221 protein-coding genes, 3 tRNA genes and 15 pseudogenes (2 of these 239 running past the window's edge) are annotated in these 227,392 nt (G+C 58.5%); 129 read left to right on the top strand and 110 right to left on the bottom strand.

Annotated elements, in window-relative coordinates:
- Both MUN79_RS30955 and MUN79_RS30950 read right to left on the bottom strand, forming a co-directional pair.
- Positions 1 to 44, bottom strand: partial view of a M13-type metalloendopeptidase gene (locus tag MUN79_RS30955; RefSeq protein ID WP_311136778.1) — the start only. 553 nt of this gene lie to the left of the window's left edge; 44 of the gene's 597 nt are visible here — the first part of the coding sequence; it begins with the start codon at positions 42 to 44; its stop codon lies off the left edge, out of view.
- Positions 45 to 278: 234 nt separating this feature from the next.
- Positions 279 to 1,552 (bottom strand): annotated as a pseudogene (locus MUN79_RS30950) (M13 family metallopeptidase); the annotation flags it as partial.
- A 246-nt stretch (positions 1,553 to 1,798) separates the two neighbouring features.
- Here MUN79_RS30950 and xseA point away from each other — a divergent pair.
- The 9 genes from xseA to MUN79_RS12270 all read left to right on the top strand — a co-directional run bounded on the left by xseA (position 1,799) and on the right by MUN79_RS12270 (position 9,133).
- The gene (gene xseA / locus MUN79_RS12310) at positions 1,799 to 3,337 is read left to right on the top strand and encodes an exodeoxyribonuclease VII large subunit (protein ID WP_244677918.1); all 1,539 of its coding nucleotides are present in this window, start codon (positions 1,799 to 1,801) and stop codon (positions 3,335 to 3,337) included.
- Positions 3,334 to 3,612: an exodeoxyribonuclease VII small subunit gene (gene xseB / locus MUN79_RS12305; RefSeq protein ID WP_244677917.1), complete on the top strand. Its 279-nt coding sequence runs from the start codon at positions 3,334 to 3,336 to the stop codon at positions 3,610 to 3,612. The genes xseA and xseB overlap by 4 nt, the downstream gene beginning before the upstream one ends.
- A 118-nt stretch (positions 3,613 to 3,730) precedes the next feature.
- The gene (locus MUN79_RS12300) at positions 3,731 to 4,048 is read left to right on the top strand and encodes a hypothetical protein (protein WP_244677916.1); all 318 of its coding nucleotides are present in this window, start codon (positions 3,731 to 3,733) and stop codon (positions 4,046 to 4,048) included.
- An 18-nt stretch (positions 4,049 to 4,066) separates the two neighbouring features.
- Complete coding sequence (locus MUN79_RS12295; protein WP_244677915.1) at positions 4,067 to 4,765, top strand: hypothetical protein; 699 nt, start codon at positions 4,067 to 4,069, stop codon at positions 4,763 to 4,765.
- A 109-nt stretch (positions 4,766 to 4,874) separates the two neighbouring features.
- The gene (locus MUN79_RS12290) at positions 4,875 to 5,585 is read left to right on the top strand and encodes a hypothetical protein (RefSeq protein WP_244677914.1); all 711 of its coding nucleotides are present in this window, start codon (positions 4,875 to 4,877) and stop codon (positions 5,583 to 5,585) included.
- A 131-nt stretch (positions 5,586 to 5,716) separates the two neighbouring features.
- Positions 5,717 to 6,406, top strand: a complete 690-nt coding sequence (locus MUN79_RS12285) for a hypothetical protein (protein WP_244677913.1) — start codon at positions 5,717 to 5,719, stop codon at positions 6,404 to 6,406.
- Positions 6,403 to 7,218 (top strand): sensor histidine kinase, encoded by an 816-nt coding sequence (locus tag MUN79_RS12280; RefSeq protein WP_244677912.1) that lies wholly within the window; start codon positions 6,403 to 6,405, stop codon positions 7,216 to 7,218. The genes MUN79_RS12285 and MUN79_RS12280 overlap by 4 nt, the downstream gene beginning before the upstream one ends.
- Entirely contained in the window at positions 7,215 to 7,622 is a 408-nt protein-coding gene (locus MUN79_RS12275; RefSeq protein WP_244677911.1) for a response regulator, read from the top strand. The genes MUN79_RS12280 and MUN79_RS12275 overlap by 4 nt, the downstream gene beginning before the upstream one ends.
- Positions 7,623 to 7,831: 209 nt before the next feature.
- Positions 7,832 to 9,133, top strand: a complete 1,302-nt coding sequence (locus MUN79_RS12270) for a hypothetical protein (RefSeq protein WP_244677910.1) — start codon at positions 7,832 to 7,834, stop codon at positions 9,131 to 9,133.
- On the opposite strand, the gene MUN79_RS12265 is transcribed toward MUN79_RS12270, so the two are convergent.
- Complete coding sequence (locus tag MUN79_RS12265; RefSeq protein WP_244677909.1) at positions 9,130 to 9,492, bottom strand: MGMT family protein; 363 nt, start codon at positions 9,490 to 9,492, stop codon at positions 9,130 to 9,132. The two genes, MUN79_RS12270 and MUN79_RS12265, sit on opposite strands and share 4 nt — an antisense overlap.
- A gap of 154 nt (positions 9,493 to 9,646) precedes the next feature.
- Between MUN79_RS12265 and MUN79_RS12260 the strand changes: the two genes are divergently transcribed.
- The 6 genes and pseudogenes from MUN79_RS12260 to MUN79_RS12235 all read left to right on the top strand — a co-directional run bounded on the left by MUN79_RS12260 (position 9,647) and on the right by MUN79_RS12235 (position 18,592).
- A complete protein-coding gene (locus tag MUN79_RS12260; protein ID WP_244677908.1) occupies positions 9,647 to 10,141 on the top strand; it encodes a YciE/YciF ferroxidase family protein in 495 nt (164 codons plus the stop codon).
- Between the two features lie 222 nt (positions 10,142 to 10,363).
- Complete coding sequence (locus MUN79_RS12255; protein WP_244677907.1) at positions 10,364 to 11,527, top strand: efflux RND transporter periplasmic adaptor subunit; 1,164 nt, start codon at positions 10,364 to 10,366, stop codon at positions 11,525 to 11,527.
- Positions 11,528 to 11,631: 104 nt separating this feature from the next.
- A pseudogene (locus MUN79_RS12250) lies at positions 11,632 to 14,726 on the top strand (efflux RND transporter permease subunit).
- Positions 14,727 to 14,794: 68 nt separating this feature from the next.
- Positions 14,795 to 16,234, top strand: coding sequence for a TolC family protein (locus tag MUN79_RS12245; RefSeq protein WP_244677906.1), 1,440 nt, complete (start codon positions 14,795 to 14,797; stop codon positions 16,232 to 16,234).
- 69 nt (positions 16,235 to 16,303) lie between these two features.
- Positions 16,304 to 16,762: a hypothetical protein gene (locus MUN79_RS12240; RefSeq protein ID WP_244677905.1), complete on the top strand. Its 459-nt coding sequence runs from the start codon at positions 16,304 to 16,306 to the stop codon at positions 16,760 to 16,762.
- A 114-nt stretch (positions 16,763 to 16,876) separates the two neighbouring features.
- A complete protein-coding gene (locus MUN79_RS12235; RefSeq protein ID WP_244677904.1) occupies positions 16,877 to 18,592 on the top strand; it encodes a T9SS type A sorting domain-containing protein in 1,716 nt (571 codons plus the stop codon).
- Between the two features lie 140 nt (positions 18,593 to 18,732).
- Here the strand turns inward: MUN79_RS12235 and MUN79_RS12230 are convergent, their stop codons facing one another.
- Both MUN79_RS12230 and MUN79_RS12225 read right to left on the bottom strand, forming a co-directional pair.
- Positions 18,733 to 19,998 (bottom strand): zinc dependent phospholipase C family protein, encoded by a 1,266-nt coding sequence (locus MUN79_RS12230; protein ID WP_244677903.1) that lies wholly within the window; start codon positions 19,996 to 19,998, stop codon positions 18,733 to 18,735.
- A gap of 150 nt (positions 19,999 to 20,148) precedes the next feature.
- Entirely contained in the window at positions 20,149 to 20,613 is a 465-nt protein-coding gene (locus tag MUN79_RS12225) for a MaoC family dehydratase (protein ID WP_244677902.1), read from the bottom strand.
- 300 nt (positions 20,614 to 20,913) lie between these two features.
- Here MUN79_RS12225 and MUN79_RS12220 point away from each other — a divergent pair, with 300 nt between their 5' ends.
- The 24 genes from MUN79_RS12220 to MUN79_RS12110 all read left to right on the top strand — a co-directional run bounded on the left by MUN79_RS12220 (position 20,914) and on the right by MUN79_RS12110 (position 39,130).
- Positions 20,914 to 21,234 carry a response regulator gene (locus MUN79_RS12220; RefSeq protein WP_244677901.1) on the top strand — a complete coding sequence of 107 codons (321 nt, stop codon included), beginning with the start codon at positions 20,914 to 20,916 and terminating at the stop codon, positions 21,232 to 21,234.
- On the top strand, positions 21,210 to 21,608 hold the full coding sequence (locus MUN79_RS12215; protein WP_244677900.1) for a winged helix-turn-helix domain-containing protein: 399 nt from the start codon (positions 21,210 to 21,212) through the stop codon (positions 21,606 to 21,608). The genes MUN79_RS12220 and MUN79_RS12215 overlap by 25 nt, the downstream gene beginning before the upstream one ends.
- Complete coding sequence (locus tag MUN79_RS12210) at positions 21,605 to 22,381, top strand: hypothetical protein (RefSeq protein ID WP_244677899.1); 777 nt, start codon at positions 21,605 to 21,607, stop codon at positions 22,379 to 22,381. Before MUN79_RS12215 ends, MUN79_RS12210 begins: the two co-directional genes overlap by 4 nt.
- Entirely contained in the window at positions 22,291 to 22,941 is a 651-nt protein-coding gene (locus MUN79_RS12205) for a sensor histidine kinase (RefSeq protein WP_244678322.1), read from the top strand. Before MUN79_RS12210 ends, MUN79_RS12205 begins: the two co-directional genes overlap by 91 nt.
- 122 nt (positions 22,942 to 23,063) lie before the next feature.
- On the top strand, positions 23,064 to 23,519 hold the full coding sequence (locus MUN79_RS12200) for a hypothetical protein (RefSeq protein ID WP_244677898.1): 456 nt from the start codon (positions 23,064 to 23,066) through the stop codon (positions 23,517 to 23,519).
- Between the two features lie 120 nt (positions 23,520 to 23,639).
- Complete coding sequence (locus MUN79_RS12195; RefSeq protein WP_262923028.1) at positions 23,640 to 24,566, top strand: cation:proton antiporter domain-containing protein; 927 nt, start codon at positions 23,640 to 23,642, stop codon at positions 24,564 to 24,566.
- Positions 24,551 to 24,913, top strand: coding sequence for a cation:proton antiporter domain-containing protein (locus tag MUN79_RS30020; RefSeq protein ID WP_262923027.1), 363 nt, complete (start codon positions 24,551 to 24,553; stop codon positions 24,911 to 24,913). Before MUN79_RS12195 ends, MUN79_RS30020 begins: the two co-directional genes overlap by 16 nt.
- Before the next feature lie 79 nt (positions 24,914 to 24,992).
- Positions 24,993 to 25,346 (top strand): YitT family protein, encoded by a 354-nt coding sequence (locus MUN79_RS30940; protein ID WP_311136727.1) that lies wholly within the window; start codon positions 24,993 to 24,995, stop codon positions 25,344 to 25,346.
- A 61-nt stretch (positions 25,347 to 25,407) separates the two neighbouring features.
- Positions 25,408 to 25,890: a YitT family protein gene (locus MUN79_RS30935; RefSeq protein WP_311136726.1), complete on the top strand. Its 483-nt coding sequence runs from the start codon at positions 25,408 to 25,410 to the stop codon at positions 25,888 to 25,890.
- A gap of 50 nt (positions 25,891 to 25,940) precedes the next feature.
- On the top strand, positions 25,941 to 26,198 hold the full coding sequence (locus MUN79_RS12180) for a hypothetical protein (RefSeq protein WP_244677897.1): 258 nt from the start codon (positions 25,941 to 25,943) through the stop codon (positions 26,196 to 26,198).
- Between the two features lie 203 nt (positions 26,199 to 26,401).
- A complete protein-coding gene (locus MUN79_RS12175; RefSeq protein WP_244677896.1) occupies positions 26,402 to 27,745 on the top strand; it encodes a phenylacetate--CoA ligase family protein in 1,344 nt (447 codons plus the stop codon).
- A 90-nt stretch (positions 27,746 to 27,835) separates the two neighbouring features.
- Complete coding sequence (locus MUN79_RS12170; RefSeq protein WP_244677895.1) at positions 27,836 to 28,417, top strand: TetR/AcrR family transcriptional regulator; 582 nt, start codon at positions 27,836 to 27,838, stop codon at positions 28,415 to 28,417.
- Between the two features lie 81 nt (positions 28,418 to 28,498).
- Positions 28,499 to 29,578 carry a 1,2-phenylacetyl-CoA epoxidase subunit PaaE gene (gene paaE, locus MUN79_RS12165; protein WP_244677894.1) on the top strand — a complete coding sequence of 360 codons (1,080 nt, stop codon included), beginning with the start codon at positions 28,499 to 28,501 and terminating at the stop codon, positions 29,576 to 29,578.
- Positions 29,579 to 29,676: 98 nt separating this feature from the next.
- Positions 29,677 to 30,630, top strand: a complete 954-nt coding sequence (paaA, locus tag MUN79_RS12160; protein WP_244677893.1) for a 1,2-phenylacetyl-CoA epoxidase subunit PaaA — start codon at positions 29,677 to 29,679, stop codon at positions 30,628 to 30,630.
- 165 nt (positions 30,631 to 30,795) lie between these two features.
- A complete protein-coding gene (gene paaB, locus MUN79_RS12155) occupies positions 30,796 to 31,083 on the top strand; it encodes a 1,2-phenylacetyl-CoA epoxidase subunit PaaB (protein ID WP_244677892.1) in 288 nt (95 codons plus the stop codon).
- A 50-nt stretch (positions 31,084 to 31,133) separates the two neighbouring features.
- Positions 31,134 to 31,937: a 1,2-phenylacetyl-CoA epoxidase subunit PaaC gene (gene paaC, locus MUN79_RS12150; protein WP_244677891.1), complete on the top strand. Its 804-nt coding sequence runs from the start codon at positions 31,134 to 31,136 to the stop codon at positions 31,935 to 31,937.
- Positions 31,931 to 32,437 (top strand): 1,2-phenylacetyl-CoA epoxidase subunit PaaD, encoded by a 507-nt coding sequence (gene paaD / locus MUN79_RS12145; RefSeq protein ID WP_244677890.1) that lies wholly within the window; start codon positions 31,931 to 31,933, stop codon positions 32,435 to 32,437. Before paaC ends, paaD begins: the two co-directional genes overlap by 7 nt.
- A gap of 119 nt (positions 32,438 to 32,556) precedes the next feature.
- Complete coding sequence (locus MUN79_RS12140; RefSeq protein ID WP_244677889.1) at positions 32,557 to 33,735, top strand: 3-hydroxyacyl-CoA dehydrogenase NAD-binding domain-containing protein; 1,179 nt, start codon at positions 32,557 to 32,559, stop codon at positions 33,733 to 33,735.
- A complete protein-coding gene (gene paaI, locus MUN79_RS12135) occupies positions 33,713 to 34,156 on the top strand; it encodes a hydroxyphenylacetyl-CoA thioesterase PaaI (RefSeq protein WP_244677888.1) in 444 nt (147 codons plus the stop codon). Before MUN79_RS12140 ends, paaI begins: the two co-directional genes overlap by 23 nt.
- 5 nt (positions 34,157 to 34,161) lie before the next feature.
- Positions 34,162 to 35,367 (top strand): 3-oxoadipyl-CoA thiolase, encoded by a 1,206-nt coding sequence (gene pcaF / locus MUN79_RS12130; protein WP_244677887.1) that lies wholly within the window; start codon positions 34,162 to 34,164, stop codon positions 35,365 to 35,367.
- Positions 35,364 to 35,963, top strand: coding sequence for an acyltransferase (locus MUN79_RS12125; RefSeq protein WP_244677886.1), 600 nt, complete (start codon positions 35,364 to 35,366; stop codon positions 35,961 to 35,963). Before pcaF ends, MUN79_RS12125 begins: the two co-directional genes overlap by 4 nt.
- A 216-nt stretch (positions 35,964 to 36,179) precedes the next feature.
- Positions 36,180 to 37,709: a phenylacetic acid degradation bifunctional protein PaaZ gene (gene paaZ / locus MUN79_RS12120; RefSeq protein WP_244677885.1), complete on the top strand. Its 1,530-nt coding sequence runs from the start codon at positions 36,180 to 36,182 to the stop codon at positions 37,707 to 37,709.
- Complete coding sequence (locus tag MUN79_RS12115) at positions 37,643 to 38,230, top strand: MaoC/PaaZ C-terminal domain-containing protein (protein WP_244677884.1); 588 nt, start codon at positions 37,643 to 37,645, stop codon at positions 38,228 to 38,230. Before paaZ ends, MUN79_RS12115 begins: the two co-directional genes overlap by 67 nt.
- A gap of 120 nt (positions 38,231 to 38,350) precedes the next feature.
- On the top strand, positions 38,351 to 39,130 hold the full coding sequence (locus MUN79_RS12110) for an enoyl-CoA hydratase/isomerase family protein (protein ID WP_244677883.1): 780 nt from the start codon (positions 38,351 to 38,353) through the stop codon (positions 39,128 to 39,130).
- A 93-nt stretch (positions 39,131 to 39,223) separates the two neighbouring features.
- Here MUN79_RS12110 and MUN79_RS12105 read toward each other — a convergent pair whose 3' ends face one another.
- The 6 genes from MUN79_RS12105 to mltG all read right to left on the bottom strand — a co-directional run bounded on the left by MUN79_RS12105 (position 39,224) and on the right by mltG (position 44,803).
- Positions 39,224 to 41,773 carry a T9SS type A sorting domain-containing protein gene (locus MUN79_RS12105; RefSeq protein ID WP_244677882.1) on the bottom strand — a complete coding sequence of 850 codons (2,550 nt, stop codon included), beginning with the start codon at positions 41,771 to 41,773 and terminating at the stop codon, positions 39,224 to 39,226.
- Between the two features lie 82 nt (positions 41,774 to 41,855).
- A tRNA-Ser gene (locus tag MUN79_RS12100) sits at positions 41,856 to 41,940 on the bottom strand.
- A 65-nt stretch (positions 41,941 to 42,005) separates the two neighbouring features.
- Positions 42,006 to 42,091: transfer RNA gene (locus tag MUN79_RS12095), tRNA-Ser, on the bottom strand.
- Positions 42,092 to 42,239: 148 nt separating this feature from the next.
- Positions 42,240 to 43,181 (bottom strand): YihY/virulence factor BrkB family protein, encoded by a 942-nt coding sequence (locus MUN79_RS12090; protein ID WP_244677881.1) that lies wholly within the window; start codon positions 43,179 to 43,181, stop codon positions 42,240 to 42,242.
- A gap of 7 nt (positions 43,182 to 43,188) precedes the next feature.
- On the bottom strand, positions 43,189 to 43,704 hold the full coding sequence (locus MUN79_RS12085; protein WP_244677880.1) for an acyl-CoA thioesterase: 516 nt from the start codon (positions 43,702 to 43,704) through the stop codon (positions 43,189 to 43,191).
- Between the two features lie 97 nt (positions 43,705 to 43,801).
- Positions 43,802 to 44,803 (bottom strand): endolytic transglycosylase MltG, encoded by a 1,002-nt coding sequence (mltG, locus tag MUN79_RS12080; RefSeq protein ID WP_244677879.1) that lies wholly within the window; start codon positions 44,801 to 44,803, stop codon positions 43,802 to 43,804.
- Between the two features lie 464 nt (positions 44,804 to 45,267).
- On the opposite strand from mltG, the gene MUN79_RS12075 reads away from it, so the two are divergent.
- Positions 45,268 to 46,272 (top strand): T9SS type A sorting domain-containing protein, encoded by a 1,005-nt coding sequence (locus tag MUN79_RS12075; RefSeq protein ID WP_244677878.1) that lies wholly within the window; start codon positions 45,268 to 45,270, stop codon positions 46,270 to 46,272.
- Positions 46,273 to 46,463: 191 nt separating this feature from the next.
- Positions 46,464 to 47,093 (top strand): L-threonylcarbamoyladenylate synthase, encoded by a 630-nt coding sequence (locus tag MUN79_RS12070; RefSeq protein ID WP_244677877.1) that lies wholly within the window; start codon positions 46,464 to 46,466, stop codon positions 47,091 to 47,093.
- A 181-nt stretch (positions 47,094 to 47,274) separates the two neighbouring features.
- On the opposite strand, the gene MUN79_RS12065 is transcribed toward MUN79_RS12070, so the two are convergent.
- The 3 genes from MUN79_RS12065 to MUN79_RS12055 all read right to left on the bottom strand — a co-directional run bounded on the left by MUN79_RS12065 (position 47,275) and on the right by MUN79_RS12055 (position 49,041).
- Positions 47,275 to 48,108, bottom strand: a complete 834-nt coding sequence (locus MUN79_RS12065) for a lysophospholipid acyltransferase family protein (protein ID WP_262923060.1) — start codon at positions 48,106 to 48,108, stop codon at positions 47,275 to 47,277.
- Between the two features lie 61 nt (positions 48,109 to 48,169).
- Complete coding sequence (locus tag MUN79_RS12060) at positions 48,170 to 48,442, bottom strand: hypothetical protein (protein WP_244677876.1); 273 nt, start codon at positions 48,440 to 48,442, stop codon at positions 48,170 to 48,172.
- Positions 48,439 to 49,041: a hypothetical protein gene (locus MUN79_RS12055; protein ID WP_244677875.1), complete on the bottom strand. Its 603-nt coding sequence runs from the start codon at positions 49,039 to 49,041 to the stop codon at positions 48,439 to 48,441. Before MUN79_RS12055 ends, MUN79_RS12060 begins: the two co-directional genes overlap by 4 nt.
- Before the next feature lie 188 nt (positions 49,042 to 49,229).
- On the opposite strand from MUN79_RS12055, the gene MUN79_RS12050 reads away from it, so the two are divergent.
- The 6 genes and pseudogenes from MUN79_RS12050 to MUN79_RS12025 all read left to right on the top strand — a co-directional run bounded on the left by MUN79_RS12050 (position 49,230) and on the right by MUN79_RS12025 (position 57,285).
- Positions 49,230 to 49,850: a WbqC family protein gene (locus MUN79_RS12050; protein WP_244677874.1), complete on the top strand. Its 621-nt coding sequence runs from the start codon at positions 49,230 to 49,232 to the stop codon at positions 49,848 to 49,850.
- Between the two features lie 122 nt (positions 49,851 to 49,972).
- Positions 49,973 to 52,572, top strand: a pseudogene (locus tag MUN79_RS12045) (ATP-dependent Clp protease ATP-binding subunit).
- Between the two features lie 166 nt (positions 52,573 to 52,738).
- Positions 52,739 to 54,306 (top strand): annotated as a pseudogene (locus MUN79_RS12040) (acyl-CoA carboxylase subunit beta).
- A 117-nt stretch (positions 54,307 to 54,423) separates the two neighbouring features.
- A complete protein-coding gene (locus MUN79_RS12035; protein ID WP_244677873.1) occupies positions 54,424 to 55,494 on the top strand; it encodes a M42 family metallopeptidase in 1,071 nt (356 codons plus the stop codon).
- Positions 55,495 to 55,524: 30 nt separating this feature from the next.
- Positions 55,525 to 56,469, top strand: coding sequence for a glycosyltransferase family protein (locus MUN79_RS12030; protein ID WP_311136725.1), 945 nt, complete (start codon positions 55,525 to 55,527; stop codon positions 56,467 to 56,469).
- A 15-nt stretch (positions 56,470 to 56,484) separates the two neighbouring features.
- The gene (locus MUN79_RS12025; RefSeq protein ID WP_244677872.1) at positions 56,485 to 57,285 is read left to right on the top strand and encodes an ABC transporter substrate-binding protein; all 801 of its coding nucleotides are present in this window, start codon (positions 56,485 to 56,487) and stop codon (positions 57,283 to 57,285) included.
- 1 nt (position 57,286) lies between these two features.
- Here MUN79_RS12025 and MUN79_RS12020 read toward each other — a convergent pair whose 3' ends face one another.
- On the bottom strand, positions 57,287 to 58,522 hold the full coding sequence (locus tag MUN79_RS12020) for a 3-phosphoshikimate 1-carboxyvinyltransferase (RefSeq protein ID WP_244677871.1): 1,236 nt from the start codon (positions 58,520 to 58,522) through the stop codon (positions 57,287 to 57,289).
- Positions 58,523 to 58,593: 71 nt separating this feature from the next.
- A complete protein-coding gene (aroB, locus tag MUN79_RS12015; protein ID WP_244677870.1) occupies positions 58,594 to 59,640 on the bottom strand; it encodes a 3-dehydroquinate synthase in 1,047 nt (348 codons plus the stop codon).
- 121 nt (positions 59,641 to 59,761) lie between these two features.
- On the opposite strand from aroB, the gene MUN79_RS12010 reads away from it, so the two are divergent.
- The gene (locus MUN79_RS12010) at positions 59,762 to 60,199 is read left to right on the top strand and encodes a hypothetical protein (RefSeq protein ID WP_244677869.1); all 438 of its coding nucleotides are present in this window, start codon (positions 59,762 to 59,764) and stop codon (positions 60,197 to 60,199) included.
- An 8-nt stretch (positions 60,200 to 60,207) separates the two neighbouring features.
- Here the strand turns inward: MUN79_RS12010 and MUN79_RS12005 are convergent, their stop codons facing one another.
- Positions 60,208 to 61,305 (bottom strand): bifunctional 3-deoxy-7-phosphoheptulonate synthase/chorismate mutase type II, encoded by a 1,098-nt coding sequence (locus MUN79_RS12005; RefSeq protein WP_244677868.1) that lies wholly within the window; start codon positions 61,303 to 61,305, stop codon positions 60,208 to 60,210.
- Positions 61,306 to 61,477: 172 nt separating this feature from the next.
- Here MUN79_RS12005 and MUN79_RS12000 point away from each other — a divergent pair, with 172 nt between their 5' ends.
- The 8 genes and pseudogenes from MUN79_RS12000 (at position 61,478) to MUN79_RS11965 (ending at position 70,785) form a co-directional block, all read left to right on the top strand.
- Complete coding sequence (locus tag MUN79_RS12000; RefSeq protein WP_244677867.1) at positions 61,478 to 62,668, top strand: proline dehydrogenase family protein; 1,191 nt, start codon at positions 61,478 to 61,480, stop codon at positions 62,666 to 62,668.
- Between the two features lie 114 nt (positions 62,669 to 62,782).
- Positions 62,783 to 63,151, top strand: a complete 369-nt coding sequence (locus tag MUN79_RS11995; protein WP_244677866.1) for a hypothetical protein — start codon at positions 62,783 to 62,785, stop codon at positions 63,149 to 63,151.
- 197 nt (positions 63,152 to 63,348) lie between these two features.
- The gene (locus tag MUN79_RS30930) at positions 63,349 to 64,164 is read left to right on the top strand and encodes a hypothetical protein (protein ID WP_311136724.1); all 816 of its coding nucleotides are present in this window, start codon (positions 63,349 to 63,351) and stop codon (positions 64,162 to 64,164) included.
- Positions 64,165 to 64,522: 358 nt separating this feature from the next.
- Entirely contained in the window at positions 64,523 to 65,965 is a 1,443-nt protein-coding gene (locus MUN79_RS11985; RefSeq protein ID WP_262923026.1) for a S41 family peptidase, read from the top strand.
- Complete coding sequence (locus MUN79_RS30010) at positions 65,932 to 66,663, top strand: carboxy terminal-processing peptidase (protein WP_262923025.1); 732 nt, start codon at positions 65,932 to 65,934, stop codon at positions 66,661 to 66,663. The genes MUN79_RS11985 and MUN79_RS30010 overlap by 34 nt, the downstream gene beginning before the upstream one ends.
- A gap of 241 nt (positions 66,664 to 66,904) precedes the next feature.
- Entirely contained in the window at positions 66,905 to 67,945 is a 1,041-nt protein-coding gene (locus tag MUN79_RS11975) for a hypothetical protein (protein WP_244677865.1), read from the top strand.
- Between the two features lie 293 nt (positions 67,946 to 68,238).
- Positions 68,239 to 69,800 (top strand): annotated as a pseudogene (gene lysS, locus MUN79_RS11970) (lysine--tRNA ligase).
- 691 nt (positions 69,801 to 70,491) lie between these two features.
- The gene (locus tag MUN79_RS11965) at positions 70,492 to 70,785 is read left to right on the top strand and encodes a DUF3861 domain-containing protein (RefSeq protein WP_244677864.1); all 294 of its coding nucleotides are present in this window, start codon (positions 70,492 to 70,494) and stop codon (positions 70,783 to 70,785) included.
- A gap of 279 nt (positions 70,786 to 71,064) precedes the next feature.
- Here the strand turns inward: MUN79_RS11965 and MUN79_RS11960 are convergent, their stop codons facing one another.
- Both MUN79_RS11960 and MUN79_RS31830 read right to left on the bottom strand, forming a co-directional pair.
- A complete protein-coding gene (locus MUN79_RS11960; RefSeq protein ID WP_244677863.1) occupies positions 71,065 to 71,436 on the bottom strand; it encodes a YtxH domain-containing protein in 372 nt (123 codons plus the stop codon).
- A 167-nt stretch (positions 71,437 to 71,603) separates the two neighbouring features.
- Positions 71,604 to 72,038, bottom strand: a complete 435-nt coding sequence (locus MUN79_RS31830; RefSeq protein ID WP_375378220.1) for a YtxH domain-containing protein — start codon at positions 72,036 to 72,038, stop codon at positions 71,604 to 71,606.
- Between the two features lie 251 nt (positions 72,039 to 72,289).
- Here MUN79_RS31830 and MUN79_RS11945 point away from each other — a divergent pair, with 251 nt between their 5' ends.
- The 5 genes from MUN79_RS11945 (at position 72,290) to MUN79_RS29995 (ending at position 74,272) form a co-directional block, all read left to right on the top strand.
- Positions 72,290 to 72,535 carry a Kazal-type serine protease inhibitor domain-containing protein gene (locus MUN79_RS11945; RefSeq protein WP_244677862.1) on the top strand — a complete coding sequence of 82 codons (246 nt, stop codon included), beginning with the start codon at positions 72,290 to 72,292 and terminating at the stop codon, positions 72,533 to 72,535.
- Between the two features lie 14 nt (positions 72,536 to 72,549).
- Positions 72,550 to 72,918 (top strand): cupin domain-containing protein, encoded by a 369-nt coding sequence (locus tag MUN79_RS11940; protein ID WP_244677861.1) that lies wholly within the window; start codon positions 72,550 to 72,552, stop codon positions 72,916 to 72,918.
- A 176-nt stretch (positions 72,919 to 73,094) separates the two neighbouring features.
- Positions 73,095 to 73,268 (top strand): Kazal-type serine protease inhibitor domain-containing protein, encoded by a 174-nt coding sequence (locus MUN79_RS11935; protein ID WP_244677860.1) that lies wholly within the window; start codon positions 73,095 to 73,097, stop codon positions 73,266 to 73,268.
- 148 nt (positions 73,269 to 73,416) lie between these two features.
- A complete protein-coding gene (locus MUN79_RS30000) occupies positions 73,417 to 73,776 on the top strand; it encodes a dienelactone hydrolase family protein (RefSeq protein WP_262923024.1) in 360 nt (119 codons plus the stop codon).
- 52 nt (positions 73,777 to 73,828) lie between these two features.
- Positions 73,829 to 74,272 carry a dienelactone hydrolase family protein gene (locus MUN79_RS29995; RefSeq protein ID WP_311136776.1) on the top strand — a complete coding sequence of 148 codons (444 nt, stop codon included), beginning with the start codon at positions 73,829 to 73,831 and terminating at the stop codon, positions 74,270 to 74,272.
- Between the two features lie 58 nt (positions 74,273 to 74,330).
- On the opposite strand, the gene MUN79_RS11925 is transcribed toward MUN79_RS29995, so the two are convergent.
- The 4 genes from MUN79_RS11925 to MUN79_RS11910 all read right to left on the bottom strand — a co-directional run bounded on the left by MUN79_RS11925 (position 74,331) and on the right by MUN79_RS11910 (position 81,656).
- Complete coding sequence (locus MUN79_RS11925; protein ID WP_244677859.1) at positions 74,331 to 77,018, bottom strand: alpha-L-rhamnosidase-related protein; 2,688 nt, start codon at positions 77,016 to 77,018, stop codon at positions 74,331 to 74,333.
- A 179-nt stretch (positions 77,019 to 77,197) separates the two neighbouring features.
- Positions 77,198 to 78,751 carry a M28 family metallopeptidase gene (locus MUN79_RS11920; protein ID WP_244677858.1) on the bottom strand — a complete coding sequence of 518 codons (1,554 nt, stop codon included), beginning with the start codon at positions 78,749 to 78,751 and terminating at the stop codon, positions 77,198 to 77,200.
- A gap of 130 nt (positions 78,752 to 78,881) precedes the next feature.
- Entirely contained in the window at positions 78,882 to 79,295 is a 414-nt protein-coding gene (locus MUN79_RS11915; RefSeq protein WP_244677857.1) for a response regulator, read from the bottom strand.
- 126 nt (positions 79,296 to 79,421) lie between these two features.
- A complete protein-coding gene (locus tag MUN79_RS11910) occupies positions 79,422 to 81,656 on the bottom strand; it encodes a xanthine dehydrogenase family protein molybdopterin-binding subunit (RefSeq protein WP_244677856.1) in 2,235 nt (744 codons plus the stop codon).
- A gap of 137 nt (positions 81,657 to 81,793) precedes the next feature.
- On the opposite strand from MUN79_RS11910, the gene MUN79_RS11905 reads away from it, so the two are divergent.
- The 27 genes from MUN79_RS11905 to MUN79_RS11780 all read left to right on the top strand — a co-directional run bounded on the left by MUN79_RS11905 (position 81,794) and on the right by MUN79_RS11780 (position 100,601).
- Complete coding sequence (locus tag MUN79_RS11905; protein ID WP_244677855.1) at positions 81,794 to 82,342, top strand: hypothetical protein; 549 nt, start codon at positions 81,794 to 81,796, stop codon at positions 82,340 to 82,342.
- Positions 82,343 to 82,442: 100 nt separating this feature from the next.
- On the top strand, positions 82,443 to 82,883 hold the full coding sequence (locus tag MUN79_RS11900) for a hypothetical protein (RefSeq protein ID WP_244677854.1): 441 nt from the start codon (positions 82,443 to 82,445) through the stop codon (positions 82,881 to 82,883).
- Positions 82,880 to 83,086: a DUF4279 domain-containing protein gene (locus MUN79_RS31825; protein ID WP_511177086.1), complete on the top strand. Its 207-nt coding sequence runs from the start codon at positions 82,880 to 82,882 to the stop codon at positions 83,084 to 83,086. The genes MUN79_RS11900 and MUN79_RS31825 overlap by 4 nt, the downstream gene beginning before the upstream one ends.
- A gap of 156 nt (positions 83,087 to 83,242) precedes the next feature.
- Positions 83,243 to 83,806, top strand: coding sequence for a hypothetical protein (locus MUN79_RS11895; RefSeq protein WP_244677853.1), 564 nt, complete (start codon positions 83,243 to 83,245; stop codon positions 83,804 to 83,806).
- Positions 83,807 to 83,874: 68 nt separating this feature from the next.
- Positions 83,875 to 84,165 (top strand): putative quinol monooxygenase, encoded by a 291-nt coding sequence (locus MUN79_RS11890; protein WP_244677852.1) that lies wholly within the window; start codon positions 83,875 to 83,877, stop codon positions 84,163 to 84,165.
- Between the two features lie 29 nt (positions 84,166 to 84,194).
- A complete protein-coding gene (locus tag MUN79_RS11885) occupies positions 84,195 to 84,884 on the top strand; it encodes a hypothetical protein (protein WP_244677851.1) in 690 nt (229 codons plus the stop codon).
- Between the two features lie 103 nt (positions 84,885 to 84,987).
- The gene (locus MUN79_RS11880) at positions 84,988 to 86,799 is read left to right on the top strand and encodes an ABC transporter ATP-binding protein (RefSeq protein WP_244677850.1); all 1,812 of its coding nucleotides are present in this window, start codon (positions 84,988 to 84,990) and stop codon (positions 86,797 to 86,799) included.
- Between the two features lie 57 nt (positions 86,800 to 86,856).
- Positions 86,857 to 87,435: a hypothetical protein gene (locus MUN79_RS11875; RefSeq protein ID WP_244677849.1), complete on the top strand. Its 579-nt coding sequence runs from the start codon at positions 86,857 to 86,859 to the stop codon at positions 87,433 to 87,435.
- A gap of 143 nt (positions 87,436 to 87,578) precedes the next feature.
- Positions 87,579 to 87,824: a DUF6364 family protein gene (locus tag MUN79_RS11870; protein ID WP_244677848.1), complete on the top strand. Its 246-nt coding sequence runs from the start codon at positions 87,579 to 87,581 to the stop codon at positions 87,822 to 87,824.
- Entirely contained in the window at positions 87,821 to 88,246 is a 426-nt protein-coding gene (locus MUN79_RS11865; RefSeq protein WP_244677847.1) for a type II toxin-antitoxin system VapC family toxin, read from the top strand. The genes MUN79_RS11870 and MUN79_RS11865 overlap by 4 nt, the downstream gene beginning before the upstream one ends.
- Positions 88,247 to 88,354: 108 nt before the next feature.
- Positions 88,355 to 89,059 (top strand): hypothetical protein, encoded by a 705-nt coding sequence (locus tag MUN79_RS11860; RefSeq protein ID WP_244677846.1) that lies wholly within the window; start codon positions 88,355 to 88,357, stop codon positions 89,057 to 89,059.
- 572 nt (positions 89,060 to 89,631) lie between these two features.
- The gene (locus tag MUN79_RS11855) at positions 89,632 to 89,967 is read left to right on the top strand and encodes a hypothetical protein (protein WP_244677845.1); all 336 of its coding nucleotides are present in this window, start codon (positions 89,632 to 89,634) and stop codon (positions 89,965 to 89,967) included.
- 56 nt (positions 89,968 to 90,023) lie between these two features.
- Entirely contained in the window at positions 90,024 to 90,500 is a 477-nt protein-coding gene (locus MUN79_RS11850) for a hypothetical protein (RefSeq protein ID WP_244677844.1), read from the top strand.
- 86 nt (positions 90,501 to 90,586) lie between these two features.
- Positions 90,587 to 91,420: a hypothetical protein gene (locus MUN79_RS11845; protein ID WP_244677843.1), complete on the top strand. Its 834-nt coding sequence runs from the start codon at positions 90,587 to 90,589 to the stop codon at positions 91,418 to 91,420.
- A 103-nt stretch (positions 91,421 to 91,523) separates the two neighbouring features.
- Positions 91,524 to 92,090, top strand: coding sequence for a hypothetical protein (locus tag MUN79_RS11840; protein ID WP_244677842.1), 567 nt, complete (start codon positions 91,524 to 91,526; stop codon positions 92,088 to 92,090).
- 78 nt (positions 92,091 to 92,168) lie between these two features.
- The gene (locus MUN79_RS11835) at positions 92,169 to 92,660 is read left to right on the top strand and encodes a hypothetical protein (protein WP_244677841.1); all 492 of its coding nucleotides are present in this window, start codon (positions 92,169 to 92,171) and stop codon (positions 92,658 to 92,660) included.
- Between the two features lie 37 nt (positions 92,661 to 92,697).
- Positions 92,698 to 93,141 carry a hypothetical protein gene (locus MUN79_RS11830; protein ID WP_244677840.1) on the top strand — a complete coding sequence of 148 codons (444 nt, stop codon included), beginning with the start codon at positions 92,698 to 92,700 and terminating at the stop codon, positions 93,139 to 93,141.
- Positions 93,142 to 93,356: 215 nt separating this feature from the next.
- Positions 93,357 to 94,424, top strand: a complete 1,068-nt coding sequence (locus MUN79_RS11825; RefSeq protein ID WP_244677839.1) for an SDR family oxidoreductase — start codon at positions 93,357 to 93,359, stop codon at positions 94,422 to 94,424.
- A gap of 121 nt (positions 94,425 to 94,545) precedes the next feature.
- Positions 94,546 to 94,809: a barstar family protein gene (locus MUN79_RS11820; RefSeq protein WP_244677838.1), complete on the top strand. Its 264-nt coding sequence runs from the start codon at positions 94,546 to 94,548 to the stop codon at positions 94,807 to 94,809.
- A 129-nt stretch (positions 94,810 to 94,938) separates the two neighbouring features.
- A complete protein-coding gene (locus tag MUN79_RS11815; protein WP_244677837.1) occupies positions 94,939 to 95,502 on the top strand; it encodes a hypothetical protein in 564 nt (187 codons plus the stop codon).
- 11 nt (positions 95,503 to 95,513) lie between these two features.
- The gene (locus MUN79_RS11810; RefSeq protein WP_244677836.1) at positions 95,514 to 95,861 is read left to right on the top strand and encodes a hypothetical protein; all 348 of its coding nucleotides are present in this window, start codon (positions 95,514 to 95,516) and stop codon (positions 95,859 to 95,861) included.
- Between the two features lie 144 nt (positions 95,862 to 96,005).
- Positions 96,006 to 96,707, top strand: a complete 702-nt coding sequence (locus tag MUN79_RS11805; protein WP_244677835.1) for a hypothetical protein — start codon at positions 96,006 to 96,008, stop codon at positions 96,705 to 96,707.
- 179 nt (positions 96,708 to 96,886) lie between these two features.
- Entirely contained in the window at positions 96,887 to 97,510 is a 624-nt protein-coding gene (locus MUN79_RS11800; RefSeq protein ID WP_244677834.1) for a DNA-3-methyladenine glycosylase I, read from the top strand.
- Positions 97,511 to 97,689: 179 nt separating this feature from the next.
- Positions 97,690 to 98,127, top strand: a complete 438-nt coding sequence (locus MUN79_RS11795) for an SRPBCC family protein (protein ID WP_244677833.1) — start codon at positions 97,690 to 97,692, stop codon at positions 98,125 to 98,127.
- 103 nt (positions 98,128 to 98,230) lie between these two features.
- On the top strand, positions 98,231 to 99,439 hold the full coding sequence (locus tag MUN79_RS11790) for a porin (RefSeq protein WP_244677832.1): 1,209 nt from the start codon (positions 98,231 to 98,233) through the stop codon (positions 99,437 to 99,439).
- Positions 99,440 to 99,509: 70 nt separating this feature from the next.
- The gene (locus MUN79_RS11785) at positions 99,510 to 100,124 is read left to right on the top strand and encodes a hypothetical protein (RefSeq protein ID WP_244677831.1); all 615 of its coding nucleotides are present in this window, start codon (positions 99,510 to 99,512) and stop codon (positions 100,122 to 100,124) included.
- Between the two features lie 66 nt (positions 100,125 to 100,190).
- Positions 100,191 to 100,601: an ACT domain-containing protein gene (locus MUN79_RS11780; RefSeq protein ID WP_244677830.1), complete on the top strand. Its 411-nt coding sequence runs from the start codon at positions 100,191 to 100,193 to the stop codon at positions 100,599 to 100,601.
- A 13-nt stretch (positions 100,602 to 100,614) separates the two neighbouring features.
- On the opposite strand, the gene MUN79_RS11775 is transcribed toward MUN79_RS11780, so the two are convergent.
- Together MUN79_RS11775 and MUN79_RS11770 are read right to left on the bottom strand one after the other, a co-directional pair.
- A complete protein-coding gene (locus MUN79_RS11775; RefSeq protein WP_244677829.1) occupies positions 100,615 to 101,028 on the bottom strand; it encodes a tellurite resistance TerB family protein in 414 nt (137 codons plus the stop codon).
- A gap of 74 nt (positions 101,029 to 101,102) precedes the next feature.
- Positions 101,103 to 102,398: a cytochrome P450 gene (locus tag MUN79_RS11770; RefSeq protein ID WP_244677828.1), complete on the bottom strand. Its 1,296-nt coding sequence runs from the start codon at positions 102,396 to 102,398 to the stop codon at positions 101,103 to 101,105.
- A gap of 276 nt (positions 102,399 to 102,674) precedes the next feature.
- Between MUN79_RS11770 and MUN79_RS11765 the strand changes: the two genes are divergently transcribed.
- Entirely contained in the window at positions 102,675 to 103,172 is a 498-nt protein-coding gene (locus MUN79_RS11765) for a hypothetical protein (RefSeq protein WP_244677827.1), read from the top strand.
- Between the two features lie 72 nt (positions 103,173 to 103,244).
- On the opposite strand, the gene MUN79_RS11760 is transcribed toward MUN79_RS11765, so the two are convergent.
- Entirely contained in the window at positions 103,245 to 104,588 is a 1,344-nt protein-coding gene (locus MUN79_RS11760) for a carboxy terminal-processing peptidase (protein ID WP_244678315.1), read from the bottom strand.
- The gene (locus tag MUN79_RS11755) at positions 104,585 to 105,397 is read right to left on the bottom strand and encodes a hypothetical protein (RefSeq protein ID WP_244677826.1); all 813 of its coding nucleotides are present in this window, start codon (positions 105,395 to 105,397) and stop codon (positions 104,585 to 104,587) included. Before MUN79_RS11755 ends, MUN79_RS11760 begins: the two co-directional genes overlap by 4 nt.
- 292 nt (positions 105,398 to 105,689) lie before the next feature.
- Here MUN79_RS11755 and MUN79_RS11750 point away from each other — a divergent pair, with 292 nt between their 5' ends.
- The 6 genes from MUN79_RS11750 (at position 105,690) to MUN79_RS11730 (ending at position 109,204) form a co-directional block, all read left to right on the top strand.
- Positions 105,690 to 106,064, top strand: coding sequence for a hypothetical protein (locus MUN79_RS11750; protein WP_244677825.1), 375 nt, complete (start codon positions 105,690 to 105,692; stop codon positions 106,062 to 106,064).
- A 25-nt stretch (positions 106,065 to 106,089) separates the two neighbouring features.
- Positions 106,090 to 106,437 carry an MmcQ/YjbR family DNA-binding protein gene (locus MUN79_RS11745; RefSeq protein WP_244677824.1) on the top strand — a complete coding sequence of 116 codons (348 nt, stop codon included), beginning with the start codon at positions 106,090 to 106,092 and terminating at the stop codon, positions 106,435 to 106,437.
- A gap of 101 nt (positions 106,438 to 106,538) precedes the next feature.
- Entirely contained in the window at positions 106,539 to 106,790 is a 252-nt protein-coding gene (locus MUN79_RS30925) for a hypothetical protein (protein WP_311136723.1), read from the top strand.
- 17 nt (positions 106,791 to 106,807) lie between these two features.
- Positions 106,808 to 107,476, top strand: coding sequence for an NAD(P)-dependent oxidoreductase (locus tag MUN79_RS11740; protein ID WP_311136722.1), 669 nt, complete (start codon positions 106,808 to 106,810; stop codon positions 107,474 to 107,476).
- A 28-nt stretch (positions 107,477 to 107,504) separates the two neighbouring features.
- Positions 107,505 to 108,182 (top strand): DUF3885 domain-containing protein, encoded by a 678-nt coding sequence (locus MUN79_RS11735; RefSeq protein WP_244677823.1) that lies wholly within the window; start codon positions 107,505 to 107,507, stop codon positions 108,180 to 108,182.
- Positions 108,183 to 108,232: 50 nt separating this feature from the next.
- Positions 108,233 to 109,204 carry a carboxypeptidase-like regulatory domain-containing protein gene (locus MUN79_RS11730; protein WP_244677822.1) on the top strand — a complete coding sequence of 324 codons (972 nt, stop codon included), beginning with the start codon at positions 108,233 to 108,235 and terminating at the stop codon, positions 109,202 to 109,204.
- 69 nt (positions 109,205 to 109,273) lie between these two features.
- Here MUN79_RS11730 and MUN79_RS11725 read toward each other — a convergent pair whose 3' ends face one another.
- The 8 genes from MUN79_RS11725 to MUN79_RS11690 form a co-directional block, all read right to left on the bottom strand.
- On the bottom strand, positions 109,274 to 110,095 hold the full coding sequence (locus MUN79_RS11725) for an enoyl-ACP reductase FabI (protein ID WP_244677821.1): 822 nt from the start codon (positions 110,093 to 110,095) through the stop codon (positions 109,274 to 109,276).
- Positions 110,096 to 110,235: 140 nt separating this feature from the next.
- Positions 110,236 to 111,909, bottom strand: a complete 1,674-nt coding sequence (recN, locus tag MUN79_RS11720) for a DNA repair protein RecN (protein WP_244677820.1) — start codon at positions 111,907 to 111,909, stop codon at positions 110,236 to 110,238.
- 287 nt (positions 111,910 to 112,196) lie between these two features.
- Positions 112,197 to 113,051 carry a type IX secretion system protein PorD gene (porD, locus tag MUN79_RS11715; protein WP_244677819.1) on the bottom strand — a complete coding sequence of 285 codons (855 nt, stop codon included), beginning with the start codon at positions 113,049 to 113,051 and terminating at the stop codon, positions 112,197 to 112,199.
- Positions 113,044 to 113,697 carry a phosphopantothenoylcysteine decarboxylase domain-containing protein gene (locus MUN79_RS11710; RefSeq protein WP_244677818.1) on the bottom strand — a complete coding sequence of 218 codons (654 nt, stop codon included), beginning with the start codon at positions 113,695 to 113,697 and terminating at the stop codon, positions 113,044 to 113,046. Before MUN79_RS11710 ends, porD begins: the two co-directional genes overlap by 8 nt.
- A 47-nt stretch (positions 113,698 to 113,744) precedes the next feature.
- Entirely contained in the window at positions 113,745 to 114,302 is a 558-nt protein-coding gene (locus tag MUN79_RS11705; protein WP_244677817.1) for a flavoprotein, read from the bottom strand.
- A 10-nt stretch (positions 114,303 to 114,312) separates the two neighbouring features.
- On the bottom strand, positions 114,313 to 114,660 hold the full coding sequence (locus MUN79_RS11700) for a DNA-directed RNA polymerase subunit omega (protein WP_226189145.1): 348 nt from the start codon (positions 114,658 to 114,660) through the stop codon (positions 114,313 to 114,315).
- Positions 114,661 to 114,776: 116 nt separating this feature from the next.
- Positions 114,777 to 115,601: an outer membrane protein assembly factor BamD gene (locus tag MUN79_RS11695; RefSeq protein WP_244677816.1), complete on the bottom strand. Its 825-nt coding sequence runs from the start codon at positions 115,599 to 115,601 to the stop codon at positions 114,777 to 114,779.
- Positions 115,602 to 115,658: 57 nt separating this feature from the next.
- Entirely contained in the window at positions 115,659 to 117,392 is a 1,734-nt protein-coding gene (locus tag MUN79_RS11690; RefSeq protein WP_244677815.1) for an OstA-like protein, read from the bottom strand.
- 86 nt (positions 117,393 to 117,478) lie between these two features.
- Between MUN79_RS11690 and tilS the strand changes: the two genes are divergently transcribed.
- From tilS to MUN79_RS11665, 5 genes are all read left to right on the top strand, one after another.
- Complete coding sequence (tilS, locus tag MUN79_RS11685) at positions 117,479 to 118,807, top strand: tRNA lysidine(34) synthetase TilS (protein ID WP_244677814.1); 1,329 nt, start codon at positions 117,479 to 117,481, stop codon at positions 118,805 to 118,807.
- Between the two features lie 36 nt (positions 118,808 to 118,843).
- Positions 118,844 to 119,311: a hypothetical protein gene (locus tag MUN79_RS11680; RefSeq protein WP_244677813.1), complete on the top strand. Its 468-nt coding sequence runs from the start codon at positions 118,844 to 118,846 to the stop codon at positions 119,309 to 119,311.
- Positions 119,312 to 119,422: 111 nt separating this feature from the next.
- On the top strand, positions 119,423 to 120,364 hold the full coding sequence (gene mdh / locus MUN79_RS11675; RefSeq protein ID WP_244677812.1) for a malate dehydrogenase: 942 nt from the start codon (positions 119,423 to 119,425) through the stop codon (positions 120,362 to 120,364).
- 135 nt (positions 120,365 to 120,499) lie between these two features.
- Positions 120,500 to 121,132 (top strand): macro domain-containing protein, encoded by a 633-nt coding sequence (locus MUN79_RS11670; protein ID WP_244677811.1) that lies wholly within the window; start codon positions 120,500 to 120,502, stop codon positions 121,130 to 121,132.
- Between the two features lie 33 nt (positions 121,133 to 121,165).
- Positions 121,166 to 121,855 (top strand): DNA alkylation repair protein, encoded by a 690-nt coding sequence (locus MUN79_RS11665; protein ID WP_311136721.1) that lies wholly within the window; start codon positions 121,166 to 121,168, stop codon positions 121,853 to 121,855.
- 50 nt (positions 121,856 to 121,905) lie between these two features.
- Here MUN79_RS11665 and MUN79_RS11660 read toward each other — a convergent pair whose 3' ends face one another.
- The 4 genes from MUN79_RS11660 to mutL form a co-directional block, all read right to left on the bottom strand.
- Positions 121,906 to 122,460 carry a DUF4468 domain-containing protein gene (locus MUN79_RS11660; protein WP_244677810.1) on the bottom strand — a complete coding sequence of 185 codons (555 nt, stop codon included), beginning with the start codon at positions 122,458 to 122,460 and terminating at the stop codon, positions 121,906 to 121,908.
- A 99-nt stretch (positions 122,461 to 122,559) separates the two neighbouring features.
- A complete protein-coding gene (locus MUN79_RS11655; RefSeq protein ID WP_244677809.1) occupies positions 122,560 to 123,450 on the bottom strand; it encodes a rhomboid family protein in 891 nt (296 codons plus the stop codon).
- Positions 123,451 to 123,464: 14 nt separating this feature from the next.
- Positions 123,465 to 124,238 (bottom strand): rhomboid family intramembrane serine protease, encoded by a 774-nt coding sequence (locus MUN79_RS11650; protein WP_244677808.1) that lies wholly within the window; start codon positions 124,236 to 124,238, stop codon positions 123,465 to 123,467.
- Between the two features lie 21 nt (positions 124,239 to 124,259).
- The gene (mutL, locus tag MUN79_RS11645; protein ID WP_244677807.1) at positions 124,260 to 126,215 is read right to left on the bottom strand and encodes a DNA mismatch repair endonuclease MutL; all 1,956 of its coding nucleotides are present in this window, start codon (positions 126,213 to 126,215) and stop codon (positions 124,260 to 124,262) included.
- A 284-nt stretch (positions 126,216 to 126,499) separates the two neighbouring features.
- Here mutL and MUN79_RS11640 point away from each other — a divergent pair, with 284 nt between their 5' ends.
- The 4 genes from MUN79_RS11640 to bshA all read left to right on the top strand — a co-directional run bounded on the left by MUN79_RS11640 (position 126,500) and on the right by bshA (position 130,696).
- A complete protein-coding gene (locus tag MUN79_RS11640) occupies positions 126,500 to 126,799 on the top strand; it encodes a hypothetical protein (protein ID WP_244677806.1) in 300 nt (99 codons plus the stop codon).
- 26 nt (positions 126,800 to 126,825) lie between these two features.
- Positions 126,826 to 128,202 carry a glycoside hydrolase family 3 protein gene (locus MUN79_RS11635; RefSeq protein ID WP_244677805.1) on the top strand — a complete coding sequence of 459 codons (1,377 nt, stop codon included), beginning with the start codon at positions 126,826 to 126,828 and terminating at the stop codon, positions 128,200 to 128,202.
- Positions 128,130 to 129,452: a serine hydrolase domain-containing protein gene (locus tag MUN79_RS11630; protein WP_244677804.1), complete on the top strand. Its 1,323-nt coding sequence runs from the start codon at positions 128,130 to 128,132 to the stop codon at positions 129,450 to 129,452. Before MUN79_RS11635 ends, MUN79_RS11630 begins: the two co-directional genes overlap by 73 nt.
- A 107-nt stretch (positions 129,453 to 129,559) precedes the next feature.
- Complete coding sequence (gene bshA, locus MUN79_RS11625; RefSeq protein ID WP_244677803.1) at positions 129,560 to 130,696, top strand: N-acetyl-alpha-D-glucosaminyl L-malate synthase BshA; 1,137 nt, start codon at positions 129,560 to 129,562, stop codon at positions 130,694 to 130,696.
- 172 nt (positions 130,697 to 130,868) lie between these two features.
- Here the strand turns inward: bshA and MUN79_RS11620 are convergent, their stop codons facing one another.
- Positions 130,869 to 131,405: a DUF7935 family protein gene (locus MUN79_RS11620; protein ID WP_244677802.1), complete on the bottom strand. Its 537-nt coding sequence runs from the start codon at positions 131,403 to 131,405 to the stop codon at positions 130,869 to 130,871.
- Between the two features lie 153 nt (positions 131,406 to 131,558).
- Between MUN79_RS11620 and MUN79_RS11615 the strand changes: the two genes are divergently transcribed.
- On the top strand, positions 131,559 to 131,912 hold the full coding sequence (locus tag MUN79_RS11615) for a HesB/IscA family protein (RefSeq protein WP_244677801.1): 354 nt from the start codon (positions 131,559 to 131,561) through the stop codon (positions 131,910 to 131,912).
- Positions 131,913 to 132,035: 123 nt separating this feature from the next.
- On the opposite strand, the gene MUN79_RS11610 is transcribed toward MUN79_RS11615, so the two are convergent.
- Positions 132,036 to 132,542, bottom strand: coding sequence for a hypothetical protein (locus MUN79_RS11610; RefSeq protein ID WP_244677800.1), 507 nt, complete (start codon positions 132,540 to 132,542; stop codon positions 132,036 to 132,038).
- A gap of 72 nt (positions 132,543 to 132,614) precedes the next feature.
- A complete protein-coding gene (locus tag MUN79_RS11605) occupies positions 132,615 to 133,121 on the bottom strand; it encodes a hypothetical protein (RefSeq protein WP_244677799.1) in 507 nt (168 codons plus the stop codon).
- A 124-nt stretch (positions 133,122 to 133,245) separates the two neighbouring features.
- Here MUN79_RS11605 and MUN79_RS11600 point away from each other — a divergent pair, with 124 nt between their 5' ends.
- Entirely contained in the window at positions 133,246 to 135,483 is a 2,238-nt protein-coding gene (locus MUN79_RS11600) for a penicillin acylase family protein (RefSeq protein ID WP_244677798.1), read from the top strand.
- Between the two features lie 17 nt (positions 135,484 to 135,500).
- Here the strand turns inward: MUN79_RS11600 and MUN79_RS11595 are convergent, their stop codons facing one another.
- Positions 135,501 to 136,763 carry a peptidase MA family metallohydrolase gene (locus MUN79_RS11595; RefSeq protein ID WP_244677797.1) on the bottom strand — a complete coding sequence of 421 codons (1,263 nt, stop codon included), beginning with the start codon at positions 136,761 to 136,763 and terminating at the stop codon, positions 135,501 to 135,503.
- Positions 136,764 to 136,847: 84 nt separating this feature from the next.
- Here MUN79_RS11595 and MUN79_RS11590 point away from each other — a divergent pair, with 84 nt between their 5' ends.
- A complete protein-coding gene (locus MUN79_RS11590) occupies positions 136,848 to 137,213 on the top strand; it encodes a hypothetical protein (RefSeq protein WP_244677796.1) in 366 nt (121 codons plus the stop codon).
- Positions 137,214 to 137,421: 208 nt separating this feature from the next.
- Here MUN79_RS11590 and MUN79_RS11585 read toward each other — a convergent pair whose 3' ends face one another.
- The 4 genes from MUN79_RS11585 to MUN79_RS11570 all read right to left on the bottom strand — a co-directional run bounded on the left by MUN79_RS11585 (position 137,422) and on the right by MUN79_RS11570 (position 139,608).
- Entirely contained in the window at positions 137,422 to 138,051 is a 630-nt protein-coding gene (locus MUN79_RS11585) for a hypothetical protein (protein WP_244677795.1), read from the bottom strand.
- Between the two features lie 81 nt (positions 138,052 to 138,132).
- Positions 138,133 to 138,444: an antibiotic biosynthesis monooxygenase family protein gene (locus MUN79_RS11580; protein ID WP_244677794.1), complete on the bottom strand. Its 312-nt coding sequence runs from the start codon at positions 138,442 to 138,444 to the stop codon at positions 138,133 to 138,135.
- 15 nt (positions 138,445 to 138,459) lie between these two features.
- On the bottom strand, positions 138,460 to 139,119 hold the full coding sequence (locus MUN79_RS11575; RefSeq protein WP_244677793.1) for a hypothetical protein: 660 nt from the start codon (positions 139,117 to 139,119) through the stop codon (positions 138,460 to 138,462).
- A 66-nt stretch (positions 139,120 to 139,185) separates the two neighbouring features.
- Positions 139,186 to 139,608, bottom strand: coding sequence for a GNAT family N-acetyltransferase (locus MUN79_RS11570; RefSeq protein ID WP_244677792.1), 423 nt, complete (start codon positions 139,606 to 139,608; stop codon positions 139,186 to 139,188).
- Between the two features lie 454 nt (positions 139,609 to 140,062).
- Between MUN79_RS11570 and MUN79_RS11565 the strand changes: the two genes are divergently transcribed.
- The 3 genes and pseudogenes from MUN79_RS11565 (at position 140,063) to MUN79_RS11555 (ending at position 144,235) form a co-directional block, all read left to right on the top strand.
- Entirely contained in the window at positions 140,063 to 141,682 is a 1,620-nt protein-coding gene (locus tag MUN79_RS11565; RefSeq protein ID WP_244677791.1) for a glycerol-3-phosphate dehydrogenase/oxidase, read from the top strand.
- Between the two features lie 143 nt (positions 141,683 to 141,825).
- A pseudogene (gene glpK / locus MUN79_RS11560) lies at positions 141,826 to 143,486 on the top strand (glycerol kinase GlpK).
- Positions 143,483 to 144,235 (top strand): MIP/aquaporin family protein, encoded by a 753-nt coding sequence (locus tag MUN79_RS11555; RefSeq protein WP_311136718.1) that lies wholly within the window; start codon positions 143,483 to 143,485, stop codon positions 144,233 to 144,235. Before glpK ends, MUN79_RS11555 begins: the two are co-directional and overlap by 4 nt.
- Here the strand turns inward: MUN79_RS11555 and MUN79_RS11550 are convergent.
- The 16 genes and pseudogenes from MUN79_RS11550 to MUN79_RS11480 form a co-directional block, all read right to left on the bottom strand.
- On the bottom strand, positions 144,232 to 144,507 hold the full coding sequence (locus tag MUN79_RS11550; protein ID WP_244677790.1) for a hypothetical protein: 276 nt from the start codon (positions 144,505 to 144,507) through the stop codon (positions 144,232 to 144,234). The two genes, MUN79_RS11555 and MUN79_RS11550, sit on opposite strands and share 4 nt — an antisense overlap.
- A 172-nt stretch (positions 144,508 to 144,679) precedes the next feature.
- Positions 144,680 to 144,868 carry a hypothetical protein gene (locus MUN79_RS11545; protein WP_244677789.1) on the bottom strand — a complete coding sequence of 63 codons (189 nt, stop codon included), beginning with the start codon at positions 144,866 to 144,868 and terminating at the stop codon, positions 144,680 to 144,682.
- A 107-nt stretch (positions 144,869 to 144,975) separates the two neighbouring features.
- Positions 144,976 to 145,620: a hypothetical protein gene (locus tag MUN79_RS11540; protein ID WP_244677788.1), complete on the bottom strand. Its 645-nt coding sequence runs from the start codon at positions 145,618 to 145,620 to the stop codon at positions 144,976 to 144,978.
- 26 nt (positions 145,621 to 145,646) lie between these two features.
- On the bottom strand, positions 145,647 to 146,522 hold the full coding sequence (locus MUN79_RS11535) for a ChaN family lipoprotein (protein ID WP_244677787.1): 876 nt from the start codon (positions 146,520 to 146,522) through the stop codon (positions 145,647 to 145,649).
- 316 nt (positions 146,523 to 146,838) lie between these two features.
- Positions 146,839 to 147,048 (bottom strand): hypothetical protein, encoded by a 210-nt coding sequence (locus MUN79_RS29990; protein ID WP_262923023.1) that lies wholly within the window; start codon positions 147,046 to 147,048, stop codon positions 146,839 to 146,841.
- Positions 147,045 to 148,193, bottom strand: a complete 1,149-nt coding sequence (locus MUN79_RS11530; RefSeq protein ID WP_262923022.1) for an ABC transporter permease — start codon at positions 148,191 to 148,193, stop codon at positions 147,045 to 147,047. The genes MUN79_RS29990 and MUN79_RS11530 overlap by 4 nt, the downstream gene beginning before the upstream one ends.
- A 6-nt stretch (positions 148,194 to 148,199) precedes the next feature.
- Positions 148,200 to 149,143, bottom strand: a pseudogene (locus tag MUN79_RS11525) (ABC transporter ATP-binding protein).
- A gap of 81 nt (positions 149,144 to 149,224) precedes the next feature.
- Complete coding sequence (locus MUN79_RS11520) at positions 149,225 to 149,848, bottom strand: hypothetical protein (RefSeq protein WP_244677786.1); 624 nt, start codon at positions 149,846 to 149,848, stop codon at positions 149,225 to 149,227.
- Complete coding sequence (locus tag MUN79_RS11515) at positions 149,848 to 150,351, bottom strand: RNA polymerase sigma factor (RefSeq protein ID WP_244677785.1); 504 nt, start codon at positions 150,349 to 150,351, stop codon at positions 149,848 to 149,850. The genes MUN79_RS11520 and MUN79_RS11515 overlap by 1 nt, the downstream gene beginning before the upstream one ends.
- A 335-nt stretch (positions 150,352 to 150,686) precedes the next feature.
- Positions 150,687 to 151,820, bottom strand: a pseudogene (gene dnaJ / locus MUN79_RS11510) (molecular chaperone DnaJ).
- Between the two features lie 60 nt (positions 151,821 to 151,880).
- Positions 151,881 to 152,465: a nucleotide exchange factor GrpE gene (locus MUN79_RS11505; protein ID WP_244677784.1), complete on the bottom strand. Its 585-nt coding sequence runs from the start codon at positions 152,463 to 152,465 to the stop codon at positions 151,881 to 151,883.
- Positions 152,466 to 153,071: 606 nt separating this feature from the next.
- Complete coding sequence (gene obgE, locus MUN79_RS11500) at positions 153,072 to 154,070, bottom strand: GTPase ObgE (protein WP_244677783.1); 999 nt, start codon at positions 154,068 to 154,070, stop codon at positions 153,072 to 153,074.
- Between the two features lie 178 nt (positions 154,071 to 154,248).
- Positions 154,249 to 154,875 (bottom strand): adenylate kinase, encoded by a 627-nt coding sequence (locus MUN79_RS11495; protein ID WP_244677782.1) that lies wholly within the window; start codon positions 154,873 to 154,875, stop codon positions 154,249 to 154,251.
- A gap of 111 nt (positions 154,876 to 154,986) precedes the next feature.
- The gene (gene hpt, locus MUN79_RS11490; RefSeq protein ID WP_244677781.1) at positions 154,987 to 155,526 is read right to left on the bottom strand and encodes a hypoxanthine phosphoribosyltransferase; all 540 of its coding nucleotides are present in this window, start codon (positions 155,524 to 155,526) and stop codon (positions 154,987 to 154,989) included.
- 114 nt (positions 155,527 to 155,640) lie between these two features.
- Positions 155,641 to 157,881 carry a sodium-translocating pyrophosphatase gene (locus MUN79_RS11485; RefSeq protein ID WP_244677780.1) on the bottom strand — a complete coding sequence of 747 codons (2,241 nt, stop codon included), beginning with the start codon at positions 157,879 to 157,881 and terminating at the stop codon, positions 155,641 to 155,643.
- Between the two features lie 204 nt (positions 157,882 to 158,085).
- Positions 158,086 to 159,000 (bottom strand): M20/M25/M40 family metallo-hydrolase, encoded by a 915-nt coding sequence (locus MUN79_RS11480; protein ID WP_244677779.1) that lies wholly within the window; start codon positions 158,998 to 159,000, stop codon positions 158,086 to 158,088.
- 110 nt (positions 159,001 to 159,110) lie between these two features.
- Here MUN79_RS11480 and MUN79_RS11475 point away from each other — a divergent pair, with 110 nt between their 5' ends.
- The 3 genes from MUN79_RS11475 (at position 159,111) to MUN79_RS11465 (ending at position 161,738) form a co-directional block, all read left to right on the top strand.
- Positions 159,111 to 160,358 (top strand): tetratricopeptide repeat protein, encoded by a 1,248-nt coding sequence (locus tag MUN79_RS11475; protein ID WP_244677778.1) that lies wholly within the window; start codon positions 159,111 to 159,113, stop codon positions 160,356 to 160,358.
- A 20-nt stretch (positions 160,359 to 160,378) separates the two neighbouring features.
- Complete coding sequence (locus MUN79_RS11470) at positions 160,379 to 160,924, top strand: hypothetical protein (RefSeq protein WP_244677777.1); 546 nt, start codon at positions 160,379 to 160,381, stop codon at positions 160,922 to 160,924.
- 178 nt (positions 160,925 to 161,102) lie between these two features.
- Positions 161,103 to 161,738 carry a hypothetical protein gene (locus MUN79_RS11465; RefSeq protein ID WP_244677776.1) on the top strand — a complete coding sequence of 212 codons (636 nt, stop codon included), beginning with the start codon at positions 161,103 to 161,105 and terminating at the stop codon, positions 161,736 to 161,738.
- Here MUN79_RS11465 and MUN79_RS11460 read toward each other — a convergent pair.
- The 31 genes and pseudogenes from MUN79_RS11460 to asnB all read right to left on the bottom strand — a co-directional run bounded on the left by MUN79_RS11460 (position 161,660) and on the right by asnB (position 192,298).
- Entirely contained in the window at positions 161,660 to 162,724 is a 1,065-nt protein-coding gene (locus MUN79_RS11460; RefSeq protein WP_244677775.1) for a glycosyltransferase family 4 protein, read from the bottom strand. The two genes, MUN79_RS11465 and MUN79_RS11460, sit on opposite strands and share 79 nt — an antisense overlap.
- Before the next feature lie 174 nt (positions 162,725 to 162,898).
- Positions 162,899 to 164,233, bottom strand: coding sequence for an ArnT family glycosyltransferase (locus MUN79_RS11455; RefSeq protein ID WP_244677774.1), 1,335 nt, complete (start codon positions 164,231 to 164,233; stop codon positions 162,899 to 162,901).
- 45 nt (positions 164,234 to 164,278) lie between these two features.
- Positions 164,279 to 165,415 (bottom strand): dTDP-4-amino-4,6-dideoxygalactose transaminase, encoded by a 1,137-nt coding sequence (gene rffA, locus MUN79_RS11450; RefSeq protein ID WP_244677773.1) that lies wholly within the window; start codon positions 165,413 to 165,415, stop codon positions 164,279 to 164,281.
- Positions 165,416 to 165,490: 75 nt separating this feature from the next.
- On the bottom strand, positions 165,491 to 166,117 hold the full coding sequence (locus MUN79_RS11445; protein ID WP_244677772.1) for a GNAT family N-acetyltransferase: 627 nt from the start codon (positions 166,115 to 166,117) through the stop codon (positions 165,491 to 165,493).
- Between the two features lie 443 nt (positions 166,118 to 166,560).
- A complete protein-coding gene (locus tag MUN79_RS11440) occupies positions 166,561 to 167,784 on the bottom strand; it encodes a glycosyltransferase family protein (protein ID WP_244677771.1) in 1,224 nt (407 codons plus the stop codon).
- A 1-nt stretch (position 167,785) separates the two neighbouring features.
- Positions 167,786 to 167,962 (bottom strand): hypothetical protein, encoded by a 177-nt coding sequence (locus MUN79_RS11435; protein ID WP_244677770.1) that lies wholly within the window; start codon positions 167,960 to 167,962, stop codon positions 167,786 to 167,788.
- Positions 167,932 to 168,687 (bottom strand): glycosyltransferase, encoded by a 756-nt coding sequence (locus MUN79_RS11430; protein WP_244677769.1) that lies wholly within the window; start codon positions 168,685 to 168,687, stop codon positions 167,932 to 167,934. Before MUN79_RS11430 ends, MUN79_RS11435 begins: the two co-directional genes overlap by 31 nt.
- Entirely contained in the window at positions 168,606 to 169,028 is a 423-nt protein-coding gene (locus tag MUN79_RS11425) for a glycosyltransferase family protein (protein ID WP_244677768.1), read from the bottom strand. The genes MUN79_RS11430 and MUN79_RS11425 overlap by 82 nt, the downstream gene beginning before the upstream one ends.
- 28 nt (positions 169,029 to 169,056) lie before the next feature.
- On the bottom strand, positions 169,057 to 169,686 hold the full coding sequence (locus tag MUN79_RS11420; protein ID WP_244677767.1) for a glycosyltransferase family protein: 630 nt from the start codon (positions 169,684 to 169,686) through the stop codon (positions 169,057 to 169,059).
- Positions 169,641 to 170,063: a glycosyltransferase family 2 protein gene (locus tag MUN79_RS11415; RefSeq protein ID WP_244677766.1), complete on the bottom strand. Its 423-nt coding sequence runs from the start codon at positions 170,061 to 170,063 to the stop codon at positions 169,641 to 169,643. Before MUN79_RS11415 ends, MUN79_RS11420 begins: the two co-directional genes overlap by 46 nt.
- A gap of 36 nt (positions 170,064 to 170,099) precedes the next feature.
- Positions 170,100 to 170,741 carry a DUF1919 domain-containing protein gene (locus tag MUN79_RS11410; RefSeq protein WP_244677765.1) on the bottom strand — a complete coding sequence of 214 codons (642 nt, stop codon included), beginning with the start codon at positions 170,739 to 170,741 and terminating at the stop codon, positions 170,100 to 170,102.
- Positions 170,742 to 170,763: 22 nt separating this feature from the next.
- Complete coding sequence (locus MUN79_RS11405) at positions 170,764 to 171,816, bottom strand: glycosyltransferase (RefSeq protein ID WP_244677764.1); 1,053 nt, start codon at positions 171,814 to 171,816, stop codon at positions 170,764 to 170,766.
- A gap of 57 nt (positions 171,817 to 171,873) precedes the next feature.
- Positions 171,874 to 172,812 carry a glycosyltransferase gene (locus MUN79_RS11400; protein WP_244677763.1) on the bottom strand — a complete coding sequence of 313 codons (939 nt, stop codon included), beginning with the start codon at positions 172,810 to 172,812 and terminating at the stop codon, positions 171,874 to 171,876.
- Entirely contained in the window at positions 172,812 to 173,345 is a 534-nt protein-coding gene (locus MUN79_RS11395) for a GNAT family N-acetyltransferase (RefSeq protein ID WP_244677762.1), read from the bottom strand. The genes MUN79_RS11400 and MUN79_RS11395 overlap by 1 nt, the downstream gene beginning before the upstream one ends.
- 6 nt (positions 173,346 to 173,351) lie before the next feature.
- A complete protein-coding gene (locus tag MUN79_RS11390; protein ID WP_244677761.1) occupies positions 173,352 to 174,179 on the bottom strand; it encodes an aspartate aminotransferase family protein in 828 nt (275 codons plus the stop codon).
- 164 nt (positions 174,180 to 174,343) lie between these two features.
- The gene (locus MUN79_RS31815) at positions 174,344 to 174,466 is read right to left on the bottom strand and encodes a WbqC family protein (protein ID WP_375378254.1); all 123 of its coding nucleotides are present in this window, start codon (positions 174,464 to 174,466) and stop codon (positions 174,344 to 174,346) included.
- Between the two features lie 23 nt (positions 174,467 to 174,489).
- Positions 174,490 to 175,089 (bottom strand): WbqC family protein, encoded by a 600-nt coding sequence (locus MUN79_RS11385; protein ID WP_244677760.1) that lies wholly within the window; start codon positions 175,087 to 175,089, stop codon positions 174,490 to 174,492.
- A 50-nt stretch (positions 175,090 to 175,139) separates the two neighbouring features.
- Positions 175,140 to 175,847, bottom strand: coding sequence for a WbqC family protein (locus MUN79_RS11380; protein WP_244677759.1), 708 nt, complete (start codon positions 175,845 to 175,847; stop codon positions 175,140 to 175,142).
- A pseudogene (locus tag MUN79_RS11375) lies at positions 175,844 to 176,919 on the bottom strand (DegT/DnrJ/EryC1/StrS family aminotransferase). The gene MUN79_RS11380 and the pseudogene MUN79_RS11375 overlap by 4 nt, the downstream one beginning before the upstream one ends.
- A 41-nt stretch (positions 176,920 to 176,960) precedes the next feature.
- Positions 176,961 to 178,610, bottom strand: a complete 1,650-nt coding sequence (locus MUN79_RS11370; protein ID WP_244677758.1) for an ABC transporter ATP-binding protein — start codon at positions 178,608 to 178,610, stop codon at positions 176,961 to 176,963.
- 487 nt (positions 178,611 to 179,097) lie between these two features.
- Positions 179,098 to 180,048, bottom strand: a complete 951-nt coding sequence (locus MUN79_RS11365; RefSeq protein ID WP_244677757.1) for a hypothetical protein — start codon at positions 180,046 to 180,048, stop codon at positions 179,098 to 179,100.
- A gap of 152 nt (positions 180,049 to 180,200) precedes the next feature.
- Positions 180,201 to 181,139, bottom strand: coding sequence for a glycosyltransferase family 2 protein (locus MUN79_RS11360; RefSeq protein ID WP_244677756.1), 939 nt, complete (start codon positions 181,137 to 181,139; stop codon positions 180,201 to 180,203).
- 237 nt (positions 181,140 to 181,376) lie between these two features.
- Positions 181,377 to 182,741 (bottom strand): hypothetical protein, encoded by a 1,365-nt coding sequence (locus MUN79_RS11355; protein WP_244677755.1) that lies wholly within the window; start codon positions 182,739 to 182,741, stop codon positions 181,377 to 181,379.
- 30 nt (positions 182,742 to 182,771) lie between these two features.
- Positions 182,772 to 183,811: pseudogene (locus MUN79_RS11350) on the bottom strand (DegT/DnrJ/EryC1/StrS family aminotransferase).
- A gap of 72 nt (positions 183,812 to 183,883) precedes the next feature.
- Positions 183,884 to 184,837, bottom strand: coding sequence for a GNAT family protein (locus tag MUN79_RS11345; protein ID WP_244677754.1), 954 nt, complete (start codon positions 184,835 to 184,837; stop codon positions 183,884 to 183,886).
- A complete protein-coding gene (locus tag MUN79_RS11340; protein WP_244677753.1) occupies positions 184,822 to 185,229 on the bottom strand; it encodes a sugar 3,4-ketoisomerase in 408 nt (135 codons plus the stop codon). The genes MUN79_RS11345 and MUN79_RS11340 overlap by 16 nt, the downstream gene beginning before the upstream one ends.
- A 17-nt stretch (positions 185,230 to 185,246) precedes the next feature.
- Positions 185,247 to 186,232: pseudogene (locus tag MUN79_RS11335) on the bottom strand (UDP-glucuronic acid decarboxylase family protein).
- Positions 186,233 to 186,324: 92 nt separating this feature from the next.
- Positions 186,325 to 187,665 carry a UDP-glucose dehydrogenase family protein gene (locus MUN79_RS11330; RefSeq protein ID WP_244677752.1) on the bottom strand — a complete coding sequence of 447 codons (1,341 nt, stop codon included), beginning with the start codon at positions 187,663 to 187,665 and terminating at the stop codon, positions 186,325 to 186,327.
- Positions 187,666 to 187,739: 74 nt separating this feature from the next.
- Positions 187,740 to 189,539, bottom strand: a complete 1,800-nt coding sequence (locus MUN79_RS11325; RefSeq protein WP_244677751.1) for a glycosyltransferase family protein — start codon at positions 189,537 to 189,539, stop codon at positions 187,740 to 187,742.
- A gap of 48 nt (positions 189,540 to 189,587) precedes the next feature.
- A complete protein-coding gene (locus tag MUN79_RS11320) occupies positions 189,588 to 190,343 on the bottom strand; it encodes a glycosyltransferase family 2 protein (protein WP_244677750.1) in 756 nt (251 codons plus the stop codon).
- A gap of 51 nt (positions 190,344 to 190,394) precedes the next feature.
- Positions 190,395 to 192,298, bottom strand: a pseudogene (gene asnB, locus MUN79_RS11315) (asparagine synthase (glutamine-hydrolyzing)).
- Between the two features lie 129 nt (positions 192,299 to 192,427).
- Between asnB and MUN79_RS11310 the strand changes: the two are divergent.
- Positions 192,428 to 192,958: an acyl-CoA-binding protein gene (locus MUN79_RS11310; protein WP_244677749.1), complete on the top strand. Its 531-nt coding sequence runs from the start codon at positions 192,428 to 192,430 to the stop codon at positions 192,956 to 192,958.
- Positions 192,959 to 193,061: 103 nt separating this feature from the next.
- Here MUN79_RS11310 and MUN79_RS11305 read toward each other — a convergent pair whose 3' ends face one another.
- Entirely contained in the window at positions 193,062 to 194,471 is a 1,410-nt protein-coding gene (locus MUN79_RS11305; RefSeq protein WP_244677748.1) for an FAD-binding oxidoreductase, read from the bottom strand.
- Between the two features lie 41 nt (positions 194,472 to 194,512).
- Here MUN79_RS11305 and MUN79_RS11300 point away from each other — a divergent pair, with 41 nt between their 5' ends.
- From MUN79_RS11300 to MUN79_RS11290, 3 genes are all read left to right on the top strand, one after another.
- Positions 194,513 to 195,184: a C40 family peptidase gene (locus tag MUN79_RS11300; RefSeq protein WP_244677747.1), complete on the top strand. Its 672-nt coding sequence runs from the start codon at positions 194,513 to 194,515 to the stop codon at positions 195,182 to 195,184.
- A gap of 150 nt (positions 195,185 to 195,334) precedes the next feature.
- Positions 195,335 to 198,697 carry a TonB-dependent receptor gene (locus MUN79_RS11295; RefSeq protein WP_244677746.1) on the top strand — a complete coding sequence of 1,121 codons (3,363 nt, stop codon included), beginning with the start codon at positions 195,335 to 195,337 and terminating at the stop codon, positions 198,695 to 198,697.
- 182 nt (positions 198,698 to 198,879) lie between these two features.
- Positions 198,880 to 198,955 (top strand) — tRNA-Ala (locus MUN79_RS11290).
- Positions 198,956 to 199,071: 116 nt separating this feature from the next.
- Here MUN79_RS11290 and MUN79_RS32260 read toward each other — a convergent pair.
- From MUN79_RS32260 to MUN79_RS11280, 4 genes and pseudogenes are all read right to left on the bottom strand, one after another.
- On the bottom strand, positions 199,072 to 199,446 hold the full coding sequence (locus MUN79_RS32260; protein WP_311136775.1) for a pyridoxal-phosphate dependent enzyme: 375 nt from the start codon (positions 199,444 to 199,446) through the stop codon (positions 199,072 to 199,074).
- 193 nt (positions 199,447 to 199,639) lie between these two features.
- Positions 199,640 to 199,840: pseudogene (locus MUN79_RS32255) on the bottom strand (pyridoxal-phosphate dependent enzyme); the annotation flags it as partial.
- The gene (locus MUN79_RS32250; protein ID WP_311136715.1) at positions 199,837 to 199,989 is read right to left on the bottom strand and encodes a hypothetical protein; all 153 of its coding nucleotides are present in this window, start codon (positions 199,987 to 199,989) and stop codon (positions 199,837 to 199,839) included. The gene MUN79_RS32250 and the pseudogene MUN79_RS32255, both read right to left, overlap by 4 nt.
- A 186-nt stretch (positions 199,990 to 200,175) precedes the next feature.
- On the bottom strand, positions 200,176 to 200,904 hold the full coding sequence (locus MUN79_RS11280; RefSeq protein WP_244677745.1) for a serine O-acetyltransferase: 729 nt from the start codon (positions 200,902 to 200,904) through the stop codon (positions 200,176 to 200,178).
- Positions 200,905 to 201,095: 191 nt separating this feature from the next.
- Between MUN79_RS11280 and MUN79_RS11275 the strand changes: the two genes are divergently transcribed.
- The 4 genes from MUN79_RS11275 (at position 201,096) to MUN79_RS11260 (ending at position 204,726) form a co-directional block, all read left to right on the top strand.
- On the top strand, positions 201,096 to 201,437 hold the full coding sequence (locus MUN79_RS11275) for a cupin domain-containing protein (RefSeq protein WP_244677744.1): 342 nt from the start codon (positions 201,096 to 201,098) through the stop codon (positions 201,435 to 201,437).
- Between the two features lie 369 nt (positions 201,438 to 201,806).
- Positions 201,807 to 202,469 carry a DUF1565 domain-containing protein gene (locus MUN79_RS11270; protein WP_244677743.1) on the top strand — a complete coding sequence of 221 codons (663 nt, stop codon included), beginning with the start codon at positions 201,807 to 201,809 and terminating at the stop codon, positions 202,467 to 202,469.
- Positions 202,470 to 202,480: 11 nt separating this feature from the next.
- Positions 202,481 to 202,966: a hypothetical protein gene (locus MUN79_RS11265; RefSeq protein WP_244677742.1), complete on the top strand. Its 486-nt coding sequence runs from the start codon at positions 202,481 to 202,483 to the stop codon at positions 202,964 to 202,966.
- Entirely contained in the window at positions 202,906 to 204,726 is a 1,821-nt protein-coding gene (locus MUN79_RS11260; RefSeq protein ID WP_244677741.1) for a T9SS type A sorting domain-containing protein, read from the top strand. Before MUN79_RS11265 ends, MUN79_RS11260 begins: the two co-directional genes overlap by 61 nt.
- 87 nt (positions 204,727 to 204,813) lie before the next feature.
- Here the strand turns inward: MUN79_RS11260 and MUN79_RS11255 are convergent, their stop codons facing one another.
- Both MUN79_RS11255 and MUN79_RS11250 read right to left on the bottom strand, forming a co-directional pair.
- Entirely contained in the window at positions 204,814 to 206,751 is a 1,938-nt protein-coding gene (locus MUN79_RS11255) for a peptidylprolyl isomerase (RefSeq protein WP_244677740.1), read from the bottom strand.
- Between the two features lie 137 nt (positions 206,752 to 206,888).
- Positions 206,889 to 207,949: pseudogene (locus MUN79_RS11250) on the bottom strand (MJ1255/VC2487 family glycosyltransferase).
- Between the two features lie 186 nt (positions 207,950 to 208,135).
- Here MUN79_RS11250 and MUN79_RS11245 point away from each other — a divergent pair.
- The 8 genes and pseudogenes from MUN79_RS11245 (at position 208,136) to MUN79_RS11210 (ending at position 214,349) form a co-directional block, all read left to right on the top strand.
- Complete coding sequence (locus MUN79_RS11245; protein WP_244677739.1) at positions 208,136 to 208,390, top strand: hypothetical protein; 255 nt, start codon at positions 208,136 to 208,138, stop codon at positions 208,388 to 208,390.
- A gap of 44 nt (positions 208,391 to 208,434) precedes the next feature.
- The gene (locus MUN79_RS11240) at positions 208,435 to 209,061 is read left to right on the top strand and encodes a hypothetical protein (protein ID WP_244677738.1); all 627 of its coding nucleotides are present in this window, start codon (positions 208,435 to 208,437) and stop codon (positions 209,059 to 209,061) included.
- A gap of 180 nt (positions 209,062 to 209,241) precedes the next feature.
- Positions 209,242 to 210,678 (top strand): FAD binding domain-containing protein, encoded by a 1,437-nt coding sequence (locus MUN79_RS11235; protein WP_244677737.1) that lies wholly within the window; start codon positions 209,242 to 209,244, stop codon positions 210,676 to 210,678.
- A gap of 311 nt (positions 210,679 to 210,989) precedes the next feature.
- Positions 210,990 to 212,038: pseudogene (locus MUN79_RS11230) on the top strand (molybdopterin cofactor-binding domain-containing protein); the annotation flags it as partial.
- Entirely contained in the window at positions 212,018 to 213,115 is a 1,098-nt protein-coding gene (locus MUN79_RS11225; RefSeq protein WP_375378253.1) for a molybdopterin cofactor-binding domain-containing protein, read from the top strand. The pseudogene MUN79_RS11230 and the gene MUN79_RS11225, both read left to right, overlap by 21 nt.
- Positions 213,115 to 213,288, top strand: a complete 174-nt coding sequence (locus MUN79_RS11220) for a hypothetical protein (protein WP_244677734.1) — start codon at positions 213,115 to 213,117, stop codon at positions 213,286 to 213,288. The genes MUN79_RS11225 and MUN79_RS11220 overlap by 1 nt, the downstream gene beginning before the upstream one ends.
- Positions 213,289 to 213,363: 75 nt before the next feature.
- Entirely contained in the window at positions 213,364 to 213,672 is a 309-nt protein-coding gene (locus MUN79_RS11215; RefSeq protein ID WP_244677733.1) for an XdhC family protein, read from the top strand.
- Between the two features lie 17 nt (positions 213,673 to 213,689).
- Positions 213,690 to 214,349 (top strand): XdhC family protein, encoded by a 660-nt coding sequence (locus MUN79_RS11210; protein ID WP_244677732.1) that lies wholly within the window; start codon positions 213,690 to 213,692, stop codon positions 214,347 to 214,349.
- 152 nt (positions 214,350 to 214,501) lie between these two features.
- Here the strand turns inward: MUN79_RS11210 and MUN79_RS11205 are convergent, their stop codons facing one another.
- The 9 genes from MUN79_RS11205 to MUN79_RS11165 all read right to left on the bottom strand — a co-directional run.
- Positions 214,502 to 215,089, bottom strand: a complete 588-nt coding sequence (locus MUN79_RS11205; protein WP_244677731.1) for a DUF4136 domain-containing protein — start codon at positions 215,087 to 215,089, stop codon at positions 214,502 to 214,504.
- Between the two features lie 146 nt (positions 215,090 to 215,235).
- Complete coding sequence (locus MUN79_RS11200; protein ID WP_244677730.1) at positions 215,236 to 217,107, bottom strand: ABC transporter ATP-binding protein; 1,872 nt, start codon at positions 217,105 to 217,107, stop codon at positions 215,236 to 215,238.
- A gap of 356 nt (positions 217,108 to 217,463) precedes the next feature.
- The gene (locus MUN79_RS11195; protein ID WP_244677729.1) at positions 217,464 to 217,952 is read right to left on the bottom strand and encodes a hypothetical protein; all 489 of its coding nucleotides are present in this window, start codon (positions 217,950 to 217,952) and stop codon (positions 217,464 to 217,466) included.
- A gap of 91 nt (positions 217,953 to 218,043) precedes the next feature.
- Entirely contained in the window at positions 218,044 to 218,634 is a 591-nt protein-coding gene (locus MUN79_RS11190; RefSeq protein WP_244677728.1) for a hypothetical protein, read from the bottom strand.
- A gap of 80 nt (positions 218,635 to 218,714) precedes the next feature.
- A complete protein-coding gene (locus MUN79_RS11185; protein WP_244677727.1) occupies positions 218,715 to 219,467 on the bottom strand; it encodes a hypothetical protein in 753 nt (250 codons plus the stop codon).
- 863 nt (positions 219,468 to 220,330) lie between these two features.
- Positions 220,331 to 221,248, bottom strand: a complete 918-nt coding sequence (locus tag MUN79_RS11180) for a hypothetical protein (protein ID WP_244677726.1) — start codon at positions 221,246 to 221,248, stop codon at positions 220,331 to 220,333.
- Between the two features lie 890 nt (positions 221,249 to 222,138).
- Positions 222,139 to 225,795 (bottom strand): PQQ-dependent sugar dehydrogenase, encoded by a 3,657-nt coding sequence (locus MUN79_RS11175; RefSeq protein WP_244677725.1) that lies wholly within the window; start codon positions 225,793 to 225,795, stop codon positions 222,139 to 222,141.
- 261 nt (positions 225,796 to 226,056) lie between these two features.
- Positions 226,057 to 226,614, bottom strand: coding sequence for a discoidin domain-containing protein (locus MUN79_RS11170; RefSeq protein ID WP_244677724.1), 558 nt, complete (start codon positions 226,612 to 226,614; stop codon positions 226,057 to 226,059).
- Positions 226,560 to 227,392: the 3' portion of an Ig-like domain-containing protein gene (locus MUN79_RS11165; protein ID WP_244677723.1), read on the bottom strand. Its footprint extends 979 nt past the window's final position; only the last 833 of its 1,812 coding nucleotides appear in the window; its start codon lies off the right edge, out of view; the stop codon is at positions 226,560 to 226,562. The genes MUN79_RS11170 and MUN79_RS11165 overlap by 55 nt, the downstream gene beginning before the upstream one ends.

Genomic DNA, 227,392 nt, shown 5'->3' with positions numbered 1-227,392 from the left:
AACGGGGGCTGCAGAATGCCGGCCGGGAACACGATTTCGTTCATCGGCGGGTTGTAGTAGGCATTCACCGTGGGCGGGGTCATGCCCCACTCGCCGCGGTCAATTGGCTTGCCCAGCTTGCTTTCCTCGTCCTTGGCAGCCCACTGGCGGGCGGCCAGCACGTTTTTCAGGTACGACTCGCGCGAGATGGTCAGGGCCGAATAGTCCTTCCACTTGTCGGGGTAGCCGATTTTAACGGTAAAGGCGTTGAGCTTTTTCAGGGCCTCGGCCTTGGTGGCGGCACTCATCCAGGTGTTCTGCTGAATGTGCTCGGCCATCGAAGCCCGGATGTTGTTGACCAGCTCCATAGCCTTCTGTTTGGCTTCGGGCGTGAAGGCCTTATCCACGTACACCTGGCCGAAAGCTTCGCCCAGGGCCGCGTCGGTCGAGCGGAGCATGCGCTTCCAGCGAGGCTGCATCTGCTTGGCTCCGGTCAAAGTCTGGCTGTATTTGAAGCTTTCATCCACGTAGGCCTTGGGCAGGGCACTAGCCACCGATGATACCAGGTGCCAGCGCAGGTAAGTTTTCCAGTCGTTGAGCGGCTCGGCCTTCAAGGCCGCGTTGGCTTCCTTGAAGAAGGCAGGCTGGCCCACAATAACCTCTTTGGCCGCGCCCAGGTTGGTTTTGGCCAGAATGGTGGGCAAACCCAGGTTGGGATACTGCTTCTGCAGCTCCACCACGGTCATCTTGTTGTAGTTGGCGTTCGGGTCGCGCAGGTCCACCGGGCTTTTGGAAGCCTTCGCCAGGCGGGTTTCGATGCGCATGATGGTGGCCGCGTTCTTGGCCGCGGCGGCCGGCGTCTCACCCATCAGCTTAAACACGTTGGTGATGTACGTGATGTAAGCGGCCTGCACGGCCTTGGTGCGGGGGTCGGTTTTGAGGTAGTAGTCGCGGTTGGGCAGGCGCAGGCCGCCCTGATACATTTGCACGGCGTACTGAGTGCTGTTTTTCTCGTCCTGCCCACGCCCATGCTGAACACCGAGCCGGTACCGATCTGCTGCTGGTGGGCCAGCTCGGCCTGCAGCCCTTTGAGGTCCTTGATGGCGTCGATGCGGGCCAGCTCGGGCTTGAGAGGCGTAATACCAGCTTTCTCAATGGCCATCGAGTCCATGGCCGAGGCGTAGAAGTCGCCTACTTTCTGGGCGTTGGTGCCTTTAGCAGCTGAGCGGTTGGCGGCGGCTTCCTCCAGAATCTGGCGCTGCACGGCCTGGTTCTTATTATACAGCTCGTTGAAGCTGCCCCAGCTGGTTTCGGAAGCCGGAATCGGGTTATTCTTGAGCCAGTTGCCGGAGGCATACTGGAAGAAGTTGTCGCAGGGCTGCACCGAGTTGTCGATGGTCGTCACGTCGAGGCCCACCCCTTTTACCACGGGTTCTTCAGTGGGAGTGGCGGAGGCGGCCGTAGCCGGAGCCGCGGTAGAGGCGGTAGTGGCCGGCGAGTTGCTGGCGGCGCACCCGGCCAGGGCCAGGCCGGCGGCCAGCGAGGTCAAGGCCAGGGTATTTTTGTTTTTCATGCGGAAAGGTTTTGGGGAAGGCGGATTTGGCTAGAAAGGTAAAAAAAAAGCCGCAGCCTGGACCGTCCGGCCCTGGGGAGGTTATCAGAACCCGCCGTTGGCGGAGTAAGCGGCTTTTTTCCGGCTTTGCACCCAACATTGCCCCGGCCGGCGGGTTGCATAGCCAGCTTCCGGCGCGCCGGCGTCCAGATCTGACTGGGTCCGGCGCTGGGTTGCCGCTGCCCGAATTCGTACCTTGCCACCCGTATGCCGCCCCTGTATAATCGTCGTCCCGACCCGGGCCTTTCCGGTCCTTTGCCTCCCGCCCCCCTGCCGCTGGCCGAGCTGCTGGTGCGCGTGCGGCAGGCCGTGGAAACGCGCTTTGCCGAGTCGTACTGGGTGGTAGCCGAAATTGCCGACCTCACCCCACCCCGCCACGAGGGTGGTCATTGCTACCTCGTGCTCACCGACCAGCACGTAACCGGCCGCGGAGCCCAGCTAAAAGCTCAGGCCCGGGCCACCATCTGGAGTCAGCGCTACCAGCAGCTGGCCCCGGCGTTTGAGGAACAGACCGGTCAGGAGCTGCAGTTAGGTTTGAAAGTGATGCTGCGGGTGCAGATCAAGTTTCATGAGCAGTACGGGCTCAGCCTCGACGTGCTGACCATTGACCCCAGCTACACCGTGGGTGACCTAGCCCGGCAGCGCCTGGCCACGGTGCGCAAGCTCGAAGCCAAAGGCTTGCTGGAACGACAGAAACGGCTTTCCCTGGCTTTGGGGCCGCAGCGCCTGGCCGTTATTTCCTCACCCACGGCGGCGGGCTTCCAGGACTTTGTGCAACAGCTCAGCGAGTCGCCCTACGACTTTGCGGTAAGCCTGTTTCCGGCCACCATGCAGGGCACTGAGGCACCGGCCAGCATTCTGGGTGCCCTCGATGCCATCCGGCCCCGCCGCGCCACCTTCGACGCGGTGGTTATCATCCGTGGCGGCGGGGCCAAAACCGACCTGCTGGCCTTCGACGACTACGGCCTGGCAGCAGCGGTGGGGGCGTTTCCATTGCCCGTGCTGACCGGTATCGGGCACGAGCGGGACGAGGCCGTACTGGATTTGGCCGCCCACTTAGCCCTGAAAACGCCCACTGCCGTAGCCGCCTTCTTGGCCGAGCGCCTGGCCCGCCTCGATGCGGTGTTTAATGGCTATGCCGAGCGTATCCACGAGCTGGCCCGGCAGCAGCTCACCGACGCCGCCGAGTTGCTGCAGCAGGCGGGCCGCTTTGTGCACCGCGCAGCCCAAGGCCAGCTCGAAGAGCACCGGGCGGAGCTGTTTCAGCGTATCCGGCAGGCCGCAACGGCTCCGCGGGAGCAACTGCGGCAGCAGCACCGGCAGCTTAGTCGGCAGCGCCAGGGGTTGCGCCGTGCCGCCCGTCGCGCCCTGACCTTACAGCAGCAAGGGCTGCGCACGTTTGGGCGGCGGCTGGCCCAGCGGTTTCGGCGGCTGCACCGGCGGCGGCGCGAGCAGCTGTTGCACCGCCGCTACCAGTTGCAGCTGGCGGCTGAGCGGCTCTTGCACCGGGCCACGCTGCGCCTAGCCCAGCTTAGCACGCCCGCCCTGCCCGAGGCCGCCGTGCTGGCCCGTTACGGCTACGTGCAGCTGATTACCGACCATCAGGAGCCCGAAAACACCCTGCAAGCCGGCGACGAGGTGCGGCTGCTCTTGCCCCAGCTCACACTGGCCGCCCAGATTACGGACCGCACCCCGCACCTGGCTCCCGCCTTACTTCCTACTGCAAGCTCTGCTTCTCCCGAATGACCAACGATACTACCTACCGCCAAGCTATTGAAGAGCTCGAAACCATTCTGCGGGCCCTGGAAACAGACACCGTTGATGTGGACGACCTGACGGCCCGCGTGCAGCGCTCGGCCGAGCTGATTCGCCTCTGCAAGCAAAAGCTGCGCAACGCCGAGTCGGCCATTGAGCGCGTGTTTGAGAACCTGGAAGAAGAGGACGAGGAGCCCGCACCCGACGCCGAGGAGCGTGACGTGCCGCCAGCCCGGTCCTATCCCAACGGTCAACTGCCCTTTTAGGGGGTGGGAAAAGGCAGCGAGCAGCTTGCATTCGATATGGTTTGCCCTATATTTGGATGTTCAGCACTAGAACATTTCTGCTCAAACCCTTCTTCACTACCTCTTAACACACCACACAATGGCTTTTACCGGCAACGAGGGCGACATCATCTACCAGGCCACAGCTGAGCCCATGACCCGCGCCTACCGCGAACAAAAGGGCACGGAGTTTAAAGCGCAGTTCTTCGGCAAGAATCAACTCAAGCAAATCATTGATGACGCCGGCTCCGAATACGTCGGTATTCGCATCTACAACGCACTGGACGACGCCGGCAACCAGAGCTTCGTACTGGTGGCAGTGAAGGCCGACGAAAACGATTTGTACGAAAACAAGATGCTGGCCAACGGGCCCGCCTGCCCGCCCTGCTGCGCCCCGGACAGCCCCCTGAACGAGTAGCCACCTTACGAAAGGACAATGTCAGCACCAGATACCGGCGGGTTAATAGCGGTAAGTAAGCAGCTGAATATCATCTCCCTGCTTACTTACTTATTACCCCTGGGAATGGGTATCTGGCGCTGGCGCTACCTGAGCCCGGCGCACAAAAAAATCCTCTGGTTTGTCTTGTTGGCGGGCATTGTGCTCAACAGCCTGTCAGAAATTGGCCGGGTAGTATGGCACAATAATCATGCGTTTGTCTACCTGACCAACTGGGCTGAAACGCTGTTTCTGAGTTGGGCTTTCTACTTGTCCTTTCGGTCTGAAACCATCCGGCGGCGCTTTCTGTGGGCCGTTATGGCCTTCGGAGCCGTGGCCCTGGTGCAAGTCGTGTTTCTGCGGGGCCCGTACGCGTCGAATACCTACGCCCGGATTGCGCAATGCATTCTGCTGGTAGGCGCGGCGCTGGCTTATTTTGAGCAGACCCTGCAGGAGCTGCGCAACATCCGACTCAATCAGGACCCGATGTTTCTGGTCAGTACCGGCGTGCTGATCTACTTTGCCGGTTCCCTGATGGTGTACGTGCTGGAAGACTCCATGTACGCCCAAAAGCAGTTCGGGCAGGTCTGGATTATGTACAGCATTCAGTTTGTGTTGCTCATCATTTTCAACCTGCTGCTGGCCCTGGCCCTGTACCGAACCAAGCCAACTCCGCAGCAGGTGCCCAGCCAGCTGTAGCCGCCCTCCCTGACTTGCCACCCACAGTCAGGCCCACCCTGTTCTCCGCTCCTTCCGCCGCTTCTGTGTTGCAGAGCGTCATCCCCTATTGCACTTATACCCCATTGCTGTGGATAGTGAGCAGCTTGTACTTTTTGCCCGGCAGTTCAATAACGTTGCCCTACTTACCTACCTCTTACCCCTGGCAATCGGCCTGCGCCGCTGGCGGGTATTGCTGCCGGCTTACCGGCCTCTGGTGTGGTTTGTGCTGGTGCCCGGCTGCCTGCTGAATGCTCTGCTGGCTGAACTGGGCCGCCACATCTGGCACAACAACGTCCTCATTTTGCAGCTGGCCACGGTGGGAGAAACGCTCTGCCTGGGCTGGACCTACTACTACGCTTTTCACTCGGAACGGGGCCGCAGGGTGCTGCTTGCCTGCGTTGGTTTGTTCCTGGCTTTGTACATAGCCGAAGCCTTTTTCTATCACGTTGCCACCTCTGGCCCGCCCATCTATACCCATATAGCGCAGAGCGTGCTGCTGGTGGGGGCCGCCGTGGCTTACTTTGAGCAAACGCTGCGGGAGCTGCGCAACATTGACCTGAGCGAGGACCCGATATTTATGGTCAGCGTGGGCTCTATCCTGTATTACGCGGGCACACTGATGGTCTTTATCCTGGAAAGCAAGCTTCAAGACCAGCCCGACCTGATCTGGATTATGTACATCATCCAGTTTATCCTGCTCATTGTGTTCAACGTTTTCCTTGCTATTGCGCTTTGGAACGGCGACCAGCCGGCGGAATATACTGCGGCTCCGCTGGAATGGCCTGCCCCTCGGGAGTAACCCTTCCTTACTCTTTTTCCGCACCAGTTATACCGGTTTATTTACTTTATTATCCCGGAATTATACATCCTATTCAGGATTTCGTATTTTTCTCTTCCCTTGCTCCATCCCACACCTTTGCCACGCCTTGCATGCAAATTCCTTCGTGGCTTCTCACGTTATGCGAATACCTGGAGCATATGGCCAGCTTGGTCGTGCTGCTTCCGCTGGGCCTGGCCTTCTGGCGCTGGCCCCGACTGCCCCCCGCCCTGCGTATTATGACCGGCTACCTGGTTTTTACGGAAACCATCATGCTTGCTTCCAGCCTGATAGACCTCTATTGGCCCGCTTGGAGCAGCAGCATCTGGCACTTGTTTACCCTGGTCCAGACCCTGCTGTTCTTGCGCATTTATTACCTGACCCTAACCTCGCTCAAGATACGACGCTTTATTCCGGGCCTAGCCCTGGTTTTCACCGCGTTTGCCCTGCTGGACTCACTTTATCTGGAGGGACTGCACCAGATGAATGCGTATACCCACGTGTTGCAAAGCGCCCTGCTTATCGGGCTGGCCTTGCTTTATTTTGAGCAGCTGCTCACTGAGCTGCACGTTATCCGATTGGAGCAGGATCCTCTTTTTTTGGTAAGTAGCGCGGTAGTTTTGTACTTTTCGGGTACGGTCTTACTGTATGTGTTCGTCAACAAGTTTTCTTCCCCCGCTGATTATGCGAGCCATCAGGTGATTTATACCCTCAATGCTATGGTCAATCTGATTCAGTACCTGTTGTTTGCCCTGGCGTTTTGGTACGCGGGCCGGTCGTTGCCCCACCGCTCCCGCCCATGAATACCTGGCTGCTTCCCGTAATGCTGGCCACGCCGGTCTTGCTGCTTTTGGCCCTGGGCATTGTGGGGTTTGTGCTGCGGTATCAGCGGCGGCTGCTGCGCCAGCAGGAACAGCTCCGGCAAGTGCGCGACGCTTCTCAGCAGCAGGCCCTGGAAGCCGCCCTGCTGGCCCAGGAAGATGAACGCCGCCGCATTGCCGCCGACCTGCACGACGGGGTGGGTACCACCCTGGCCATTGCCAAGCTCCACCTCAGCGCACTCGGCCAACCAAACTTAACCGAAGAAGCCACTGCCCTACTCGACCAGGCCATTGGGGAAGTGCGCCGCATTTCGCGCAACCTGCTGCCGGCCGCCCTGCAAAAGTTTGGATTGCCCTTCGCCCTTGACGCGCTGGCCCGCACGGTGCCCGCCGATGGTCCCACCCACGTCATTATCGAGCAGCGCGGGCAGCCCCGCCGCCTCGACCCTAAGCGGGAGCTGATTGTATTTCGGGTGGTGCAGGAGCTTTTGGGCAACGGACTGCGCCATGCCCACGCCGAAACCATTGAAGTCAGCGTCGATTTTGGGCCCGACTACCTTTCCTTGCAATACCGCGACAATGGCGTAGGCTTCGACCCGGCCGCCGGTGACCTGCCACCCGCCCCCGGTGCACGCGCGGGACTGGGACTCACCAACTTACGCAGCCGGGTAGCCGTATTGCACGGCACCTTGCGGCATGAATCGGCGCCGGGCGCAGGCAGCAAAGTTTGGATTTCCTTCCCTATTCCGTATCTTCCCGTCGACCAAAAGCCTGCCCTAACTACCTCAATATGAGCACACCCGCAATCCGCTTGGCCGTCGTTGACGACCATATTCTATTTCGTAAAGGACTGCGTGCCCTGATCAGTGGCTTTCCCGATATGGAAGTGCTCTTCGAAGCCGGTGACGGTCAGGAGCTTCTCGAACACCTCGACCAGGGCATCGTGCCCGACGTGGTGCTGATGGATTTGCAGATGCCCACCCTGGATGGCCTGCAAACCGTGCGCCTGATGCGCGCCCAGTATCCCCGCGTACGGGTCGTTATAATTTCCATGCACGACGAGCCCGAGCTTATCGACAGCCTGCACAGCGAGGGCGCTCATGGCTACCTGCTCAAGAATGCCAATCCTGAGGAAGTACGGGGTGCCATCTTGGCCGCCGCCGACTATACCCCCCGCCCGAGCATGGCTATTTTGTAAGGCCAGCCTCAAGACAAAAACAGGAATGAAGCCACCGCGTCACCGGTGGCTTTTTTTTGCCCGTTCGAGTCACTTTTATAACCGCCTTAGAAGCTGCAGACTACTTGGTTGTTCGATTGAAGCCCGAGTAGTAGCTTTGATATTTACTACTTTAATGCGCTGCCTTGAAAAACCAATTTCTACTTGTATTGCTCTTATCTGTCTGCCGGGTGGCGGTTGGCCAAACTTCTATTTACCAGGTAGATCTGCGGGAGCAGAAGCTGGTGCTGGACAAGCCGACCTTTCATATTGCAGAGGTACTGGACCTGCGCACCCAGCACCAAACTATTGGCTGGGTGCAGCGCGGGATGAACAACATCAGGGTGCCGGCTAACTTGGCGGGTGGGGTAAAAGATGGGCTGAGTGGCTGGCTGCAGGTGCAGCTCCCACCCCGGCCGGGCAGCCGCGCCGTGCTTCTGCGCGTGCACGACCTGCGCATTGGGGAGGTAACCAAGGTGACTTCCGAAAAAGCCTCTGCCCTGGTCGATGTGGATTTCGTGTACCAGCAGCCCGACGGCAGCTACCGGGTTTTGCAGCGCTACATAGAGGAGGAGGAAAGCCGGGGCGTGGAAACCACCGGCCGCCACGACGACAATATTGTGGCCTGTCTGCAACGGGCCTGCACTCAGCTCAACGCCCTGGATTGGGCGGCCCGCCTGGCCCTTTCGCCTGCCCTGACCCAGGAGCAGGTATATTACCGGGGTGGCCGCAAACCCGCGCCTGCTACCTACGCCATTCTCACGGCTCCTACCCCCGCAATGGGTATCTACGGCACGTTTCTGGAATTCCGTAACAACAAGCTGGAGCCGGTCGCTGACCTGACCGTGGAAGCAACCAACATTCCCGGCGAGGTGAAGGCGTTTCAGGGCCGGGGCGACGCCCGCAAAGCTTTGGACGAGGTGTGGGGCTTTTCCGATGGGCAGCAGGTTTACATCAGACGGAAACGGCACTTCTATGCCTTGAAGCGAAGCGGCGACGATTTTACCTTCACCGAGCAAGCTCTGGACGACCCGGGTGCGGTGAGTACGGCGGGCGCCTTGGGCGGACTGGCAGGTGCGGCCATAGCGGCTGTCGCTGTCCGGGGCGACCTGCAGGAATATACCCTGGATATGACCACGGGTCGGGTGGCCGATTTCGACTACATGGAGCAACTAGCCAAGCGGGACACCGCCACGGTAGTTGTGTACCGGCGACCCGGCGGCCCGGCCAAGCCCCTGGCGGTACTGCTCGATGGGCAGGAGCTAAAGCAGCTGCCGGCTAACGACTTCGTGCTGATACCGTGGACAAGCAAAACCCGGGAAATTTCCCTGTGCCTGGACGGGGCTGACGCGCCTTGCTACGCGTTTATTCCCACGTTTGGCGCCACCACCTACGTGGAACTCAAGGCCCGCACCGACAAGGAAGAACCGACGCTGCAGTACGTCCCGCTGAAAGAGGGCGACTATTACGTGAAGAAAATGCGCCGCCGCTAGGCCAGCTCGGCACTTGGGTCCCAGAAGCGGGTCTTGAAGTCCTGTACCTGGTCGTCGATAATCTGGATGCCTTCGGCTTCGAGAAAGTCTTGCATGGCCGTGGGCGTGGCAAAGTGCTGCCGGCCCGTAAGCAGGCCCAGCCGATTAACAACCCGGTAGGCCGGAATAGCGTCGGGGCCCACGCTCGGGTGAGCGGCCATCATGGCCCAGCCCACCATGCGCGCCCCGTGCCGGGCTCCCAGGTAGTGGGCAATAGCGCCATAGGTAGTTACGCGGCCCCTAGGAATGAGGCGCACTACGTCGTGCACGTCGCGGAAGAAGTTGCGGTGGGCTTCGGTCGGCTCTTTCGGCGTTTTCATAAGAGTAAAGTACGGGGAAAGGCTGCGCCGGATATGAGCTTATGAAATCATGACCATTGGCCGAAAGCATAAACCTACTGAGCTGTAGCGCGTAGAGTGGTACTCCTGCCCGGCAGGAAACGTACTTTTCCCCACACCCTCTACCCTAATTGCTATGTCTGACAAACTCAAAAGCCTCGACGACCTGTTCCAAGAACAACTCCGTGACCTGTACAGCGCCGAAACCCAGCTGACCAAAGCCCTGCCCGACATGGCCAAGGAAGCCCGCGACCCGCGCCTGCAGCAGGCCTTCGACCAGCACCTGATTGAAACCAAAAACCAGGTAGCCCGCCTCGAGCAGATCGGGCGCGGCTTGGGCCTTGAGCTCAGCGGCCATACCTGCAAAGCCATGCAGGGTCTGGTAGCCGAAGGAAAGGAAACCATTGCCGAAGATGCTACCGACGAAGTAAAAGACGCCGCCCTGATTGCGGCCGCCCAGCGCGTGGAGCACTACGAAATTGCGGGCTACGGCACGGCTGCCCATTACGCCCTGCGTTTGGGCCACACGGAATCGGCAGAGCTGCTGCGCCAGACTTTGCAGGAAGAGCAAGCCACCGACACCCTTCTCAACAACCTGGCTAAGAACTACATCAACGCCAAAGCCATGTAGTTGGCCTCGTGCTAAATGGAAAAAGCCTGCAACCAGCAGGCTTTTTTTGTGTCTTCCCCCCTGTGGCAACCTTAAACCTACGGGGTTTTGCCGTGTCTTATTGGCTTTGGCAAAGTGGCCCGCAGGATTTGACCGAACCCTTCCGGCCGCCCTGTCGTTGTTGAACGCCAGCGGCCTAAGTACTAGGCCGTAACGATTGAGTTGGGAAACATCCCCTTTTACATGCAATACGAACAAGAAACGGTAGAAACAGAGTCGCGCCCCGGGCGCAAGGTGTTGTGGATCGTACTAACGGTGGTGGTTATTGCCGCCTTGGCATTTATTAAAATAAAGTATTTCCCTTCCCCTAATGCCGATGCCAAAGGTGGCGGAGGCGGTGGCCGCGGCGCGGCCGGCGGGGGCGGCGCTGGCAAAGGTGGCCCCGGCGGGGCTGGCGGCAAAAGCGGTGGACAGAAACTGCCCGTGCAGGTGTACGTGGTAAAGCCCACCAATCTGTCGGATGAAGTGGCCGCCACCGGTTCGGTGCTGGCCGATGAGTCAGTGGTGATTAAGAGCGAGCTGTCGGGCAAGATTACCAGCCTGAACATCCGCGAAGGTCAGCCCGTGCGCAAAGGGCAGCTGCTGTTCAGCATTAACGCCGATGAAGCCCAGGCGGCCATTCGCAAGCAGCAGTACAACATCCAGCTGTTTCGGGACCAGGAAAAGCGGCAGCGCACCCTGCTCGATAAAGAATACATCAGCGCCCAGGAATACGAGCAGGCCAACAACCAGCTCCTGACCTCCCAGGCCGACCTGAAAGCCTTGCAGGCTTCCCTAGCCAAAGCCTACGTGCGGGCTCCCTTCGACGGGGTACTGGGCTTGACGACGGCCACCGTGGGCACCTACGTAAGCCCCGGCACCGAAATCACGACGCTTTCCCGCGTGCGGCCGGTTAAGATTGACTTCGCCGTGCCCGGCCGCTTTGCTGCCAATGTGCGCGTGGGCGACGTGGTGAGCGTAACGGACGAGGGAACCAACAAAAAGTACGAGGCCAAGGTCTACGCCATTGACCCGCAGATTGACCCGGTAAGCCGTACCCAGCCCGTGCGGGCCCGCTACGCCAACGCCAGCAACGAGCTGCGTCCCGGCGCTTTTGTGAAAGTCAACCTGCAACTGGGCGAGTCTACCAACGCCCTGCAGGTGCCCACCGAATCGGTGATTCCGGAAGCCAGCGGCTACAGCGTCTACACCGTAAAAGCGGGCAAGATGGTGCCGAAGAAAGTCAAGATTGGCATTCGCTCCGACAAAGTAATCCAGATTACCGACGGCTTGGCCGTGGGGGACTCCGTGATTCGCACGGGCATTCTGCAAGTGAAGCCCGGCGACGCGGTACGTGTGACGAAGTAATTTTTACGCCGCGCCGCGCTGCATACTTTCCGAGGTCAGGTGTTGACCCGGTGAAAGCTGCCGCCGGCCGGTGAATTTCACCGCAATACTGCGTGTAATCTTATATGAGCTTATCATCCACCAGCATCAACCGCCCGGTCCTCGCCATCGTGATGAGCCTCGTCATCGTGATATTCGGCGTTATCGGGTTTCGCTACCTCAGTGTCCGGGAATACCCCAGCGTAGACCCGCCCATTATTACGGTATCGGCCAGCTACACCGGCGCCTCGGCCGACGTAATGCAGGGCCAGGTAACCGAGCCGCTCGAAGAAGCCCTGAACGGTATTGCCGGCATCAAGAACCTGACCTCGAACTCCCGGGACGGCCGCACCCAGATTACGGTAGAGTTTGACCTCGACGCCGACCTGGAAACGGCTGCCAACGACGTGCGCGACAAGGTTTCGGGCGCTCAGGGCCGCCTCCCGCGCGACATCGACCCGCCCATCGTGAGCAAGGCCAATGCCGACTCTCAGCCCATTGTAATGACCTACCTCAGCTCCAACCAGCGCACCTTGCTGGAGCTGACCGACTACGCCAACAACACGCTGAAAGAGCGTCTGCAAACCATTCCGGGCGTGTCGGAAGTGCGGGTGTACGGCGAGCGGAAATATTCCATGCGCCTGTGGATGGACCCCGTGAAGCTCTCGGCCCTGGGCGTGAGCCCCGTCGACGTGCAAGCTGCCCTGACCCGGGAAAACGTGGAGCTGCCCAGCGGCTCGGTGCAGGGCCAAAACACCCAGCTCACCCTGCGTACCATGGGCCGACTGACCTCGGTGGAAGACTTCAACAACCTGATTATTCGCAAGGATGAGTCGTCGTTGGTGCGCTTCTCCGACGTGGGCTACGCTGAGCTGTATCCGGAAAACGACCAGACCATCTTCAAGGTGAACGGCGTGCCGATGGTGGGCCTGGCGGTAATTCCGCAGCCGGGCTCCAACCAGATTGACATTGCCGACGAGTTCAACAAGCGGATTGCCCTCTACGGCAAGGACTTGCCCAAGGACCTGGTGCTCAAGCCGGGCTTCGATAACTCGGTCTTTATCCGTAAGTCCATTAATGAAGTAGAGCACACCATCATCGAAGCCTTCGTGCTGGTGGTGATTATCATCTTCCTGTTTTTGCGCGACTGGCGCTCCACCCTGATTCCGGTGGTGGCCATTCCGGTGTCCTTGGTGGGTATTTTCTTCGTGATGTACCTGCTCGACTTCTCCATCAACGTGCTGACGCTGCTGGCCATCGTGCTAGCCATTGGCCTCGTGGTGGACGACGCCATTGTGGTGCTGGAAAACATTTACTCCCGCATTGAGGAAGGCGAAGATCCGAAAGAAGCCGCTATTCATGGCTCGGAGGAAATTCTGATGGCCGTTATCAGTACCACCATCGTACTGGCGGCCGTGTTTCTGCCCGTGGTATTCCTGACCGGTATTACCGGCCGCCTGTTCCGCGAATTTGGCATTGTGGTGGCCGGTTCGGTGCTGATTTCAGCTTTCGTGTCCTTGACCCTGACCCCGATGATGTGCTCCTTGCTGCTCAAGCGCCAGGAAACGCACAACTGGTTTTACCGCAAGACGGAGCCCTTCTTCCAGCGCATGATTGGCGGCTACCAGGACAGCCTGCAAACCTTCCTGCGCAACCGCTGGCTGGCCTGGCTGGTGGTAGCTGGTACGGGTGTCGGCATCTGGTTTTTCATGGGCGCCATTCCCTCGGAGCTGGCCCCGGTGGAAGACCGCAGCCGCGTCAACATCAACGCCACGGGTCCGGAAGGCGCTTCCTTTGAGTACATGGACGCCTACATGGCCCAGATTACCAAAATGGCCATGGACTCGGCGGGTGAAAAAAGCCTGAGTAGCGTGTTTGCCGTGACTTCGCCGGGCTTCGGCGGCGGCTCCAACTCGGGTACGGCCCGCGTGCTGCTGCTCGACGCCGACCAGCGCCCCCGCACTCAGGACCAGATTGCCTCGGGCCTCAGCGCCGGGGTAAAACGCCTGACGGCGGCCCGTACTTCCGTGTCGCAGGACCAGAGTATCGGTAGCGGTGGGGGTGGCGGTGGCTTGCCAGTGCAGTTCGTTATCCAGACCCAGGACTTCGAGAAGCTGCGCGAGGCGGTGCCTAAGTTTCTGGACGCGGCCCGCCAGAACCCCACTTTCCAGTTCGTGGATGTGAACCTGAAGTTCAACAAGCCCGAGCTGCGCGTCAACATTGACCGCGAAAAGGCCCAGAGCCTAGGCGTGTCGGTGCAAAGCATTTCCCAGACACTGCAGTCGGGTTTGAGCGGACAGCGCTTCGGCTACTTTATCCGGGAAGGCAAGCAGTACCAGATTATCGGGCAGGTGGCACGGGAAGACCGCAACCAGCCGCTCGACGTGCGCCTGCTGTCGGTGAAAGCCACGGATGGCTCCCTGGTGCAGTTGGATAACGTGATTAACCTGACCGAGAGCAGCACTCCGCCCCAGCTCTACCGCTTCAACCGCTACAACTCGGCTACGTTCTCGGCCTCCCTGGCCCGGGCAAAACCCTGGGCGACGGTATTGCCGCCATGCGCAGCATCGCCGAAAAGAACCTCGACGAGACCTTCTCCACCGAGCTGTCGGGTGCCTCCCGCGACTTTGAGGAAAGCTCCTCGTCCCTGCTGTTTGCCTTTGGTCTGGCCCTTATCCTGATTTATCTGGTGCTGGCCGCCCAGTTCGAAAGCTTCCGCGACCCGATCATCATCATGGTGACGGTGCCGCTGGCTTTGTCGGGCGCGTTGCTCAGCCTGTGGTATTTCAACCAGACGCTCAACCTGTTTTCCCAGATTGGCATTATCATGCTGGTGGGGCTGGTCACCAAGAACGGTATCCTTATCGTGGAGTTTGCCAACCAGCAAGTCGAGAACGGCAAGGACTACATGACCGGCCTGATTGAGGGCGCCACGGCCCGTTTCCGTCCCATTTTGATGACCTCGCTGTGCGCCATTCTGGGTATTCTGCCCATTGCCATTGCAACCGGCGCGGGCGCCCTGAGCCGGCGCGCCATGGGTATCGGCGTGGTGGGCGGCCTGTTCTTCGCCACGGCCCTGACGCTGTACGTAGTGCCGGTGATGTACTCGTACTTCGCCACGGCCAAAAACCACAAGCCCAAGCCGGAAGAAGTCGAACAGAAGCAAGCCGTAACGGCCTAATGCCCACTGAGCAGCCAGCCTTTGCTTTCTAGTAAAGGCCGGCTGCTCGTCCTATTATTTCCTCCCGAATGCAGTTTCCCGCTCGCCTTTCCTGCTTTTCACCCCTAGCCGCGTTTTTCCTGCTGGCCTTGCCCCTGCCCTTGCTGGCCCAGCAGCCTGCCACGCCTGCCCGGGAGCCGGTGCAGCCCGGTGCCAAGCCCCAGACGGAAAAGCCCGCCACAGTAGCGCCGGCTCCGGCCCTGACCCTGGCCGAAGCTATTCGCATCGGTCTGGAAAACAACTACAACATCCGCCTGGCCCGCACCGACGAGCAGATTGCCGAAAACAACGTGACCCGCGGCAACGCCGGCCAGCTGCCCACGGTGAACGGCAACCTGACCCGCAACTTCAACCGCAACAACGTGCGCCAGGAGTCGTCGAGCCGGCCCGAGCCCAGCACGGCCAGCAACGCCCTGTCGAACCAGCTCAATGCCAACGTGGCGGCTACCTGGACGATATTCGACGGGTTCGGAATGTTCATTGCCTACGACCGGCTCAAGGCCCTGAATCAAAGCCAGCAGCTGCTGACCCGGGCCACCTTGGAAGAAACCGTGGCCGACATTACCAGCGCCTACTTTGCCGTGGTACGCGAGTCGGGCAAGATTAAGTCCATTGAGGAAGCTCTTAAAATTGGTCAGGCCCGCATCGACCTGACCCAGGCCCGCGTGGACGTGGGCGTGAGTGCCAAGGTAGAAGTACTCACGGCCCGCGTGGACTTCAATGCCGACCAATCGGCCCTGATTCAGCAGCAGGAAGCTTTGGCTACGGCCAAAATCAACCTCAACAACCTGCTGGGCCGCTCGGCCCGGCTCAACTTCCAGCCCGCCGACTCCATTGTGGTGGCCCGCAACCTGGACCGCGACGCGGTGGCCCAGGCCATTCAGCAAAACAACCCCCGCCTGCAGCAGGCCCGCACCAACATCGAAGTAGCCACCTACGACCGGAAACTGGTGCGCGCCTCCCGCTTTCCCCAGATTGGGCTGACTTCGGGCTACGGCCTGACCCGCAACGTGAACGGTGCCGCCTTTTTTGGCACCCAGCTCGTGACCAACACCAGCCGCAACTACGGCCTGAACTACGGCGTGGTGGCCTCAGTGCCCATCTTCGACGGCTTCAACCGCAACCGCCTGGAGCAGAATGCCCGCGTGGTCGAAGAACAGAGCCAGCTGCAGCTCAGCCAGACGCAGCTGAGCCTGGAAGCCGAAGCCGAGCAGGCCTATGCCCAGTACCAGAACCGCCTGCAGCTGCTGGAACTGGAGGAAGCCAACATTCTGCTGGCCCGCGAAAACGTGGCTATTGCCCTGGAACGCTACCGCCTGGGCCTGCTCACGCCCCTGGCTTTGCGCGAAGCCCAGCGCACCCAGCTCGACGCCGAAGTACGCCTGCTCGACATTCGGTTCCAGGCCAAGCAGGCCGAAATTGTGCTGCGCCGCCTGAGCAGCGGCCTGGTACAGCAGCAGGGCCAGTAGCAGGACTCCGGCAGCTTCTGTATATTGGGTAGCTTCTCCCCGCCGGCTAGCGTCCGGTTTTCCGCACCCATGTCTGCCTCCGAGCTACCCGTTTCCTGTAGCATCACCTACCGACCCGATCTGCACCTACTCATCGGGCGCTGGCCGGGCGATGCTCCCGTGCCCCAGCTGCAGGCCGATTTCGAAGCCGTGCTCCAAAAAGCCGAGCAGCACGGCGTAACCCGCTGGCTGTTGGACGTGCGCCGCCGCGACCAGCTCAATCCCGAGCTGGCCCAGTGGACCAATTATACCTTTTACCCGCTGGCTAGCGCCCGTTTGGCGCCGTCGCCGCTACGCGTTGCCGTGCTCTGCTCCCCGGCCCGCCTGGCCATCTACGACTCGGACGCCCAGCAGCGGGAGTACCTGACGTATGGCTTAGCCGCCGAGCGCCCCTATCAGCTGCGGCTATTCGGGACGAGGGCCCGGCTATGCAGTGGCTGCTCAACTAGCCCCGGCCCACGGCTACCTATAGTCGGGCCACCTATATAGTAATTAAAAGAAGTCAGCGTACGCCCAAGCCGTAAGCAAAGCAGTACTTTTAGCCTTCCCATCCGGAACGCGAAGTGCCGTGGGTAGTCATTTCAATAGCTATTTGCCGGCTCTATGCCACATTTTACTTTAGCCCGCTACGTACGCTACGTAGTAGCAACCTTTGCACTTTACGGCTCGGCATCAGCGGTCCAAGCCCAGACTCCCAGCTGGCAGACGGCTGTTGCGCTCGGTACCTCAGCCGGTAACCGGTCCAGCGTAACTGCCATTGCCACCGATGCCAGCGGCAATGTCTATCTCTTAGGTGACTTTACCGGCACCGTTCAGCTTGGTGCGACTACGCTTACCAACCCGGAGCAGCGCACCCACGTCTTTGTTGCCAAATGGAATAGTACCAGCCAACGCTTTGAGTGGGCCAAGTCCACGGGAGGCTCCACCGCATTTGGTATAGCTGTGCAAGGCGCTGGCGTGTACATCACCGGCGGATTTACCGGCCAGAATGCCGACTTCGGTAACACTACCCTGGTCAGCGCGGGCATGGGCGACGTGTTTGTCAGCAAGCTCACCGATACCGGCAACTTTGTGTGGGCGCGGCGCGCGGGCAGCCAGTACGACGACAGTGCTGTATCTATTGCCACCGATGGCACCAATGTGTTTATCAGCGGCTATTTTTCCGGTGTAACGGCTGATTTCGGCGCTACGACGCTTGCCAACACCGGTGGCGGCTTCACTTCCGATTTGTTTGTAGCCAAGCTCACCGATGCGGGCAGCTTTGTATGGACTGTAAAGGGTGGCGGCCCCGGTGGCGACTACGGACAGGCCGTAGCCGTGAATGGATCTAACGTGTATGTGGCGGGTCAGTTTCAAACCCCGGTGGCAACGCTGGGCGACCTTACCCTCACTAGTCCTACTAACACGGGCTCGCCCGACGTGCTGGTGGCCAAGCTCGTGGATGAGGGTACCAGTGCCCGCTTTGTATGGGCCCAGCAGGCCGGCGGCGATGGCTTCGACTATGCCCGTACGCTGGCCTTGAGCGGGTCGAGCGTCTATGTGGCCGGTGGCTTCTTCAGTCCCAGTGCTGTTTTCGGTGCTACTACCCTAACCAACGCGGGCAGCAACGACGCCTTCGTCAGCAAGGTTCAGGACCTGGGCACGACCAGCCGCTTCGACTGGACCCGGCAAGCGGGCGGCACCGGCAACGAGGAGGTGATAAAAGTGGCCGTAAACGGGTCCCGGGTATACCTGGCCGGCTCCTTTAGCAGCCCCACGGTTACTTTCGGATCTACGACTCTGGTGAAGGCCGCGCCGGCCAATGACAGCAGCGACGTATTTGTGGCACGGCTTCAGGATGAGGGCAACCAATCCAGCTTCCGTTGGGCGCAGCGCGCGGGCGGTACTGGCAGCGATGTAGCGCTTGGACTAGCCGTGCAAGGCACCACCGTGTATACGGCCGGTATAGCCACGCCCGCTGCGCCTTTCGGCCCGGTTTCTATTCCCAGGCAGCCCGGCAACTTCGTAGGATTCCTGGCCTCCCTTACCGACGACGTGCCCGCTGCCAACCACAGCCTGGCCCGGCTGACGGGTCTAAGCCTTTACCCCAACCCGGCCCACGGTACCGCGTTGGTTGAGATGCCAGCCCTGCCTGCGGCTGCTCCGGCTACGCTTACCATCACCGACGCTTTGGGCCGTCCCGTCCGGACGTACCAGGTTCACTCCGTGACTGGTCGTTTGCGCCAGGAAGTTGCCTTGCAGGGCTTGGCCCCCGGTTTTTATACCCTGTGCTTGGTGGCCGGTAGTCAGTATGCCACTTGCCCGCTGGCAGTCGAATAAAGCCGTTACTCCTCGCGCCTACTTGAGCCGCTAAGCTGGTAGCCCGGGGCACCGTAGTGGTAATTTAAGTACTCAAAAAAGACGACCCGGGTAGCAACGCTGGCTACTCGGGTCGTCTTTTTGAGTACTGGCCCAACAGCCTATTTAACCTCCGTGGCGCGCAGCTGCTGCAGGGCCTCCTGGGTTTCCTTGCGCTTGTCGGCTTCCTTCTCGTCCTCGTCTTTTGGCTCCTTGGGAGTCGTGCCGTAGAAAGTCAGAATATTCTGCTTCTGCGCGCTGCTGATTCCGTCGAATTTGGCCTTGGCCAGCTCCCGCACCCACTCGCCGTAGGTTTCATCGGCCAGGGCATACTCGCCGGCTTTGGTTTGGTGGCCGGTGTCGAAGTCGGCATTGGCCAAGCGCGGGGCGGCGGCCACGGTGTCTTTGGGCTCTTGCTCCACCATGGCGCAGTAATTTTTTATTACCTGCTGAAAGCTGGCCTTGAACAGCTCCTGGGCCTGGGGCGTGGGGGGCCGGAACGCAAACGGTGCCAGCGGCCCGATCTTGGGCAGTACCCGCACAAAATAAGACAGAATACGGGCCCCGGTGCCGGGGTGCTCGTAGGCCGTGCCGTACTGCTTGCGGAATTTCCGCTCACTTTCCGTGTACACATACTCGCGGCGCCGGGCCCGAGGGCTTAGCTCCCGAATCTTCTTTTTCTGGGACTGCCAGGCCGCGCGGCTGGCCACCGGAATCAGCTGGCGCACGGCGAAGCGGAAGGAGCCGATGCTCAGATCCACGTTGAAGATGACTTTGCCCAGCTCCAGGCCGTAGGTTTTCTTGAACGCCACTTCCAGCACCCGCTTGCTTACCTGAAAGCCCACGTAGCGCTGGTAGTCGCTGGTGCGGTAGCGCCCGGCGGCCACCTGCACCACGTCGAAGGCAAACTCCAGCTGGGTGTGCTGCTTGGGCGCTTCCACGTAGGTGATGTTGTTGCCAAACTTTTTGCCCAGCTCCGGATACACTAGGGGCATGGCCTTGTTGGTGCCCTCGGGGTGCCCGCTGATGTCGGCGGCATAGTGGCCCAGGGCGCCCAAAGCAAAGGCGTACTCATTGCGGTCCTTGGCCTCGTCGAGCAGGATGCGCACGAAGTCGCCCGAGCGCACGTAGTGGGTCAGGTTGGTAAACAGCGCCGAGCCGAAGGGATAAAAGCCCATGTCCTGAATAATGGAGCCGCCGTAGGCGTAGGACTTGGCTTCGAGCAGTTGCTCCTCGGTGGCGCCGGGGTAGCGCAGCTGTAGCAGCGGGGCCAGGCACCGCTTCCAGGTCGAGTCGATATTGGCCTGGTGAGTAAGCACCGAATAGCCGGAGGCGGAAAGCGGCGCGAGCAACAAAGCCCAGATGCCGCAAAGTATCCATTTGAACATGCAATAGGAGGCTGCCGCGCGGGACTACGATGCCCAGGTGGGAAGCGTTGAATGTACGCGAAAGCTCAACCGGAGTTGTAGCCCGACCAGGTAGCCAAACGCCTGGGCCGGCTGGGCGTTTGGCCCAGCGCACCGCGCCGGGCCGCGGGCCTATAGAAAGTGGTACAGAAAGGTAATGATGCCGCTGTAGGCTGGCTTTTTGGCGTCCTGCACTTCCATCGTCACCTCGATACGAGCCTTGGCAATACCCCGAAGATCTTTCACGCCCAGAAGTTTAGCCCGCAGCCGCACCGCACTGCCGACCGTCACGGGCTGGTTGAAGCGCAGGCTCTCGATTTCGTAGTTAACCTGCATTTTCAGGTTCTCAATCCGCGCAATCTGGGTCCAGAGGTAGGGCAGCAAGGCCACCGTGAGGTAGCCGTGGGCAATGGTAGCCCCGAAGGGCGACTCGGCCTGGGCCCGGGCGGCGTCGGTATGAATCCACTGAAAATCGAGGGTGGCAGCGGCAAACTGGTTGATTTGCTCCTGCGAAATGGTGTGGTACTCGGATACGCCCAGCTCCTGACCTTCGTACTGCTGCAGCTCCTGGAGGCTATTAATAATGACCGTGCTCATGCGGTGGGGTTTGGTGATATGGGCCGCTAAAGTAAGGCTCTTGGCCGGCTTGCGGCGGTCGGACGCCTTTACGAGGAAATCCGGGCCCGGGGCGAATTAACGCCCTTCATTCTCTCTTCACTGCCAGCTTCGCAAGTTTGGCCCACTGTTTAGACGCCCCGTCTGGATTCAGCCCGGGCGGCCTACTTTTAGGGAAGCTGCGTAGTTCTCCCGTATTTTTTAGCTTGTTTGCCAATCTTCGCGCTTCCCGGGCCGCAGGTTGCGCCCTTCCACCCCATCTGCCCTGCTTTCTGCTTTCTTATGAACGTCCTGATTGTTGAAGACGACAATGCCCTGGCCCAGGAGCTGGCCCTGTTTCTGCAGCACGAGCGCTACCACTGCGACTTTGCCCGCACCGGGGCCGAGGCCTCGGAAAAGCTCTATGTGAACGAGTACGACTTCGTGCTGCTGGACCTGGGCCTGCCCGACCGCGACGGACTGCAGCTGCTGGCCGAAGCCCGCAAGCAGCACAACCTGCAGGCCTCCATCATTATTCTTAGCGCCCGGGCTCAGTCGATGACCGCGTTAGTGGGCTGCAGCTGGGGGCCGACGACTACTTGCCCAAGCCCTATTCCCTGCTAGAGCTGGGCTCCCGGATGCAGGCCATTACCCGCCGCAAGCACGGCGTGACCCAGGACACGCTCACCTTCGGCGGCTTCGTGATGAACCTGAGCGAGCGGTCGGTGCGGCACGACGGCACCGAAGTGGTGCTCACCCGCCGTGAGTTCGATTTGCTGCACTACCTGCTGCTGCACCGCGGCCGGGTGCTCACGCGCATGCAGCTCAGCGAGCATATCTGGGGCAACATGATCAGTGACCGGGACGACCACGACTCGAACTTCATTGATGTGCACGTGAAGAATATCCGCAAGAAGCTGGGCGCTTTCGACACCCGCGACTGGGTAGAGACGGTGCGCGGCATCGGCTACCGCTTCAAACCGACCCAGGAAGTGTGAAGCTCCAGCAAAAGCTCGTTCTGCTCACAACCCTGTCGAAGGCCCTAATGGCGGCGGTGCTGCTGTTGGCCCTGCCCTGGATTGTGGAAACCCTGGCCCTGCGCCACACCGACGACTCCCTGCGCAGCGAGCAGCAGCGGGTGATGTACCGCATCGAGCAAATCGGCATTTCGAGCTTTCTGACGGATCCTTCGCCCAACCAGAAGGTGCACTACGACCTGCTGCAGGACGAGTTCATTGACCTGCGGCGCGCTACCGCGGCCCCACCCGACACCGTGGCCACGCTGCCGCGGCAGCAGCACGGCGAGCTGGTCGATTTCCGGGTACTGCGCCACACCTTCGAGCGGGACGGGCAGGCCTATACAGTGGAAATCGGGAAGAGCATAGCCTCGGTGGAAGACGTCTACGCCCTGCTACGCTCCCTGGCCGCTTACGCCCTGGCCTTCGCCGTGCTGACTACTTTATTCATTGAGCTGGGCGTAATCCGCTACCTGCTGCGGCCCGTGGACCAGATAGTGGAGCGGCTGCGGGCCGTGCAGGGCCCATGCCCACGCCCCTGCCGCCGCTGCAAACCACCACTTCCGACTTCAAATACCTGGATGCTACCATCCGGCGGATGCTGCAGAAAATCCGGCTCGTGTTTGAGCAGGAGCGCGCCTTTATTGCCAATGCCTCCCACGAGTTGCTCACGCCGGTCAGCATTCTGCAAAACCGCTTCGAAAACATGCTGCAGGCCGAAAACCTGCCCGAAGAAGCCGAGCAGCAGATTGTAACCTCGCAACGCACCCTGCACCGCCTCACGGCCACGCTGCGCACCCTGCTGATGATTTCGCGCATCGAAAACGAGCAGTACGCCCGCAACGACACGGTGGCCGTGCGCCAGGTGCTGCAGGAAGTAGCGGCCGAGCTGGAAGACCGGATTGCCGACGAAAACCTGACCCTAGACTGGGCTCTGGAAGGCGAGCCGACCATTGTGGCGGCCAACGCCAGTCTGCTGTTTACCTTTTTCTACAACCTGCTCAGCAACGCGGTGAAGTACAACCACACTGGTGGCCACATCCGCATTTCGGGGCAGCAGCCAGTTGGCCAGCCCTATATGGTGCAACTCTTCAACACCGGCCGGCCGATTCCGGCCGAGCACCTGCCCCACCTGTTTGAGCGGTTCCGGCGTGCTTCCAATGTCCATACGACCGAAGGCTACGGCCTGGGCCTGGCCCTGGTGCGCACCATTGCGCAGTTTCACGCCTTTCGCCTGCAGGTGGCTTCCAACGAGCAGGGCACTACTTTTACCGTCTGGCTGCCTACTACCAAGCAGCCGGGCGAAGTGGCCTAGCGCCGACTCAGTAAGCAGGCTGCCAGCCCGCCGCCCAGGTCTTTGCTTCGCCCAAAGTCAACTCCACAGCAGGAACTTCGTTACTACTAGCAGCATCTTCCCTGCCGCTGTCCCTGACTTTTTTGCCTAGCCCGATTTCCATAGCGTCCCGCCTGCGGGCAATTCTGCTGCTCGTACTGCTGGTATGGCTGGGAGTTGGTTCGGCCTGGGCTACCACGCCACGGGCAGCGGTGGTCCGGCCCGGCAGTCCGACTATTACGCACCACGCCCAGCCGGCCCAGGCCGACCTGCTGCACCAGGAGGCCAGCGCGCCGCCTCACCTCGGGCTGTTTCGCTCAGTACCGCCTGATCTGGCCCTGCTGCCTACGATTGGTTTTTCCGGGGCAGTTCGGAGCTGGAATATAACGCCAGGGGCAGCCGCAGAGCCGAGCGCTTCTGCCGTTTCGCCCCTGCTCCGGGCCTGGCTGCGCACGTCGGTTTCGCCCAACGCCCCTAAGGCATACTCCACCCGCGAATTTGACCGGAGCCCTGCGCCGCGCGTACAACTCCCTGGCCCACTTTTCTTTCTGCTTTACTGATCCGGCTTAGACGCTTCCGCTTATTCGGCGGCGGTAGTCGTTGTATCCATCTCTAGCCAGGCCCTGGCAGTTTGCCGCACAAGGTGTGGCCGGCTGCCCGGGCCCGACTGCTTTTTTCCCTTGTATGCCTCTCTACACTACCACGCTGGTTATTCTGGGGTGGCTATTCTGGGCGTCGCCTGGCTGCCTTCCCTGCTGGAAAAATACCCGCTGTCGTACCCCATTCTGTATTTGGGCCTGGGTATGGCCATCTATGCTTTGCCCCTGGACCTGCCCACCGACCCGTTTCAGCACCAGGAGTTCGTAACCCACATTTCCGAGCTGTGCGTCATTGTGGCCCTCACCGGCACGGGACTCAAGATTGACCGGTCTTTTTCCCTGCGAACCTGGCGTACGCCCCTGCTGCTGGTGCTCGTGCTCATGGTGCTCACCATTGCCGGCCTCACGCTGGCGGGCTGGGCGCTGGTGGGCCTGCCCTTGGCCAGTGCCGTGCTGCTGGCGGCGGCTCTGGCCCCCACCGACCCGGTGCTGGCCGGCGACGTGCAAGTGGGCGACCCGGGCGAAGGGCGAGAAGACAACGTGCGCTTTGCCCTGACCGGCGAGGCCGGCCTCAACGACGGGCTGGCGTTTCCTTTCGTCTACCTGGCCATAGCCTTGCTGCCCGCCGCAGCCGGCTCTCTGCCCGAACGGCTTGGCCATTGGCTGTGGCAGGACGTGGTGTACCGCACCGTAGCGGCCCTGGTATTCGGCATCGTGTCGGGCAAGCTGCTGGCCTACCTTATTTTCAGCCTGCCCAAGCGCATCAGCATCAAGACTGGGGCGTACGGCTTTGTGGCGCTGGCCGTCACGCTGATTACTTACGGCCTTACTGAGCTGGCGCACGGCTACGGCTTTCTGGCCGTGTTTCTAGCCGCCGTCACGCTGCGGGGCCGGGAGCGGCGCCACGAGTACCACAAGCAGATGCACGCCTTCACCGACCAGCTGGAGCGCCTTTTCATCGTGATAATTCTGATCCTGTTCGGGGCGCCATCATGCGCGGGCTGCTGAGTGAGCTTACCTGGACCGGCGCCGCGCTGGGCCTGTTGCTGCTGCTGGTAATTCGGCCCCTGGGCGGACTGCTCACGTTGGCCCGCTCGTCGCGCGTTACGCTGGCCGAGCGCGTCATCATTTCCTTTTTCGGAATCCGGGGCATCGGCTCTATCTTCTACCTGGCTTTTGCCCTCACCAAGGCCGATTTCCCCGAGGCCCGGCAGCTTTGGTCCATTCTGGGCTTCACCATGCTGGTGTCCATCAGCCTGCACGGCATTCTGGCAACTCCGGTCATGAATTGGCTGGACCGTCGCCACGGCCGTACCATAACGGCCGAGCTGAGCCAGCCTGCCGAAGCGGATTAACGTTTACTTCTTTCGTCCGAGCATGCTTATTCCCCAACTCATAGTTTTGCGCCAATTGCGCCAACGCTTGTCCTCTCCCATGTCCTCTAGTACTCCTCCTGCTCCCGCCGCTGAAATGGGCAACTTTTTCCAACGCATAAAAAGTACCGGGCTGATTATTCTCGGAATTCTGTGCGCCGGCATGGGCCTGAAAGGCTTTTTGTTGTCCAGTCACTTCATCGACGGCGGCGTTACGGGCATTTCCATGCTGATATCGGCCGCCCTGGGCATCCCCTTGTCCTGGCTACTGCTCATCATCAACCTGCCGTTCGTTATTCTGGGCTACCGGCAGATTGGACTCGGGTTTGCCCTGAAAAGCGCCGCTGCCATTGCCGGCTTGTCGTTGGCCCTGGCCGTGGTGCCCTACCCGACGTTACCAAGGACCTGCTGCTGACTTCCGTATTCGGGGGTATGTTCATCGGGGCCGGTATCGGGCTGGCTATGCGGGGCGGGCCGTGCTCGATGGGACCGAGGTAGCGGCCTTGCTTATTAATAAGCACACGCCCCTGCTGAAGGTCAGCGACGTGATTCTGGTCTTGAACGTGTTCATTTTCGGCGTGGCGGCCTTTGTGCTGGGCGTCCAAACGGCCCTGTATTCTATTCTGACTTACGTGGCGGCCTCCAAAACCCTGGATTTCCTGCTCAACGGCATCGAGCAGTACACGGGCGTCACTATTATTTCGGCCCGCAGCGAAGCTATCCGGGAGGCCATTACTACCAACCTGGGCCGGGGCGTGACACTTTACCAGGGCAAGCGCGGCTTTGGCAAGCGCGGCGACCGGGACCTCGACATGGACATCGTCTTTACCGTGGTAACCCGCCTGGAGCTGCCCCAGCTACGCACCGAAGTGCGCCGCATCGACCCGCAGGCCTTCGTGATTCAGCACAGCATCGACGACGCGGAAGGCGGCATGGTTAAGAAACGGCCGTTTCACTAGTCGCCAGGGGCTTCACGCCGGCTTCATTCGGGCGGCAGTAACCTGGGAGTATGCTAGCCTATTCCACCTTCCAGACGCTGTCTGCCGCCGAGCAGCAGGCCTACGTCAAAACCTGGGGCATCTTCATGGTTACCCGCCCGGTCGGCTCTTTTATCGTCGACCTGTACTTCCTGGAGGCTGGCTACTACTGTGAGGTATGGCGGCAGCTGCCTTCCACCAGCGTGGCTTTCCTGCGGCCTTTCACCGAGCAGGCCGGCCTCTACCCCTATCTGGCCCTGATCAACCTGCCGCAAGATATGCTGGCATAAGTCCTGGCACCACGTTGAGCAACTCCGTCGAGCCCGTGCCGCACCAGAAAGCGGCGCGGGCTTTTTTTCTTGCCAAAGCCTAGCCGGAGCAGGCTATAGCACGAATTGTAATCTACAATCAGCCAAAAACTAACAAACGTTTGTTTATGTAAGTAAACCCGTCTACTTTTAGTAGCCCTTTTCTCACTTCCACCCTGCTGCCTATGCTTTTCCAACCGGAAATAGAACGGATGCCACTGGCCCAATTGCGGGAGCTGCAGAATGCCCGGCTTCGGCAGCAGGTAGAGTACGTGTACCACCGGGTGCCTTTCTACAAGGCGAAGCTGGAGGCCTTGGGCATCCACCCGTCTTCCTTTAAAGGCCTAGCGGATATCACTAAGCTGGGCTTTACCCGCAAAACCGACTTTCGCGACAATTACCCCTTCGGTCTGTTTGCCGTGCCCCAGCCCGAAGTGGCCCGCCTGCACTGCTCCAGCGGTACTACCGGCAAGGCCACGGTGGTAGGCTACACCGCCGAAGACCTGAGCATTTTTGCCGAGGTAGTGGCCCGCTCCCTGGCCGCGGCGGGTTGCCGGCCGGGCATGAAGCTGCAGAATGCCTACGGCTACGGCCTGTTTACGGGCGGCCTGGGCATTCACTACGGGGCCGAAAAGCTGGGCCTCACCGTAATTCCCGTGTCGGGCGGCGGCACCGACCGACAGCTGCAGTTGCTGCAAGACTTCCAACCCGAAATTCTGTGCGCCACGCCTTCCTACGCCCAGGTATTGGCCGAGGAAATGCAGCGCCGCGGCATTCCGCTCGACGCCCTCAACCTGCAATATGCCGCCCTCGGGGCCGAGCCCTGGACGGAAACCATCCGCCAACAGGTCGAAACCGGCCTGCGGGTGCAGGCTACGAACATTTATGGCCTGAGCGAAATCATGGGGCCGGGCGTGTCGCAGGAGGACGTGACGGAGCGGGGCACGGGCAGCTACATCTGGGAAGACCATTTCTTTCCCGAGGTTGTCGACAAGGATACCGGGGAGCCGGTGGCCGAGGGCGAGTTGGGCGTGCTGGTGTTTACGACGCTCACTAAGAAGGCCATGCCCATTCTGCGCTACTGGACCAACGACATTACCAATATCTACTACGGCGAGTCGCGGAGCCGCACCCACGTGAAAATGGGTCCCATTCGCGGCCGGGCCGACGATATGCTCATTATCCGCGGCGTCAACTTCTTTCCCACCCAGGTCGAGGCTATTCTGCAGGAACTGGAGCACGTGAGTCCGTTTTACCAGGTGGTGGCCTCCCGCTGCGGCAGCCTGGATGAGGTGGCCGTTAGCGTGGAAATCAGCCCAGAGCTTATGCGCAGCCTGGAGCTGAGTACGGTAAGTACGGCGGCTCTGGAGCAGCATGAGTGCCTGCGGACGCTGCAAGGCTCTCTGGCTAAGAAAATCAAGGACAACATTGGCCTCAGTATGCAAGTACAGCTGCTGGGCTTCGGGGAGCTGCCGCGCAGTGAGGGCGGCAAGCTCAGCAAGGTGCGGGACCTGCGCAATCTGGCCTAAATTCATTCCGTACAAATGCTGCGCTTCTTCTAGCTTTACCCACCCAACCCCGCCCGCCCTTTCTAGCACGCCTTATTTTCTGTAAGCTGAATGGCTAAAAAAGTTAAAACCAACAAACGGCAGGTAATTCTGGAAGAAGCCGCCAAGCTCTTCAAAGCCAAGGGCTTTAGCGGTACCTCCATGCGCGACCTGGGCTCCCAGGTGGGCATGGAAGCGGCCAGCATGTATAACCACATCAGCTCCAAGGACGATATTCTGGAAAGCATCTGCTTTCACGTTTCAAACACCTATATCTCCCAGCTGCGAGAGATTGAGCAGCTGCCGGTGTCTTACGTCGACAAGCTCAAGGCCCTGATTCAGCTCCATGTGCGGCTGATGATTGAGGACGGAGCGGCCGTATCCGTGGCCAACAACGACTGGAAGTACCTCAGCGACGACAAGCTGCAGCAATTCAAGGAAGCCCGCAAAGCTTACGAAAAAGGTTTTGCCGAGCTCATTGAGCAAGGTATAGCCGCCGGCGAGTTTCAGCCCATGAACGTGTCGGTGGCCTTGTTCACGATTCTCTCGGCTGTGCGCTGGGTGGAGCTCTGGTACCGTCCCGGTCGGGGCATTTCGGCCGAGGAGCTGGAAGAAAACATCATGACCATCCTGCTCAACGGCTTGGCCAAATAAGTGCTGGTTTCTGGATGGTGGTTTTGCTTTTTATCAGCCAGGACTACTATCAAAACCTGACTACGAACAACTAAACATCGAATGAGTCGATTTCATAAAGTCCGCATCAAGCGCATCGAAAAGGAAACGCCCGACAGCGTGGTGGTATCGTTGGACGTGCCCGAGGACCTGCGCGACACCTTCCGCTTCACCCAGGGCCAGTACCTGACCTTCCGGCGGGAGCACAACGGCGAAGAGCTGCGCCGCTCCTACTCGATTTGTAGCAGTCCGCTGGAAAACGAGTGGCAGGTGGCCATTAAGAAAGTGCCCGAAGGCCGGTTTTCCTCCTCGGCCGTGGATACGTTCAAGGTCGGCGAAGAGCTGGACGTAATGCCGCCCGCCGGCCACTTCTATACCGAGCTCCACCCCGAGCAAGCCAAGCACTACGTCATGTTTGCCGCCGGCAGCGGCATTACGCCCGTCTTCAGCATCATCAAAACCGTGCTGCTGACCGAGCCCCAGAGCCGCGTCACGCTCATTTACGGCAACCGGGGCCGCAACTCCATCATCTTCAAGGAAGGCATTGAGGCGCTTAAGAACAAGTTCCTCAAGCGCCTGAGCGTGTACCACATCCTGAGCCGGGAACAGGGCGACACTGACCTGCTCTTCGGCCGCATCGACCAGCCCAAAACCGAGCTGTTCCTGCAGAAAATCCTGCCTGCCGCCCAGATTGACGAGTGCTTTATCTGCGGCCCCGAGGAAATGATTCTGGGCGTAAAAGCCGCCCTAACCAGCGCCGGCGTGGCCCCCGAGAAGATTCACTTCGAAATGTTCGGCACCGCGGGCGGCGGCAAAACCCAGGCCGGCCCGGCCAAAGTGCGCCCCGCCGGTGAAGACGACAAGCACAGCCAGGTCACCGTGCAGCTCGACGGTAACACCCGCATCCTGGAAATGTCGTACTACGGCAACACCATCCTCGACGCCCTGCTCGAAACCGGCGTGGACGCACCCTACTCCTGCAAAAACGGCATGTGCAGCACCTGCCGCTGCCGGGTGGTGGAAGGCCAGGTGGAAATGGACGTCAACTACTCCCTCTCCGACACCGAAGTAGCTAAAGGTTACGTCCTTTCCTGCCAGGCCCGCCCTACCTCGGAAAAAGTCAAGGTGGATTTCGATCAGTAGACTTTCATTCGTCGCCCTCCCAGCACACAGAATTACCTAAACCCGATATTTTTCTTACTTTTAACTAACGAATGTTAGTTAAACTTTGTTGAAAGCGCATGGAAACGGTAGAAATCAACCTCGAAGAGCAGTTTCAGGCCCGCATTGACGCGGACGTTCGTATTGAGCCCAAGGACTGGATGCCCGATGCGTACCGCAAGACGCTGATCCGGCAAATTTCCCAGCACGCGCACTCCGAGCTGGTCGGCATGCTGCCGGAAGGCAACTGGATTACCCGCGCCCCTTCGCTGAAGCGCAAGTCCATTCTGCTGAGCAAAGTGCAGGACGAAGCAGGCCACGGCCTCTACCTCTACTCGGCCGCCGAAACCCTGGGCGCCTCCCGCGACCAGATGCTGGCTGACCTGCACTCGGGTAAAGCCAAGTATTCCAGCATTTTCAACTACCCCACCCTCTCCTGGGCCGATATGGGCACCGTGGGCTGGCTCGTAGATGGTGCCGCCATTCTAAACCAGGTGCCGCTGTGCCGCACGTCGTATGGCCCCTACGCCCGCGCCATGGTGCGCGTATGCAAGGAAGAAAGCTTCCACCAGCGCCAGGGCTTCGAAATCATGCAGACCCTGTGCGAAGGCGCGCCCGAGCAGAAGGCCATGGCCCAGGAAGCCCTAAACCGCTGGTGGTGGCCCACGCTGATGATGTTCGGCCCCAAAGACGCTGACTCGCCCAACACCGAGCAAAGCATGAAGTGGCGCATTAAGCGCTTCACCAACGACGAGCTGCGTCAGAAATTTGTGGACATGATGGTGCCCCAGGCTGAGTTCCTGGGCCTCACCGTGCCCGACCCCGAGCTGAAGTGGAATGAAACCAAGAAAGGCTACGACTTCGGCGACGTGAACTGGGAGGAATTCTGGAACGTGGTGAAAGGCAACGGCATGTGCAACAAGGACCGCCTCGGGGCCCGGGTAAAAGCCCACGAGGAAGGCGCCTGGGTGCGCGAAGCCGCCCTGGCTCACGCCAAGAAACGCGCCGAGCGCGCCGCAACCCAAGCCGCGTAGTCGCCTCACCCCTTGCCCCTCTTCGCAAGAGAGGGGAACTAGCTTTTAGTTTTAACTCTAAAATTGAGCCTGCCCCGAACTAAAACTAGTTTCTAGCTTAGCTTGCTAGAGCTAGTTCCCCTCTCCTTTTCGGAGAGGGGCTAGGGGTGAGGCGCACCAAGCACAATGAACCAATCCGAATGGCCGCTGTGGGAAGTTTTCATCCGCAGCAAGCAGGGCCTCGACCATAAGCACGTGGGCAGCCTACACGCCGCCGACGCTACCATGGCCATCCAGAACGCCCGCGACGTGTACACCCGCCGCCTCGAAGGCATCAGCATCTGGGTCGTGGAAAGCAAGCACGTGCACGCCTCCAACCCCGACGACGCCGAGGCCTTCTACGACCCGGCCAACGACAAAGTGTACCGGCACCCGACCTTCTACCAGGTCCCGGACTCCATCAAGCACATGTAAGCTGTCGGCCTCGCTGCGCCGACCTTTCCCGTCTTAACCCTCCGCCCGCTATGCAAGTTGCCCCTTCCGAAACCGCCGCCCTGAACTCGTACTCGCCCGAACTGCGGCAGCAGCTGTTTCAGTACGTGCTGCAGCTGGCCGATACCAGCCTGATTTTGGGCCACCGCCTCTCGGAATGGTGCGGGCACGGCCCTGTGCTGGAGCAGGATCTGGCCATGGCCAACATTGCCCTCGACCTGCTGGGCGAAACCCGCAGCCTCTACCAGTACGCCGCCGAACTGGGAGGCCAGGGCCGAACCGAGGACGATTTGGCCTTTCTGCGCCTAGCTGTGGAGTACAAAAACCCGCTGCTGGTGGAGCAGCCCAATGGCGACTTCGGCGACACCGTCACCCGACAGTTCCTGTTCGACAACTTCCACTACCACTTCCTGCGGGAGCTGAAAAACAGCCCCGATGAGCGCCTGGCCGCCATTGCCGAAAAGGCCGTGAAAGAAGCCGCCTACCACCTGAAGTGGAGTTCGGAGTGGATGATTCGCCTGGGCGACGGTACGGAGGAAAGCCGCAAGCGCCTCGAAAAAGCACTGGATACCCTCTGGCGCTACTCGGGCGAGCTGACCAAGGCCACCACCACCGAGCAGGCATTGCAGGCCGCCGGCATCATTCCCGATTACGCCGCCCTGCTGCCCGCCATGGAAGCCCACCTGGAGCACGTGTTCCAGGAAGCCACCGTGCCCGTGCCCCAGGGCGTGTTCATGATGACCGGCGGCAAGGAAGGCCGCCACACCGAGCACCTGGGCTATATTCTAGCCGAGCTGCAGTACATGCAACGCACCTACCCCGGCCTGCAATGGTAAGCACCGCGCCCACCGAGGAACGCATCTGGCAGCTGCTGGAAGAAGTGTCGGACCCCGAGGTGCCCGTGCTCAGCATTCTGGACCTGGGCATCGTGCGCGGCGTGCAGGTGCAAGGCCAGCAGGTCACGGTCAGCATCACGCCGACGTACTCCGGCTGCCCGGCCATGAACACCATTGCCACCGAAATTCGGCTGCGGCTGCTGGCTGAGGGCATCACCCAGGTGACTATTCACAACCAGCTCAGCCCCGCCTGGACCACCGACTGGATGAGCCAGGCCGGTCGCGAAAAGCTCGAAGCCTACGGCATAGCTCCGCCCGTGGATGGCACCGCCACCGGCCACATGCTCAACCTCTTTGGCAAAGACACGGCCGTGCGCTGCCCGCTCTGCAAGTCTGAGCACACCCACCTCATCAGCCAGTTCGGCTCTACGGCCTGCAAAGCCCACTACCAGTGCGACGACTGCCACGAGCCCTTTGATTACTTCAAATGCCACGCTTAAGGTGAGATAGTGAGGTGGTGAGATGGTGAGTTGTCGTTCTATTTGCGCCATCTGCGCCGAACTGCGCCACCAGAACATCAAACTCACTAGTTCACCATTTCACCATCTCACCTCTAGACATGATCATCGGAATTATCGGCAGCGGCGCCATGGGCGCGGGAATTGCGCAGGTGGTAGCCACCGCCGGCCACATGGTGCGCCTGCTCGACCAGAACCGCCAGGCCCTCGACCGCGCCGGTAACTCGATTCAAGGCAGCCTGGATAAACTGACCGAAAAGGGCAAGTTGACCGCCGAAACTTCCGCCGACATCTTCAGCCGCCTGCACCTGACCCAAGACATTGACGCCTTCAACGACTGCGAATTGGTGCTCGAAGCCATTGTGGAAGACCTGGCCGTAAAGCAGCAGCTGTTCCGGGAAGTGGAAATGCTGGTACCCGACACCTGTATCCTGGCTTCTAACACGTCTTCCCTGTCCATTGCCTCCATTGCCGCTGCCTGCCAGAAGCCCGAGCGGTTTATCGGCATCCACTTCTTCAACCCCGCCCCAGTTATGCAGTTGGTGGAAGTCATTCCGGCCGTGCAAACCCGTGAAGGATTAGCCGAAGAAGTGCGGGATTTGGTACAAAGCTGGGGCAAGCTGCCGGTGTTGACCAAGGACACGCCGGGCTTTATCGTCAACCGCGTGGCCCGGCCCTTCTACGGCGAGGCTATCCGCATTCTGGAGGAAGGTATTGCCGACATGTCTACTATCGACTGGGCTCTGACTGAGCTGGGTGGCTTCCGCATGGGCCCGTTTACCCTCATGGATTTCATCGGCCACGACGTGAATTACCGCGTCACGGAGTCGGTGTTCACCGCCTTTTTCTTCGACCCGCGCTTCAAGCCGTCTTTCACCCAGAAGCGTCTGTTCGAGGCCGGCTACTACGGTCGCAAGTCAGGCCGGGGCTTCTACAATTACGCCGAAGGTGCCGTGCAGCCCGAGCCTAACCGCGACGAAACCCTGGGCCGCAGCATCGTAAACCGGGTGCTGGCCATGCTTATCAACGAGGCCGTGGACGCGCTGGCCTTTAACGTCGCTTCCAAAGAAGACCTGGAGCTGGCCATGACCAAGGGTGTAAATTACCCCAAAGGTCTGCTCGCCTGGGCCGATGAACTAGGCTTAGAAAACGTGCTCAAAACGCTCGACGAGCTCTACGCCGAATACCACGAGGACCGGTACCGCGCCAGCGCTTTGCTGCGCCGCATGGTGCGCCAGAACCAGACGTTTTTCCAGCATGAGTCAGCCCTTAGCCGCTAGCACCGAACTGGCCGAAGCCGTGAAGGAGCGTATGCTCCAAAACGATGCTTTCAGCAAGCTGCTCGGCTTGGAAGTAGACGAAGTAGGGCCCGGCTACTGCCGCCTGCACTTCACCGTGCGCCCCGACATGCTCAACGGCTTTGCGGCCCTGCACGGCGGCGTCACGTTTTCGGCGGCTGATTCGGCGTTTGCCTTCGCCTGCAACAGCCACGGCCGCCAGAGCGTGGGCCTTACCGTCACCATCGACTATCTCGAAGCTGGCAAGCTCGGCGACGTTATTACCGTGGAAGCCCGGGAAGAAGGCCTCAAGCACAAAGTCGGCGTCTATAACATTCGCCTAACCAACCAGCACGGTACGCTGCTGGCCTTGTTCAAAGGCACAGCCTACCGCACCAGCAACCAGATTTTAGACAGCGAATAACCAATATGAAGCAGGCTTATTTAGTGGACGGAATCCGTACGCCCATCGGCAACTTTGGCGGCAGCCTCTCCTCTATCCGCCCCGATGACATGGCGGCTTTGGTCATTCAGGAGCTCTTGAAACGTAACCCCGGCGTAGACCCGGCCAGCATAGCCGACGTGATATTGGGCTGCGCCAACCAGGCCGGGGAAGATAACCGCAACGTGGCCCGTATGGCCCTGCTGCTGGCTGGCCTGCCCACTTCCGTACCCGGCGAAACCGTGAACCGCCTCTGCGCCTCGGGCTTGTCTGCCAGCATTGCCGCGGCCCGCGCCATTCAGAGCGGCGACGGGGACCTGTTCATTTCCGGCGGCGTGGAAAGTATGACCCGGGCGCCCTACGTCATGTCCAAGCCCAGCAAGGCCTTCGGTACCGACTCCAAAATGTACGATTCCAGCTTCGGGTGGCGCTTTGTCAACGAGAAGCTGGAGGCTATGTACGGCATCGACGTCATGGGCGAAACGGCCGAAAACCTGGTGGATCAGTACCACATCAGCCGCGAAGACCAGGACCAGTTTGCCTACGAGTCGCACCAGCGGGCTGGCCGGGCCCGGGACTCGGGCCGCTTCGCCGAAGAAATCGTGGGCGTGCCCATTCCTCAGCGCAAGGGCGAGCCGCTGCTGTTTGCTAAAGACGAGTTCATCAAATCGGAAACGACCCTGGACGTGCTGGCCAAGCTGCGCCCTGCGTTTCGTAAGAACGGCTCGGTTACAGCCGGCAATTCCTCTGGTCTGAATGACGGCGCGGCGGCTCTGCTGCTGGCTTCTGAGGATGGCCTGAAGCAGCACAACCTCACGCCCCGGGCCCGACTGGTTTCCATGGGCGTAGCTGGCGTGGAGCCCCGCACCATGGGCATCGGTCCGGTGCCGGCGTCGCAGCTGGCCCTGAAAAAAGCGGCCCTGACGCTGGACCAGATAGACCTGATTGAATTCAACGAAGCGTTTGCCGCCCAGACGCTGGCCTGCGTGCGGGGCTTGGGCCTGGAAGGCAACGACCCGCGCATTAACCCCAACGGCGGCGCTATTTCCCTGGGCCATCCGCTGGGCATGAGCGGAGCGCGCATCCTGAACACGGCCGCCCTGGAGCTGCACAAGCAAAACAAGCGCTACGCCCTCGTGACCATGTGCGTGGGCGTGGGCCAGGGCTACGCGGCCATCATCGAAAAGGTATGATCTACTCGTTCAACGGCATTGTTCCGGTTGTGCACGAGTCGGCCTTCGTGCATCCGCAGGCGGCCGTGACGGGCAATGTCATCATCGGCCGCAACGTCTACATCGGGCCCGGCGCGGCCATTCGCGGCGACTGGGGCCAGATCATCATCGAAGACAACTGCAACGTGCAGGAAAACTGCACCGTCCACATGTTTCCCGGCACTACCACCCGGCTCAAGGAAATGGCCCACATCGGCCACGGCGCCATCATCCACGGCGCCACCGTGGGCCGCAACGTGCTGGTCGGCATGAACGCCGTGCTCATGGACCGGGTCGACATCGGCGACGAGTGCATCATCGGGGCCCTGAGCTTCATTAAGGCCGACGAGGTGATTCCGCCCCGTAGCCTGGTGGTCGGCAATCCGCACAAAATTATCCGGCAGGTCAGCGACGAAATGCTGCAGTGGAAAACCGAAGGCACGCATGTTTACATGCAGCTCCCCGCCGATTTGCACGCCACTTTGCAGGCCTGCGCGCCCCTGCGTGAAGTCCCCGCCGACCGCGCGCTGCAGCAGGCCAGCTACCAGACCTGGGCTGAGCGCAAAGCAGACTCTTAGCTTGCCACCACCAGCACGTCATGTCGAGCGAAGGGAGACATCTCGCGTGCAATGGTAATTAGGTTACTGTGGCAGTAGAGATGCTTCGACTGCGTTCAGCATGACGGTTAGTTTAAAAACGTCAGCACGCGAAATGCCTTGCTAGGCTCGACATGACGTTCATTTGATTACGTTCTGATACATCCTTTCTACTCTTCCTTTCCTCCCAATATACCCATGACTCCCACCCTCGAAAACTACGTGCTGGGCCGCTGGACGGCCGGCTCGGGCGAGCAGCACGAGCTCTACGACGCCTCCACCGGCGAAGTCATTGCCATTGCCAACGGCGAAGGCCTCGACTACGCGGGCATGTTTGACTACGCCCGCCACACCGGTAACAAAGCCCTGCGCAAGATGACCTTCCACGAGCGGGGCCGCATGCTCAAGGCCCTGGCCCTGCACCTCGACAGCAAGAAGGAGGACTTCTACACCCTGAGCTACCGCAGCGGGGCCACCCGCGCCGACTCCTGGATTGACATCGAAGGCGGTATTGGCAACCTGTTTGCCAATGCCTCCCTGCGCCGCAAGTTTCCCGATAAGCCATTTTACGTCGAGTCGGAGCCCATTGCGCTGTCGAAGGCCGGCAACTTCATGGGCCACCACATCCTGGTGCCCAAGGAAGGCGTGGCGGTCCACATCAACGCCTACAATTTCCCCATCTGGGGCATGCTGGAAAAAATTGCGGTAAACCTGCTGGCCGGTATGCCCGCCATTGTGAAGCCCGCCGTGCCTTCGGCCTACCTCACCGAGGCCGTGGTGCGCGAAATCATTGCCTCCAAAATACTGCCCGAAGGTGCTTTGCAGCTGGTTGTCGGCTCCGGCCAAGGCATCCTGGACCACGTCAACTACCAGGACGTGGTGACTTTCACGGGCTCAGCTGAAACCGGCCGCAAGCTCAAAGGTCACCCGCGGATTCTTTCCGAAGCCGTGCCTTTCACGATGGAAGCCGACTCGCTCAACGCCGCCGTGCTGGGCCAGGACGCCGTGCCGGGCACCGTGGAGTTTGACCTGTTTATCAAGGAAGTCCGCAAGGAAATGACGTCCAAGGCGGGCCAGAAGTGCACCGCCATCCGCCGCATCATCGTGCCCGAAAACCTGGTGGAAGACGTGCAGATTGCCCTGGGCAAGGCCTTGGCGCAAACGACGATTGGGCACCCATTGGCCGAAGGCGTACGGATGGGCGCGTTGGCCGGCCGGGAGCAAATGCAGCGTGTGCGGGAGCGGGTCGAGCACCTGGCCCAGAACACGCCCATCGTGTATGGCAACCTGGACGACGTGCAGGTGATTGGCGGCGACTGCAAAGTGGGCGCGTTTATGTCGCCCATCCTGCTGCTCAACCCCGAGCCGTTCAAGTTCACCGACACCCACGAAATCGAGGCATTTGGTCCGGTGAGCACCCTGATGCCTTACAAGGACATCGACGAGGCCATTACGCTCACCAACATGGGCAAAGGCTCCTTGGTGTGCTCAGTGGCGACCAACGACCCGCGCACGGCCCAGGAGTTTGTGCTGGGCTCGGCCACCCACCACGGCCGGATCTTGATTATCAATGAGGAAGTAGCCAAGGAAAGCACCGGGCACGGCTCCCCCTGCCCCTGCTCATCCACGGCGGCCCCGGCCGGGCCGGCGGCGGCCAGGAAATGGGCGGCATTCGTGGGGTGGAGCACTTCATGCAGCGCGTGGCTATTCAGGGCTCCCCCACCATGATTACGGCCATTACGGAGGTATACCAGCCCAAGGCCAAGCAGATTGAAAAGGACAAACACCCCTTCCAGCACTACTTCGAGGAGTTGGAAATCGGGCAGACGTATACGACCCACCGCCACACCGTTACGGAGGCCGACATCACCAGCTTTGCCCAGGTGTCGGGCGACAATTTCTACGCCCACGTCGACGCTACTTCCCTGGAAGGCACGCTCTTTACGGGCCGCGTCGCGCACGGCTACTACATCCTGAGCAAGGCCGCCGGCATGTTTGTAGACCCACGCAAAGGACCGGTACTGCTCAACTATGGACTCGACGAGTGCCGCTTCACTAAGCCCGTCTACCCAGGCATGACCATTGGCGTGAAGCTGACCGTGAAAGAGAAAATCGGTCAGGAAAAGCGCGACGCCGAGGACGTAGCCAAGGGCATCGTGCGCTGGCTCGTGGATGTGTCGGACGAAACCGGCGAAACCGTGGCCGTAGCCACCATTTTAACCATGGTGAAGAAGAAAAACCAGGAGTAAAACTGAGTGTCATGCTGAGCTTGCCGAAGCATCTCTACCGCTCTAGTAATCAAACTACTTTAGCAGTAGAGATGCTTCGGCAAGTTCAGCATGACGTTCTTGTACCATAGCAATTCTTACATGAGCACCACCGATACCCTTTCCGCCGGCAAAGTCCAGGTAACTACCGACGCCCACGGCATCAGCACCGTTTCCTTTTTCCACCCCAGCCATAATTCCCTGCCCGGGGCCCTGCTCACCCAGCTGGCCAACACGATAAGCGACACCGGCCAGGATGCGGCCACCAAAGTCATTATTCTGCGCAGTGAAGGTGAAAAAACCTTCTGCGCCGGGGCCAGCTTCGACGAGCTCATGGCCATTGCCGACGAGGCCCAGGGCTTGGAGTTCTTCTCCGGCTTTGCCAAGGTGATTAATGCCTGCCGCACCTGCCCCAAAATCATCATCGGCCGCGTGCAGGGCAAAGCCATTGGCGGCGGCGTAGGCGTGGCCGCCGCTACCGACTACTGCTTTGCCACGGCCCAGGCCTCAGTGAAGCTGAGCGAGTTGGTCGTCGGCATTGGTCCGTTTGTCGTGGGACCAGCCGTGGAGCGCAAAATCGGGCAGTCGGCCTACGCCCAGCTGGCCCTCGACGCGGGTGAGTTTCGAAGCGCCGAGTGGGCCCGGGACCGGGGCCTTTACGCTGAAGTTCTACCCACCGCCGCCGAGCTGGACCAAGCGGTACAGGCGTTTGCCCAGAAGCTGGCGGCCTATAACCCCGCAGCCTTGGCCGACCTAAAACAGGTTTTCTGGCAGGGCACCGAGCACTGGGATACGCTGTTGGTGCAGCGCGCGGCCATCAGTGGCCGACTGGTATTGTCCGACTTCACTCGCGCGGCCATCAGCCAGTTTAAGAGCCGATAGCCGATTAGGCCGAAATACAGAATGCCCGTTTCCAGCGCTGAAAACGGGCATTCTGTATTATTAGGGCCGATGCTTGCTCAGCAGTTTGCCCTCTTATTCGATTACAAGCTTCTGCACAGAATCCTGACACCGAACTATGTATAGCCCGGCCGGTAAGCCCTGCACGTTTAATGGAATGCTGGAGGCCTGAGCCGGAACCTGGAAAGCACCGACCTGCTTGCCCAAATAGTCGAGCAGCTGCACTGGGCGGGAGCTAGCAGCAGGCTCCACTTTAAGCCTAACAGAGCCGTGCGCCGGATTTGGAAATAGACTTAGTACCGGAGCAGTAAGTTGGCCAGGCTGGTTCTTTAGCACTACCTCCGTGAAGCGGGCCAAGCCCCCGCGCTGCTGGCCATCAATGAGACCAAAGCCGCCAAACGCCAGCAGTTTTCCGTCCCAGGGCTGCAGTACAGTTCCCCAAACTCCTGTCTCGGAGAAATACCCACCGGGGGAGCTTATCGTGCGGAATGTAGCGTCCCGGCTACCGTCAGCGTGCAGGCGGTGAATTTGAGAGGTATTATTGCTTAAGGCCCGTTCCACCACCAGGATCTGCCCGTTGGGCAGCAAGGTTGGCGGCCCACCGACGGCCGCCACAAACGTTGGGTCAGGTGTGCCGTTGCTGTTGAGGCGCAAGAAGCCCCGGGGCGCAGCTTGGCCATTAAAGCTGGTAAAATTGCCCGCTACTAGCAGCTTGCCAGTCGGCAACAACGTCGTAGTAAATCTGGTATACGCTCCCCCTGCCCCACCTACTGAGAAAGTATTGTCTGGGGAGCCGTCGTCATTGAAGCGGACTAAATGGCTGGTATTGTCAACATAATTGTTCCAACTCACCAGAATTTTCCCGTCACTCTGCACGGCTTCTACTGCCGTCATTGTCTGATTAATGCCATTCCACGGGGTTGCTGGAGCAAAGGCGGCATCGAGGACACCCGTGGCGGAAAAACGCGCCATACCCGTCCGTGCCTGCCCGTTGGCCCGAGTTATGTTTCCGGTTACCAATACCCGGCCGTCGGGAGCCAGCTTCATAGTGACGTTGCTCTGCCCCGCTGGCATTATCAGGGCAACGGGAGTGAAACTAGGATCAACGGCACCGTTGAGAAGTAACCGGTAAAGCGTACGAAGAGTGGCATTATCCTGAGTAAAAACGTAGCTCCGCCCATCAGCCTGCATATAGGAGCCACCCACTTTACTCACTGGTATTTCCGAGTTATAGCTGCCGTCTTCATTTAGAAGAAGATATTGCTTGGTGACCGGCTGGCCATTGAGCTCATCACAGCCAACACTGACAATCAACTGCCGGTTGGGCAAGGGTATTACTTCGCCCACCGTGCCTTTTTTCGCATAAACCGGGTTGTAAGTAGCATCCAGCGCACCGGCGCTGCTTAGCCGCGCCAAGCCCGTTCGGGATACTCCATCGTAGCTCAGAAAAGCGCCCCCGACCAGGACTTGATCCGCCGACAAATCGGCGGTGCCGTACACGGCTCCGGAGCCCGTAACGGTTCCAATACCGGCCCCGGCGGCAAATGCCGCATCCAGCACGCCCGCACTGCTCACATGCGCCACGCCGCCCCGCGCCACTCCGTTGTAGCTGGTAAACCTTCCCCCAACCAGCACGCTGCCATCGGCCCGTAGCCGCAACTGATATACTACACCACTGGCTGATATGGTACCACCCTGAAAGCTATTATCGAGGGCACCGGTAGGCGTTAGCCGGACTACGCTGGGGCTGGGCTGCCCACCAAGCTGGGTAAAGGCGCCACCCACCAGCAGGGAGTTGTCAGGCTGCAGAGCCAAAGCCCGGATTTCGTTATTAAAACCCGAACCAACCGTAAAGGTGTTGTCCAGCGTACCATTGGCGTTCAGGCGCGCCAGACGACCGGCTGTGGTACCGGCTACCTTCGTAAAGGCTCCTCCTATTATAATCTTACTATCCGGCTGCACCAGAATAGTTGATATCCGCGTCACATTGGTAGGAAACGTGATAGTATTGGCTCCAAATTCAAAGGATGTATCCAGAGAGCCGTCGGGGTTCAGGCATACGAGTTGCCCCACGGGCACATCGTTGTAGGTCGTAAGTTCACCTCCCACCAGTATTTTCCCATTCGGCATAACTGCCACACTGGTAATATCAGCCGTGCCAATCCCCGCATAAAACCCGGTGCCACCTACGTTAAAGCTTCGGTCAACGCTCCCATCTGGGTTGAGCCGGGTCAGGCCGGCAGTGTGGATGCCATTATAATAAGCATATTCCCCGCCGACCAGAATTTTACCATCGGCCTGCAAAGCTAAGTCACCAGCGTAGATTACATCTGGCCCCGTCCCGGTTTGGGTTAGAAAAGCCGCGTCGGGAGTGCCGTCCGCATTTAACCGCCGCACCGAGCTGGTTATTTTGCCATCGAGGTAATCGTAAATACCTGCCACGATAATCTTGCCATCAGGCTGCACCAGCATCGAGCGGGTTACAAAGTCGCTGGTAGTTAACCGATTGGTTAGCATCGTAGGCACAAAGGCCGGATCCAGTTGCTGAGCCTGCGCGCAGGGCACTGCGCTACCAAACAGCCCAAGTAGCAACACCAGCAAACAATGCGTAGAAATTAATTTCATGAACAATTAATTAGTAGAAAAGTGGCAGGTGATAACAAAGAAAAAGGCCCGTTTCCAATCCTGGAAACGGGCCTTTTCACTGTAGAGAGCGAGGGATTCGAACCCCCGGAGGTTTAACCCTCAACGGTTTTCAAGACCGCCGCAATCGACCACTCTGCCAGCTCTCTAGGTGTGGTAATTACGTGTAATCCGGTAAAAAGAACGGCTTCACATTGAAGCCGTTAGAAAAAAGCAGAGAGGGGGGGATTCGAACCCCGATACCGTTGCCGGTATAACGGATTTCGAATCCGTCGCATTCGACCACTCTGCCACCTCTCTGTAGGTATTCGGTGAATGGTTTGGGATGGCAAAAGTAATAGGGCTTTGTTTGTTTACAATACCTATAGCGCATTTTTTTCGTGCTTTCTGTACTCTTTTTCTATTGCCGCATTTCTTCAAACCCGCTACCTGATTCGCTATGAAGAGCTTACCGGCTTTTCAGGCGCCCGGTTACGGCGTCGATACTGACGTTGATTTCGAAGCCCAGAATCAGGGTCATGCACACAAAGTCGAGCCACACCATAAAACCTACCAGCGTACCGATGGAGCCGTAGAAGTGATTGTAGCTGTCGAAAATCTTGACGTAGAGGATAAACAGGGAAGACACCAGAAAAATCAGCAGCGTGGCCACCACGGCTCCCGCCGAGAAAAACGGCCACTTGTCGTGAATCGGCGGCACGTAGTAGTACACCAGGCAGGTAGTGAGCAGAAACAGGCCGACCACGGAGCCATACTTCAGGATGGAAATCAGCTGGTTGGTAAACTGCTCCGGCACAATTTCGTGGAAAACCAGCGCATCAATGATGTAAGTGCCGAAGAAAATGCCCACAATGGCCAGCAGCAGCACTGCCGAAAGTACCACCGTGAGCAAGGTGGCAATGACGCGCTTACGCAGGTAGGTGCGGCGTTTAAACGATGGGTACTTCTTCTCAAACGCGTCGAGCAAGGCCATGATGCCGTTGGAGCTGAGTACCAGGGCGGCGGCGAAACCGAAGGACAGCAAGCCTCCGTGCGGAATGTTCACAATGTCCTCGATAGTACCCGACACGGCCACGTACATTTCCCGCGGGATAATGTCGCCCAAGAACTGCAGAATGTCCACGTTCAGGTTGGGCACCGGAATGTAGGGAATCAGCGTGAAGAGGAAGATAATGGTCGGAAACAGGGCCACCGTGAGATTGAAAGCCATGTAGCTGGCCCGCTTGCTGATGCTGTCGAGCTTGAGCTCCTGAATCATGCGGTCCACCACGTCGTAGACCGAGGCCCGGCCGTGGGAGATGTGCAGCTGCTTGAGCCACACGATAAACTTGCGGTAGGAACGCCGGCGGCGCACGTCGGGCAGGTGGTAGCGGCGAACGGGCAGGCGCATGGCCATCTTATTCGGTGGGTTTGGCAGGTTTATTCGGCACAAAGGCCGCCGCAGCCGGCGCTTCGGCGGGCAATTTCTGGGCAGCCGGGGTAATCGGGCCGGTCAGCTCATCGTCCGAGAAATACGGGGCCAGCTTGTTCTGGATTTCGGTCGGAATCGGAGCGGGCCGGCCGGTGGCCGTACTCACAAATACCATCAACGTGTGGCCCTCGGTAAGCAGTTCCTGAGCCTCATTGTAGATTTCGTACTCAAACAGCACCCGGGAGCCTTCCGCAGGCTGCTTGAGTAACAGGCGCACCGTAAGCAGATCGTCATAGCGGGCCGGGCGCCGGAACCGGGTGCGTATCTCCCCTACCGGCATGCCCACGCCATCGGCTTCCAGGTCCTTGTAGCGGATGCCTAGCTGCCGGAATGCCTCGGTGCGGGCCACTTCAAAGTACGCCGCATAATTACCATGATAGACGTAGCCCATCTGGTCGGTTTCGGCGTAACGCACGCGGATCTGGGTGTCGGAAGAGTACATCTTGGCTAGTGGTTGGCAGGGAGAAATGTATGAGAAGTGTCCTGATTCGGGTAATGACCTGTTTCTCTCATTACCCACATCAGGACATCAAACAATTTTACTTCATAATACCAGCCCGGCTCAGAGCGGCCTGGTAGCGGCGGGCGTTGACTAAGTGGCCGGCCTCGTTGGTAGCAAAGGCGTGGTAGCCGCTGAAGTCCTCCTTGGCGCAGAAATACAAATAGTTGTGCTCCTCGGGGTTCAGCACCGCGTCGATGCTGGCAATGCTGGGCAGGTTGATAGGGCCGGGCGGCAGACCAGCGTACTTGTAGGTATTATAGGGCGAGTCTTTTTGCAAATGCACGTTGAGCACGCGCTTAATGCCGAAGTCGCCGTTGGCGTACACCACCGTGGGGTCGGCCTGCAGCTTCATGTTGCGCTTGAGGCGGTTGAGGTACACGCCTGCCACCCGGGGCCGCTCATCGGCGTGCTGCTGCTGCTCGGCCTCCACGATGCTAGCCAGCGTACTAACTTCCTCCCGACTGAGGCCCAGCTTTTTGCGCTTAGCATCCCGGGCCGGCGTCCAGAACTTCTCGTACTCCTTCTTCATGCGCTGCATCAGGTTGTCGGCCGAGGAGTTCCAGTACAGCTCATAAGTGTTCGGGATAAACATGCCGATGATGCTGGTCGTGTCGAAGCCCAGGCTCTTGGTGTACGTCGGGCTGCTCAGCAGCGAGTCGAACTGCTGGGGGCGGGCATCAATGGCGGTGCTAAGCTTCTGGGCCAGGTCGTCGCGTAGCCGGATATTCTGGAACGTGAGCTTAAGCGGCGACTGGCGGCCGGCCCGCAGGTCCGAAATCAGCTCCCGGTTGGTGTAGCCGTCCTTGAGCTCATAGCGGCCGGGTTTTACCAGCTTTTCGTACTTCATCAGCCGGGCCACGAAGTGCAGCGACAATTTATCCACGATAGCCCCGCTCCGGTCAATGGAGTCGAGCACAGACTTGGCCGTCTGGCCGCGGCGCACCAGCACGTAGGTAGGCCGGCCCTTGGTTTCGACGTTGGGCGTGAAGAAAACCTGGTAGAAGTAGTAGAAAAACGTAATAAAGATGATGCCCAGCACCCCTACCGTATAGGCGAAGCGGTTGCGGCGGCGAAGCGCGTTGGCTCTGTGATCAATGCGGGGGGTGTGGTCATTGCAAGCAAAAGACGGGTCAGGAGACTACGAGAAAAGAACAGAGGCTACCCGGCAACCGCTTAAGGCTAGGGCAGCGTTTTCAGGTCAAAAGTACGCCATCTTAGCTGTTTCCTCATTCCCGGCTTTGGAACTAGCGGCCTGGACCTCCAGGAGCCGGCCGAGCCTTGCTCCCAAGCTCAACCGTTATGGATAACATAATGGTAACATTGGAGCAAAGCGCACAAAATTTGGGGGTTGGAGCCTATTCGCTTAGCTTTAGCATTCTACCTGCGTATACGGGTTTTTTGCGCGGTTTTCCTTTGCTTACCTTTCCTCCATAATCCCGTATAGGGCTTTTTGGATCGGCTTTTCACCAGTTTTCATCCTTTCACTTTTTCCACCTGACTATCGTGGCACTCTTTACTCCTTCCATCGCGCGTTTGCGCGCCCTGCCCGTAGCGGCCCTGCTGCTCAGCTTAACTTCTTTGTCGGCCCAGGCTCAAACGCCCATCAGCATCACCGGTGGCACGGCCGTTTACACCCAGAACTTTGATGGCATGGGCTCCACTGGTACTAACGGTACGTACCCAGCTGGTTGGGCTGGCCTACGTTATGCTGGTAATGGCACTGTGAATGACCCACTAACGCCCGTAGTACTGCTAAGCACTAGCATTTCTGGAGCCGTATATAGCTCCGGCGGGACTGGGGAGACAGACCGCGCCATTGGCTCCCTCGCTTCGGCCAGCACGGCCCCAGCTTATGGTGCTGTGTTCGTGAATAATAGCGGCGCCACTATCACTCGCCTAACGATGGCTGCCCGCGCAGAGCAGTGGCGCACGGGCAGCAACGCAACGGTGAATGAAACTGTCGTGTTTGAATATAGCCTCGACGCAACAAACCTCAACAACGGTACCACGGCTACCTGGAATCCCGTTACGACAATGGACCTAACCGAAATTGCCACAACGTCGACTACTGCGGGCCCGCTCGATGGCAATGCTGCTGCCAATAGCAAATCTATCAGCGGTGTTCTGACAGGCCTGAACTGGCCTGTCGGTGGCAACCTGTGGATTCGTTGGAGAGACCAGGACGACAACGCATCGGATGGACTGCTAGCTGTTGATAACTTCGCCCTGGCTACCGGCAACACGACGCTGGCTACCCAGAATATAGCTTTGGAAAGCGCACTGAGCGTGTTCCCCAACCCTGCTACCAACCGCCTGACCCTGCGTATGGGCAAAGAAGGCGTAGGTGCTTCGGTTGAAATCTACAATGCCTTGGGCCAGCGCGTACAGCAGGCCACGGCTACTAAGGAAGATTTGACCTTGGACGTTTCGGCCCTGCGTGCTGGCGTGTACACCATCCGCTTCACGACCAACGGTGGCACGGCTACCCGCTCGTTCCTAAAGCAATAAGGCTCGACAACTAGCCTTAGAGAAAACCCCGGCCGTCAGGTCGGGGCTTTTTTTGTGCCTTGTTGGCTACGCGTAAGTAACCCTACACACAAAAAGTGCGAAAGAGTGGTAGTTGTGTATCACAGCTAGTACCTTGTCTGCCCCCAACGCCACTGGCGTTTCAGTTTTTTTCCACTCTTCACCTACCCGCCATGGCTGCTACGTTGCTCCGTATTCACCCCGACAATCCACCCCAGAACCGTCTGTTGCAAGCGGTGGAAGTACTCCGAAACGGCGGCGTTATTATTTATCCCACCGATACTATTTACGGGCTGGGCTGCGACATTCACAATGCCAAGGCGGTGGAGAAGCTGTGCCGCATCAAGGGTATCCATCCCGATAAAGCCAACTTGTCCTTTATCTGCTCCGACCTTTCCCATATCACCGACTACGCCCACGGAATCACTACACCAGTGTATAAAGTGCTGAAAAAAGCGCTGCCCGGGCCCTTCACTTTCATTTTTGAGGCCAGCCCCAAGGCACCTAAATATGGCGGCGTTAAGCGCAAAACGGTGGGTATCCGGGTGCCCGACCACAACATCAGCCTGGGTTTGGTAAAAGAGCTCGGCAACCCGATTATCACGACCTCCATCCGCGACGACGACGAACTGCTGGAGTACACCACCGACCCGGACCTGATTTTCGAGAAGTACCGCTCCCTGGTAGATCTGGTTATTGATGGCGGCTTCGGCAACAACGTCGCTAGCACCGTAGTCGACTGTACCAACGAAGACTTCGACATCGTCCGCCAAGGAGCCGGCGACATCGAGCAATACCTCTAGACTTTTTCCCACAGAAGTATTATTCGTGTCCTTACGAGGCGGAGCTGAAGCCATCCGGCCTTTGCGCAGTACGAACCGACCTTTTACTAGAAAGCCCTTTCTCGTTGTCACGAGAAAGGGCTTTTCACTTTAATGCCGCAGGTTTCTTCCAATTAGAAGTTCAGTGCATCACAACGGCGCATTAAACAACCCGTTTGTGCTTCCAGCGGCGGTGGGTCCAGAGGTAATTGGCGGGAGCTGCCTGAATGTCACGCTCCAGATGGCGGGCAAAGGCCTCGGTTACTACGTAGCCATCCTTATCGAGTGGGGTGTTGCCGTCGTGCAGCGGCAAAATCACCAGCTCGTAATACCCGCGCTTTACCCGCTTGATGTTTACGTAGACCACCGGGCAGTTGAATTGGCTGGCCAGGCGGTCGGCGCTGCTGTAAAAGCTGGTTTCCTGGTTCAGAAACTGGGTCCAGTAGGGCCGGTCTTCAGGGCCGGCGGCCTGGTCGGTGAGCATGCTCATGGCCCGACCTTCGGTACGCCGCTTAATCAGGTCACGCAGGGTGTCGCGCATCGGAATCAGGTGGGCACCGCTGCGGGTACGCAGCCGAAACAGGAAGTCCTCGAAGAAAGCATTGCTCAGCGGCTTGTACACACCGTAGGCGCGGCCGGGAAACTCCAGAGCCCCGGAAGGCAGAATCCATTCCCAGTTGCCGGCGTGGGAGCCCAAAGCCAGCACGGTACGACCCTGCGCAAACGGACCTGACAACAATTCCGGATTCCGTATGACCACCCGCCGACGCAATTCAGCATCCGACATGGCCGCCAGCTTCAGAATCTCGACCATGACCTGGGAGAAGTGCCGGTAAAAGCCTTTCCGGATCTGTTGAATTTCTGCCTCTGACTTCTCCGGAAAGGAGTTGCGTAGGTTTTCTAGTACTACCCGCTTACGATACCCGATGACGTAGTGCATCAGCCCGTACAGGCCGTCGGCCAGCACGTGCAGCACCGACAAGGGCAGCCGGGCCAGGCCAATCAGAAGCCATTCCAGAGGTAAATAAGCGCGGGGTATTTGCGGGTAGTGGGTTCGGTCATCGGGGAGTTACCACGCCTACTGGGGCATATTCGGCCACGTTACGGTGGAGGCGGGCATTTTGAGTAAATAGAACTTTGTTTTTGGCGTCGCGGCCTTCTATAGTCAGGGTAAAGTCACCGGCGGGCAGCTTGCTCATATCCAGCTCGCCTACCACCGGGGTGCTTTGCCCCAACGCTCCCTTAACGGTAGCATTAGCCGTCAGCGCATCCTTGGTGGCTCCGGCCAGCCGCAGCCGATACCGTAGCTGCACGGCTTGCTCGGGCTTCACGTTATACAATTCACCATAGAAGAAAAGCCGGTCGGCACCGCGGCCGTATAGTCCGCCCGGGCCCGGTTCAGGCTGAATCCGCCGCGGACAAAGTTACTGGGCTCCGGCGATTTTGATGCGGGCCGGGCCAGCAGCACGATGTCACTTAAGCTCAGGCTTTTGCTGCCCGACTCAATTACCAGCGGCTGCTCTACCACGTTGTTCTGGCCCTTGCGGTATTGGTCGCGCACCTGCCCACGCAGGGTATACTTGCCGTCGGGCAGCAAAATCCGCTTCTGAAAGCTCACCGGATTCTTCAGGCTAACGGAAGTGTCGCTCAGTACCGGCGGCTTCAGCGTAATGGTTTCCTGATAAGCGGCCGAGCCATCTTCCCGGATAATCTCCAGCGTTACACTGGCGGCCGCCTGATATACTTTGGGAGCCCGGCGCTTGTAGGTCAGCGACTGGCCCGGTACCGTAGCATACATTTCCACTACGGCACCTTTCACCGCAATGTCATCATTTCGGAAGCGGGCCACGTCCAGCAGTAGTTGCGGCGGGGTAGCCGCCTGCACGGCACCAGAAATTAGAACGGCGAACAGCAAAAGCCAGGAGCGCATAGTGTCAGTTTGACGCATGGTAAGGTAGCTTAAAGCTCCGAAAGCAGTTTTGGTAAGGTAATGGTTCAGCAGAAAAGCTGATAAAAAGCTATTTAGATGAGGATTTACATTCAGTATTAGGCAAATACTATTGTTACCTGATTTTTAGCCGTTTGTTTCCACCTTTTCGCCGCCTTACGTCCGCTTCAGTGCCCATTCTCTTCGAGTCCCAGTATAACCCGCCCGCTCAGTTTTTTGCCGAGCTGGCCGGTCACGACGCCCTCTGGCTGGAGCGCCACGACAACTATCGCAAGCAAACCTACCGCAACCGCTGCCTGATTCTTACCAATCAGGGCGTTAAGCCCCTTACGGTGCCCGTAGTGGATGGCAACCGCAGCGAAAAGGTCCTGACCTCGGCCATTGAAATTGACTATCGGCAGAACTGGGTGCACCAGCACTGGCGCAGCCTGCAAACCGCGTATGGCGGTACTCCGTACTTTGAATACTACGCCGACTATCTGCACGACATTTACTTGCAGAAGCCAGCCCTGCTTTTCGAACTCAATCTAGCCTTTTTGCAGTTCTATCTGCGCTGCCTGCGGTTGCGCACTCCCGTGGAGTTCACCACCGCGTATCACCCCGAATACGTCCCTTCTCTCGTGCTCGACCGGCGCGATTGTCTGACACCAAAGGCCGCTGCTGACATAGAACCTGACAGGAAGTCGGTTCGCCCCTACTCGCAGACGTTTGGTAAAGATTTTGTACCGGGACTCAGCATCTTAGACCTGCTTTTTATGCAGGGTCCGGCCGCCGGCAGTTTTCTTGCGTAGTGCAATTACTGCCTCCGAACCTTCGCCCGTATTTACCTGTTTTCAGGTTACCTCGGCCCAACCCGCTCATCGTTCAGTAACCTTGGCTTGCGGGGCACCGTTTTTCTTCATTACTTATCTGCATGGAAGCTAAATTCTCAAATCGAGTCAAGGAGGTCATCTCCCTGAGCCGGGAAGAGGCCATCCGGCTCGGTCACGACTATATCGGTACCGAACACCTATTACTAGGCATGATTCGCGAAGGGGAAGGCACTGCTATCGGCTTGCTCAAGAAATTGGGCGTGTCGGTAGAAGAGCTGAAATACGCCCTTGAGCAAGCAACTCGTAATACGGCCACTCAGGGAACGAGCATTACCGGCTCGATTCCGCTGACGAAACAGACCGAGAAAGTTCTCAAGATCACCTACCTGGAGGCCAAAATCTTCAAGAGTGAAATCATCGGCACGGAACACCTGCTGCTTTCGATTTTGCGCGACGAAGACAATATTTCTTCCCAAATCCTGAGCAAATTCAACGTGAACTACGAAGCCGTTCGCGACTCGCTGGACTACCACGGCAACACTGCCCCACCGACCGCGCCCCCGACACTGACGACGACGATAACGACAAGCTCTTTGGTGGCAGCGCCGGCCGTGGTGGTGCCGGCAGCAGCGCCGCCCCGCGCAAGCAGGGTGAGAAGTCGCGTACGCCCGTTCTCGACAACTTTGGTCGTGACCTGACCAAGCTGGCCGAAGAAGATAAGCTCGACCCCATCGTGGGCCGCGAGAAGGAGATTGAGCGTGTAGCCCAGATCCTGTCGCGTCGCAAAAAGAACAACCCGATCCTGATCGGTGAGCCCGGCGTGGGTAAAACGGCCATCGCCGAAGGCCTCGCCCTGCGCATCATCCAGAAAAAGGTGTCGCGCGTGCTCTTCGGCAAGCGCGTAGTAACCCTCGACCTGGCTTCGCTGGTAGCTGGTACCAAGTACCGCGGTCAGTTTGAAGAGCGCATGAAAGCCGTGATGAACGAGCTGGAGAAGTCGCCCGACGTAATCCTGTTCATCGACGAGCTCCACACCATCGTGGGTGCCGGCGGTGCTTCCGGTTCGCTGGACGCTTCGAACATGTTCAAACCAGCCCTGGCCCGTGGCGAAATTCAATGCATCGGCGCCACCACGCTGGACGAGTACCGTCAGTATATCGAGAAAGATGGTGCCTTGGCCCGTCGTTTCCAGATGGTAATGGTAGATCCTACCACGCCGGAGGAGACCATCGAAATCCTGCACAACATCAAGGATAAGTATCAGGACCACCACCACGTAGTGTACACCGACAAAGCTATTGAGGCCTGCGTAAAGCTGTCGGACCGCTACATGAGTGACCGGTTCCTGCCCGACAAAGCCATTGACATTCTCGATGAGGCTGGTGCGCGCGTGCACATCAACAACATTGTGGTGCCCGAGGATATCCTGAAGCTTGAAGAAAGCATCGAGAATATCAAGACGGAGAAAAACCGCGTGGTGAAGTCGCAGAAATACGAAGAAGCCGCTCAGCTGCGCGACAAGGAGAAGAAGCTTCTCGAACAGCTCGACACTGCCAAGAAGAACTGGGAAGACGAGACCAAGAAGAAGCGTTACACGGTGAAAGAGGAAAACGTGGCCGAGGTAATCGCCATGATGACCGGTATTCCCGTGAGCCGCGTGGCCCAGAACGAAAGCCAGAAGCTGCTCAACATGGGCGAAGAGCTGCAAGGCAAAGTAATCGGCCAGGACAAAGCCATCAAGCAACTGGTGAAAGCCATTCAGCGCACCCGCGTGGGCTTGAAGGACCCCAAAAAGCCGATTGGTTCGTTCGTATTCCTCGGCCCGACCGGTGTTGGTAAGACGGAGCTGGCCAAAGTACTGGCTACCTACCTTTTCGACAAGGAAGACGCTCTAGTGCGCGTCGACATGAGCGAGTACATGGAGAAATTCAGCGTATCGCGCTTGGTAGGTGCACCTCCCGGCTACGTGGGTTACGAAGAAGGCGGTCAGCTGACGGAGAAAATTCGCCGCAAGCCGTACTCGGTAATCCTGCTCGACGAGATTGAAAAGGCTCACCCCGACGTGTACAACCTGCTCCTGCAGGTACTCGACGACGGTATCCTGACTGACGGCTTGGGTCGTAAGGTTGACTTCCGGAACACCATCATCATCATGACCTCGAACATCGGGGCACGTGACCTGGCGGACTTCGGTGCCGGTATCGGTTTCGGTACCAAAGCCCGGACGGAAAACCTGGACGAGATTACCAAAGGCACCATCACCAATGCCCTGCGGAAAACTTTCTCGCCCGAGTTCCTCAACCGTTTGGATGACGTTATTGTCTTCAACTCGCTCGAGAAAAAGGATATTCACCGCATCATCGACATTTCGCTGTCGAAGCTGCTCTCGCGCATTCAGACGCTTGGCTACAAAGTAGAGTTGACCGAAGCCGCCAAGGACTTCGTAGCTGACAAAGGCTATGATCCTAAGTACGGTGCCCGTCCGCTGAACCGGGCTATCCAGAAGTACATCGAAGACCCGATTGCTGAGGAAATTCTGAAAGCTGAAATTGCCCAGGGTGACGTTATTACCGCCGACTTCACGGAAGGCGCGGAAGAACTGACCTTCGCCGTGAGCAAGAGCGGAGAGCAAACCAACCTCGCCAGCGACGAGCGGCCCGAAGAGGCCCCAGAGTCACCGGACACCGAGAAAGGCAAGTAATCTGTCTTGAGTAAACAAAAAAGCCAGCTCTTCACGGGGCTGGCTTCTTTGTTTTATACCCTAAAGAGAATGAATCCTTTCGTAAAAAGCCGCCCGAATATGGTGCGGCTTTTTTTGCGCCCTTACGTTACCTTTGACCTTACTTCTCATCCCACCGATTTTCTCAATGTCCGATCCGCACGCTGAAGCCCAACTAAGCAAACTCGAAATTCTCGAACGCAAAAACCAGGAGGCCCTGCTCGGCGGCGGCCAGGCCCGCATCGACGCCCAACACGCCAAAGGCAAGCTCACTGCCCGGGAGCGGGTGGATTTGCTGATGGACGAGGGCTCCTTTGAAGAAATCGGCAAGTTTGTAATGCACCGCTCCAAGGACTTCGGCCTGGACAAGGAATATTACCTCGGCGATGGTGTCATTACGGGCTACGGCACGGTGAATGGACGCCTCGTCTACGTCTTCTCTCAAGATTTCACGGTGTTTGGCGGCTCGCTAAGCGAAACCCACGCCGAGAAAATCGTGAAGATTATGGACCTGGCCATGAAGAACGGCGCGCCCGTCATCGGCCTAAATGACTCGGGCGGGGCCCGGATTCAGGAAGGTGTGGTAAGCCTCGGCGGATACGCTGACATTTTCTACAAGAATACCCTGGCCTCGGGCGTGGTGCCGCAGCTGTCGGCAATCATGGGACCGTGCGCCGGGGGTGCGGTGTACTCCCCGCCATTACCGACTTTATCCTGATGGTGGAAAACACGAGCTACATGTTCGTGACGGGCCCCAACGTGGTGAAGACGGTAACCCACGAAAACGTGACCAGCGAAGAGCTGGGCGGCGCCAGCACCCACTCGGCCAAGAGCGGCGTGACGCACTTTAGCTGCGCCAACGAGGTAGCCTGCATCAATCAGCTCAAGGCTTTGCTGAGCTACATGCCCCAGAACTGCGAGGAAACGGCTCCTGCCCTAGCCTACGAGGCACAAGGCGACGAGTCGCGCCCGGCGCTGGACAACATCATTCCCGAAAACCCGAACCAGCCCTACGACATCCGGGAGGTTATTGACGGCATTATCGATTCGGATTCCTTTCTGGAAGTACACCAGAACTTCGCCGAGAACATTGTGGTGGGTTTTGCTCGTTTGGGTGGCCGCAGCATCGGCATCGTGGGCAACCAGCCGGCCGTTTTGGCAGGGGTTCTTGACATTAACGCCTCGACCAAGGCTGCCCGTTTTGTACGGTTCTGCGACTCGTTCAACATTCCGCTGCTGGTGCTCGAGGACGTACCCGGTTTCCTGCCCGGTACCGACCAGGAGTGGCGCGGCATCATTACCAACGGGGCCAAGCTGCTCTATGCTTTCTGCGAGGCGACCGTACCGCGCATTACCGTCATTACCCGCAAGGCCTATGGTGGGGCGTATGACGTAATGAATTCCAAGCACATCGGGGCTGACATGAACTACGCGTGGCCGACAGCCGAAATTGCGGTAATGGGTGCCAAGGGAGCCGCTGAAATCATCTTTAAGCGGGAAATTGCCACGGCTGCTGACCCCGAGGCCAAGCTACAGGAAAAGGTAGACGAGTACCAGCAGAAGTTTGCTACCCCGTACCGGGCAGCTCACCGCGGCTTTGTCGACGAAGTTATTTTGCCTTCGCAAACGCGGCAAAAGTTAATTCGGGCGTTTAAGATGCTGGAAAACAAGGTAGATGTGTTGCCACGTAAGAAACATGGCAACATTCCTCTCTAGATTAAACCAATTTTAACCTTAATATCGTACCTGCCCTGCCCGGTATAGCCTCGTGTCCTCCGGCAAGTGCGGTTTTATTTTCTCACCCGCTTAAAACGCGGTTTGCCTTCACTGCTTATGCGTCAAGAAAGCTTTGATTTCCTTCAGCGCTACCTGAATAACGCCTCTCCTACTGGTTTTGAGAAAGAAGGCCAGAAACTCTGGCTTGAATACATCAAGCCCTACATCGACGAGTACTTTGTGGATACCTACGGCACGGTGGTCGGGGTTATCAATCCGGAAGCCGAGTACAAAGTTGTTATTGAGGCCCACGCCGACGAAATCAGCTACTTCGTCAATTACATCACCAAGGAGGGATACATCTACCTGCGCCGCAACGGCGGCTCCGATGCCTTGGTGGCCCCGTCCAAGCGCGTGAATATCCACACGGACAAAGGCATGGTGAAAGCAATATTCGGCTGGCCTGCCATTCACGTGCGCAAAACCGACCAGGACAAAGCTCCAACCATCGAAACCATCTATCTGGACTGCGGCGCCTCCTCGCAGAAGGAAGTAGAGGAAATGGGCATTCACGTAGGCTCGGTTGTGACCTTCGAGGATGAGTTCATGGTAATGAATGACAAGTTCTACGTGGGCCGTGCCCTCGACAACCGTGTGGGTGGCTTCATGATTGCCGAAGTGGCCCGCATGCTGAAGGAAAACGGCAAGAACTTGCCCTTCGGCCTGTATATCGTGAATGCGGTGCAGGAGGAAATCGGGCTGCGCGGGGCTGAAATGGTGGCTCACCGCATTAACCCCAACGTGGCTATCATCACCGACGTGACTCACGATACTCAGTCGCCGATGTATGAGAAAAAGACGGCAGGCGACCTGCACTGCGGCAAAGGCCCGGTAATTACCTACGGACCGGCGGTGCAGAACAACCTGCGGGATTTGATTATCAAAACGGCCCAGGAAACCGAAATTCCGTTCCAGCGCGCAGCTGCTACCCGCGCCACCGGTACCGACACTGATGCATTTGCCTACTCCGGTGCCGGCGTGGCTTCGGCCCTGATTTCGCTGCCCCTGAAGTATATGCACACCACGGTAGAAACCGTGCACGCCGAAGACGTAGACAACGTGACCAAGCTCATCTACGAGACGCTATTGCGCATCGAAGACGGCCACGACTTCCGTTATTTCAGCTAGGCCTATCTTTGCCTCCGTGCTCTAAAACGCATGGCCGGCTTGCTTTCGGGCAACGCTGGCCATGCGTTTCTGTATCCTGTTTTCCCTCCCGATTTCTGCGCCATGAAAATTGCCGGCTTCACCATCGTTCGAAATGCGGTGCTCAACGACTACCCCGTAGTGGAAGCCATTGAGTCGATTCTGCCAGTGGTAGACGAAATGGTGGTCAGCATCGGCGACGGTGACGACGGCACCGAGGAGCTGATTCGCTCGATAAACTCATCCAAGCTGCGCATCGTGCACTCCGTTTGGGACCCAACCCTGCGCAAGGGCGGCGAGGTACTGGCCATTGAAACCAACAAGGCGTTCCAACAGATTTCGCCCGACGCCGATTGGGCCTTCTACATTCAGGCCGACGAAGTAGTGCCCGAGCAATACCACACCGCCATCCGGGCCGCTGCCGAGCGCCACGTAGCCGATAAACGGGTGGAAGGGCTGCTGTTCAAGTACCTGCACTTCTACGGCACCTTCGACTACGTGGGCGACTCCCGCCGCTGGTACGGCCACGAGGTGCGCATCATCCGCAACGACCCGACTATTACGTCCTACAAGGATGCCCAGGGCTTCCGGCGCAACGGTGAAAAGCTGCGCGTAAAGCCCGCCGACGGCTTCGTGTACCACTACGGCTGGGTGAAAAATCCGCAGCAGATGCTGCAGAAGATGAAGCACATCAACCAGTTCTGGCACGGCGACAAACCGGCCGAGGAGCAGCCCCTGGCCACGGCCCAGGTGTTCAACTTCGACGACTTCGACTCTTTGGAGAAATTTACCGGCACCCACCCCAGCGTAATGCAGCGCCGCATTGCCCGCCTCAACTGGCAGGTGGATATCGACGTGACCCAGAAGCGTTTTTCCCTGAAAAACAAAGTGCTGTACTGGATTGAGAAAACGACCGGTAAGCGCCTGTTTGAGTTTAAGAACTATCAGTTGCTATAACCCGCCGTGCCGCCCGTGGAGCTTCCTTTTGTCCAGCCGCCGCTTACCGTCACCGACCAGCTCAACCGGCGGGTGGCCGTGCCGTTTCCGCCCCAGCGCATCGTGTCCCTGGTTCCCTCCCAAACTGAGCTGCTTTTCGACCTGGGCCTGGGGAGCCGCATGGTGGGCGTTACCAAGTTTTGCATTCACCCGCCTGAGGCCCGGCAGCAGGCCACGGTCATTGGCGGCACCAAGAACTTTGATTTCGAAAAGATTGAGGCCCTGCAACCCGACCTAATTATCGGCAACAAGGAAGAAAACTACCAGGCTGGTATCGAGCAGCTGGCGCAGAAGTATCCGGTGTGGCTGAGCGACATCAGCAACTTGGACGAGGCCCTGGACATGATTCGCCGGGTGGGCCTGATTACGGGCCGTAAGTCGGCCGCCGACGCAATGGCCGATGAAATTGCCAGCTCATTTGCCACCCAGCTAGTTCCCGCCGCCCTTACTCCGGCCGCCTACTTTATCTGGCGCAAGCCCTATATGGTGGCCGCCAGCAGCACTTTTATTGACACCATGCTGCCGCGGGCCGGCTTTCGCAACGTGTTTGCCAACTTAAGTCGCTACCCCGAAATAACCGCCGAGCAGTTGGCGGCCGCGGCTCCGGCCGTCATTCTGCTTTCGTCGGAGCCCTACCCTTTCGCCGAAAAGCACGTGGCCGAGTTCCAGACTATCTGTCCCTCGGCCACGGTGCGGATTGTTGATGGGGAGCTGTTCAGCTGGCACGGCAGCCGGCTGCGGCACTCGGCCGAATATTTCGCCTCTTTGCGGGCGTAGGCTACGGCTGCGAGCTTACTTCAAAGCCTACTTTCTGCAACTCCGACCAGAACTGCGGGTACGACTTACGCACGACGGTGGGAGCCAGCACCGTGAGCGGGCCGCGCAAGGCCAGCGGGGCAAAGGCCATGGCCATGCGGTGGTCGTGGTAGGTTTCCACGGTCTGGCCTGCCACGTGAAACTCTGCTACCGGCACCCGGAACCGTTCGTCACCTTCATCGACCAAGGCACCGCCAAACTTGGCCAGCTCCGCCTGCAGAGCCGCAATTCGGTCGGTTTCCTTGATCCGCAGGCTTTCCAGACCGGTTAAAACCAGGGGCACCCCCAGAGCAGCAGCTACCACGGCCACGGTCTGAGCCAGGTCGGGGCAGTCGGTAAAGTCTTGCTCGACGCCGGCGCTTACGGGCTGCTGAGTTAGGGTAACACCGTTGTCGTTGAACTCGGTGGCTACGCCCAGCTGGGCCATGATACCCACAATGGCTTGGTCGCCCTGCCAGGAATGCTGCCGCAGCCCGGGCAACGTGATGCTGGAACCGGCCGGCCCCAGTGCCACCATGGCATACCAGTAGCTGGCCGCTGACCAGTCGGATTCAATGGTATAATCGGCACTGTGATACGCTTGGGGGCGCACCTCAATTACCTCGCCCAGGTCGCGGCACTGCCCACCAAAGTGCTGCATCAACGACTGCGTCATGCGGATGTAGGGCCGGGAGCCAACTTTGCCTATCAGGCGCAGACGCAGGCCAGCGGGCAGCTGGTTGCCCACCATCATCAGGGCCGAAATGTACTGGCTGCTGATGTCGCCGCGTACGCGCAGCTCGGTGGGTTCCTGCTCGTCAAGCTGCGGTTCCCAGCCCTGAAGTTGCAGCGGCGGGTAGCCATCCTGCTCGGTATAGTCGATGCGGGCCCCAAGTTGGCGCAACGCATCCACGAGTACGCCAATGGGCCGCTGCCGCATCCTGGCCGTGCCAGTGAGTAGCACTTGGCGCCCGGTTACGGCCAGGTAGGCCGTCAGAAAGCGCATCACGGTGCCCGCATCCTCGGCGTTCAGCGTATCGGCGCTCAGCGGCGTGGCCAGCAGGCGTTGCATAAGCTCGGTGTCGTTGGCGTCGGAGAGGTTCTCGAGCTGCCCGCCACCGGCCAGGGCCCGAATGATTAGCGCGCGGTTGCTTTCACTTTTGGAAGCCGGAAGCTGGGCACTGCCGCTGAGCGGCCGGCCGGCCCACCGCAGCTGCACGGAAGAGGAAGTATCGATGAGTGAAAAGAGTTTTAAACCAAAGAAAAGTAAGAAGCCGCAAACTTAGCCCACTACAGCCGATGATAATACCGGAGCGACTCGGCTATTTCTGCCAGCGTTACGGGCTGGTCGTACACGGCTTTACCGATGCCGTTGAGCAGGGTACAGTTAATCGTCGTACCGCTGTTTTTCTTGTCCTGCAGGGCCAGTTGGGCAATGGCATCTGTTTCCATGGTCACAAACTGTACTTTCTCAAAAACTGAGAACAGAAAGGTTTCAATCCGGTCCAGCTCGGTTTCGCTCAGCAAACCCTTTTGTACCGACAGCCAGCTTTCGCAGATCATGCCCGCCGCCACGGCTTCGCCGTGCAGAATCTCGCGGCCCGGCTGCAACAGCAGGTAGCTTTCCAGGGCGTGGCCCACGGTGTGGCCAAAGTTGAGCACCTTGCGCAGCCCCGACTCAAGCGGATCGGCCTCCACAATCTGCTGCTTGGTAGCCACCGAATCCCGAATGATAAGGCTCCAGTCTTCTACCAATACTCCCTCGTGGCGCTGGGTGTCAAAGGCCGGGGCATCGGCAATCAGCCAGTGCTTCACCACTTCCGCGTAGCCTGACTTGAGCTGCCGATTGTCCAGGGTTTGCAGAAACTGTGGGTCGATAAACACGCCGGCAGGCTCCTGAAACACGCCAATCTGGTTTTTGAAGCCCTGAAAATCAACCCCTGTTTTGCCGCCTACGCTGGCATCAACCTGGGCCAGCAAGGTAGTTGGCACCTGAACAAAGCGAATACCGCGCTTATAAGTGGCTGCGCAGAAACCACCCAGGTCGGTCACGACGCCACCGCCCAGATTGACCACCACCGCAAACCGGTCGGCTGATTTCTCGGTCAACTGGCTCCATACCGTTTCGCAGGTAGCTAGGGTTTTGTACTCTTCACCCGCCGGAATTTCGATTAGCGTGTGCGCGGGCAAATAAGGCTCCAGCACCGGGTAGCAGTGCCGGGCCGTGTTGCTGTCGACGACCACAAAGATCTGGCTTACTGCTCTTTGCCGTAGCATCTCAGCTAACCCAGGCAGGGCCTGCGGACCGATGGCAACCACGCTGTTCAAATTTTTCATCCTTAAACAAAAAATTAATCCGAGCAAACACACGGATTAAGCCTAAATAAAATTAATTTGGTGCAAATATTAGATTGTATTTGCATCAGACGAGAAAGGTAACAACAACTTTACTACCTGTATGAAAGCACGCTACGCTGCCTGGTTCTATACTGCTACCTTACTGATTGCAGGTTCAGCTTGCAGCCGGGACTCCGTACCCACCATGGAAGACCAGCTAGTGGGTCGCTGGGAGTGGGTACAGAGCGCCAGCCCGGCAGTAGCTACCCCAGCCAGCACGGGCCATACTGTGGAAGTAGAGTTTGACCGTCGGGGCCGGGCTCGGTTCTTTCAGGACGGGGCCATGATTGGAGCCGCGCGGTTTCGGCTTAAAGTGGTAGGTAACGGCTGGCGCAAAAGTCAGAACCTGATTATTTACCGGGGCTACCGCAGCCAGCAGTTTTATACCGTGACGGGTAACAAGCTCATTCTGCAGGATTCCGAAAACGGCAAGGGCGGCAACATCTATTATAAAGGCAAGCATGCCAACCGCTTTAACGAGGTAGCCGGTAAGCCCTAACCCGCTCTTTATTCCGGCCGCTGCAGGATCTGGGTTTGCTTGCGGATACTTTCCAGGTGAATCAGCTTGTAGAGCTCGGCCACGAATTTATCGTTGACGCGCAGCTTCTCGGCCCATTGCAGCCGGGACGTAAAAATCTCGTTCCAGCGGTCCAGTTGCAGAATCTTGACGTTGTTTTCCTTCTTGTACTCGGCCAACTCTTCGACCAGCGACATGCGCCGGGCCAGGGCTTCGATAATTTCCCGGTCGGCCACATCCATTTTCTGGCGCAACTCTTCGGCTTTGTTCAAGTAGTCGGCGTTGTCGCTGGAGCGGTAGCGGTACTTGAGTTCGGTCAGCATTTCGCCCAGCCGCTGGGGCGTTATCTGCTGCTCGGCGTCGCTCCAGGCGTGGTCCGGGTCGGGGTGAGTTTCAATCATCAGTCCGTCGTAATCCAGGTCCAGGGCCTTCTGAGCAATGGGCAGGAGCAGGTCGCGGCGGCCACCAATGTGGCTGGGGTCACAGATGAGCGGCAGGTGCGGAAAGCGGGTTTTTAGCTCGATGGCCAACTGCCAAGTAGGTGCGTTGCGGTAGCGCGAGGGCGCAAACGTGCTGAAGCCCCGGTGAATGGCGGCCAGCTGCGTGATACCAGCCCGCTCCAGCCGTTCCAGGGCGCCGGCCCAGAGCGCCACGTCGGGATTTACCGGATTTTTTACCATTACGGGCACATTTGTACCAGCCAATGCATCGGCTAACTCCTGCACGGCAAAAGGATTGACGGTAGTGCGGGCCCCAATCCAGAGTACCTCTACTCCGTAAGCCAGTGCATCTTCCACATGCCGCGGCGTGGCGACTTCCACTGTCACAGGCAGGCCCACTTCTTCTTTTACCCGGCGCAACCAGTGCAGCCCCCCTACTCCCACGCCCTCAAACGAACCCGGCCGGGTGCGCGGCTTCCAGATTCCGGCCCGGAACAGGTCGACTTTTCCCAGCGCTTTCAGGTCGCGGGCGGTGGTCAATACCTGGTCTTCCGTTTCGGCACTGCAGGGGCCAGCTATCAGGAGCGGCTGCTCTTTGGCGGTCAGTAGCCGGGTGAAAAAGGTTTCGGAGGTAATTGCGCTTTCCATAGATGGCGTAAAAGAGAATAAGATGCGGAACCACTCCGCGGGGGCTTACCGGAGCAGTACCCGAAAAAGGCTGGACACTGTGGTAACTCTGCGGCCCGAAACGATGTTTAACGGCTATCTTCGCCCCGCCAAACGGCCTCTCCCATTAGCCCGCCCAAAGCTAGCCACCCGCATGCCAGTAACCCAATCTCCGCCCATTTCCTTTACCGACACGGCTGTTGCCTTTGCCTCCAAGTCGGACCTCGAACTGCGCAAAATGTACGCCCGGTTCGCCGCCATGAACAACAACACCTTGGTAAAAACCGGGGGCGGCCTGATGAAAACGGCCTTGAAATGGCATCTGCCGGTTAAGTTTCTGATCAAGAAAACCATCTTCGAGCAGTTCTGCGGCGGCGAAACCATCCGCGAGTGTTTGCCCGTCATAGAAGAGCTTGGTCGCTATAACATCGGTACCATTCTCGACTATTCGGTGGAAGGCGAAGGCAACGATAAAAGCTTCGACCACACCCGCGACGAAATTCTGGCCACCATTGACCTGGCCCACCGCTCTACTCACATCCCTTTCTCAGTTTTTAAAGTAACCGGCGTGGCCGATAGCGGCTTGCTGGAAAAGGTTCAGAGCGGTAAGTCGCTCACGGCGGCTGAGCAAAAAAGCTACGACTTGGCTAAAGCCCGGGTAGACGCCATCTGTGCCCGGGCTCATCAATATGGTGTGCGCGTGTTCGTGGATGCCGAGGAAAGCTGGTTTCAGGATACCATCGACACGCTGGCCTACGAAATGATGGCCAAGTACAACCGCGAGTCGGCCATCGTCTGGAACACTTACCAGCTGTACCGCCACGACCGGCTCGAGGCTATTCAGCAAGCCTACACGGCAGCTGTGCAGGGCAACTACTACTTGGGCGGCAAGCTGGTACGGGGCGCTTACATGGAAAAGGAAGGCCGCGTAGCTACCCAGCGGGGCTATCAGAATCCCATCAACCCGACCAAGGAAGCCACCGATCAGCTCTACGACGAAGCTCTGCGCTATTGCGTCACCCACGCCGACCGGATTAGCATCTGTGCTGGTACTCATAACGAAGCCAGTTCCCTGCTGCTAACTGAGCTTATGCACGAGGCTGGCTTGCGCCCCGGCGACCCGCGCATCTGGTTTGCCCAGCTCTACGGCATGAGCGACAACCTTACCTACAACCTAGCCAATGCGGGGTATAACACGGCTAAATATGTGCCTTACGGCCCGGTTGAGTCGGTAATGCCTTATCTACTGCGGCGCGCCGATGAGAATACGGCCATTGCGGGCCAGAGCAGCCGGGAGTTCCTCTTAATTCAAAAAGAAATAGCCCGCCGAAAGGCTCAAAAATAGGATTTTCCCTCCCCGGCACAATTTTGGCTTGCGGCGGCCCACCACCCAGAAACGTTAATTCTGGGTTGTGGGCCTTTTTTGTTACTTTCAGCACCCATTACGCTCCCTACCCAAATGATCGGCCGAGTTCGCAGCCATTTAATCCGTTTTGCCCGCCACCAGGTGGGCACCACCAGCTACCTCAATCTGGTACAGGAAGCCGAGCTAGGCTTCAACCTGGAAATCTCCCACGAGAAAGCCCGTTTGAACGAGCTGCTGGCCGAAATCTCGGAAAATGAATATCAAGCTGGGCGCCCGGTACTGAGCTGCTTGGTAAAAGTGGAGGGCTCCAAAGGGCAGGGCGACAACTTCTACAAGCTCTGCGAAAGACTCGGTATGGGCGAGTGGCGCACCCTGAAGCAGGATCCAGACTTTCTTAAAACCATGCGGCGGGAATGCCGTGCCTTCTGGGCAGACCCGGCTAATTACGAGCAGTTCGCTTAATAATAGCTGCTATAAGGTGTTAGGGTGAAGTTTAATTGAAAAAATGAGGCTGGGTACTTGACTGGTAACAGTTTTTTTGTAACCCCTCGTGGAATGCTCACGTTAAGATCCCCGAAGCTGAAGCACATACTACTTCCCAGTAGCATTTCTTCAACTAGATCTTAACTATTCCTTTCCTCACTCAACTCCTTCATCCGATGAACACCAACGATTCGAACAACCCGCAGAACACCGGTACTGGCTCAGGCGCTAACTATGGTACTTCTAACACTGGTACCGGTTTTGGCAACAGCTCGAGCAACGAAGGCACGAGCTACAACGCTGGCACGGGTGCCTCTTCCTCCAACGTTGGCGGTGATGACTATAGCGCAACGGCTAAAGGTGCTGCCATTGCAGGCACTCCTGGTGCCGTAGTAGGCCGTGGTATTGATGCAGTACAAAATGCTGGCGACGAAGCAGCTCACGCTGTAACCGGCCAGCCTTACCAGAATACTTCGGGCCCCAGCATGCTGACCAGCTCGTTCCGTGACCGTGACAGCGCCGAGCGTGCTTACCAGTCTCTCTCGTCGCGTGGCTACGGCAAAGACGACGTGAACGTGCTGATGTCGGACGAAACCCGTAAAACGCACTTCGGTGACAACACGGCCCACACCGACCTCGGTGACAAAGCTATGGAAGGTGCCGGCGTAGGCTCGGCCATCGGTGGCACGGCTGGTGCTATCATTGGTGCCATTGCTGCTATCGGTACTTCGGTAGCTCTGCCCGGCCTGGGCCTCGTAATTGCTGGTCCTATCGCCGCCGCTCTGGCTGGTGCTGGTGCCGGTGGTCTGACGGGTGGCCTGGTAGGCGCTCTGGTAGGCTCGGGCATTCCCGAAGAGCATGCCGCTGAGTACGAAAGCGACATCAAGAACGGTGGCATTGTAATGGGTGTAAAACCCCGCAACGCTGAAGATGCTCAGTACTTCGAAGACGAATTCCGTCGCAGCAACGGCGACCGTGTACGTCGCTACTAAGCTTCTGAATAAGCCATAAAGCTTCTTGTTAGAAAAGGCCTCCTACCTTGTGTAGGAGGCCTTTTTATTTTGCCTTTCCGCCAACTTTTTCTTGCTATGCCTTCGTATATCCTTTTAAGAATATGAAAGTGGTTGACTTAGCCTTGAGTTGAAATTGCTTTAAGGTATTAGTAGAAGCTAACGCGCTGACGAGTAGTGCAACCCTACAGGTAAAATCTCACCCTTAGCATTGAAAGCGGCTCCGGGGCACTTATTATAGCTGTCTGCGCGTTTTGAGTGAAAGCCGTCGGTTTGACGGGTTCGAGTGTTCGGAACGGCTTTTGTTTACATTTGATTTTCCATCTCATTCTGATTTTCCATGTCTTCCCCCCGACTGAAAATAGGCCTATATGCCTCGTTGGTGCTGGCAGTCTTCGTGCTGGCTTCCTATAAGCTGTATCGGCGTAATGATGCTAGTCCGCCCCAAAAAGACGAGGTGCTCATCAAAGCCATGCTACAGGGACTTAGCGCGGCGCATTACCAGCCCGAGAAGGTTGATGACAATTTCTCCAAGCGGGTTTTTGACCTGTACCTGAAGCGCATCGACTATAATAAGAAGTTCCTGCTGCAGTCGGACGTGGCTCAGCTGCGCAAATACCAAAATGATATTGATGACCAGGTGCGTCGTGGCACCCACGAGTTTCTGGACCTGAGCACCAAGCTCATGGAGCAGCGCACGAAGGACATTCAGGCCCTGTACCGCGACATCCTTTCCAAGCCCTTTGACTTCACTAAGGAAGAGTCCTTTGAGACGGAAGCGGATAAGATGGTATTTGCCGCCGATGCTGCCGCTCAGCGCGAAGAGTGGCGCAAGTATCTGAAGTATCAGACCCTGATTCGGGTGTCGGAGATGATGGATGAGCAGAAAAAGAAGAAGGATAAGCCCCTGGCATCTACTTCTGTTCAGCCCTCGGCCGCCACTACTTCTGAGCCTACTCGTACGCCAGCCGAAATGGAAGCTGAAGCCCGCAAGCGGGTGCTCAAGTACTTTGACGAGCAGTTCAAGGACATGGCACAGACTGACGCCAATGAGCGCCTAGCTGTGTACGCCAACACCATTGCCAACACCTACGACCCCCACACCGAGTACTTTGCCCCGCGCGACAAGGAAAGCTTTGACGTAGCCATGACTGGCCGCTTCGAAGGTATTGGAGCTTCGCTGCAGGAGAAAGATGGCCAGATTAAGGTATCAGATGTTATTCCGGGCTCGGCTTCCTACCGCCAGGGTGAGTTGAAGGCCGGGGACATTATTCTGCGTGTAGCGCAGGGTGCCGCTGAGCCAGTGTCGGTTGAAGGCTTGCGCTTAGACAAGGCAGTAGCTCTGATCAAAGGCAAAAAGGGCACGGAAGTGCGCCTAACCGTGAAAAAGCCCGACGCCAGCACCAAGATTATTTCCATCATCCGCGACGTGGTGGTGCTGAAAGAAACCTACGCGCAGTCGGCTACCATTCAGGAGAACGGCAAGAAAATCGGCTATCTGCGCCTGCCCACTTTCTATGCTGACTTCAACGACAACGGTGGTCGCAGCTCGGCCGAGGATGTGAAGAAGGAACTAGAGAAGCTCCGTCAGGAGAATGTTGACGGTATTGTATTCGACCTGCGCTCCAATGGCGGTGGCTCACTGCAGGATGCCGTGGAAATGGCCGGCTTGTTTGTAGAAAGTGGCCCAGTGGTGCAGGTTCGTTCGCCCCAGGGCTCACCCAGCATCCTCAACGACCGTGACCCCGCGTGCAGTACAACGGTCCGCTGGTGGTATTGGTAAACAAGTTCAGCGCTTCGGCCTCCGAAATTCTGGCCGCTGCTATGCAAGACTACAAGCGTGGCGTGATTATGGGTGCCAGCACCTATGGCAAAGGCACTGTGCAGCGCATCTTCGACCTCGACGATATGCTGGGTGATTTCAGCAGCCTGAAGCCTTTTGGCTCCCTGAAGCTCACTACCCAGAAGTTTTACCGCATCAACGGTGGTTCGACGCAGTTCAAAGGAGTAGTGCCTGATATTGCCCTGCCCGATGCCTACAGCTACCTGGATCAGGGTGAGAAGGAGTCTGATTACCCGCTGAAGTGGGACGAAATCACCCCGGCCCGTTACAAGGCTTGGAATGCTGCTCCGGCTATCGACAAGCTCCGTACCGCCAGCCAGGCCCGCGTTGCCAGCAGCGCCAGCTTTAAGCTGATGAACGAAATGGTACAGCGCATGCGTAAGCGTAAGGATGACACGATGGTGTCGCTGAAGCTCACCGCTTTCCGGGCTGAGCAAGAGCAAGCCAAAGCCGAGTCGGAGAAGTACGAAGCCGTGCAGAAAGCCGCTCAGCCGCTGGCCATTGCCCCTCTCTCAGTCGACCTGCGGCAGTTAGGCTCCGATACGGTTGAGGTAAACCGCGCTGGCCGCTTCACTAAGAATCTGAAAAACGATATCACCCTGCGCGAAGCCGTAGCTGTTATCAAAGATCAGCTGTAAGCTCCTTTAATTCGCAAAAAAGAAGCCCCCGCGTCAGTGACGTGGGGCTTCTTTTTTGCCCAAAAGCATCGGCCAATATAGTTAGCAAATCGACCCTAAAAACCGCAACTATCAATCTAGTAATACTAATCATTAATTCATACATAACTAACTGATTACTAACACAAAGGTAATCCATTGCAAATTGCGAAAAAAATTAGTAAATATGCAACTCATACTAGCCTCTAGCTGTTTACTTAGCATGACAACGACAACTGAGAACAACATCCTTCCGCTCGTCACGGACGAGCAAAAGCAAGCCGAGGAAACCTGGCGCAAGTCTATTCCGGCCCAGGTGTTCCTCAACTACTTCTTTGCCATCAACTATCATATTCAAGAAAATGATGATGCAACGGGTGGCTTGCAGCACCTCCCCTTCTTCCGGGCTCACGAAGCAGAGCTGACGGAGGCTGATATCCAGGCGGTAAGCAAGCTGTTGCAGGCTTGCTGGAGCACGGAGTATGCCCTGCGCGCCACGGCCGAGCTGGGCGACGAAGAGTATCTGCGCAATGCCCTGCACTGGACCTTCCCCCAGGCGTATCATACCATCCTGTCGGGTTTGCAGGCTTTCCTGTACACGGCTGGCGTACGTTCCAACAACCCTTCGCTTATTCGGCGGGAGGTAGGCCGTTTGGTGGTGCGTAATGCGTATCCACGGCCGGTGTCGTTCTATGCCGCCGGTGCTTATGGCGACTTTAGCATTCACCGCCTGCCGCTGGCTGGCTACAAGCCTGGTCTGCACATTGCCGGCAAGGAGATTGAAGCCCAGGCTCAGATTGGCCAGTTTCTGCGCACTACCCGCAAGATGAAGGCCCAGATTACTCGCCAGCAGGTGCAAGCCAACCCCAATACCGCTATCCGCAGCCAGAAGACCGGTAAGGTGCTCGATAAGTGGACGGCCTCGCACTGGCAGCAGATTACTTGGCGCCTGGGTTATACCACCATCTTCGATCTGCTGGGTCGCCTGCGCATTTCGCAGACCAGCCGGGAGATTGAGCGCTACGTGGAAGCTGAGATTGACTTCAAGCTGTTTCACCAGTCGCTGCTCAACATTGTGAGCTACCTCAACGGTATTCACGAGAGCTACATTGCCAAGGCTATGGGCTTAGAGCGCTACCAGCAGCTGGTTAAGGAATTGCCGAAGCACCTGCAAAACAACTTCGTAGTGGAGCGCCTGCACACCCGCATTGAGCCGCTGCTCACGGGCCAGGAGCCCCAGCAGCCGATGGGCATCGCTGCCTAAGCATCCCGCACTAGTACATTGTGCCTTACTCCATATACACGTAAGCGCCATTCCTCTGGGATGGCGCTTTTTGTTTGTTTAAACAGAGTAGCTTACAACCGCACGTCATGTCGACCAATGGGAGACATCTCGCGTGTAGTAATAACTGATTTTACCATTGCACGCGGGATGTCTCCCGTTGGTCGACATGACGGTGGTTTGCCTTCAGATTAACCGTTAAATCCATAACGCTTTATACACTGTGAAAATCTTTGTTTCAGACTACCTTTGCAGGCTTATAAACGACCATTCTCATGCAGCACCTCAGCGAACAGGAACAGATACGCCGCCAGAAGCTGGAGGAACTTCAGAAGCTCGGCATTGAACCGTATCCGTCCGAGCTATTCGATGTAAACTTCTACGCCCAGGAAATCCTCGATAACTACCACCCCGAGCTCAACAACTTCCAGGAAGTAAGCCTGGCGGGCCGGCTGATGTCGGTGCGGGTGAAGGGCAAGGCCTCGTTTGCCGAGTTGCAGGACGCGTCGGGCCGCATTCAGCTCTATATCAACCGGGACGAAATCTGCCCCGGTGAAGACAAGGAGCTTTACAACACCGTATTCAAGAAGCTGCTCGACCTGGGCGACTTTATCGGGGTGAAAGGCCATGTCTTTAAAACCATGGTGGGCGAAACTTCGGTGCACGTAACCGGCCTGACGGTGCTGAGCAAAGCGTTGCGCCCCCTGCCCGTGGTGCGTCGCGTGGTAGATGAAGCAACTGGAAAAGAAACCATTTACGATGCCTTCACCGACCCCGAAGCCCGCTACCGTCAGCGCTACGTGGACTTGGTGGTAAACCCGCACGTGCGCGACGCTTTCATCAAGCGGACCCAGCTGGTGCAGGCCATGCGCAACTACCTCAACGACAAAGGCTACCTGGAGGTAGAAACCCCGATCCTGCAGCCCCTGTACGGGGTGCCGCTGCCCGGCCCTTCAAGACCCACCACAACACGCTGGACATGACGCTTTACCTGCGCATTGCCAACGAGCTGTACCTCAAGCGCCTCATTGTCGGCGGCTTCGACGGGGTGTATGAATTCTCGAAGGACTTCCGCAACGAAGGCATGAGCCGGTTCCACAACCCGGAGTTTACCCAGATGGAGCTCTACGTAGCTTACAAGGACTACTACTGGATGATGGACCTGGTGGAAGAAATGGTGGAGCGTGTAGCCTTGGCATTGCACGGCAAAACCGAAGTGCAGGTGGGTGAGAACCTAATTAACTTCCAGCGCCCCTGGAAGCGTTTCACCATGGCCGAGTCTATCGAGCACTTCACCGGCTTCAACATCGACGGCAAGAGCGAAGACGAGCTGCGTGCTGCGGCCAAGGAGCTCAAAGTGGGCCTCGACCCGAGCATGGGCAAAGCCAAAATCATCGACGAAATCTTCGGGGAGCACGTGGAGCCCAAGCTGATTCAGCCCACGTTCATTACCGACTACCCCGTGGAGATGTCGCCACTGGCCAAGAAGCACCGCTCCAAGCCCGGCCTGGTAGAGCGCTTCGAGGCTATCTGCAACGGCAAGGAAATCTGTAACGCTTTCTCCGAGCTCAACGACCCCATCGACCAGCGCCAGCGCTTCGAGGACCAGTTGGAGCTGGGCAAGCGCGGCGACACGGAAGCTATGGTGCTCGACGAGGACTTCCTGCGGGCCCTTGAGTACGGTATGCCGCCTACGGCCGGCCTGGGCATCGGTATCGACCGCCTGAGCATGATTATGACCAACTCCAACTCGATTCAGGACGTGCTCTTCTTCCCCCAGATGAAGCCCGAGTACAGCAAGTCGGAAAACGCACCCAAGCCCGAGTCGGGCGAATAAGTGACCTTGGTCGTGGCGGGCCCTTCGGAAAACTCCGCAGGGCCCGCCACAACTGTGATAGATACTCCGCAAAAGGCCCGAAGGCTTGTCACGACTGTGATAGGCACTCGGGCCTTTTCACGACCACCCATCACAACTGTGATACACCCTCGGAAAAGCCGGGGCACCTGTCACAGTCGTAATAGGTACTCGGGAAAACCCGGGACACCCCATCACGACTGTGACAGGCCGTCGGGAAAACGCCGGGGTATGCATCACAGCTGTGGCGGGCCTTCGGGCACATGCCTGAGCCGGCGGCCCGGCTGAAAAACGGAAAGGGTATAAACGTCGAAAAGCCTCCTGCGTAATGTCGCAGGAGGCTTTTCTTTTGATAACTAACCTATCGGGTGTTCTAACGGGATTCCTAAAAGAAGCTTACCAACAGTCCTGTACGATTTTGCTACCGGAGGTTTTGAATTTCTGGTAGAAGCTCTACAGCGGGCAATTTTGCTTTCAAGACATCCCAACTTCATATAAGTCGGTTATGTTAGCTTTAACGGGAGGCTGAAAGGAAGGTTACGGATGAAGCAAAAAAAATTTACAATCGGCCGTTACGCGGCGCTACAGGCATTTTAAGTAGGGCTCCTACACCATCACAATAAGGTAAGCAGGCCGCCAAAATGTCTGCCCTTTGGTATCTTCAATTAGAGCCATGAACAAACGCGCTTATTCGTACCGCCTACGCCTGGAACAGGTTGCGGGCATTCAGCCCGACAGCCCCCAGCCCAAACCCATCGAGCTAACGTTCGGCAACCACGACGACATCTTTCAGATCATTGAGCGCCTGCAGCAGCGCGACTTATTTCAGGAGCCGGAGCAGTCTACGGAGTTTGCCATCGGGCTTAAGCTCTTTAGCGAGGTTATGCTCAAGAATCGGCAGCATCCGCTGTTTGAGGAGTTTGCCCCCGCCTTTCGGGAGTTTATGCAGCGGCTCAAAACTTCCTGAGCGGGCAGCAATAGCAAAGGGCCTAAAAATCGAAAAGCCTCCCGCGTAATGTCGCGGGAGGCTTTTCTTTAGTACAACTTGCTTACCCTTCCAATCGGGGCACGATAAAGAAATGTGCGATGGACAAGTCTGATTTTGCTAGGGGCACTTAAACCGTTACCGCTAGAAGCTCCTACTGTCGGCAATTTTACTTTACCAGCTTCTCCGACCTTCTTTCAAGCTCGTTGTATTGTCTTTAACGGCCCCGTTACGCTAAGGTTACGCTGCCGTGAAAAAAAATTACGAACGGCTAAACTCGCTCGTGTCGGAGGCTTCCGGATTGACGTTTTCCTCCGGGGCGCCGGGCGTGTTGGCCGCCGTAGTGGTGTGGGAGCTAGCCCCCGTGCCCGTGTCCTGGCCCATAGAGCTGAGCACCTCATCGGCCGCGCTCCGGCTTTCGTCGGTGGCCGCGTCGCCAGTCTTGGGCGAGTTGATGCGGGCCACGGACTCCTTGAGCAGCTTGCTCAGGTCGTCGCTCCACTTGGAGGCCGACTTTTTCAGGCCCGTGCGGGTTTCAGTGCCGGTTTCGGGAGCCAGCAGCAGGCCGGCCACTACGCCTGCGGTGGCACCCACCAGCAGGGAAAGGATTACTTTTCCGTTGTTGTCTTTCATCACAAAAAGAGTAGGCAGTTAATTAGATACGGTACAAGGCAGGCTGCCACTAAAACAGCGCTGAAAACACTAAACGCGGATATATACCGAAGGTTATACAAAAAACGGCCTTGTTCCCGGATAGGAAGCAAGGCCGTTTTTACAAGAATGCGAAAGCCGCAAGTGGCTTACAGGTCGTTCAGCAGTTTCGTGATTTCACGCTTGCCTTTGCCCAGCTTGGTTTGCAGGCGGCCGATGAGCTCGTCACCTTTGCCTTCCGAGTACTCCAGGTCCTCGTCGGTCAGCTGCGCGTACTGCTGCTTCAGCTTGCCTTTCGACTCGTTCCAGTCGCCTTTCAGGTTCAGGCTGCTGCCTACGCCGGTGATGCCCATATCTTCGAGCTTCTCCACGTAGCCTTTGAATTTCGAGTCGAGCTCTTCACCATATTTGGAGAGCTGCTCGCCCAGCGTGCCGCTGTATTTGGTAGCTGCGCTGCGCAGGTTTTCGCGGGTTGCTTTGCCTTTATCGGGGGCCATCAGCATACCGGCAATGATGCCAGCGCCGGCGCCTGCCAGAGCAGCCAAAAGGATTTTACCCGAGTTGTCTTCTTCGTGATACGACATGGTGTTAGAGAGAATGGGTGAACAAATGAACAGTGGTTGGTCGGACTAGTTCGTGCGGGTTAGGCAGTCGGCAGGGGCGGCATACGGAACGTAAGCTCAGCCGCTCTGGGGCCAGTCTGCCTGCCTATACGAAGCCCGGCCAACCGGGTTATGGGCCAAAGCTAAAAATAGTCAAAGTAAAATATCTACTCTCCTGCCCCATATTTGCACCGGCCTCGTTTCAGGCATTATCCTCACCTAAGCTTTTTACCATGTTCCGATCTGCAGCAGCCGTAGGGCTGTTTTTCTCCTTGCTGGCCTGCAACCGCGCCACGCCCACGGCCAGCACCCCGGCCTGTATCGACCCGGCCAAAGTCCGCACCGACGCCGTGTGCACCATGCAGTATGACCCGGTATGCGGCTGCGACGGCAAAACCTACGGCAACGCCTGCGCGGCCACCAATGCGGGCGTCACGTCCTTCACCAAGGGCGAGTGCCCGGGCTCTACCACCAAGTAACTACTTCCCGAATTATGGCTGAAAAACGGTATTTCCGGCAGCAGAACCCGTTTCGCGTCCCCACCACCGACGGCAAGCTCATTGAGGAGCACATCGGCCTGGCCAGCACCCAGACCGGTGCCTACAGCGTGGCGCACATGGTGGCCCCGCCCCAGTGGAGCGAGCCCCACCAGAACCCGCAGTTCGACGAAATTACCATCGTGGTGCGGGGTCGCAAGCGCTTCGAAGTCGACGGCGACACCATAGAGCTGGGCGCCGGCGAGTCGCTGCTGATCAAGGCCGGGGCCCGGGTGCGCTACTCCAACCCCTTCGACGCCGAGTGCGAGTACTGGTCGATCTGCGTGCCGGCTTTCTCAATGGATACCGTGCACCGGGAAGAATAACAACCAGTGGATGCAACCAGTGGGCGGGCTAGCTACTCCCAGTAGAGAGATTCTTTCACCTGGCACTTATTCCCTATGAAACGCACCTTACTCGTATTGAGCCTGGCCGCCGGCCTGGTTAGCGCCTGCCAGCGCACCGAAGTAGCCCCAAGGAACCAGATCTGGCTATCTGCCCGATGGGGCCGACGGACTGCATCGACCCGGCTAAAGTCAACCCGGATGCGGGCTGCACGGCCCAGTATGCCCCCGTGTGCGGCTGCGACAACAAGACGTACTCCAACGCCTGTGAAGCAGATAAAGCCGGGTTGCGCTCCTATGCTCCCGGTGCCTGCCCGACGAAGGCCAACTAGCAGTCGGTACCAAACCGGTCCTCACGAAGCCCAGCGGCCAATGGCCGCTGGGCTTTTTTTGCGGGGCAAGCAGCACGGCCGGGAAGCTGGACTAAACCCTTTCTTCTGCATATCTTCCTGAAAATTCCCCGCCCTCATTCTCCTTGGTATGGACCAGCGCATTATCAACCTGTTTGACGAGTATACCCACAAGCCCCTGACCCGCATGGAGTTTATGGAGCGGCTGGTAAAGCTGACCGGTGGCCTGGCCCTAGCCATGACGGCCCTGTCGGTGCTGGACCCAGGCTATGCCGAGGCGGCTACCATCGAGGAGTCCGACAAAGACCTGGTCATCGAGGAAGTAAGCTGGCCAGGGGATGCCTCCACCATGAAGGGCTACCTGGCCCGCCCCAAGGGCCGCAAAAAGCGCGGGGCAGTGGTGGTGATTCACGAAAACCGCGGCCTGACACCCCACATCAAGGACGTGACGCGCCGCGTGGCCAAGGCCGGCTACTTGGCATTGGGGTAGATGCCCTGTCGCCGTTTGGGGCACGCCGGCCAACGAGGACGAGGGCCGCACCCTGATTGGCAAGCTCGATGCTCAGCAGAACCTGGGCAACTACCTGCGGGCCCTGAACTACCTGCGCAACCGCCCCGACAGCAACGGCAAGACCGGCTGCGTAGGCTTTTGCTGGGGCGGAGCCTTGGCCAACCAGCTGGCCGTGCACGACTCCCGGCTAAACGCGGCCGTGGCGTACTACGGCATGCAGCCCAAGGCCGAGGACGTCCCCATGATAAAAGCCACCGTGATGCTGCATTACGGCGGCCTCGATGAGCGGGTAAACGCCGGAGCCGCTGCCTACGAGGCCGCCCTGAAGGCCGCTCAGGTGCCCTACGAGCAGTTTATCTACGAAGGAGTTAACCACGCCTTCAATAACGACTCCTCCCCTGCCCGCTACAACGCCGAAGCCGCCAAGCTGGCCTGGGACCGGACGCTGCGCCTGTTCAAGGAAAAGCTTTCCTAGCAAGTAAGCCCAACAATAAGGCCCGGCAGTTACCTGCCGGCCTTATTGTTACTGCGTTTTAGTCAATCCTGGTCAGGCGCAGGTAGTCGAGCATAGCCTGGTTGACTTCCCCGTTCATATTCTCATTGGCGGCTTCGAGAGTGAGAGTGAGCGGGTGCAGCCCTTTTTCCAGGCGCACTAGTATAGGGTTGGAAAAGCCCCAGTCGGACCATTCATCTACCCCGCGCTGGGGCAGCACCACGGTGCCCAGCAGCTGCCGGCCGCGGCGCAGGGTCCGGATAGCGCACTTGTTGCTGGTATTGATGGGCCCGTTACCGTTGGCGTAGCGAAAATCAACGGCGTAGAGGCCAGCCTCCGCCACTACGACGGGCACGGCCAGCGTCTTGTTCTGCGTCTTGCTGATTTCCACGAAACCCTGGCCGGTGTAGCCCTGGTAAGGCTTGCCGGACTTCGACCGGCCCGTGCCCAGGTCGTAGACGCGCTGAAGCTTCCCGGCTTCCACAGCCAGGGGCTCACTAGCGAAGGACTCGTGGTTTTGGGCATCAATGGCCAGCACTTGGTATTCGGCATAGCAGCTGGCGGCTGGCACAGCAAACTCGGTGGTGGTGGTGCGGGCCGCAAATTGACCATTGCGTAGCACCTGGTAGGCTCGGGCGCCTTCCACCGGAGCCCAGGTTAATTGGCCGTTGGTATAGCGCACGGCTGGGGTCATAGGCGCCACGTGGTGGGCCACTTTGTTTTGCGCGGAGGCTGCCAGCGCAACGCTGGGCAACTCAATGCGGACGTCGTGGGAGCCGGTGAGCGTGGCCGGCAGCGTGGCGTCCGGCAGAGGCTGCTCGTCGAGGGTAATGCTTTTAATACCCTGCCCAAATCCCACCATTTCAATGTTGAGCACCGCGCCCCGGTAGCGGAAGCCCGTGAGTCGGCGGGTGCCCTGCAGGGCTTGGGGCACTAACGGCTGGAAACGGAGGCCGGCAGCCTGAAAGTCCATACCAAACAAGCCCTTGTAGACTAGGCCCAGCGCGCCGGAAAGACTCCAGAGCATATTGCTGCTGTTGATCTGGGTGCCGCTGAAGTCGCCGTTGCTGGCCACAAAGTTTTCCTTGTTGGTCAGAAACAAAGCGGCCGGCCGGGCCACGGCCATCAGGCTTTCCAGAAAGGATGCCTCGTTGCCAACCTTGGCCGCGGCTAGCCCCCAGTAGCTTTGCACAAAGGGCCACACGGCATTGTTGTGGTAGGGCGGAATGCCCGCAATCTGCGGGTAAATGCAGGGAATGCCGTAGTCCATGACCGGCGTGCGGGCCACGACGGTTTGGGGCCGGCTGCCTTCGGCCACGCCAAAGAGCACCGTCAGGGCTTCACCCAGGGCCTCGGCTTTGGGCGACAAGTGCTGGTACACGCGGCCGTAGCGAAACTGCCCGTAGTAACCTTTTTCTTCAAGCCACAGGTGTTCATTGATGCCAAATTTGATGCTTGCCGCCCGGCTCCGGGCTGTTTGGGCCACGTCGGCTTGGCCCAGCTGGTCGGCCATCTGCGCCAGCACTTGGTTGGCCTCAAAATGCACGGCGTTGGTACCCAGGCTTTCCGACTGGTAAATATCTACCGGCTGCATCCACTTCGGGTAGGTCTGCTCCCGCCAATCCAGAAACGACGACTCGCCGCGTACCAAGCCGGTTTGCGGGTTGTAAGCCACCAGCACGTCATCCTCAATCGAGTTCTTGATAATGGGGTACACTTTACGCAGCCAGGCCTCGTCGCCGGTGGTTTTGTAAATTTCCCAGGCGGCCACGGCCCAGATCATCCGGTCGGTGGAGCACGGGTAAGCTCCGCCCGTGCCCGTGTCCTGAATAATGCGGCCGGCGGGCGTGACTTTGCGCAGCAGGCTGGTTTTGGCTACTTCGGGCTGCAGGGCGGCCTGGGCCAGGATGATGGAGTAGCTGATGTCGCGGGTCCAGACGCCGGCCCACTCCTGCCCGGTGCGGAAGGTGCCGTCGGGCTCTACGGCGCGTTTGGCTTCCTCCAGGGCCAGGTTATACAGTGCGTTGAGCAGCGGGTAATCGGAGGTGAGCTGGGGAAAAGCCGCTACGTCGAGGGAAGCTTGCCAGTGCGCGGCGGTGGTTTTCTCCTCGGAATGGGCGTTGAGCACCACCGTGGTTTCGTAGATGCCGTTGCCGTCGGGGTCCTTGAGCTCCAGCCCGGGCTTGTTGATCAGGTTGTCGAAATCCCAGCTGAGGGGCGCCGCATTGCCGGCCACAAACACGTGCTTGAAGTCGTCCTTGTACAGCTTCTGCCCGTTGTAGAGCTGGAAGAAGCCCTGCTGCTGAAAGGCCGCCAGCAGGGGCCGCAGGTCCAGCCGAATCCGGAGCGGGGTGTTGGGTGCTAGGTACGTTTCCGCGGGCACCGCGGTGTTGTCCAGGTACTGCTGCCCAAAGACGATGACTGGGGTTTCCAGGGTTTGTCCGCCGGCCGCCGGCAGGGCTACCAGCACGTGGTCCTGACCGGGCGGCATTTCGTTGTCCTTGCCGTTGAGGCTGAACTTAAAGCTGATGCGCGGACTCTGAAAGGCGTTGGCCGGGCTGCGGTAGTTGGAGGTCAGCTCCCGGCGCGAAAGAGCCCGGGCCACGTGCGGGCCCTGTACCACCGAGTCGCGGTACACGGTGTAGGCCGCCGACTGCCACACGGGCGCGGTGGTGGCCGGGGCAGCAGCGGGAATTGCTGAGGAGTTGGAAGACGTATTCTTATGCACCTGGCAAGATCCTAAGGCAAGCAGTGAAAGGAAAAGGCGGGCGGGAAGTTTCATACAAAGCAGCGGTGGCGGGCCCCTAAGCTACGCGACGAACGGCAAAGAGTGGCCCCGTCAGAATGCGCAACGCCCCGGCAGACGAGCTGGCGGGGCGTTGGTCAGGCTGGTGAAAGTGGCGGGCCTTACTGAGCTTTACTGGCAGTGGGCAAGGGCTTGCGGGGCAGCTTCTGGTCCCGCATGGCCGCGTTGTAAACGAAGGTAGCCACCACCACGGCTGCCTGCTTGAGGTCGTTGGGCGGAAGCCGCTCGTAGGTGTCCATGTTGGTGTGGTGGGTGCGGGTGCCGTAGTCGAGCGGGTCCTGGATAAACTGGAAGCCCGGCAGCCCCACCGCGTCGAAGGAGAGGTGGTCGGTGCCGCCGGTGTTGCGCTTGGTGACGGTGGTAGCCCCCATCTCGGCCAGGGGTTTGAGCCACTGGCTGAAAATGGGCATCACGGCCTCGTTGCCCTGGGTGTAGATGCCCCGAATTTTGCCCGCGCCATTGTCCAGGTTGAAGTAGGCGGCCAGCTTGGCGTGGTCGGGTAGCAGCTGCATGGTGGCCAGGTCGGCAAAGTGGTTTTTCACGTAGTTGCGGGAGCCGTGCAGGCCCTGCTCTTCCTCGCCCCAGAGCGCAATGCGGATGGTGCGGCGGGGCTGCACGCCGGCGGCCTTCAGAATGCGGACAGCTTCCATCATGATGGCGCAACCGGCGGCATTGTCGGTAGCTCCGCTGGCTGCGTGCCAGGAGTCGAGGTGGCCGCCGAGCATGACCACCTCACTTTTCAGCTTCCGGTCGGTGCCCGGAATTTCGGCCACCACGTTGTAGCCCTGCAAATCCTGGGTTTGAAAGCGGGTGCGGGTTTCCAGCTCGATTTCCACTGGAATACCAGCTTCGGCCAGCCGAATCAGGCGCAGCTGGTCCTCGGGAGCCATTTCCATTTCGGGCAGCACGGGCTTGGCATCGGGGGCATAGGGCGCACCGTTGCTGGTAAAGAACGTGCCTTCCGAGCCGCCACGGCTGCTGAGCACGGCCACGGCTCCTTCGCTTAAAAAGAAGTCGGCCATCTTGGCGCGCAGGGTGGCCTGGGCCCGGCGGGCCGCCAGACGCTCGGCATCGGCGGCCGAGGCGGGAGCTGCGGACGGCGCTTCGGTCAGCTTCTGCAGCTCGGCGTCGGTGTAACGGCGGGCATCGGGCTCAAAGCTAGTTTTGGGCGGCGTGGCTACTTCCGTCAGCACGATTTTGTCGCGCAGGCGGCCTTTGTAGGCATCCAGGTCGGCTTCGGTGGCGGCTTTTACCACGACCACCTGCTTTTTGACCGGGCCCGTAGTGGAAGGCGTCCAGGCTTTGGGCGCGCCAATCATGGCGTGGTAGTAGGGCGCCGTCATGGCAACGTACGACTTGTCAATGTCCCAGCCGCGGCCAAACGTGCCCCAGGGCTCTACGTTGGCATTGACCAGGCCCCAACTAATGAGTTGCTGCTTGGTCCAGGCATTGGCCCGCTGCAGGCCTTCCGAGTTGGCCAGGCGCGGCCCGGTTACGTCGGTCAGGTAAAAGGCCGTTTCCATCACCTTGGAGCGGTTCAGGCCCTCATCCTTGATTTTTTCCAACATTGCCACGTCCAGCTTTTCGGTTTGCTGGGCGTAGCCAGGCCGCAGCAGCAAGCCGCCGGCCAGGGTTAAAAGAAGAAGTTTGTTCATCGAGAAGCAGAAAAAGCGGGCTGATATACTGCTAAAGAAACCTTTGCCGCCCGAAACGTTGCAACAGCCCGGCGGCCCTACCCAAGATATTGCCTGCCGTTGGTTTTTACCGCTCTCCTTCTACTGCCCGCTAATCGGCTTGCTGGCCGAAATGCTGGGCCAGAATAGAATCTACTTTTTCCTTGGTCAGGGGCTTGTTCAGAAAGCCGCCAATCTGGAGCTGCTCTACCCGCTGCACGTCGCGCGGGTGCAGGGAGGTAGTGAGCATGATAACCACGCTCGGGTGCTGCTGCGCCACGGGCAGCTGGGCGTAGGCATCCAGAAAGTCGAACCCGTTCATCACGGGCATGTTCACGTCCAGCAGAATCAGGGCCGGGCAGCCCTGGCGGTCCACGCAGTGCTCCTCAATCAGGGTAATGGCCTCTTTCCCGTTCAGGGCCACGAGCAGCTTCTCGGTCAGCTTTAGTTCGTCGAGCAAACGCTGGTTGAGAAAGTTGGTAATAGGATCATCATCGACCAATAGAATACAGGAAAGCTTTTGCATGCGCACGATACTAGGGACACGGCCGGTAGCGGTTGGCAACCGGTTAATCTGGCAGCATACGTAACGGCACCGCTGACGTTGGGCCGAGAGTAAGAAAATTAGCGCCCACTTAGCGCCGCCAGCCGGTTAGGCCAACGTGCCGAGCAGCTTGTCGGGGGTGATGGGCAGCTCCCGGATGCGGCGGCCGGTGGCGTGGTACACGGCGTTGGCCACGGCCGCCGCGAAGCCGATCATGCCGATTTCGCCCAGGCCCTTGGCGCCCATCGGGTCGAGGTGGAGGTCGGGCTCGTCGATGAAAATTTCGTCAATGGCCGGCACGTCGGCGTTGACGGGTACATGGTACTCAGCCAGTTGCGGATTCACATAGCGGCCGTAGCGGTGGTCGAGGCGGGCTTCTTCTAATAAGGCCATGCCAATGCCCCACACCACCGAGCCGTGCACCTGGCTGCGGGCCGTCTGGGGGTTGAGGACCCGGCCCACATCCAGCGCCGATACTACCCGGCTAATCCGCACCGTGCCGGTAGGCTCATGCACGCGCACTTCCACAAAGTTGGCGCAAAACGACTTGCCCGCATACTGTTTCTGCTCGGGGCCCGGGGCCACCTCCCGGGTCAGGTCGAGGCCCATCAGGTTGTGCTGACGCAGAATCTCAACGTACGAAAGCTGCTGCTGCGCATCTTGCTTCAGCCGCACCGCGCTCCGGTCGGCCACCACTTCCTGAGGCTGCAGCTGCCGGTTCTGCCACTCGGGCGCGCTGCGGGCCAGGGTGAGCAGCTGCTCTTTCAGGGCCGTGCAGGCCGCATGTACCGCCGTACCCACCGAGGCGGCCGTGTGGGAGCCAAACTGCCCCGGGGCCGGCGGCAGCAGGGAGTCGCCCAGCTCGAAGCGGATATTCTCCGCCGGTACGCCGCTGGCGTCGGCCGCAATCTGGGTCATGATGGTGCCGGTGCCCGGGCCGGCGTCGGCGGTGGCGGCTTGCACCAGCAGGCGGCCGTCGGCAAAGAGCTGCACCCGGGCCGCGGCTTTGGCCCGCTCAGCTTTGTAGATTCCCATGCTCATGCCCTGCCCGACCAGCCACTCGCCGTCCCGCAGGCTGCGGGGCGCCGCCGGCCGCTTATTCCACCCAAACCGGGCCGCGCCCCGCTCGTAGCACTGCCGCAGTTGGTTGCTGCTCCAGGGCTTGCCGGTAGCGGGGTCGGTTTCGGCAAAGTTCTGCAGCCGCAGCGCCAGCGGGTCCATTTTCAGGGCATAGGCCAGCTCATCTACCGCTGACTCCAGGGCAAACGAGCCGCTCGACTCGCCCGGACCGCGGGTCCAGGCTGGGGTGCTGAGGTCCAGCGGCACCAGGCGGTAAGTGGCCGTCAGGTTGGGGCAGCGGTAGGCCGACTTGGTCGGGTCCAGAATCCGCTCTGCAAATTCCTCGTGCCGGGACGTCTGCCCCCAGGCCTCGTGGGTGATGTCTACCAGCTGCCCGGTAGCCGTGGCGCCCAGTCCTACTTTTTGGATGGAATACGGCCGGTAGCCCACCATATTGAACATTTGGTCCCGCCGCAGGGCTACTTTCACCGGCCGCCCCACCAGCTTGGCCCCCAGAATGGCGGCTACTTCCTGGGGCCAGATGCGCGACGCCCCACCAAAGGCCCCGCCCACGAACGGCGAATGCACCTGTACGCTGGTTTCGGGCAGCTTAAACATGCGCATCAAGTCCTGCTGGGCCAGCTTCGGAGCCTGGGTTTTGTTGTATACCGTCAGCTTGCCGGCGTCCCAGCGGGCAATGGCGGCGTGGGGTTCCAGCGGGTTGTGCACCTGTACCGGCGTGCGGTATTCCTGCTCGATGCGGACTGGCGCCTGCTGGTGGGCACGGGGCTGCCCGCGCTGGAAGTCGTCGGCTTTCTGGGGCTTTATGGCCCGGCCCACGTGCGCCGCCAAGTCGGTTTCGGGCGGGGCGGCTTCGTATTGCACCAGTACCAGCGTGGCCGCGTGCTGGGCGCGCTCCAGGGTGTCGGCAATGGCCAGGGCCACGGGCTGGTTGCTGAAGTGAATCTGCTCGTCGTGAAACACCCGGATTTCCCGCCCGGCCAGGCGCGGATTGTTGTTGGCCTGAGCATCCTGGTAAGCCGGCACCCCGGGGGAGTTGCGGTGCGTGAGAATAGCCAGCACGCCCGGCGCTTTTTCGGCCGCCGTAGTGTCCAGGCTTTTGATGCGGCCCCGGGCAATGGCGCTGGTCAGCAGTACGCCGTGCACCACGCCCGGCACGGCATGCTCGGCGGCGTAACGGGCCTGCCCGGTTACTTTCAGGCGCCCATCGACGCGGCTCAGCGGCTGGCCGACACTGGGCAAAGCAGGGGATTGGTTTTCCATAAAGCAGAGATGAGCAAGCAGCTAGGGGCCACAACGGCCGAGCTTTTATCTACGGCCGGGCTGGATTCACGTTAGGCACCAGGCCGGAATAAAGGAAGGTTTACCTTCGCCGGATATTTGTTTATCCCGAAATCTATATGGCCTTTTTACTCAAGCTAAAACACTGGCAATTGTTCCTGCTTACCTGGGGCTTGTCCCTGGTGGCAAACATCAGCTCCTTCGTCAACTTCCGGCTATTCCTCTCCATCTTCCCCTTGGTCATGCTGCTTTTCGTGGTCGGCGTTCTAGGGTGGTACTGGGCCATTGCTACCACCTTATTCAAACTGCTACCCGCCGGAGTAAAGCTGAACCTACGGCGGTTTAAAGTCGTATTGGCCCTGCCCGTGGTATACATCCTGTTTATTCTGGGCTACTTTGCTTTGTCATTCCTGATGCCGGATCGGCTTGGTGGGGCTTTGGTGCTGGCTATAATGTGGATCATCATTCCGCTGCATCTGCTTTCCATGGCCGGCATCTTTTACGGTCTGCGCTTTGCGGCCAAAGTGCTCAAGTCGGTGGAGCTGCAGCGCGAGGCACACTTCGGTGACTATGCCGCCGAGTTTTTTCTGCTGTGGTTTTCCATCATTGGCGTCTGGATTGTGCAGCCCCGCCTCAACCAGCTGGTGCGCGAGGTGCCGCAGGAGTAGCCAGCAGCCTGTTCCCCGAGTATTGAGTCACATATGCGGCAGAAGCTTTCTGCGTTAAGCCACGCGGCAGACATTACTTCGGCCGATTACCAACTCTAGTATGCCTACCATTCCCGAGTTAGTAGCCCAGGAACTAGCCGACCCACGTTTCGGAGTTACCCAACAGTTTCTAGCTATTCACCACATCAGCTACGAAGCCGGGCAGCCCCTGATTCGGCGCATTACCACCACCGAGGACGGTGGCCACGTAGCCTACCTAGCCGTCGAAAACCAACGATTCTACTTTGCGCTGTACTTTGCCCCGGAAGCCAACGAAGTACGATGGGTTGGTACGGAGGCCTTCCATAGCCTCTCTCTACGGGCAACCTCTTCTATCCTAAGCTCAGCTGAGTTGGCCGCCCTGACCCGCCTTTTGCCTACCGCACAGTGGAATAAGGGCGACCTGCGGCGGGTGGGCGGGGCCCGGCAGCCGGCCAGTGGGCTCGACTTTACCTTGCCTTCCGCCCCGACACTTTTAACAACCAGCTCGACCAGTTCCTGAGCTTTCTGGAGCAGGATGCTGCCGGCATCACAACTCTGGCCGCCCAGACCGAATGCGTCCTGTGCGTTGCCTCCTATTTTCATAATGGCAATTCCATGCTCGGCGGGTATCATCTGGACGCATCAACCCTGAAGCGTCTCAGCAACCTAAGCCTGTCTATCGACTTTGACCTGTATGCTGTGGGGGAAAAGTGGGAAGATTAACTAGGCAAGCAGGCCCATTGCTCTGTTTCCGCCCGCAGCCGGCTCCAGCCGGTTCTTATCCCGGCTGCTTACCGGAAACTCGACACCAAATTATGCACCGGCCTTTTGCTCTCTGTCTCTGGTAATTGCTGCCGAAGGGCCGTATTTTCCGAGACTATGAAGCGACTATTCTACTGCAGCGTAGCCGCTCTTGCTGGCAGCTGCGCCCAGCCTGCGCAGCCCATCGGGTCCCTACGGTTCTACGATTTCAACCTCGAAGTCACGATTCTCCAACCCGCGGGCAGCCTGCAGCAGCGCTTTATCCTGGCCAACCTGCGCCCCGAGCACGCCGCCCAGCAGGTTGGCTGGCAACCCGGCCAGCTTCAGCCCTACACCCTGCACGTAGTCAGGTACGTGGCCTCCACCGATTCGCACCGCCGCCGGCGCAAGCTGGCCGACCCGCGCGACACCGTCCGGATTACGCTTCGCCGCGGGCAGATGGACACGCTCTACGCCCTGACCACGGCCGTCTTTGCTCAGCCTGTGCCTCACAATCTGGCTCCTGACCACCACCCCGCGCCCGGCCCCGACGATATTTCTGCTACCGTAGACTTCAACCTGGGCCCGCACGGCAACCGCTACAAAGTGCACCTGCCCGCGGCCACTCATAACTTCGCCCTGCACGCCTACCTCAAGCGTGTGCTGGCCCAGTACAAGCGCAGTCACCCGCCGATAACTTAACCCTGTACTGGGAATTACGAATTGCCGCCGGAGCGCTACCTTGAGGTTTCACTACTATAGATACACCCATGACTATTGAATACATCCGCTACCGTATTGCCGCCGAGCAGCAGCCCGCCTTTGTGCAAGCTATTCATAGCGCCAACGAGCTGCTGGCTCAGGCCCCCGACTGCCTCAGCTACCAGCTCAGCCACTGCCAGGAAGTCCCCGAGCTATTCATCTGGCGCATCGAGTGGACGTCGGTGGATTCACACCTCAATGGCTTCCGCAAAAGCCCGGCTTTCGGCGCGTTCTTTCAATTGGTGAAGCCGTTTTACCAGAGCATTCAGGAAATGAACCACTACGCGGTGGTGGAGTAAACAGTGATAATAACTGTGAGCCTCATTGTATGGCATTATATTACAGCTTATACAAGGATACTTTTACAGTTACAATGAGAGAAATAAAGACAGTATTAATTGGTGCAAGCCTATACTTCACGGGCTGCAATATTGCTGACCAGGAACTACACTTTAAACCGCCTGTTCAGATTAACCCAGCTACTTATCAAACCCTTATGATACGTTTTAAGCTAAATCACCTTGGACCAGCGCCAAGCTACTGGGGTGGTTTGATGCCATCATATCCTATAGCTGATGCATTCAGTTCACATGAAGAGTGCATCGAATCATCGTGGCCGAATAAAGGAATGATGTCAGGATGCTCTAAAATCTTGGTTAAGAAAGACACCTTGTATTCATTAATAAACACGAGAGAGGAACTACAACAAACCTATGCACCGATAACTAGTAAGTCAGAGGCGCTCAGTTATGCTAGTATATATTTTGAGTACTTCCCTATCACAACCTCGTCCTTTTTTGAGGAGTCTTTTTTCTATAGGAGAGAAAAAATAATATCCAGAGCTGATAGCCTAGAAAAATATTTCATTGTGCATCTATATGACCAGAAAGTCTTTGGTTGTGGCCCCCATCCCTACTACTATTCACTTATTAAAGTATTTGCAGATGGAAGTGTGCAAGAACTACAAAAGAACGAAGCCTTTCGGGACCCCAAAAAGGATGACTGGTGTATAGACTAGAACCAGTGCCGCTTACAAGCAGCTAACACAACGTCCTTCCAATAACCCCACCGCCTGCTCCCGCGTCTAACCGGACACTACCACACTGTCCGCCCTGCCGCTCATGAGTCTTTGGGAAATTATTCGCCGCCTGTATACCTACGTGCTGCCTTACCGCCGCCTAGTTATCAGCACGCTGCTGCTGACGCTGGTAGGGTCGTTGGCGGCTCAGGTCAACCCGTTTGTGCTGCGCTACACCGTGGACACGGTGCAGGGGCTGCTCAACCGTAACCTCGGCCTGGCCCAGGGCCTGAACCTGCTGCTGTGGGTGAGCGGGCTGCTGCTGGGCAAGGAAGTCATCAACACCTTTATCCAGTTCGGGCAGAAGTTCTACGGGGAGAAAATCCGCATCAACGTGTCGAGCACCCTGTCCCAGGATGCCATTCACAAGCTGCTGAGCTACGAGCTGGGCTTTTACTCCGACAGTGGCAACCAGGCCGGCAAGCTCCAGACCCGCATTGACCGGGGCGTGGAAAGCCTGATGAAGCTGGTGCAGAACTTCTTTATCGACATCCTGCCCCTGTTTGCCAACTCCATTGTGGCCCTGGTAATCATGTTTATGGCCAACGTGTACGTAGGCCTGGTGGCCATCTGCATTCTGCCCGTCTACTTCTGGATCAGCTACCGGCAGGCCGACAAGCTCAATGGCACGCGCCGGGCCTTGCGCGGGCTGCGGGAAGCCAAAAGCCAGGGCCTGGTGAATCTAATTGACTCGGCCGTAGTCATCAAGAGCTTCGTGCGCGAAGACTACGAGGAGCAGAAACAGGCTCAGGTACAGCAGAATTTGCAGGAAGCCCAGCTGGCCACGCGCAAAACCAACTTCCTCTACGACGGCCTCAAAACCTTTGTCGAGCAGGTGGGTGTGGTGCTCATCATCATCCTGACGGCTTACCTCGTGCTCGACCGGCAGATCAGCATCGGGGCCATTATGTTCCACATCCTGCTCTTCAACAACGTGTCGGCCCCCATCCGGCAGCTGCACCGCATCTACGACGAGATGAACGAGGCCCTGACCTACTCCGAAGGCTTCTTCGACATCCTCGACGCCGACGATGCCCGCGAGAAAACCGGCCCCATCCAGCCCCACGAGGTTCGCGGCACTTTCGACATCTGCAACGTGGATTTCACCTACCCCAGCGGCACCCAGGCCCTGCACGACGTGTGCCTGACCATCGAAGAAGGCAAAACCACTGCCCTGGTGGGCCTTAGCGGGGCCGGTAAAAGCACCATCATCAACCTGCTCTGCAAGTTCTACGAACCCGACCACGGCAAAATGCTGCTCGACGGCAAGCCCCTGGCCGACTACGACACCCACGCCCTGCGGCAGCGCATCGGGCTGGTGCTCCAGAAAAATCACATCTTCAAGGGCACCATCGAGGAAAACATCCGCTACGGGGTGATGGACGCCACCCTGGAGCAAATCCAGGCCGCCGCCAAGCAGGCCTACCTCCACGAGCAGATTCTGGAGCTGCCCAAGGGCTACCAGAGCGACGCCCAGCAACTCAGCGGGGGCCAGCAGCAGCGCATTGCCATTGCCCGGCTGTTCCTGAAAAACCCGCCCATCATCTTCCTCGACGAGCCCACCGCCTCCCTCGACGCCATTGCCACCGAGCAAATCAAGAACTCGCTGGACGCCATCAAGCAGGGCCGCACGGTGGTCATCATCTCCCACAGCCTGGCCCAAATCGTGGACTCCGACTGCATCTACGTCATGAAGCAGGGTCGCATGGTGGAAAGCGGCACCCACGAACAGCTCTACGACAAGCGCGGCACATACCGCGAGATTTTCGACGCCTCGGCCCGGAGTTTGAATATCGAGAAGCTGGCCCGGGTGATGGTCGATGATGAGGATGAGGTCGGGGATACGGCCGCGTAGTATATTCACTTATTATGCTTAGCTAGCTTGGTATCTCCACTTTAAACTTCACACTTAATGACTGAAGAGCACCTGAAATTCTTAATCAGCATATGGGGAGCTTCAATTGCCACTATACTTGCTGCTATTAAAGTTGTAGAGTTCTTACGTGAAAGAATAAGCATCAAGATCAAAGCTAACTTGATCTTTGCTCCGAGTAATACAGAAGGCAAATCCAAAGGCACTCTAATACAAGTAGAGGGCAGAGGGGCACAGGAAGTTTTATTGAGTGTTTCTATTGTAAACACTGGACGAAGACCGATTCAAATCACTGCTATAGTGGTTGAGGAAAACAGTGGTAGTTCCATTCAGATCATACCTCAAGAACTACCCGCAGTATTAGCCCCACTAACTTCGGTAGTTACTACAATACAGAAAGAGTGGATAGATGGCATTCCAGTTAAAGAATTTGGAGTCCTCGACGCATTGGGCAATATGCACACACTAAAGAGAGAGGATTTAATCAACTTAGTCCAAGCTTCAAATTCATATCCTTCTAATAGGAAGCAATATCGAAACAAAGATTCAGGTGAGATAGTCACTGCATTCCAAGGGTTAGATAAATCAGTGATTATAAACGCTCCCAAAAAGTTATAGCATAAGGCACGCCTACACTTAAGCAGCTGTACTGCGAATTGAGCCATACCTCCCCTGCAGTCACTCAGAGTAGCCGAGCCACAACGCCCCCGGGCACTTCTCCCCGCCGTTCTGCGTATCTTCCGTAGCTAACCGTTACTGCCATGATCCGACTCACGCTTAATCTCCCCGATGAAGTAGCACAGCGAGCCCAGGCTTACGCCCGGGAAACTGGCCGCAGCCTGGAAGATATCTTTGCCGCCTACCTGCAACAGCTGAAACCGGATCCTGCGGCCCTGCCCGAACTGCCGCCGGCCCTAGCCCGCTTAAAGGGAGCAGTGCAACTCCCGCCCGATGCAGACTATAAAACCATTCTGGCGGAGGAACTTCAGAAACGGTTCGGGCAATGAAACAGTGGTTTCTGGATACTAACGTTGTCGTAGACTTTCTGGCCAACCGGCAGCCATTTGTGCAGGAAGCAGAAGTATTGTTTCGGCTGGCCTATGCCCGACGGGTGCAGCTATATGTGGCTAGCTTATCATTCAGCCATATGTTTTATCTACTCCGTCGCACCCACGGAGCTGAAGTTACCCGCCAGCTGCTGACCGATCTGCTCCCCATTGTGCAAGTATTGTCAGTAGACGCTTCCACCGTGCAGCAGGCCCTAGCCGCTGGCTTTCCGGATTTCGAGGACGCCTTGCAGTATTTCGCCGCTACGGCCGTGCCCTCTATTACAGCCATCGTTACCCGCGACCCGAAAGGCTTCCGCGCTAGCGCCTTACCTATCCTGACGCCCGCCGAGGCTGTGGCGCAGGCCATAGCAGACAGCTAAAAAATAAACCCGCCCTGCCCGCTTGCCTAACCCCAGTTCCTCAATACCTTACACCCGGTCCGTACTCGACGGTCCGGGCTATTTTATTTTCTTATCTACCTTCTTTTTATGTCCGCTTACCAGAGTTATTTCGACAACTTTTTCGCGACCCTGCCCATGTCGCGCACCAACTTTAAAGCCCTGGGCACGGCTACCCATTTGGCCGTGAAGCAGGCTGACCTCGGCGCCGAGTTCAGCGCCCACCTCACGGCCCTGCAAGCCGCCCTCGACGGCTTCGACGAGAACCTGACCGGCGCCGATGAATCCACGGCCGGCGACACGGAGGGCTTTCGGGCGGCTCGCACACAGTGGCTGGAGTTCGTGGATGATGCCATGAAGGACCACGTGACGCCCCGGCTGCGCAAGCTGCCTGCCTACGCCAACTTCCGCAAGTACAGCAAGAGCAAGCTCGCGGTCCTGGAGCAGGCCGACTTGCTCCAGGATTCCAAGTTGCTGCTCGACCTCTATACCGCCCACGCCAGCGACCTGGGCCAGCCCGGCCTGCCGGCCGCCGCCCGGGCCGCCTACCAGCAGCTGGTAAATGCCCAGGAAAGCCGCGGCATCGCCGACGCGGCCAAGTCCCAGGCCCGCGTGGCCCTCTCGGCCGACTGGCTGAAGCTGGCCCAGGCCCTGCGCCGCCTCAAAGCCCAACTGGAGCTGCGCTTCGAGGACCCCAAGGAGGTGTACCGCTTCTTTGATTTCGGGAAAACCTACAACGCCGGCCGAAAAGCAGCCAAGAAAGCCCGCCAAGCCGCCGAGGCTCCAACTGAGTAGGCTGCTGCTTACGCCGGAGCCCGACCTTGAACCAGCAAAAGCCGTCCTTGCCTTGGCAGGGGCGGCTTTTGTACTTGTGGTAGGGCTTGTCGCCTTGACTGGAGGCACTTTTGCAACTGCAGAAGCCTGTGTCGTCTTGACCAGAGGCACATTTACAGTTGCAAAAGCCCGTGTTGTCTTGGCCAGAGACATTTTTGCAGTTGTAGTGGGCCGCCTCGTCAAGGCGACATAAGCTTTTGTAATTTGGGAAACGGCTCTGGCCGAGGCAACACGGGGGTTCGGGTTTATCTTGCTGGCTATCTACCGCACTAACCTCTCTACTGCTGCTTTCTATGGGTGAGATAAATAGCATACGGCTCTCTGAGCCGCTGGAGGGCACTGACTTTAAGCCGGCACTGGACCGATTTGGACGGGTGCTCCAACGGATAGGTGCCCCGATGGATGAGGTGTACCATATGTTCGATGCCTTTACGTGGACTGTCAACGATATTGGCTGGGTATTCTCAGCCGAGCACGTATCGGAATTTGTTCCACCCGGCTTTACAATTCCCCTCTACTTAACACTAGACGGGATGGCACCTGAAATGGGGAACGTAGTCGGTAACTGGCTGACCTGTGACTTGTATACCGATACCCACCGGCTGCTCGGACCGGGCTATTTCTACCACGACCAAGCTCAGCGGCTCGTCGAATACGTAGCGCATGAGCTGCGGCGGGAGTTTCCGCAGGCAGCCGTATACTTCGTGGACGAGGTGCAGCTCGGAGATTTTGACGCAGCCCGGCAGCCCGACCGCACTAAGCTGTGGGAGTTCGAGTACGCCTTGCTTCCGCCTAGCCTGTACGATACCTACGCCACGGTGCCCGCCACCCACGCTACGGCCTTGCACGAGCAGCATTTGGAAGCCTAGTACCAGGGCCGGTGGCCGAAACCGCCGCTCGGAGGCGCAGAATAACGCTTACAGTTGTGCACCTGCACCGTTATTTCGGATATACTCCTCATTATCCAATCTATCTTTCAGCTTCATTATTTCCCATTCCCAATATGCAAGCAGGGTTATCTTTTGGCGTAAGCACGCTCCTGTTTTTAGCTATTACCGCCTGTGGCAACCTGTATGAAAAAGCCGAGTTGCCCAACCATCTAGTAATTGTAGAATATCCAAGTCAGGATGAGTATTCCTTATGCTACCGAGTGGGTGAAGGGGACTATATCCCGATTAAAGGTGTGAATACCCGGTGCGTATATACAACCACAGCCTACGTTCTTCTGAAAAACGACATAACCATCAACACCAAAGTCAGCTTGGCCTATTATCTATTTCCCCTTGATAAAGCCACGCCGCAGGAAGTTGACGACGGCCTGATTGGCCCCCTCGACCAAGACTCCCTCCGGCATTACCTGAGTGCGGCGCAAGTAGCCGGGGCCCGCAAGCACTGCTTTTAAGCTCGAAAAGGCCCAGCCCCCACGCGAGCCGCTACCTTACGGCCGCAGCGGTTACTTTAGTGCCCGCAGAAACCAACCAGAAACCGATGGGCTACGCAGCCGTGGTGCAATGCACGTGTTACCGGGATGGCAAAACGACGGAGCCGCCGCACAAAGCGTACGTGCACGCGGCCCCCGATGGGCTCTACCTGGACTTGGATGGCCTGAGCCTGGATGCGCGGACTCGCCAAGCGTGGGAAGATGAATTTGACGAGTGGCGGGACCGGCGGGCCTGCCCCCACCCCGATATGACTTACGTCTATGAGTACCTGCAGACTATGTCGGGAATGGGCACTTTCCGCTCGACGCTGGCCCGGCTCGATGCCGCTCAGCGGTTTCCGGTGCTCGAGGCGCATCTACCCCGGGGCAGTGGGGGCACCTTTCCGGCCGAACTCGCCGCCACGGTTCTGCAGGAAATTCAGCTGCTCGAACAGGAGCCTACCCCGGAAAGCATCGTCCGGCTCACGGAAGGCGCTTCCGGGCAGCTCGTGACCTCCGTAGCCGCTGATGAGCGGTGCGTGCTGCACTTTTCCAGCCACAGCCCCAACTACGCCCTGGACGCGGGTGGCTTCTTCCTATTTCTGGATAAAAAGCGGAGTTTCTTTGCCCCGCGCAGCCAGGTCGTGTTCCGGTCCACGCACTTCCGGCAAACCCGCCAGGGCCCCGACAGCTTCCTCTTCACCGACCTGGCTACCGACCACTCCTACCCGGGGCCGGTGGGGCTGCGGCTGGCCGAGGGCCAAGTCAGCGGCCTGGAGCATACATTTACCGTGGACATCCAGCCCGTGCTCGTAGGTACCCAGCATGCCTATATCCTGACGGCCCTGAAGCGGATTCTGGCTGCTTCGCTGGAAACCGGCAACCCGGTGCTGTGGCGGTAAGGCGTGGGTAATGATAGCCCTACGCGGCTACCATTTTTCTACCGGGCCGGGTATCAGGTTCGCCCGAAAACCGGGACCTTAGCCGGGTATTTTACACTCACTTATGAAAGCTGGATTATGGGCGCTGCTGGCCGGGGCCGGGCTGTTGGCCCTGCCCGTGGCGGGCTACTTCTACCTGCGCGGCCTGCCCTGCGAAACCTGCGCGCACGACAGTGCGGCGCCTTACCTACAGCAGCTCGAAGCCCAACGTTTAGCGCAAACCGGTGCTGACCCTGAGCATTACCAGGCCGCCGTTCGGCAGGAAGACCGCCAGCACAAGCGGTTTCCCCCTACGCCGCCCGCATATGCCCTCGTTCATGTCGACCGCCGCTTCACGGCGCCGCAACGGCTTGGCCCAGCCCAGCTGCAGCAGCTGCTGCGGGTGCTCAACGACTCGGCTTCCTACCAGTGGGGTGAAATCGGCACGCCGTACTTTGACCGGGTTATTACCTTTCACTCGGCAGCGGGGGCCTGTATCGGCGTCACCGAGCTCAGCTACGACAGCCAGACGTATTCCACCCCGCGCCTAGCCAGAATGAAGTGGGGCGAATTGCAAGAGCAGGCGCTCCAGCAAATCCTGCAAACCCTGCACGACCCCGCGGCCATTACCGAGCCCGCGCTGCGCCCCTGAAAAGTAGTTTCCAATACCGTAGCCCCATCCCTATCTTTCCGGTCGGCTCAATCCCTGCCGCCCACTATCCCCTCTCGTATGCCCCACTTATTCCGCCGTTCTTCCGCAAAGAAGCCTCTGGCCGCCCGATTCGCCTTCCTCTTGTTCGCGCTCTTGCTAGCTACCAATGGCTACGGCCAGCACTTGTTTCCCGAGAAGTTTAAGGGCTGCATTACCGACCATTTTACGTTAGAAAAGGATACCGTAACGGCCAAAACCGATACCCAGGCCTTGCTGGCGCTGGTTACTTCGGCCCTGAGCGAGGCCGAGGTAAAGAGTATACGGGGGGCCTTGTTGCTGCAGATCCTCGTCGACACGGGCGGCAACTCCTGCCTGCTCAGCGTGGAGAACAAGACCAACGTTAAAACCAAGAAGCTCCGGCTCAAGGAAAGCATCGACAGCCAGCTCCGTTGGGACAAACCCGCCAAAAAAGTGGCAGCGGTGGTGCTGCTCCAGTTTACCAACGGCTCCGTGACGATGAAACGGCTGGGTATGGATGGCAATATGGGCGTCCAAGAGCTGCGGCCGTAAGTTTGCACCAGCAGCTCAATAACCCAGAAGCCCATCCATGGAAGCACGCGTTCTTACCACGCCGATAGAGCAGTTCAAAAGACCCGTCGTGGCGGGGCTCGACTACCGCATTCGCCCGCACCAGCTGGTTATTTACTACCACAGCAACGGCGGCAAGGACATTGACTACGATATCATCTTCGAGCAGCCCCGCGGATTTAAGTGCCTGGATGAGGGGGATATGGTTACTTACTGGGAAAGCCGCCTGCTGGTTGACAACTGGCTTTTCGAGATTCTAGGTGGGGGTTGGCTGGATAGGGAGGATGCGCAGGGCGGGTTTAGCTCCAAAGCCCTGGGGTTCCGGGAGTTTCTGATTACCGGAGTTGATGACTGCATCTCCGTTCTGAGCAACGAGGAGCCCATCATCGTAAAAAGGCAAAATCCGGTCGTAAATGCCTCTTTGCTGCTCCAAAGCCGCCCAGCTGATCTGGGTGCCAAGTAACACCGGCGCCCGGGTAGCAACTACCACTGAGTTTCTGAAACTGGTGGAGCGCCAGACCAACCGCGAAACCCGAAGCTGACTGCTTGCGCGCCTAAGTAGCTGAGGGCCGTAGCGTAAGCCTTTCGGAACAAACCTTTCTTCGTTTGGGTGGTAGAACCTAGCCGGGCACCGTGCACATGAGCAGGGCGGCCTGAACCTCCAATTGAAGAAACACCATGAGTAACATAGCCTTAGTTGTCGGTGCCAGTGGCATTATTGGCAGCAACCTCTGCCAGGAGCTGCTGGCCCACGGCTGGACCACGTACGGCCTGGCCCGCAACCCGGGCGGCGCCGAGTCCGGGGTGCGCCCCATAGCCGCCGATTTGCTCGACCCGGCCGGCCTGCAAACCGCCCTGGCCGAGGTGCAGCCCACCCACGTGTTTATTACCAGCTGGCTGCGGCAGGACACGGAAACCGAGAATATCCGCGTAAACGGGGGCATGGTGCGCAACCTGCTCGACGCGCTTTCGCCCAAAAGCAGCGTGCAGCACGTGGCCCTGGTGACGGGTCTCAAGCACTATCTCGGGCCGTTTGATGCCTATGCCAAAAGCGGCACCCTGCCCCTGACGCCCGTGCGCGAAGAACACCCCCGCCTGCCCCTCGACAACTTCTACTACGCCCAGGAAGACGAGGTATACGCCGCTGCCGCCCGCGACGGATTCGGCTGGAGCATTCACCGGCCCCACACCATCATTGGCAAGGCCGTGGGCAACCAGATGAACATGGGCGTGACGCTGGCCGCGTACGCCACCATCTGCAAGGAAACCGGCCGCAAGTTTCAGTTTCCGGGCTCGGAGGCCCAGTGGAACGGCCTTTCCGACGTGACCGATGCCCGCATCATTGCCAAACAGCTGCGCTGGGCCGCTACCACCGAGGCCGCCCGCAACGAGGCCTTTAACATCGTGAATGGGGACGTGTTTCGTTGGAGCTGGCTCTGGGGCCGTCTGGCCGACTGGTTTGGCGTCGAAGCTGCTGGCTTTGATGGTACAGTGCGCCCCCTGGAGGCCGAGCTGGCGAATGACGCGGACCTGTGGCGCAGCATAGCCGAGCGCCACGGCCTGGCCGAGCCTAACCTGGACCGCCTGGCCTCGGCCTGGCACACCGACCTGGACCTGGGCCGCCCCATCGAAGTAATGACCGATATGGCCAAGAGCCGCAAGCTGGGCTTTCTGGAATACCAGTCGACTGAGGACTCCTTCTTCGACCTTTTTGCGCAGCTGAGCCAGGACCGGCTGATTCCCTAATCGTTCTTTTCTTGCCCGCGTGCCACCCAAGAAAAGCCGCTACACGCTCCCCTTCTGCTGGGAACTGTAGCGGCTTTTCCTTGCCTAGCTGCGTACCCAAGATTTCACCCCACGTTCTGTTATGACCCTCGATTTGACCGGAATTCACACCAAAGCAGCCCTGCACCAGCTTTTCAAGGAGGCCCTGGGCTTTCCCGAATGGTACGGTCCGAGCTGGGATGCTTTCTGGGACTCGGCCATAGCCATTGTGGAGATGCCCGAGGAGCTTGTTCTGGAAAACTGGCAGGAATTTGCCGAGCACTGCCCCCGGGATATGGAGATTCTGCGGCGGGTAATTCAGGATTACGCCGAGGAAATGGCGCCGAAACAGATTCGGCTGGCCTAAACAGGAGGCAAGTACAGAAGTGGGTACCTGTTATACATACCGGAAACTATATACTGGATATATGCTAGCTTCGCCGGTCCTTTCGGCGGCTTTGGGCCGCCTTGCATCTTCTTTCCAGTTGCCTTCCCGATGAAAAACGTTCTTGTTATATGGCCTGCTCTTGTTCTGCTAACGGCCTGTCACAGCCAACCCACTGAACCGGCTCAGAGCACCAACGCCCCGGCCGTAGGTGCTCCGCCGGCAGCCCCGGCCCCTGCTGACGATGCGGAACAGGCCCGGCAGTGGCTTAAGACCAGCATCGAGGAGAACTTCAACACGGAAAATCGGTTTGAGGAAAACATCGACGACGATAATCCCCGCAGCATTTACACCCGCCAGTATCGGGAATACAAGACGGATGCTCTGCAGCTGGAATTCGCGGAAACCGACGAGGAGGAAAAAGCTTTTCAGCGCAAGTGGGCCGGCCGCTACGATACCCGCTACGTGGGCACTGGCGGCTTCCTGATGGTGCCGGGCCAGGATTTTGGCAAAATCAAGGTGACGCACTGCCAGCTCAAGGAGCGCACCAAGGACCAGGGCTTCCTCTTCGCCGTAACTACCCGGGACCTCACCTACAAGAATGACTCGAAGGGTGATATCAAGGTTATCCGGACCCCGCAGGGCTACAAGATTGACGACATCCGGGAATACTAACCTCTGGCTTCATGGCCCCGCGCTCCTACGGCACCCTGCTGGCTGAACAGGTAGCCGATGCCTTAAGCGCGGGCCGGAGCCTGGTACCGTACCACCGCGACTACTGCGGGCTGGGCCTGGCCTGCGTCGGCGGCACGTATGTGTACGCCGAGATATGGGACGGGCAACTGCAGGGCCTCAACACCCAGGACGAGCGGCCGGCCTTTGCCTTGCACTTTCCTACCCGCACCGAATTCGTGCAGTGGCTTAGCCAGCAGTCGGATGCCACGCTGAGCCGCCGGGAGCTGGCCGATTCCTTTTACTGGGACAATCAGACTATTACCCGGCAGCGGCTGCGCCAGTTTGTGGCCGCGGAGTAAAGGTCGGGGGCAGCTACCTGGCGAGGCTTTAAGGTTTATTACGGGTATTTCATGGGTGTTTGGGCGGGCACGCCGTAAACTCAACCAATGCAGCGCGGATTTACCGCGCCCCGGCGGTTGTGCTGCCGGCAAGTACCTGTCTTTATGAAAAATTTCACTGTTGAACGCCTGTCTTTCGAAACCCTCAGCGCCCTGCCCGGCTCCTGGACCAACCAGGATTATCTGGAACTGCTGGGCCTGCTGGAGTTCGACGAGGCCAGCGAGATAGAGCCCGCCGAGCTCAAGGCCATGTGCCTGATGGCTCTCACCGACCTAGAGCCCACCGAAGCGGCCCAGCTGGTGCTCAATTACCTGTTTGAAGACCAGCTTACCCAGGGTCAGTTGGAGAACCTGGCCCACCAGATGCTGACTGAAAAGCTCTGGGAAGAAAACCCGCAGCTGCACCAGCACGAAGGCTTTTTCAAGGCGACCCAGCTTTTGTACGAAGCCTACAACGGCAAATTTCCCCGCGCCGAAGCCGTCCAGTTTCAGGTGCAGCTGACCGCCGATGAGGCCGACGACCTGACCCTGTTTGCCACCCAGCCCGAAGCCCCATTGCTGCGCCTGCTGGCCCCGGGCATGCCCGACAACACCTTGCTCAAGCGCCTCTTCAGCGACCAGCTGGCTAGCAACAGCTTTGCCGAGGCGCCCTACATTATCTGGCAGCTGCGAACCATTCGCCAGCAAGAATCTACCCTGGTGCTGGAAGTAGTGGGCTCAGCCTACTGGCTCGACGATTTCAAGTATGCCGATACTTACACAGCCACCACCCAGGCTGATGTAGTAGTGGAAGCAGAAATCAGCTAAGCCATTCCAGCGCAAACGGCACAACGGGCGTCATTCGGCAAAAGCTGGATGACGCCCGTTGCGTTGTGGGCTACGTACTGGCAAAGAGGGCGGATAGGTGCGGCCACTATTGCTCTGAAGCCGCGTATGTATCGGGCAGGGCAGTTTGGCGTACCAGTCCTTGGTAAACAGGACTAGTGATGACAAAATTAAAATCCGACCTGCCGAACCTTGCCGATGGCCGCTGCCCCTGGGCCGGACACAGCGAGCTGCTCGGTGATTTTCACGACCACGAGTGGGGCGAGCCGGTGGCCGAGGCTTCTATTCTGTTCGAGTACCTCGTGCTGCATACTTTCCAGCTGGGCTTCGACTTTCCGGTAGTGCTTAAGCGCCGGGAAGGGTTTCGGGAGCTGCTGGCCAACTTCGAGCCCGAGCGGATTGCCCGCTTCACCGAGGACGACATTGCCGAAATGCTCCTGAATCCGCGCATTCTGCGCAACCGCCGCAAGCTGGAGGCCACCGTGCAGAATGCCCAGGCCTGGCTACGGCTGCGCGCCGAAGTAGGCGGCGAGGCCGGGCTGCTGCCGTTTTTCTACCAGTACGTGGGCGGCCGGCCCGTCGACAACCGGCGCAGTGCCACCAACCCCGTGCCCCTGACCACGCCCGCAAGTGAGGCCATGAGCAAGGACCTGAAACGGCGCGGCTTCGTGATGACCGGCCCCATGACCTGCTACAACATTCTGCAAACGGCCGGCCTGGTAAACGACCACCTGCTCAGCTGTCCCCGGCACGCCGAGTGCGCGGCTCTAGCCGCGCAGCTCTGAGCGTGGCGCGCCTGCTTGAGCGGCCGGCCCGCTAAGCACTAGCCCTGCTTTTTCTGACAGCAGCCCGGGAAACCGTTTTAGAAGAATACCTCCGCCCGCAGCCGCCGTATAAACGCCTGATAAACCAGGGTTTCCGTCCGAATGACTCATCTACCAACCACCTAACCCGTCTGACCCCGATGAAAAAGGCCTGCTTTTCTACCATGATTAATGCGCCCAAAGACAAAGTGTGGAACGTGCTCTGGAACGCTCAGACCTACCCCACCTGGGCCAGTGTATTTAGCCCCGGCTCCCGGGCCGAGTCCGACTGGCAGGAAGGCAGCACGGTGGTATTCAGCTCGGCCGACGGCGGCGGAATGTACAGCCGCATTGCCCGCAGCGTGCCTCACGAGCTTATCACCTTCGAGCATTTAGGCGAAGTAAAAAACGGGCAGCAGCAACCCTTCGGACAGGAGCACCAGAACTGGACCAACGCCACTGAAACGTACACGCTGCGGCAAATTGGTAACACCACGGAGCTGACCGTGGAAATGGACGTAGCCGAAGACCACCAGGCGTACTTTGCCGAAACCTTCCCCGAGGCCCTGGAAAAAGTGAAGGAATTGGCAGAGGCCTAAGCCTAGCGGCGAGGAGTATCTTCCATTTGGAAACATTCTCTTAACACTGCAGTCACATTCAGGTAACAGGTAATGCCGCACTTTGCGCCAGCATTATCTTTTCATGAAGAAACTGTTAACCGCCCTGCTGTTTGGAGTTGCCACTACAGCCCACGCTCAAGCTCCCGATTCGGTGCGCCAGGCCCCACCCGCCCCGAAAAAGTGGTATGAAGGCTTTACCATCCGGGGCTACGTGCAAGCCCGCTACAACCGGCTGCTGGAAACCAATTCGGCCCTGCAGTGCGAGCAGTGCGACAGGTCTTGGGGCGAAAACGGCGGCTTTTCGTTGCGCCGAATCCGAATTATCTTCTTCGGGCAGCTCAACGAACGTATCTACTTCTACCTCCAGCCCGACTTTGCCAGCACCCTTAGCGGCAACACAACCCTGAACGTGGGCCTGCTGCGCGACGCCTACATGGACCTGGGCCTGGACAAAGCCAGCCGGTTTCGGGTGCGCGTGGGGCAAAGCAAAGTGCCCTACGGCTTCGAGAATATGCAGTCCAGCCAGAACCGCCTGGCCCTGGACCGTAACGACGCCCTCAACAGTGCCCTTTCCAACGAGCGGGACCTGGGTGCCTTTCTCTACTGGGCCCCTACCACCGTGCGGCAGCGGTTCAGCAAGCTGGTTAAGGATGGCCTGAAGGGCTCCGGCGACTACGGCGTGGTGGGGCTGGGCGTGTTCAACGGGCAAACGGCCAACCGGCCCGAGCTCAATAACCAGCGCCACGTGGTAGCCCGCGTATCCTACCCGCTCTTAATTGGCAACCAGATAATTGAGCCCGCCGTGCAGGCCTACACCGGGCACTACGTGGTGGCCAAGGACCAGCTTTCCAGCGGCGTCAAGCACCGGCCTGACCTGAGCTACCCTGACCAGCGCCTGGCGGCTACGTTTGTGCTGTACCCGCAGCCATTTGGGGTGCAGGCCGAATACAACGTAGGCCGCGGCCCAGAATTCAATCCCGCCACTGACAGCATCGAAACCCAGCGCCTGCACGGCGGCTACCTTCTGCTGAACCTGCGCCTGCAGCACGGGCAGCAGCAGTTTTACCCTTTCCTGCGGGTGCAGTACTACGACGGCGGCAAAAAACACGAGCGCGACGCCCGCAGCTACACCGTGCGCGAAGCCGAGCTGGGCGTCGAGTGGCAGCCCTATCCCAGCTTTGAGTTGGTAACCATGTATACGTTGTCGTCGCGCCGCTTCGAGGATTTCCAGCGCCCCGACAACCGGCAGCGGGGCGGCTTGCTCCGCCTGCAAGCTCAGCTCAACTTTTAAGCTGCCCAGGGTTGCCCACAGAGGTCTTATCCCCTACTTTGGCCCTCTAACCTACTCCGGGAGGCTTCGAATGCTAAACAAATACAAGCTCGTGTGGCTGGGCCTGCTGGCCATTGGCTACGGCGTGGTGAAGCTGTGGCTGCTGGCTTCCTATTCCGATGCAGTCCTGGCCCCGCTCCGGCAGCTGGAGCCCCAAACGGCCGCGTCCCTCCGGCTGCTTCCGGCCGGTACCCCAGTGCTGGTGGAAGGCCGCATCAGCCGCGTGACGCCCCAGCGCTACGGCACCTTGGTAGCCTACGTACGGAGCACCGCCGAGCGATATTCCGACAAGCAGGAACCCATTTGGCTGGAAGACGACTGGGTGTCGCCGGCCCTGCTGCTGGAAGTAGGTAGCCAGACGATGCCCATAGAACCCGGCTACGCCCTGCGCAACACCACCATTCAAAAGCTCACCAAGCGCAACAGCTACAGCGGCTTCGACCGGGGCAGCCAGGTTTTCGCCGTGGGCACCATCAGTCGGGCCGGGGCCATCAAGGCCGAAACCGTGTACGGCGGCAAGCGGGATGCGTATCTGTTCAAGCAAACCGGGGAGAAATGGGTGGGCTACGCCGGGGCCCTGTTTGTGCTGGTCCTCGGCCTGGGCCTGCTCGGGGTGGAAGTGGTGCTGGGCCGCAACCGCCGCTAAGGCTTTATCGACTCAGGCGGCAAAGCTTATACGCACGTTTTAACCATCACCTTCCACCTTCTCTTAATGAGCGGCGAAACCGACCTCACCCAATTGCTGCGCACCATGCAGCCCATCCGGCAGCCCGGCACCTACGTCTTTTGCACCGTGGCTTCCCTCACCGGCCTCGACCTGACCGACTGCCTAAGTACGTTTCGAGAAACCGAGGGCATCACCCTCATTCTGCCCCAGGCCACGGCCGACCGGCTAGGCCTAACGTATTCATACGTGGCGGCCTGGCTTACCCTAACGGTTCATTCTTCTCTGGCCGCCGTAGGACTCACAGCCGCTTTTGCCCAGGCCTTGGCCCGGCAGCAAATCAGTTGCAACGTAGTAGCGGCCTACTACCACGACCATATTTTCGTGGCCAAAAACGAAGCCGGCCAGGCCCTGGCAGTGCTGCAGAACCTGGCCGCTACCGGCACTTCCGATTTGTAGAACAGAGGCTTACTTAGACCGTGGGCGGATTGCGTACCCCGGATGGGGCCCCGCCGGCCAGCTGCGTTACCATGTCGTCGAGGATGTCCTTGCCGTAGCCGATGCGGTTGGCGTATTCCATGCACAGGCCGTATTCACGCGGGTCAATCTGCCCGTCCTGCAGCATCATCTGCACCAGCGTTTGTAGCTCCAAGGTGCGCTGCAGCCCATCGGCCGGCACAATAAAGCTCAGGATAGCCAGGTTGTCGGCAATGGGCTGCACTTCTTCGGACTTCAGCCCCAGTCGGTTGCCAATCTGGAGCAGTAGTTGGCTTTCCTGCTCGTCGAGCTGTCCGTCGGCAGCCGCTACCAGTACCAGGTTTTGGAAGAAGGCCAGTTTCTTTTGCGGGGTATTCAGAACCTCCTGCAGGTCGTGTGTGCTTTGCATGGCGAATGAGTTGGGTGGTGAGTAGGCAGCTCGTAGGGGGCGGCCCGATTATTTTTAAATTCTTCCGCCACCCTTTAGTGGTGAAACGGACAGGCAGAGGTTTGCACGGCCGTGGGGGCCGGCTGGCCAGTGATGCGCACGTGCCGCATAAGAAAGCCGCTGGCAGGCAGCGTGGGCATGCGCGTGAGGTCGTAGCGCAGGTCCTGGGCTGGTACGTCGTAGGTAATACCGTCGTTGAGAAAAGTCACGGCTTGCTTCAGGGCTTCAATCGTAATCCACTCCCCGGCGCAGCGGTGGCCACTGTAGTGCCCGCCGCCCTGCGGAATAAAGTCGTACGGGCTGATGGGCCGGTTGCGGAAACGGTCGGGCCAGAAAACGTTGGGCTCGGGCCACAGCCGCGGGTCGTGATTGAGACCATACACGTCGAGCAGGACCAGCGTGCCTTTTTTAAAGTCGCAGCCCCGCCAGGTGAAATCCTCCCGAACCCGGGCGCCCAGAAACGGGGCGAAGGGAAAGTCGCGCCGCACTTCCTGCACGAAATACTCGGTGTAGTCGTCGCTGGCAGTACGCAGCAGTCCTTTGTAGGCCGGATATTCGTGCAGGGCCACGGCGGCAAAGGTGATGTAGGTAGCAATAGCCACGATGGGCCGGACCACGTTGATAAGCTCAATGGCGGCCATCCGGGCCGAAAGCAGGTCTCCGTCGGCGTCGCGCAGCCCGGCCATTACGTGGGCCGGCGAGTCTGCTGCCACGTGCAGCTTACCCTTGCGAATCTTCTTGATAACACCCTCTATCCAGTCCTCGGTGCGGGTGCGGGCCCGTTTGCCGCGCCAGTGCCGGGGCCCGGCCCCGCCAAAGGCATCAACCATGGCCCAAAAATCCTGGGCCCGGTGGCGGGCGTCTTTCTCGGGCAGGGGCACATTGGCCCAGGCACAGGCGGCCCGGCACAACACTTCCAGGACCTCATTGAAGAGCACAATCTGCTGCTGGCCCGTCCAATGCTCCGCCGCGGCCTGCCACTCCCGGGCCAGCTGCTGCATCAGCGTCTGCCGGCTCTGAGGTGTCATCAAAGACATAAAAGCGTCTTTGCGGCAGCGGTGTTCATTTCCGTCTTTGGTTTGCACGGCGTCCTGGCCCATGAGCGTGGTTTGGATGCGGCGTGGCACGGCTCCCGTCCGGACGAAGCGGGCCGGTTCGTAAAACAGCTGGGCTGCTTCGGGGCCGTGCAGGCAAATGGCCCGCTGCCCCATCAGGCGAATCTGGAAAATATCGGAGTGCAGGCCGCGGACGCGGTTCCAGATAAAAGGAAAACCTTCGCGCACCACGTCCAGGGTGCTGTCCAGGCTAGAGTCCCGGGGTATCGTTTGCATAGCGTTTTGGGGTAAGGCAAGCGCACGTAATGACTCCAGCGTAGCGCTGGGCTACGGTTGAGTTTAGCCCTGTAGGAAGTGGCAAGGCCCTTTTTCATACGCTCTCCCCGCCCCAGGGATACACCCGGCGCGCGGCAAAAGCAGCCACCGTGGAGCTACTCGTCAGCCACAGCCCAGCTTCATTACCTGCTTTTGATCTGGCTGAAGGCCTGTTTTTAGGTGGAAGAAAGAATAGCGAACCATCTGGCCTTAGCAGCGGGAAAGTATCTTGCGCCTATGATTAGCTCTTCTGCCCATACAGTGCCCGCCGCCCAGATCGACCCGCTGCTAACCTTCGTGCGCGCCATTGGCCTGCAGGTGCGCGAGGCTTCTCTCCTGGGCCAGGAAACGTTTCTACCCGGCCTGCTTATCGACAAAGGCACGCTGGTCGTGGACCGGGAACGGCTGCTCTACCCCGGCGACATTCTGCACGAGGCCGGCCACATTGCCCTAACGCCTGCCGCCGAGCGTCATTTGCTGAGTGCCAACATTACTGAAAACAACCCCGAGAAGGAAGGCGAAGAGCTGGGCGTACTGGCCTGGACTTACGCCGCCGCCCTAGCCCTAGCCCTGCCCGCCGAAGTTGTGTTTCACCCCCAGGGCTACAAAAACCAGAGCGAGTGGCTGATTGAACACTTCCGCACCGGCGGCACCATGGGCCTGCCCCTGCTGGTCTGGATGGGTCTGACTACTAACGCCGAGTTTCCCCGCATGGCGCGGTGGCTACGCGAGTAGCCATACCTGATAAACTTAAAAACCCGCTCCAACAATGCTGGAGCGGGTTTTTTTGTATTTCAAATCCCGAAGCTAGTTCAGCTGATCCTGAATAACGGATACGGCTTCGCGCAGCGTGAGGTCTTTGCGCAGGGGCTTCACGAAGCGGGTAGCGCGGCTGTCGGCAGCCGAATCGGCAGGCGCAGCAGTAGCAGCCGAAGCCAGCAGCGGCGCTACTTCCAGCGTGGGCGCGGCCTGCTGGGTTTGCTTAAACTTCTCGGCGGCCGCATGGGCTTCCTGCTGCTCGGCCCGGTAGGCGGCCAGGTTCAGCGACACCTGGGTTACTTTCTGGCGCTTGGCCATGCCCTGTACGGCGTCGGTCAGCAGGCGGAAGGCCGAGCTGCCCGCCACGCGCTGCCGGCTGGCGGCAGCCAGCTTCTCTACATTAGGAGCTGCAGCCCAGGGCTTGAACTGAGCCGGCGTAATTTCGTCCCACTTCAGCGGGTAATCGGTGTCCTGCTCCCCATCGGCCAGGGCGCTGTAGGCATCCGGCACCGGAATGTCGGGCGTCACGCCCTTAAACTGCGTGGAGGAGCCCGTAACGCGGTAGTACTTCTGGATGGTCATCTTCAGGGACCCGAACGGCTTGAGGCTGGCTAGGGCGGGGCTCATGATGTCGTCCAGCTCAAAAATGCGCTGCACCGTGCCCTTACCGTAGGTGGTATTGCCCACGATTACGCCGCGCTTGTAGTCCTGGATGGCGCCGGCCAGAATTTCGGAGGCTGAGGCGCTGTACTTATTCACCAGCACGGCCAGCGGACCATCATACTGCACTTTGGGGTCGGGGTCACTGACGAGGTCGGCGGCGCCCTGCCGGCTTTTCACCTGTACCATGGGGCCGTTGGCCACGAACAAGCCCGCCATTTCGGCCGCGTCCTGGAGGGAGCCGCCGCCGTTGAAGCGCAAATCCAGCACCACACCCTGCACGTTTTCCTTCTTAAGCTTTTGCAGCTCCTTTTTCACGTCCTCGGCCGAGTTGCGGCCGCCGTTGTGGTTGAAGTCGGCGTAGAAGCTGGGTAGCAGGATGTAACCGATTTTCTTGCCACCGTCGTTGATAACGGCCGACTGGGCATAGGTTTCTTCCAGCACCACCACGTCGCGGATGATGGAAATAACCTTGGTGCTGGCGTCGGGCTTTTTCACGGTCAGGCGTACTTCCGTGCCCTTTTTGCCCCGAATCATCTGCACTACTTTGTCCATGCGCAGGCCTTCCACGGCCACGGGCTCGGCTGCGCCCTGGGCCACGCGCAGAATTACGTCGCCGGCCTTGAGCTCACCCTGCCGGTACGATGCCGAGCCGGGCACCAGGTAAGCCACTGTAATCTGCCCGTCTTTCTCGCTAAGCTGAGCGCCGGTGCCTTCGAGGCGGCCGGTCAGGGCCAGGTCGAAGTTGGTTTTATCCTTGGGGCAAAATACTCCGAGTGCGGGTCGAAGGTATTGGCTACGGTATTGGCAAACTCGGCCAGCCGGTCGGCCTCGTCGGTCTGGCGCAGGTCGCTGAAGAACTCGTCGTAATACTTCAGCACCTGCTTGCGGGCGTCGGCTTCGAGCTGGGCCGGAGTGCGCACCGCCGCCGAAATCGTGGCGTCGGAAGGCTTGGCCTTGGTGGCTGCCAGCGACTTGGTTTGCTGACGGCTTTGCTCGTCCATCAGCTCCGATACGCGCGTCATCGTCTGGTACTTGAGCAGACGGCGCCACCGGTCGCGGCGGGCGGCAGCATCGGCCGGGTACGCCACTTTTTCCGCATCCGTTTCGAAGGTTTCGGCGGCCGTAAACTCAAACGGCTGCTGAAGCAGCTCCCGGTACAGCACCTGGGCTTCCTGCACGCGCTGGTTGATTAGCTTGGTGCTCAAATCCAGAAACTCGTGCTTACCCTGCTTTATCTCGTCGTCGATGCTGGTTTCGTAGCGCTGCAGCTGCTTCACGTCGGGCTGTAGCAAAAACCGCTTGCTGCCGTCCAGGTGCTTCAGATACAGGGTATACACACGGCGGGAGAAGTCATTGTCAATCTGCTCGGGCTGCACGTGCGCCATGCCCAGGCCCTGGGCCACGGTGCCCAGCAGTACTTGTTTTTTCTGGGGCGGCAAGTCGTCGGTAGGACGCTGGGTAAAGCCACCGGTGGGAAACAGCAACAGCAGGCCCGGCAGCAGCGCCGAAAAGCCGAGAGAAGAGCGAAATGAAGCCATATGACTACGGACGAAGAAGATAAAAACAACGTAAATGCGGCCGGCAAGGACCGACGAAAAAAACCCGGCGGGGAAGCAATTACAAGCGCCTATGGTTCTGGCAGTGTTGGTAGTAAGACGCCGATTTGCCCGGCTAGTTGCATAACCCGGAGCCGCCGGTGAGTAGTTCAGTAACGGCTGCCGAATGACGCCTGGCTATGCCCACAATTCCGCATCTTTGTGCCAATAAAGCATTTTTAGACCGAATTGGGGCGACCGTATGATAACTTCATTATACCGGGGTGATGGGACAGTGTATGCTACTGTAGAACGAAATACAACCGATAACTGGATTCACGCCCGGTGGCTGGGCCGCCAAACGCTGGGCACGATTATGGATGGGGGCCTGACGTACGTAGATATGCTGCGCGCGGAGCCCTGCTCCCGCCTGCTCAATGACCACCGGGAACTGGTCGGCACCTTTACCGAGGCCAACGACTGGATTCAGCAGGTTTGGACCCCACTCATCATCTCGGCCGGCCTGCGCTCCTTTGCGCAGGTCGTGTCGCCGGATGTGTTTGGCCAGCTCTCTATTGAGGACCTGCAGTACCGCATTGCCGATCAGCTCGATATCCAGCTGTTCGACAGCCTGACTGCAGCCCAAGCCTGGCTGCGGACCCAGCCCTGATTTCCTTCTCCGATTTGCCTGCCGTATGACCGTCGCCGAGCTCCAAATCATCTGCCACACGCGCGCCGGCGTGAAAGAGGACCTCAAATCGGGCCATCACCTGTGCTTTTGCGTGGGTGAAAAGATGTTTCTGGTCACCTCGCCCGGCAGTTTTCCAGTGTCGGCCGCTTTTAAGGCTACGGCCGAGGAGTTTGAGGAGTTGATCAGCCAGCCCGGCTTTGCTTCGCACCGGCACCTGGGGCGCTACAAGTGGGTGTACCTGGACGATGTGCGCCGCCTCGACGCGGCGCAGTGGCGGCACTACATCGGCGAGTCGTACCAGCTGGCGCTGGCCAAGCTGCCGGCCAAAGTGCGGCGTCAGCTTAGCGCCTGACTTTGGCCGCTGATTGGGCTCTACCAGTCGTATTCCGGTAGTGGAGACAAAACGTCGGGCGGCTTCTGCGTATAGCCCAGCTCGACGTTTCCCGTTTCCGTATGCAGCTCTTCGTTTATTCGGCCCTCAGCGCGCCGGCCCGGGCCTTGCTCCTGGCCCACTTGCCCGCCGGCGTCCAGCCCGTTTTCCGCCTCGACTTGCCGCAGCCCGAGCAGCAGCTGGCCGCTTTTCAGGCCGCGGAAGTGGTACTGGGCAACGTGCCGCCGGCCTGGCTCACCGACCACTACCCGCCCGGCTGCAGTTCTGGCAAATCGACTCGGCCGGTTTCGAGCGGTACGCGGCCCTGCACCTGAACTGCCCCGTAGCCAACATGGGCGACTATTTTGCCTGGCCCTGCGCCGAAACCATTGTGGCGGGTATTCTAGCCCTGTACCGCCGCCTGCCGGAGCTGGCCGTACTGCAGCAGCAGCGCCGCTGGGTGGGCGCCCCGCTGCGGGCCGGGACCGGGCTATTGCGCCACAAGCAAGTCGTAATTCTGGGCGCCGGCGCCATCGGGCAAGCCGTGCGTGAGCAGCTCAGCGGCTTCCAGTGCACAGTGCAGCTGCTGGCCCGCACCAACCCGGAAGCCCAGCTCCATACCGTTGAGGAACTGCAAGCCGCGTTGCCGGCAACCGACATAGTTATTAACTGCCTGCCCGGTAGTGCCAACGGCTTTTTCTCGGCCGAGCTGGTAGCAGCTATGGCCCCCAGCAGCATTTATGCCAGCGTAGGCCGCGGCAACACTACCGACGAGCCGGCCCTTGTTGCCGCCTTACAAGCCGGCCGCATTGGCGGGGCCGTGCTCGATGTAACAGCGCAGGAGCCTCTGCCCGCCGATAGTCCGCTCTGGACCTTGCCTAATGTATTGCTCACCCAGCACACCGGCGGCGGCCAACCCCACGAAGACGAGGGCAAAGTAGAAATGCTGCTGCGCAACTTGAGCCACCTGCAAGCCGGTGAGCCCCTGGAAAATCTGGTGGAGCTGGGCCGCGGATACTAGCCGATATTTCCGCGTTTTATTTTCTGCCATGCCTCTCCTGCCCAGCACTGCATTTACTCAGCACTATTTCCCGGGCTTAGCCTTGAGCAGCGGCCTTTTCTACCGGTGGCCTAGTAGTATCCGGTTCGACTTGCAGGGTGCCGAGCCCATGTACCTGAAACCCGGCCATCCTGGTTACTCATCCAATAAGCAGCTGACCTACAATGAGCTGTACTTCCGGGAGGTAACCCACCGCGCCTCGACGCTATTCCACGCCGCCTTTTACCCAGACGACGAGGTTATGCTGTTGTATCAGAAATCAGCCTACAAAAGAGGCCGGATTAAAACCACTGATTTCCTTCTGCGGCAGCTTGGCATCAACAAGTCCGATGTCGTTTTCAAGAAAATAGCCAACCCGTATCAGGCCATCTGGCATTTGGGCTCATGGGTCAGAATGCATTTCGCTACTACGGCCTCTACAATTCCTGTGCGCCCTATTCTCGCGGCTATTGCCAATCAGGATTTTCGGGGCCGAAGCCCGGTTATCCACGGGGATGTATTTTTTCTGAACGTTAGCCGAGGCCTGATATTCCACATGTACGACGACCGGGGCCTTGATATACTAGCTACTGACCAAGCCACCTTGCAGCCGCTGTTTGATACCTACAACAGCTGGATACTGGACTACGACCGGGCGCGAATAGAACAAACCTTCGCTCCGGTCTAAGCCTGAGGAAAGGGGCTATTCGCGGGCTTACCGCCGTTGCCGTCATTTTTGTGCTGCCCTTTGTGGAATATGAGCCGGGTGGGCATCAGCCTGATGTCACGTTACAGCTTGCTATGAAATTTCTACTCCTCAGCTTTTGCCTGCTTGTGCAATGGTCTGCGCTGGCGCAATCGACCATAATATCAGGCCGGGTAGTCGATATCGGCAACGGCCAACCACTGCCGGGCGCTACCATTCTGCAGTTCAATACCGTCAATGGAGTTAGCTCGGATACCGACGGCAGCTTCTCGCTCACAGTGTCTGGCCGGCCGGATAGCGTTACCATCAGCGTAAGTTCAATTGGTTATACGAAGCAGCAGCGCCGGGTAGCGGCGGCCAGCAGCTCAGTTATTGCCCTCGTACCAAGCCAGGAAGTATTTTGTGAATTGCCCGTGTATTTCCGCTTCGAAGCCGGGCCGTTGTCTGGCCTGCGCTATACTCCACTTGGAGCAACGTTACAGGTGTTTGGCCAACGCTTTATTAACAAGCCTATCAACATCATAGGCAGCTACCAAACAAACCTCCGCCGCAATTACGCCACCACTGTCGGCGTGAGTCTGCCGCCAGTATGGATCCATAGACGCATTAGCACCTCTGAAATAGTAGAATATCAGCGGCTGCAGGCCCAACCGGCTAATCTTCGCTTCAGCAGCTTCCGGGCCACCGTTGGACTGGGAGTATACCGTATTGGAGGCGTGCTGGTGCCCAGCCTGCTAGTGGGAGCCGGTTATGCCACTTACCAGCCACTGCACCTCGACCAGGCAGCTACTGCGGGCTACGGCTACAGTATCGGTTTGCGTCGCTACTTTAATTATCCATTTTACACCTTAGTCCATGTGCAGGCTACACACTGGCCTGACTTCTGGCAGTTGCAAGGCAGCGCCAGCTGTTCCGTATTTGGCAAATTCTCTGCTGGCATTAGCTTCAATCAGCTCCGCTCCTATCAGGAGATTTCCCTCACGCTCACCCGGACATTTTATTAAGCGGAATCAGCCCCAAACAAAAAAGCCCGACCAGTTGGCCGGGCTTTTTTTAAGTAACGAGCCGCTGAATTACGCGCCGGCCTGGGTAATTACGTCCACGATTTCCTCGGAAATACCCGTGGTGCTGAAGCCGCCGTCGTGCATCAGGTTCTGCATAGTCACGTAGCGGGTCAGGTCCGAAAACAGGCTGATGCAGTAGTCGGCACAAGCTTCGGCCGGAGCATTGCCCAGGGGCGAGAGTTTGTCGGCGTAGTCGTAAAACGCGTTGAAGCCGCTGATGCCGGTGCCAGCCGTGGTTTTGGTCGGCGACTGGCTGATGGTGTTCACGCGCACTTTCTTGAGCTTGCCCAGGCGCTGCCCGTAGCTGCGGGCAATACTTTCAAGCACGGCCTTAGCCTGCGACATGTCGGTGTAGTCGAGGAAGGCACGCTGGGCGGCAATGTACGAAAGAGCCACGGCCGAGCCCCACTCGTTGAAGGCGTCCTGCTTCTCGGCTACGGCCAGCATCTTGTGAAACGACAAAGCCGACACATCCAGGGTCTTCTGGAACCACTCGTAGTTCAGCTCGCCGTAGTGCTTGCCCTTGCGGATGTTGGCGCTCATGCCAATGCTGTGCAGCACGAAGTCAAGCTTGCCGCCCAAGTGCTCCTGGGCACCCGAAAACAGCTTTTCCAGGTCTTCCATCGAGGTGGCATCGGCCGGAATGATAGGCGCGTTGCACTGCTCCGAAAGCTTGTTGATTTCGCCCATGCGCATGGCCAGTGGGGCGTTGGTCAGCACGAAGCGGGCTCCCTGCTCGTGCGCTTTCAGGGCTACTTTCCAGGCAATGGAATCCTCGTTGAGTGCGCCGGAGATGATGCCGACTTTGCCGGCGAGAAGGTTATTGGACATGGGTGAGTTGGTGAAATGGTGAAATGGAGAGCCGGAGCCTGCCGGTATTCTGGCACTGCTGGCACTTCACCGTCGCGTTGATTAGACGGCGGCAAGTTAGCTATTCACAACGCACAATTTCACCATTTCCCAACTTCGCCCTACGCCGCTACTATTTCGCCGCGCATAGCCAGCAGTTCGCGGGCACTCTGGAAGGCGTTTTCACTGGGCTTGGCCCCGGCAATCATGTGGGCAATTTCGCGCACCCGCTCCTCGGTGGTTAGCTCCCGGATGCGGCTCACGGTCCGGTCGGCCCGGTCTTCCTTGTACACGAAGTAGTGCGCGTCGCCGGCAGCGGCCATTTGCGGCAAGTGACTGATGGCCACGAGCTGGTGCTTTTTGGCCATCTGCTGCATCATCCGACCTACTTTCACAGCAATTTCGCCGGAAATACCGGTGTCAATTTCGTCGAATACGATGGTCGGCAAGGCCGTTTTGTCGGCTAGCATGTACTTGATGCACAGCATCAGACGGGAGAATTCACCACCCGATGCTGCCTTGCTCAAGGTCTGGGGCTGGGCACCTTTGTTGGCCGTAAACAGGATGCTGACCACGTCGATGCCGCTGGCGGCGGGCAGCCCGGTATTGTGCTGCACCACAATGCGGGAATGCGGCATACCCAGCTCGGCCAGCAGACCAGCCAGCTCCTTTTCGAACTTGGGGAAGGCCTTTTTACGGTTATCGGAAAGCTTGCTGCCCTGCCGCGTCACGGTGGCCAAAGCGCCCTCGGTGTCTTTGCGCAGGCGGGTGAGTTCCTTGTCCAGGTTTAACACCGAGCCAACTTTCTGACGCAGGTCGTTACGCACGGCAATAAGCTCGGGCACGTCGCGCACCTGGTGTTTGCGCTGCAGGTTGTAAAGTACGTTGAGGCGGCTCTGCAGCTCGTCAATGCGGGCCGGGTCGCCCTCGGTGCGCCGTTCGGTGGCTTCTACTTCGTCGGCAATGTCGTGGAGCTCAATCAGGCAGCTGTCGAGGCGCTCCTTGAGTACTTTGAACGAATCAGCATACGGGGAAATCTGCCCAAGCAATGTGGCGGCTTCCTTCATGCTGCCCGCGGCGCAATACTCACTCTCGCTCAAACTGTGCAGGGCCTGGGTTAGCTTGTACTTGATTTCCTCGGCGTGCTCCAGCTGCTTGATTTCCTGCTCTAACGCTTCCTGATCCTCGTCGTCGAGGCGGGCTTCTTCCAGCTCATTGAGCAAAAAGCTGTGGTAGTCCAGCTCCTTATTAGCCTGGGCAATCTGGTCTTCCACCATTTTCAGGTCGGCCTCCAGCTTGCGGTACTGCCGGTAGGCATTGCTGTAGTGAGCCCGCGTGGGCACTAAGCCCGCATATAAGTCGAGCAGGTTGAGTTGGAATACCGCGTCGCCGAGCAGCAGCGTGTCGTGCTGGGAGTGAATGTCCATCAGGTTCGCCCCGATGTTGCGCAGCGTCTCCAGCGTGACGGGCGTGTCGTTCACAAAGGCCCGCGACTTGCCCGACGGACTAATTTCGCGGCGCAGAATGCACTGGGCGTCGTAGTCCAGGTCCTCGGAGTCGAAAATATCCTGGAGCTGGTAGTTCGAAATATTGAACTGTCCTTCAATCACGCACTTACGCTGCGTATCGAAGAGCATCTTGGAGTCGGCCCGGTTGCCGAGCAGCAACCCAATAGCGCCGAGCATGATGGATTTACCGGCGCCGGTTTCGCCGGTAATGATATTGAGCAATGCGGAAGGCCGCAGCTCCAGTTGCTCAATCAGAGCGTAGTTCTGTATGCGAAGATCAACCAGCACGGTTTGGCAGTTTATTGGCAGGAAAAGAAACTGGCTCGGAACTGTCGGCGCCACTGCTGCTTAATCAACTTCCCCGCAGTGAGAAAGCCCAAAAGCCCGCTAACGACTCAAAAATCCCTTATTGCCCGTTATCAACTAATAAAATTAGTTGTTTTCCTCCATACAACAACCTTACGCCAAACAGTTTAGCAACTTGCGGCTCTATATTCAGGCAGCTCAATATTACGGCTGCCGCATGATTTTCTCGTACTTAGCCGAGTTGGTGGGGTCTACTTCCGTAAGCATGGTCACCACCTGCTGCTTCTGCTGGGGTCCTGAGCGGTGCGGAAGATGTTGGAAATTTCGTCCGACTTGGTGTCGAAGAAGGCGCGGGCCAGCAGCGTGCCCGGGCGACGGGTAGCGGCCTGCTGCACCCCTTGCAGGGCCGTTACCATACTGGCGCGGGCCTCGTCGGGCTTCTGGATAAAGATGTCAAGCCCTTGCCGGTAGTAGGCGTAAATGCCCGTGCGCATAGCTTCGAGCTGCGGGTCCTGCAGGTTGTTGAGCAGCCAATAGCGGTTGCGTGATTCCCCATCCTTCCAGGCCGGATCCGACTCGTTAGTCACGTTTTGGTTGGCCGCGTTGTTGAGAATGTTACGGGCCCGGTCGTAATAAGGCGAGCCGCCCAGCTTGGCGAAGCTGTCCTGATCCATACCGATAATCATGTAGGCATAGAAGCTCAGCAGCGACGACAGGTTAGACACAAACGTATTTTCCGAATAGTCAATCGGGTTCTGGGGCGAATAGTTGAAAGCCCAGCGCTTATCGGCAAACGACAGCAGGTTGGTTTCGTAGCTGGTGCCATACACCGGCCGCGTCGACACGATGCGGGCCGTGGCCTCGAAGGTGCCAGTCTGCGGAATGGCGGTAATACCGATGAAGATACGGCACCTAATGCGCTCCTCGGGGCGGTAGGTTTGATTGGTCCAGGAACGGGTGTTGAGAAACGCCTGGATATCGTTCTTCATCTGTAAAATCAGCTGCCGGTCGGAAACGTTGACGTTTTCCGTGGTGATCTGCACATCGGCCAGTAATTCCTGGGCCTGACTAGGGCGGGCCAGCAGAGTGAGCACAAACAGCAGCGGCAGCAGAATCTTACGCATTGTGAAGGGAAAGGCGGGCAAGAACGGTTCGGACAATATCGTGGGCCACGGCGGCCTTGGGCTTCAATTCAAAGATAGTCATTTGGCCCGCGGCATCCAGCAGCGTCACTTTGTTGGTATCGTGGCGGAAGCCGGCCCCCGGGTCGCGCAGGGAGTTGAGCACAATCAGGTCGAAATTCTTGCGCTGCAACTTGCCCCGGGCGTGGGCTTCCTCGTCATTGGTCTCCAACGCAAAACCTACGGAAAATTGTTCAGGCCGCTTAGTTTTGCCCAGCGTGCCGGCAATGTCCACGTTCTTGACCAGCTCCAGCGTGAGCGTGTCACCGTCCTTCTTGATCTTGTTCTGGGCCACGTCGCGCGGCCGGTAATCAGCTACGGCGGCGGCAAATACCCATACGTCGGCCGTGGTAGCAGCAGCAGCGGCAGCTTCGTACATCTCGGCCGCCGTTTGCACCCGTGTCGTCGTTATCAGCGCCTGGGTCGGGTTGGGCAAACTGGTGGGCCCGCTGATAAGCACTACCTGTGCGCCGGTTTCGGCAAAGGCTTCGGCCAGGGCATAACCCATTTTGCCGGTGCTGTGGTTGCCGATAAACCGTACCGGGTCGATGGGCTCATACGTAGGCCCGGCCGTGATTAAAACGCGCATAGGTTGACTTATCCGATAAGTAAAACGGCCGGTAAAAGGACGTCAGGCTACGACTGGCTGGTGAAAAACTGCTCCAGCTCCCGCACAATGTCTTCGGGCTCGAGCATGCGGCCGGGCCCCGACAGGCCACTGGCCAACTCCCCCACCGGCGACTCCAGCACGTGGTTGCCGAAGCTACGCAGCCGCTCAAAGTTGTGGGACACGGCCGGATGCACGTACATATCCAGGTCCATGGCCGGGGCCAGAAACACCGGGCAGCGGGCCGATAAGTAGACGGCGGCCAGCAGGTTAGGGCAGTGTCCATTGGCCAGCTGAGCCACGGTATTGGCGCTGGCCGGGGCAATAACCAAGGCGTCGGCCCAAAGGCCCAGCTCTACATGGTTGTGCCACTGGCCGGCGGCCTCATCACGCAAAAAGCCCGTCAAAACGGGCTTTTTGGAGAGCGTACCCAGCGTGAGGGGCGTGACAAAGGCCGCAGCCGAGGCCGTCAGAATGACTTGCACCTCGGCTCCGGCCTTTACCAGCAGCCGCACCAGCATGGCCGATTTGTACGCGGCAATGCTGCCGCATACACCCAGAATAATCTTGCGGCCTTGCAGCGGCATGAGCAGCTATTTATTCCGTAGGACGAGCCACGATGGGCAGGGCCTCTTCTTCCAAGGTGCGGAACGTTACTTTGCCTTCCAGAAACTCCTCAATGGCGAGGTTCGTCGGCTTGGGTAGACGCTCATAGTGCTTGGAAATTTCGATTTGCTCACGGTTTTCGAATACTTCCTCCAGGTTGTCGACCGTGGTAGCAAACTCGGCCAGCTTGCCGTTGAGCTCTTCCTTCAGCTTCACCGAAATCTGGTTGGCACGCTTCGAGATGATGGCAATCGACTCGTACACGTTGCCGGTTTCGTGGGTGAAGTCCGACATGTTGCGGGTCACGATGGAAGCAGAGACGTTGTTCGGAGTTTTCATATGATGAAGGCTATTTATGTGCAAAAAGGGGAAGTATTGTGCTAAGGGGTAAAATGGAAAAATGTTTTGCCTGGCCAGACATGCCAGTAAACATTTTTCACCTCAGCGCGGGCAATTTACTTAGCAGCCGTATCGGCCGGTTTGATCTTGGCAATTTCCTCGCGGGATTTGCTGTACATGGTTTCGGCAGTCTTCAGGTTGCGGCTCTGCGGGTAGTTGTCGATAAAGTTCTGGTAGAACGCCAGGACCTCCAAGTACCGCTCACGCTGCTTCTCCGGCACACTTTCATGGGCTAGATCGTACTGGGCACTCAGCTTCAGGAAAGCTGCTTCCTCATTGAAGGCTGAAGCCGGGTACTGCTGCTGAAACGAGGTAAACGCCGTTACGGCCGACTGGTAGTAGCGGATGTTGTAATAAAGCTTGGCGCTTTGAAACGCCTTGTTTTCCAGCTTTTTCTGCAGTTCCTGCGACATATTCTCGGCTTCGGGCCGGAACTGGCTGCTAGCGTAGCGGTTCAAAAAGTCCTGAATCGACTCTAAGGCCGAGTAGGTATTGGTCTGGTCCAGCTCAAATTCGGGCGAGTCGCGGAACAAGGATTTGGCGTGCAGAAAGTTGGCTTCCTCGGCGTACTGCGAGTTGGGGTAGGTATCGGCAAACGAGCGAAAGTAGTAGGCGCTCAGCACGTAGTTGCGCTGCCGGTAGTTGGTATTGGCGAAGTAGAACTGGGCTTTTTCAGCCTCCGGGCGGCCTTTCAGCAGCGGAATCAGGTCTTCCAGCAGGGTGCCGGCCTTGAAGAAGTCGCCTTTATCGTAGTACTGCACGGCGGCCTCGTACTTCTTGTTGACGTCGCCGCTCTTGAGCAGCTTTTGGTAGCCGGAGCACGAGCCGAGCAGCAACGCACTCAGTAGCAGAACAAAGAAGGTAGGGCGAAAAGAGAGCATAAGGAGGACAAAGGTAACGGATTGCGAAACCGAATCAAAGGTGAAGCCGTGCGGGGCCTATTTGGTAGCCCGTGGAGCCGGCGCTTTCGGTTTTGGTGTGGCAGCGGCAGCGGGCTTCGAAGCAGCTTTGGTGGGCGCGGCTTTCGCCTTGGGTGCGGGTTTGGACTTGGATTTAACAGCCGTTTTGGCTTTAGTTTTCGCTTTCGGCTTGGCTTTGGGCTTCACCGGAGCCGGGAAGTGCTTACCTAACACCGAGCGCCGGGTGGGACGTTCCTCGGCCCGCCAGGCAAAGCCTTTGAGCTTTTCGTCCTCGGGCTTAAGCTCGTGGGGCGGAATAAAGCTGGCGTCGGGGTTGGTCAGAAAGGATATGGTCTGCAGCTTGTTGTCGGCAAAGCGCAGGGCCATGTTGGCACTCACGGCTTTGTTGAGGCCCGTGACGGCCGTATCCCCTTCAAGAGCATAGTAGAGGCTCTCGGCGTTGCCAAGCACGTCCACTTTTTTTATTTTGTTGTCTACGAAGTAGGCTACCATGTTGCGCCCCTTCACCTGGTTGTAGTTCAGAATCGTATCCTGACCCACGATGAAGGAGTTGGCGTACAGGCGCATCTGGTCAATCTTCTTGCGCCGCTGCCGGATTTCCATGCTGTCGGCCGTCAGTTGGTTTTTCTCCGACCACAGCACCGGGCGCTTGTTGAGGTAGATGATAGAGTCGCCCCGGTCGTAAGTCAGGGAGTCGCAGCGGCCCTGCAGGTCCTTGCGGAAGATTTTCACCCGGGGGTAGGCATACAGCACTCCAGCCTCGTTTTTGGGCGGCCGGCCCTCCACGCTTACTAAGGTATCGGCGGCCATATAGAGCGTGTCTTTGTCGGAAATGTTGCGCATCACCGGGCTGCTGCCGTACACTTTAGTGCGGCCCAGGCTCCGCCAGTACTTGCCCACGTCGCCGCGCAGCACGATGTTGTCTTTCTTGGAGGTCATCGAGACGTGGCCGGTGGCTACGCCGTACTGCCGCACCTCGTCGTACACCAGCTTGTCGCCGCCGAGCAGGTAGTTGGGCGTTTCAATCTTGGCGTTGCGCTGGAAGTTGGAAACCTTGGTGCGCGTGTTGTAAGTACCGTTTTCGGCGTAGAGGTTGCCCTGCTTGCCGGTAATGCGCGTGGGGCCGAAGAAGTAGGCAATCTTCGACACCGTATTGTACTGCAGCGTATCGGTGTCGATGGTGTTTTCCTTGGTCAGCAGCTTCACGTTGCGCTTGAAGCTGAATACTTTGGAGGTGGTGTTGTAGTAGCCGTACTGGCTGTCGAGCGTGTTTTCGGGGTCGACGAGGTGGCCGCCGGTACTGTAGTAGGCCAGGTTTTTTTCCAGGTCGTAGTCGAGTACGGTCGTCGTAAGCGTCATGCGCGGGTCGCGCATCACCACGTTGCCGGTCATGCGGGCCTTGCGGGTGTCGCCGTCGTAGGTGGCGTGGTCACCGGTAATGGTAATCGTGTCGTTCTGAATGATGCGCACGTTGCTGAAGGCTTCCAGCGCGTTTTTCTCCAGATACTGGTAGGCCGAGTCGCAGAAGAGCAAGGTGGTGCCCTGCTTAAAACTGACGTTGCCAATCAGCTTGCGGATTTCGACGCCGTTGAAAGTACCGCCCACCAGCCGCTGGGTGCCGGGCAGCAGCTCGATTCGCTGGCCTTTGGGTGGTGCGGCGGGCGGGGCGGCCGGCTTGGGGCGCTGCTGGGCCTGACTGAGCACGGGCAGGCCAGCGAGAAGAAACAGAAAAAGAAACTTTATAAAACGCATTTCGGGGCAAAGGTACGGAAGGCCCGCTGGTAACGCCCATCTTTGCAGGCTAGTGCCCACTGTTGCCTTCCTGAATCAGTTTTTCTATGCTTGAGCGTGTCCGTCAGTTTATTACAGAACAGGAGCTTTTCCTTCCCGCCACCGACTATATCCTGGTAGCCGTCAGTGGCGGCATGGACTCAGTGGTGCTGGCCGACGTGCTGCACCGCCTGGAGGTGAAGTTTGCCATTGCCCACTGCCACTTCGGGCTGCGCGGCGAAGAAGCCGATGCCGACGAGGAATTTGTGCGCAAGCTGGCTAAAAAGTACGACGTGCCCTACTTCGCCGAGTTCTTCCAGACCAAGGAGTTTGCGGCCCAGGAAGGAATTTCGACCCAGATGGCGGCCCGCACCCTGCGCTACGCCTGGTTTGAGCGGATCCGCCAGACCCAGCAGCTCGACTACATTGCCACGGCCCACCACCAGCGCGACGCGGCCGAAACCATGCTGCTCAACCTCACCCACGGCACCGGCCTGGCCGGCTTGCACGGCATCAAGGCCAAAAACGGCCGCATCATCCGGCCTTTGCTGGGCATGGGCAAGGAGGATTTGTACGACTACCTGGTGGAAAACCGCCTGGTGTGGCGCGAGGACGCCTCCAACGACAGCACGCTCTACCAGCGCAACCGCCTGCGCCACGACGTACTGCCCGTGCTGCGCGACATCAACCCCAACCTCGACCAGACTCTGCAAATCACGGCCGAGCGGGTGGGTGGCGCTGAGGAAATCCTGCGCCGCTACGTGGAAGTTACCCAGACGGAGGCCCGCCGCGACGAGGCCGCAGTGGTTTACCTCAACATCCCAACGCTGCAGCGGACGGCCGCTACCACCCTGGTGCTGCACGAGCTGCTCAAGCCTTTCGGTTTCTCTTACTTGGTCGTGAAAGACATTGTGGCGGCCTTCAAGGGCGAGTCGGGCCGGCGGTTCGAGTCGCCGACGCATACGCTGGTCAAGGACCGGGAACAGTTGGTGATTAAGCCCCGCAGCCTAACCAAATTCGGCACCTACCAGCTGCAGGCCGGTCAAACCGAGCTCAAAGCCGAGGGCCTCAACCTGCGGGCTGAGCTGACGGAAGGCGCGGGTCAGGAAATTCCGCGCAGCAAACAGGTGGCGGCCCTGGACGCCGACAAGCTCAGCTTCCCGCTCACGGTGCGGCGCTGGCAGGAAGGCGACTGGTTTATGCCCATCGGCATGAAGGGTAAAAAGAAGCTTAGCGACTTTCTGATTGACCAGAAAGTGCCGCTTAACCTCAAGGACGACGTGCGCGTGCTCGTTACGGCCGACCAGAAGATTGCCTGGGTTATCGGCTACCGGCCCGACGAGCGGTTTAAACTCACCGAAGAAACCCAGCGCGTGCTCACGGTGCGGCGTATGTAGTGCAACCTGCTAGCTGGCCCTAAGCTCCTACCTGTTATGAAACTATACCTACTAGCCCTGAGCGTGGCCCTGAGTGGCTGCATTGTGGAAGACCCATGCGAAGACAAACCTGACGCTGTCGGCCTGAGGCCCCGCTTGCGGCTTTTATCAGCCAGCAGCACCAGCCTCTTTTTTCGCGGCACCGGCTATTTCCGAGATTCGGTGCGGCTACTAGATGAGCAAGGGCGACGCGTAGACCTTCCGGTTGATCAATACGACGAACCAAGCGATATTCCTTTCGCACTGCATGGGCAGGGCAAAGAGCCAGTGTTGTATACCCTTCTTACGCGCCAGTATATTGTGTATTTAAAGAAAACGGACCAGGATACCCTCCGGGTAGAATACCAGTTTTCTAAGGATGACTGCGGCACTCGGAACCTGGATGCGATGTGGGTCTTTTACAACAATAAAAAGGTCTTTGACGGATTTTTATATCAGACGGACATAGTCGTTAAAAAGCCCTGAGCAGGACCGAAAATGCCTTCCGGTATCGTTCCCGTAACTTGTTCTAGGCCGCTACGGCTTTTCGCTTACTTTTACGACTGCGAATAAAATTCTCACACCAACCCTTACCCAATGAAAGTTACCGTAGTTGGGGCTGGCAATGTAGGCGCTACTTGCGCCGACGTTTTGGCCACCCGCGAAATCGCCAACGAAGTAGTTCTGGTTGACATTAAAGAAGGCTTCGCCGAAGGCAAAGCCTTGGATATCTGGCAGAAGGCTCCGGTTATCGGTTACGACACCCGCACGGTTGGCGTTACCAACGATTACAGCCGCACGGCTGATTCGGAAGTAGTGGTAATTACCTCGGGCCTGCCCCGCAAGCCCGGCATGAGCCGCGACGACCTGATTTCGACCAACGCCGGCATCGTGAAATCGGTAACCGAGCAGGTAGTGAAATACTCGCCCAACGCCATCATCATCGTCGTTTCGAACCCTTTGGACGTGATGACCTACCAGGCTCACCTCACCTCGGGTCTGCCCCGCGAGAAGGTGTTCGGCATGGCTGGCATCCTGGACACGGCCCGCTACCGCGCTTTCCTAGCCGAGGCTCTCAATGTAAGCCCCAAAGACATTCAGGCCGTGCTGATGGGTGGCCACGGCGACACCATGGTGCCCCTGCCCCGCTACACGACCGTGGGTGGTATTCCCGTAACAGAGCTCATCGGCAAAGCTGAGCTGGACGCCATCGTGCAGCGTACCGCCGTGGGTGGTGGCGAATTGGTAAAGCTCATGGGTACGTCGGCTTGGTATGCTCCCGGTGCGGCGGCTGCTCAGATGGTAGAAGCCATCGTGCGCGACCAGCGCCGCGTTTTCCCCGTGTGCATCGAGCTGCAGGGCGAGTACGGCATTAATGGCGTGTACCTGGGCGCTCCGGTTATCCTGGGTAAAAACGGTATCGAGAAGGTAATTGAGCTCCAGCTCAACGACGAAGAAAAGCAGCTGCTCGAAACCTCGCGCGGCCACGTGAAAGAAGTAATGGATGCGCTGGACAACATGAGCAAGGCTAACGCCTAATTCCTCTAGCGTTTCGATAGAAAAGGTCCGTGCTGCAGCTGCAGCACGGACCTTTTGTTTGCAATTACCTTAAGAACAGCGTGTTTGTAGCTTTAAAATGGCGTTTTTCCGTACTTTGCGGCCTAAATCCATTTAATGCACTTTTACCTTATTGACACCAACCAGGAGGTTACCCAGGCCTGGCAACGCGTATTTGCCGACGTTGAGAACGTAACTATTCAGCACGGCTCCATTTTCGATTTTCCGTGCGACGCCATTGTCAGTCCGGCCAACAGCTTCGGCTTTATGAACGGCGGCATCGATTTTTCCATCTCCAAGCATTTGGGCTGGCACATCGAAAAGGAGTTGCAGCACCTTATCCGGGAACAGTACTACGGTGAGCTGCTGGTAGGGCAGGCGGCCCTGGTACCCACGGGCAGCGCCCTTTTTCCCTACCTTATTTCGGCGCCCACCATGCGCACGCCCATGACCATCACGCGGGGGCCCAATGTGTACCAGGCCATGAAGGGCTTGCTGCTGTTGCTGGAACATGGCACAATGCCCAGCGGTGAGCCGGTCAAATCCAAGATTACCACGGTGGCTATTCCGGGCCTGGGCACAGGCGTGGGTCAGGTGCGGCCCCTGGTGTGCGCCCGGCAGATGCGGATTGCGTGGGAAGACGTGATGCAGCGCAAGTACGCCACCAAGGCTGGCTGGGAGCAGCTTCGCTCCAACTACGCCTATTTCTACACCCACGACGAAAAGGATATTACTTACGATATTGGCTGACCCTCTCCGTCAGCCTTTGTAACCATCCTGGCTATGACTGCCGCCCGTCTTTCCCAAGCTCTTCTTACCCTCGCCGACCCTGCGCGGGCCGCATTGCTGCAGCGGTTTTTCAAGACCGGGCCGGGTGATTATGGCGAAGGGGACCAGTTCTTGGGCCTGACGCTGCCCCAGCAACGGACAGTAGCCCGGGAATTTCGGCAGCTGCCGTTGGCTGAGACGGAGCAGCTGCTGGCCAGCCCCTGGCACGAGGTGCGCCAAACAGCGCTTGTTATCTGGACGCTGCAATTTCAAAAAGCGGGACCCGCGGGCCGGCAAGCCATTCACGAAGCTTACCTGCGCCACCGCCGCCGCGTCAACAACTGGAACCTGGTGGATATTACCTGCCCGCTGCTGGTGGGCACCTACCTGCTCGATAAGGACCGGACATTACTGTATGAGCTAGCGGCCGAAGACCACCTCTGGAGCCAGCGCATGAGCATCGTTTCGACGCTGGCTTTCATTCGTCAGGGGCAGTTTCAGGATACCTTTGGTGTGGCCGAGCAGCTCCTCTCCCACCGCCACGACCTGATTCACAAAGCTACTGGCTGGATGCTGCGGGAAGTGGGCAAGCGCAATGAGGATGCCCTGGAAGAGTTTCTGGCCGACTATTCCCGGCGTATGCCCGCACCATGCTGCGCTACGCCATTGAAAAGCTGGCCCCCAGTCGGCGACAGTTTTTCTTAAAAGCATGATTCTTGGGCAGTTGCTTTCACCCCTGCTTGGGGCTCAGGCTACTACCAGGTGACGGAGGTTTTGGGTACCATTACTTCTTCCAACGACTTGATAAGCGCTTTGGCCTGCTCATCGAGGTAAGCAGCTCGGTCGTCAGCGTAGTTTGGAGGCATAGTACCCAGGAATTCCACTGCCAGCGTATAGGGTCCCTGAATTACATCACCCAAAACATTCATGGTACTATAAGTCCACTGGATGTGGTCAATCTGGTACTTGTATTTGCCGTCTTTCACCGCCACGGTGCACGCGTAGGCGTAGCTGTTGGGGTCCTTAAAAATGCCGACGGGTGGCTGCCGTAGCAGCCCGTGGGCTATCAGGATACCTTCTTCCTTGTTGCGGGTGCGGCTGGTATCTGGGCTGCCGGTTATGTTTTGATTTATCCATTGCTTGGCCCGCGCATATAGCACTTCCTGGCTGGTACCAGTGGCAGGTATTATAGCTGTGTACACTACTTTATTATCAACCTGGGGCAAGCGGGCGTATCCGTAGGGCTTTTTTTGTGCGCTAACCGCACTGCTGATACCCACAAGTAGCAGCGTTGTATAGAGTGACTTCATGGCTGCTAGATACATCAAAGCGGCTTTCCGTAATGCATCTGCATAAAAAAACCTGTCGAGCTTACCCCAACAGGTTTTTTTATGCACAAGACGGCAAGACTACTTCTGGCTGGCCTTAAACAGCTTCTGCTTCTCGTCTTTCGACAGGCTCTCGTAGCCGGAACGGGAAATCTTGTCCAGAATCAGGTCGATTTCGTCCTGCTCGGGGCGAGCTAGGCCGCCTTTCTTGGGCGCTGGAGCCTCAGCCGGACGGCTGCGGTGCGTCACGCTCATGCGCGGTCGGCCCGAAACCAGGTTGCCTACAAAGTCGCCGACGGCCTGCACGGGGCGGCCCAGGTCGCGGCCTGCCTGCAGCTGCCGGATAAAGACAAAGCCCAGCAGCGCCCCGCCCAAGTGGGCCAGCATACCGCCCGCGTTGCTTCCATTGATGCCGGCAATAGAAACCAGCACGAGCACGGCGGCAATGTACTTGATGCGCACCGGCCCGATGAGAATCACGTTGAACGTGTAATCGGGCATCAGGGTAGCGGCCGCCACAATGATGGCCGTAACGCTGGCCGAGGCGCCAAACAGAATGGCCGGGCCACTGCGCAGCGCCGGAATAAGATTCAGGGCCAGCAGGTACAGCACGGCCCCGCCGATGGCGCCGAGCACGTAGAGGCTCACCAGGCGCCGGTCGCCGAGGTACTCGCGCACCAGCGCGCCAAACCAGTACAGGTTCAGCAAGTTGAACAGGATGTGAAAGAAATCGAAGTGAATGAAGCTGTAGGTAAGCAGCGTCCAGGGGCGGGTAAGCAGGGTGCCTGGCACGGAAGGCACCGCCAGCCACTCCAGCACCGGCTGGTGGCCATTTTTGTCCTGGGTCAGCAGAAACATCACCGTGCGCAGCAGAATAAAGGCGGCAAACACCAGCACGTTGATCAGCAGCAACTGATTCAACGCATTGTCGCGCCGGCTGAAGGCAGTACGGATATCGTTGACAATACTCATGATGGGCGGAAAAGCTAGTAAAAGCGGGTACGACCCCGCTCCCAGAATTTTAACACAATAAACCCAATCAACAATCCACCCAAGTGGGCAAAGTGCGCCACATTGTCGCCCGGCACCCGGTGAATACCGCTATAGAGCTCAATCAGTGCATAAATGCTGACCAGATACTTGGCCTTGATGGGAAATGGAAAGCCCACTACTGTATTCGGAAACAGGTAAGCAAAGGCAAACAAAACGCCGAACAAGGCCCCGGAAGCACCAAGCATGGGTGACCGGAGGCTGGCCGTAAGCGTGGCCTGCATTGTCTCCAACTGACTCTGAATCAAGCGCTGATCATCGGGAGTTGCGTGCAGCTGCCGAATCACGGCCGAGTAGGCCTGCCGATACTGCGGAAGATTATGCTCGACAAAATCCTGGAGATTGATGTCTGAAGGGTCTTTTTGAAACACTTCGATATCGTTCCGCAGCCGGGTCACTTCATAATAGCGGACTCCCGAATACAGCATTCCGGCCCCGATTCCACAAATCACCCAGAAAGTTAGAAACCGGTTTCCTCCCCAGCGCTCCTCCAGCATGGGACCGAAAACCAGCAACCCTAACATATTAGACATCAGGTGCCCTACCCCGGCGTGCATAAACACATGCGTCACAAATTGCCAGGGCTGAAACTGCGGGGAACCGATGGGGTACAGGGCCAGCATGTTCACCGCCGGTATCTGAGTCTGCAGAATAAGGACGCCGATATTGAGAAAGAGCAGTAACCGAACTGTCGGAGTGAAATTGAACATGCCGGGAGTTTCAGGGCCAAATCAGGGTTTACGGAAAAGGTCCTGTAGCTGGTTTACCTCCATGAGCACCAAGGTCCGCCGACCATCGGGGGTGTAGCTGGGCACGGCGCAGGCAAAAAGCCGGTCGACCAGGGCCGTCATTTCCACATCAGACAGCCGGGCATTGTCGCTGCTGGTGGCCAGGCGGCGCGCCAATGCCCGCACCAGCTGCTCGCGTCGGTCGAGGCGCACGGGGCCGGCGTGGTTGCGGAACTGCTCGATGAGTCCTTCCAGCAACTCCCGCTCGTCGCGGTTAGCCACATCGGCCGGAATGCCTTCCACGGCTATGGTATTGGGCCCAAACTCCTGGAAGCGGAAACCCAGATCGTGCAGCGCGTCGGTTACCTCGCGCAGGATGGCAAAATCCTGGGGCGTGAAGGTGACCGTGCGCGGAAACAGCAGGGTCTGGGAGCTGCCACTCTGCCGCTCCAGGGCCTGGGCGTACTGCTCGTAGAGAATCCGCTCCCGAGCCGCTACCTGGTCAATGAGCATCATGCCCGACTTCACCGGCACCACTAGGTACTGCTGATTGATCTGAACCACGCGGTTGCCGGGCCCGGCAGTTTGCTCGGGCAAAGGCAGCTCGGGCGCGGCTTCTTTGGCCGGCGTCGGGTTCGAAATCACCAGTGGATTCGTGGCTTTTTCAAATTTTTCCACGGCCGCCGGCGTGTCGGTTTCCGGCAAGTCAGGCACAATGGTTTGCCCTAGCGACTTGTAGAAAGCCTCCAGCTCACGCTTGGCCTGGTCGGTGGGGCGCTGGGGCAATGCTCGTTCACTGCCGCCGCCTTTGCTGCCTTCCTTAGGTGCTGGAGCTGCCGCCCGGGCCGCGGCTGAAGCCAAGGCATCGGGGCGGTAGTCGTCGCCAAACGGGTTGGCGTTGGGCGAAGCCCGCAGTGGCTGAATCGGCGCGAAGTTCACGTCGCCCTCAAAGTCCAGCGACGGAGCCATGTTGTGAATGCCCAAGGACTGCTTGACGGCAGCCCGCACAATGGCGTACACCGTTTTCTCGTCCTCAAACTTGATTTCCGTCTTCGTGGGGTGCACGTTGATGTCAATAGCCTTGGGGTCGAGCTCCAGAAACAGCACGTAGAACGGGTGGGTGTCCTTGGGCAAGAGGCCTTCGTAAGCGGCCAGCACGGCGTGGTTGAGGTAGGCCGAGCGGATGAAGCGGTTGTTGACGAAGAAAAACTGGTCGCCGCGGCTTTTCTTGGCCGACTCGGGCTTACCGATGTAGCCTTTCACCGAAATAAAAGGCGTGACTTCCTCGCAGTGGGCCAGCTGCTCCTTATAGCCATTACCCAGCAGGGCCACAATGCGCTGGCTGAGCTTGCCAGCGGGCAGGTTGAAGACCTCCAGGTCGTTCTGGTAAAGCGAAAAGGAAATCTGCGGGTTCGACAGGGCCACGTGCTGAAACTCGTCCAGGATATGGCGCATTTCCACCGCGTTGGTCTTCAAAAAGTTGCGCCGGGCCGGTACGTTGTAGAACAAGTTCTTAACGCTGATGCTGGTGCCATCGGGGCAGGCCACGGGCTGCTGGCTCATCACCTGGGAGCCTTCAATGAGCAAGAGCGTGCCCGTGTCCTGGTCGCGCTGCTTGGTGCGCAACTCCACCTGGGCCACGGCCGCAATGGAGGCCAGGGCCTCGCCGCGGAAGCCCAGGGTGCGGATTTTAAATAAATCTTCGGTGGTACGAATCTTACTGGTGGCGTGCCGCTCCAGGCTCATGCGCGCATCGGTGGGCGACATGCCCGCGCCGTTGTCGACGACCTGCACGAGCTGCTTGCCGGCTTCTTTCACAATAAGCTGCACCTGCGTAGCCTTGGCGTCGACGGCGTTTTCGAGTAGCTCTTTCACTACCGACGCCGGACGCTGGACCACCTCCCCTGCCGCAATCTGGTTGGCAAGGTATTCGGGGAGCAACTGAATTACATCCGCCATCGACCGGGAACTGAAGGTGATACTGAACTGGTTAGCTACGCTTATTACGGAGCTTGCGGGTCAGAAAACGTCCGACCTCGGGAATTTCTCCGTAAGTTTGCGGCCAACTTTTGTGTGCGCCACGCCATACGGTTCTCCGTATTGGCGCGTTGAAAGAAAGGAAAACAGGGAGCTGAAAGGCTGCTTGAGCGGCCAAATCCCTGGCACGATTTTCCTTTCGGAAGAACACAAAAGTAGGGCTATTTCCGCTCAGATTCAACTTTACGACGATACCACGGGAGTCAATGCTCAAGGAATTTCGGATTAGTCTCTTACTGGTACTTCTGGCCGTTACGGGTCTAATCATCTCGGCTTCTGTTCCCAAGGACAAGGACGTGCGGCCCATGTCGGCGGCCGAGCAAACCTGGGTCGACAGCGTGTTTGCTACCCTCACTCCCGACCAGCGCCTGGGGCAGCTGTTTATGGTAGCGGCTTATTCCAACAAGGATAAAAAGCACGTAGCCCGCATCGACGAACTGGTAAAAACATATGGCATCGGTGGGCTGATGTTCCTGCAGGGCGGCCCCGCCGGCAGGCCATCCTGACCAACCGCTACCAGGCCGAGGCCAAAGTGCCGCTGCTGGTGGCCATGGACGCCGAGTGGGGCCTGGATATGCGCCTGGACTCCAGCATGCACTTTGCCAAGCAGATGACGCTGGGCGCTATGGACGACGACCAGTACGTGTACCAGATGGGCCGCGAAATTGCCCTCAAGCTCAAGACCCTGGGCGTACACGTGAGCTTTTCGCCGGTTATCGACGTTAACTCCAACCCCGAAAATCCGGTTATCGGGAACCGCTCTTTTGGGGAAAACAAGGAGCAGGTAGCCAAGCGCGGCGTTTCCTACATCCGCGGCCTGCAGGACCATGGCGTTATGGCCGTGGTAAAGCACTTTCCCGGCCACGGCGACACCGACGTGGACTCTCACGTAGCCCTGCCGGTTATTAACTCCGACCTGGCCCGCCTGACCAACGTGGACCTGTATCCGTTTCAGCAGGCGTTTCAGTCGGGGGTGATGGGCGTAATGGTGGGCCACCTCTACATGCCCCTGTTCGACACGGTGCAGTCGGTGTCGGCCACTATTTCCCACAACCTGGTGACGGGTATGCTGAAGGAGAAAATGGGCTACAAAGGCCTGGTTTTCACCGATGCGCTCAACATGAAGAGCGTGGCTGACCTCTACAAGCCCGGGGAGCTGGACGCCCTGGCCCTACTGGCCGGCAACGACGTGCTCTTGTTCTCGGAAGATGTGCCCGTGGCTCTGCAGCGCATTCGCGAAGCCGTGGCCGCCGGCAAAATCAGCCAGGAGGAAATTGACCTGCGGGTCCGCAAGATCCTGCGGGGCAAGTATTGGGCGGGCCTGAACCACTACCAGCCGGTGGATATTCCCAATCTGATAACCAACCTAAACCGGCCGCTGAGCCGCACGGTGCAGCAGCAGATTTATGAGCACGCCGTCACGGTGGTGAAAAACGAAGACGACCTGCTGCCCTTCCACCGCCTCGACACGCTGCGCATTGCCACGGTCACGATTGGGGCAGGTACGGGCAGCACCTTCGGCACTATCATGGGCAAGTACCAGAACGGCCCGATTTACTCAGTGCCCAACCGGTACGCCGTCGACTCAACCTTTGCCCGCCTCAAAACCCGCCTGACACCCTATAATGTGGTGGTAGTGAGTTTGCACGGTATGAACAACACGCCGGCCCACAACTACGGCATTGGCGAAGGGGCCCTCAAGTTCATGAAAGAACTGCAGGCCGACCCCAAGCTCAAAACTGTCGTGGTAGTGATGGGCAACGCCTACGCGCTGAAATACGTGGAAGAAACCCGCAACTTGGTGTGCGGCTACGAAGACAATTACCCTCGCAGCTGGTGGTGCCGCAGGTACTCTTTGGGGCATTGCCCGCCAAGGGACGCCTGCCCGTTACGGTGTCGCCGACGCTAAAGGCCGGTCTGGGCCTGCCCACTCCCGACTTCCGCCGCCTGCGCTACGCCACGCCCGAAAGCGAAGGGCTGGATTCGCGCATCCTGAGCCAGATAGATAATATTGCTCTGGAGTCGGTGGCCTATGCGGCGGCTCCCGGCTGCCAGGTGCTGGTGGCCAAGGACGGAGCCGTGGTGTTCGACAAAAGCTACGGCTACTGCACCTACGACAAGAGCCAGCCGGTGGAAAGCAGCACGCTCTACGACCTGGCTTCGGTAACGAAAGTAGCCGGCACCCTGCAGGCCGTGATGTACCTCAAGGATCAGGGCAAGCTCAACCTCGACGCTAAAGTTTCTGAGTATCTGCCCGAGCTTAAGGGTTCGAACAAGAAGGACATGACCGTGCGCGACGTGCTCCTGCACCAGGCGGGCCTGAAGCCCGGCATCCCGACCTGGGAGCGGACTGTGGGCAAAAACGGTTTGAAGCCAACTTTCTACGCCAGCACCCGCTCCGAGGAGTTTCCGAATGAAGTAGCGCCGGGCACGTTTAGCACCAAGGCTGTGGATGATTCCGTCTGGACCTGGATTGTGCGCAGCAGCATGCTGCCCAAAGTGAAAGGCAAGTACCCAATCGAGTACAGTGACCTGAGCTTTATGGTCCTCAAGCGTCTGAGCGAAAAGGTAATCGGCGGGCCGATTGACGAATTCCTTGCTAAAACGTTCTACAAGCCACTGGGCCTGGCGTCCATGACCTACAACCCGCTGGAGCGTTTTCCCAAGTCCTGCATTGCGCCCACCGAAAACGACACCTACTTCCGCAAAACCCAGCTCCAGGGCACGGTGCACGACCAGGCCGCGGCCCTACTGGGCGGCGTTGCCGGACATGCGGGATTGTTTGCCAACGCCAACGACCTAGCCATTCTGATGCAGATGGACTTGCAGAACGGCCGCTACGGCGGGCAGCGCTACTTCCAGACGCCGGTAGTAACTGAATTCTCCCGGCCCCAGGTAGCGGGCAACAAGCGCGGCCTGGGTTGGGACCACGGCAACCCCGAGAAGCCCGAGGGACCCACGTCCAACCTGTCGCCGGCCAGCACCTTTGGCCACACCGGCTTCACGGGCACCTGCGTGTGGATGGACCCCGAAAACAAAATCCTCTACATCTTTCTTTCCAATCGGGTGTACCCCGACGGCGGCAACAACAAATTGCGCCAGTATAACATCCGCACGCGCATCCACGACGTTATTTACAAGTCTTTGCAGAAGACATGATCTGTTGCCTGACATTTCTGTTTCTTTGACTCCGCAATCGGCGGTGAGGCGCTCCTCTGGGCGACTTGCCGCCGATTTTGTTTTTCAGCCCTCCCCTTCCTCTCTCCATGAATATCGGCATTGTTTGTTACCCTACGTTTGGCGGCTCCGGCGTTGTAGCCACCGAGTTGGGCAAAGCTCTGGCGCTGAAAGGCCACCGCGTGCACTTCATAACCTATAGCCAGCCCGTCCGGCTCGACTTCTTCAACGAGAACCTGTTTTACCACGAGGTTTACATTCCGCCGTATCCACTGTTCCAGTTTCCGCCCTACGAGCTGGCCCTGGCCTCGAAGATGGTGGACATCGTGCAGAATGAGAAGCTCGACGTGCTGCACGTGCACTACGCCATTCCGCACGCCTCAGCAGCTTTCATGGCCAAGCAGATTCTGCGCACCAAGGGCATCACCGTGCCGGTCATTACCACGTTGCACGGCACCGATATTACGCTCGTGGGCAAGGATGCCAGCTACGAGCCGGTCGTGACCTTCAGCATCAACCAATCGGACGGGGTCACGGCCGTGTCGGCCGACTTGCGCAAGGAAACCTACGAGTACTTTGCCATTGAGAAGGACATTGAGGTCATTCCCAACTTCATCAACCTGGAGCGGTTCAAGAAGCAGAACAAGGGGCACTTCAAGGCTGCCATTGCGCCCAACGGCGAAAAGCTGCTAGTGCATACTTCCAACTTCCGCTCGGTAAAGCGCGTCGATGATGTGGTGAACATCTTCGCCGGCGTGCGCCGGCAGATTCCGGCCAAGCTACTGCTCGTGGGCGACGGACCCGACCGGCCCCGCATCGAGAAGCTGTGCCGGGAAATCGGCTTCTGCGACGATATTCGCTTCCTGGGCAAGCTCGAAGCCGTAGAGGAAGTGCTCAGCATCGCCGACCTGTTCTTAATGCCCTCCGAGAAAGAAAGCTTCGGCTTGGCCGCCCTCGAAGCCATGGCCTGCGAAGTGCCGGTTATCAGCACCAATGCCGGCGGCATTCCTGAGCTCAACGTGCACGGCGTAACAGGCATGCTCAGCGAAATCGGCGACGTGGACGACATGGTCAAAAACTCACTCTACGTGCTCGAAGACGACAACCTACCCCGCTTCAAGGATGCCGCCCGCGCCCGCGCCGAGGAGTTTGCCGTTGAGAACATCGTCCCGCTCTACGAAGCCTGCTACCAGCGCGCCATCGACGCCCAGCTAGCAGCGGTATAAAGCCTAAAATGTGTCATTGCGAGGAACGAAGCAAGCCGTCCTCCACTAGTGACCAAGTATTCTTTTACCAGAAAGCCCTTTCTCGTTGCTACGGGAAAGGGCTTTTCATTTAAAAGAGCTTAGTGCATTTCAGAGGAAGGATTGCTTCGTCGTGCCTCCCCGCAATGACAGGCTAGAACAGGCCCGCAGCTTCGCGCTTCACGGCCAGAAGGGCCTGATTGGTGGGGTCTACTTCGTCGGTGATGAGGGTTTCGAGGACGCGCTTGGCCAGTTCGGTGCCGCGGGCCTGCTGGGGCGTAGCCAACGCGTGGTAGGCCTTATTGATCATCGTCAGGATATTCTCTTTCGACTGCTTGACCTGCTCCCAGGTTTCGGGGCTCATATAGAGCTGCTGACTCAGATTGTGCTCGTACTCGGCCCGGATTTCGGTCATCAGCAGCCGGTGGTACTCGGAAGCCGTCTGGCCCGAGCTGCTCAGGCGCACCAGCAGGTTGTTGGGCGTGATGCGCTCCAGCAGCAGGGTTACCCGCTCATAAGCCTGCAGGCGCAAGGGCAGCGTGGTTTTGGAATTCTCCAGGCGCAGCTCAATCAGGCGGCGCTGCTGCTCTTTTTCCAGGTAGTTCTGAATCAGGTAAAACAGGGAGCCGGCGACAATCAGCGCGGGCAGAATAATTTTGAGCAAATCGAAAATGTACGCGGTGGTGTCCATGCAAAAAGGGAAACGGCTATTTTAGAGAGAACAAGGTCGGGAAATATTCGGTGAACCGGATACCCGGTCTTGCTGTTCTATACGGGTCGGGGCCGATGGCGTATGCACGAGGCTTCGTATCTTTGCGCTTACTCTTCTAACTCAGAACGCACTATGGCAACGGCCGTTTCAACTAAGATTGCTCCCATCACCCTCACGCCGGGGGCATTGGTCGAGGTAAGAAATATCATCGAGGACAAGAAAGTGCCGACCGAATACGGTCTGCGCATCGGCGTGCAGGGTGGTGGCTGCTCGGGCATGAGCTACCTGCTGGGCTTCGATAAAGCCAAGGACAACGACGAAGTCTACGACCTCGACGGCCTGAAGCTCATCATGGATAAAAAGCACGCTATGTACGTGCTGGGCATGGAAGTCGACTTCCAGGACGGCCTCAACGCCCGCGGCTTCGTGTTCAACAACCCCCAGGCCAAGAGCACCTGCGGCTGCGGCTCGTCTTTCTCAGCCTAAGCAGTGATTCTGCCGATTCCGCGCTGATTGAGCCGATTCGGTCTATAGATACAAAAGCCCCGGCCTGCTGGCCGGGGCTTTTTGAGTTTTGGCAGTGTTTTGCTGGGCAACCCTGCCGGAAAATCAGCCTTTCAGTTGGCCTTTTACCCAGTCAGACAGGGTACCTTTCTCCTGCAGCGGGACCAATGTTTCAAGCTGCTTATTGCGCTTGAAGCCGCCGGCCTGGTAGCCCTTCAGCACAGTTTTGAGGCCCTCGGTATTCAGCACTACCGCATCTTTTTCATCGGGGTGCTGCAGTTGGTAGCGAGACCAGCCCGCCATGAAAAGCATTAGCATGTCGGGCTCTTTGCCCACGAGCTTCCCCACGTAATCCTGCAGCTGTACCGACACGGCCGGTGTACCCGTCATCCACTGCAGCAGAAACCTGTTGGCGGCCTGCCGCTGAGCAGCTTCTTTGCCTTGCGGAGTTACTTCCAGCCATTTCACGGTTTCGATTACCTGGTTGTCGTAGCGGGCATAGTCGGCGGGGGCCTGAAAGCTGTAGTCTGTCGGCACCGAGTAGGTTTGGGCCAGGGCGGCTCCACTACACGTCAATAGCCCAAGAGCCAGCAATAGGATATGCTTTTTCATCAAAAACAAAAATGATAGGTTGAATACCGGTCTAAGGTAAACAAGAAGCCGAGTCGGCCTCCTACCCGGCAGCTACTTAGCGTAGTATAGCCGCTTCCACTCGACCATGGAGCGAAATTGTGAGACAGTTTCCCGCAAGATCTGGGCGCCCAGGGCCAAACTTACTGGCGTATCGGCACCGAAGACTTGGTCGAGCAAGCTGATCAACTCATCAACCGGGCTGAGCACGGTGATACCGCCGGGGCGCAGCTTCATGCGAGTTGCGTTACCGTTGACGACGTAGAAATAGATGGAATGGGTAATGGCCTGCTGCTCGAGCCGGGCTTGGTCGGCGTGCGACAAGGCGTAGGGCTTACCGTTCAGTATTAGCGGGGAGAAGTCGAAGAACAGGTACTTGTTCAGGAAGTTGTAAGCTTGCTGGAACACTTCCGGGGTTAGCGCCTCCGCATACAGGCAGTTTACGTTGACATTTTGCACCCGCAGGCCGCCGGCTTCCCGCTCGATGTGGAACAGAGTGCGGGTGTCAATTTCCGGCTTAGTAGGTTGATACAGTAGGTAAGGCTCTGTAGGATTGCTCATGGCAAACGGAAATTCAACTTATGTGAGGCCGGGCAGTTAGCTTGCAACTGCCCGCGGGCTTTTTTGTCTTAGTAAGGATGCCCGGCAGAACCTACAAGGTACGTTTCCTCTACCGCACGACTTTATGCAGCAAAAATCTTCTCGCTCTACGCTTTTCCCCGCCTGCTTTTTCCTGACTGTTGCGGCGCTGCTTAGCTTTTCCGGCGCCCGGGCTCAGGCCTTTACCCCGGCCGAAATTGCCCGCTGGCAGCAGCAGGCCAAGCAGGTCATCATCGTGCGCGACAATTGGGGCGTGCCCCACGTGACGGGCAAAACCGACGCTGACGCCGTGTTTGGCCTGCTTTACGCCCAGTGCGAGGACGACTTTGCCCGGGTCGAGGACAACTACATCGTCAATATCGGGCGGCTGGCCGAGGTGGAAGGCGAGGCCGCCATCTACCAGGATCTGCGGGCCCGGCTGTTTCTGGACTCCACCCAGGCCATCAGCATCTACCAGAAAAGCCCGGCCTGGATGAAGCAGCTGCTCAACGCCTTTGCCGATGGCACCAACTTCTACCTCTACTCCCACCCCACCGTGAAGCCCCGGCTGCTGCGCCGCTTTCAGCCCTGGATGCCGCTCATGTTCAGTGAAGGCAGCATCGGCGGCAACATCAGCGTGGTACCCCTGGAGCGGCTCAAGAACTTTTACAGCCAGCGCAAGTCCACGTCGTGGGTGCGGCCCGACTTCGAGCGGCCCGACCGGGAGCCGGTGGGTTCCAACGGCTTTGCTATTGCGCCCGCCAAAAGCGCCAGCGGCCACGCCCTGCTGCTGATTAACCCGCATACCTCGTTTTACTTCCGACCCGAGGTGCAGATGACCAGCGCCGCGGGCCTGAACGCCTACGGGGCCGTGACTTGGGGGCAGTTTTTCGTGTACCAGGGCTTTAATGAGCACTGCGGCTGGATGCACACCTCCAGCTTCGCTGACTCGATGGACGAGTACCTGGAAACGGTGGAGCCGCAGAAAGACGGCAAGCTTATGTACCGCTACGGCGGCAAGCTGCGCCCGGTGCAGACGGCCAAGATGTCTATTGCCTACAAGCAAGCCGACGGCACGCTGGCCCGCAAGGAATTTACGACCTACCGCACCCACCACGGGCCGGTAGTGGGCCAGCAGGCCGAGAACAAGTGGGTGACGGTGCGCATGATGGACACCCCGCTCGAGGCTCTGGAACAGTCGTACCTGCGCACCAAGGCCACGGATTACGCCTCGTTTCAGAAGGTGATGCAGCTTAATGGCAACGCCTCCAATAATACCGTGTTTGCCGACAGCAAGGGCACCATTGCCTACTGGCACGGCAACTTCATGCCCCGGCGCGACCCGCAGTTCGACTGGAGCATGCCCGTGGATGGCAGCAACCCTAAAACCGACTGGCAAGGCTTGCACAAGGTGGAGGAAATTGTGCAGGTGAAAAACCCGGGCAGCGGCTGGATTCAGAACTGCAACTCCACGCCCTTCACCGTCTCGGGGCCGAGCAGCCCCAAGCGGGAGCAGTACCCGGCCTACATGGCCCCCGACGCGGAAAACTACCGGGGCATCAACGCCGTGCGGGTGCTGAGCCGCAAGCCAATGTTCACGCTCGACACGCTGATTGCCGCCGCCAAAGACCCCTACCTGGCCGGCTTCGAGGAGCTGCTTCCGGCGTTGGCCAAGGACTTTCAGTTTGTGCTCGACAGCTCCAATCCGCCCGATGGCGAGATTCTGGAGGCCATGAAGCTGCTGCGGGGCTGGGACAAGCGCTACAGCAAAACTTCGGTGGCCCAGACGCTGGCCATTTACTGGGGCGAGAGAATCCAGAAGCTGGCCCGCACCCGCGTGACGCCCGATATGCGCCTGGACAACCTCTCGTTTACGGCCTTTGTTATTGCCAAAACGACGCCGACGGAGAAGGTAACGGCTTTGCAGGAAACCCTGGACGAGCTGACCAAGGACTTTGGCACCTGGAAGATGCCCTGGGGCGAAGTGAACCGCTTCCAGCGCCTGACCGGCAAGATTCAGGAAACCTTTGATGATACGAAGCCCAGTCTGCCGGTAGCCTTTACTTCCTCAGCCTGGGGCTCGTTGGCCGCGTTTGGGGCCAGACCGGCACCCAACACCAAGAAGCGCTACGGCTATGTGGGCAACAGCTTTATTGCCGTGGTGGAGTTTGGGCCGCGGGTGAAGGCCCGCTCGGTGCTGGCCGGGGGCAACAGCAACCAGCCCACCTCGGCCCACTTCACCGACCAGGCCGGGCTCTACGTGGAGGAAAACTTCAAGGACGTGCTCTTCTACCCCGAGGACATCCGCCAGCACACCGAGCGCACCTACTCGCCCGGGCAGTAGTAGTAGACGCTGGTGACCTAGCCGCAGCCTTCTTTGCTTACTTTGTCCCAATCCATAGCCTTCGGAGGGGCATTTTTGCGGATATACGCCTTCCATTCCTTTTCCAGCCGACTCAGGGAAAAGCCGTAGATGGCTTGAAAGCTACCAAAGCCGCTGCGCCATAGTTGCTTCATCCGGTTGACGCCATACTGCTCGTAGAGGTACTTAAACAGCGCGGCACTTTGCAGGTAAGCCACCACCTGGTTGGTGCGGGCAACATTGTCGAAGTCGTTGATTAAACCGGAAAGCGGCAGCAGCTTACCGGTTTGCAGAAAGTAAGCATTAAGGCTATAAATAGGATTCTCGTACCAGCACTCATTGTCGCAGAAGACGGCCCCGCCTTCGTTGAGCAGCCGGGACTGACAAACGCCCCACACCTCGTTGGCGAGAAGATGAAAAATTTCGTGCTTGGCCTGTAGCCGGCGGGTAGGACTGTTGACGAGAAAGGCCGCATCCTGACCAACCAACGCAAAACCACCAGCCGGGCTAAGGCCGGTCAGCTCTTTCAGCTCCTGTTTGGAATCAACCAGGGTCAGGTACACGCCTTTCTGGTAGGCGGGCACCTGCAGCACGCTCAGAATACGGGGCCACGCACTGGCAAGCTGGTCTTTGAGCGCCGGCAGGTGGGTTGCGGAGTAGGAGTTGCCGCGAAAAAAGAGGCGAAAGTTGGCGTAGTTAACCGACGTCAGGGCCAGGGTGTCATTATAAATGAACTGCCGTACGTAGGCTGGCGGCGGGTTAAACACGACCTCGTCACCGGGCCTCTTAAACTCCGTCCGCTCGCGGTACACCTGCGCCAAGCGACGCTCCCGGGCGGCGTTGCCGTCGACGCGGGCCAGAACGGGCATCCACCGGGCATCGGCGTGCAACCCGTTGAAGTGAATGTCCCGGCGCAAGGTATCGGCCTGCGCGAATCCCTGGCGGGCCAAAACGCTCAGGTAGTGAAAGGCGCTGTCGGCCTTATTGGCTTGCGACCATGCCTGGGCGGCCTGGTATTGGCTTTCCGTAGGCGGAATAGGAATGCCCTTCTCAATTTTCACTCGCGCCGCCCGTCCATAGAAGCTAGCCGCCTGGGGGTACTGTCGAGCCCGTTTCAAGGAGTCGGCTTTCTGGGTTAGGTTTAGGTATTCGTAGTACTGCGGAAATCCTTGCTGCGCCAAGCTGCTTCGGGTAAGCAGTAGAATACCGGCTACCAGGAAAAACGGCAGTAGCCGGCGAACCGACTTTTTCTCACTGTTCATGCTTATAAAGGCAAGTGGTCCATTCAAATCAAATGGTAGTGCAGTAAACGTGTTCCATGGAGGAGAACGAGCTACATTGGTTTTATGACAATCCTTACCCTGGCTGATCAGCCTATCCCGCTCGAATCCATTTGGCACCATTATGTTGACCAACGCCCGTCGCCGATGCAGTACAGTTTAGTTATCGATAAGCAGGAAACTCTTCAGCTGGCGTGTGTTGTGCGGTACGCCGACTGTGGCCTGGACTCTGCGCTGCTCGAAGCACGTATTCGGAGCAAAGATGCTCGTCAGCGTTCCATGGGGCTGCTGTGGCTGTTACAAGAGGAATGGAAAACGGCGGGCCTGATTCAGAAGGGCAATAAGACCCCGATTATCTATACGTTGCATAACATCACCCATGTAGGCTGGGACTACGAACGGTTAACAATCAGGGGCGGGGCGGCTATGTAAGGTGCTGATGTGAGCTGCCAGCATTCATAAAAAGGCTGGTTTACGTTACTATGGCCGGTGGGGCCGCCTCACACCCTGTGGCTGCTGGTTTCGAAAAGCCTACCAATACTACTAAAAAAGCGTCCCGGCTTAGGGCCGGAACGCTTTAGAAAATTTGGTCATACACCAGCTAACTGCTTGAGGCTTTTTGTCTGAGTTTTCGAAAGCCTTAGTTGGGGCTCTTCACGGTAGGAATACCGGCGGGCAGGGCGAAAAAGCTGTCCTCTAGCTTCATGGCTTTTACCTCAGTGGCGACGCTTTCCATCGAGAACTGCGGGGTATCTACGACGAGCTTGAGCGGCAGAGCCTTGGTGTTTTTGAGGATGTCGTACCAGTTGCCATACTTGTGGTTTTCGTAGAGCTTGGGATCAATGGCCTGCTTGGAGCTGAAGTAGTATTTCTGCACGCCGCTTTTGCAGGTCAGCGTCAGCTCGTCGCACTTGTAGCCCAGAATGGTAGCGGCGTTTTTCTTTACCTCGGCCTTGAGTACCTCGTCGGGATTGGTGGAGGTGTCGACCCAGATGGCGGCTTCGGAATTGCTCATCTTGGCATACAGCTTGCCGTCGGAGCCGGGGAAAAGCTGCCACTGCATGAGCATCCCGTTCATGATGGTTTTGTAGCTGCCGCCTTTCACGTAGTATTCCTGATTGACGCCCATGGCGGCGGCCCATTGCTGATCGGTCAGGTCGGGCAGCTTGCTTTTGTAGGTATTGGTGTAGAGGATGCGGCCCTCAAAGTTTTGCGCCAGAGCGCTGAAGGTGGCCAATACCCCAAGGAGAAGGGTAAATACTGCTTTCATGGATAGAAAAAGAAAATGAATTTTTCCAGAAAGCTAAGAGAATTGCGGGGCAATACCGACGAGTTTGTGCCGGGGCCTAGGCTAATACTCGAAGGTTTCGCAGTGGAGTACGGTGGGCTCGAACTCGAGCAGGTACTGGGCGTCTTCGGGGTAGTAGCGGGCTTTTTCGTAGTCGGGGCCGGCGAAGCCCTGGATGCTCTCGTAGCTGTCCCAGCGGCTAACGGTCCAGAAGTGGCAGATGTCGCCGTCGAGGCGGCGCAGAACCTGCACGCCGAGGTTGCCGGGGGTGGTTTTATAGTCGGCCAGGCCGGAGGCTTCGAGGTAGCGCAGGTAGGGTTCGGCGTGGTGGGCAGCGGTAGTGCCGTGCCAGATGCGGGTGATGGTGGTGGGCATGGTAGTTTAGGTTGGCTAATCGAAAGTGTCGGATAAGTTGGGAGTGCAATACCAATTTTTGGCAATATGCTGCCACCGCGCTACCACTCTACAAGTGGGACCTGGATATGCATCATCCTTGCTATATATGTAAAGCATTTTGTTGACATCCAAGGCGTTTACTATTAAAAATACTATTTCACCCCTGTTTACTGTTTCAAGTGGTCCACCAACATCTGAACAGTTATCAACTATAAACGGAAACCGCCCACTGGCCAATGATTTATTTATTAGATCAACTTTTTCTTGTGGAGTGGCGGGAGTTTTCAATGCCTTAGCGGCAATATTTTCTAGTGCGGCTTTGTGGATATTAAAGTCCCTTTTTACTTTCCAAGTGATAATGTCCCAGAAATAGATACGCAACGAAAAAATTAGCAGCGTAGAAGCTAATGCACAGGCCCCTATAATTTTAGCCCTATTGCTTTCAAAGAAAAACCTGGAAAAAATGACACCAGCAGCAAATAATAGTACACTAAGTGCACCTATCCCAAAAAATAATAACCCCATAGCAGTTACAGCTACCATATCCATAAAGGCGTAGCTGCATAGAATTGCAATAGGAAAGAAAAGCATCAATGCAACGCTCACTGTTCTACCTGCACTTTTTAGCAGGCCAATTACTATATCCTCTGCCATTTGACGCTAATTATGGAGTAAAGCCATTACCCGTAGCTAGATTGTTCAGAACACAAGTGCTGGCTTTTATCTATTCAGCCCGCTCGAACCGTACCTCCCCGCTCGACGTCCGGCCGGTTTCTTGCCAGCCCTGGCGGCGGTAGAATTCTTCGGCGCGGGTGCCGGGGTAGTGCTGAGCCAGATGGGGTGCTGGGTTTGCTGGAAGTACCAGGTGAGCAGCTGGTCGTGGAGGGTTTTGCCGATGCCCCGGGCTTCGTAGTCGGGGAGCAGGAACAGGGCCCAGATGCTGTGGTCCTGCACATCGACGATGGCGAAGCCGACGATGCGGTTTTCGACTTCGCAGACCCAGCCCCGGCCGCGGCGGGTGAGGTAGTCGACGTAGGCTTCGTAGGGGACGCGGGCGGGGTCGGACAGGCGGTTTTCGCGCACGGCCAGGCGCACTTGCATGAGTTGGGGAATGTCGGAGAGCTGGGCTTCGCGGTAACGCATGGCGGGAGATTTTGGCCGGGGAAGGTACGTAGAAGTGGGGTTAGGACCTGGAAAAACAGGAATCCGGCGCGACGAAATGTGGTGACCATACCGCGGATCGTTGGGGCGAGGCCGCGGACCGCTGAAACTATACCGCGGACGACCGGGGCGAGGCCGCGGACCCTTGGGGCGATACCCGCAACGACAGAGGCGAGGCCGCGAACGATTGGGTCCGGGCCCGCGAGCATCGGGCCGGGCCGCGGACGACTGAGGCGAGGCCGCGCATCATTGGGGCCACACAGCGGGATTGTGGTGACCACATGTCGGGGTTTTGGTGCCCGCACGTCGGGGTTTTCAGAAAAAATGTAGGCTTTGCGTAGGCGTCCGCAACGGCTTGCTCAACGGTAGAGACGCGAATACGCGTCTCTACAGCAGGTGGGGAAACGTATTGGGCCTGGCAGCAGTAAGCACGGCTATGCTGGATACAGAATCGGAGTCCTTGTTTCGACGTGACGTGCTGCTGAAGCAGCTACAGGGGCAGTCCGAGTGGGACTTGCTGGTTATCGGGGGCGGGGCTACGGGGCTGGGTGTGGCCCTGGACGGCGTTAGTCGGGGCTACAAGACCTTGCTGCTGGAGCAGGCCGACTTTGCCAAGGGCACCAGCAGCCGCTCGACCAAGCTGGTGCACGGCGGAGTGCGCTACCTGGCCCAGGGCGACGTGGGGCTGGTGCGGGAGGCGCTGTACGAGCGGGGCCTGCTACTGCAAAACGCCCCGCACCTGGTCAAAAACCAGGATTTTATCATTCCCAACTACGACTGGTGGGGCGGGCCGTTTTACACCATCGGTTTGAAGGTGTACGATATACTGGCGGGCAAGCTGAGTTTGGGCGCGTCGCGGCACCTGAGCAAGGCCGAGACGCTGCAGCGGCTGGGCAACATCCGGCCGGCGGGACTGCGGGGCGGAGTGCTTTACCACGACGGACAGTTTGACGACGCCCGGCTGGCCGTGAACCTGGCCCAGACGGCCATTGAGCAGGGCGGCACGGTGCTCAACCATTTCGCCGTAACTGGCCTTCTGAAAAATGCTCAGGGCCGCATAAGGGGCGTAACGGCCCGCGACCAGGAAACCGGCCGAACCTACGCAGTGGCGGCCAAGGTGGTGGTGAATGCTACGGGCGTGTTCGTGGACGACATTCTGCAGCTGGATACGCCCGGTAGCCGGCCCTTGGTGCGGCCTAGTCAGGGCGTGCATATTGTGGTAGACAAGTCGTTTTTGCCCAGCGAAGAGGCCCTGATGATTCCCAAGACCGAGGACGGGCGGGTGCTGTTTGCGGTGCCCTGGCACGGGCGGGTGGTGCTGGGCACTACTGATACTCCGCTGCGGGAGCATAGCCTGGAGCCCCGGGCCCTGGAGGCGGAAATCGACTTTATCTTGCGCACGGCGGGGCAGTACCTGACCAAGGTGCCGCGGCGGGAGGATGCGCTGAGCGTGTTTGCCGGGCTGCGGCCGTTGGCGGCTCCGCAGGGCAACTCGGATGCTACGAAGGAAATATCTCGCAGCCACAAGATTCTGGTGTCAAAAACCGGCTTGCTGACCATTACGGGCGGCAAGTGGACCACCTACCGCCGCATGGGCCAGGACACCGTGGACCGGGCCATTGCCGAAGGCAAGCTTCCGGCCGCGCTTAGCCGCACGGTTAATCTGCCCATTCACGGAGCCCAGCCCACCACTGATTACGGCGCCCACCTCAGCGTATATGGCACCGACCAGGCCGCCTTAGAGCAACTGATGGCTCAGCGGCCCGCGCTGGCTTTGCCCCTGGATACCGCCCTGGAATTCACCCGGGCCGAAGTGGTATGGGCCGCCCGCGCCGAAATGGCTCGTACCGTGGAAGACGTGCTGGCCCGCCGGGTGCGGGTGCTGTTCCTGGATGCCGCGGCGGCTATGCGGGTGGCCCCGCTGGTAGCGGCGCTGCTGGCCGAGGAGCTGGGTCAGGACGCCGCCTGGCAAACCCGGCAGGTAACCGAGTTTCGGGAGTTGGCCCGGGGGTATTTGCTGACGGCTGCTCCGGGGAAAGAAGCGGCTCCATCATAGCTAGCGGCACGTCATGCAGAACGTAGTGAAGCATCTCGCGTGCTGACGTTGCAATACTAGTGTCATGCTGAGCTCCGCGAAGCATCTCTGCCGCAGCAGTAATCAAAGTCCCATAGCACGCGAGATGTCTCGCGTTGCTCGACATGACGTTCTTATTGCTTGGTTCTTTTGCTGATTATGACTCCGAGCAAGATTTCTCGCCCGGCATGACGTTCTTTCTTATCCTATCTTCCGCTGACTCCTTATCTCCTTCTACCCCACCCTTTCCTTCTATGCCGCAGTACATCCTTGCCCTGGACCAGGGCACGACCAGCTCCCGGGCTATTTTGTTTGACCGTCAGGGCCAGATTGTGGCGCAAGCGCAGAAGGAGTTTACCCAGATATTTCCCCAACCCGGCTGGGTGGAGCACGACCCTATGGAAATCTGGTCGACGCAGGCGGGCGTGGCGGCGGAAGCCACGGTAAAGGCCGGATTGAACGGCAAGAGTCTGGCCGCCATTGGCATTACCAATCAGCGCGAAACGGCCGTGGTGTGGCACCGCGCAACGGGCAAGCCCGTGTACAACGCTATTGTGTGGCAGGATCGCCGCACGGCCGAGTTTTGCGACGAGCTGCGGGCCGCGGGCCACGAGGATATGATCCGGCAGAAGACCGGGCTGGTGCTCGATGCTTACTTCTCGGCCAGCAAGGTGCGCTGGATTCTGGACAACGTGCCCGGCGCCCGGGCCCAGGCCGAGGCCGGGGAGCTGGCTTTCGGGACCGTGGACAGCTGGCTGATCTGGAACCTGACCCAGGGCGAGCTGCACGTAACGGACGTGACCAACGCCTCGCGCACCATGCTGCTCAACATTCACACCCTAGAGTGGGACGCCGAGCTGCTGGCCTTGTTCGACATTCCGGCCAGCATGCTGCCCCAGGTGCGGCCGTCGAGCGAGGTATACGGGCACACCAAGACCACCATTTTCGCCTCCAAAGTGCCGCTGGCTGGTATTGTCGGCGACCAGCAGGCGGCCTTGTTTGGGCAGCTTTGCACCCGGCCCGGCATGGTGAAGAATACCTACGGCACGGGCTGCTTTATACTGATGAACATTGGCTCCGAACCCAAAGCCTCGCAGCACAACCTGCTGACCACCGTGGCCTGGCAGCTGAACGGGCAGGTGCAGTACGCCCTGGAAGGCAGCATTTTTATGGCCGGGGCGGTGGTGCAGTGGCTGCGCGACAACCTGGGCCTTATCAAGACAGCGGCTGAGGTGGAAGCCCTGGCCCGGCAGGTGAGCAGCAGTGAAGGCGTCTACTTTGTGCCGGCCTTTGCCGGGCTAGGCGCCCCTACTGGGACCCCTACGCCCGGGGCACCATCTTCGGCATGAGCCGGGCCACGACGGCCGCCCACTTGGCCCGGGCCGCCGTGGAGGCCATTGCCTACCAGACCATGGACGTGCTGCGGGCCATGGAAGCCGACTCCGGCCTGCCCATCGCCGAGCTGCGCGTCGACGGGGGCGCGGCGGCCAACGACTTGCTCATGCAGTTTCAGGCCGATGTGCTCAACACCCTCGTCACCCGCCCGCGCAACACCGAAACCACGGCCCTGGGCGCGGCCTATCTGGCCGGGCTGGCGGTGGGCTACTGGCAGGACGTAACCGAAATTCAGGCCCTGGAACAATCCGACATTACCTTTAGCCCGAAAGCCGACCAGGATAGTATTGCCGTAGGTATCGGCAACTGGCAGCGGGCCGTGCGGGCTTTGCAAGCCTGGTCCCAGGCTCCTCAGGCCCGTACTTCATCCTCAAACCCGGCAACTGTATGACGCCATTCACCGCCGAGCTGGTTGGCTCGGCCCTCCTGCTCACTTTAGGCAATGGCGTAGTGGCCAACGTAGTACTCAAAGACACCAAGGGCCACGGTAGCGGCTGGCTGGTCATTACTACAGCCTGGGCCCTGTCGGTGTACGTGGGCGTGGTGGTAGCCGGCCCGGTAAGCGGGGCCCACCTGAATCCGGCCGTGACGCTGGGGCTGGCCGTGGCGGGCAAGTTTGCCTGGAACCTGGTGCCCGAATATATGCTGGCGCAGTTTCTGGGCTCTTTTCTGGGCGCCACGCTGGTATGGCTGCTCTACAAGGACCACTTCGACCGGACGCTGGAGCCGCGGCTGAAGCTGGCCGTATTCTGCACCGGCCCCGCTATCCGCAACCACGGCTCCAACCTGTTCAATGAGCTGATAGGAACGCTAGTACTGGTTTTCACCGTCCTCTACATCACCGGGGCCGAAATTACGGCGACCCACGCGGCCGTGGGCTTAGGGTCGGTGGGGGCGCTGCCGGTGGCGCTGCTGGTGTGGGTTATCGGGCTGGGGCTGGGCGGCACCACGGGCTACGGCATCAACCCCTCCCGCGACTTTGCGCCCCGCCTGGCCCACGCCCTGCTGCCCGTGCAGGGCAAGGGTTCGAGCGAGTGGAGCTACGGCTGGATTCCGGTGGTAGGGCCGCTGCTGGGGGCGTGGCCGCGGCTTTGCTCTACCTGTGGCTGGGCTAAGCGTTTGACCGAGCAACGCGGCTAGTCGAAGTCATACGGGTAGCCGATTTCGTCCAGGTCGCGGCGCAGGGCTTCCCAGTCGGTTACTTCCGTAACCAGGGCCTCTACCATGGGTTTGGTCAGGGTTTCGCCGTAGTAAAGCTGGGTTACGGTGCCCAGCAGCAGGCCGTCCTTGGGAAAACGCTCCTCCTCGAAATACTCCTGGGCCCAGTCGATGTAAGTGCGCGGGTGGCCGTCGAGAATGGGCAGCAGGTCTTCGGAACCGTCTTCAGCGGGGTGCCGGGTGCCAGCTGCCAAGGCGAATTTTCCACCGACCAGACGCAGAACGTGGTGCCGATGGAGTTGACCGGCTCGCCGAAGATGAACTCGTGAAAGGCCTCGGGCAGAGCCTCGCGCAGTGGTGCTTTGTCGATTTCCGGCAGGCCGTCGGCATAGCCGTTGATCACCACGCCTTCGGGCGCAAACAGAATCAGCATCTGGTCCCCTCGCCATCGTTCATCTCGAACATCTCCTCCCCCTCGCCCCATTTGGCGTCGTAGGTATGGTAGCGAAATTCTTCCTCGGGCGAAATAATAGCGTCGAGTACCGCCAGGGCTTTGCAGACGCGCTGCAACTCAATTTCGGCGGGTAGGGCGGCTAGGTTCTGAGTGGAAATCATGGGGTAAAGGTAAACGTCGGAGCGAAGTGCGTTTTGCTTTTACGCAAAAACGGCCGCCGGGCTTCTATCTTTCGCGGCCATTCCTTTCCCGCGACATTGCAAAGGGGCTAGCTAGCTGTTGCGAAGTCGTAAGGATAGCCGATTTCCTGTAGGTCGGTTTCTAGCTGGGCCCAGTCGTCCAGCTCCTCGTTTATAGCCAGCACCATCGAACGGGTCAGCGTTTTTCCCTCGTATACCGGCGCTACAGCTTGGGTCGTGATTGGTGCCCGTTCGGTATCCTCAGTGTAGTACTCCGTGGCCCACTCGGCATAGGTGGCGGGGTTACCATCGAAGATAGGCAGCAATTCAGCTGAGCCGTCGTCGGGGTTTTCCACAACGCCGGTCTGCCAGCCGCGAGCAGGCGTGTACCACAGGCAAAAAGTGGTGCCAAGAGATTTGACCGGCTCACCAAAGATAAACTCGTCGAAGGCAGCGGGCAAACCGCGGGTTACCTGGGCTTTGTCGGGCTGGTCATACTCATGCAGATGCCCGTTGATGCAACAGCCTTCGGCCCGAAACAGCACCATCATATCGTCGCCGGACCCATTCCGCATGGCCAATAGAGCCCCATCTTCACTCCAGCTAGCGTCGTAGGAATAGTAGCGGCCATCCCACTCCTGCCAATTAATGGCGTCGAGCACGGCCAAGGCTTTACTTAACTGCTGCAAAGATGTAGCGTCTGGTAGAGCAGCGTAGTTCTGGGTTGAAATCATACTTGCAAGATGCGTATTGAGTAATCTTAATAGGTTTTGGTCATGTCCTGGGGCACCACCAGCACGAAATCGGCCTTTTGGGCGTGCTCCGCTTCCAGCTTGCTTAGCTGCTCCTGGGTCACGGTGCTGATGGTTTTCACCTTAAGCTTGGGGTTATACGGGCGCAGGTAGGCCAGAATTCCGTCGTGGTTGTCAGAGTGGTAGCTGCCGTTAATATGCAGCAGTAAGTGACCTTCCGGACGGGCCTGATTGAGGAAGTAGGCCATGGTGGCATCCTTCAGGGCCTGGGCCTGGATGATGTTCTGCACCCCAGCGGCGTGGGCCGCGTCGCCGCCAAACATCTTCGCCATGTTCTGGTAGCCGGGCAACGCATAGTCCACCGTTAGCGGTAAGGGCACGAACCAGGCTTTTTCGGTGGCGGGCAGCTCATTCAGGGCCGTGAGGCTGCCCTTGGCGACCTGGGAAGCGTAGCGCCGCGGCACGTTGGTGCCCACTACCCGGAATTTCTGCTGCCGGGCCAGTTGCAGCAGGGGCTTGTAGTCGGTGCCATAGTTGGGCCAGGGCCGGCTTTGCTCTTCAAACGCCTTATCATCCAGCTCTCCCGTGGCGTAGCCGTCGACTACCGGCTGCACGTCGCGCTCAAACATTTCCAAACCCAGCACCAACTGACCCTGCCGCAGCCGGAGCAGGTCTTTGGTGAGTTGCAATTCCAGCCAGTGGCCAATCGGGTCGTTGTGCTGCTCGCCGAAGAAAACCACGTCGGCGGCGGCCAGTTCCTTGAGCATCTTGTCGTAGGCGGCGGGCTTACCGGCGCCGGTAAAGAGGCGGTAAGCCGGCTTCTCGTCGGCGCGGAAGCTGAGCAGGGTGAGCACCAGTGGAAGGAGCAGGAGTTTTTTCAGCATTGGTCAAAAGTAAGCAGGCCTTATTGAGTAGTCGGCTGGCAACATGAAGTTCAGCTATGTGAAACGTATACGCCGACACAACAAAGCCTGTCATTGCGAGGCAGAGCCGAAGCAATCCGTCCTCTGAAATGTACCGAGCTTCCTTCAGTGAAAAGCCCTTTCCCGTTGATACGGAAAAGGGCTTTCTGGTAAAAGAGCGTTGGTCACTAGTAGAGGACGGCTTGACGCCGCTTGATGCGCGGAATGTCCTGCGTCCTCGCAATGACAGACGATTATGGATTTGCTATGCTTCGCCCTGGTTACTGATAAAAAGCGGTTAGCCTTTGTAGAACATCCAGCGCGAGAGTTCGGCGTAGGTTACTTTTTTGCCATACATCAGAATACCAACGCGGTAGATACGGCCGGCTATCCAGGTGGTGAGGATAAAGCCGCCAATCAGAATGGCGCCCGACAAGAACAGCTGCCAGAGCGGTACGCCAAAGGGCAGGCGCATGACCATGGCAATGGGCGACGTGAGGGGAATCATCGATAGCCAGAAAGCCAGCGGACCATTTGGGTCCCGTTGATAACCACGTTGATGCTGACGATATAGCTCAGAATGAGCGGAATGGTAACCGGAAACATAAACTGCTGGGCATCGGTCTGGTCGTCGACGGCCGCGCCGATGGCGGCAAACAGGGACGAGTAGAGCAGGTAGCCACCCAGGAAAAAGAACAGGAAGCCACCGAAGATGCTGCCCAGGGGCAAGCCCTCCAGCATACTCCACAGGTTGGGCGTGCTGCCTGGCTGCGGGGCCGCTGGGGCATCAGCTGCCGCTACGGTGGCATCGGCGGCCGGCGGCGCGGTGGTTGCCGACACGGAAGTGGTAGCCGGGGCCTTGGCGGGTTTCATCAGCAGGGGCGCCACCACGGTAGTAATGCCGTAGGACAAGGCCAGCCAGATGGCAAACTGGGTGAGAACCACGGCGGCAATGCCCAGAATCTTGCCCATCATGAGCTGGAAGGGCTTCACCGACGAGACCATAACTTCCATGATGCGGTTCGACTTTTCTTCAGCCACGCCCCGCATTACCTGCACGCCGTAGATGAAAATGAACATGTACACCAGAATCGACAGAACGTAGGCCGCGGCCGTGGTCAGGCCCGCGTTGTTTTCGCGGCCGCCCTGCTGGGAAAGGTCCACGGCCTTGAGGTCCACGTCGGCCTTGAGGTTGTCGATGGTGGTTTGGTTGAGGCCCGAACGGGTCAGCTTCAGCTCCCCTACCGCCTTGTTCACGGCTTTACGAATGTTTTGCTGCCGCTTCAAACTCATATTGCCATTGGCCAGGAGCCGCACGCCGCTGTTATTGTCGAGGCTAAAGTCTTTCGAGAAAACCAGCAAAGCCGCCTGCTTGGGCTTGGACTTCTTAAAGGCGGCCGTAGCCGCTTCCGGCGACGCGCCGGTGGCGGGCACGAAGCGGGTATCCTCGGTGCTGGTCAGGCGGGAAACCACGCCCAGCCCGCTTTCGTCGTACACGGCTACCTCGTCGGCCGAGCTCGGGGCGTTGAGCTTGGCAATGCCCAGGGTGGTGCCGGCCAGCAGCAGAGGAGCCAGCATCGAAACAATGAGGAAGCTTTTTTTACGGACCCGCGTCAGGTATTCGCGCTGAATGATAAGCCAGATTTTTTCCATGATAAGTTAGCGCGGGGCGTTGGCAGTTTCGAGGGTTTCGGGCATGGTTTCCTGCACGCGCCGGATAAAGATTTCGTTGATACTGGGAATCTGCTCCCGGAAGGCGTGGACCTCCACGTTGCCAATCAGGTAGCGCAGCAGGTCGTTGGGGCTGGTGTTGTGGTGCAGCTTGATTCGGTCGTAGAAGTGGCCGTTTTCGCGTTCCTTGTGTTCCAGCACCTCAAAGTCGGGGTGGATAACCATGAGCCGTCCCTTGCCTTCCACCTCGTAGGTCTGGGTTTTGAACGTGTCCTTGATCTGCCGCACCGGCCCATCGAGCACCTTGCGGGAGCGGTTGATCAGGGCAATGTTGTCGCACATTTCCTCCACCGACTCCATGCGGTGGGTCGAGAAGATGATGGTGGCGCCCCGGTCACGCAGCCCCAAGATTTCGTCCTTAATCAGGTTAGCGTTAATCGGGTCGAAGCCGGAAAAAGGCTCGTCGAGGATAATCAGGCTGGGCTCGTGGAGCACGGTGGCAATAAACTGCACCTTCTGCTGCATGCCCTTGCTCAGGTCTTCCACGTTCTTGTTGACCCAGGGGCGCAAATCCAGCCGCTCAATCCACTGCTTGATGCGCGCCGTAGCGTCGGGCTTGCTCAGGCCCTTGAGGCGGGCCAGGTAAAGCAGCTGCTCCCCACCTTCATTTTCTTGTAGAGGCCTCGCTCCTCGGGCAAGTAGCCGATTTGGGCAATGTGGCTGGGATTCAGCCTCTCGCCCCGAAACCGGATTTCGCCCGAGTCGGCGGCCGTAATCTGGGTGATGATGCGGATGAGGGAGGTTTTGCCGGCCCCGTTAGGCCCCAATAGCCCGAAAATGCTGCCCTCGGGAATGTCGAGGCTGACCCCGCTGAGGGCCGTGTGCGCGGCATAGGCCTTGCGCACCTCAATGGCTTGTAGAATATTACTCACGGTGAAAGAAGAGAATGGTAGGTGGTAGTGGTTAAATGTAGCGACTTTGCTATGTAAGGAGGCAGGAATCTTAGCTACGCGTCATTTTTCGTCGCCCAAGTCGCGTAGGGCCGCTTCCAGCCGGTCGAGGTGCTGCCCGTAGAGGCGCTGCATGTACCAGCGCGTAACATACACGGCTACTACCTGCAGCAGGGTCCCAAACACGAGCACAAAGCCAGCCATAATGCCCAGTCGGCCCCAGCGGAACGGTTCGGCCCGAGCTAGTTCGCGGCCCACGTTGAAGCCCAGCGCCATGAGCAAGGCCCAGGGACCGGTAAACAGGGTGAGGCGGTAGTAAAAGGCCAACAATTGACGCAAACTGGCCGCCAGGCGCTGCAAATGTCCCTGCACGTCGCCTTCCACGCAGTCCATGCGCCGCAGAATCCGGAGCTTGCGGTAGAAATAGTACAGCGTAGCGGCGCCCAGCAGCAGCATAAACACGGTGTACATCTGATAGAAAGCCTGCTTGGCCTGCAGCAGAAAGCCCGCCATAACCAGCATGAGCAGCACGGTGAAGGTCAGCTCAGCCCGGGCGTTGCGGCGCATGCGGGCTACCAGGCTGCCCGATTGCCGGCTGAGCAGCTCCTGCAGGGCGGGCCCGGGCAGCGCGGCCGGGGCACTGGGCTCGGGTTGCTGCCAGCGGCGGCGGAGGTCGTCGAGTTCCATTAGGCGGGTTGAGTTAGCAATTGGCGAAGCTTGTCTTGCACGCGGTGCATCTTCACACGCACGTTGTTTTGGGTAATACCCAGGATGTCGGCCATTTCCTCGTAGGTGCGTTCTTCCAGATACAGCAGCACAAAGGCCTTTTCCACGTCGGATAGCCGCTCGATGGCCCGGTAGAGCTGGGCCAGGTCGTCGGCATCGGGACCGGCGTCGGGCGGCAGAGCCACTTCCGGGGGAGCATCGCCCCAGCGTTCGGGCGCGGGCCGGCGGGTGCGCTGCCGCAGGTTGCTGATGGCCACGTTCAGGGCAATGCGGTACAGCCAGGTGCTGATTTTGGCCGTGGGCTCGTAGCGCGGAAACGCCCGCCAGAGCTGCAGCACAATTTCCTGGTACAAGTCCTGCCGGTCGTCGGCATCCTGGCAGTAGAGCCGGCACATGCGGTGCAGAATGCCCTGGTTGGCATTGAGCACGGCAAGGAAATCGGAGCTAACGGGGGCGGAGGTCACAGCGGGAAGTTCTAGCCGAAGTACACCCTATATATCGCTAAGCCAATACCCGCATTACAACCTCCCAGAAATAATTTTTCTCTTTGGCCGATAGTACACGGTGAGGCAGCAGAATCCACGTTGTTTATTTCTCAGTTGCAGAAAATAAACAACGGATTCATTTGCGGAATTAGTTGTTTATTTTTTAGATATAGATAATAAACAACCATATCAAACATCAAACATAACTGTAAAAGGCCGCTACCCTTACCTACTCGCGCAACAGGGGTAGTACACAAAAAAGCCCGCCCTCCCAGATGGAAGGCGGGCTTTTGCCGTTCACTAAAGCAGTGATTTTACTGGAAGTACTCCTTCACTTTCTCGAAGAAGCCTTTCTCGTTTTTGCCGGGGTTGGGCGTGAAGTTGCGGGCGTCGCGCAGCTTTTCGAGCAGCTCCCGTTCCTCGCTGGTCACGTTCTTGGGCGTCCAGACGCTGAGGTGAATCAGTTGGTCGCCGCGGCCGTAGCCGTTCAGGTCCTTGATGCCCTTGCCGCGCAGCCGCAGGATTTTGCCGGGTTGGGTGCCGGGCTCCACCTTGATTTTCACCTTGCCTTCAATGGTTGGCACCTCGATGTTGGCACCCAGAGCCGCGTCCACGAAGGAAATGTACTGCTCGAACATGATGTTGTTGCCGTCGCGCTTGAGCAGTTCGTGGGGCTCCTCTTCGATCTGGATGAGCAGGTCGCCGGGCACACCGCCCGCTCGGGTAGTTGCCCTTACCATTCATGCTCAGCTGCATGCCCTCGGCCACGCCAGCCGGGATGTTGATCGGAATAACCTCCTCGTGCAGCTGCCGGCCTTCGCCGTGGCACACGTCGCACTTGCTGCTCACGATCTTGCCCTCGCCGTTACAGGTGGGGCAAGTCGAGGAGCTGACCATCTGGCCCAGCATCGTGTTTACCACGCGCTTCACCTGGCCCTGACCGTGGCAGGTGCCGCAGTCCTTGAGGTCGGTGCCGTTCTTGGCGCCGGTGCCCGAGCAGGTGTTGCAGGCCACGTAGCGCTTCACCTTGATCTTCTTCTCGACCCCGTTGGCTACTTCCTCCAGGTCCAGCTTGAGCTTGATGCGCAGGTTGGAGCCCTTCTTCACGCGCCGGCCACCGCGGCCCTGCCCGCCCCGAAGAAGCCTTCGAAGCCGCCACCGCCGAAGATGTCGCCGAACTGGGAGAAAATGTCCTCCATGTTCTGGCCTCCGCCGCCACCGCCGCCAGCCTGATGACCAAATCGGTCGTAGCGGGCGCGTTTCTGCTCGTCCGACAAGACCTCGTAGGCCTCGGCGGCTTCCTTAAACTTGTCCTCGGCCGTCGGGTCGTCGGGGTTCTTGTCGGGGTGAAACTTGATGGCCACCTTGCGGTAGGCCTTCTTTATTTCCTCAGCCGACGCGGTCTTGGCGACATCCAACACCTCGTAATAATCTCGCTTCGTTGCCATTGTTGTGTATTGCTAATTGTCATGTCAACTACTGCGGGCTGACACGACAAACGCTTTGTATTAGCTACCCAGCACTACTTTGGCGTGCCGGATTACCTTGTCGCCCAGGTAATACCCTTTTTCTACCTCGTCCACTACCTTGCCTTTCAGGTCCTCGGAAGGAGCCGGAATCTGGGTAATGGCCTCGTGCAGGTCGGCATCAAAGGCGCCGCCCTTGGTTTCCATCGGGGTCAGGCCTTTCTGCTGCAGGGTTTTCTGGAGCTTGGTGGAAATAATCTCAATGCTTTCGCGCACGGCAGAAGCATCCTCAGTGTCCTTGGTATGGTGGCGGGCCCGGTCAAAATCGTCGAGCACGGGCAGCAAAGCCACCATGAGCTCCTGGCTGGCCGTTTTGAACAGGTCCTGGCGCTCTTTGGCGGTGCGGCGCTTGTAGTTATCAAACTCGGCAGCCAGGCGCAGGTACTTATCTTTCAGCTCGGCCAGCTCGGCGTCGGTCCTGGACGCTTCAGCTTTGGGAGCACCGCCGTCGGCACCTTCGGTTTCGGTAGCGTCGAGGGCGTTTACTTCCTCTTGCAATTCGCCCGCCGCGTTGTCGGGGTCAACAGACAGATTGTCGTCCTGGGGCAGGGTGGTATCTTCAGCCATTTTCGTAAATATTCGTCGGAAAGGGTTTTTCACGGTAGTTGCCGTTGAGCGCTAAACGGGGCGCAAGGAGTTTGCCAAAGCGGCTTTGGCTGTCATTGTGGCACTGAAAAGCAATTCATTCTTATTGTCAATATTGTCGTTATGAAATCCAGATGGACTGCAATACTTGCAATAACATTGACTATAATCTTTGGAGGCACAGCAATCAGTCCTGTTATCTCGGGCGCTTTAGGATGGGGGATGTTCGGACTTATTTTCGTTTTTATACCATATTTAGTATATAAGTCCTTTAGTGCTAGCCAGTTTATCCTAGCTATAGCTTTTGCCTCACCTCTCGTACTCGGTCCATCACTGGGTTACTGGATGGGATTTTGGGAAAATCGTATTCTCAACGCTTATGGCAAGAGAGCAGAGGGAGTAGTTTCCTCAGCTTGGATTAGCTCATATCGCAACAGCAAAAACAAGCTATTTAGAGTACGGTTCCATACTCCATCAGGAACTCACGAAACCACATCTTTCGACAATAACAAAGACTTCCAGGCCGGAGACAGGGTATCAGTCCGGTACGTTCCTACAAACCCACAAATCTGCCGAATAGTGGAGTGACTACTCTTTGGCATGCAATGCCTGCCAGATCATGTCCTTGAGCTGCATGATGTTCTTATTCGCCAGGCTGGAGATGAACACGGTCGGTAACTCGGTGGGGAGCGTCTCGCGGATTTCGGCTTCCAGCTCGTCGTCAATCAAGTCGGACTTGGTGATGGCCAGCAGACGCTTTTTGTCCAGCAGCTCAGGGTTGAACTGCTCCAGCTCACTGAGCAGGATCTGATATTCCTCGGCAATGTCCTTGCTGTCAACGGAAATCATGAAGAGCAGAATCGAGTTGCGCTCGATGTGGCGCAAAAAGCGCGTGCCCAGGCCCTTGCCTTCGGCCGCCCCTTCGATAATACCGGGAATATCGGCCATTACGAACGACTTGTAGTCGCGGTAAGCCACCACGCCCAGGTTGGGCGTCAGGGTGGTAAAGGCGTAGTCAGCAATCTTGGGGCGAGCCGCCGAAACGACCGACAGCAACGTGCTTTTGCCCGCGTTGGGGAAGCCGACGAGGCCCACGTCGGCCAGCAGCTTAAGCTCCAGAATCACCCACTCGTCGATGCCGGGTTCGCCGGGCTGGAAGTAGGTGGGCGCCTGGTTGGTGGAGGACTTGAAGTGGTCGTTACCCAGGCCGCCGCGGCCGCCGGGCGTCAGGATCAGACGCTGGCCGTGCTCGGTAATTTCGAGCTTCTTCTCCCCCGTTTCGGCGTCGCGGGCAATAGTACCGAGCGGTACCTGGATGATAATATCGTCGCCTTGAGCACCGGTGCGCAGGTTTTCGCCGCCGCCCTCGCCGGGCTTGGCAATCAGGTGCTTCTGGTACTGCAGGTGCAGCAGGGTCCAGAGCTGGGAGTTGCCTTCCAGAATGATGTGGCCGCCACGGCCACCGTCGCCACCGTCGGGGCCGCCGTTAGGCAAGCCTTTAGCCCGGAAGAAGTGGCCGGAGCCAGCCCCACCCTTTCCGGAGCGGCAATTGATTTTGACGTAGTCGATGAAGTTATTGGAGGCCACAGCGGGAAAATGTTGAATGTGAAAAGCTGCGTTTTGAGACAAGTCAAAAAACAGCTGTCATCCTGACGAAGGAAGGACCTTATCCAGTCAGAACAAGTCGTTGTGACAACAACCGTTCTTACGTGATAAGGTCCTTCCTTCGTCAGGATGACAAGAGAATGCGGTTAGAACCGCAAAGTTACGCTTTTACTTCGTCAGCAGCAGCCTGGCTGTCGGCCACGGGCGCGGCGGGCAGGTGCTGATCCACGATTTCGCAGATCTGACCGAAAATATCCTCGATAGCGCCAATGCCGTTGAGGCCGTGAAACTTGTTTTGCTGAGCGTAGTAGCTGGCTACCTGGGCGGTTTCGTTGTTGTACACCGTCACGCGCTTGCGGATTTTGGTTTCATCCTGGTCGTCGGGGCGGCCGCTGGTCTTGCCGCGCTCCAGCAGGCGCTTTACCAGCTCTTCCTCGGCTACTTCCAGGGCAATCATGCAATTCACGCCTGTATCGTAGCGCTGAGTCAGAGCGTCGAGGCTCTGGGCCTGGGGCACGGTGCGGGGAAAGCCGTCGAAGATAAAGCCGGCGGCCTCAGTGTTGCTGGCCAGTTGGCTTTCAATCATGCCGATAACCACTTCGTCGGGCACGAGCAGGCCTTCATCCATGAGCTTTTTGGCCCGCAGACCAAGTTCGGTGCCTTGCGCAATCTGGGAGCGGAGCAGGTCGCCGGTGGAGAGATGCACGAGGTTGTAACGGGCAATCAGCTTCTGGCTTTGCGTTCCTTTGCCGGCGCCGGGCGGGCCGAAGAGTACGATATTGAGCATAAAAGCGGGGTATTTCGCGGGAGAGGAAAAGCGGCTGGGGTTGGGAAAGATAACAAATCGGAAACAAACCGTTCCTTACGGAATGCAACTCGTTTTGGGTATGCCGTGGACTTATACCACGGTGTACACGTCGGGGTAGTTGCGGCCAAGGCCATCGTAGTCGAGGCCGTAGCCCACGATGAAGTCGTTGGGAATACTCAGGCCGATGTAGCGCAGGGCCAATTCATGCTGCAGACACTCGGGCTTGAGAAACAGGGTAGCCACTTCCAGGGAAGCGGGGCCCTTAGCCTGGAGCAGTTCCAGCAGGGCCTTCATGGTGTGGCCGGTGTCCACAATATCTTCCAGAATAATCAGGTCGCGGCCGGCTACTTCTTCCTGCAGGCCCATGATTTCGCGCACGGTGCCGGTGCTGTTGGTGCCCTCGTAGGAGGCCACTCGGATGAAGGCTATTTCGCAGGGCAGCTGGATTTCCTTGAGCAAATCGGCCACAAACATGAAGGAGCCGTTGAGCACGGCCACAAACAGCGGCTGCTTGCCGGCATAGTCGCGGTTGATTTTAGCGGCCAGCTCCCGAACGGCAGCAGTGATCTGACTAGCGGTCAGGTACGGGGCAAACTGCTTGTCGTGCAGCGTGATAGTGGACAATGGCATCCGGCTGGGTTTGGTCCTCAGGGCAATACTACGGGTCAAAGGTAGTACAAAAAAGCTGCCCCTCCGGCGGGGAGAGGCAGCTTCGCACCCTGAGGTTAAAGATGGTTTAATCGGTTAGCGGGTTTCGCGCAGCAGCACCAGCAGCGCCTGAGTAGCTTCCGGGGCCAGCTCGGCGTAGCGCACTTTGGGCTCCAGTTGCAGGGCAGGGCGCTCCACGGGCCGGGGCGCCATTCCGCGCTCGGGGGCGGCAATGTGGGGCGCAATGACCAGCGAAACGATGGACATGAGCTTAATCAGAATGTTCATGGAAGGGCCGGAAGTATCCTTGAACGGGTCGCCGACGGTGTCGCCGGTGACGGAGGCCTTGTGGGCATCGGAGCCTTTGTATTCCATCTTGCCGTTGACCAGCACCCCCTTTTCGAACGACTTCTTGGCGTTGTCCCAGGCCCCGCCGGCGTTGCTCTGGAACATGGCCATCAGCACCCCCGACACCGTGACGCCGGCCAGCGTGCCACCTAGCACTTCGGGGCCGAAGGCAAAACCGATAATGATGGGTACAATCAGGGCAATGGCGCCGGGCAGCATCATTTCCCGAATAGCGGCTTGGGTGGAAATAGCCACGCACTTCTCGTATTCGGGCCGGCCGGTGCCTTCCATAATGCCGGGAATCTCGCGAAACTGCCGGCGCACTTCCTGCACCATGGCCATAGCGGCCCGGCCCACGGCCGAAATAGCCAGGGCCGAGAAGATAAAGGGAATCATGGCGCCCACGAACAGGCCGGCCAGCACCCGGGCATTACTGATGTCGATGCTGGAAATGTTGGCCGTACCCATGAAGGCGGCAAACAAAGCCAGGGAGGTAAGGGCTGCCGAGGCAATGGCAAAGCCTTTACCGGTGGCGGCGGTGGTATTGCCCACGGCGTCGAGAATGTCGGTCCGCTCACGTACTTCCTTGGGCAGCTCGCTCATTTCGGCAATACCGCCGGCGTTGTCGGCAATGGGGCCGAAGGCGTCAATGGCCAGCTGCATGGCGGTGGTAGCCATCATACCGGCGGCGGCAATGGCTACCCCGTAAAGGCCCGCAAACTCAAATGACAGCACGATGCCCGCCGCCAGCACAATGATGGGCAGCACGGTGGACTCCATGCCCACGGCCAGGCCACCGATGACAGTGGTAGCGTGGCCGGTGCTGCTTTGCTGCACGATGCTGTTTACCGGGCGCTTGCCCATGGCCGTGTAGTACTCGGTGATAATGCTCATCAGCGTACCCACCACAAGCCCCACGACAACGGCGTAAAACACATCCATCGAGGTAAACGGCACCGAGCCAGCCCGGCCAATAACCAGTTCGCCAGGCGGCAGCATCCAGCGGATGATGAAGAACGAGGCCACAGCCGACACGACGACTGAGACGTAGTTGCCGAAGTTGAGCGCGCCCTGCACGCTGCCGCCTTCCTTGACGCGCACCAGCAAGATCCCGACCAGCGAAGCCAGAATGCCCATGCCCGCAATTACCATGGGCAGCAGAATCGGGGAAAGGCCGTTGAATTGGTCGCCGGCGGCTACAACTTCCCGGCCCAGCACCATGGTAGCCAGAATGGTGGCCACGTAGGAGCCGAACAGGTCGGCGCCCATACCGGCCACGTCGCCCACGTTGTCGCCTACGTTGTCGGCAATGGTGGCGGGGTTGCGGGGGTCGTCTTCCGGAATGCCGGCTTCGACTTTGCCTACTAGGTCAGCCCCTACGTCGGCGGCTTTGGTGTAGATACCGCCGCCTACGCGGGCAAACAGGGCAATGCTTTCGGCCCCGAGCGAAAAGCCGGTTAGCACTTCCAGCGCGGTTTCCATTTCTACCCCATTGGCTCCTCCCCCGCGGCTTACCACGAACATGTTGTAGAACACGATAAACAAGGACCCCAGGCCCAGCACGGCCAAGCCCGCTACGCCCATTCCCATCACCGAGCCGCCCGTAAACGACACCTTCAGCGCCTGCGCCAAACTGGTACGGGCCGCCTGGGCAGTGCGCACGTTGGCCTTGGTAGCAATTTTCATCCCGATATAGCCAGCCAAGGCCGAGAAAACGGCTCCAATTAGAAAGGCCACGACGATGATGGGGCTGGACTTTTCGCCGGTGGTACCCAGGTAACCCAGAAAGGCGCAGGCAATGAGAGCAAACAAGGCCAGCACCTTGTATTCGGCCCGCAGAAAGGCAATGGCACCATCGGCTATGTAGCCGGCAATAGTACGCATCCGCTCATCGCCGGCATCCTGCCGGGTTACCCAGCCCGACCGCAGCCAGGTGTAGAACAGCGCCAGCACGCCCAGGGCAGGCGCTACGTATAGAATGCTCATCATAAACGGTGGGGTTGTGGTGGGAACAGAAGCAGAATGTGCTGGTAAAATAGAGTTTATTGCCTAATAGTCAAGTTTTAAGCAGGAAACAATAGATTTGTATATACAATGAACCCTATCTGCTAGCGGAGGACCGGCGCTGGCACCACGCAAAAAGGCCCCCGGGAGCTTCCCGGAGGCCTTTGGCAAAAACGACAAAGAACAGTATCAGAGCTTTTCCATCAGCACCTGGTAGAGTGCTAACATACTGGCAATGTCCTGTTTATCAACGAGCTCGTCGGGGGAATGCACGTGGTCTTCGGGCGCGCCGATAAAGCACCAGTCCCAGGGCTGAGCTCCGTGCTGCAGTTCTTTGGCATCGGAGCCACCGCTGCCTTCCACTTCCAATTGGTACGGAATGCCCGATTCCTGAGCAATGCGCCGAATTCGGTCGACGTAAGCGCGCCGCGGAATCAGGGAGTCGCGCAGGGAGATGACCACGCCTTCGCCGGGGTGCACGCCTTCCGTAACCCAGGTAATGTCCGAAATCAGGGCTTGGCGCACGCCGTACTGCTCGTAGATGTACTTGGCCAGATAGGCCACCGAGCCACCGCCGTGCTCTTCCCAGCAGCTGAAGGCTATGATGCCATTTTCCAGGGTTTCGGCCAGCCGTAGCGCATTCCAGACGCCCAGACGGTTGTCGAGGTAGCACGACTGCACGGTAGTATCGGTTTCGCGAAAGTCGCAGTAGAATGTTAGCTCGGTGCCCCGCTCAATAAGCCGGGTGAACTCATAACCCAACTCCCCGGTTTTAGCATCGACGGTGAGCGTGCAGTCGATGGCGCCCTGTGCATCTTGTCCGACCAACCGGTAGCCCGTTTCCGCCTGTGGGCCACCAATACGTACCAATTGTTGACCGTACCGAACCGTGAAGCCAATACTATCAATGTGCGCGAAAACTGCCGTGCGGGGTTGGCCAAATACCAAAATAATGCAATCCTGAAATCCTTCCCCGGCCAGTACCTGCGGCTGCACCCGCCACGAGCTTTGCTGCTGGGCAATGTAGTTTAAAAGGAATTCAGTCATTGGGGCCTCATTGCCAGCCGGAGCAGCCAATTGGCACAAGGTTCGTAGAAGGTCCATAGCGGTACGTTTATTCGGCCAAATCTAGGATAAAAGTCATACTTTAGCTTTCCCGTGGCGAGGCTTTCCGGCAGTGTTAGCTGCCTGCCTGCCCGCCACCATACGCGCCCATGATCCAAAAACTTTGTTTTATCCTGTTGCTTTTCTGTCTGCCTCTGGTGGTACAGGCCCAGCAGCCCGATACGACCCGTACTTCGGCCCCTATTCGCAAGATAGAGCTCGAAAACGTGGATATAGCCCCGGGAGCTGTTGATACAAAAGGCTGGCTGCTACTGGATAAGGACATTCAGACCGAGCTGGAGGGAGCTGTTCAGAACCTTTATAACTTCAAGTACGACAAGGCTGAGAAGCAATTTCGCTCCCTGCGTCGGCGCTACCCCCAGCACCCGATGCCGTATTTTCTGCTGGGCCTGAGTGCGTGGTGGAAAATTGTACCGACTAACGTTCAGACCAAGCTCTACGACAAGACGTTTTTTGCCTACATGGACACGGCCGTAACCTACGGCGAGCGGCTCTATGAGGCTGATAACAAGAACTACGAGGCCTGCTTTTTCCTGTCGGCTGCCTACGGCTTCGATGCCCGCCTGCACGCCGAACGCAAAGACTGGCGCAAAGCCACCGTCAGCAGCAAGCGCGCCCTGGATTACCTGGAAAAAAGCAAGGAAGCTAACGGCCTGAGCCCGGAGTTTCTTTTCGGGCAGGCCCTGTTCAACTACTACGCCGTCTGGATTTCGGAAAATTACCCGCTGCTGCGGCCCGTGCTGCTATTCTTTCCTAAGGGCAACCGGGCTCTGGGCCTGCAGCAACTCAAGAACGTGGCCGACAACGGCTTTTACACGGGACTAGAGGCCAAGACCTTCCTGATGCGCATCCTCAACAATGAGGAAAATAACACGGCTGCCTCGATGCCCGTGGCGCGCTACCTGGCCAACAACTACCCCGACAACGCCTACTTCCAGCGCTTCTACGCTTTGCTTTGCTTTAACGAAGGCAACTTTCCGGAGTGCGAGCGGGTTAGCCGGGAAATCCTAGAAAAGCTCAATCAGGGCCTGCCGGGTTACGAAGGCATCAGTGGGCGCTATGCCACTTACTTTCTGGGCTGGCTGATGCAGAACAAGTATAAGGACCGGGTCAAGGCCAAGGACTATTACCAGCGCAGCATCGTCTTTGCGGAAAGCACCGGCGACGTGAGTGGAGGCTTTTATCTGTATGCCAACCAAAAGCTGGCCCAGATTGCCGACAAGGAAAAAGACTCCAAAACCGCCCTTCGCTACTACAAAGTCGTAGCCGATAAGGCGGACCATAAGTCGGCCGAGTACAAGGAAGCCAAGGCGTACCTGAAGAAGAACAAGAAATAGCGGACCTCGCTGCGTGCTGGATGAAACTACAAGACTTGCTGCTCACCCCTATTTACCTGGCCATCTTTTATGGCATTGCCTACGGGGTGCGGGGTAAAGTCACCAATGCGTTTACCCGGCGCTACTTCATTCCGGCGCTTACGGCCAAGTTTGTGGGGGCCATTGCCCTGGGCTTGGTGTACCAGTTTTACTACGGCGGTGGCGACACGTTCAACTACACCCGGCACGTAGACATTATCTACCGGGCCTTTGGGGAGTCGCCGGTAGCGGCTATTAAGCTCATCTTTTCCCACGGCGAATTCGACCCCGTCACGGCTCCTTATACCGGGACCATGTACTGGTACAAGTCGGCCACGGAGTTCTTCGTTATCCGGATAGCGGCTGTGGCTTCGCTGCTGAGCTTCAACACGTATTCGGTGATGGCGCTGATGTTTGCGGGTCTGAGCTTCAGCGGTATGTGGGCCATGTACCTCACTTTCATTCGTGCGTATCCCCTACTCTACAAGCGGTTTGCTACAGCCGTATTCTTCCTGCCTTCCGTGTACTTCTGGGGTCGGGTATCATGAAGGACTCCCTGTGTATCGGGGCATTGGGCTGGGTGTTCTACGGCTTTTACCACGCCGCAGTCCTCAAGCGCAACATCCTGTTTTCCGCCTTGGTGGGTGCACTGGGGGCGTATGTGCTGATAACGGTAAAGGTGTACATTCTCCTTTCTTTCATGCCCCGGCGCTGCTGTGGGTATTTATGGAGAATAACCGCCGTATCAAAAGCGCTGCCCTGCGTATGATTCTCAAGCCATTCTTCATCGTACTAGGCGGGGCCGCTGCCTACCTGGGCGCTACCAACCTTACTTCCGACGACGAGCGTTTTGCCGTTGATAAAATTGGGGAACGAACCAAAATCAACCAGGAGTACCTCTATAGCCTGACCAAGGACCAGGGCTCGGCCTATAATATCGGCGCCATTGATGGCAGCTTCAGCAGCCTGGTAACAGTAGCGCCGCAGGCTGTTATCGTGAGTTTGTTCCGACCTTTTCTGTTTGAAGCCCGCAACCCGGTGATGCTGCTCTCGGCCATGGAGGCCACCATGTTTATCTACCTGACGATAATGATGTTTTATCGAACAGGCTTCTTCAAGAGCTTCAAGCAGATAGCAAGCACTCCGATGGTGACGTTCTGCTTCCTGTTTGCCATCGTCTTTGCCATCGGTGTGGGCACCAACAGCGGCAACTTCGGGACCCTGGTGCGCTACAAGATTCCACTGATGCCCTTCTACCTGTCGGCCCTCTACATCATGCAATTTCAGGCAAACAACGCCAAGAAATTGTCGCGGTTTGCCAGCACCGAGAAGCGGGCTTCAATGGTAGCCCGGGCGGCCTGACCAAAACGGGTGCGCAGCTCATGGTCGCGCAGAAGCTTTTCCAGTCCGTGGTACCACTGCTCGGGCGTGGCGCAGATGTAGCCGTCGACGCCCTCGGTTACCACTTCGCTGTTCATGCCTACCGGCGACACCAGCGCGGGCACGCCCAAGGCCATATATTGCAGCGCCTTGAAAGCGCACTTGCCCTTGGCCCAGGGGTCGTCTTCCAAAGGCATCAAGCCCACATTAAATGTTAGCAAGTCTGCAATTTCCGTGTCCTTGCGCCAGGGCCGGAACCCCAAGGAACGCAACGGCAGCTGGGGCTCCTGGTTGGAAATGACACGAAACTCGAACTGGTAGCGCTGCTCCAGCTCGGCCAGCACGGGCACTACCTGCTCCAGGTATTTCATGGTGGAGTGCGTACCCGTCCAGCCGATGACGAGCTGGTCGGTCTGCTGGTTTTTCACCTCGTTGTGCAGGTTTACCGTGTCGATGGTGGTAGGGTTGACAATGGCGTTGGGGTTAAACTGCCGGGCATAGTCACGCAGGTAGCTGTTGCCGCAGCTCACTTTGTAGGCCCAGCGGCAGATGCTGCCCACTTTATGGTGCCACTTCACACCAGCCACAATGCTGTTGGCGGCGGAGGTATTGGGAATCCAGATGGCGTCGTCGAAGTCGTAGATGATGCGCTTGCCCAGAAGCTTGGCAATAATCCACTCGAAGATGGGCGGCCCAATGGGCGAAGCTTCGCGGTGAATAAAGACAAAATCGGCCTTGGGCACCGAGAACAACAGCAAAAAGCGGCGTAAAAAGCCTCCCAGAATGCCTAGCGCCTTGGTCAGGGTGTGGCCGGGCTTGTAAAGAATGGCCCAGGTTTCTTCCGAAATGAATGATTCCAGCTGGTAGGTATGACCCGCTTCGGTGAGAAAATGCAGGTATTGCTCGAACCGAAACCGCTGCGAAGGAGCCTTACCGGGAGGATAAGGAACAAGAAATAAAATGTGCATACGCCGACACTAACGCAGGATACGACCACTGCGTTTTACCGGGCAAAGGTACTAGATGCAATTCTAACGCTGCTGCTTATGCGGCTACGACCGCGGGTGCGGGCCGGCTAAGCCAGTCGAACAGCCGGACCAGGGGCACGCCGGCACAGCACAGCAGGGCGCTATCCGCCTGAATCAGGTAGCGGATTTCCAGGTGCCGGACGCCAAAGCACAGGAACAAATACATAAAGCCAAAGAAAAACACGATGGGCCAGATGCCCCGGTGCCGGCGCAACAGCCACGCCCCCACAAGCCCAGCAGCAGCAGCGCACTCCGATACCCGAACAGGATAAAGCTAAGCTTGCCCGCCCCGCCCTGTTGAAGCTGACTTTTAAAAAAGGCCCGCTTCAGATTAATAAGGGGCACCCGAAACCAGTAAAGCCAAGGGTGGCGCTGCTTATACGAGTCGTGTAGGGCCGTAAAGCCTGCGGCAAGCTCGGCGTTGCAGTTGGTCGGCCGAGGGTACATCTGCGCGTAGCGCCAAGAGTGAAACCCCGTGCCGCACTGCCGCACCCGCTGAATCAGAGCCTGAATCTGCCGGGCTTCGGCCGGACTGCCCACCACTCCGGCCGGAAACGCCGGCAAGGGCTTCAGGCCGGCAATGCCATCCAGATACGGGTCAGCTTCCGTAGTCCAGCCATAAATCCACTGCCGGGCCGTCGACACGTCTTCGGCGTACCGGTCGTAGCCGGCAGTGCGGGTTTTTACGAGTACCAACTTGTGCTGCCCCAGGTAATTGCGAATAGGCCAGCCGACGTAGACGACCAAAAACCCCACCGCTACCAGCACGCTCAGCCGGATAAAGTGCCAATTCAGGCCTTTGCTCTGGTACACCCAGAAAAAAGCGCCCAGCAGCAGGATTCCCAGGTATTCGCGCACCATGAAGGCCAGGCCAATCAGCAGCCCCGCCCCCACCGCCGTGGCCTTTGTAACCGGCCGAGTGGCCAGCCACCAGAAGGCCAGGATGGTCATAAACGTCCCCAGCGCCTCGGAGCCGGATATGGTCAGCCACACGATGATAAACGGATACCCAGCATATAGCAAAGCCGAAACCCAGGCTGCCCGAAGGTCGTGCGTGAGGGCCCGGGTTGTGGCGTAAACCAAGTAAATAGCGCCCGTGTCCAGCAATATCTGAGTAAAGGCTACCGCCGGATACACGTAGGTGCGCCCCACTAGCAGCCGGTGGGCGCCCCAGAAAAACGGGTAGCCCGGCAACCGGCCGAAGGCGGCCTCAGGGTTTCTCAGATTAAAGCTGTAAATCCCCTGCTCCAGCAGGTTGTAGAAACTTTGGGTAAACGAATAAGTGTCGTTGTTGATATAGGGGCTCTTGCCGTGGTAGTATACGTCGGCCCCTACCCACAGAAACAGCAGCCGCACCACCAGACCGCCCAGCAACAGCACCGGCACCACGGACGCGGCATAACGGAAAGTGGACGGAACATCCCCCTGGGGTTGAGCAGAGTTAATCACTGGACGGCAGGAACGAAAATAGATAGAGAGCCGGGCACGCCGGGCTTACTGTTGATAAAACTCCAGGAGAAGTTGATTGATAAAATCCTGGTTGGCGTCCGTCAGTTCGTAATAAAAGGGCAGCCGGACCAAACAGTCGCTGTAATGGTCGGAATGCGGCAAAACCCGGCCATCGTGCTTAGGGGCGTAGAACGGACTGGTGTGCAGGGAAAGATAGTGAAAGACCGGATGCACGTTTTCAGCCTTCAGTCGCTCGATCAGGGCCGTGCGCTCGGCCAGACTGCGGCACACCAGGTGAAACATGTGGGCATTATTGGTAGCATAGTCGGGAATTAGGGGCAACCCTACGCCTATTTCCTGCAGGGGGCGCAGCGCTTCGTAATACCGCTGCCAGATGTGCCGGCGCTGCCGCTGGATATCCTCTATGTTCTCCAGCTGGGCCCAGAGAAAGGCCGCAATGATGTCGGAGGGCAGAAAGGAGGAGCCGTAATCAACCCAGCTGTATTTATCGACCTCGCCACGAAAGAAGGACGACCGGTTGGTGCCTTTCTCCCGGAGCACTTCGGCCCGCTCAGCAAACTGCAGATCATTGATGGCCAGCATGCCGCCCTCCCCCGAAATGATATTCTTTGTCTCGTGGAAAGAGAAAGCCGCCAAATGCCCAATGGAGCCTAGTTTGCGGCCTTTGTAGTAGCTGTCGATGGCTTGGGCGGCATCTTCTATTACAAAAAGATTGTAGCGGCGCGCAAGGTCCATAATCGGGTCCATGTCGCAGGCAATGCCGGCGTAGTGTACCGGCACAATGGCCTTTGTGCGGGGGGTAATCAGGGCTTCCAGCTGGGCCGGATCCAGGTTGGGGCTCAGGGCGTAGCTGTCGGCGAATACGATGGTAGCACCGCGCAGTACAAAGGCATTGGGCGTTGAAACAAACGTATATGCGGGCATGATTACCTCATCCCCGGGCTGAATGTCAATCAGGAGAGCGGCCATCTCCAGCGCGTCCGTGCAGGAAGTAGTCAGCAATACTTTTTTAAAGCCCAACTCCTGCTCAAAAAACTGGTGGCAGCGCATCGTAAACATTCCATCACCAGATATTTTGCCCGAGCGCACAGCCTCATCTATATAGCGAGTTTCGTTGCCAGACAGGTAAGGCTTGTTAAAAGGAATATAAGTTGGAGTCATAGAGAACCGAAGGATTTCATCACGCAAATTGCAGCAAAATAAGTTGAGCTTACTATATAAATCACTATTATATATTTATTTCATCCATATGTGATAAACGTGCTGAATACGCTCGGCGTGGAAACCGCACTGTTCATAGAATCGGCAGGCATTTAGGTTGTCCTGCTGGGTTACAACCTGCAGCGTGGGGAAACCCCACTGAGCCGTACGCTGCCGGGCCGCCGCCACTAGTTTAGTACCTACCTTCTGTCCGCGGGCCATCTCATCCACCGCCAGCAAGCCGATATTGATAAGGTCGTGGTGTACTTCCAAGGTAAGCAGCCCCATTTCGGGGGCCGTAGGTGCCGGCCGGTACACCAGCACTTCCCGGGCCCGGTCTCCAGTTACCGAGTTCTCAATCCAGCGCGTGTAAAGCTCCTCGTAGACGCCAGCTGCAAAGCCCGGGTCGGTCAGGAAGCGTGAGCAGCAGCCGCTCTGCAGCGCCAGGGACCGCAGCTGGGGGGTAACTACGGTAATAGGCTCTATGCCTTCGGCCAACTGTTGCGGCGCAGAGTCGGTGGGTATGCAGTACGTAATCTTGCGGTCGGCGAGCCGGGCTCCCAACGCCCGCGCCGTAACAGCCGCCTCGGTATCGGCCGGATCTACGAACCAGTAGAGCAGTCGAACGTGCTGCCGCCGGGCTTCTTCAAGCAGTGGCAGCACGTGGCCCAGGACCGAGGAAAATGTATGTAGTTGAGCCACGGGGAAACCCAGAAAACCGGTGTCCCAAGGCAGAATTTTCAGGACGCTGTTCATTGCTACGGCAGTATTCATACGTACACCTCCTTTTCTGCCTTCAATAGCTCGTTTACCCGCAGATGGGCCCGTGTCAAACACCACCGATAGTAATTAGCTATCCGGGCAGGTGTTCGTAAGGTAAAGCAGATACAGTGAAAAAGCTGGAAAGGCATTTTCCTAAGCCAATATCTTGCCGTCCCACCGAATCAGGAGGCAGAAATTCTCTAAGCTGCTAGTGCTTGTCGCCAAAGCGAAGCTAGCAAAAGTGCGCTGCATGCTTCCTGGGCCAGGCGCGGCAGCACCTACAGCACTTACAGCACGTGCTGCCCGGCAAGGAGTCGGGAGTAAGCGTGTAGTCTTATTGCAGGCTACAATTGAGCAAATATCTGCTCAGCTGTAGGCAAGTACTGACTCATGCCGCGGTACGCAATTCCGGCGGCCCGGCACTTGGCCCGCAAACCGTTCTTTTCAGCGGCAAGCAGGCGCGCTATCTGCGGATAAACCCGGTTGGCTTCGGCTGGGCTAAACTCCTGCACTACCACCCCTACCCCATTCTTTTCGGCTACCGAGTCGTCTTCCGAGACGCCGGCACAAACCAGATAGGGCAAGCCGCAGCAGAGGTATTCGCCAACCTTAATCGGTGAGCGGAACCGCTGGGAAGGCAAGGACGGAACGGCTACAATGCCAAAGTCGGCAGCGGAAATGTAATCCTGCACCTGCTCATAGGGGCTACGCGTGACGGTGTAGCTAGCAGCGGGCAAGCTAGCCGCCTGCATGAGCCCAGCAATGTGCTCAGCCGGGTCGGGCGACACAATCAGAAAGAACAGTTGGGGGTCGTGCTGGTGCAGGGTGTAGAACAGCTCGGCAATTTCCTTGTCGTAGTAGATGCCGCCGAACTTACCCAGGTAGAGAATAACCTGCTGGCTGGCGGGAATTCCGTATTTGGCGCGCACCCGCTCCCGGCCTTCGGGGCGGTAGTAAATCTTGGTTTCGTCGACGCAGCTGGGCAGCTTGTACACTTTGGCCTTGCTGCCCCACTGCTCCAGTCGGTTCATCATATGTACCGTGCCGGTCGAAAGAATGTCGGCGTGCATCCCGCTCAGGCGTTCCAGATAGTGCAGGCCGCGGTAGGCCGGGCTGCTGGCGGGCCAGATGTTGCAGTCGAGCATAAACTCACTGTGGGGCTCGTACTGGTAGCCGTAGTATTTCAGCCCGTACAGCTTGGCAATCAGGAAGGCAAAGCTGCCGCTAACCGTACCCAACGACACGACCGAGCGGGCCCCGAACTTGAGCTTGAGCCGGAGCACCAGGAAAATGCCGGCCAGCAAATCGTAGGCCTTCTTCAAAAGTTTGAAGCTGCCCGAGTGCCAAGTCAGCGGGTGCCACTGCATGTTGAAGCGGGCAAACTCCTGGCGGCGCTGCTCCTGCTGGGCGGGCGTCAGGGCATATTCCACCTGCTCGTAGGTAATCAGGTGGAGGCGTAAATCGGGCTGCTGCCGGCCTACGTGCTCGAGCAGCAGCAGCAAGTTACCTTTGAATAGCGGGTCGTCGCTGCTGTTGTAAACGAAGATGATGACGTGACGCTCGGGCATGTTAGGCTTGTTGGAGTAAAGATTCCCACCGCTGCATGATGGGTTCGGGCCCGAAGTTCTGCACCCGGGTCAGGGCCTGGGTGCGGTAGTGCTGGGCCCGGGCGGGGTCGGCCAGCAGCGCGGTCAGGGTGGTAGCCCACACGGGCGCTACCGTGTCCAGGGTGCCTTCGGCCAGCAAAGGCAGCAGCACGCCAAACTCGGCCCATTCGGGCGTCGCGGCGTATTGGGTAGCCAGCGTTTGGGGGCCAGTATTTCCCGGGGGCCCGTGGGGCAATCAGTGGAAACGACGGGCACGCCGCAGGCCATGGCCTCGCACAGGGCCATTGGGAAGCCTTCGGTGGCCGAGCATAGCAGCGACACGCTGGCGCGGGCAATGTACTGGAAGGGGTTGGCCTGAAAGCCGAAGAAGTACACGTCAAAGTCCTCCGTCAGGGGCTGCTCGTCCCACACCTGCCAGCTGCGCAAACCCAGTTCCTGGCAGCGCTGAATAACATCGGCCCGCAACGGCCCGTCGCCGAGCAAGGCCAGCTTGGGCGCCGTCTGGTCCTGGGCGCGCAGGGCGTGCAGCACGTCAATCAGGGCTTTCTGGTTTTTCTCGCGGGCCAGGCGGCCGGCCGTAATCAGAACCGGGTGGTTGGCAAACAGGGCCTCGGTAGCTGCTGGCAAGGACTCCTGGCTCCGGCGGCGGATGCCTTCCACGTCGAAGAAATTGTTGATGGTCACCACCTTCTCGGGCGGCAGGGCGAAAGTGTCAATCAGCTCCTGGCGCAGGTCGCGGCTTACGGGTACGATGTAGTTGGCCGAGCGATACAAGAACGGCATCAGCACGCGGCGGCGCAGCCAGCCCAAGGCCCCGCGGATGTTGGGGTCGTGGCGCTTGGAATTGTGAATGCAGAGCAGCACCTGCTCGGGCCTTTGCTGAGCAGGTTCAGGTAGTCGGCGCCTTCCAGGTGGCTGATGCAGACGTCAATCTTATGCTCCCGCTTCAGGGCCTTTACCCGCTGCACCCGCTTGATAAAGGTGCCCAGCTTGCCCACAATACCGCTACCGGCCGGCACATCAAGCGCCACCAGCTGGTTCTGAGTGGGAAAGGCTACCTCCGTGCCACTGTCGAACACGCACTCGATTACCCGATGCTGCCGGGCCAGTTCCTGCCCATGGTCGTGGAAAACCCGCTCGGCTCCGCCGTAGGTGAGCTGCGGGATGAGCAGCAGGATATTTTTGCGCGGAACAGATGCACTCATGCGGAAAAAGAACAAACCTAGCGGCGCTTCAGGTGGCGCAGCACGAAATTTTTGACCGCAAATTTAGCAAATAAGCGGGGGCCAGCTTGTAGTGCTTGGCCAGGGGCTGGCGGAAATACTCGCGCCAGGAGTTGTAGCTCCGGTCGGGGTTGAGGTAGCAGGTCAGAAACCACCGCTCGGCTACGGCCCGGAGCATGGCGGCCGAGTCGGCAAACCGGCTCTGCTCGTTGCTGGTGTAGATTTTCCAGAGCCAGTCGTGCACCTCGGCCAGAGTGATGTCGCCCAGCTGAAAAGGATGATGGGAAATGGTATTGTGCAGGTGCAGCTCCCGCTCCGAGTACGGCACGCCAAAGGTGCCCAGCAGCCGCTCCCGAATCTGGTTGGCCACGCGCAGGCGCTCCTCATACACGGCGGGCCGCACGCTGTGGGCCAGTACGCGGTACTGCACCAGAACTTCGGGCAGGTTGGCAATGGTGAGCTGGGCCAGGTAGCGTCCGAAAAAGTCGTAGTCCTCGGTCTGACGCAGGGCATTGGTATAGTGCATGCCTTTTTCGCGCCATAAGCTGGTGCGCAGCATCACCGAGGGGTTGCCGATGGTCATGTTGAAGACCATCATGGCCCGGGTATCGTCGGGGTGGGCAGGGTACTCAAACAGCATCTGCCCGGCCCGAAGCATTGCACCCAGCTGCCCACGATGTCGACTTCGGGGTGGGCATCCAGGAAAGCCACCTGCTTGGCCAGCCGCTCGGGGTGACACAGGTCGTCGCCGTCCATCTTGGCTACCAGCTCGCCCCGCACCAGGGTCATACCGTAATTGTCGGTACCGGCTCGGCCCAGGTTTACCTCGTTGGTATACAGATGGATGCGCGGGTCGTTGAGCTCAGCAATCCGCTCGGCCGTCTGGTCCGTCGACCGGTCGTTGACCACCACGATTTCAAAGTCCTGGTAGGTCTGATTGAGCAGACTGCGCAGGGTTTCCTGAATGTAGGCTTCAACATTATATACCGGCACCAGGACCGAAACGCGGGGCGACATAAGCTCGATAAGTCAGGTAAAAGACGGGGTGCGGCGCTAGGCCGACTTGGGCTGAATCCAGTTCAGCAGATCAAAGTGCGGCAAGGAGCGGCGGAACAGCTCCATGCCGTTGGTCGTGTACTCGGGCACGACCACGCACTGGGGCACGCCGGCTACGGGCTTTTCCAGCAGCAGGAGCTTCTGGTAGGGCAGCGTGGTAAATTCGCGCACCAGCTCGGGCGTGGCGAAGTCCTTGCTGCCGTCGAACTTCACCCGCAGGTTGTCCCAGTTGATGCGGGCCACGCGGCGGGGCCACTTCTCGGCGGCTTCCTGCTGGGAGTGGTAGTGCAGAAACTGAAGCTCCACTTTGTCGCCGAGCGTGGCCACGGGAAACGGGTGCTTGTGGGTTTTCTGCAGCTCATTGATGATGTCGTAGCGCGACTTTTCTTGGAATACCAACGGCTGGCTCAGGTAGTGCTTCGGGTTGCGCAGCAGCTCAATGTAGTCGGGTGCCATCAGCATCAGGCCAATGAAGGGCGTGTTGAAAGGCAACTCAAAGTGCTTATAAACCTCGGCGCCCCAGCAGTCATTGGAAATGAGGGTAAAGTCGCGGTTCTGCAACTGCTGCTGCTCCCGGCGGCGGCGGCGCTGGTAAAGCTCCTCGTTGATTTTATTGCGGACGCGGCCAAGTATCGACATAAGGCAAAAAACAGCGGAGTGGTTACTTAGATTCGGTCAGGCGCTGCTGCAGGGCCCGGACCTCGCGGAAAAGCCGCTGGGCCTCGGCCCGGCTGCCGAGCGAAACCCGAAAGTTGTGCAACACCCGCAATGCCTCAAAATTAGCCATTTCTCCCTCGGCCGGCGGCCGGCGCCATACTGTAGCCACTGCCCCAGCCCGGCGAACCAGCTCCCTGGCCAGCCACACGAGGCGTTTGGCATATAGTCGGTTGAAGGCGGCTTCGGTCAGGTTTGGGTGCCGGGACACGAAGTAATACACGATGCTGATGAGCAGAGCCGACGGCGCCCCGGGGCCAATGCGTAGCAAGTACTCCCAGGTCAGGCGGTTGCGGTACATGAAGTGTTGAAACCGGAGCCTTTCGTCGTACCAAAGCTTATAGCCGGCCAGGCGCAGGGCCTCGCCCAGTTCAATATCTTCGCCGCCAGCTAGTACTTTGCCGCGCTGCACCTGGGTCAGGAAGTGAAACCCGTGCTGCTGCAGCTTCTGCCAGCCCGAGCGGCGTACCACGGAGCCCGCCCCGTACACAAAGCCTTCCTTGTCGGGATACGGGCCGCTCACGCCCCCGTTCTGCGGCCCGATGGCGTACACGGCTTCTACGTCCTTAAACCAGGCGGGCGGTGGCACCTCGTAGCCGCCCGTGGCCCGGGCCCCCAGCAACCCGATTTCCGGGTGGGCCTGCATTACCTCGAAGGCAATCTGGGTGTAGTCGGGCGCTAGCAGGTTGTCGTCGTCCACAATGGCTACGGCTTCGTAGCGGGCTTCGTGCAGGCCGCGCACCAGGGCGTTTTCCTTGCCGGGCTTGGGCTCGTCGAGTACGCGGTAGGTTACAGCGGTAGGCAACAACTCCCTGCCCAGCCGCTCGGCCACGGCCAGCGTATCGTCCTGGGAGGCATTGCTGATAAGCAGCACTTCCCACGGCACTTCCGGTGCCACCTGCTGGGCCGCTACGTAGCGCAGCACTTCCGCCAGCCGGCCTGCGCCGTTGTGGGTGCAGATCAGCAGCGTAACGCCGGGTTGGACGGCCGCAGGAGCCATAAAATTGGATTGGGCAGAAGGCACAAGAATTTGACGATTTGCAGCCCGGAGCTTAGGCTAGGCAGGATGTAGGGTAGATTTCGGCAAGCGCCCGGTGAGCAGCTTCAGCGTAAACGCCGGCAGCTCCTTGTTTTTGGTTTGCATCGATACCGAGGCAAAGTCCCGGTAGAGCTGCCAGAAATCCTTGTAGCGCTTTTGCTGCCAGAGTAAGGCGCACAATTGGGTATAATACCAGTTGAGCACCGGCATCAGGTTGGCGTAGTACTCCGGGCCGAAGTAGTTCAGCATTACCAGCCCGGTGTTTAGGTTGTTGCGAAACTGCTTTTCCTGGTTTTGCGACGACCATACGCCACCCCCGTGTCGGCGGTAGTGCGCCGTAATGCCAGGCAGGTAATTGAGCGTGCCGTGCTCGGCAATCAGCGAGAACAGGGCATAGTCTCCATTCGTCACCTTGCGGAAGGGCAGCGGCATGGTCGGCACCACGTTCCGGTAAAGTACCGTGAGGGTTGGCGGGCAGTATTCCTGCAAAAGCTCCCGCAGGTTGTAGTTGCGGTGGGCCCGGGCCGGTACGTAGTGCTCCTGAATTATCTGGCCCTGCTCATCCACGAGCGAGCAGTCGGTAAAAACCAACGCCGCCTCGGGATGGGCATTCAGATAGTCGACCTGGCGCTGCAGCTTGCGCGGGTCGGTCCAGTAGTCGTCACCTTCCAGAACCGCCACGTACCGGCCGCGGCAGGCTTCCATCACCTGCACCTGGTTGTTCATGGCTCCGATGTTTTTCTCGGGCAACAACGGGCGAATGATATCCGGATACCGGCGCTGATAGTCGAGCACAATGGCCCGGGTGTTATCCGGCGAGCAATCCTCGCCGATAACAATTTCCAGGCTGAAGTCGCGCTCCTGCATCAGGATGCTGTCCAGGGCCTGGGGCAGGTAGGGTGCGTGATTATAGGTAATCATCATCACGCTAACCATCGGCTGCGGCTGCGTTTCCATTAGGCTTGCAACTGTTGAAACTCTTCCCGTAACATGGCCATTTCCAATACGTCGTGGTAACGTCCACCTTTGAAGATAGCCTGGCGCTGGCAACCCTCTTCCTTGAAGCCCAGGCGCTGGTACATCCGGCGGGCCCGCTCGTTTTCCTGCAGCAGGGTCAGATAGATACGGTTCAGGTTCAGGTCGTTGAAGCCGTGCTGCAGGATTTGCTCCGTAGCCACCCGGCCGTGCCCAGCCGACCAATAGTCCTTGTCGCCAATGAAGATGGAGAATTCGGCCGTGCGGTTGATGGGGTGAATGCTGGTAAGCTGCACATTGCCGATGTGCCGCTGGTCGGGGCCGACCACAATGGCCAGGCGTACGGCTTTGTCGCGGTTGGCAAGGTAGCCGTCGAACCAGCGCTCATCAATTCCGGCTCCGATAAAGAAGAAGTTGGCGCCCAGGTAGCCAATCAGTTCCGGGTCGTTACGCCACTGGTTGATGCGGGGCAAATCGGTGCGCTCAATTTCGCGCAGGTACAGGTCGGAGGCCATGAGAAATTAAACTAGTTGAGCACGTACGGCGGCTATTACCTTATCCAGTTCCTCACGGCCGTAGCGGTGGTCAACGGGCAAGGGCAGCAGCGCCTGCGTAAAGTTACGCTCCCAGTCGAAGCCGGAGCCCTGCCGCGTCAGTACGTCGGGCCAGAGGGTAGGAATAAACAAATTCTGCTCGAACAACGCCCGGCGGTTGAGCGTGGAGCCCGAGGCAGCCAGCAGCGGATAGCAGAAAGGCACGGTATCGGCCGGCAACTCAGGCAGCTCCAGCGGAAATGCCACCGTGTTCAGCTCCTTGAGTTGGGCATGATAATACGCGAAGTTGGTGCGCCGCCGCGCTATTACCGCCTCGTAGTCGACCTGGGAAAGCAAGGAAGCCGAAAACTCCGAGATGCGGAAAGGCTCACTGCCCAGCGTCTGCTCATAGGCCACAAATCCGTCGTAGGATTGGGCCTGAGCGCCGCGGAGCCGGTCAATGAGGTAGCCAGCGTGGTACTCCGTGAAAACGGGATACTCCTCTGCCGTGCCCAGCTCCGCGGCCGGACCGTAGAGGAAGCCGCCGTCGGGCACCCCAAAGGCTTTACGGGCGGAGTTGAAGCCCCAGCCGTGGGCGTAGCCGTGCGCAAAAAAGTCCTGGGTATTATCGACCAGCAGCTGCTGCCGATACTGGCCGTCGAGCTGCTGCACATACTCATTCTTTAAACCGAAATAGTTGACGTATACGACGTACTCGCCGGCGGGCAAGGATTCGGGCACCCCGCGCAGCTCCAGCTGCTCATCCAGGGCGTAGAACTCGTACGGCACCCCGGCTTGCTCAAAGGGCTGGAGCAAGGCATTGCAGGTATAGAAAGGCAGCCATACCCGCTGCATCTGTGTGCGCCTGATGATGTGGCTGACGCAGGCCCGGGCATTCTGAAATGCCAGGGCACCGGCATGGTAGCCCGGGCCCGGCTTTCCAAATAACTCTAACTCCAGAAATCCCCCGATATACTTTTTCACTTTCCTAGCTCAATGGCATCGAGCATGGTGCGCACCTGCTCGGGGGTATTGAACATGAGAACGTCCACGATGGACAGGCCGGCTTCGAACGTGGGCCGCCGCTGGCTGTAGGGCTCCAGTCGAATGTCGAGGAATTGCAGATCTATTCCCCCTGCTCATACTTCTCCGCGTTGAAGAACTCCCGACCACCCGGCGGGTTGATGTAGGTAGTGGCTCCCATAGCCTGGGACGTGCGCAAGGCCCACTCGTCGGGTGCCGTTACGGGGCCCAACTCCAGGTTCATATCCGAAAACACGGCGTGGTTGAACGGAATTTCGAGGTACTCGCAGACCTGCGCCAGGTAAAACGTGTTGAGGCGGCTGATGCTCAGCTCAGGGTTAGCGAAGCACCGCTCCAGCAGGGCCTTTACTTCGGCGTAGTACGGGGAGCGTTTCTTATAGTGCTCCAGCTGACGCAGAATCTGGGTTTTCCAGGCGTCGCCTTCCGTTACCAGCACGTCCTTGATCAACGCTTCCCGGTCGGTGCCCTGAATGGGGGCCGTGATATACTGCCAGCTCTCATTCGGCTTCAACACCCGGTTCCGGTTAATCCAGCCCTTGCGGATATACTGCACCGGGTCGAAGGAAACAAAGAAATCAGTGTGCTTGATAAGGGCAAAGTACCCCAGGTACGGAAAGAAATAGGGCTGCATAATAGCCACTTTTTCCGCTTTGATGGGCGTTGTAAGGGACGAAACTTCCATGAATAAGGAGTAAAAAGAAAAATAGCCAGTTCCGCAGGTAGAGGCTGCAGTTAAACCAGCGTATAGGCTTGCAGCAATTCATGCACGGCAGCTGGCTCATTGAACATCAGCGCGTCCAGCACGGATAAGGAAGGTACAAAGTCTCCTTTCAGCTGTTTGTAGGGTACGTTCTCCATCTGCAGGAAGTTGAGCTTGACACCGGCGTCGTCAAACGCTGATTCCGTGTACAAGCTGCGCCCGTTGATGGGGTTGATGTACTGCGTGGCTTTTTCCTGCCGGCATATGTCCAGCACCCGGGTCGGGCCGCTCAGGTGAGCATTCTGGTACACGGCCGAGGTGGGCACTATTTCACTGGGCAGCCCCAGATACCGGTGCACCTGCCGAATGCTTTCCAGGGACACGTCCGCAATAGACTTGCCGGCTGCCTGGTCGAAAACCTGGCTTACCATGTCGAGCACCGGTGCCAGATGCGGAGCTTTGCTGTAGTTCTGCTGCAGCGTCCGCAAAAACTTGGTTGCCCAGGCCGGAAACAGCCGGGTATGCACCGTCGTTTCGCGGATGGTACGGTTGGCACTGCTGCCTTCCAGCGGCAGCGTAAACAACAGTGGCTTGCCGCCTACCAGAATATTATTGCGGTTAATCCAGCCCTGCAGCATAAACTGCACGTCATCATACATCACGAACCGGTCTACCGCCCCCAGTAACTGAAAATAGCCCAGGTACGGGAACAGGTAGGGCTGCATAATGGCTAGCCTCATGCGTAATTCTCCCGAATAAGCCGGCTGATACGGCGCACATCGTCTTGCTCCAGTTGCTGGTAAAACGGCAGACACAGCACGCGCAGCGAAATATCCTCGGATACGGGGCAGTCGGCGCCGGTGTGGTAGGGCAGCTTGTTGAGCGAGGGGAAGAAGTAGCGGCGGGTGTTGATGCCGTTTGCAGCTAGGGCGTCTTTCACCCGTTGCATCTGGGCTTCACTATCGAAGATGACAGGAAAGTAGGAGTAGTTGTACTCCGTATCGGCCGGGGTAATGGGGTAGCGCAGGGGCAAGGAGCTCAGCTCGGCGTGGTAAAGCTCAGCTACCTGGCGCCGGGCCTCAATAAACTCCGGAACCCGGGCAGATTGCACAAGCCCATAGCGGCGTGGAATTCAGAGTTCTTGCCGTTGACGCCCAGGGAGTAATACTCGTCGCCGATATGACCGAATGATTTGTAGAGCCACACTTTTTGGGCCAGCTCCTCGTCCATGGTGATAATGGCGCCGCCTTCGCTGGTGTGAAACAGCTTGGTGGCGTGGAAGCTGCAGGTGGTAATATCGCCGTAAGCCAGCAAAGACCGGCCGTGCACCGTTACGCCAAAGGCATGGGCACCATCGTAGATTACTTTCAAGTTGTGGCGCTTGGCAATTTCCTCAATAGCCAGCACGTCACAGGGGTACCCGTAGACGTGGGTAGCTAGAATAGCCGAGGTACGGGGCGTAATGGCCGCCTCAATCTTGGTGGCATCAATGCAAAAGGTTTGCTCTTCGATATCCACAAACACCGGCTCGCAGCCTTCCCAGAGAATGGCTGTGGTCGTAGCCACGTAAGAAAACGGCGTGGTAATGATTTCGCCAGTCAGCTGCAGGGCTTTGATGGCCACTTGTAAGGCAATCGTGCCATTCGACATGAACTGCACCCGGGCGCCGCTCAGGGCAGTGCTCAGGTCTGCTTCCAGCTGCTGCACCAGCGGACCATTGTTCGTCAACCAGCCCCGCTCCCAGATACCGTTCAGGTAGCCAACATATTCTTCCAGAGGAGGCAGGTACGACTTTGTAACGTTGATACTCATGTAAATCAGATTTGAAAACGGGCTATGAAGCAGCCGGGCACTTATACGATGGTGTGGGCGAGGTCGGCGTACTGGTGTTCAGCCACGATACGACCTTGATTCAACTCGTAGATACGGTCACACTCTCGTAGCGTGGTGATGCGGTGCGCAATGATGAGAATGGTCATATCCGTCTGGGAAAGCTTGTTGATAGCCTCGTTCACTTCCCGTTCGGTTTCGTTGTCGAGGGCGCTGGTAGCCTCGTCCAGCATCAGGATTTCGGTACGCTTGTACATAGCGCGGGCAATGCCGATTCGCTGGCGCTGCCCGCCCGAGAGCTTGGAACCTCGCTCACCGATAAGCGTATCGGCGCCTAACGGCAAGCCCTGAATAAAGTTTTGCAAAGAGGCCTGCTCAATGGCGTACTGCAAGCGTGCCTCATCTACTACAGGGTCGCCCAGGGTGATATTGTCCTTAATGGAGGCTTGCATCAGGAACGTATCCTGCTTGACGTAGCCAATGATGCTGTGCCAGGCTTGCAGGTGCTGGGCCGTAAGCGGCTGCCCATCGACCAATATTTTTCCGTGCTGCTCGGTATAGAAGCGTAGCAGCACGTTCATCAGCGTCGTTTTGCCCGAGCCCGAGCTGCCGATAAACCCGATCTTCTCCCCTTTTCGAATCTTGAGCGTGACTTCCTGCAGCACCAGCCGGTCTTCCTTGGGGAAGGCAAATGAGAGATGATCCAGCTCTAACGACTTATTGAACGTGAGCGGCAACTGCTGTTCGGGCACTTGCTCATTATACTCACTGGTCCGGAAATTCTCGAGATTCTCAATGGCATATTGGCTCTGCTTGATTTGCACCATCGACATCAGAATCCGGTTTACGGAGGGCATCAACCGGTATGCCGCCGCTGCAAACAGGCCTACCAGGGCAATAAGGTTGGCCGAGTTGTTGGCAAAAAACAGGGAATACAGAAAGATGGTAACAACGCCCAGGATGGCGACCATCTCAATGATGCGCAGCGGAATCAGCGAATACAAGTAAGCCTCCGCGTCAAGCTTCCGGATTTCGCGCTGGCTTTCCAGCAACTGGTCCCGGAAACGGCGCTGCTTGTTGGCCAGCCGCAGCTCGACAAAGCCAGTAAACAAATCGTTGATCGTGGCAAACGATATAGGATTCAAGTCATTGATCCGGTTGCCAATATACTGGGAGCGGGTGCGCAGCACGCGGTACGTCAGCCAGGTAGTAGGCGCCAGCACCACTACCAGTATGGCCAGCAGCAACGGCTGGTATACCATAATACCAATTACGATAACCAGGATGATGGCCAGTTCCGAAAAGAAGATGAACAATGGCCGCATCACCATGTTCACATACGTGCTCGGTACCTGAATTGAACTATTTACCAAGCTAGCCGAGCCGTAGTCGTTGAAATGCCAGAAAGGAAAATTCAGATATTTTTCCAGCTGAGTTTCAATAATGTGCAATCCGACCTCGGCGGTAAACTTGGTCTGGATATAGTTTATCCAAACGGAAAAAGCATTCTTTAGCAGAAAGAATACGAAAATACCGACAATCAGAAACAGCAGAAACCCCCGCTCCGATTCAAAGTTTAGCGTGTGGAAAAGCCAGTTGAAGTATTTGTTCTTTTGAATACCATTAGGCTCACCGGCGACTACCATAATAGGGACCAGCGAGGCCAGGCCCATAACGTCGAGAAGAGAGGATACCAGCAATAAGAAAAACATCCAAACTGCTTTCCGCTTTTGCGAGGCATTCAGGTAATATCGAATGCTGGAAAGACTATATTGAATTATTCCGGTTTTCATCTAGGAGGGTTCTCGTCGCCAATTGCTCATCAGATCCGCAAGTCCAGAAAGACCTACCAACCGGATAGAAGCCGCAAAGGTACTGATTTCCGCTTAGTGTGAGGAAGAGCATTGCCCAACTCAACCTGCGGTTGTAGCCTTCTCCAACGACACTGTGAAGTAGAAAAGGGATTCTGCTGCAAAAGCCATACCGAGCAACAGAACGGTAGATTAATCGGCAAGAAAAAAGGCAAATACCGTCTATCTACCTCTTAAACAAAAGCTTAAGGCTGAGGCCCAGGCAAAAGCAGTTGCCAATGAACAGCTAAAAGCCTAAGCAGATGATAAGCCCTCCTGCAGGCAAAAACAGGCCCCAGGCAGGGCTCTCCTACTTTTGATTACGCAGCGTCTCGACAATATGCTTGGCAACGGCAGGCTCAGCGCATATATTCTCCCACCAGTCCAAGGTTTTCTGCTGTAGCTCCGACATTTTTTGGGGATTAGCCAGCAGGTCTTTCACCACACCGTCAAGCTTGCTCCAATCGTCCAAAATAATCATGGGCGAGCCATCATAATAGTAGGCCTTTGGGAGCGGCTCAGATATAACGATGCAGCCTGCGCGCATAGATTCAAAATGCCGCAATGTCTCGACGCTCAAAATACCGGTGGGGCACAGAGAGATTTTGCAGTTATACAGCAGGTCTGTGTATTTAGCCGGGGTCATGCCCGAACGAAACCCGCCCTTATTAAATTGGATATGGGAATTAGGATAAAAGGAGTCGTAATTGTGGGGAATGTATTTTTTAAACCGATGAAAGATTCGCACCCAATACCACTCCGGGAGAGCTCTGAAAAAGGTGAAATTCTTAAATAAGCCTAAGCGGGTATTATGCAGGGCTCCGGAAAAGAATACGTTAATCTTCCGGGTATTTATTTCTGTTACCGGCTGATGCTTGGTCGAAGTGGCATAGCCCAGCGGCAGTTTGTATAAGTTCGGATAAGCAGGCTCCTTGGCTAGGAAAGCTTTGAACACCGCAAAAACCTTCTTCGACATGAGTTCGTCGGGCATGGGGCCGTTAGGATCCTCATCCGACAGATAGAAAATGACAATTTTTTTGGAATCACCATGTTCTTCAATGAAGTCGTACTTATCGTCTTTATCTAAATACAAATGCGAATAAATTATAAAAATATAATCATCGGCTTCTTTACCTAAAATTTCATGTATGCCAATCAACAGGTTTGAAAAGTAGTCATTCTCGTAATTTGCGTCACTATCCCAACCCTCTTGCGAGAAATTGAAGAAGACATTCGTGAAATTTCTACCCTTGATTATCATCCTGCGTTTTGTTTTGATTTTTGACGTTTCAATTCGAGCATTCGTGCCCGTACTACGGCTTGGCTTTAACGACCAGACGAAAACTCCCTGTAGAAGACATCTACAAGGAGTCGACTTTGTACGAAAAGTGTTACCCGGCGCTGCTGTTTAGATTACTGGCTGCCTCCCGATATTTTCTTGACTACATATAAGGGCCGCTGACGGGACGCATCCAACCCGCGCCACACGTACTCGCCGATAATGCCCAGAGCCACCATCTGAAAGGCCGAAACGAAGAGCACCACGACCATCAGCGTGGTCCAGCCCGCCGCGTTGATGTTGCCCAGGGCCTTCATAACCAGAATGTAGAGCCCATACAGCAGGGCCACTCCTCCCAGGATCATACCCAAGATGGAAATCATGCGAATCGGGAAGAAGGAAAAGGACAGAATCGAGTCGATGAACAGCTTGATCTTCTTCTGCAGGGTCCAGCGCGACTTGCCGATTTCGCGCTTGCGGCGCACATAAGGAATGTTGACGTAGGGAAAGCCCAGCCACACCATCAGGTAAAAGATGTTGCTGTTGCGCTCCTGCAGCCGTACCACCTCGTCGCACACCTGCCGGTCGAAGAACACGAAGTCGAAGCCACCATCCGGAATGTTGGACAGGGCAACTTTCTTCATCGTCTTATGAAACAGGTTGGCAAACCACTTCTGCAACCCGGTTTCTTCCCGGTCCTGTCGGTTACCGATGACCAGCTTGACGCCTTTCTGCCAGAACTCATACATCTGCACCATCAGTTCGGGCGGGTCCTGCATATCGGCCGTAATGATGGCCATACAGTCGCCGGTGGCATGGGCCATGCCGGCTACAATGGCGTTGTAGGAGCCCACATTGCTGACCAGCTCCACCACCTGCACCCGGTCGGGGTACTGGTCGCGGAAGCGGTGCAGCTCGCGCACGGTGTTGTCGCCGGAGCCATCATCAACCATCACGTATTCGAAGGTTACTCCGGCCGGAAAGCCCGCTTCGTTGGCAATAAGCGCCTGGGCCGTTACCGGAATGTTGCCTTCGTTGAAGTAACAGGGAATAATAACTGAGAGCTTGGGCATAGATGCGGCGGAACACGGAGCAACAGACTGCTCACGGGGCAAAGGTAGGGCACCATTTGATTAAAGCTGTCGACGAAGCCTATTCAAGGGCCCGCGGGCAGCCAAAATCAGGCTTACGGATGGTACGGGTTGGGTTTAATAACTACGCTGTCGACCCCGTAATAAATAGCATACTGGGTTGCATCGTCGTTATTGAAATCGTAGGTGTAGAGCACGCTCGGAGCCCGATAAGCATCCTCATTGCTGTACAGGGCCGCATTTCGGTGACGGGCACGCGGCGGGCAGCCTCATCTTTGAGCCGCTGCTCACGCTGCCGCACCCGGGCATAGTGCTCGGGGCCTTGGCGGCTACATCGAGGTAGGCCATATGAGTGTTGCTGCTGCTGGAAAAAAAGCACAGGGCGCAGAAAGCCAGGGCCGTCAGGCGCCAACCCGTGGGGCCACTCAGAGCACGCAGCACTTCAGAGTGGGCGCTGTAGCGGGCAAAAATTGTAGCCAGCAGCCACACCCAGCCGAACATGAAGTAGAAGTATACGCACTGCCAGCTGTGGGGCCACACCGTCTGATACACCAGAATGGAGGGAAAAATCATGGCCCCTACCCCGGCCAGCAGCCACAAGCCCAGCAACAGGGGGTGAAGCCGGCTCAGGTTAAACACCACCGCTTCCCGCACCCGCGTCAGCAGTCCGGCCAGCAGTGTACCGCCTAGCAGCAACAACAGGCTGTTGGCCCAGGAAAAGCTTTGCGTCAAGGCGAAGTAGATGCTTTTGACAATGACGACAATGGCTTGGGGACTCTTCAGAATCTGGCCCAGATTTCGACCTTCCATGGCGGCTCGGACCTGGTTGCCGGGTGCCGTTACGGCGAAGAAAGCGCCAACCATAGCTAAGGCAAACAAGGCCAGAAACCATGCTTTTGCCGGGCTCTTAAATAACCAGGCCAAGGCGACGGCGCTGCCCAGCACCCAGCAGGTTGCCATCATGGAGACATCGTAAGCACCGATGGCCACGATGCTGAAACCAGCCGCTATAATCAGGCTGAGGAGTTGAGCCCCCATACGGCCCTGGTAGCGGTGCAAGCCCACCATTCCGGTAAAGGCAAACAGGCTGGCAATGACGCCGGCCGTGTAAGAAGTATAGCCACCAAACCAGTAGAAGGCGGCACCGGCCATTTCGAAGCCGTTTAGGTACAGCACCGTCAGCAGCAGGGCGCAGGCCAGCACCACCGACGTGCGCGCGCCACGAAGCAGCACCCGAAAAAAGCAGAACGCGGCCAGCGCCAGCAGCAGAATAACAGCAATGGGCTGCACCCGGGATAGCAGGGCGGTTTGCTGGTACGACAATGGGTCCAGGTAGGCTTTTAAGGCAAGCTCCGTGTAGCGGCCAGTCCAGGTAGCATACAGCTCCTTGATAAACTCCATCCGCCCCAGCCGCATAATGCGGTTGGAATTGGCGTAGTCGTCGTGGATGCTGGGGTAGTTGTAGTAAGCCAGCAGCAGAAACGGCAACACCGCCGCGGCCAGGGCTAAAAGCCAACCAACCCGCACCCGCGACTCGACCGTAACCGGTGGTGGGGAGCTGACTACATGGTCAGAAACTTGCATAGAAAAGAGAAAAAGCCTGAAAAGGGAGAATTAGCGGGTCAGGAAGGTGCGGATGTGGCTGCTCACCAGCTCCACGTGCTCCTGCGTCATACCGGGCCACATGGGCAGGCTCAAGCAGGTTTTGGCCAACTCCTCAGCAATGGGGAAGGCTCCGGCCTGGAAACCCATAAAGCGGTAGGCTTCCTGCAAGTGGGGCGGAATGGGGTAGTGAATCAGCGTGCCGATGCCCTGCTCGGTCAGGTATTTCTGCAGTTCGTCGCGCTGGCTGGTGCGCACCACGTAGAGATGATACACGTGTGAAGCCCCAGTAGCCACAACGGGCAGGTGCAGGTCGGCAATGCCCGCCAGCTGCTCGTCATACAGTGCGGCTACTTCCTGCCGCTGACCGGTCCACTCCATCAGCATGGGCAGCTTGGCGCTCAGCACGGCGGCCTGCAGCTCATCCAAGCGGGAGTTGTGGCCAATAACCTCGTTGTAGTATTTCTGCTGGGAACCGTAGTTGCGCAGGGTCCGGACTTTCTTCGCCAGCTCGCCGTTGTTGGTTGTAACGGCCCCGGCGTCGCCGAGAGCCCCAGGTTTTTGCCGGGGTAAAAACTGGTGGCATTCACGTCGCCGAAGCTGCCGGTGATGCCGCCGTTGTAGGTAGCTCCCTGCGACTGGGCGTTGTCCTCCACCACGTACAGGTTGTGCCGTTTGGCAATGGCCATGATTTCGTCCATCTCACAGGCTTGACCATAGAGGTGCACCGGCATGATGGCCCGGGTGCGGGGTGTAATGGCAGCCTCCAGCCGGGCCGGGTCGAGGTTGTAGGTGTTGGGGTTGGGCTCTACCGGAATGGGCGTGGCGCCCACGAAGGAAATAGCCAGCCAGGTGGCAATGTAAGTGTTAGACGGTACGATTACCTCGTCGCCTTCCTTTACATCAAGGGCCTTCAGGGCCAGGTGCAGAGCATCCAGACCATTGGCCACCCCGATGCACTCGGTCGTGGTGGAGAAGCGGGCATACTCGGCTTCAAACTGTTTTACAGCCTCGCCCAGCACGTACCACTGCGAATCGAATACCTGGCTCATAGCATCCAGCACCTGGGTGCGCACGGCCTGATTTTGGGGAGTAAAGGAGAGGAAAGGGACTTTCATAACGAACTAGTTGAAATGGGAGCAAGCCAGCACATGGCCGCAACCGCCGACTTTAAAATTCAATTTCTCGCAGGTGCGAAACACTGCCCGGTTGGTGGCCTGTGTGGTCATCAACACGTATTTGGCACCGTTCTGCCGGGCCCGCTGTACCGTTTCCGACACCAGCTTCAGGTGCCAGCCACGGTTGGCCGGGCCCACGGCCGTCAGTACTACGCGCGAAAACCCGGTTCCCAGGCTGGCCGCATGCGCCTGCAGGTCGCTGATAGCCAGAAACGAGTCGACGGGCAGGCCGGGTTCGGCCGGCACCAGCACATCGTCGCAATAGCCTTCCACGGCGGCCGATGCGTAGCGAGCCAGAAACTGGTCCCCAGTGTCGCCGCTAAACCATTGGTCGGCGTGAAACCGGTCGTACTCATTGCGGGCTGCGGCTGAAATCTGACCGATGGCAGCAGCCTCTTCCTTTTGGGCAGAGCGCACCGCAAACCGGGGCTGCTCGAAGCTGCTCACCGCGTCCTGAAAATACGTCAGACGCGTTTCCACCAGCCGCCACCCCGCGTCGCCCAGGGCCTGTGCCACGCGGGTATCTTCGGCGGGTAGCTCGGCAAAGCAATAAGCGGCTCCCTCCTGCCCCAGCTGCCGGCGAAACGCGGTGCCGGCCGCAGCCAGCACCGCGGCCGGCGTGCCAGCGGCAAAAAGAGCCGTAAATACCTTGTATACCGCTGCCCCGAAAAAATCGGTATCCCAGGGCAGAAAGGCATACAAGAACTGAACGGTAGCCCCGTCCTGCACAAACTCAAACACCCGATGATTCGGGTCGGCGGTATAGTCGGCAGCAGCGCCAGTTCCAAACAGGCGCTGCTGCGTAGCCACGTCGAGCTTGCGCAGGAAGTTGTAGGGCGAATAAAAGAACAGCTTATCGGCCCGGGCAGCTACCAGCTCAGCGTTTACTTGGAGCCCCATACCTCGCGGAAGTTTTCGTATTTCCGAATGTAATCCTGCTCATTATACCGCGTCGATGCAAAAACCAGCTGTACGGCCGTGTGCGAATACTGCATGGTATGCCAGGCATTCGGGGGCACATACACGCCCACGTGGGGCGACTCCAGCACGAAGGTTTGCACTTCGCCGTCGGGCATTTCCGTCGTTACGATGATACGGCCGGCTACGGCAATCAGTACCTGCTCGGTAGCGTGGTGGGCATGGCGCCCCCGCACGATGCTCTCGGGCGTGAAATACGTCCAGAACGTACGCTCTACCGTGAACGGAATCAGGCCGTTGGCTTCTCCCACGGATATATATCCGATTTCGGAAGCGCCCAGCTTGGGAAACTCAATTAAGTGCGGCTTTTGCATGTGCGGCGGTAAACGGCTTAGAACGTACGCGGGGTATTGTCGACCTGTCCGGCGGCACTAACCTGTACGTGTTCTTTGAAGTACTCCAGGGTGCGACGCAGGCCTTCGGCGCGGTCAACCTGAGGTTCCCAGCCCAGGATTTCCTTGGCTTTGGTGATATCGGGCTTACGCTTCATCGGGTCGTTCTGGGGCAGCTCCTGGTAGGTAGGCTTAAACTCCACGTTCATGAGCTTGGCAATTTCTTCGCCGAACTCCTTGATGGTGATTTCGTCGGGGTTGCCGATGTTCACGGGCAGCGGATAGTCGCTCAGCAGCAAACGGTAGATGCCTTCGATCAGGTCGTCCACGTAGCAGAAGGAACGCGTCTGCGAACCGTCGCCGAACACGGTCAGGTTCTCGCCACGCAGGGCCTGCGAGAGGAATGCTGGCAATACGCGGCCGTCGTTCAAGCGCATACGCGGGCCATAGGTGTTGAAGATGCGCACGATGCGCGTCTCTAGGCCGTGGTGGTTGTGGTAAGCCATGGTAATGGCTTCCTGGAAGCGCTTGGCTTCGTCGTAGCAGCCACGCGGACCCACGGGGTTTACGTTGCCGAAATACTCCTCTACCTGGGGGTGAATCTCCGGGTCGCCGTAAACTTCCGAGGTGCTGGCAATCAGCATGCGGGCCCTTTCACGCGGGCCAGGCCCAGCAAGTTGTGCGTACCGAGCGAACCTACTTTGAGGGTCTGGATCGGGATTTTGAGGTAGTCGATGGGCGAGGCGGGCGAGGCGAAGTGCAGGATGTAATCCAGCTTGCCAGGCACGAATACGAACTTCGACACGTCGGCGTGATGAAACTCGAAGTCTTCGCGGCCAAACAGATGCTCAATATTAGCCAGGTCGCCCGTAATCAGGTTGTCCATGGCAATAACATGGTACCCTTCCTTCAGGAACCGGTCGCAGAGGTGGGAGCCCAGAAAGCCCGCGCCGCCGGTAATTAGAATGCGTTTTTTATCAGACATGGTGTCGTTCGTTTACGTGGTTGGGCGGCAGCCGCCCAAGCTCGCCGGCTGCTGGGTACCCGGTGGGCGCGCAGCAGCCGGCGGCAATACAGTTAGGCTACCGGCTCTTTGTGGTCGGTTTTGATGCCAATGCAGTGGTAGGTGAAACCAGCCTCGTGCAACTCCTTGGCATCGTAGATGTTACGACCATCGAAGATAGACTTTTGCTTCATTAGGCGGGCCATTACCTCGAAGTTGGGCGAGCGGAAATCAGGCCACTCGGTTACCACCAGCAAAGCGTCAGCGTCGATCAGGGCCGCGAATTCATCTTTGGCGTAGGTGATACGGTCGCCGAGCGAGTGCTTGGCTTCTTCCATCGCCACTGGGTCGTAGGCCGATACGGTGCAGCCGGCATCCAGCAGCTTCTCGATGATAACCAGCGACGGAGCTTCGCGCATGTCGTCGGTCTTGGGCTTAAAGGAAAGACCCCACACGGCCATCTTCTTGCCGTTCAGGTCACCACCGAAGTGCTTGTACACTTTGTCGAACAGAACCTCTTTCTGCGCCTCGTTTACGCTTTCTACGGCTTTGAGCACCTGCATCTGGTAGCCATTCTCGGCAGCCGTCTTGATCAGGGCCTTCACGTCTTTGGGGAAGCAGGAGCCACCGTAGCCGATGCCAGGGTAGATGAACTTAGTACCGATACGAGCGTCGGAGCCGATGCCCTTGCGCACCATGTTCACGTCGGCGCCCATGATTTCGCAAAGGTTGGCAATGTCGTTCATAAACGAAATCTTGGTTGCCAGCATCGAGTTGGCAGCATATTTCGTCATTTCAGCCGATGGGATATCCATGAAGATAATCGGGTGGCCGTTGAGCAGGAAGGGCTTGTAGAGCTTGCTCATCACCTCTTCGGCACGGGACGAAGCCACGCCTACCACAATACGGTCGGGCTTGAGGAAGTCGTCGATGGCGGCACCTTCTTTCAGGAACTCGGGGTTGGAAGCTACGTCGAACTCGATGTCGGCACCGCGCTTGGCCAGAGCCTGCTCAATTTCGGCGCGCACTTTAGCGGCCGTGCCCACCGGTACCGTGCTCTTGGTCACGATAACGCCGTAGCTGTTCATGTTTTCACCGATACCGCGGGCTACGGCCAGCACGTATTTCAAATCGGCCGAACCGTCTTCACCGGGAGGCGTGCCCACGGCAATAAACGCAACGTCAGCATCCTTGATACCTTCAGCCAGGCTGGTAGAGAAGTGCAAACGACCTTTCTCGACGTTGCGGCTCACCATTTCCTCCAACCCAGGCTCATAGATGGGCAGGATGCCTTTGTGCAGGTTATCAATTTTCTTTTGGTCGATGTCGATGCAGGTAACATCAATTCCGACCTCGGCGAAGCACGTGCCGGTTACCAGCCCTACATAGCCGGTACCTACTACTGCGATTTTCATACGGGAAGAGTTTGAGATATATTCAGTTGGAGAGAGAAAAGTGAACAGGCACCATGGGTTTGGGCGGCTCAGCCTTAAAGCTTTACAGCGGCCGAGTTTACTAAAAATACCGTTGCGTGGTCGTCTTCGTAGAGCGTTTGGGCTGGCCGGCCTTTCAGATAGCCGGCCGGGTCGGTGCCGAAGTGCTTGTCGTGAACGATGAGGGCAGGAACCGTCACAGAATCCAACGCCGTGGGCGTTGCATCAAGGCGCACACAGGAGAAGGGACGATGCTGGGTTGTAAAGTCGAACTCCATGTTGCCATCGGCCAGGAAACTGTCGGCCAGGTACACTGGCGGCTGTGCTAGGTTGAGGCGGAAGCCCTGCTCCGTAAGCAAGGTGCCGATGCGGCGGTAGGAGAAGGAGTGGCTTTCGTCCAAGTAGAGTTTGTGATAAAACCCCCAGGCACTGCGTACGGTCAGAAGGAGCATCAGCAGTACCAGCGCCGGGCCAGCCAAGCGGACGAAAGCCGGGCGCTCGGTGCTAAAGCCAGCTAGTACCGCTTCCAGCGCCAGCGCCAGCAGATACGCCAGCGGCACGGCCAAGTACTGCCAGCACCGCTCGTAAGGCACCACCGACTGGGCCAGCATGAATACCATAGGCAGCACCAGCATCAGCAGACTGAGCACAACCAAAGGCTGAGGCAGCTGCCGCGAGTCCTGGCGGCGGCGCCAAAAAGATAACCCTCCCAAAATCAAGGCCAGCAGCCAGAACCAGCCCAATGCTTTGAAGGTGAAGAAGGCATAGGTTAGGTTGCCCATGGCAGGAAGCAGCTTGCGCAATACTTCAGGCCGGGAAATGGGCAGCACGTATTTGTTCTTAATCAGTGCCGACAAGCCCGAAACCGTAATAAGAGGCGTGTAGAACAGCACCACTCCCACTACCACCAGCAGGCCCAGCACAATAAGCTGGCTCATCTTGGGCTGGCGCGTCAGCAGCGAATAAAGGCCCAGCGTAATCATGATGCTGGCAAAGCCGTAGACGTAGGTCGGAATGGCAGCCATGCCCATCACCGAGGCAAAGCCCAGCAGCAGCCAGCTCAGCTGGCGGTAGCGGCTTTGGGGTTTGAGCAGCTCGGGAACCACGCAAAAGCTAATGGCCGTGCACAGCAGGATAATAGTGTAGCCCCGGGCCATAAAGCTGTAGAGCAACACCATATCAAGGCCAAAGAAGAACAGCAGCGCCGTAAGCACTACTGCGGGCCGGGCCCAGCGCTGCAGCCCCACAAACAACACCCAGTACAGCAGCATACTGGCCAGAATCGTCGTGGCCCGCATCCCAAATACAACTGAGCTTGCCAGCTTGAGCAGCGCCCCAGCCAGTACCGAAACTAGTACATGGTTGTTGGGGAAGGGGTAAAACACCAAGGAAATAGCCGGTCCGCGGGAGCTGAAGGCAATGTAGGTGTACAGCTCGTCGTAGATGAAAGGAATAGAGTAGGCGCAGTAGAAGAGCAGAAACGTGAGGGCGAAAAACAGGCTGAACAGCATCAGCCGCTGCCCAAACGTCCAGGGCCGCAGCACAGTTGTCAGGTAGATGCTCAGCAGTTTCATCTGTTGGCCTACCGTCCGCAGATACGTTTCGATAACGGCCCAAAAGCGCCACATGGCTGCTAGCAGCAACCCCAGGCCCACGAGCAGCCCCCCTACGCCAAGCTTGGCCTTGAGCAGCAGACTCTCGCTGAGCATACCGTTGAGCTTTTCGGAGTAAGCTGCCAGGCCCGCCCGGTGAATCAGCAGATCCAGCAGCGTGGCCCGGGACATAAGCATGAAGCCGATGCCCGCAGCCACGGCCACGAGAAACAGAATGCTGATTAGGTACTTAAGTAGTTTCATGTAGAGGTTAAGCCAACGGAAAAGCGCAGTAGGTGAGGGAAGCCAGAATTAGCTGCCGAATAAACCATACTTGAGGATGCAGTAAATGGCACGGAATCCGTCGCGCCAGCCGATTTTCTTGCCTTCGGCGTAGGTGCGGCCGTAGTAGCTGATGCCCACTTCATACACGCGCACGTCCTTGACCCGGGCCACCTTGGCCGTCACCTCGGGCTCGAAGCCGAAGCGGTTCTCCTGCAGCTTCAGGCCCTGAATGATGTCGCGGCGGAAGAGCTTGTAGCAGGTCTCCATGTCGGTCAGGTTCAGGTCGGTGCACATGTTGCTCAAAAAGGTGAGCATCTGGTTGCCAATGCTGTGCCAGAAGAACAGGATGCGGTGCGGGTTGCCACCCATGAAGCGCGAGCCAAACACGACGTCGGCAAAGCCCTTGAGGATGGGCTTGATCAAGAGGTTATACTCTTCCGGGTCGTACTCCAGGTCCGCATCCTGAATGATGACGTAGTCGCCCGTGGCCTCGCGGATGCCCGTGTGCAGGGCCGCGCCCTTGCCCTGGTTGACGGCGTGCTGCAGCAGGCGCAGGCCCATTTCCGGGTAGCGGGCAGCGTAGGCCTGAATCACCTCCGAGGAATTATCGGAGGAGCAGTCGTTGACTAGGATGATTTCCTTCTGAATGTTATTGACCAGTTTGAGCTCCCGCAGCAAGTCCAGAATCTGGTGAATCGTGCGGGCTTCGTTGTAAACCGGAATGACAATGGAGAGGGTACGAAATTGAACGCCGGAGGCTGAAGGAGTCAACGCTGGAATCATGAAAAAGGGCAAACGAGAAAATAAAACGACAGTTGCAAAGCCGGGCAGGGCTTACATCATATGCCGTTTCCACCAGTGCTGAAATACAATCAGTGCCCAGATGCGGGCGTGCACGTCGCCGGGGTTGCGCGAGAACAGCTGGGTTTTTAGGGCCCGAATTCCGTCCACGCTGAAAATACCCTGGGCCTCAATGAAGCCATCGGACAGCAAGTCGTCCTCAATCAAGGGCCGCAGCTCGTTGCGGAACCACTTAAGCAGCGGCACCTCGAAACCGTGCTTGGGACGCTTGTAGAGCTCCTCAGGCAACATGGGCCGGAAAGCATCCTGCACGATCTTCTTTTTCATCTTCGCGTCGATTTTGCTTTCGACGGGCAAGGAGAAGGCGAAGTTTACCACGTTGGGGTCCAGGAACGGCGGGCGCACCTCCAGGGAGTTGGCCATGCTCATCAGGTCCACCTTGGCCAGCATGTCGTAGGGCAGCACCAAGTTCATGTCGGTGAGCAGCACCTCGTTCAGGTCACCTTCCGCGTGCAGGTTTTGCAGCACATCCTTGCGGCGCTTCTCGGCCAGTTTCTTGCCCACCTTGCGGCGCGACTCGGGGCTGAGAATGTTGCGGGCATCTTTTTCGTTGACAAACGTGGCCCAATCCCAGTAACGGTCTTTGGGGCCGCTGAGCATACCGCGCGAGAAGCGCTGAAACTGCCGGATCCGGTTGCCAAAGAAAGAATTGCGCGACTTAGGCAGTACATCCCAGAGCAGGTTGAGGCCCGTTACGGCCTCGGCCTTGAAGCCGCCCTGCCGCACCTGAAACTCGCCCATGTGCTTGTTGTAGCCGGCAAACATTTCGTCGGCTCCGTCGCCCGAAAGTGCCACGGTTACTTTTTCGCGGGTGCGCTTGCTCAGAATGTACACGGCCAGGGCCGAGGAGTCGGCAAACGGCTCGTCGATGTAGTCGAGAACGTCGAAAATATGGTCGTACAGGTCCTGGTTGGTGAGCGAGAAAACCGTGTGGTTGGTTTTGTAGCGCTCAGCTACCAGCTTGGCGTACTTGGTTTCGTCGAAGAAAGGCTCGTCGCGGTAGCCAATGCTGAACGTATTCAGGTGTTGGGTATGGCGCGAGGCCAGGGCCACAATCACCGAGGAGTCGATGCCGCCGCTCAGGAAAGCGCCCAGCGGCACGTCGGCTACCAAACGGCGGGCCGTGGCGTCGTCGAGCAGGGTGACCAGCTTTTTCTGCTGCTCCTCATAGGTGAGCTTGTTTTTGCTGGTCTTCTTCGGGTCGTACGGAATCTTGTAGTAGCGCTTCTTGACCACCTTGCCTCCTTTAATAAAGAGGTAGTGACCGGGCAGCAGCTTCTTGACGCCTTTGAAAATGGTGGCCGGACCGGGGATGTAGTTGAGCTGCAAATAGTGGCTCAGGGCCACGTAATCGAGCTTACGCGGCACACCCAGAGCCAGCAGCGACTTCATCTCGGAGGCAAAGAACATCTTGTCCTCGTCGCGGTACACCAGAATGGGCTTCTCCCCATCCGGTCGCGGGCAATGAACAGGGAGTCTTCCTCTTTATCGTAGATAGCCAGGCCGAAAAAGCCGTTAAGCTTTTTCAGAAAGCCCCGCCCTTCGGAGATATACAGGTTCAGAATAACCTCTGTATCCGTCTGGGAATGAAACTTGTGCCCTTTCTTAATCAGCTTCTGGCGTAGTTCCTTGAAGTTGAAGATCTCCCCGTTGAAGACAATCGTGTAGCGACCCGACTCGTCGGTCATCGGCTGGTTGCCGTCGGCCGTCAGGTCGAGAATGGCCAGGCGGCGAAAGCCCAGACCGCAACGGTCGTACACAAAATGCCCCTGTGAATCAGGCCCACGGCTAACAATAGCGTCGGTTGAGGCATGCAACGCGGACAGCGAGCGGCGTCCTGCGTCGGTAAAAGCGAATACTCCGGTGATTCCACACATAATTGGCGGGCAAAAGTACGAACTCTGCGCACTTACTTCCTGAAAAACTTAGCAGCGCGCCCCTGCAACCAAAGCCGTGCCATGCTAGTAAACCCAGGTACTTTTCCACTCTTTAGCTATTCCCGACTTATGGACCTTCAGCAGCAAATGGATTTACAACAGCAATTTGAAGCCGCTGTAGCACGCGTAGATAATCTGCCGGGCGACAAAGCCGCCGCCCACATGACCGAACTCTACGGGCTCTACAAGCAGGCCACCGAAGGCGACCATGACACCAAAGGCGAAGTAGTCGGTGACGACTCGCCCGACAACCCGAGCGGCTACGCCGGGATGTCGCAAGCCCAGTGGGACTCCTGGAGCAAGTTTAAAGGCGTCAGCGAGGATGATGCCAAGCGCCAATACGTAGAGAAAGTAAATGCGTTGGCCGGCCCCGTCGGGGAGCAGGCGAATATTATCAGCGGCAACGGCCAGCCTACTACAGCTTCCATGGTTGGCGGCGCCGACTCCGCTTCCGGCCCCGAGGTGCAAACCTTCGACAACTCCACCACTTCCCAGCAGCCCAGCACTCAGCCCGGCGTGTCGCAGGGTGGCCTGCGCGGCGACATTACCGCTGGGGCTCCCTACGGCGGTGAAGACAAGCTGAAAGGCGACCAAAGCTAGGCCAGCCGGCACTTTACCAGTCGTATAGAAATACCCGACCCCGAAAAAGTCCCTCCATGCGGGAGGACTTTTTCGGGGTCGGGTATTTTACTTTCGGGCAGACTTAGAAAATTTTGCCAGGGTTGAGGATGCCGTGGGGGTCAAAGACTTTTTTAATACCGCGCATCAGCTCCAGGTTGGTTTCCTGCAGGGCAATGCCGATGTAGCCTTTCTGCACCAGGCCGATGCCATGCTCTCCGCTGATAGTGCCGCCCAGCTTCACGCAGAGCTCGAAAATCTCGGTGATGGGCTGGCGCAGACCCACATTCCACTGCTCGTCGGTCAGGTCTCCGCGGATGATGTTGACGTGTAAGTTTCCGTCGCCGGCGTGGCCGTAGCACACGCTCTTGAAGCCGTAGCGCTGCCCAATTTCCTTTACGCCTCTCAGCAGCGTGGGTAGCTCCGCCCGGGGCACCACGGTGTCTTCCTCCTTATACACCGAATTGTAGCGTACCGAATTGCCAATGTTGCGCCGGATTTTCCAGAGCTCATCTTTCTGCGTGGCGTTGTCGGCCAGTAGAATTTCGCCTACGTCGTAGCGCTCCAGCACACCATACACCTGTTCAGCTTCCTTGTAGAGCTGGTCCATGTCCTGCCCGTCGAGCTCAATGAGCAGGTGGGCCTTGATGTCTTCGGGCAGCGTGAGCGGGATTTTCAGGTAATCCGAGGACCAGGCAATGGCCTCGCGCTCCATAAATTCCATACCGGAGGGAATTACGCCAGCCCGGAATACGGCCGACACCGCCTCGGCTGCCTGCTCTTCCCGGCGGAAGGGCACCAGCATCAGGATATTGTGCTGCGGATACGGCAGCAGGCGAAACACAACTTTGGTGATAATGCCCAACGTGCCCTCGGAGCCTACCATCAGTTGGGTGAGGTTGTAGCCGGTAGAATTTTTCAGCGTGTTGGCCGCCGTCCAGATAATGTCGCCGGTGGGCAGCACCACTTCCAGGTTCAGGACATAGTCGCGGGTGGTGCCGTATTTCACGGCTTTGGGGCCCCCGCTGCTGTGGGCCAGGTTGCCGCCAAGCGAGCAGCTGCCTTTGCTGGCCGGGTCAGGCGGATAAAACAAGCCGACTTCCTTAACTGCAATCTGGAAGGCCTCGTTGATGACGCCCGGCTCGACGGTAGCCTGCAGGTTGCGCTCATCAATCTGGATGATACGGTTGAGCCGCTCGGTGCTTAGCACCACGCCGTGGTGCACCGGCAGCGCGCCTCCGCTCAGGCCCGTGCCGGCACCCCGCGCCGTAACGGGCACGTGGTGCTCGTGGCAGAGCCGGACAATTTTACTAATCTCGTCGGCGTTGGCGGGACGAAGTACCACATCCGGAGCAAAATGCAAATCCTCGGTGTGGTCGCGGCCATAGTCGGCGTACACGGCAGCTTCTACCCGCTGGGCAGTAAGCACATACGCCTCGCCCACGATTTGCTCGAAGGCGGCTACCAGATCAGGAGTCAGCGGTTGGAAATTCATATATAGACGGCAGAATGAACGATTCACGTATCTTTGTCCCGATGCGGGAACACCTTACGAAGGTACAGTATTCACTCCAACAGCTTCGTTGGTGGCCACTGCTACTACTTAGTGTCTTAGTCCTACTAGCCAGCTGCGGAAGCAGCCGCAAGCTCAACCAGCGCAACGGCCGCTATTACTCGGCCCGCGAAATGGCCCGCATGAAGGCCGAGGAACGGCGCCGCCGCGGCGCCCGGCCCGTGGCTAAGGCCAAAACTAAGACTTCTGCTCCAGCAGGCAAATCCAAAGTTGTGGTGAAGCGGGCCAGTAATCCGGCCACGGTTTCCCGAGATTTGGCTACCGTTATCGAAGCGGCCCGCTCCTACGAAGGAACCCCTTATAAATACGGCGGCACCACCCGTCTGGGCATGGACTGTTCGGGGCTGCTATGCGCCGCTTTTGCCGCCATCGACGTGCAAATTCCGCGTTCTTCCAATGAGCAGGCTGTATGGGGCACGCCCGTAAAACCGCAGGACCTACAGGCCGGGGATTTAGTATTTTTCGGAGCTTCGCCAGGGAGCAGTACGATTACGCACGTGGGACTAGTGACGGAGGCCAGCTCGGAAAGTGTGCAGTTCATCCACTCGTCCAGCTCGTTAGGAGTAGTTGAGAACAGCTTGGAAAGCGACTATTATCTGAGCCGGTTTATCCGGGCGGTGAGACCTAGATTGTGAATTTCCCCCTTACCTTTGTAGTAGAAACTCCCTGATACGAGTGCTGTTAGCCAAAGACAACGATTTGGTAACGAACCCGGTCAGAAACGTCCTTACTTTTGCATTCCTTTTCCGATTAAGCCTCCTCTTTTTTCACCTACTTACCCATTTATGAAACACTCACGTTTACGCCTCTTACTCCTGTTGGTGTTGACGCTGTTGTCAGCCCCAGCGGCGTGGAGTCAGGTAACTACTTCGGCTATGAACGGTGTCATCACCGACAAGTCCGGAGGTGGTTTGCCAGGCGCAACGGTCATTGCCGTCCACACCCCAACGAACACCCAATACGTGTCGCCCACGAACTCGGAAGGTCGCTTCAACATCAGCGGCATGCGGGTAGGTGGTCCGTACTCGGTCCGCGTGACCTTTATTGGTTATAAGGATGCGGCTCGTGATGGTATTTTCCTGACCCTGGGTCAGAACCTGCGCTTGGACATCAACCTGAGCGAGGCAACAACTGAACTGGCTGATGTAGTAGTACGGGGTCAGCGCGACAACATCATCAACGCCGACCGTACCGGCTCAGTGACTTCGGTACAGCGCGAACAGATTGAGCGTTTGCCTTCGATTACCCGGAGCCTGAATGACTTCACGCGTTTGACGCCTCAGGCTGGCAGTAGTGGTGGTGTTGGTGGTGGTAACAACCGTCAGAACAACTTCACGGTCGACGGCTCTGACTTCAACAACAACTTCGGTATCGGCGGCAACCTGCCCGCCGGCGGCTCGCCTATCTCCCTGGACGCCGTGGAGCAGCTTACTGTTAGCGTAACGCCTTACGACGTACGTCAGTCGGGCTTTACCGGTGGTGCTATCAACGCCGTTACCCGCTCCGGTTCCAACAACTTTACAGGCTCTGTATATACCTTCTTCCGCAACCAGGATTTCACTGGTACCCGGGTAGGTGACCAGTCTTTTGAGCTGCAAAAATCTCAGTTCAATCAGTACGGCTTCCGTTTGGGTGGCCCCGTTATCAAAGACAAAGTTTTCTTCTTTGTTAACGCCGAAATCGAGAAGAACGCTAGTCCTTTCTCCCAGCGCGTAGCTGCTACGTCTGGTGCTGCTTACGGCAGCAACCCCAACATTACCCGTCCTTTGGCTAGCGAGTTGGATGAAGTTCGCAACTACCTGCGCAATCGTTATGGGTACGAAACCGGCGAATACCAAGGCTATGATACCGAGCGTACTCGCAACAAGATTCTGGCCCGCGTAGACTGGAACATCAGCCAGAACCACCGCTTCAACGTGCGCTACAGCCAGACAGAGGGCAAAGAGGTAAACCCGACCAGTAACTCGGCTGCTCCCTCCTTCCCAACCGGCATCAGCCGTGGCAACACAACTGCTCTAGGCTTCCAGAATTCCAACTACTACCAGGAGGCTAACTTCTACTCGCTGGCCGCTGAATTGAACTCTACTTTCGGCAGCACGATGTCTAACACCCTGCGTGGTACCTTCACCAAGCAGAACGACCCCCGTAGCTCCGACAGCCAGATCTTCCCCTTCGTTGACATCCTGAAGTCGGACGGTCCCGGCCAGACGGCTACTCCCTTCACGTACTTCGGTTACGAGCCTTTCTCGTATGGCAACCTGCGCGACGTAGAAATCTATTCGTTCCGCGACGACTTCACGTGGATTCTGGCTAATCACAACCTGACCTTCGGTGCCCAGGTTGACTTCAGCACTACTCGCAACGGCTTCCAGCGTCAGGGCACTAGCTACTACCGCTTCAACTCGTACGAGGACTTCCTGAAAGCGTCGAACCCTGATCCGGCCATTGCCAAGACTGGCGTGCCGACCGCCTTCTCGCTGACGTACTCACTGGCGCCTAACTTCGAGCAGGCATTCCCGACTTTCAAGTTCGGGCAGTATTCCTTCTACGCTCAGGATGAATTTGTTGTTAACCCCCGATTCCGCGTAACCGGTGGCTTGCGTCTTGACTACACTACCTTCCCTGAGCCTCTGCAACAGCACAAGCTGATTGAGCCTCTCGTGTTTGCTGGTGGCGAGAAAATCGACGTATCGCGTCTGCCCGAGTCGAAAGTTCTGTGGTCGCCCCGTTTAGGCTTCAACTGGGATGTTGAAGGCAACGGTACGGTACAGTTGCGTGGTGGTTCCGGTATTTTCAGCGGCCGTATTCCGTACGTGTGGATTGTTAGCCAAGCCGGCGACGCTGGTCTGCTGCAAATCACGGACTCTTACGAAGGCGCTACGCAAATGGCGACGCTTCCTGGCGGCGGCTATCGCGGCTTCAGCCCCGATCCTACCTTCTACCGCCCTTCGACCGTCCCTGCCGCTGGCACGTCTATCCCGACCTCGACTACGTCGCTTGATCCTAACTTCAAGTTTCCGCAAACCTGGAAGAGCAGCTTGGCTGTTGACGTGAGACTGCCCTTCGGTATCGTGGGTTCGTTGGAAGGTATCTATAACAAGGACCTGAACACCGCTTTGTTCCGTAACCCTAACCTAGTTGCCCCTCAGAGCCTGAACATCTCTGGCTACCCCGACAACCGCATGGTGTACCCCGTTAACGTGCAGGACCGTTACTTCAACCCTATCCTGCGTGGTCAGCCTGTAGCAACTGGTACTGCTAACGCCGGTACCTACGACGCCATTGTTCTCGGCAACGCCAGCCAGGGCTACTACTGGTCGGCAACAGCCAAGCTGGAGAAGCAGTTCGACAACGGTCTGTTGGCTTCGGTTGCCTACGTACGCAGCGATGCTCGTAACCTGTTCGACGGTAGTGGCGACCAGCCCCGCGGTTCGTGGCAGAACAACCCGAGCGTAAACGGTTCGAACTTCCCTGAGCTTAGCTACGCTAGCTACGTAGTTCCAGACCGCGTAATTGCTTCGATTTCGTACCGCAAAGAGTACCTGGAGCACTTGGGCACTACCCTGTCCCTGGTCTATGAAGGTTCGCAGGCTGGCCGTTTCTCGTACACCTACAGCAATGACCTGAACCGTGATGGCGCTTTCGCCGACCTGATTTACATTCCTAAAGATCCTTCCGAAATCACTTTCGTAAGCAACACCACGGGTGGAGTGACCTACGATGCTCCTACGCAGAGTGCCGCTTTCTTCAAGTACCTCGAGCAAGACAAGTACCTGAGCAAGCACCGCGGTGAGTATGCTGAGCGTAACGGTGCTCTGCTGCCCTGGCGCAGCCAGTTTGACGTGAAACTGTTGCAAGACCTGTTCACCAACATTGGTGACAAGCGCAACACGCTGCAGCTAAGCCTTGACGTGGTCAACCTGGGCAACCTGTTGAACAAGGACTGGGGTGCTACCCAGACCATCAACCAGAGCTCCATCCTGGCTGTTGCCAACGGTAACAGCGTAGTAGCCAACGGTACTACCCGTCCTACGTTCCGCCTCAACCTGGACCGCAATGGTCTGCCCGTTGAAACGTTCCGTAACACGCTGGGTGTAACCTCAACTTACTACCTGCAGCTGGGCCTACGCTACATCTTCGGCAACTAATCTCCTCTGTGAGTTAGTCCCTGAAAGCGGGAGGAACAATGTTCCTCCCGCTTTTTTTGGCCTAGTTATCAAGCTGATGCATTTTTTATTAGTTTTTTTATTCCTCAACGCTTGCACATTCTCCTTCTGCGCCTACCTTTGCATCACAATTCCACGGTAGATGACTGCGGAATAAACCACACGGGGATTAGCTCAGCTGGCTAGAGCGCTTGCATGGCATGCAAGAGGTCATCGGTTCGACTCCGATATTCTCCACCAAAAGCCCAACCCCACGGTTGGGCTTTTTTGTTGCCCATACTATAAGCTTCGTAATGCTTGAGTAATAAAAAAGCCCCGCTATTGCGAGGCTTTTTTATTACTGGTGTCGTTAGACTTTACACAAACAAGCCGTCTACCGACAAGTACCGCTCACCGGTATCGTAGCAGAACGTCAGGACGCGGCTGCCCTGGGGCATTTCGGGCAGCTTCTTGGCCACGGCTGCCAGCGAGGCTCCGGACGAAACGCCAATGAACATTCCCTCTTCCCGAGCCGCGCGGCGGGCCATATCAAAGGACTCCTGCTGGCTAACCTGAATGGTACCATCGAGCACGTCGGTGTGCAGGTTGGCAGGAATGAAACCGGCGCCGATGCCCTGAATCGGGTGTGGGCCCGGGGCACCACCGCTGATAACGGGTGAAAGCTCCGGCTCCACGGCAAAGGTCTTCATGTTTGGATACAACGGCTTGAGAACTTCGGTGACGGCCGTGATGTGGCCGCCTGTACCTACGCCGGTAATGTGGTAGTCGAAGCCTTCGGGGCGTCGCGCAGAATTTCCTGGGCCGTTGTTTCGGCGTGTACTTTAATGTTGGCCGGGTTTTCAAACTGCATCGGCATCCAGGCGCCGGGGTATCGCGCACCAGCTCGTGGGCTTTTTCGATGGCGCCCTTCATGCCTTTCTCCCGGGGCGTGAGCTCCAGGTTGGCCCCGTAAGCAGCCATTAGCCGCCGCCGCTCGATGGACATCGACTCAGGCATTACCAACGTCAGTTTGTAGCCTTTCACGGCCGTGACCATGGCCAGGCCCACGCCGGTATTGCCCGAGGTAGGCTCCACAATCAGGCTGTCGGCGTTGAGCAGACCTTCCTTTTCGGCTTGCTCAATCATAGCCAGCGCAATCCGGTCTTTGATGCTGCCCCGGGGTTGGCCCGTTCCAGCTTCACCCATACTTCCACGTCGGGACGTTGGGCAAACAGACGATTCAGGCGCAGCAGGGGCGTGTTGCCAATGGTATCGAGGATGGTGTTGGCTTTCATGGGAAAAGTGGCAAGTAAAAAGTAGGAAGTTGGTTTTAGGTGATGGCAGAAAACAAACCAGAGCCAAAGCCGGCTAGTGAGAAGGCAAATTAAATGGAGAAGGTGATATCCGCCGAGGGTCCTCCGAGCGGGTCACGTGAATCTGAGCCCGGTGGTATACCCGCGAATGAGAAGGCACACTCTCAGTCAGCCACACGTTGCCGCCAATGATGCTGTGGCTGCCGACCACCGTGCTGCCGCCCAGAATGGTAGCCCCGCATACACCACGGTATGATCTTCGATGGTGGGGTGACGCTTGATATTAGCCATATGCTTGGCTACGCTCAACGCACCCAGCGTTACTCCCTGAAAAATCTTGACGTAGGCCCCGATAACCGCCGTTTCGCCGATAACGATGCCCGTGCCGTGGTCAATGCAGAATGACGGGCCGATACGGGCGCCGGGGTGAATATCGACGCCGGTGCGGGTGTGGGCGTATTCGCTCAGCAGCCTCGGTACGCGGGGCACCTGCAGCTGGTAGAGGGCGTGCGCAAAGCGGTGCAGGGCAATGGCGTAAAAGCCCGGGTAGGTACTGATAACTTCTTCGCTGCCCTTGGCGGCCGGGTCGGCTGCTACAATAGCCTCGGCGTCGCCCAGGAGCAGATCGCGCAGTTGGGGCAGGCCCTGCATGCAGGTTTGGGCAATCTGCTCGGCTTCGGCGGTGCTGAGCACCGAACGCAGTAAGTCGGCCAGATCCGTTTGCAGCTGGTAAAGCACCGCCTCTACCGCATCGGTGCTGTTAAGCGGACGGGTGGCACGCTCGGGAAACAAAACCTGCAGCAGCTGGTCGGCGAGCAGGCAGAGTGCCTGACCAGGCAAAGGAGCAGTGGCCTGCCGGTGGGCAGCGGCCAGCGACTGAATAAAAGCAGCGTGCATGGGTAAAGCAAAAAACGGCGCGGCCCCGACACAGAGCGAGCGGCTTAAGATGGCAATATAACGGCCATAACGTATGCTGCAACCAAGCGCGGGCCGGAAGGTTTGGAAGACAACCGCCCCGGGCACCTTGCGTTAGGCTATACACCTGCGCTTACTAAACCTCAACCACTCACCTTACCCCTAACCCTATTATGGCTGATACGTCCATCACCAAAATCGATTCACGGTTTTCTCCCAAAGGCAAAGACGGCGAAAAATACCTGGCTTCCGGCATTCACGTAGCCATGCGGCTCTGGGAAAATGAAGAGCCCGCCGAGGCGAAAGAAGCAGTGGCCCGCCCCTACGAAACAGTAGGGTATGTTATCAGCGGCAAAGCGGAGCTGCACATTGAGGGCCAGGTGGTGCTCCTGGAGCCCGGCAACTCGTGGGTAGTGCCCAAGGAATCATCTCACAGCTATAAAATTCTGGAAACTTTCACTGCTGTAGAAGCTACCACCCCGCCGGCCCAGGTACATGGGCGCGAAGACGCTTAGTTCAACGCGCCTTTTTCAACTTGAAAAACGCCGGACTCTGGGAGCCCGGCGTTTTTTGTACAGTAATTTGCACTATTCGTATTTAGCCTTTTCCCTGCTCACCCTAATCAGCTAATGCCTTCACCGGGTGGCTACTCTCGTTAGCACCGTAGGCTATGTTGAGCGGATAATGTTACTAAATGATTAGAACTCTATATAACAATTAGTTAACTAAATATTTTTCTTATATTTTATAGCACCTTTTCTCGCTGATCCGAAACAACTCTGTTGCTGATGTCCCGGAATAATCTGGATGAAAAAACAGAATTATTCCTAACCTAAACAGGTAAAAAACCGTTCAGGGGCCAACTGCTCTATATTCCTTTTGCTATGAAAAACTCCTTACTGCACGCTTTTTCCACCTTTTTCCTGGTTTTGCTTGCGGGTGTGACGACTGCTCAGGCCCAGGCGCTGTACGTGAATGACGGTGCCCAAACCGGCGACGTGTACACAACCAACGCTGGCAACGATGCCACGGGTAATGGCAGCACTACGGCCCCTTTCGCCACCGTAGCCAAGGCTCTAGCCAGCGCCAACGCCACCACAACGACCATTTTCATCGACGCAGGCAGATACTCGGAGCGGGTAGTGCTTAACAAGAACATCAACCTGCAGGGCGTGGATACGGCCCGCACCGTATTCGATGGGGGCTTGGCGCCCAGCGACGTGCAGACCCGGGAAACCGGTATTTTCATTACTACTACCGGGGGCACGCCCGCCAGCCCCGTTACCATTGCCGACCTGAAAGTGCGGGCTTACGACTACGGCATTCAGTGCGACAACCAAAGCAACCACGTCAACTTTTTGTTTGAGGACGTAGCTACCACCGAAAACCGGCAGTTTGGCATATACTGGAACGGCTACCCCAATTACACCGAGAACATCACCTTCCGGCGGGTGCGGGCCACCAAAACGGCCCTGGACCCGAACACGCGCAACAATGGCGCCGGCCGGGGCTGTTCATCGTCAACGGCAGCAAAATCAACATTCTGATTGAGGACGGCGTGTTTGAGCAAAACCGCCGGGCCGGTATCGACATCAACGACGGCAGCGTTAGTGGACTTATTATCCGCAACTGCCGCCTGGGCTTCAACCTCGGGCCGGCCATTGCCGTGCTGGGCGCAGCGGGCCTGCGCGACGCCAACGGCAACTTTACCACGCCCGCAGCCCTGATTGAAAACAACTCGGTGCGCAACAACGCCTCCAATGGTTTGGAGTTGAAATCGTGCACGGGCACGGGCCTGGCCAGCGGACCGGGCAGCTTGGTCGTGCGCAACAACTACGTGGTTCGGACCATTGGGGCGCCCACCAACCTGAGCGAGGACAACGCCGGCATTGCCTTCGTGGACCGGGACCGGAACATTATCGTGACCGGGGGTGGTGTCACCAGCGACCTGACGACCGGGGCGCCTACATTGCCAATAACATCGTGCGTGGCTACCTGGCTGATGCCTTTCGGACCTTTATCAACATCAACGGCTTCGGCATAGTGCTGGAAGGCGGCAATAACAAGGTGTTTGGCAACGTAATAGCCCAGTGCCAGCGCGGCGTACAAGTGCAGGACCGTCCGGCGAACGGTTCATCCTCGACGCCGTTTTTCGACATTGACCGCAACGCCTCCCTGATTTCCGGCGGCGACAGTATCCGTAATAACCGTCTCGACTCGTGCGCCACGTCGGTACGGGCCGTGAACCTGACCAACGTGCTCAACGCTTCACTCAACTGGATGGGTAGCGCCCAGGCCACGGCCATTCGGGGCACCAATGGGCAAAACGGCCTGGTTGTCACCCTGGGTGGGCCCAGCACTAACTTCGCCCAGGTATCTTCGCTCAGCGCTACCGGCCGCATCGACTACACTCCCTTTGTTCATACCCGTGCCGACGCCACCGATGCCACGGGCTTCCTGTGCGAGGCCAACTACGTGCACGTGGATGGTTTTAGCCCCAATGCCGGCGCAGTAGGGCGGTTGCAGGAAGGCCTGACGGCCGTGACGGAGGGTGGCATGGTAGAAACCGTAGCCACAACTTATGCCGAAACGGCTACCATCCGGAAGGCGCTGAACCTGACCAATGACGGACCAACTACAGTGCAGGGCTTGGTGCTGGATGCGCCCGGCAAAACGGCCACGCTGGGTTCTTCCTTTGACCTCTCCGGCCAGTTGACGTTGACTAACGGCTTGCTCAGCACCTCCCTCACCGGCCTGCTGACCCTACTGCCTAGTGCCGCCGCTACCGAGGGCAATGCTGGTTCGTACGTAACCGGTCCCCTGCGTAAGCTGGGCAATACTAGCTTCGTGTTCCCATTGGGTAAAGGCGGCGTGTGGGCCCGGCTGGGCATTTCGGCCCCGGCTACTACAGGTTCGGCCTTCACTGCCGAGTACTTTGCCACCGCGTATCCCAACCAGACAGCTACGGAACCGCTGAAAAAAATAAGCGCTGTGGAATACTGGAATCTGGACCGGGCCGGATCTACGGATGCCGTCAGTGTGCAGTTGTTCTGGGAAAACGGCGGGCGTAGTGGCATCGACGAATTTTCCAGCGACTTACAGGTAGCCCGCTTCGACGGCACCACGTGGGTGACGGCCGGCAATGGCGGCCTGAGCGGCTCCCAGGCGGCTGGCTCGGTAACCTCAGCAGGTCCCGTAGCGGATATGGGCCCATTCACCTTCGGAGCCGCCGAGCCGGAGCCGCTGCCCGTGGAGCTTATCAGCTTTACGGCTCAGGAGCGCAAGCCGGGCACGGTAACTCTGGAGTGGCGCACCGCTTCGGAACAAAACAACAAAGGCTTTGCCGTGGAGCGCAGCCTCGATGCCAAAACCTGGCAGCAACTGGCTTTCGTGGAAGGCCGCGGCACCACTTCTACGGCCTCCTCCTATGCTTATTCCGACCAAGTTAGCAGCGGCATTGCTCAACTCTACTACCGTCTGCGCCAGGTTGACTTCGATGGCAAGGCATCCAACTCGCCGGTAGCCAGCATCACGCGCAGCATGGGTGAAGGTCGCGCCGCCACCGTAATGCTGGCGCCCAACCCGGCCACCACCTACACGGTGGTGCAACTGTCGGCCCCGGCCGCCGGGCCGCTGCAAGTCACGCTTACTGACCTGACCGGCCGTCTTGTGCTGCAACAAACCTTGGCCGACCCAGCCAGTCTGGAGCTGCGGCTGCCAGCTGCTCTGCCCACCGGTACGTATCTGGTGCACGTCGCTGGAGCAGGCGTTTCGGGTAAGGCGCTGCGCCTAGTTAAGCAGTAACCAACTCCAATACACAAGCCTGCACAACAACGGGCCGCCTCCAGTGGAGGCGGCCCGTTGTTATTGGTAGCAGCGTAGTCGTTTTGCTTAGCGCATCAGTTCAATTCGCTCAATCCGGTCCCCAATTTCCAGGCGGTTTACCACGTCCATGCCACTCACAACCTGGGCAAAGATGGTGTAGCGGCCATCCAGGTGGGGTGTGGGAGCGTGGGTAATAAACCACTGGCAACTTTCGGTGTCTTTGCCCGCCGAAGCCAGACCGACAGACCCTTCCCCGTAGCGCAGGTCCGCAAATTCGGAGCGGAGGTTATAGTCGGAGCTGCCCCAGCCGTCGCCGCGCGGGCAGCCGCCTTGGGCCACGAAGTTGGGCACCACGCGGTGAAAATTCTTGCCGTTATAGAAGCCTTGCCGGATCAAAGCCACGAAGCTGGCCACTGAGCCCGGCGCCTCGTCTACCAGCAGCCGGAAGACCACGGCGCCCTTACTAGTTTGAATCAACGCGCGCTGCCCGGCCGGAATAGCCTGCACCAGCCCCCAGTCGATGGGATGAGTAGCAGCCGTAGCGACGGGAAACGGTGCGGTGGGCTTGTTTTCCAGGTAATCAATGGTTTGCTGCAACGACTGCCAGGCCTCCAGGTCGCGGGGCAACACGAGCTTTTCGCGGGCCAGCTTCAGGAAGTCGGCATTAGCAAACACTTTGCGCAGCTCCAACTTCGGGTCCCGAATGGCCTCGGCAGCCGTGCCCATGATGGCCACGTCGCCGCCGCGCACGGCGCGCTGCAGGGTGAGAGCAAAGGAAGACTGCTGCTCAGCGGGAAAACTGGGCAACCGCCGCATAGCTACCAAAGCCTCTATTCCATACGTACCAATCACGACGGGCTGCCCAGTGGCAAAGGTGGCTTGGGTAACGAAATCATACGCGCCCGGGTCTTCTCCCAGCGCTTTGAGCAAGTAGCCTTTCTCGTACGGACTTGCCGACTTGACGAACCGCTCCTGCACGGCAGCGCGGATAGCGTTTTGCTCGGGCCCACCCAGCTTAAGGGCCGTAGCCAGAAGCGTGGCCCGGGGCCGCCAAGCAGGGAGACGGTTGGCTTTTTCCAGAAAAATAGAGCCCGGCTCCCCTGCGGCGTGGGTCAGGAAAAACTCGGCCGCGGCCAGAGCTACGTGCTCATGCGGATCGGTCAGAGCATCCCAGGCAGCTTCTTTCACGGGCGCGTACTGAGCGGCTGTCATAGCCCGCAGTGCGCTGATGCGCACCCGGTAATCCGGGTCGCGGCGGGCCAGCGTGGCGAGTACTGCCGGCACCGCTGCCGACTGATTGGCCTTGCTCAGGGCCGAGGTAGCAGCACTGCGCACGGCATACGCGGGGTCAGTCTGGGCCGAGTTGGCAATGGCTCCAACATAGGAATTCAGGTTGAGGCCACGGGTGCGGGCCAGGGCATTGGCCGCCGCCAGCCGGGCCCGGTACGGATTGGCCGGGTTCAGCAGTTGAATAAGCCGGCCAACGGCAGCATCGGAAGTCACGCCGCGCAGGCCGGCCCGGTACAAGCCCCAGGCCTGCCCGTTGAGCGTGGCCGTGTCGGCGCCCAGTGCGGCGGGCAGGCGGGCCAGCATGCTCAGGCCCGTCTGCGAAACGCAGCGGCCGAGGGCCTCCAGGGCGTATTGCCGGGCCAGAGCATCTTTTTCCTGAAAAACTCTTTCCCGCAAAGCCACCTCGGCCGTGGAGTCGCCGGTTTGGCCTAGCGCATAAGCCGCCGCCACACGCACCCCCGATTCGGGGTCGGCGAGGCGGGCCATAAGGGCACTGAGGGCTGCTTTGTCCTGCACCGAGGCCAGGGCCAGGGCGGCTTCGCGGCGGTAAAGCACCTCGGGCCGGTCCAGAAAAGGCAACAGAGCGGCGGTTTGGCGGGCATCCTGGGCCGTGGCAATCTGCCGCAGGGTGGCGTCGGTAAACTTATTGGGACCGGTGGCCGAAGTGCTGGTGCGGGACGGGGCCGTGCAGGCCGCCAGGCTCAGCCCCAGCAACTCAGGACGGCAGCAGTGCGGGCCAGCTGGCTTAAGGATGAGTGATTCATGGTTGCCCAAAATAGCCAAATTCCCCGGGGTAATTGCCGATTCTGCGGCCCTACTGGCAAACTTTACCCGGGCTGCAACCAGATTATTCAGGTTGCAGCTATTTCCTGCAGCATCGCGTCGAGGCGCTGAAACAGGTCCTCGTTGCCGGTTTGGTTGTAGCCGGTCAGGGCCTGTTCGTAGCCCGTAAGGTCGTAGAGGAAGGCTTTGATGTTGTCGGCCGTCAGGGCCTCGAAATGGCGGCCGTAGCCCAGCTTTTCTACTTCGGCCGCGTTGAGAAACTGCTCGAACTGGGCCGGAATGGGAATGGCACAGATGGGCTTGTGCAGGTATACGGCCTCGCTGATTAGGGAAAAGCCTCCGTTGGTAATAACAGCCCGGGCACTGGCAAGATCGTCGATAAAGCCCTGCTCACTGAAAGCCCGCAGCTGCACGTTGCCGTAGTTTTCCTCCTTGTTGAAGCCGTACACGCGAAACTCCTGCCCCGGTAACTGCTGCAGCATGGGCACCAGGTCTTTCTGGTTGGTAGCCGACTGATACACCAGCACGTGGGCTCCGGTGGTGGGCCGGGCAGCCAGGATTTCGGGCCGGATGATGGGTGGCACCAGGGTGGTATTTTCCTTGATAACGGGCAGCTGAAAAAAGGTTGTAATCAGGTAGTGGCGGCTGCGGGCAGCTTGGCGCGCACAATCTGCCGGGCCAGGCTCAGGTTACCCCGCTCCGGGCGCGGCACCGTAATATCGAGCTGGGCACGACTGATAATCTGCATGTTGTCGATGCTGATCAGGGGCAGGCGGCGCCAGCGGGCAAAAAAGTAGCTGAACGACTCGAAGTCGGAAATAACCAAGTCGGGCGTAAAGTCGCAGAGCAGCTCCCGGTACTTGGCGAAGTTGATGCGCAGGTTTTCTGGGGCCGTGCGCAGCGTGAGGGCCGCCGTGCGCGACTTCGACACCGTCAGGTTTTTGTAGGCCAAGTGGAAGCCGCGGATTTCGTGGACGCGGCCGGGAAAGTTGGCGGCCAGCATCTGAAAGGCCCGGGCGCTGCTGACCACGCACACGTTGTGGCCCTGACTGAGCAAGTACCCGATAACGACCTTGCTGCGGGTTGCGTGGCCCAGGCCTTCGCCGGGTACGCCGTAGAGAATGTTCATGCGAAAATCTGGGCGGCTAGTATTCGCCAAATAACCGAAATGTCGGGCAGAGCTTAGCAGATTCGGGGCAGGTTCTTTTCTTTGGCCATCTTCCCCGGCCCGCCGCCGTACTTTCGGCGTGGTTTTGGAGTTACGCCCCAGCCCGGGCAGCCCCGCTCCCCTTCCGATATTCCCGTTCCTTTGACTATGACTCGACTCTCCTTTCTTCGCCCCGCCCAGGCTTTACTGGCTGCGGCCACCTTGCTTACCACTGCCTGCTCGGCCCCGCGCCTCATGACCATGTCGGGCAAGGTCACGCCCCGGGGCGAGTTTAGGGCCGGCGGCAACTTGGCCTTCAACGTGCCTACCTCCACGATTGGCAAGACGGGCTCAGCCGTTAAGGAAGCCGCCGAGCAGCTCCTTAGCCAGGATAAAGTAGACTATGGCACCTCGGGGAGCTGATCGATAAGCTGCAGGTTGCGGCCCTGGCCTACGCTCTGGACCCGGTGCAGCCTTCTTCCGACCTCTACGTGCGCTACGGCGTAATTGACCGGCTCGATGTGGGCTACAAGTACGCCTTCGGCTCCCACGTGTTTGACGCCATGTTCCAGTTTCTGGGTACCACCGGCACGCCCGAGAAACCCGGCGGGGCGGCCGGCGGCATGTACGGCAGCATCGGGCTGCAGTTTGCCACCCAGCGCGCCAAGCTGCCCGATTTGCCCTTCCTCGACAACATCAACAGCCTGCTGCAGTTTACGGCCAACCGCAACGACTTGATGGTGCCGCTTGTGTTCAGCCATTCGTTTGGCCCGGAAGAGGAAATCGGGGCCATTTCCTACGGCGTGGTGTACTCGCACACCTTTTTGCGCTACGGATTCCAGCCCAAAACCATTTACAGCAACAACCAGCTGATTCCGAGCTTACCGCTGGGCAAGCAGGATTTCTCCTCGTACGGGGCTTTTTTCAACGCCAAGGTAGGCTTTCGCTACGTGTACGTGGTGCCGGCGCTGTCGGTCTTCTACCAGAACTACGGCCAGTACCAGCTGCTCAACAACAAGACCGCCAAGCTCAGCGGCGTCACCTTCATTCCTTCCGTCGGGCTGCAATTCCGCATCCCCACTTCCCGGCGTTAATTACCCACTAACTCGCTGCGGAAGCCCGCCAGCCCTTTCTGGGCGGCGGGCTTTTTCGTGCCGGCTACCAAGGGCGAATAATTCCAACCTGACTTGACCAGGCCGATACCGGGGCGGGGCTTTACCGCGTGCCGACTTTTTACTAACTTCCGCTCTTGGCTTTGATTTTTTCCGTTCCGCATGCTCCACTTTTACCTGAATAATCAGCGCATCCACACCGAGCAGCCGGCAGGCAGCACCCTGCTGGATTTTGTGCGCTACCAGCAGCATTTGAAAGGCACCAAAATCGGCTGCCGGGAAGGCGACTGTGGGGCCTGCACCGTGCTGGTGGGCGAACTGCAGCCCGACGGCACGCTGCAGTACCAGTCGATGACTTCCTGCCTGACGCCCTTGGGCAATGCCCACGGCAAGCACATCGTCACGGTGGAAGGCATCAATGCTGCGGCGGGCACGCTCACGCCCGTGCAGCAGGCTATTGTGCAGGAAGGCGGCTCGCAGTGCGGCTTCTGTACCGTGGGCTTCGTCATGTCGCTCACCGGCCACAGCCTCAGCGCCAAGCCCGCCACCACTGAATCCGGCCTGGCTGCCATTGACGGCAACATCTGTCGCTGCACCGGCTATAAATCCTTGGAGCGCGCCACGGCCCAGCTTACCGCGCAGCTGGCCCAGCGCCCCACCGAAAACGTGGTGGATTGGCTTAGTGAGCAGCAGTTTGTACCTAAGTATTTCAAAGACGTGCCCGCCCGCCTGCAGGCGTTGAAAGCCGAGCTCCAAAACGAGGCTCATAACCAGCCGCCAGTAACCACCAGCCGGCAATTGCTAGGCGGCGGCACCGACCTGCTGGTGCAGCGCCCCGAGCATGTGCGCGCCGTGCCCGTGCAGCTGCTCTACGACCAGCCCGATTTGCGCGGCATCCGCCGGGAAGCTGATGGGCGCGTGGTGCTGGGCGCCGCTACTACGGCCGAAAACCTGCGTTCCTCGCCCCTTATGCAGGAGCTGTTTCCCGGCCTGCACGACTATATGAAGCTGGTGTCGTCCACACCCATTCGCAACATGGGCACGGTGGCCGGCAACTTCATCAACGCCTCCCCCATCGGCGACCTGACCATCTTCTTCCTGGCTTTGAACGCCACTGTCACGGTGGGCGCCTTGGGCCAGCTTAGCCGTGAGATTCCGCTGCGGGAGCTCTACAGCGGCTACAAAACCCTGACCAAGGCCGCTGACGAGCAGGTATTAGAAATCAGCTTTGCCGCGCCCCAGCCGGGCGACTTGTTCAACTTCGAGAAAGTATCCAAGCGCACCCACCTCGATATTGCCAGCGTCAACTCGGCTATGTGGCTGCGGGCCAGCAACGGTTTTGTGCAGGAAGCCCTGGTTTCGGCCGGCGGCGTCGGGCCCACGCCCCTGCTGCTGGCGCGCACCTCGGCTTACCTGGCAGGCAAGGAAATTACCGCCGAAACCGTCGCCGCTGCCCACGAAATTGCTCAGACTGAAATCAGCCCCATCAGCGACGCCCGCGGCACGGTGGAATACAAGCGCCTGCTGCTGCGCCAGCTGCTGTTTGCCCATTTCCTGCAGTTTTTCCCCGAGCGTCTGAGCTTCCGCGAGCTGGTGTAGCGGGCTAGCCCAGAACGTCACTAGCAGCCCGTCATGTCGAGCCCTGCAAGGCATCTTGCGTGCTTTGGTAATCGTCATGCTGAGCCCCGCGAAGCATCTCTACTGTTTTGTTGTGTTACTAATTGAATAGCATTGCGGTAGAGATGCTTCGACTTCGCTCAGCATGACGTTCCTTTTCCAACAACGTCAGCACGCGAGATTCCTCGACTCTGCTTCGCTGCACTCGGAATGACATTCCGACCTGCTTTGAATTAAACTCTCTTTGAACAGCGGCTTCCACCCGCCTGCTTTTCTTCCTGACTATTCTTCCCATGAATCACCTCGACCCGGTGCGCCACGTGCGCGGCGAATCCCAATATTTGGATGATGTTCCGGTGCAGCAAGGCACCCTGCACGCGGCCGTGTTCGAGTCGCCGCTAGCCCACGGTGTGCTCAACGGCCTCGACCTGACGGAGGCCCTGAATGTGCCCGGCGTGTACCGCATTCTGACGGCGGCCGACATTCCCGGCGAAAACCAGATTGGCGGCATCGTGCCCGACGAGCCCCTGCTGGCCGAGGGCCACGTGCACTTCCGCGGGCAGCCCGTAGCCCTGGTGCTGGCCGACACCGAGCACCAGGCCCATGCTGCCCTGGCCCTGATCCGCGTCGATATTGACCCGCTGCCCATCATCACCGACCCACGCGTAGCCGCGGCCCAGGGTGAGCTAATTGTGCCGCCGCGCACCTTCAGCCTCGGCGACCCGGAAGCAGTTTGGAGCCAGTGCGCCCATATTTTTGAGGGCGAAGCGGAGTCGGGCGGGCAGGAACACCTCTACATCGAAACGCAGGGCGCTTACGCTTTCCCGACCGAAATGGGCGGTGTCCGCATCATCTCCTCTACCCAGGGGCCCACGGCCGTGCAGCGCCACACGGCCCACGTGCTGGGTATTGGTATGCACCAGGTGGAAGTAGACGTGACGCGCCTGGGTGGGGCTTTGGCGGCAAGGAAGACCAGGCCACACCCTGGGGCGCTTTGGCCGCCCTGGGCGCTTTCGTGGTGCGCCGCCCCGTGAAGCTCGTGCTGGATCGGATGGCCGACATGCGCATGACCGGCAAGCGCCACCCCTACAGCTCCGACTTCCGCATTGGCCTCGACGAAAACCTGCGGATTCTGGCATACGAAGTTACCTTCTACCAGAACGCCGGAGCCGCGGCCGACTTGTCGCCGGCGGTGCTGGAACGCACGCTATTTCACGCCACCAACGCCTATTTTGTGCCCAACGTGCGGGCCACGGCCTACAGCTGCCGCACCAATTTGCCGCCTAATACCGCTTTCCGCGGCTTCGGCGGGCCGCAGGGCATGTTCGTGATGGAGTCGGCCATTGTGAAGGCAGCCGAGACACTCGGGGTTTCGCCCAGCGAGATTCAGCGCCGCAACCTGCTGCGCGAAAACGACCTGTTCTCGTACCGGCAGCCAGCTGAAATGTGCAACGCCGAGCTGGCCTGGGACACGGCCGCCAAGCTCTACGATTTGCCCAAGCTGCGCCAGGAAGTAGACGCCTTTAACCAGCAGAATGAGCGCCTGAAAAAGGGGCTTTCGGTTATGCCCATCTGCTTTGGCATTTCCTTTACCAAAACCGCCATGAACCAGGCCCGGGCTCTGGTGCACATCTACACCGACGGCTCGGTGGGCGTAAGTACCGGCGCCGTGGAAATGGGTCAGGGCGTAAACACCAAAATTGCCCAGGTAGCGGCCCAAACGCTGGGTATTTCGCCCAGTCGGGTGAAGGTGGAATCGACGAATACCACGCGGGTGGCCAATACCTCCCCGTCGGCGGCCAGCGCCACCGCCGACCTAAACGGCAAAGCCACCCAAATGGCCTGTGAGACCTTACGGGAGCGGCTTTTGCGCCACGCGGTGCTGGAATACACGCTCAACTATGAAGGGCTAGAAATCCGGGATGAGGAAGTGCTGGCCGCCGGCATTCCGGCCGATACGAATTGGGAAAAGCTGGTGTCGTCGGCGTACTGGAGGCGGGTCAACCTGACCGAAAACGCCCATTACGCCACCCCCGATATTCACTTCGACCCGGTCAAGAACCAGGGCTATCCGTTTGCCTACCACGTGTACGGCACGGCCTACACCACCGTCACGCTCGACTGTTTGCGTGGCACCTATACTTTCGACGCGCTGCGCATCGTGCACGACTTCGGGGAAAGCATGCACCCGGCCATCGACCAGGGCCAGATTGAGGGCGGCGCGGTGCAGGGCATTGGCTGGATGACGATGGAAGAGCTGATTTACAACGAGGAAGGCCGCCTGCTCAGCAATTCGCTCAACAGCTACAAAATCCCGGACCTGTACTCAGTGCCCCAGCGCATCGACGTACACTTCCTCGACACGCCCGGCCACCCGCGGGCCATCCTGCGGTCCAAGGCTGTGGGGAGCCGCCACTGATGTACGGCATCGGGGCCTACTTCGCGGTGCGCGACGCCATCAGCGCCTTCCGGCCCAGCCACCGCCCCGCGTTTTCGGCCCCGATTACCCCCGAAAAAGCACTGCTCAATCTCTACCCCGCCGGGGTAGTTGAGGAAGTCGTGCAGTTGGCGCCCCGGGCCACGGTGGCGTAGTCGTTTACTTTGGCCAGTGCGGCTAGCCTTTTTGCAAAGGCGGGCGGCACTGGCTTTTACTTTCAGAACCCATTCGTGGAGCATTTTTCCACTACCCCTTCCCTCCCGCGCGACTTTCCGGTGTGGCAACACGTGGCCGCCAGCTTACGGCAGCAGCAGCCCGTGACGTTGCTCTGCGTGCTGAGCAGCACGGGTAGCAGCCCTGGCCGCCAGGGCTTTAAGATGAGTGTGTCGACCGAGGACATGGCGGGCTCCATCGGCGGCGGTATTATGGAGCACAAGTTTGTGGGACTGGCCCGGGCCCGGATGCTGGAAGGCCACGACCAAGCGCTTATCCGCCCCAGATTCACCGCAAGGAAGCTTCCGAGGACCGCTCCGGCATGATCTGCTCGGGCGAGCAGATGTTGCTACTCTACCCCGTGCCGCCTGCCCACATAGCCGCAGTAGAAGCCGTACTAATGGCCCTGCAGCAGTACCAGCGGGCTACGTTGCGCCTTACGTCAGCCGGGCTGGCCGTGGACGCGGCTGATTCGGGCTCCAGCTTTTATCACTACCGCAGCGGCCCCAACTGGGAGTACCGGGAGCAGCTCGGGTTTCGCGACGCGCTAACCATTGTGGGCGGCGGGCACGTGGCCTTGGCCTTGTCGCGGGTGGCCGCCACGCTCGACTTCGAAATCACCGTGCTCGACGACCGGGCCGGCTTAAATACGCACCAGCAGAACCCTTATGCCCACCACAAGCGCACGGTGCAGTACAACACGCTGGCTGAACAGGTAGCCCAAGGGCCAAATCAATACGTGGTGATTATGACCTTCGGCTACCGGCCCGACGAAGTGGCATTGCGCCAGCTACTAGGTCACCAGGTGAAGTATCTGGGCCTGATGGGCAGCGCGGCCAAAATAAAAGAGCTGCTGGGCAGCCTGCGCGCGTCAGGTTACTCAGCAGCTGATCTGGCGCATCTGCGCGCCCCCATCGGCCTGCCAATTCACAGCCGCACGCCCGAGGAAATTGCCATTAGCGTAGCGGCCGAACTAATTCAGGTGCGCAACGCGGGTAGCTGAAAAGAAAACTTTCTGCTTTGGCTGCGCAAAAAGAACGTCATGTCGAACCTGGAGAGACATCTTGTGTGCAGTAGTAACTTAATTACCATTGCACGCAAGATTCCTCACTTTGTTCGGAATGACGTTCTACTTACCTGTTCCCTTATTCCCTACTACTGGCTGGCGCCATCGAGGTAGCCTTCAGTAAAGACGTGGTATTGGTCGAAAATGGAGCGCACGGAGCGGCGCAGCACCATTTCGCCCTGGGGCCCGGGCGGCACCGTCACGCCCGAAGCATACCCATTCCACACGGCCCGGTTGGTACGGTTGTCAATCAGGGTAACCAGCAACGTGCCTTCGGCCATAATCATGCGGACCGGCTGGTAGCCCTGGCGCACGTCCTTGGGCGTTTCGTCGTCTTCTACCATACCAGTGGTCATCCAGCGGGTCATATCTTCCTGGGCGTAGCCGCGGAAGGCCATATCCCCCTCAAACAGGCGAAACATTACCAGCAGATCGGGCCGGTTGCGGGCCGGTTTGTAGCCCTGAACCCGCATGCGCGTCCGGATGGCGTCGCGCAGCACCTCGCCCAACTTGCTCGTATCGGCCGCCAGGCCCTGGCCCGTGACGAATTCGTAGGTGCGGTAGCGGCGGAAATTGCCGGTATAACTATAATCAGACTCGATACGAGCCTCCCGGGCCGCAAAACAGCCGGAAAGAGCCAGGCTCACGCCCAGAAGCAGGGTAGAAGTCAGTTTCATGCGCAGCAAATACCTTGGGTGATGGTCTTTCTAAGATACGACATCCTAACTCCTTATGTATTGGCTGAGCGCCAAAAAACTCGCAAAAAAAATTGCTAATGCCCCTGCCGCCTTCCTGAGCGGGGTTACAGTCCGGCAGTTGGATCTTACCGGTAGCCCGCGGCCTGCAGGGCAAAGAGCTCAGCGTAGCGTCCGTTGCGGCCCAACAGTTCCTCGTGGGAGCCAATTTCAACAAACTGCCCGTTCTCAATGACCAGAATCCGGTCGGCCATGCGCACGGTGCTGAAGCGGTGCGAAATGAGCACGGCCGTCTTGCCCTGGGTCAGGTCGGCGAAGCGCTGGAATACCTCGTGCTCGGCCCGGGCGTCGAGGGCGGCGGTGGGCTCGTCCAGAATCAGCAGCTGGGCGTCGCGCATGTAGGCCCGGCCCAGGGCTATTTTCTGCCACTCGCCCCCGCTCAAATCGACGCCTCCGGCAAAGCGGCGGCCAATCATTTGCTCGTAGCCACCGGGCAGCTTTTTAATCACGGTATCGGCCAGGCTCTGGGCCGCGGCCGACTGAATCCGCTCCTGGTTTTCCTTTTCCTCGATGCGGCCCACGGCCAGGTTCTGGCTGGCCGAGAGCTGAAACCGCACGAAGTCCTGGAAAATCACGCCGATTTCCTGGCGCAGCTCGGCCGGGTCGTACTCGCGCAAATCGTGCCCGTCGAGCAGGATGCGGCCTTCCGAGGGGTCGTAGAGGCGGGAGAGCAGCTTGACCAGCGTAGTTTTGCCGGCCCCGTTTTCGCCCACCAACGCCAACTTCTCGCCGGCGCGCAAGGTGAAGTTCAGGTTGCGAATGGCCCATTTGCTGGAGCCCCGGTATTGAAAGCCCACATTCTCAAACTCAAAACCAATGCGGATGGGCCGCGGGAAAGGGCGTACCGCTTGGCCTTCAGCCCGTGTAATTCGGGGTTGCAGGTGGAAGAAATCGAAGAAGTCCTGCAGGTACAACGCGCCTTCAGCCACACTGCTGAACCGGCTTAGGATGCCTTCCAGCAAGCCCCGCATCCGGGCGAAAGAGCCCGCCAGAAACGTGAGCTGCCCGATGGAAATACCACCCCGCACGGCCTGGGCAATGATGTAGAGGTAAGCCGCATAGTATCCGCCCGCGCCCACGGCCGCAAACAAGGCGCCCCAGCCGGCGCGCCGCACTACCAGGGCTTTGTTCTTCTGATAAAACTCGTCCGACAAGGTCCGGAACCGCTCAATCAGAAAGCCTGACAGGCCAAAAATCTTCACTTCCTTGGCCGTCTCGTCGCTAGCTCCAGTCTGGCGCAGGTAGTCCAACTCCCGCCGTTCGGGCGTCCAGCTGTGCACCAGTGAGTAACTGCGCTCATTGAAGTGGGACTCGCCCAAAAACGCCGGCACCACGGCCACCAGGAGCAGCAACAGCAGCCACGGATTGAAGGCGGCCAGCCCCACGGCCAGAAACAGCATCGTAATCATGTCCTGGGCCTGAGACAGTACCTGCGACATAAGCACGGTGCGGGAAAGGGTCTGGCGGCGGGCCCGTTCGAGCTTGTCGTAGAACACGCTGTCTTCGAACTGGTCGAGGTCGAGTTGCCCAGCGTGCTCCATCAGGCGCACCGAGGAGCGGTTGGCAAACAGGTCGCCGAGCAAAGAGTCGAGCAAGGCCACGCCCCGGCCCAGCACATCGGAGAGAATAGCCAAGCCGAACTCCAGGCCCACCAGCCCGATAACGGGCGTTAGGGAGCCGCCCGGCTGGCGCGAAAGGCCGATAATGGTATCCAGAATCAGGCGGGCCACATAGAGCATGGCTACCGGCAAGGCCGCCCGCAGCAGGCGCAGCACAATGTTGCCCAGAGTGAGTGATGGGCTGGTTTCCCAGATCAGGCGCAGAAACTCGGGCAGGTTTTTCAGGGCCGACACCCGCTCCCGCACACTCAGGGCCGGCTTACCATCGGGCCGGGGCCGCTTGGCCGATATTTTCGCAAATTTTTTGGATAACCAGGACATAGCAGGAGCTACGTCACACTTCGGGCCGGAGTTGGAGGGCGGCCGTTTTGGCAGGGGCAGCCGAAGCATCCGACGCTGCCGGGACAAACTTAGAATAGGAGAAATTATATCACCATAGCTTTTTTCAAACCTCCTAGGGCCTTGTCCTTACCCCCATTTATTAAAGCGTTCCGGCTTATGGCTCAAATGCTTTTTAGCATTATTGGTGGTCTCTCAGAAAAAGAAGCTATAGCACGTTGAGCGGCGCACATGGCTCATGTTAACATTAATGACCCTTTTGCCGAACGCTTAAAGGGGTAAGTCTGCTCTTATGTCGACGCGATGTAGTGCCGTGCGGACTAAGTAGTCGAGCCGGGTTAGCTCGCTCGTTCTTCATTGAACCACTCACTAAGTAGGTTGACGAATATTGCCAGTAGCAGCGCGTCCACGGCGAAGGGTAGCAAAAGAAGATAGTCGTGGTAATTCTGTAAAGAGACAAAGCTCGGGCCGGAATTGACTTGGTACGCCGCAGAGAGTGCTGCCAAAAACAAGCCATTGGGAACCGGCAGCAGCCCGAACAAGACCCGAAGTAGGGCAGTGCGGCAGAAGGCTATTCCCATTACCCCCGTAATAGAAAGCAGGGTCATTTGGTAGGCGAACAGACCAAATTCGGCGTCCTGGTAATTGTTCTTCACGTACGTGTAGCTGCCGTTATAGGCGATTGCAAGGGCATAATGAACGCCGACGAAGACAAACAGGGCCACTAGCAAATAGATTGTTTTTCGATTTTTATGGCGCGTGGTCATCGTAAAATTCCTGTTGCCGACATATCCGCGTTTCGGTAATCTGACGGTTTCTATGAACATACTTAGCAGAGCCTTGCTCTCCCATAAGGCGTTCTAATGTCTAGTCGGGACGGAACCGCCCGGGCATCCGCTTCGCCGGCGCGGGTCAGGACTACAGCGCTAGGTCCCACACGGTGCCGTCGCGCTGCTCGAAGCGGACGAGGCCGTGCGTGGGCGAAAGGTAGAACACCGTGGCGGCAGTAGCCGGGCCGTACTGCGCCAGGTAGGTGTTAGTCAGGCGCCAGACGGAGTTGTAGGTGCGGCTACCTACTGTTAGCGTGGGCAACTCGCTGACGGTGGCCCGAGGCCCATTGGCTACCAACCCTTGCGTCGCGTCGCGGTACTCGATGGGCTCGGCCTCCCCCGTGGCAAAGTGGAAGCGCAGGCGCGTGGCGCTGCCGTTGAGGCGGGAATAGTCGTCTATTACCAGCAGCGGCCCGTCGCGGTATTGCAGCACACTGAATTTGAAAGTGTAGCCGTACAGCGTCGAGGCGTAGTTGAGGCTGCGGTTCTGGGCCTGGTACTGGGTGCAGTTGTAAGACAAGGGCTCAGGGTAGTTTCCGCCGCGCACAGCTGCGCCCTGAAAGCTGTCGGTCAGACCGTTGTTGCTACGGGCCACTACTACCAGCGGCGGGGTGCTAAACGTCTGCTCCGGCCGGGCATCGAAGTAGTGGTCGTAGGGCGCATCCAGGCGTAAATTCACTGTTTCTTCCCGGCAGCGGTTGCAACTGCCCAAGGCACTGCTACCAACCAGCAGGAGCAGTGCCCCGCGCTGGCCTAGAGTTAGAAGCGCACCCATTGCTCGTCGTTGGTGTAGGTGAAGCCCACAATTCCTTGGCCCGGCACGAAGTACAGGGAGCGCAGCTCAATAGCGTTGGTGTTGGTGGCGGGCCGCTGGTACTGGTACACGCCACGTACGAGTTGGCCGGCCACGCGCACGGAGTCGAGGTAGCGCACGCTGCCCGAAAAGCTCGTCGAAAAGACGGTCCGGTAAGGACGGCGCACCACCGGGAAAGTGGCCAGTACAGCCTCGTTGAAGTTTACCAGCACCGCGTCGGGCAAGGTATCGGCCACCGCCTGCGTTAGCTCCAGGTTCGGCGACGCCAGGCGGTAAAAGGGGTAGTCGCCGCTCGCATCGCGAGTAAGATCGTAGGTAAGTGTCAGGTTGAGGTTGCGACCCTGGTAACGCAGGCGCTGCCGTTCGGCCCAGAAGAACCGGCCACAGCCGGTGGTCTGCGGGTATTCCAGCCGAGTGAGGTTGACATCGCCGAAGCGGGCGGACAGGGGCACCGAATCGGTGGTCAGCGGTGGCACACGGCGGAGCGTGGCCCGAAAGCCATTGGAATTGACAAACCGCACGGAATCGGGCGGACTAGCGGGCAGCCATGCTCGCGACAGGGCAGGCAGGCGCAGGCGGCCCACGGGTTCCGCGGCGCACGGCACGGCGCATTCGTCGCAGCCGCACTGGAAGGCCAGAGCGGGCAACGCCGCGACCAGCAGACGAGCCAGCGTACGATAAGAACGAAAGGCGGACATAGGCGGTAACAAGGTTAGTAATATACAGGATTGCCACGCATGGCAGGTGGTTGTCAGCACGGGCCAGCCGGCGGACATTTTAATTTTCATCAGCTACGCCCGGCATGACGCTCAGAAAGGTTTTCTAGCTAGCTTCTCAATCTGAGCACCTGATGTAGTGACCAGGCGAGCAAGTTACCTGTCTAAATGGAAGCGGCAGCGTGTCCCGCTAAGATGAATCAACCGGAGGCCATGGGTTTTAAGCACTACACAAAGGCCAGGGGACCCGTGCAGGCATTCGTAGCCGAATCTCGGCTTGTTGTAGTCGTTTCTGGCGGTCCACTCCTATTCACCCTGGGTGTGTGGGCAATTGGAATAAAACTGGTGCTGCTGCGCAGCCCTAACCGCCCGCTCAGTTCGTACCGCGCAGAAGCAGACCCGCTTTTCGCTTATCGAGCCGTTTGCGTGAACTCAATCCAGGTTGCCGACGCACTCCCCTACTTTTTCTGTACCGGTCGGCTAGCAAGTCGCAGGAGGTGAGTTTTTGCTAAATCAGGCAAAGACAATTTCGTAAAGCTACCCGTCTCCGCAGGAAAGCGAAACCTGGCCGCGTGCGTACTCTCGCACATCGGCAGTAGTCCTAATATTGCTGTGCCTGCCACACCTCACGCCTGTCACAGTAAGCCCTCATTTGTCGGTACACGCTGCTTGCTGCTGTGCATTACCGGAAAACGCAGCAAGGCAGTATAGCTACTGAAATGATTCTTCATTCACGCAAAAGGCCCGAAAACAGTACGTTTCGGGCCTTTTGTCTGGAGGTAATCTGAGGCGTGGCCCTAAGGAAATAAACGAAGTTCCTCTTCCTGGACCACTCTACCTGAGGTTTAGCGGACAGTTGTCACCGTGAAGGATTCCCAGGTTTGGGCCGCTGCCCGGTTACAGGTCATGCCCGTAGCCGCTCCTGCTTCGTTGGACACGTATCTGCCGTTGCTGCCCCGCAGCGCGATGGTGCCATCGGCATTGGCTACCCAATCAAACCGCTCCCAGGGGCCAATGGCGGTTCGGTTGCAGTTCATGGCTTGCGTACCGTCTTCCGAACACACGTACTTGCCCTGATGGAGCAGGGCCACCTTGCCACCCCCGGCATCCACGACGGTGAATTGCTCACCGGCCTGGGCCACGGCCCGGTCGCAGCGCATGGGCCGGGTACCGTCTTCACTGCTCACGTACTGGTTGTTGTAGCCTTTCAGGGTGATGATTTGGCCGTAGGGAATGGTGCTGGGCGGAGTACTACCTACCACTGGCGGGGTGGGCCGGGTGGCGGTCAGGGCCAGCTGGCCTTTGAGCATGCGACCACCGTCCCGGGTCAGGCGCAGGTAATAATCGGCGGAACAGGCGGTGCCATCTTCGTCCAGAGCCCACAGGCCGGAGCCGGCGGGTACTGCGGCGCTGGTTTCGGCGGTTTTGGCAATCTGGTTGCCCTCGTTATACTCGTCGAACATGGAGATATAGATGCCCTGGCAGCCCACACGCACCATGTTGTAGAACTGGCGCCACATAAAGTCGCCGTGGGCACGCTGCCGCTCCTGCAAGTCGCCGGGTAGTACGCAAGGCTGGTAGTCGATGCCGTTGGCGTTGCAGTACGTCTGGTCGGGTAGGTTTACGTTGGTGTAAAAATTGTCCGCGTCGCCGACGTTGCCAATGCGGCCCACCATCCAGGGCGACAACATGTTAAAGGCTTTGTAAGTGGCCAGAAAGCCCGGCCGGGAGTCGTCCCGCTCATTGCGCCAGTGCGTGGGCACCCCCCTATTACGTAGCAGCCCTGGCTTTTAAACCAGTTAATCACGTCCAGGCACACGGCCGCCGACCAGGGGTGGTTCGAATCGTTGAAGCCGAAGCCCCAGATGCACACCACGGGCTTCCCATTCTGCCGGGCATAAGCGGCCGAGGCCGTGTACGCCTGCATTTTGGTTGACCAGTCGTTCTTGATTTCGGACTGCATATTCTGCCAGCCGCTCACGTCGTACATGATGTAGAACTTGCGGCCGTAGGTTTCGGCCGCGGTGCGCACCTTGGCCGTAATGGCGTCCCGCACCGGGCCCTCCCCACCGACGGGGTTGAAGCGCTGCAGCGCGGCCACGTCAATTTCGTTTTCCTGCATCCACTGAAAATGCAGGTTGACCGTCTGAGTGGTATAGGAGGAAAAGAGTCGGGCCGGCTGCCCATTGCCCAGATTGGGAAACCCCGTAGGAAAAGTGGCCGTGTACTCGCGCATGTCGGGCCAGGACTTGATGCCGTTGCTGGCCAGCGAAGGCGTTTCGCCAAAGTTGCGGGCCCAGTGCCACCAGTTGTTGATGGGCGAGCCGTCGTTGGGCGCGGCAAACCAGCCCTGGTAGCCCACCGTTACCTTGCCAACGACGTCGCCGGGCGCTGAGGCAGCGTGGGTCTGACTCAGCTGCGTGGCCGAATCGGTAAAATCGTCTTTGGTGCAACTAGTCAGCAGCGCGTAGCACGCCAGCAGCCAAACGAAAGTTCTATTTAGGATTCTGTTTTTCATAGAAGTTTGGAGTCAGGTAAAACCAGGAGTCGGCCGCCATTTGCAGGTCTGAGTGGAACGTCACGTACAGTGTGCTTACAGAGCGTGCTGGGGTGGTCGGCCCCGTAGCTTGAAAATATCTGGTTTTGGTAAAGGCTATTGAGCTACGATTAGTCGTTTTACAGTGCGCTCAGTGCCATGCACTACCAGCACCATGTAGACGCCACTCGGCAGCTTGCTAAGGGACAGATGCACTTCATTTCGGCCAGCAGTGGCACGTTGCACAGTACCCGTCACGCGGCGAGCCAGCGCATCAAGCACTTCCACGCGCACTTCTTCATCCGCGTTGGCTTGGAGGCTCACCGTGAGTTGCTCCCGTGCCGGGTTGGGATACAACTGCACTGCGCTGCCGTCGTTGGTCGTTTTGGTGCGGGCGGAAGGACTGGTTGCCAGCGCCATACGGGCGCTGGCGGGCGCGGCATGTAGCAAGGCAGCAGCGGGAATAGCCGTTTGGCTCAGGCCGGGGCCAGCGTAGCTCACGTCGAGTATCTGGTCGCCGCCGCGCTCGAAAAAGCCCACGGAAATGGCGTGCAGCCCGGCCTGGAGGCCAATTTGCCCGCTGCGCTCCTGCAAGCCGTGCATTCCGTCGTTGTCCACGACCAGCGTTGAGCCAATGTAGAGCTGCGAGCCGTCATCTGAGGATGTGTAGAAGGTGTACATCCCATCAACCGGCACACTTACGTAGCCCATGTAGTGGAACGCAAATTCATCGTCGCGCAGGCGGGGCGCGACGCTAAACGTAGCCACGTTACCGCTGGCGGCGGCTGTGAGGGAAGTAAAAGCGGGTACTGCGGTCCATTGGCCTTCGTAGTAGCTGTAGCTCAGGCCCGCTACCGGGTTCGCTACATTATCGGGAGCGCGCAGGTTGGAAGCGGGCTGACCCGAACCAGCGTGGAACAGCGCCGTGGCCGGAATGAGGGTTTTGGCCAAGGTGGGCCCGGCATAGCTCACGTTCAGCACCTGGTCGCCGCCGCGCTCGAAGAAGCCGACCGTAATGGCGTGTAACCCCGCTTTGAGCCCGATTTGGCCGCTGCGCTCCTGCAGGCCATGCAGCCCGTTGTTGTCGACGACCAAGGTCGAGCCGATGTAGAGCTGCGAGCCGTCGTCCGAAGACGTGTAGAACGTGTATACGCCGTCGGTAGGCACCTGCACGTAGCCGGTATAGCGCAAGGCAAACTCGTCGTCACGCACACGTGGGTCGGGGCTGAATGTGGCCACGGTGCCGCTGGCGGCCGGCGTAAGGGCCGTGAAATCGGGCACGTTGTCCCATATGCCTTCGTAGTAACTGTAGTTCAGTGCGGCTACCGGATTCGAGACGATATCCGCCCCGCGGAGCGTCCCGCCGGTGGGCGGCGTCACAGTGTTCGTCACCGTGAAGGCGATGGTCAGCGGGGTTCCGGCATTGCCGCCCGCGCCGCCCTGGGTGTAGGGGGTCACCGTGAGCGTATGACTGCCCACGGCGGGCGTCCACGCATTGTAGTTCGGCCCGCCGTTGATGAATCCGTTGTCGCCGGCAATGGCGTAGGGCGCCAGGGTTTCCACTTTGTAGTTGGTGTCGCCGTCGTACGTGAAGCGCACACTGCCCACGGTGGCTGGGTTGGTATTGGCTCGGATATTCAGGTTGCGCGTAGGCAGCGTGGCTAGGTTGAGCGTGGCCCCGTCCGGCAGCGGGTCGTAGCCAGCCAGGGGCTGGTCGGTGTCCGCATTAATGAGCGTGAGCGACGTCACTGCCTGTGCCGAGGCGGGCACCACCCGGTACGTAGCCGTGTAAGTTTCGTCGTTGGTGGGGGTAATAATGGTCTGCGACTGCGCCCCCCCGTTTGACCACGACTCAAAAGCGTAGGTTACGCCACCCACCGTTTGGGTCGAAGGTGCCGCTAGAGTGCGCAGGACACCTTCCACGCCCACAATGGAAACGGGCGTAGTGCGCGCCGTGCCGTCGAGGGTAAGACTTAAGCCGGCTGGGTTGGTAGCTAGGGTGAAGGTGGATTTCTGGGGAAGAATGTCGCGGAAGGTGGTGGTGGTGCGCCCACCCGCGTCGGTTACCGTCAGGATGAGGCGGTAGAACACGTTGTCGGACAGCTCGCCGCTGTTGGGTATCACAAACGTGCCGGTGCGGGCGCCCTGGCTGAACGGAGTGCCGTCGTGCACGTGCGTATCGTGGTGCAAATCAACCTGCCACACAAACGCGCTGGCGGGCAAGGTGCCGTCCTCGGCATCGGTGGCGCTGCCCGAGAACGAGATAGTGCTACCGGCCACGTACGTGGCGCCGGTAGCCGGCGTCAGGATTTGGGCGGTAGGCGCCGTGTTGGGCGCCGCGATGGTCAGGGTGGCGGCCGTGCTGGTTACAGTACCCACGCCGTTGCTCACCACCACGCGGAACTGGCCCGCATCGGCGGCCACTACGCTGGCAATGGTATAGCTGCTGCTCGTGGCGCCGGCAATGTTTACGCCGTTTTTCTGCCACTGGTAAGCCAGCGGAGCGCTGCCGGTAGCGGCCACGGAAAAGGTCGCGGCAGAGCCGGGCACTGCGGCTACGCTGGTGGGCTGCGTGGTGATGACCGGTGCGCTGCTGGCGGATGTGTACACCACTTTGAACAACGAGGCGCTGCTGCGGGCCAAGTAATAGAGGTTGCCATCAGGGCCGGTTTCCAGGGCCAGCGCGTCGCCGGGCATGTTCAGGGCGAAGGGCTGGCGGGCGAGTGGCGTGGTGGTGCTGTTCGGGTCGAAGTAGTTGATCCATTTGCCGCAGTAATCCTGGTAGAAGTACTTGCCGGCGTACTGGCTGGGGTAGTTCGTCGCCGCAGGATTGAAGAACGTGCCGCCCGTGATGGAGCAGCCTGCCCCGTCGGGGAAGCCGCTGGTGTGCGGATATGCAAATACGGGTGCCGTTTCGCCCGTCCGGATATTGTAGCCCTCGGAAGAGGGCCAGCCAAAGTTGCGGCCGCCGGTGCTGGCGTCATTGATTTCCTCCCAGCTGCCCTCGCCCACGTCGTTGATAAAAATCCGGCCCGTGCCGGGCTGCACCGTGAAGGTGAAGGGGTTACGCAAGCCGGAACTCCACACCCGCTGGCGCTGGGCCGAGAGGCCGCTGCCCACGTAGGGGTTGCCGGCCGGCACCGAACCGTCGGCGTTGATGCGCAGCAGCTTGCCCATGTAGGAGTCCAGGTTGGGGGCATTGGTGCGGTTGGCGTTTTCGCCCACGGCCACGTAGAGCTTGCCGTCGAGCCCGAAGTGCATGGCCCCGCCGTTGTGGTTGGTGGCCGTACTCAGCGGGTCTAGGTTCAGCACCAGCGTCTCACTGCCCGCTGCGGCCACGTCGCCGTCGGCCGTGAAGCGGCTGATGCGGTTATTGGCCCCGCTGGCTAGCGTATAGTACACGTAGACGTAGCGGTTCGTGGCAAAATTGGGGTCGAGCGTGATGCCCACCAGTCCCCGCTCCCCGCTCGAATTCACGGCCACGCTCACAAAAGGAGTGGGCAACAAGGCACCGTTCTTAATCACGCGCACCTGTCCCGTCTGCTGGCACACGAAAATCCGCCCGTCCGGAGCGAAGGCCATGGCGGTGGGGTTGCTGATACCGTTGGTGACCAGCACGGCATTAAAACCCGCTGGAAACGAAGGGGTTTGCTGGGCAATAGCCGACCAACTGGCCAGCCAGCCGACCAGAATCAGCAGCACCGAGCGGAATCGAGCCGGTGCCTCGTCCTGCCGATGCCCGGCATAACGTATTGGCATAGAACGTGTTTTCATGGGTAAATGGATAAAGTGGAAAGGATGAAAGCAGCTCTTAGCAATAGGTTAGGCTGACTCGGTCGTTTCACCGGAAAAAGGGAAAGGTGAAAGCGCCCGAATAGTGTAGAGTAGCAACGGCTTGCGGCATCCAATCAGACTTTTTAAGCCGCAGCATTCCGAATACCAGAACCTGAACTGTGCAGCGCGGCCGCGCACTGCACAGTTTAGGTTCTAAGTATGCCGGTTCAGTGGGCAGTGAAGCTCAGCCAACAAGCGGTGTTACTGCTTGATGAACTGCTGCACCGTGGACCCGCCGGTGGCGTCGCGCAGGGTCAGGAAATACAGGCCCGGCCGCAGGGACTGGACATCTACTTCGGCCACCGCTTGCTGAGCGGTTACGGCTTGGGTATGTGCCACCCGGCCCAGGGCATCGGTGATGGTGAGCACGCCCGCGCTGGCGGTGGGCACCTTCAGCAGCCGGCTAACCGGGTTCGGGTAGAGCCGCGCTTCCGGCGCAATGGCGCGGGTGGTGACCAGGGCCCGGCTGCCGGAAGCGGCTGTTCCGTACACCTCGAAATCGTAGAGGGAATAGCCGTAGGGCAAAGCCCGCGTCTGGCAATAAATGCGCACGAATTTGCCCGTGCCGCTCAGGCCCGTCAGGTCGTTGGTGAGGCTGCCATTGCCAGTCACGGCGCGCAGAGGAGACCAGGTAACGGCATCGGCGGAAATTTCCACTAGGTAATCCGTGGCGTAAGCGGCCTCCCAGAGCAGCTTGACGCGGCTCACGGCATAGGTGGCCCCCAGATCGACGTAAATCCACTGCGGGGCGGCCCCCACTCGCTGCTCCAGCGGGTAGTACTGTTGCCGTCCACAGCACTCTGCGCCGGGGAGCCGGCGTTTTCAACCGAAGAAGCCGTTGCTGACTTATTGAGGGCCAGGTTGGTAGTAACGGGTGCGGCCCCTACCGCCACATTCACGGCGGCGGAAGTTGTTACGGCGCCAGCGTTGTCGGTGGCGCGGGCCGTCAGTGAATACGTACCGGCCGGCACAGTAGTCCAGCTGAAGGTGTAGGGGCTGCTCAAGTCTTCACCAAGCTTGGTCGTGCCGTTGTAGAACTCCACCTTACTCACCGTTCCATCAGCGTCGGCGGCGGTGGCATTGAGCGTGATGCTGGCCGGGGCCGTAAACGTGGCGCCGCTCGTTGGGCTGGTCAAGCTAACCGTGGGAGCCGCATTGGTCGGAGCGGTGAAGGAAATCCAGTTCAAATTCCAGCCGCCGGCGGCCGCGTACACCCGCAGGGTCTGCGCGCCGGCCGGCAAGGTGGCCGTGGCGTTGACCGTCGTCCAGGTCTGCCAGCCGCCAGTAGCAGCAATGGCTGCCGTAGCGTAGACCGTACCGGTTGCGCTGCGCAGCTGGACCTGCCCACCACCGGGCACGCTGGCTACGCGGAAGCCTATGGTATAAGTACCAGCTGTTTGCACGTTTACGGCGTAGTCGAGGTAGTCGCTGGTATCAATCCAGCCCACGTTCTGACCTCCGCCCGTGTCGCCGGTTGCCTCCAGCTGCACACCCGACATGGCAGTATAGTTTTCGGCCTGAATAGTGCCGGGAATCG

The sequence above is a fragment of the Hymenobacter cellulosilyticus genome (assembly GCF_022919215.1).
Lineage (GTDB): Bacteria > Bacteroidota > Bacteroidia > Cytophagales > Hymenobacteraceae > Hymenobacter > Hymenobacter cellulosilyticus.
This window is presented reverse-complemented; position numbering and strand designations above follow the sequence as displayed.

Coding starts and splice junctions, on each gene's coding strand:
- xseA (WP_244677918.1), top strand. CDS start 1,799: ATGCCGCCCCTGTATAATCGTCGTCCCGACCCGGGCCTTTCCGGTCCT.
- xseB (WP_244677917.1), top strand. CDS start 3,334: ATGACCAACGATACTACCTACCGCCAAGCTATTGAAGAGCTCGAAACC.
- MUN79_RS12300 (WP_244677916.1), top strand. CDS start 3,731: ATGGCTTTTACCGGCAACGAGGGCGACATCATCTACCAGGCCACAGCT.
- MUN79_RS12295 (WP_244677915.1), top strand. CDS start 4,067: ATGTCAGCACCAGATACCGGCGGGTTAATAGCGGTAAGTAAGCAGCTG.
- MUN79_RS12285 (WP_244677913.1), top strand. CDS start 5,717: ATGCAAATTCCTTCGTGGCTTCTCACGTTATGCGAATACCTGGAGCAT.
- MUN79_RS12280 (WP_244677912.1), top strand. CDS start 6,403: ATGAATACCTGGCTGCTTCCCGTAATGCTGGCCACGCCGGTCTTGCTG.
- MUN79_RS12275 (WP_244677911.1), top strand. CDS start 7,215: ATGAGCACACCCGCAATCCGCTTGGCCGTCGTTGACGACCATATTCTA.
- MUN79_RS12265 (WP_244677909.1), bottom strand. CDS start 9,492: ATGAAAACGCCGAAAGAGCCGACCGAAGCCCACCGCAACTTCTTCCGC.
- MUN79_RS12260 (WP_244677908.1), top strand. CDS start 9,647: ATGTCTGACAAACTCAAAAGCCTCGACGACCTGTTCCAAGAACAACTC.
- MUN79_RS12255 (WP_244677907.1), top strand. CDS start 10,364: ATGCAATACGAACAAGAAACGGTAGAAACAGAGTCGCGCCCCGGGCGC.
- MUN79_RS12245 (WP_244677906.1), top strand. CDS start 14,795: ATGCAGTTTCCCGCTCGCCTTTCCTGCTTTTCACCCCTAGCCGCGTTT.
- MUN79_RS12240 (WP_244677905.1), top strand. CDS start 16,304: ATGTCTGCCTCCGAGCTACCCGTTTCCTGTAGCATCACCTACCGACCC.
- MUN79_RS12235 (WP_244677904.1), top strand. CDS start 16,877: ATGCCACATTTTACTTTAGCCCGCTACGTACGCTACGTAGTAGCAACC.
- MUN79_RS12230 (WP_244677903.1), bottom strand. CDS start 19,998: ATGTTCAAATGGATACTTTGCGGCATCTGGGCTTTGTTGCTCGCGCCG.
- MUN79_RS12225 (WP_244677902.1), bottom strand. CDS start 20,613: ATGAGCACGGTCATTATTAATAGCCTCCAGGAGCTGCAGCAGTACGAA.
- MUN79_RS12220 (WP_244677901.1), top strand. CDS start 20,914: ATGAACGTCCTGATTGTTGAAGACGACAATGCCCTGGCCCAGGAGCTG.
- MUN79_RS30020 (WP_262923027.1), top strand. CDS start 24,551: ATGCGCGGGCTGCTGAGTGAGCTTACCTGGACCGGCGCCGCGCTGGGC.
- MUN79_RS30940 (WP_311136727.1), top strand. CDS start 24,993: ATGTCCTCTAGTACTCCTCCTGCTCCCGCCGCTGAAATGGGCAACTTT.
- MUN79_RS12180 (WP_244677897.1), top strand. CDS start 25,941: ATGCTAGCCTATTCCACCTTCCAGACGCTGTCTGCCGCCGAGCAGCAG.
- MUN79_RS12175 (WP_244677896.1), top strand. CDS start 26,402: ATGCTTTTCCAACCGGAAATAGAACGGATGCCACTGGCCCAATTGCGG.
- MUN79_RS12170 (WP_244677895.1), top strand. CDS start 27,836: ATGGCTAAAAAAGTTAAAACCAACAAACGGCAGGTAATTCTGGAAGAA.
- paaE (WP_244677894.1), top strand. CDS start 28,499: ATGAGTCGATTTCATAAAGTCCGCATCAAGCGCATCGAAAAGGAAACG.
- paaA (WP_244677893.1), top strand. CDS start 29,677: ATGGAAACGGTAGAAATCAACCTCGAAGAGCAGTTTCAGGCCCGCATT.
- paaB (WP_244677892.1), top strand. CDS start 30,796: ATGAACCAATCCGAATGGCCGCTGTGGGAAGTTTTCATCCGCAGCAAG.
- paaC (WP_244677891.1), top strand. CDS start 31,134: ATGCAAGTTGCCCCTTCCGAAACCGCCGCCCTGAACTCGTACTCGCCC.
- paaD (WP_244677890.1), top strand. CDS start 31,931: ATGGTAAGCACCGCGCCCACCGAGGAACGCATCTGGCAGCTGCTGGAA.
- MUN79_RS12140 (WP_244677889.1), top strand. CDS start 32,557: ATGATCATCGGAATTATCGGCAGCGGCGCCATGGGCGCGGGAATTGCG.
- paaI (WP_244677888.1), top strand. CDS start 33,713: ATGAGTCAGCCCTTAGCCGCTAGCACCGAACTGGCCGAAGCCGTGAAG.
- pcaF (WP_244677887.1), top strand. CDS start 34,162: ATGAAGCAGGCTTATTTAGTGGACGGAATCCGTACGCCCATCGGCAAC.
- MUN79_RS12125 (WP_244677886.1), top strand. CDS start 35,364: ATGATCTACTCGTTCAACGGCATTGTTCCGGTTGTGCACGAGTCGGCC.
- paaZ (WP_244677885.1), top strand. CDS start 36,180: ATGACTCCCACCCTCGAAAACTACGTGCTGGGCCGCTGGACGGCCGGC.
- MUN79_RS12115 (WP_244677884.1), top strand. CDS start 37,643: ATGGGCGGCATTCGTGGGGTGGAGCACTTCATGCAGCGCGTGGCTATT.
- MUN79_RS12110 (WP_244677883.1), top strand. CDS start 38,351: ATGAGCACCACCGATACCCTTTCCGCCGGCAAAGTCCAGGTAACTACC.
- MUN79_RS12105 (WP_244677882.1), bottom strand. CDS start 41,773: ATGAAATTAATTTCTACGCATTGTTTGCTGGTGTTGCTACTTGGGCTG.
- MUN79_RS12090 (WP_244677881.1), bottom strand. CDS start 43,181: ATGCGCCTGCCCGTTCGCCGCTACCACCTGCCCGACGTGCGCCGCCGG.
- MUN79_RS12085 (WP_244677880.1), bottom strand. CDS start 43,704: ATGTACTCTTCCGACACCCAGATCCGCGTGCGTTACGCCGAAACCGAC.
- MUN79_RS12070 (WP_244677877.1), top strand. CDS start 46,464: ATGGCTGCTACGTTGCTCCGTATTCACCCCGACAATCCACCCCAGAAC.
- MUN79_RS12055 (WP_244677875.1), bottom strand. CDS start 49,041: ATGCGCTCCTGGCTTTTGCTGTTCGCCGTTCTAATTTCTGGTGCCGTG.
- MUN79_RS12035 (WP_244677873.1), top strand. CDS start 54,424: ATGCGTCAAGAAAGCTTTGATTTCCTTCAGCGCTACCTGAATAACGCC.
- MUN79_RS12030 (WP_311136725.1), top strand. CDS start 55,525: ATGGCCGGCTTGCTTTCGGGCAACGCTGGCCATGCGTTTCTGTATCCT.
- aroB (WP_244677870.1), bottom strand. CDS start 59,640: ATGAAAAATTTGAACAGCGTGGTTGCCATCGGTCCGCAGGCCCTGCCT.
- MUN79_RS12010 (WP_244677869.1), top strand. CDS start 59,762: ATGAAAGCACGCTACGCTGCCTGGTTCTATACTGCTACCTTACTGATT.
- MUN79_RS12005 (WP_244677868.1), bottom strand. CDS start 61,305: ATGGAAAGCGCAATTACCTCCGAAACCTTTTTCACCCGGCTACTGACC.
- MUN79_RS12000 (WP_244677867.1), top strand. CDS start 61,478: ATGCCAGTAACCCAATCTCCGCCCATTTCCTTTACCGACACGGCTGTT.
- MUN79_RS11995 (WP_244677866.1), top strand. CDS start 62,783: ATGATCGGCCGAGTTCGCAGCCATTTAATCCGTTTTGCCCGCCACCAG.
- MUN79_RS30930 (WP_311136724.1), top strand. CDS start 63,349: ATGAACACCAACGATTCGAACAACCCGCAGAACACCGGTACTGGCTCA.
- MUN79_RS11985 (WP_262923026.1), top strand. CDS start 64,523: ATGTCTTCCCCCCGACTGAAAATAGGCCTATATGCCTCGTTGGTGCTG.
- MUN79_RS11975 (WP_244677865.1), top strand. CDS start 66,905: ATGACAACGACAACTGAGAACAACATCCTTCCGCTCGTCACGGACGAG.
- MUN79_RS11965 (WP_244677864.1), top strand. CDS start 70,492: ATGAACAAACGCGCTTATTCGTACCGCCTACGCCTGGAACAGGTTGCG.
- MUN79_RS11960 (WP_244677863.1), bottom strand. CDS start 71,436: ATGAAAGACAACAACGGAAAAGTAATCCTTTCCCTGCTGGTGGGTGCC.
- MUN79_RS31830 (WP_375378220.1), bottom strand. CDS start 72,038: ATGTCGTATCACGAAGAAGACAACTCGGGTAAAATCCTTTTGGCTGCT.
- MUN79_RS11945 (WP_244677862.1), top strand. CDS start 72,290: ATGTTCCGATCTGCAGCAGCCGTAGGGCTGTTTTTCTCCTTGCTGGCC.
- MUN79_RS11940 (WP_244677861.1), top strand. CDS start 72,550: ATGGCTGAAAAACGGTATTTCCGGCAGCAGAACCCGTTTCGCGTCCCC.
- MUN79_RS11935 (WP_244677860.1), top strand. CDS start 73,095: ATGGGGCCGACGGACTGCATCGACCCGGCTAAAGTCAACCCGGATGCG.
- MUN79_RS30000 (WP_262923024.1), top strand. CDS start 73,417: ATGGACCAGCGCATTATCAACCTGTTTGACGAGTATACCCACAAGCCC.
- MUN79_RS11920 (WP_244677858.1), bottom strand. CDS start 78,751: ATGAACAAACTTCTTCTTTTAACCCTGGCCGGCGGCTTGCTGCTGCGG.
- MUN79_RS11915 (WP_244677857.1), bottom strand. CDS start 79,295: ATGCAAAAGCTTTCCTGTATTCTATTGGTCGATGATGATCCTATTACC.
- MUN79_RS11910 (WP_244677856.1), bottom strand. CDS start 81,656: ATGGAAAACCAATCCCCTGCTTTGCCCAGTGTCGGCCAGCCGCTGAGC.
- MUN79_RS11905 (WP_244677855.1), top strand. CDS start 81,794: ATGGCCTTTTTACTCAAGCTAAAACACTGGCAATTGTTCCTGCTTACC.
- MUN79_RS11900 (WP_244677854.1), top strand. CDS start 82,443: ATGCCTACCATTCCCGAGTTAGTAGCCCAGGAACTAGCCGACCCACGT.
- MUN79_RS11895 (WP_244677853.1), top strand. CDS start 83,243: ATGAAGCGACTATTCTACTGCAGCGTAGCCGCTCTTGCTGGCAGCTGC.
- MUN79_RS11890 (WP_244677852.1), top strand. CDS start 83,875: ATGACTATTGAATACATCCGCTACCGTATTGCCGCCGAGCAGCAGCCC.
- MUN79_RS11885 (WP_244677851.1), top strand. CDS start 84,195: ATGGCATTATATTACAGCTTATACAAGGATACTTTTACAGTTACAATG.
- MUN79_RS11880 (WP_244677850.1), top strand. CDS start 84,988: ATGAGTCTTTGGGAAATTATTCGCCGCCTGTATACCTACGTGCTGCCT.
- MUN79_RS11875 (WP_244677849.1), top strand. CDS start 86,857: ATGACTGAAGAGCACCTGAAATTCTTAATCAGCATATGGGGAGCTTCA.
- MUN79_RS11870 (WP_244677848.1), top strand. CDS start 87,579: ATGATCCGACTCACGCTTAATCTCCCCGATGAAGTAGCACAGCGAGCC.
- MUN79_RS11865 (WP_244677847.1), top strand. CDS start 87,821: ATGAAACAGTGGTTTCTGGATACTAACGTTGTCGTAGACTTTCTGGCC.
- MUN79_RS11860 (WP_244677846.1), top strand. CDS start 88,355: ATGTCCGCTTACCAGAGTTATTTCGACAACTTTTTCGCGACCCTGCCC.
- MUN79_RS11855 (WP_244677845.1), top strand. CDS start 89,632: ATGGCACCTGAAATGGGGAACGTAGTCGGTAACTGGCTGACCTGTGAC.
- MUN79_RS11845 (WP_244677843.1), top strand. CDS start 90,587: ATGGGCTACGCAGCCGTGGTGCAATGCACGTGTTACCGGGATGGCAAA.
- MUN79_RS11840 (WP_244677842.1), top strand. CDS start 91,524: ATGAAAGCTGGATTATGGGCGCTGCTGGCCGGGGCCGGGCTGTTGGCC.
- MUN79_RS11835 (WP_244677841.1), top strand. CDS start 92,169: ATGCCCCACTTATTCCGCCGTTCTTCCGCAAAGAAGCCTCTGGCCGCC.
- MUN79_RS11830 (WP_244677840.1), top strand. CDS start 92,698: ATGGAAGCACGCGTTCTTACCACGCCGATAGAGCAGTTCAAAAGACCC.
- MUN79_RS11825 (WP_244677839.1), top strand. CDS start 93,357: ATGAGTAACATAGCCTTAGTTGTCGGTGCCAGTGGCATTATTGGCAGC.
- MUN79_RS11820 (WP_244677838.1), top strand. CDS start 94,546: ATGACCCTCGATTTGACCGGAATTCACACCAAAGCAGCCCTGCACCAG.
- MUN79_RS11815 (WP_244677837.1), top strand. CDS start 94,939: ATGAAAAACGTTCTTGTTATATGGCCTGCTCTTGTTCTGCTAACGGCC.
- MUN79_RS11810 (WP_244677836.1), top strand. CDS start 95,514: ATGGCCCCGCGCTCCTACGGCACCCTGCTGGCTGAACAGGTAGCCGAT.
- MUN79_RS11805 (WP_244677835.1), top strand. CDS start 96,006: ATGAAAAATTTCACTGTTGAACGCCTGTCTTTCGAAACCCTCAGCGCC.
- MUN79_RS11800 (WP_244677834.1), top strand. CDS start 96,887: ATGACAAAATTAAAATCCGACCTGCCGAACCTTGCCGATGGCCGCTGC.
- MUN79_RS11795 (WP_244677833.1), top strand. CDS start 97,690: ATGAAAAAGGCCTGCTTTTCTACCATGATTAATGCGCCCAAAGACAAA.
- MUN79_RS11790 (WP_244677832.1), top strand. CDS start 98,231: ATGAAGAAACTGTTAACCGCCCTGCTGTTTGGAGTTGCCACTACAGCC.
- MUN79_RS11785 (WP_244677831.1), top strand. CDS start 99,510: ATGCTAAACAAATACAAGCTCGTGTGGCTGGGCCTGCTGGCCATTGGC.
- MUN79_RS11780 (WP_244677830.1), top strand. CDS start 100,191: ATGAGCGGCGAAACCGACCTCACCCAATTGCTGCGCACCATGCAGCCC.
- MUN79_RS11775 (WP_244677829.1), bottom strand. CDS start 101,028: ATGCAAAGCACACACGACCTGCAGGAGGTTCTGAATACCCCGCAAAAG.
- MUN79_RS11770 (WP_244677828.1), bottom strand. CDS start 102,398: ATGCAAACGATACCCCGGGACTCTAGCCTGGACAGCACCCTGGACGTG.
- MUN79_RS11765 (WP_244677827.1), top strand. CDS start 102,675: ATGATTAGCTCTTCTGCCCATACAGTGCCCGCCGCCCAGATCGACCCG.
- MUN79_RS11755 (WP_244677826.1), bottom strand. CDS start 105,397: ATGGCTTCATTTCGCTCTTCTCTCGGCTTTTCGGCGCTGCTGCCGGGC.
- MUN79_RS11745 (WP_244677824.1), top strand. CDS start 106,090: ATGACCGTCGCCGAGCTCCAAATCATCTGCCACACGCGCGCCGGCGTG.
- MUN79_RS30925 (WP_311136723.1), top strand. CDS start 106,539: ATGCAGCTCTTCGTTTATTCGGCCCTCAGCGCGCCGGCCCGGGCCTTG.
- MUN79_RS11740 (WP_311136722.1), top strand. CDS start 106,808: ATGGGCGACTATTTTGCCTGGCCCTGCGCCGAAACCATTGTGGCGGGT.
- MUN79_RS11735 (WP_244677823.1), top strand. CDS start 107,505: ATGCCTCTCCTGCCCAGCACTGCATTTACTCAGCACTATTTCCCGGGC.
- MUN79_RS11725 (WP_244677821.1), bottom strand. CDS start 110,095: ATGTCCAATAACCTTCTCGCCGGCAAAGTCGGCATCATCTCCGGCGCA.
- porD (WP_244677819.1), bottom strand. CDS start 113,051: ATGCGTAAGATTCTGCTGCCGCTGCTGTTTGTGCTCACTCTGCTGGCC.
- MUN79_RS11710 (WP_244677818.1), bottom strand. CDS start 113,697: ATGCGCGTTTTAATCACGGCCGGGCCTACGTATGAGCCCATCGACCCG.
- MUN79_RS11705 (WP_244677817.1), bottom strand. CDS start 114,302: ATGCCGCTGCAAGGCCGCAAGATTATTCTGGGTGTATGCGGCAGCATT.
- MUN79_RS11700 (WP_226189145.1), bottom strand. CDS start 114,660: ATGAAAACTCCGAACAACGTCTCTGCTTCCATCGTGACCCGCAACATG.
- MUN79_RS11695 (WP_244677816.1), bottom strand. CDS start 115,601: ATGCTCTCTTTTCGCCCTACCTTCTTTGTTCTGCTACTGAGTGCGTTG.
- MUN79_RS11690 (WP_244677815.1), bottom strand. CDS start 117,392: ATGCGTTTTATAAAGTTTCTTTTTCTGTTTCTTCTCGCTGGCCTGCCC.
- tilS (WP_244677814.1), top strand. CDS start 117,479: ATGCTTGAGCGTGTCCGTCAGTTTATTACAGAACAGGAGCTTTTCCTT.
- MUN79_RS11680 (WP_244677813.1), top strand. CDS start 118,844: ATGAAACTATACCTACTAGCCCTGAGCGTGGCCCTGAGTGGCTGCATT.
- mdh (WP_244677812.1), top strand. CDS start 119,423: ATGAAAGTTACCGTAGTTGGGGCTGGCAATGTAGGCGCTACTTGCGCC.
- MUN79_RS11670 (WP_244677811.1), top strand. CDS start 120,500: ATGCACTTTTACCTTATTGACACCAACCAGGAGGTTACCCAGGCCTGG.
- MUN79_RS11665 (WP_311136721.1), top strand. CDS start 121,166: ATGACTGCCGCCCGTCTTTCCCAAGCTCTTCTTACCCTCGCCGACCCT.
- MUN79_RS11660 (WP_244677810.1), bottom strand. CDS start 122,460: ATGAAGTCACTCTATACAACGCTGCTACTTGTGGGTATCAGCAGTGCG.
- MUN79_RS11655 (WP_244677809.1), bottom strand. CDS start 123,450: ATGAGTATTGTCAACGATATCCGTACTGCCTTCAGCCGGCGCGACAAT.
- MUN79_RS11650 (WP_244677808.1), bottom strand. CDS start 124,238: ATGTTCAATTTCACTCCGACAGTTCGGTTACTGCTCTTTCTCAATATC.
- mutL (WP_244677807.1), bottom strand. CDS start 126,215: ATGGCGGATGTAATTCAGTTGCTCCCCGAATACCTTGCCAACCAGATT.
- MUN79_RS11640 (WP_244677806.1), top strand. CDS start 126,500: ATGCTCAAGGAATTTCGGATTAGTCTCTTACTGGTACTTCTGGCCGTT.
- bshA (WP_244677803.1), top strand. CDS start 129,560: ATGAATATCGGCATTGTTTGTTACCCTACGTTTGGCGGCTCCGGCGTT.
- MUN79_RS11620 (WP_244677802.1), bottom strand. CDS start 131,405: ATGGACACCACCGCGTACATTTTCGATTTGCTCAAAATTATTCTGCCC.
- MUN79_RS11615 (WP_244677801.1), top strand. CDS start 131,559: ATGGCAACGGCCGTTTCAACTAAGATTGCTCCCATCACCCTCACGCCG.
- MUN79_RS11610 (WP_244677800.1), bottom strand. CDS start 132,542: ATGAAAAAGCATATCCTATTGCTGGCTCTTGGGCTATTGACGTGTAGT.
- MUN79_RS11605 (WP_244677799.1), bottom strand. CDS start 133,121: ATGAGCAATCCTACAGAGCCTTACCTACTGTATCAACCTACTAAGCCG.
- MUN79_RS11600 (WP_244677798.1), top strand. CDS start 133,246: ATGCAGCAAAAATCTTCTCGCTCTACGCTTTTCCCCGCCTGCTTTTTC.
- MUN79_RS11595 (WP_244677797.1), bottom strand. CDS start 136,763: ATGAACAGTGAGAAAAAGTCGGTTCGCCGGCTACTGCCGTTTTTCCTG.
- MUN79_RS11590 (WP_244677796.1), top strand. CDS start 136,848: ATGACAATCCTTACCCTGGCTGATCAGCCTATCCCGCTCGAATCCATT.
- MUN79_RS11585 (WP_244677795.1), bottom strand. CDS start 138,051: ATGAAAGCAGTATTTACCCTTCTCCTTGGGGTATTGGCCACCTTCAGC.
- MUN79_RS11580 (WP_244677794.1), bottom strand. CDS start 138,444: ATGCCCACCACCATCACCCGCATCTGGCACGGCACTACCGCTGCCCAC.
- MUN79_RS11575 (WP_244677793.1), bottom strand. CDS start 139,119: ATGGCAGAGGATATAGTAATTGGCCTGCTAAAAAGTGCAGGTAGAACA.
- MUN79_RS11570 (WP_244677792.1), bottom strand. CDS start 139,608: ATGCGTTACCGCGAAGCCCAGCTCTCCGACATTCCCCAACTCATGCAA.
- MUN79_RS11565 (WP_244677791.1), top strand. CDS start 140,063: ATGCTGGATACAGAATCGGAGTCCTTGTTTCGACGTGACGTGCTGCTG.
- MUN79_RS11555 (WP_311136718.1), top strand. CDS start 143,483: ATGACGCCATTCACCGCCGAGCTGGTTGGCTCGGCCCTCCTGCTCACT.
- MUN79_RS11545 (WP_244677789.1), bottom strand. CDS start 144,868: ATGATTTCCACTCAGAACCTAGCCGCCCTACCCGCCGAAATTGAGTTG.
- MUN79_RS11540 (WP_244677788.1), bottom strand. CDS start 145,620: ATGATTTCAACCCAGAACTACGCTGCTCTACCAGACGCTACATCTTTG.
- MUN79_RS11535 (WP_244677787.1), bottom strand. CDS start 146,522: ATGCTGAAAAAACTCCTGCTCCTTCCACTGGTGCTCACCCTGCTCAGC.
- MUN79_RS29990 (WP_262923023.1), bottom strand. CDS start 147,048: ATGATTCCCCTCACGTCGCCCATTGCCATGGTCATGCGCCTGCCCTTT.
- MUN79_RS11530 (WP_262923022.1), bottom strand. CDS start 148,193: ATGGAAAAAATCTGGCTTATCATTCAGCGCGAATACCTGACGCGGGTC.
- MUN79_RS11520 (WP_244677786.1), bottom strand. CDS start 149,848: ATGGAACTCGACGACCTCCGCCGCCGCTGGCAGCAACCCGAGCCCAGT.
- MUN79_RS11505 (WP_244677784.1), bottom strand. CDS start 152,465: ATGGCTGAAGATACCACCCTGCCCCAGGACGACAATCTGTCTGTTGAC.
- MUN79_RS11495 (WP_244677782.1), bottom strand. CDS start 154,875: ATGCTCAATATCGTACTCTTCGGCCCGCCCGGCGCCGGCAAAGGAACG.
- hpt (WP_244677781.1), bottom strand. CDS start 155,526: ATGCCATTGTCCACTATCACGCTGCACGACAAGCAGTTTGCCCCGTAC.
- MUN79_RS11485 (WP_244677780.1), bottom strand. CDS start 157,881: ATGATGAGCATTCTATACGTAGCGCCTGCCCTGGGCGTGCTGGCGCTG.
- MUN79_RS11480 (WP_244677779.1), bottom strand. CDS start 159,000: ATGGACCTTCTACGAACCTTGTGCCAATTGGCTGCTCCGGCTGGCAAT.
- MUN79_RS11475 (WP_244677778.1), top strand. CDS start 159,111: ATGATCCAAAAACTTTGTTTTATCCTGTTGCTTTTCTGTCTGCCTCTG.
- MUN79_RS11470 (WP_244677777.1), top strand. CDS start 160,379: ATGAAACTACAAGACTTGCTGCTCACCCCTATTTACCTGGCCATCTTT.
- MUN79_RS11465 (WP_244677776.1), top strand. CDS start 161,103: ATGGAGAATAACCGCCGTATCAAAAGCGCTGCCCTGCGTATGATTCTC.
- MUN79_RS11460 (WP_244677775.1), bottom strand. CDS start 162,724: ATGCACATTTTATTTCTTGTTCCTTATCCTCCCGGTAAGGCTCCTTCG.
- rffA (WP_244677773.1), bottom strand. CDS start 165,415: ATGACTCCAACTTATATTCCTTTTAACAAGCCTTACCTGTCTGGCAAC.
- MUN79_RS11440 (WP_244677771.1), bottom strand. CDS start 167,784: ATGCCCGAGCGTCACGTCATCATCTTCGTTTACAACAGCAGCGACGAC.
- MUN79_RS11425 (WP_244677768.1), bottom strand. CDS start 169,028: ATGAGTGCATCTGTTCCGCGCAAAAATATCCTGCTGCTCATCCCGCAG.
- MUN79_RS11420 (WP_244677767.1), bottom strand. CDS start 169,686: ATGCTGTTTGAGTACCCTGCCCACCCCGACGATACCCGGGCCATGATG.
- MUN79_RS11415 (WP_244677766.1), bottom strand. CDS start 170,063: ATGTCGCCCCGCGTTTCGGTCCTGGTGCCGGTATATAATGTTGAAGCC.
- MUN79_RS11410 (WP_244677765.1), bottom strand. CDS start 170,741: ATGTCGATACTTGGCCGCGTCCGCAATAAAATCAACGAGGAGCTTTAC.
- MUN79_RS11405 (WP_244677764.1), bottom strand. CDS start 171,816: ATGGCTCCTGCGGCCGTCCAACCCGGCGTTACGCTGCTGATCTGCACC.
- MUN79_RS11400 (WP_244677763.1), bottom strand. CDS start 172,812: ATGGAAACGCAGCCGCAGCCGATGGTTAGCGTGATGATGATTACCTAT.
- MUN79_RS11395 (WP_244677762.1), bottom strand. CDS start 173,345: ATGGCCTCCGACCTGTACCTGCGCGAAATTGAGCGCACCGATTTGCCC.
- MUN79_RS11385 (WP_244677760.1), bottom strand. CDS start 175,089: ATGGAAGTTTCGTCCCTTACAACGCCCATCAAAGCGGAAAAAGTGGCT.
- MUN79_RS11380 (WP_244677759.1), bottom strand. CDS start 175,847: ATGAGGCTAGCCATTATGCAGCCCTACCTGTTCCCGTACCTGGGCTAT.
- MUN79_RS11370 (WP_244677758.1), bottom strand. CDS start 178,610: ATGGGCCTGGCCTCGCTGGTCCCTATTATGGTAGTCGCCGGTGAGCCT.
- MUN79_RS11365 (WP_244677757.1), bottom strand. CDS start 180,048: ATGATAATCAAGGGTAGAAATTTCACGAATGTCTTCTTCAATTTCTCG.
- MUN79_RS11360 (WP_244677756.1), bottom strand. CDS start 181,139: ATGCCCAAGCTCTCAGTTATTATTCCCTGTTACTTCAACGAAGGCAAC.
- MUN79_RS11355 (WP_244677755.1), bottom strand. CDS start 182,741: ATGCAAGTTTCTGACCATGTAGTCAGCTCCCCACCACCGGTTACGGTC.
- MUN79_RS11345 (WP_244677754.1), bottom strand. CDS start 184,837: ATGGGGCTCCAAGTAAACGCTGAGCTGGTAGCTGCCCGGGCCGATAAG.
- MUN79_RS11340 (WP_244677753.1), bottom strand. CDS start 185,229: ATGCAAAAGCCGCACTTAATTGAGTTTCCCAAGCTGGGCGCTTCCGAA.
- MUN79_RS11330 (WP_244677752.1), bottom strand. CDS start 187,665: ATGAAAATCGCAGTAGTAGGTACCGGCTATGTAGGGCTGGTAACCGGC.
- MUN79_RS11325 (WP_244677751.1), bottom strand. CDS start 189,539: ATGAAACTACTTAAGTACCTAATCAGCATTCTGTTTCTCGTGGCCGTG.
- MUN79_RS11320 (WP_244677750.1), bottom strand. CDS start 190,343: ATGATTCCAGCGTTGACTCCTTCAGCCTCCGGCGTTCAATTTCGTACC.
- MUN79_RS11310 (WP_244677749.1), top strand. CDS start 192,428: ATGGACCTTCAGCAGCAAATGGATTTACAACAGCAATTTGAAGCCGCT.
- MUN79_RS11305 (WP_244677748.1), bottom strand. CDS start 194,471: ATGAATTTCCAACCGCTGACTCCTGATCTGGTAGCCGCCTTCGAGCAA.
- MUN79_RS11300 (WP_244677747.1), top strand. CDS start 194,513: ATGCGGGAACACCTTACGAAGGTACAGTATTCACTCCAACAGCTTCGT.
- MUN79_RS11295 (WP_244677746.1), top strand. CDS start 195,335: ATGAAACACTCACGTTTACGCCTCTTACTCCTGTTGGTGTTGACGCTG.
- MUN79_RS32250 (WP_311136715.1), bottom strand. CDS start 199,989: ATGAAAGCCAACACCATCCTCGATACCATTGGCAACACGCCCCTGCTG.
- MUN79_RS11280 (WP_244677745.1), bottom strand. CDS start 200,904: ATGCACGCTGCTTTTATTCAGTCGCTGGCCGCTGCCCACCGGCAGGCC.
- MUN79_RS11275 (WP_244677744.1), top strand. CDS start 201,096: ATGGCTGATACGTCCATCACCAAAATCGATTCACGGTTTTCTCCCAAA.
- MUN79_RS11270 (WP_244677743.1), top strand. CDS start 201,807: ATGAAAAACTCCTTACTGCACGCTTTTTCCACCTTTTTCCTGGTTTTG.
- MUN79_RS11245 (WP_244677739.1), top strand. CDS start 208,136: ATGACTCGACTCTCCTTTCTTCGCCCCGCCCAGGCTTTACTGGCTGCG.
- MUN79_RS11235 (WP_244677737.1), top strand. CDS start 209,242: ATGCTCCACTTTTACCTGAATAATCAGCGCATCCACACCGAGCAGCCG.
- MUN79_RS11225 (WP_375378253.1), top strand. CDS start 212,018: ATGTTCGTGATGGAGTCGGCCATTGTGAAGGCAGCCGAGACACTCGGG.
- MUN79_RS11220 (WP_244677734.1), top strand. CDS start 213,115: ATGTACGGCATCGGGGCCTACTTCGCGGTGCGCGACGCCATCAGCGCC.
- MUN79_RS11210 (WP_244677732.1), top strand. CDS start 213,690: ATGTTGCTACTCTACCCCGTGCCGCCTGCCCACATAGCCGCAGTAGAA.
- MUN79_RS11205 (WP_244677731.1), bottom strand. CDS start 215,089: ATGAAACTGACTTCTACCCTGCTTCTGGGCGTGAGCCTGGCTCTTTCC.
- MUN79_RS11200 (WP_244677730.1), bottom strand. CDS start 217,107: ATGTCCTGGTTATCCAAAAAATTTGCGAAAATATCGGCCAAGCGGCCC.
- MUN79_RS11195 (WP_244677729.1), bottom strand. CDS start 217,952: ATGTTCATAGAAACCGTCAGATTACCGAAACGCGGATATGTCGGCAAC.
- MUN79_RS11185 (WP_244677727.1), bottom strand. CDS start 219,467: ATGTCCGCCTTTCGTTCTTATCGTACGCTGGCTCGTCTGCTGGTCGCG.
- MUN79_RS11175 (WP_244677725.1), bottom strand. CDS start 225,795: ATGAAAACACGTTCTATGCCAATACGTTATGCCGGGCATCGGCAGGAC.